Genomic DNA, 230,485 nt, shown 5'->3' with positions numbered 1-230,485 from the left:
TCCGCCAAGGCGGGAACGTGCGCCCGCCACTGGGTTAGTGCCTTGCACTGACTGGCAAAGTTCAGTGATGTACCTTCTGCCTGATACGCTCGTATGCGTTCTTCCAGCGCGGTGTTATACACGCGCTTGTGCAGGCCGAGCAGCTCCATCAGCCGCTCGGCCTGAGCGGCGTTTGGGTACAGACGGAAGGTGACTTTGCGGAAAACCATGTTTGTATCATACACTACAGTTATGGAACGAAAACAGCCTGTTAAGTCGCTTTATCATTGCGTTTTTAACTTAAATTACCATTTAGTTATTGTCACCAAATACCGGCGAAAATGCATCACCGCGGCGAAGCTGATCACGTCCACCTGCTACTGTCGCTGAATCCGCAGGTGGCACCGTCGGTGTTCGTGAACAATCTCAAGACCGTGACCAGCCGTTACATCCGTAAGGAATTTGGCGAAGAACTGAAGCAGTATTACTGGAATAAGCCGGTGTTCTGGAGCCGCAGCTATTGCATCATCAGTTGCGGCGGAGCGCCATTGTCAGTGATTCAACAATACATCGAGCAACAGGAAGCACCGCACTAGCCGCCCGTTGGGCGGCACGCCCCTTCACCCCCAGCCAAATCCTTTCGCCTGCGGCTCAGAAGGAAGGGATTATGGCTGGAGCACTGGGGCGCAAGTCCGGTAGGGGCCACTAAAAAAAGCTGCCCCTACCCGCCCATCAACCAAACGGACGTTTAGGCTTCCGCACTTGCATCGCTTGATAGATCATTGCGGCGGTAATCGCATCGTTGAGTGCATCATGGCGTGCCAAGGTGGGAATATGCAACTCGTCCAAAATCGTCTGTAACCGCAAGTCGATATTGGCACCGACATTTTGTTGAATTTTCCAGTCGTAATACAGCGCCGAAATTTCCACTTGTCGCTGTGGCAATTTACAACCGGTTAAGGGTTTCACCGTTTTATTTAAAATTGCCACATCATATTCAAGGTAATACCCCAACAACCCCCGTCCCCCGATAAATTCTAATAGCTCAGTCACGGCCTGTTCACAGCTGATCCCTTGCGAGACATCCAAGGGCCGTAAACCGTGGATACTGACACTGGCGGCATCGGGGTTGATGCTGGGTTTGACCACCCGATAAAACGACTCGCTGCTTAGAATCCGGTTGCCACGTACTTTGACCGCACCAATCGACAGAATTTCAGCCTCGGCCACATTTAAGCTGGTGGTTTCACAATCGACACTGACCCATTCTTCATCATTGGCCTGAAATAAGACTTCCCAACGCGGATCACGCAATTTACGTTTTGCCCACTGTTGCTGTAACGCCTTAAACATCACATACCCCCTAGGTGGAAGTGATGACGAATCGAGGATTTAAAGCGTTTCACCACAGCAAAAGCTTCTTTGAGCAAATCGCGCTCTAGCGTCGATAATCGCTTGGGTTCAATCAGGTTACTGGCAGGTGCACCGACATCCAGCGCGGTAAGCCCTTGTTGTAAACGCAGGGTTAATAAAAATGACAAAGCTTCATTACAGTCTTGTGCCAACTGAGATTCCAGATGACCTTGTTGCGCTAACACGGTCAGCCGGTCAAAGCTATTGGTTTCGGAGAGATGGTATTGCAAAGCCAGTGCACGCAGGCCATGCACCAAAGGAAAGATCCCACCTTTTTTCAGGTCTAACGTGGCCACACCATTTTCTTCATGCGACAACAGCTGGCCGAATAAACCGAGCGGGGTATCAAATTGCAGCACTGAACGGGCAAAATGATGGAAGAACATATCGCTGTTATCAAGATGTTCTGTTAATACCGTTTTGATTTGTTGCAATAGCGTGTTATCACCTGCCACCGCATGGGCATCGGTGAAAATAGCCAAATTCATCTGTGAATCTTCACGCGGCAGGTTGACCCATTCATAAATGGTGTCTTGCCAAGCCGAAACCGTTTTACACCACGCTTCTCGTGACAACATCACCCCACCGGGGCATGGCGGATAGCCAAACTGATCCAAGGCCTCGGAAAAACGCTGTGTGATCTGCGTAATTTCAGCCATGGTCAACGGACAATCATCCGCCACAATCAGGGCATTATCTTGGTCAGTTTTTAAAATCTGCTCGCCTCGCCCTTCCGATCCCAAGACCACCAAACAGCTATGCGCGATCAATTCTGGTGGCGCAATCAGCGCCCATGCACGGGCAAATAACTGCCCATTTAAGGTTTGCACCAGCTTAGCCAGTTGTGGTGCTTTCACCCCATGCCCCGACAAGATATGCACCAATTTATCAATTTGCTGCGCCACAGGGACTAAAGCTGGCAAGCTCACCGAGCGTTCAAGTTGCTGTGCAATCAGGTGTGAGTGATTCGAGAAATAGGACAATAAATCAATTTGCTCTAACACCCCTACCGGCTTGCCTTGTTCGGTCACCACCACCCGCTGTACCGTGTGATGGGTCATGGTCAACAAAGCATTGAACAAATAGTCGTCAATATCGCAACAGATCAGCGAGAAATGCGCTAACTTGGCTAAGGGGACATCGGCACTGTGCCCAGCAAGAATCACATCGCGAAAATCACTGACGGTAAAAATCCCGACCTGTTCGCCTTGCCGAATCAACAACGATTTGACCTTATGTTGTTTCATGGCCTGTGCCGCATGCAGTACGGTTGCCTCACCCTCTAAAAATACGGGGGCGCGGGCGGTAACTTCCCGTACCCGAGCGGTCAGCAAATTTTGTAACTCGGGGTTATGGGTACGGTGTTGTGCCAAGGCAGTAAATTTTTCTGCCACTGTTTGAAAAAAGAAGGCAGCAAAAACCGCGTTGCACTCAATCAGTTGCAAAATTAAGCTGCGCGGCAAGGTGAATAACAACGCTTCTTCATATACTTCAAAGCGGTGTGGGCTATGACCCGCAATCAAGGCACGCGTATCAAAGCTATCGTTGCTGCGAAACACGGCAACGGTTTCCTCTTCGGCCATTTCACGCACAATCCCTTTGATCACCACATACAAAAACTCAGCGGTTTGTGTGGGTTCCAATACGGTTGCACCAGCAGGAAAAAAGACGATATCAGCAGCTTTTGCCACCAATTCACGCTCATAAGGGGTTAAGACATCAAATGGCGGCTGACGGAAATCAAAATGGCTCACGATGATCACTCGACCTTGAAAAGGAAAATGACATCTAGCTTAACTGTTAGTCGCTATTTTGTCGCGCCCATTTGGCATAGGGACAGCAATCGTTGTTGGCAAGCCATCACGGAATAACATCAATTCGCCTTCGGTAAATGCCGTCCATGTTTCATTGTCGGTCAACGGCAATGTCGCAATCACTGCCACGCGATCGTTTGGTGTTGTGACCTGATTAAAATCAATACTCATGTCCTCATCCAATAAATGCGCTTCTGCAAAGGGCGCTTGGCGCACCAAGTAATGCAGTTTGGTCGAACAATGTGCCAATAAAAAATCGCCATTGGACAGCATAAAATTGAAAATCCCGTGCTGACGAATGGTGGCGGTAACTTCGGCCACCACCTGACAAAAATCCTCAAGGGCAGGCATGGCATCAAAGCGACTGCGTAATGTTTCTAACAATAAACAGAATGCAGCTTCGGAGTCAGTTTGACCAACAGGTTGATAAAAACGCCCTGCCGGTGGGGTGAAGTTTTCTAAATTACCGTTGTGGGCAAAAATCCAATACCGTCCCCACATTTCACGCTGAAAGGGGTGCACATTGGCTAAGTTGACGGCGCCTTGTGTGGCTTTGCGAATATGGGCAATCACATTCTCTGATTTGATTGGGTAGGCTTGCACAAAGGCTGCCACAGGCGAATGCGCCGAGGGCATATCGTCGAGGAAGACACGCACTCCACTGTGTTCAAAAAACGCAATGCCCCAACCGTCGGCGTGGTGGTCGGTCAAACCACCACGACGGGAAAAGCCTTGAAAAGAAAATTGAATATCAGTTGGGGTGTTGCAATTCATTCCGAGTAGTTGACACATAATTGTTGGCTCCAAATGCAGTATTAAAATACGACTTGCTTTTCTCTCGCGCGGCGTTATCTTACGTCCTTTGCTTTTGTTCAGGAGATGCCGTGACCACGCTCGTCATGGTTAAGAAAGCCGGTGTGGTAAGCATCGCAGGAGACAGCCAATCGACCTTTGGCGAAACCCGTGTTGGTGCGACCTACGACGCCCGCTATAACAAAATTTTTCGCTTAGATGACAATTTTATCGCGGTCTCTGGCAGTGCGGCCCACGATTTGGTGTTGCAGTCCGCTTTGGTCAAACTCAAAAACCGCGATTTGTCGAGCCGTCTGGCGATTTTTGAAACCTTCCGCAAGCTGCATAACAAGCTGAAAGAAGACTATTTCCTCAATACCGAAGAAGAAGACAACGACCCTTACGAATCAAGCCAAATGACCGTGTTAATTGCCAATCCACACGGGATTTTTGCGGTGTATTCGATGCGTGAAGTCTATGAATACCATCGGTTTTGGGCGATTGGCTCGGGCCGTGATTTTGCGCTTGGTGCGATGTATGCCAGCTACGACAGTGCAATGACGGCGGCCGAAATCGCCCAACTTGGGGTAAAAGCAGGTGCAGAATTTGATATTGCCAGCAGTTTGCCAATGACCTTGTACTCATGCAATGCGGCGTTGGCAGAGGATGAAACCTAATGCAAAACGATAAACTTTTCCGTTTTTTATTTGATAGTGCACCGGCGCGGGGTGCCCAAGTGCGGCTGCACCACACTTGGCAAACGATCTTACAACGACGCGATTATCCTGATGTCTTGCGACAACCGTTGGGAGAGCTACTTGCCGCCAGTGCGCTGCTTGGCTCGATGCTGAAATTTGATGGCAGTTTAGTGTTACAGCTACAGGGCAAAGGGGCACTAAAACTTTTAGTCGTAGAATGGAATGCAGATCGCACCTTGCGTGCCACGGCAAAATGGGAAGGCGAGTTACCAACGGCAGCAAGTTTAACGGAACTGTTAGGTCAAGGTCAGTTTGTGTTGATTCTCGACCCGAAAAATGGGACGCCACCTTATCAAGGTATTGTGGCCCTAGAAGGCAATAGCGTTGCTGAGATGCTGCAAGGCTATATGCAACGTTCAGAACAGCTTGAAAGTCGTTTGTGGTTGGCGTGTGATACCGAGGTTGCCTGTGGTTTGTTATTGCAACGTCTACCGGAGGGGCATGGTGAAGCAGAAGATTGGCATCGTTTATGTGCCTTAGCCGGTACGCTGCACGCCCCTGAATTATTGGCAACTGACCCTGATATCCTGCGCCATCGTTTATTCCATGAAGAACAGCTGCAGGTGCTGAAAGTGGAAGAACAGGCATTCGGTTGTTCATGTAGCCGTGAACGAGTCGGCGGGATGTTGCAAATGATGGGGGCCGCTGAAGTGAGCGATATTGTGCAAGAACAAGGCAGCGTTGAAATTATCTGCGACTATTGCCACCAGCGTTATGTGTTCGATGAGGAAGATTGCACACAGCTATTTCGTCTCATGCCCGACCACAATTCGCCAACCTGTCATTGATTTTTGGAGTATTTTTTATGCAGTCATCACCGCATCTGGCCAAACAACGCGGTATCACCGTCTTACAAACCTTGTTATTGACCGGCATTTTGGGTGTTGTGTTGTCGTTGGTCGTGCCGAAGCTGTTACATAGCGAAGCCACTACCGCCGCAACTTCTAGCAGCCAGCAACAATAAAAGATGTGGACACCGCCCATGCTTGGGCGGTGTTGTCTTGGCTCTAGACCAAATAAGCGCCGGCAAATACCCCTACCATCGCTAAGGCAGAACCAATTTTCGCCACGGTGCCGATAATCAAGCCCAATAAAGTCGCCAGCCCCACTTTACCCGCCTGCCACATCCCACGTTGTGCCATCAGCTCACCGACCGCTGCTCCGACAAAGGGGCCAAGGATCAGGCCGGGGAGACCAAAGACAATCCCTACCAAACCACCAATAAACGCCCCCCACAACGCTTGTTTACTGGCTCCACACACTTTGGCCCCCAACAAACCGGCCACAAAATCAATGGCCATACCAAAGAACGCGAGGCCAACAATCACCGCCAACGCTACGCCACCAACGGCGAGGAAATCCCCCGCCCATGCCAATAACACCAAGCCAGCGGCTAAAAGAGGTAGGCCGGGAATGGCGGGGAGAATGGTGCCAAGGATGCCAAGAAGAGAAGCGATCACCCCCAAGGCGAGAATGGCAATATCAGTTCCGGTCATTTTTGCTCTTCACTGTATTCGGCCAACAATTCCGCTTGTGCAGCGCGTGAGCGACCACGGCCAGTTTTCCGGCGGTAGCTGCCATCGGCCAGCATTTCCCAAGCATTGGTATTGTCAGTCAGATATAAACGCAAGCCTTCACGGATGACCCGTTTTTTCAAACGGGCATCAAGAATCGGCGTACAGGTTTCAATGCGGCGGAAGAAATTGCGTCCCATCCAGTCAGCGCTGGCAATAAAGACATCTTCTGCCCCTTCATTCAAGAAATAAAACACGCGAGTATGTTCAAGGAAACGGCCAACAATCGAACGCACACTAATGTTATCAGATACCCCCGGCACACCCGGACGTAGAGCACAGACACCACGCACAATCAGTTGAATTTGTACCCCTGCTTGGCTGGCGGCATACAGTGCTTGAATCACTTGGGGTTCTAACAACGAATTCATCTTGGCGATAATACGGGCAGGTTTGCCAGCACGCGCATGGTCGGCCTCACGTTCAATCAAGGCCATCATCGTTGGATGTAAACTAAAGGGTGATTGCAACAGATGACCTAGCTGGTTAGCACGACCTAGCCCAGTAATCTGCACAAAAATATCGTTGACATCACTGGCGATTTCTTCGTTGCACGTCAACAAACCAAAATCGGTATACAGCCGTGCCGTCCGTGGGTGATAGTTCCCTGTACCAAGATGCACATAACGGCGCAAAGCGCCTTCTTCACGTCGAACTACCATCAACATTTTGGCATGGACTTTATAGCCATAGACGCCGTAAACCACATGCGCCCCTGCATCTTCCAATCGGCTGGCCCAACTGATGTTCGCTTCTTCGTCAAAACGCGCCATCAGTTCAACCACCACTGTCACTTGTTTTCCGGCGCGCGCAGCCATAATCAGCGACTCCATCAACGCCGATTCGGTACCTGTGCGGTACACCGTCATCTTAATGGCGACAACTTGTGGATCAGTGGCGGCAATATGCAACAGATCAATCACCGGTTGGAAACTTTGGTAGGGGTGATGCAATAAAATATCGCCCTTGCGAATCGCTGCCAGCAAACCAGACTTTTTGCGTAATACCTCTGGCAGGGTCGGTGTAAACGAAGCAAATTTCAAATCTGGGCGATCGACTAAATCGGGCACCGACATTAAACGAACCAAGTTCACTGGGCCATCGACCCGGAAAATATCGCGCCGCTCTAAATTAAATTGGTTGAGTAAAAACTCTTCCATGTGTGGCGGGCAGGTATCGGCAATCTCTAATCGCACTGCCTCACCATATTGACGATGGCGTAATTCACCTTGCAGCGCCGTGCGCAGGTTTTTTACCTCGTCTTCTTCCACATTTAATTCACTGTTGCGGGTAACACGGAATTGATAGCATCCCTTCACCGTCATACCCGAAAACAGTTCTTGGGCATGGGCATGCAAAATAGACGACAAAAACACAAAGCAGGCTTTATCGCCACACAGTTCACGCGGTAGACGAATCACCCGAGGTAAAATCCGTGGCGCTTGCACAATGGCAATGCCCGAATTGCGCCCAAACGCATCTTTGCCTTCTAATTCAATGGCGAAGTTCAAGCTTTTGTTGAGGAGTTTTGGGAAGGGATGTGAAGGATCGAGACCAATCGGGGTCAAAATTGGCATCACTTCCTTAAAGAAATATTGCCGAATCCAAGCCCGTAACTCATCGCTCCAGTCATTGCGACGAATAAAAACAATACCTTCCTTCTCAAGCGCAGGAAAGACCATTTCTTTCATCAAGGCATATTGCCGTGTCACCAAAGCATGGGCGGCATCAGATAGCTGCGCTAACGCTTGGCGCGGGGTAATGCCATCAGGTAGAACACGCTCTGGCCGCAAGGCAGCTTCTTCACGCAACCACGCCACCCTGACTTCGAATAATTCGTCCAGATTAGATGAAACAATACATAAAAAACGCAGGCGCTCTAGTAAAGGCACAGCAGGGTCTTCCGCTTGTGCCAGCACCCGACGATTGAATTCAATCAAACCAATTTCACGATTTAGCAGTAAGTCAGCAGCAGGAGTTGTCATCAGATTAGCGTCAAAGTCAGTGAATAAAAACGCCCGAGACCAACAGGAAACGGGCGCCGATAACAGTTATGCCTTTGGAGGAACAAAGCCAGACACGGCATCTGCTCCCTGACCAAAGAAGTAATTTTGTAGCTGTTGCGTCAGATATTGACGAGCACGTGGATCAGCCAAGCTCAAACGGTTTTCATTGATCAACATGGTTTGATGGCGAATCCAACCTTGCCATGCTTCTTTTGAAACGTTGTCATACAATTTCTGACCCAATTCACCGGGCAGCGGGGCAAAATCCATTCCCTCAGCTTCACGACCCAGTTTGATACAGTTCACCATACGGCTCATCAATCTATCCTTTTTTAGCCAAACCATACACGCGGCAGATTGCCGGAGTATGAACACGCCTCATTTTTTAACAAGGCAACCGGAGAGAGAAGATAGCGACGACAGGGGTAATTCACAATCCAAGTTAATCAACTATCGAAGAAGAAGCATCCTTGAACGACTTAGGCTCGGTATCCGAACAGGGGAGGCTCATCTGTTGTGCATCAAAAATACACCACTGCCCGCCCCGTTTTTTTGCCTCATACATCGCAGCATCGGCCACCGCAGTCAGCATCATGGCATCGGTCGCATGTTGCGGAAACACCGCCACCCCAATGCTACTTCCCACATGACAGGCTTGGCCTTCAAAGACGAACGGCAGCTGTGCAATATGGTCTTGCACGCGTTGCGCCACCACTGCCGCTGCCTCTAAATCGGCATCTGGCAATAAAATGGCGAACTCATCTCCCCCTAGACGATATAACCATTCGCCAGTACGCAACACATAACCTAATGTACGGGCAATTTCGATTAACACCTGATCGCCAGCGGCATGACCATAGTTGTCGTTCACTTGCTTAAAGCGGTTAAGATCGAACAATAAAATAGCCAGTGGATGTTGCTGTTGTTGTGCTTGCTGCAAAGCATGTTCGATATCATGTTGGAAACGCCGCCGGTTAAAAATCCCAGTCAACGTATCGCGCTCGGCCAAAACACGCAGTTGTTCTGCATAAGCACGTTCATCAGTCACATCTTGGAACACCCACAAACGGCCATTCTCCTCACCACTGACCGGCACATTAAAGGCAGTCAAAATCACCCCCGCATCTACTTCAAACTCCCGCACCACATCCTCAACCTGTGGTTGAGCAAAGAGTTGCGGCAAAAGCGAGGGGAGAGGGCATTGATTTAGCACAGGTGCCGGTGGCAAACCCCAGAGTTGGGCAAAAGCAGGATTGGCATAGACAATCCGATCTTGATGATCGACAAACACCACACCGACTTGTAAAGAGGAGAACAACGCACGCAACCGCGCTTGTTCTCGTTGTGCTTGTCGCAGATGCAATTCATTTTCTTGTTGCACTGCTTGTAGCTCAGCAATGGCTTGTTGTAAGGCCAAATCTGCCTGTTTTTGACTGGTGTAATCCAATAGGCTAGCGCGTAGCCCTAAAAAGCGCCGTTCTTGGCTATAAAGCGGCTGCCAATTCGCAATCACCCAAATAATCCGACCATCACGATGACGCATCCGAAATTGAAACCCCTGACCGGCACTTTGTTGGCGAATGGCTTGGCTAATATAGTCGCGCACTTGTTCGCTGTCTTCGGGGTGAATGATGTCGTCTAATAAGCGAACTTTTTCGTTGAGCAATTCCTCAGCCCGATAGCCGGTAATTCTTTCCACCGAAGGATTGAGCCAATAGAGCTTACCTTCACGGTTAAGCCACATTTCCCAAGCGTAGGTATAGTCAGCAATGGCATGAAGCGTTTCTCGTTGTTGCCGTAGTGTGCTCATTTGTTCACGTAGAGCATCGCGCATCTGAGCAAAAGCGGCGGCTAACCGACCAATTTCATTGGCATTGCTTGGCGGTAACGAAGCTTGATAATCACCAGCCGCGATGGCCCGTGCAGCGCGGATTAACGCCGACAGCGGGCGACCAATCCAAAGGCCGATTAAGGCCGTCAATAAACCGAGCAACAGAATACTGACTACCATCACCAATAACACCTGTAACAACAGCGTTTTCAATGCAGCGGTGGCTGTTTGTAATGATAAAACATAACTGACTTGACCGATCACCTTGCCACCATCGGTAATCACGCTACGTTGATACACGCCTTCAGATAGGGAAAATAACAGCGACACAGAAGCCAACGTCTCTTGTTGTCGTGATGGGGAAGGTATGATTTGTGATTGTTGTAACAGTGCAATTTGTTGCCCCTGTTGGTTTTCCACCGCGAGATACAACAAATCACTTTGCGTGAAGGACTGATTGACCAAATCGACGACACGAGGGTAATCCTCATAACGCAATGGCTCTTGTAAAACCGCTTGTAGCAGTTGCCGCACTTCATGGCTGCGAACTTGTAGGGCTTGACGTGTGCTGTGTTCCCACGAAAACAACATAATCAGCAACATCATGCCAACCAATAAGAGATTGGCCAAAAAACCTAGCGCAATCAAACGAAAGCGCAAGGTTCGCACAAAGAGCGCACAGCCTTGTTGCTGGGTGTCAGTTGAGTGTGAGCCCGCAGAAGGGGAAGGATATGATTCGTGCATCAGACAAAACACCCCCAACAGCAACAGAAATAAAGACAGAATGTCAGGTTGTACCGATCCCAGCTCGCTTTGACAATCCGTGTAGATACGGTCGTTTGAAAGAGAGTCACCAGATTGTGCGACTTACGCTGAATTCTGTTAAGACAACGTTTTGATTAACACTTGTGAGCGGCGTTGGTGATTATAAAAAGCTTTTTTTGCCTCGGGCAGTGCCTCGGGTGTCGCCAATACAAAACCATGCTCGACAAACCAATGTGCCGTTTGTGTTGTTAAAACAAAGAGTTTAGCAACCCCTTTGGCACGGGCCTGTCGCTCGACCTGCTGCACCAAAGCATCACCATACCCCCCATCTCGCCACTGCGGATCAACTGCTAAACATGCTAATTCTGCCATTTGCTCTTTGGGATAAGGGTGCATGGCGACACAGCCAATAATCATCCCGTCATGCTCGACCACAAAATAGTGCTGAATTTCCATCTCAATCAGCTCACGCCCACGTTTGACCAACGCGCCTCTTTGTTCCAACGGTTCGATCAATGCCAAAATCGCACCGACATCATCAATCGTTGCCGTACGCATTTTGACTAGATTTTCACGTGAAATCATGGTGCCAATCCCATCGTGGGTGAAAAGCTCGGTCAGCAACGCACCCTCTTCACGATGACTCACCAAATGCGCCCGTGCCACACCTTTACGTGTGGCGCGGGTGGCACAGGCTAAATAGGTCCATAGACTGCCCGGGGTCAGTTCTTTTTCTTCTAATAGCTGCTCGGCCTCGCCAGCAGTTAACTCGGCTAAAAATGTCCCGTCTTCACTGTGTACGCCATCGCTGTCGGCGAGGAAAATCAGTTTGTCTGCTTGCAAATTCACCGCCAGATCAGTCGCTAATTCTTCCATCGTCAAATTAAAGCTTTCGCCGGTTGGCGAAAACCCTAATGGTGAGAATAAAACGATTTCACCGAGGGCAAGGTGGTCGCGAATTGCTTGCACATCAATTCGCCGCACTTGGCCGGTATATTGCATGTCCACCCCATCCAACACACCGAGGGGACGCGCCACCACAAAATTCCCACTGCTAATACGCAAGTTTGCCCCCGCCATTGGGGAATTAGGGAGTGCGAGACTGAGCTGTGATTCAATTTCTGCCCGCGCCAGCCCGACGGCTTGCCGTACCGCAGCTAAGCCCTCGCCATCGGTAATCCGCCGACTGCCGTGGTAACGCGAAACAATTCCCTTGGTGGCTAAAACTGCATCGATTTGTGGCCGAATGCCGTGCACCAAAACCACCCGCACCCCAAGACTAATCAAAACATTTAAGTCATAACACAATGGCGCTAGACGATCGGTTTCTAATAACTCACCACCAAACGCAATCACAAACGTCTTGTTACGAAAGGCGTGAATATAAGGCGCGGCTTCACGAAAGGCGTAGACAAAAGCAGGGGTATGTAATGACGTCATCAGGCAAACTCAGATAAAGGAGAATAAACAATCACAAATTATGCCAGCGCTGTTAGCAAAATTACCGTTGAGAAGGTCTCTCGCTACAACGCTTCTGGCACAATAACGCGGTTTAGCAGAGATCTCTGCTATTTTTTTCTTTGCCTAGGATAGCAAACCATGTTTTCTACGCTTAAACAGGCCATCGCTGGGGCACAAATTTTATTTGTTGCCTTTGGTGCTTTGGTTCTGGTTCCTCTTTTGACTGGATTAAATCCAGCCATGGCCCTGCTAGGTGCAGGGATTGGTACACTGTTATTTCAACTGTGTACACGCAATCAGGTGCCGATTTTTCTCGGGTCATCCTTTGCCTTTATCGCCCCAATTATCTATGCCACCCAAACTTGGGGTTTACCCTCAACCATGTTTGGTTTGTTTGCTGCCGGCTTTATGTATTTTGTCTTTGCTGGTTTAGTGCGTTGGCGTGGCATTGAAGCGGTTCATACCTTGTTGCCGCCGGTGGTCATTGGCCCAGTCATTATGATTATCGGTTTGTCAGTCGCCACTGTCGCCAGCAATATGGCAATGGGTCGAGCAGGCAGCGAACAGGTTATTCCGTACAGCACAGCATTGATACTGGCGACAATTTCCTTAACCACGACTGTTATTGTGGCGATTTTTGCCCAAGGCATGTTCCGTTTGGTGCCCATCTTAGCAGGGGTTTCCGTCGGTTATATTGCAGCCAGCGTGATGGGCTTGGTTGATTTCGGCAAAATTGCGGCCGCCCCTTGGTTTGCAGTACCCCATTTTGTCACGCCAGAAGTGAACTGGGCAGCAGCACTGTTTATGTTGCCAGTGGCGATTGCACCAGCGATTGAACATATCGGGGGGGTGATGGCAATTGGTGGGGTAACGGGCAAAGACTACACCAAAACGCCGGGCCTACACCGCACCTTGGCGGGGGATGGTTTGGGGGTGTGTTTTGCTGGTTTAATCGGCGGGCCGCCGGTTACCACTTATGCCGAGGTTACCGGTGCGGTGATGATTACCCGCAACTTCAATCCAAAAGTGATGACATGGGCGGCTATTTTCGCTATTGCGATGGCTTTCTTCGGTAAATTTAATGCCTTGCTGCAATCCATTCCGATGCCGGTGATGGGCGGTATTATGGTCTTGCTTTTCGGCACGATTGCCTCGATTGGGCTGAAAACGTTGATCGAAGCCAAAGTCGATTTAATGGCCCCTCGCAATTTGGTGATTGTCTCGGTGGTATTAACCACGGGTATCGGGGCATTAGAGCTAAAAATTGGCGACTTCTCTTTAGTCGGTGTGGGGTTATGTTCGGTATTGGCGATTATCTTGAACTTGATCTTGCCAAAACGCGAAGCCCATCACGAGGGGATTCGTGAAGGGCAAGATATTTAAATCTATTGAATACACGCCCACGCATTTTCCTTTCTCGCAGGAATAGATTAGGAAAGGAAAATGCGGCTGGTTCGAAAAATTGGCTGTTCCATGCTGTACCTCAATACGGATCACACATTGGAAAAAAATTAGATAAATCCTGCGATGGCTGAACTCAATATACTCTATTTGCCAGAGAAATATGCGGTACAAGTTCGCATGCTATTAGAAAAGCATATCCCAGAAGCGACAGTTTGGGCGTATGGCTCTCGGGTACGAGGCGATCATTACGAAGCGAGTGATTTGAACCTAATGGCGCGCTTTCCTGCTGATAAAAAACGGGATGTCTTTCGTTTAAGTGTGGTGAGAGAGGCTTTTGTTGAAAGCCATATCCCAATCATCGTACAGATTGTCGATTGGGATGAGATTCCTGAGTCGTTCAAGGAAGAGATTTTAGCGGGGTATGTCGTGGTGCAAAGACCAGATGTTGAACCTACCGCCTAAAGCGGCAACAGACAAGGCATGATTTATCCGTACGATGCAGCCACCCCAAAGGGGTGACTGGTTCTGAGTTAAATCGTACGTGAATAACGAGCATGGGTTTGTTTTTCGCGCAGATGACGGTCAAACACCATTGCGACCGTGCGAATCAGGAAACGACCACGGGGGCTGATGGTGAGCCATTCATCGTCAATTTCCAACAAGCCCAGCGTTTGATATTCCGCCAGTTTTTCCAATTCCCACGCGAAATAACGCTTAAAGTCAATACCGAAACTTTCACTGATGGCGTCCATCGACAGAGCAAAACGACACATCAAGGCTTGAATCACCGTTCTTCGTAGCAAATCATCGGCAGATAAACATAAACCACGCAAAATCGGCAGTTGGCCTGCATCCAACGCTGCATAGTATTGCTCGATTTCTTTGTGATTTTGTGCGTAGCTGGGGCCGACTTTCCCAATCGAAGACACACCAATGGCAATCAAATCATGGTCGGCATGAGTCGAATAGCCTTGGAAATTACGCTGCAACCGCCCTTGTTGTAAGGCCACTGCCAATTCATCTTCTGGTAGGGCAAAATGGTCCATCCCAATAAAGACATAACCTGCTGTCCCAAGGTGTTGCACCGCCATCTGCAGAATATCGAGCTTCACCTCTGGCACGGGCAATTCTGCTTCGTTGATACGCCGCTGCGGCATAAACACCGAAGGCAGATGGGCATAGTTATACAAAGCTAAACGGTCAGGACGAATGGCTAATACTCGATCGAGGGTCTCTTGTACCGAAGCCAATGTTTGTAATGGCAGGCCATAAATCAAATCCAAACTGATCGATTTAAAGCCAGAAGCTCGCGCAGCTTCAATCACCACACGGGTTTCTTCTTCACTTTGAATGCGGTTAACGGCTTGCTGGACAAGCGGATTAAAATCCTGTACACCGACAGACATGCGGTTAAAACCCAGTTGTGCCAAGTGCGCGACGGTTTGTGCAGTGACTTTGCGTGGGTCAATCTCAATCGAGAATTCCCCATGTGGCAACAGATGAAAAGTCCGGCGAATCGCCGTCATCAGCCGTGTCATCTGCTCATCACTGAGAAAAGTCGGTGTGCCGCCGCCAAAGTGAAGCTGGATCAAATCTTGCTTATCGCCGAGCAAATCGGCGTATAAGGCAAGTTCGCGTTCCAGATAGTCTATGTACTGGTCTGCACGCGAACGATCTTTCGTGATAATTTTATTGCAACCGCAGTAGTAACAGACGGTATTGCAAAAAGGGATATGTACATACAACGACAACGGCCCAGCATTCGCACCAATTTGCCTTTGCTGTAAGCTATGTCGATAATCCAATTCTCCAAACTCGCTGCTAAATCGATCAGCAGTCGGGTAGGAGGTATAACGCGGTCCACTGCCGTCCAACCGCTCAATGAGCTGACGGTCGAATTCAAAACGAGCTGATGGAGAAGCTAACATGGCAAAATTCGCAGTGCTCATAAAGAAATATCCTATTCAATGGCTGCACTGTGCCTGAGCCAACTCAGATTGTTTTTGACACGAATCAACCGCCCCTCAATTCCACTCTATATCAGAATTTACCCATGCTCGATCCCCGTCCTGTTCCCCTGCACACCCTCAAAGTTTCCTGCTCGAACTGCAGCTTACGAGAGCTGTGCCTGCCTCTTGGTCTGAACCGAGAGGAAATGTCACAGCTTGACGCGGTGATCCGACAGAGTCGCCGCGTCAAACGCGGTGAATATCTGTTCCGAGCGGGAGACCCTTTCCGAGCTTTATTCGCGGTCCGCACCGGCTTTTTCAAAAATTGTGTGTCTAGCCATGATGGTCGTGAACAAGTCACCGGGTTTCACATGTCTGGTGATCTCATGGGGTTGGATGGCATCAGTAGCAACACCCACGGTTGTGATGCACAAGCTTTGGAAGATTCGGATGTCTGTGAGCTGCCGTTTGCGCGCTTGGAACTCCTCGGGCGAGATATTCCGAGCCTACAACGTCATTTCTTCCGCCTGATGAGTCGTGAAATTGTACGCGACCAAAGTGTGATGTTATTGCTTGGCAATATGAAAGCGGAAGAACGATTGGCCGCCTTTTTGCTGAATTTATCGCAACGCCTCTCCGCCAGAGGGTTTGCCGCCAACGACTTTGTTTTACGGATGAGTCGTGAAGAAATTGGCAGTTTCTTAGGCCTGAAACTCGAAACAGTGAGCCGCACGCTTTCGAAATTCCAAGCAAACGGTTGGATTAGCGTTGACCATAAACATATCCGCCTGCTCCAACCAGAACACTTAAAACAACTGGTCAGTGGTTGTGCAGGCGGTTTTGCTGACGATCACAGCGCCCACGCCTAATGAGCCGTTGCCGTCTTGTCTGAAGTCGCCTCATGCCATGGGGCGACTTTTACCAGTAGCAACATCCCCGGTATTGCCAACACCGTACACAGCAAGAAAAACGGTGTCCATCCTAATGCTTCCACCAAATAGCCAGTTCCGGCATTGATGACCGTACGCGGTACGGCAGATAAGCTGGTGAATAGCGCCAGTTGCGTGGCGGTATACAGTGGGTGGGTCGCACGGGCAATAAAAGCAATAAACGCCGCCGAACCCAAACCCACCCCAAGCGCCTCGGCTGAAATCACTAAGGCTAAAGTCAGTTTATCTGGGCCGACTTGGTCGAGAATGACAAAGCCCAAAATTGTCACCATCTGCACCACGCCAAATAACCATAAGGCGCGATTGATGCCGAGCTTTAACATCCAAATTCCACCGAGTAAACCACCTATCACAGCAGGCCAAAGCCCAGCATGTTTGGCGATCAATCCAATATCAGATTTTGTAAATCCCGTATCAAGATAAAACGGCGTTGCCAGTGCGGTTGCCATGCTGTCACCGAGTTTATATAGGAAGATAAATCCTAAAATCAGTAGCGCATGTTGCCATCCAGCCCGATCAATAAATTCACGAAATGGCTCTACCACGGCTTCGCGTAAAGTGCGCGGTGCAGCGCCTTGCAACATCGGCTCACTCACCGTCAACGTCATCAACAGCCCCGGCAGCATAAAGAGAGCGGTGATCCAAAAGACAGTTGGCCACGGTAAATGGTCCGCTAAGATCAGCGACAAGGAACCGGGAATTAAACTCGCCAAACGATAAGCATTGATATGAATAGAATTCCCTAGCCCTAATTCAGCATCGGGCAAAATTTCACGCCGATAGGCATCCAACACAATATCTTGGCTGGCGCTAAAAAAGGCCACCGCCACCGCCAACACCGCAATCGACCAAATATCTTGTTGTGGTTGAAAAGCGGCAAAGCCAGCGAGCGAGGCAATCAAGCCCACCTGTGTTGCCAACATCCAGCCACGCCGCCGCCCTAGTGGCAAGCTAAAGCGGTCCATCAAGGGCGACCAAATAAACTTCCAAGTGTAGGGCAACTGAATCAGCGCAAATAAGCCAATCGCTTTTAAGTCAACGCCCTCGGTGCGTAACCATGCAGGTAAAAGATTGATCAAAAAATACAGCGGCAAACCGGACGCAAAGCCAGTAAAAATACAAATTAACATGCGCCGATTGAACAAGGCCTGCCAATTCATGCCGCACGCCCGATACGATAAAACGCCAAACTGCCGAGCAAATTGGGCAAGAAATCAATTCGACTACCGCCGTCCATCACCACCCGCTCTTTGACCTCAATCTGATTTTTGGCGCACAGCGCTTCAAAATCTCGCAACATACACAAATGAATGTTAGGGGTGTTGTGCCAATCGTACGGAATAGTTTCTGAAACCGGCATGTGGCCTTGCAAAATTTGCAGACGGTTTTTCCAATAGCCAAAATTGGGGAAAGACACAATCGCCTCACGGCCTACACGCAACATTTCGACCATGATTTGTTCAATATGGCGCATCGCTTGAATGGTTTGTGATAACACCACCACATCAAACGCATCACTCTGAAAATCGGATAAACCCGCTTCTAAGTCACCTTGCACCACGTTGATCCCGCTGCTCACGCAGCGAATCACATTATTGACATCAATCTCGACACCATAGCCGACGACTTTTTTGTGTTGGCTGAGATAGGCTAATAATTGGCCATCGCCACACCCCAAATCTAACACCCGACTGCGGGCAGGAATCCAATCGGCAATCAACTGTAGGTCACTGCGTAACATCATACCCCCGCTTTCAACGCGACAAGATTGAGATAAGCATGCATCAAAGCCACATACGGTGGGTCGGTCATTAAAAACGCATCATGCCCATGCGCCGACTCAATCTCGGCGTAGCTGACCGTTTTTTGTGCATCAATCAGGGCTTTGACAATTTCTTTTGATCTGGCCGGTGAAAAACGCCAATCGGTGGTAAACGCCGCAATTAAAAACTTGGCTTCAGCACGCTGCAATGCGCGTGCGAGGTCCCCCTGTCCCCATTCAGTGCCGGGGTCGAAGTAATCTAGCGCCTTGGTCATCAACAGATAGGTGTTGGCATCAAAATAATCGGAAAATTTATCGCCCTGATAACGCAGATAACTTTCGATTTCAAACTCAACATCGTAACCAAACTTATATTCGCCCGAGCGCAACAGACGACCAAATTTTTCGCCCATGCCATCATCAGACAAATAAGTGATATGCCCCAGCATTCTCGCTAAACGCAGGCCCCGTCGGGGAATAGCGTCTTTTTGATAAAAATCACCGCCATAAAATTCGGGGTCGGTCAAAATGGCCTGCCGCGCAACGTCATTGAACGCGATATTTTGTGCGGTCAATTTTGGCGCCGAGGCAATTACTAAAGCATGGTGCAAGCGGTCGGGAAAACGAATCGACCATTCCAACGCTTGCATACCGCCCAAACTGCCGCCAATCACCGCCGCCCAACAGCGAATGCCTAAATAATCAGCCAACCGAGCTTGTGCATGTACCCAATCGGGCACAGTTACAACCGGAAAACTCGAACCATAGGGCTGACCCGTTGCTGGATTGATTGAGCGAGGGCCTGTCGAACCATGACACCCGCCGAGATTGTTGACGCCAACGACGAAAAAGCGGTCCGTATCAATCGGTTTTCCCGGGCCAACCATATTGTCCCACCAACCGGCTGCCTTATCGTCTGGGTGATGACGACCGGCAACATGGTGGTGACCAGATAGGGCATGGCAGATCAGAATGGCATTCGAGGCTTGTTGATTCAGCGTGCCATAGGTTTCAAACACTAACTCATAGCTAGGTAAGACATGACCACTGGCTAAAGTCAGTGGCGTGGAAAAATGGGCCGTCTGTGGACAGACCAAACCAACAGAATGTGGGTCGTGGTTCATCGGTCTCGATCAGCAAAAAATAAAGAAAAAGGATTATACCGCTGCCGCTTGCTGCACAGGCAGCCAGCCCGTGATAATCGTCTTTCGTTTTTCCTTTGCGAAAGCCTGCTGTGATTGGCCGTTTACTGCGCTTTTTTTTATTTGTCTTGCTGGTGGTATGGCTATTACGTCGTTTATTAGGGTATGAACAGAAAAAAACGCTAAGAGAATGGATCACTACACTGGCACAAGCTTTAGTCATTAGTTCTGTTTTATTCTTTGCTTTGTACTTGTTTGGCATCTCTTTGCACTAAAGAGCACGAGTGATGCTGAAAGCAAATTCGACAGCAAGATTGTTGCAATGCATGCTGCACAATCTGTGCTTTCGTGCATAATGTGGCAGCCTTGTTTAAGCCGGTTTGCCTAAAAACGCCGCTTTGGTTTAACTCATGACCTTTAAGTAGATTTGTTATTGTGAACCTTGCTGACACCGCCTCTGTCGCCTTACATCCCATTTTGCTACAGCGCCTGCGCCGAGGCATGTTGTGGTTCTTTTTGTTTTTATGTGTCAGTACCAGCATTTTCATCGGCTGGACCATTCTCGACCACTATCAAAGAACCACTGCCGATGCCAATGCGCGGATGGTGACCTTGGCAAAAGCGCTGGAAACCCATATTGATGCCTCGATGCAAATTGTCGCTGCACATATGCGCGTGTTAGCGGAAGACCAAGATTGGCGCAATGCCGTCCGCCGAGGGGATGAAGCAACGGCTTTCTCGCGTTTGAAGCAAGAAGTCGAACTCTTACCGCAACTGACGTTAATTGGTGCCGCAGGGCATGATGGCCGAGTGTTAGCCAGTTCGTTGCGCTATCCAGTCGGTCAAGCCTCGGTTGCCGAGCGTGATTTTTTCTTAGGCAGTATTGAACGTACTGACGATGCAGCGCATCTGTTCCGCCCCGCCCCCGCTGCTTTAAATAAATCGGTGATTTATCTCCCGCTGAGTATGCCCTTACTCGATAGCACAGCAACACGTAGCGAGGGGGTGTTAGTTGCCGGTATCAATCCAACCTATTATCACCGCTTTTATCGCTCGCTAAGCCTGCCAGAAAACATGACCGTGGATATGGTACGTGATGATGGGATTCGTCTGATCCACCATCCGCAAAGCACCACGCCATTTGGTGAAGATGTCCGCGATACGCTCTATTTCCGCCACCTACGCCGGCTTGGTACTTCGGGTTTGTTTGAAGTAGTACATGACGGCAAAGACATGGTGTATGCCGGCAGTCGTTTGTCAGGTTTTCCGCTGACCGTGGTAGTCGGTTTACCCAAGTCGGAAGTGCTAAACGATTGGTATCGTGATTCCTTAAATCGTTTGTTGATGGCAGGGTTAATGATTGCAGCGGTTGGGGTGTCGCTCTATTTGCTCAATCGACAAATCCATCGCCTGCAACAAAGCGAAGAAGAACGGCAACTGGCAGAACAGGCGTTAGTGAACAGTGAACAACTGTTGCGTTTGTCCTTGGATGCTGCTGAAACAGGCTTATATCGACTTGACCTCAAGAGCTTGGAATTAACGGTTGATTTAGATTGTTTAGATTGGCCAGACTTTGATTTTTCTCGCCATCGGTATCCGCTTGAGGAATGGACCGCGCTTGTTCACCCTGAAGATCGTTGGATGTTAGAACGGGTAGCGCAAGTCCCACACAATAATCAACAACATATTCGACTTGAATACCGCTTGCATGTCGGTAACGATTACCACTGGGTATCGGTACAAGGCCAGTTTATCGATCCGGATGAACACGGTGTCCCACAGCGACAAGTCGGCACCATCAACGATATTCACCGGCGCAAAGAAGCGGAATCCCGCGTGGCTTACAACGCCCGTTTTGATGCACTCACCGGCTTGGCCAACCGCTATTACCTTAGCGAACGCCTAGAAGAAGCCATCTTGCGCGCGCAAGAGGGGCAATACCATGTTGGGGTATTGTTCATCGACTTAGACCACTTCAAAAATATCAATGATTCCCTTGGTCATGCGGTTGGTGATGAGGTGTTAAAACAAGTAGCGGCGCGCTTGGCCGACTATTTGTCATCGGAAGACACCTTAGCGCGGTTAGGCGGTGATGAGTTTTTGATTGTTCTGCCACGGATTCAGAATGAACGCGAGGCAGTCGAATTAGCTGGCGCGATTGTGACCGCCATGTCGATGCCAGTGGTAGTAGATGGACGCGAACTGACGGCCTCGTCCACTGTCGGGATCAGTATTTATCCTCGTGATGGTGAACAGGCGGATGTGCTGATTCGCAATGCCGATGCTGCGATGTATCAAGCCAAGGCACGCGGCAGAAACAACTTTGGTCTTTATACGCCTTCGCTCAATGCCGATGCCGCTGAACGGCTCGAGTTGGAAAGTCAATTACGCACCGCCCATTTGCGTGGCGAATTGCGTTTGTTTTATCAACCGCAAGTCGATGCCCAAACGGGTGTGGTGATTGGTGCCGAGGCCTTGATGCGTTGGGTTCACCCTGAACTAGGGATGATTTCACCGGGAAAATTTATCCCCATTGCCGAGTCATCTGGTTTGATTGTACCGATGGGAACATGGGCGCTTAACGAAGCCTGTCGGCAAAGCCGCGAGTGGCAAGAAGCAGGACTGCCAGACCTCACCATCGCCGTCAATCTGTCGAGTTTACAGTTCCAACAAGCGAATTTTGTCGATTTGGTCGCCGATGCCTTGCGCGAATCGGGTATCCGGCCTTCTTGTCTTGAACTGGAATTGACAGAAAGCATTGTGATGTTTGATGTCGATCAGGTGGTAGCCATTATCGACCAACTGAAGCTGCTGGGGATTCAACTGTCGATTGATGACTTTGGTACCGGCTATTCTAGCTTGTCTTATCTGAAGCGTTTTAATGTCGATAAGTTAAAAATTGACCAAAGCTTTGTCCGTGATTTGCCGGGCAACAGCAGTGATGCAGCGATTGTGCGAGCCATGATTGCGCTTGGACGTAATCTGCATTTGAAGTTGATTGCAGAAGGGGTGGAAACAGCAGAACAAGCGGCATTCTTGGCCCAAGAAGGGGCAGATGAGTTGCAAGGCTATTATTTTGCCAAGCCGATGCCTGCAGCACAATTCGCCGATTTTTTAGCGCAAAATCACCGACAACCCCATTAACAGTTTTAGCAAAGGTCTAAATCCTTGCTTAATACGTGCAATTTTTTGTGGCTTCGTGCAAAAATCCCCGTCCTAGACGGGTTTTTTTGTTAAATTGCCAGCCTTTATGGGCGACAACAGCCCAGCATGATTTGAACCCTATTTTGGTGCGAACTGACGCTATGATATCTCCTCAACATATTTTGATTGTCGATCATCAAATCTCACGGTGTGTACTGTTAACAGAACGGTTACGGACACGTGGAGTGCGTGCGGTGCGCCGTGTTCCTTCTATCGAGATGGCACTGCAAGCCCTCGACCAAGACGTCACCGACTTGGTGTTCTGTGCTGTTGATTTGCCACAGTTGGCTGGCATTGCGCTGTTGCGTGCCCTTGCTGCACGCCCATCGAACCCAACCCTCGTGTTGTATGGTGAACTGGATCCTGCCCTACTGGCGACGGCCGATCGGATGGCAGAAGCGTTGGGGCTCAAAACATTAGGCTGGAGCAGCACGCCAGCTGACGATGCCGTCCTTGATGCCTTGTTTACGCGCATCCACAACGACGATATGCCAGAACCACCGGCAGTGGTGCCACCGGAAACCATCGACGATATCGTGCGTGGTATTGCCAATAACGAATTTGAGTCGTTCTTCCAACCCATTCTTGATCTGAAGAATAACCGTGTCGTCGGCGTTGAGGCGTTGGCGCGTTGGCGTCATCGTGAAAAAGGGCTGATTCACCCAGCCAGCTTTATTCCGGTCTTGGAACGCTTTGACATGATGGATGCCATTACCGGCATCATGGTTGATCGTGCAGCGGCGGCTTGCCGTCGTTGGTTAGATGATGGGATTCGCTTATCGGTTGCGATTAACTTATCGGCTGTCTCGTTGTCTGATACCGAATTGGCGGACGAATTGGCCGCACGTGTCTTACGTCATGGCGTACCCCCTGCGCGTTTTGTGTTTGAATTTAGCGAAACGGGGATCAATGCCCATCCGGCTGATGCGCTAGAGAATGTGTTACGGCTGCGGATGCACGGCTTTGGTTTGGCGATTGACGACTTTGGTGTCGGTGGTGCCTCGTTAAAACAACTGTCTGCACTGCCCTTTACCCAATTGAAAATTGACCGTGCCTTTGTGCATGGTGCAGCAGGCGACCCCACTTTGTCGTCAATTTTGGAAACCGGCTTGTCGTTGGCGCGCCGCTTAGGATTAGAAGCCGTCGCCGAGGGGGTGGAGCGCGAAGCCGATATGGAATTACTGCGCCAACTCGGATGTGATCGTGTACAAGGTTATGCCTCTGGGGAAGCTCTGCCAGAAGCAGAGTTTTTGGCTTGGTTAAAAGCACGGGGCGAGGCATAAATTATGAATATCCATGTGGTGAACCACCCTTTGGTACAACATAAGCTTGGCCTATTGCGTGAAGCGGGGGTCAGTACCAATAAATTCCGTACCTTGACGCAAGAATTAGCGCGTTTGTTGGCCTATGAGGCCACACGCGATTTTGAAGTGGAAACGGTCACGATTGATGGCTGGTGTGGCCCAATCGATGTGCAACAGATTAAGGGTAAAAAGGTCACGGTAGTGCCGATTCTACGTGCGGGTCTGGGCATGTTAGATGGGGTTTTAGATTTGGTTCCGTCAGCCAAAATCAGTGTGGTGGGTCTCTACCGCAATGAAGAAACCCTCGAACCCGTCCCCTACTTTGATAAATTTGTGGATGCGTTAGATGAACGTATTGCCCTGATTATCGACCCCATGTTAGCAACAGGGGGTTCGATGGTTGCCACAATTGATTTGCTGAAGCGTAAGGGATGTAAAAATATTCGTGCGGTGGTGATGGTTGCTGCCCCAGAAGGGGTGAAAGCTGTCAATGCAGCCCACCCCGATGTGGACATCTACTCGGCCTCGCTCGATAGTCATCTCAACGAACAAGGCTATATCATTCCAGGGCTAGGAGATGCCGGAGATAAAATCTTCGGTACTAAACACGCCTGATCGGGTGTGTTGTTTTTTATTTTTTGCTGGACGAAATTTGTATGCCCAATGTTGCTGAAGCCCGTGGCTTGCTCAATAGCGCCGATATTTTGTTTACCGCTGCCGAAGTTGATGCAGCGGTTGACCGTATGGCGACAGAAATTACTGCCAAACTGGGCGAGACCTATCCTCTCGTGTTATCCGTCATGGGGGGCGCGGTCGTCTTTACTGGCCAATTGTTGCCTCGCTTGTTATTCCCCCTCGATTTTGATTACGTCCATGTCAGCCGCTATGGTGATAAAACCCACGGTGGTGAATTGGTGTGGCGGACTTCACCAAAAGAAGATGTCCGCGACCGCGTGGTGTTGGTATTAGATGACATCTTGGACGAAGGCGAAACGATGGCAGCCATTCGCGACAAGGTGCTGAGCATGGGGGCGAAATCGTTCCACAGTGCTGTGTTTGCCAATAAATTGATTAGCAAAGCCAAACCTATCAAAGCAGACTTTGTTGGATTGGATGTCCCTGATCGTTATGTATTTGGTTATGGCATGGATGTGCGCGGTTTATGGCGTAATCTTCCTGCTATTCATGCCTTAAAGTGAGTGAATTATGTTAGCCATCATCGGGGGTAGCGGGCTGTCTCGTTTACCAGGTTTAGACATCACGCATCGCCAAGTGATGCGTACACCCTATGGTGAACCGTCTTGTCCCCTCTCTTTCGGACAAATCGCTGGCCGACAGATTGTCTTTCTAGCCCGACATGGCTATGGCCATTCTCTTGCACCACATGAGATTAACTACCGCGCTAATATTTGGGCGCTGGCTGAAATTGGCGTCAGTGGTATTTTGGCGGTAGGGTCTGTCGGGGGGATTCACCCTGAATTGACCACTGGTGTGTTAGCAGTACCTGATCAAATCATCGACTATACCCATAGTCGGGCCGCGACTTTTTTTGAAGGCCCTGATCAGCCAGTAGTGCATGTCGATTTTAGCTATCCCTATGATGCAACGCTGCGTTGCCGTCTGCTTGAAGCAGCGGCAACGTTGGCCATTTCCGTTCATGATGGCGGCTGCTATGCTGCCACTCAGGGGCCCCGTTTAGAAACAGCCGCCGAAATTCGCCGTCTTAGTCAAGATGGGGCGGATATGGTGGGGATGACGGGAATGCCCGAAGCGGCACTTGCACGCGAAAAACACTTACCCTATGCCACATTAGCCGTAGTCGCCAATCGAGCGGCAGGGTTAAACGGCGCAGGGGTGGAAATTGATTTTCAAGCAAACCAAGCTGCTTTCCTTCAAGGTCTCGATCAGGCTCGGCGTATCTTGGTTGCGTGTTGTTCTCCGATTTAAGAGTCTCTTTATATTGGCTTGCCACGATAAAACAAGCCACCTTACCCTCATCAGGAGTGTTAGAAATGACCGAAAAATACCGCCTAGTCACCCGCAGCGACTTTGACGGTCTGGTGTGTGCCGCTTTGCTGAAACATCTGGATTTGATCGACGATATCTTGTTTGTGCATCCTAAAGATATGCAAGATGGCAAGATCGAAATCTCTGGCCGCGACATTACAACTAACCTGCCTTACGTCAAAGGCTGCTATCTTGCTTTTGACCACCATCTGAGCGAAACCCTACGCAATGATGGCAATATCACCAACCACATCATCAGCCCAGATGCACCGTCGGCAGCACGCGTGGTGTGGGAATATTACGGCGGCCATCAGGCCTTCCCTGCCGCATGGGATGAAATGATGGATGCCGTAGATAAAGGCGACTCGGCGAACTTCACCACCGAAGAAATTTTGCATCCTGATGGTTGGGTATTGCTGAATTTCTTGATGGATGCACGGACAGGTTTAGGGCGATTCCGTGAGTTCCGCATCAGTAACTATCAACTGATGATGAAACTTATCGACTATTGCCGCACTCACACCATTGAAGACATTTTGCATTTGCCAGATGTGCTAGAGCGTGTTGATCTGTATTTTGAACACAAAGATCGCGCCCTAGATCAGCTGCGTCGTTGCACCAAAGTACATGGCAATTTGTTGGTGTTAGATTTGCGTGAAGAAGACACGATTTGGGCCACCAATCGCTTCACACTGTATGCCTTATTCCCACAATGCAATATCTCGGTGCATGTGCTGTGGGGTTTGAAACAGCAAAACACCGTGTTTGCCATTGGCAAATCGATTGTCAACCGTAGCTCGAACACCAATGTCGGCGAGCTGTGCCTCAGCTATGGCGGTGGGGGTCACTTGAATGCAGGAACTTGCCAAGTTGAGAACGATAACGCGGCTGAAGTGCTAGATGTGATTATTCAAAAAATCAATGCTGATGGTTAATTTGGCATTGAAGTAACTCAGCAAGAGGTACGTTGCCATGTCTGTCTGTCCTATTTTGAAAATGGGTGATCCCAGATTATTGCGTCTTGCCGATCCAGTGACAGCGTTTAATACGCCAGAACTGCATCAGTTATTGACCAATCTACGCGATACGATGGCAGCCACAGGTGGAGCAGGCTTGGCAGCACCACAAATTGGGGTCAATCTGCAAGTCGTGATTTTTGGAACGGGTGAAAAACTTGCTCGCTATCCAAATGCCGACCCTATTCCCCCCACCGTATTAATCAACCCAACTCTGACCCCTTTGGGTGCCGAGATGGAAGATAACTGGGAAGGCTGTTTGTCTATCCCCGGACTGCGTGGCCTCGTCCCTCGTTATACCCGCTTACGTTATCAAGGTTTCAACGAATTCGGCGACCTGATTGACCGAACAGTCGATGATTTTCACGCCCGCGTGGTGCAACATGAATGCGATCACTTGTGGGGCATTCTTTATCCAATGCGGATGAAAGACATGCGCCAATTTGGTTTTACTGATGTGTTATTTCCCGATCTGGCCTAATTCGGTTATCTATGATCAGCAAGGAATCACCGCGTGTGGCATCGCTAAGAAATAACCTTGCACCCAATCACACCCCACATCTTGTGCGAGGGAAAGTTGTAATTGATGTTCTATTCCCTCGCAAACCACTGTCGCGCCCATTTGATGTAAGTGCTCAACAATCTTAGGTAAGGCCAATCTCACTTTTGGTTCAACAACTGCCCTTTGGATAAGTAACCGATCCAACTTCACGATATCTGGTTCTAATAACCACACTCGATCTAGGTTTGAGTGTCCCGCACCAAAATCGTCTAAAGCAATTAGAAAACCTTGTTGACGATAGCTATTGACTGCCTCAAGTAACAGCAAATTATCATCGACAGCATCTTCGACAATTTCTAAAGTAATTTGTGGTGGAGACAGTCCTGCAATCTGTAAAATATCAGCAAAAAAACGACCATGTCCTGTTTTAACGCCAATCAGGTGAAACGCATTAATATTTAAAAAGATAGAAAAACTGGGGGTTGGCACTTGTCTTAGTAGATTAGCAATATGTAATACCCTGACCAAACGATCAAGAAATATTGCTCGGGCAGGCATTCTTTCTGTGGTGAATAAAAGATTAGGCGGAATTGAGTGGCGATTACTCGACACTCTCGCTAAAGCTTCAACCGCAATAATTTTTTTCTCGAAAGAAAAGATGGGTTGATACGCAGAGGTAATTTCCCATTCATCAAAGTGGGCATAAATTTTTTGCTCACGACCAAAAAAAACACGCTGATCTAGTGATGCTTCTGCAAAGAATGTATTTGCAGTGTCTAACAAATTGCAAATCGTGGGTGTGTTCACCAGATGCAATATATCAAAGTTACCCATAACATTTTAATGCCTTTTTATTTTTACAAATGAATATTAACACCCTCCATTTTAGATAAAAAATAATATATAAAGATTCTCTCATAGCAAAAAGTTATAAAGCCCTCGATCAAGATCGAGGGCGAGTAGCAAACATCAGAGTTTTGCAATGGAAACTTCTGTCGATTTCACAAAGGCAATGACTTGATCACCCACTTTCAAATCCAGATCTTTGACTGAACGGGTTGTGATCACTGAGGTCACCAGTCCTGCTGGTGTATTGACGTCAACCTCTGACAGCACAGGCCCTTCTAAGATTTCAACAATATTGCCTTTAAATTGATTGCGAACGTTAATAGATTTGATTGACATTTCAATTTCCTTTTCAAATTGCCCAACGTAGTTGTTGCCATTGTTGGCTCACATATTTGGTTACGCTGGGTGGAGATAAAACCGTTTGTGGTGTTGCTAAAATACGATGCAAAATTTTTTGCTCATATTCGACCAACAGTGCTTGTGCTGCTGAACGTGGTCTTGCTAAATCTATTTTAAGATCTAATCCAATTTTACCCCCTTCTAATAAAATGACTCGATCTGCCAGTTTGACAGCCTCATTGACATCATGGGTGACCAATACCACAGTAAAACCATGTTTCTGCCATAGCTTTTCGATCAATTGCTGCATATCTATGCGAGTTAAAGCATCTAATGCACCTAGTGGTTCATCTAATAACAATAACTGTGGCTGATGAATCAAAGCTCGTGCTAATGCCACGCGCTGCTTTTGTCCACCAGATAAACGAGCCGGCCATTCTTGTGCTTTATCAGACAAGCCAACTTCGTCTAATACTTGATAGGCTTTTTCCTGCCACGGACCAGATAATCCTAATCCCACATTGTCAATCACGCGTTTCCAAGGCAACAAGCGAGGGTCTTGAAACATGACTCTAATTTGCTGCTGTTGATCATGATTACCAAAGATTATTTCTCCGGAGCTGGGTTGATCTAACCGAGACAGCAATCGTAATAACGTGCTCTTACCACAACCAGAACGTCCCACTAATGTGACAAACTCACCTGCAGCAATCTCTAAATCAACTTCATTTAATACTTTCTTGTCAGAAAATTGCTGAGATACTTTCTTCAAATCAATCTTTAATGCAGATGATGTCTCAACGTGATGGATATCATTTTTCATCATCTTTTCCTCAATTCAAATAAGCAGGGTGCCATTTAAGTGCAACACGCTCAATGGCTCGGGCAAGCATATCGACTAATTTACCTAACACTGCATACAGCAAGATAGCTAATACAACAATGTCAGTTTGAAGAAACTCTCTGGCATTCATCGCAAGATAGCCAATTCCAGAAGAGGCAGAAATTGTTTCAGCGACAATTAAAATCACCCATGCAAACCCTAAAGAGAAGCGTACACCAACTAAAATAGAAGGTAGTGCACCGGGTAGTAAAACATCCTTAAATAATTGCCAACCCTTTAGGCCATAACTACTTGCCATCTCTAGTAATTGTTGATCAATTGATCGAATGCCGTGGTAGGTATTCAGATAGACAGGGAATAATGTACCAAAGGCAACTAAGAAAATTTTTGCTCCTTCATCAATTCCAAACCACAAAATAACTAATGGAATTAAGGCAAGAGGTGGAATATTTCTTAACATTTGCAAGGTGGTATCAAAAGTATTTTCAGCGACTTTTGACAAACCCGCAGCAAGCCCAAGGATGAATCCAAGTCCACCACCAATCAGAAAACCTAATAAAACACGAAAGAAACTGATTTTTAAGTGGGCAATTAATTCACCATTGGAAAGTAAATCCCAACCTGCCACCAAAACAGCGGATGGGGCAGGTAAAATGCGGCTGTGCAACCACCCCACTTCAGCAGCAAACTGCCACCCACCAAATAGCAAAGCAGGAACACACCAAGGCACCAAAGGACGTAACCACGTTGACACAGCCATTGCATTACTCCTATGAAGCAGACACTAACTGCGCTGGGGGCGCGATATTAGCGATGGTTTCACCAAATGGTGTTAGAAAAGCAACATCGGGGGTCAGGGGTTGGGCACGATCAGGCAAGTGAGGGAATAACAATTCGGCCACGCGGTAAGCTTCTTCCAGATGTGGATAACCCGATAACACAAAGGTATCTATGCCGAGTGCTTGATATTCTTTCAGTCGTGCGGCTACTGTCGGGCCATCCCCTACCAAAGCAGTGCCTGCACCACCGCGCACCAAGCCGACCCCCGCCCACAGATTTGGACTGACTTCGAGTTGATCGCGTTTTCCACCGTGTAAGGCAGACATCCGCCGTTGGCCCTCGGAATCGGTTTTAGCAAAAGCATTCTGTGCTGCAGCAATTGTGTCATCGTCTAATCGACTGATTAATTCATCTGCTGCTTGCCATGCGGCTTCATTACTTTCTCGAACGATGACGTGAACCCGTAAACCAAATTTCACCTCCCGTCCTCGTAGTGCTGCACGTGCTTTTACGTCAGCAATTTTCTCTGCGACTGCCGCAGGTGGCTCTGCCCATGTCAGGTAAGTATCAATATGCTCTGCGGCCAGTTCATGTGCCGCAACAGAGGATCCACCAAAATATAAAGGTGGATGAGGACGTTGCACTGGTGGGAATAAGACCTTGGCGCCTTCCACATCAATATATTGCCCTTGTAATGACACGGTTTCTCCGGCCAATACGCCCTTCCAAACATGCAAGAATTCACTTGCAGCATGGTAGCGTTCATCATGAGATAGCTTTACACCGTCGCCAGCAAATTCATTTGGATCCCCGCCTGCTACGACATTGACTAATAGCCGTCCTCCGGAAAGCCGATCAAATGTAGAAGCCATCCGCGCAGCCACCGTGGGCTGCATGATGCCTGGACGAACTGCCACCAAAAACTTCAGGCGCTTTGTCAATGGAATCAATGTTGCAGCAGCCACCCACGGATCTTCGCATGAACGACCGGTAGGAATCAGCGCACCGTTGAACCCCAAACGATCTGCTGCCTGAGCAATTTGCCCCAAATAAGCTTGATCTACTGCCCTTGCACCTTCTGCAGTTCCTAAGTAACGACCATCACCATGAGTTGGAAAAAACCAAAAAATATTCATTTCGACTCCAAAATGGGTAAAAAAATTATTGCAATACGGCTTGTTGCACGGAAATCCGCTTCGGAATAAGTTTTAGATCAGCAAAAACATCTGCGATTTTTTGTTGCTCTTGAATCACAACAGAAGAGATCGGGGAGACACCAAAACTATATCGGCTGGTCGCCAATGAAACGATGTCTGTTGGCAACCCAATTTGAGGCGCGAGAAATGCTGTCACTTGTTCTGGGTTTGCCTTACCCCATTGATCAATTCGATCCAGTTCTTCTAGGACAATCTTGGTAATTTTTGGGTTTTTCTGTGCAAAATCTCGACGGGCAAGATAGAACTGATGGTTTTTTACAATCCCTTTACCATCCGCAATCACCCGAGCCCCAATCTGTTTTTCTGCTGCGGCAAGGAAAGGATCCCAAATGGCCCAAGCATCGACACTACCCCGCTCAAAAGCAGCGCGAGCATCGGCAGGAGGTAAGAAAACCGTTTGAACATCGCTGTATTTCAAGCCATGTTTCTCTAATGCTTTAACCAGCAAGTAATGCACATTAGAGCCTTTATTAAGAGCAATTTTCTTGCCTTTTAAATCTGCAACAGAACGAATGGTTGAGTTTTTTTGCACAACAATCGCTTCTGATGAGGGAGCCGGCGGCTCATTACCAATGTAAACCAAATCAGCACCCGCAGCTTGAGCAAAGATCGGGGGCGCTTCTCCTGTTGTTCCAATATCTATCGATCCGACATTTAAGCCTTCAAGTAGCTGGGGGCCAGCAGGAAATTCAGTCCATTTAACTTCAATACCATCTGCTTTAAGCCTTTGCTCTAGATTGCCTTTGGCTTTGAGAATGACTAACGTGCCATATTTTTGGTAACCAATTCTGACGGTGTCTGCATGACTTGGCAGATGGATGAGTGCTACAACGCTGGCAGCCAAGATAGTGGGAAGAAAACGTTTTAAAGACATTTTGATATCCTTTCTTAATTTTTTGACGCAAAATTTTTAGACACTGACTCGGGCGTCACGAACACGCTCAGATAACCAAGCATCTTCTAATGGACGAGGGAAACGACGATGTAGCTGTTCAACAAATTGATCTAATGCAAGGTCTAATCGTTGTGTCAGCTCACTCTCGAGGCCGACTAATTCACCAGCTTGGCTTGGACGTGTAATTTGTTTATCAATAGCAAATACACCAGGCAAAATCTCACCTGCTTTTAATGCCGTCAAAACAGGTTTAAGGGCGTAATCGACGGCAAGCATATGTGCAGTTGTGCCGCCAGTAGCAATCGGGAGCACCACTTTATTGTGCAGTCCGCGTTCTGGGATGAGATCGAGCAGTGTTTTGAGTGCGCCAGAGTAGGCTGCTTTATAAACTGGGGTCGCAACAATCAAGCCGTGGCTTTGTTGAACTTGTTGCAAAAATTGTTGTACAGCCAAACTGTTAAAGCGGCCATATAACAAATCTTCGGCAGGTAACGAGAAGGGTGTCACAACTTCAGTGTTGAAACCGTACGCATTCAAGTAGCGTAAGGCCACATCAACTAGGGCTGCAGTTCGAGAGTTTTCGCTCGGGCTGCCAATGAGGGCAAGAACAGACATCACAACTCCTATCCATGTGCTGTGTTAGCAATGGAAACAAGCGTAACGCCAAATTTTAATAATTAAAAATTATATTTTTTACATCCTTAATTACAAAAAAGTCTATCAAGCATAAGGGAGGGGTGCGCATCATGTGTTGTGGTGTCCCCATCCGGATCAATACACATACGTCTTTGTCATGCTTGGAGGAAGATTTGCTTGGTGACAGTTTGATCGTAGAGGCTTTAAAATCGCAGGCTGATTTTATTTAATCAAAAAGGTTTTGGATGTTATTGGAGCTTGTAGCTATCTGATAACGCCCCCCTGAATCAGATAGGTGGGATTGTTATCGATAGGCAAAAAATCGCATAGGCATAAAAAGCCCTTGCTAGTTTCGCATAACTACAAGATAGCCAAAATGAATATCTCAAAGCCTGAACAAAAAACCTTGCATGTTCTTGCAAAAGGTGGCCGCATTGTCCACATCCGAAATGAATCGGGCCACATCACTCAAGTGGATTGTTACACGCGGGAAGGGTTTATCCTGACCGAATGTACGATGACCATTTTCAAAAAACTCCGCGCTAAAAAATTGATTAGTTCAAAAAATGGTCAACCTTATATGATCAATAAAGCTGGCTTACGCGCTGTTCGCGCGCAATTAGATAATCAATAGGGGGGTGAGATGAAAATTGAAATCAGAAAAGAAAAGCCAGCAGATATTGATGCCATTTTTTCTGTCACAGAAAAAGCATTTTTGAATGCTCAACACACACAACATACTGAACAATTCATTGTCAATGCTTTGCGTAACAATCAAGCACTATCATTATCGCTGGTTGCACTGCATAACAATATTATTGTTGGCCATGTTGCCTTTTCGCCAGTCAGTATTTCTGGCTGTCATCAGCATTGGTTAGGTGTGGGACCCATTTCGGTTTTGCCTCATGTTCAGAACCAAGGGATTGGGACTCAGTTGATGCAGGCGGGGCTCGATTGGTTGGCGAATGTTGGTATCGATGGTTGTGTGTTGGTAGGGGATCCCAGATTCTATTCGCGATTTGGATTTTCTGCTCAGCATGGTTTGATTTTGCCAGATGTACCAGCAGAATACTTGTTAGCAAAAAGTATCAGTGGTGTGATTCCACAAGGGATTGTAACGTTTAACGAGGCATTCCAAGCCAAGCAATAAGTAGTCTGATGGCAGGGTAGAAACGATCTTGGATTTACCCTGCCACAGATTATATGATCAAATTAAGAGAGTTTTTCTAATAATTTCTCAATTACTTTTTCAATTCCTAATTCTTTGGATTGCAACTTAAATAGATTTTCTCGGGCTTGTTCGATAATTTCGCGAATGGCCAATTCTTGGGTTTCTTTTAAGTCATAACACATAATCAATGATTGCAAAGACTCGGTCATCTCGTACATATTTCGATCACCTTGTTGCCGCAAGTCGCGTAATTCTTGTTGGAGTTCTGACGACGCCTCTAACAATTCTTTTTTTGTATCGGTTAATGCCTCGGCCTGTTTATCTACCAATTCGTGGGCTTGTATCCGAGATGCCGCCAAATCCAGTCCCTCAACAATCTGAGCAACATGGTCTTTGATTCGAGTATAACGGTCAACATCCTCTATTGGCATGTTTCTAACTAAAACCGTTGCATGTTCGCTATTAAAAACCACTTGTTTCTTATACTCAAATACCTGCCCCATATTTTTCATGTGTTCTAACACCGATTTTTCAATCGGTGAAGCATGATGCTCTTCAATACCATTCATTGACCGAATTTCAATCGAGGCATTTAAACCAAATTGGTTCAATGCCTTAAGAGCAATATGCAATAGTTTATTCTGGGTATCACAAAACGAAACTTTCTTAAAAAAGTTTAATGTAATATCTGTTTCACCCAGGGCACTCAACGCAGAAAACGAAGTTTGCTGAGATTGAATCGCATAGTTTTCTGCTTCTTTACGAGCACAAGACAGCGCATACAAACGACTCACTTTAGCGAGTAATTCTTCGGGAACAGCAGGTTTGGAAAAGTAATCATCTGCCCCTGCTTGGTAGGCATTGAGGCGATCTTGGATATCGTCGAGAGACGATAAAATCAATACTAGACAATCATTGAGATGAGGATATTCCCTGATTTTTTCGCACAGCTGATAGCCGTTCATCCCAGGTAATTCAAGATCAAGGATAGCCACCGAGGGGTGTAAATGTTCGAGCTCACACAACGCGGTTTCAGCATCTTCATAACTGACCACTTCGAAAGTGTCTTTAAAAAGATGGTTCACCCACAAACGTTGCATTGGGTCGTCATCAACATGAAGCAGGGTATCCACCGACTCTCATCCTTAATTAGTATATTTTCGATCTTATCGTAACTTAAACACCAAAAAACTAAAAGAAGATGTTAAAAAAGTCATTTTTATACCGATTTGCAGAGCAATTTAATTCCAAGAAAATTTCACAACACGAAAAAAAACGCCCCACACCATAGCGGTATGAGGCGTTTTTTTAAATCAGGAAAAGAGAATGAATTAGGTCGATTTAAGACGTAACTCAGCTGCGCGGGCATGGGCAGTTAAGCCTTCACCATGCGCCAACGTGGCAGCGATTCGGCCAAGGCTATCCGCACCATCAGCAGACACACGAATCAAACTGCTGCGTTTTTGGAAATCATATACGCCTAATGGACTAGCAAAACGCGCGGTGCGACTAGTAGGGAGAACGTGATTAGGGCCTGCACAATAATCACCAAGCGACTCGGACGTAAAACATCCCATAAAAATCGCTCCAGCATGGCGCAGTTGATCGAGGTAGTGTTCAGGATGTTCTACCGACAACTCTAAATGCTCTGGTGCAATATAGTTAGCAATTTGGCAAGCTTCTTCTAACGAAGCCACTTCAATCATTGCCCCACGATTCTTCAAACTGGCTTCGATAATCGCTCGACGAGGCATGGTGGGTAATAAACGGGCAATGCTGGCCTCAACCTCGGAGAGGTAATTCGCATCAGGGCAAAGCAAAATCGCTTGGGCGATTTCATCGTGCTCGGCTTGGCTAAATAAATCCATCGCAATCCAGTCGGGATCGGTTTTGCCATCACAGATCACCAAAATTTCTGATGGTCCCGCAACCATATCAATCCCAACAATACCGAAGACACGGCGTTTTGCTGCTGCGACATAAGCATTTCCCGGCCCAGTGATTTTATCCACCGCAGGGATGGTTGCTGTGCCATAGGCCAAGGCAGCCACTGCTTGCGCGCCGCCAACAGTAAATGCCCGATCAACCCCCGCAATAAACGCCGCAGCCAACACCAAGTCATTACGCTCGCCACCCGGAGTGGGCACAACCATAATCACTTCACCCACACCAGCCACCTTGGCAGGGATAGCATTCATCAAGACAGAAGAAGGGTACGCGGCTTTTCCACCCGGCACATAAATCCCAACTCGATCAAGCGCAGTCACTTTTTGACCAAGGACAGTACCGTCTTCTTCGGTGTATTCCCAAGAGTGGGCCAGTTGATGCTTGTGATAGCGGCGCACACGACCTGCGGCTGCTTCCAATGCCGAACGGGTTTCTGCTGGCAATCGGGTAAAGGCTGCTTTGAGCTCATCGTGGCTAATTTCTAAATCAGCAGCTTGCGTCACCTGCACGCGGTCGAAACGGGCTGTGTATGCCAACAAAGCGGCATCGCCCTGTGTTTTAACAGCCTGAATGATGTCGGCTACTGCTGTATCAACCGCAGGATCTTGAGCCGTTTCGAAGTCTAACAACGCAGCCAACCGTTCTGAAAAGTTGGCTTCTCGGGAAGATAATTTCAACATAATGGGGCGCTATCTCGGATTGATTAAGAGAAAAAATCAGGATAAAGCGACTTTAATACCCAGTGCTAGCAAAACACCCCCTAGCACTCGGTCAACCGTGTGTTGCACACGCCGTAAAGCGCGTAATACCCAAGCTTGTTGGATCAGCAAGACCAATAGAGGCCAATAAACAATCCCCAACAAGAAGATGATAAGGGCAATTAAGATTTTTTCATGTAAAGAAGAATCGGGTTGCAACAGCTGAGTGAAAACACTGAAGAAAAATAACGTCACTTTAGGATTGAGAAGATTACACAACAACCCTTCGCTGAAAGCACGCCAAAATGGAACTTGTTGTTGTGTGTGGCCATTTTCATCCGTGACAGATGACACACCACCACGCGACAACAAGGCCTGCACACCAATCCAAATCAGATAGCCTGCACCAGCATATTTCAACAGATCAAACAGCCACGGCGTTTGCTGAATAATCAATACCAAACCAAGCACACAATAACTCATGTGCAGCGCAATACCCACGTTAATGCCTAAGGTGGTTGCTAATGCCGCCCGCCGTGAATAACGAGCAGCATTTTTCACCACAAGAAAAAAATCTGGCCCCGGGCTTAGCATCGCCAATAAGGCAATGACGCTAATGGTTAGAACGGTGTCCCATCCCATATTAGTTTTGGCTTTCTATTTTCACACCAGCAGCAAAGGCATCCATCACTGGGCGTAACGTGGCGTATTTCAATTTCAGCGCAGCTTGGTTTACCACTAAGCGCGAACTGATATCCAAAATATGTTCCACTGCCACCAAATCGTTGGCACGCAGGGTATTACCGGTTGATACCAAATCAACGATAGCATCAGCCAAGCCGACCAACGGCGCCAACTCCATCGAACCATATAGCTTAATCACATCCACATGCACGCCTTTTCGGGCGAAGTGTTCTCGGGCAATTTGTGGATATTTTGTTGCAACTCGCAAACGCGCCCCTTGTTGCACTGCGCTGTCGTAATCAAAGCCATTTTTAACCGCCACCATCATTCGACAACGGGCAATTTCAAGATCGAGCGGCTGATATAAACCTGCACCGCCATGTTCAATTAAAACGTCGCGTCCAGCAATGCCCAAATCCGCTGCACCATATTGCACATAAGTCGGCACATCACTGGCGCGGACAATAATCAGACGCACATCAGGTAGGTTGGTTTCAATAATCAGTTTGCGAGAAGATTCTGGGTCTTCTGTTGGCACAATACCCGCCGCCGCCAGCAGCGGTAGGGTTTCATCAAAAATTCGGCCCTTAGAAAGTGCAATCGTTAGCATGGGCACATCCATTAATTCAAAACGAAAAACAATAAAAAAAACGGCCCAGCTGAGGTCATCAGCTGGGTTGATCCTAATTTGCCCACACCACCACCTTAAACTTAGTCACGCTCCATCGCGCGACGTTCTCGTTCTAGCTGAGCAATATATTTTTGGATAATGGTTTGACCGCGCATTGATAGGTCTTTGAACTCACAGCCAACCCGTACTTGCACCGTATTATTGCGCTGCGGAATACGCAAAATATTGCGTACTTCGATCACAACGGGAACTGTACCGGCTTGTTTTAAGTCCAATGCCACATCAGAGTAAATCTGCGTCACATCAAATCCGGGTAAGTCTTCAGGCGTCACCAAAGACACCCCACCCAAACTGATGTCGTAGATCGGCAATGTCACCCCATTACCTTCGTCGTAGTCGTGGATGTTGCACATCACTGGACTGGCAATCGGGGTTCGAATGCGGAAATACTCGCGGCGCTGTAGTTTAATCAATGAGGTGGGTAGATTTGTCACGAAGGCGGGGGCACCTTCATACGTTGTCTCTTTAACCCGACCCACTGAGAACTGCGTCTTAACGCCTTCCGGCGCACAGACCAGCACGTTGCGTTCGCTCGTCAACAATAGCCGATTCATATTGCCGTCGGAACCCATGTCAAAAATCAGCAGATTTTGTCGGGTATCGACCGCCAGAAGACGAGTCAAAATAAACGATTTTCCATGATTGGAAAACACGGTCACCATTTGTCCTGCGTTGATAATTCGACGCAAGTGGTGGGCGATTTCCAATGAGGAAGTCAATGTATAGCGGGCGAGTTCCTCGCTCATCGGCAGAGGGGCGTTAGAGGCGTCGCCGGAAGGGGGGCTGATGTCTGTCACGTTGCAGGAATATCGCTCTGTGTTACGTTACAAAGAATCACTAAAGCAAAATTTATGCTTTATGTGAGCTCAAAACAAGACCTTTAGCGTACCGTAAGCACCTGCTTCAGGTCATGAACCAACACATCCGCCCCGCTGCCATACGTTACATAAGAACGCAGGCGGCCTGACGGATCGTAAATATATGCACCGGCGCTGTGGTCGATGGAATAATTACCACCAGCAACATCTCCGCGTTTTTCTGCCACCACCTTAAAGGCACGGCTTACCTCAGCGATTGCTGTTGCACTTCCGGTCAATCCAATAAAGCGCGGGTGAAATGAAGTGACATAAGCTTTCATGATGTCTGGAGTATCGCGTTTAGGGTCGACTGAGACAAATAACACAGTGACCTTTTCTGCATCATTTCCTAGACGATTCATCGCTTCTGCCATTTCAGCCAAAGTCGTCGGGCAAACGTCCGGACAGTGAATATATCCGAAAAACAAAACTATTGCTTGTCCATAGAAGTCTGAAAGACGTTTGGAATTACCATTATGGTCAATTAATGTAAAATCAGCACCGATTTTAGCATTACTGACATCTGTGCCTTTCAAATTGAGTGCAGGTGTTGTGGGTTGGCACGCTGCGACACCAACTAATAGCGCAGTTATGGCAAGCCATCGACATCCCATCGCAACCCAATTTTGCACGTTTTATCCTTCAGCTTAATTATGCGCAAGCACATAAGGCCGTATGATACATGGCACAGACAGCCATCGTCATTAACCTTGCTCAGACTTTGCAACAGAAAATGGGATTTCCTGCCACATTGGAACAGGTAAAGTCCGTTGTAGCGTCGCTAAATTCTCTTGATAAGCCAGTTGTTGCGGTACAACACGGTTCGCTATCCATCCTGCAAATGGCGCACCACGCTGCACAATCGCAGCTGCAGTCAAACGGGCATGATTGATACAACCCAAGCGCATACCAACCACCAATACCACCGGAATTGCCAAGGCAAGGGCTAAATCTGCCATATCCAATTCATCTGTCAAGGGTGCCAACCACCCCCCCGCACCTTCCACAACGACTACATCCGCCTGTGCAGCTAATTGTCGATAGCAATCAACCAAATGCTTGAGGTCAATTTGCACCCCCACCTCTCGTGCCGCCAAATGTGGCGAAATCGGCGAGGGAAAACAATAGGGGTTCAGCAAAGCACGGTCGGTTTGTCCGGTGGCGGCGATTAACCGTTCAACATCATCATTGCGCCAAATACCCTGTTCATCCTGCCATGCGCCTGAGGCAACCGGCTTCATGGCCGCCACCCGCAGACCTTGTTGTTGCCATTGTTGAATCAGTGTCACAGCAACATGAGTTTTACCAATTTCAGTATCCGTACCAGTGATGAAATAGGCTTGGTGCACAACGATTCTCCGCGTCAAGATATGCAAACAGGGCGTGGTAAACACCACGCCCTGTAGTTAGCGTACCACAGCCAAATTAAACAGCAGCGGCTTCAGACGATTTTTGTGGGTTGACTCGTTCACCTTTGCTGAGTTTGTTCAACGCAGACAAATAAGCTTTGGCACTTGCCACGATAATATCGGTATCCGCGCCTTGACCATTCACAATACGACCATCACGGGCCAAGCGCACAGTCACCTCACCTTGGCTATCGGTACCACTGGTGATTGCGTTAACCGAATACAGTTGCAATTCTGCCCCAGAGTTGGCCAGTGACTCGATCGCTTTGAACGCGGCATCCACAGGACCAGAACCAGTGGACTCAGCACGTTGTTCTTGTCCCCGTTCGTTGACAGTTAAGATAGCCAAAGGTGGTTCACCGGTTTCTGTGGCAACACGCAAAGACACCAGCTTGAAGTCTTCTTGTTGGTCGATGGTGGTGAGTTCATCACTGACCAAGGCTTGTAAATCTTCATCAAAAATCTCACGTTTGCGGTCGGCCAATTCTTTAAAGCGGGCAAACGCAGCGTTGAGTGCTTCTTCTGACTTCAATTCGACGCCCAGCTCTGCTAATTTCGTCTTAAAGGCATTACGGCCAGACAATTTGCCCAATGTCAAACGGTTGGTGCTCCAGCCCACCGACTCGGCACTCATGATTTCGTAGGTTTCGCGGTGTTTCAATACACCATCTTGGTGAATACCAGATTCATGCGAGAAGGCATTAGCGCCAACAATCGCCTTGTTGGGTTGCACCGGATACCCCGTGATAGTGGAAACCAATTTTGAAGTGGGAACAATTTGTGCAGCGTCGATGCCAGTGTGGACACCAAACACATCATGGCGAGTTTTCACTGCCATCACGATTTCTTCTAATGCCGCATTGCCAGCTCGTTCACCCAAACCATTGATCGTACACTCAACCTGTCGCGCCCCGCCTTGCACCGCTGCTAAGGAGTTGGCAACCGCCATGCCCAAGTCATTGTGGCAATGCGCCGACCAAATCACCCGATCCCCACCAGGGGTTTTACTAATCAACTCACGGAAAAAGGCTTCTGTGCGTGCAGGCGTCGAATAACCCACGGTATCCGGCACATTCAAGGTCGTGGCACCTGCTTCGATCACTGCCCCAAAGACGCGGGCCAAGAAATCGATTTCAGAACGCAACGCATCTTCAGCGGAAAATTCGACATCATCCGTATATTCACGGGCAATTTGCACCGCTTTCACCGCTGCCGCCACAACCTCGTCTTCGGTCATGCGCAGTTTCTTTTCCATGTGAATGGGGCTGGTTGCAATAAAGGTGTGAATTCGGCCCCGCGCAGCAGGTTTAATCGCTTCACCAGCGGCACGTACGTCACGCTCATTCGCACGTGCCAAAGAACAGACGGTGGACTGTTTAATCACCGAGGCAATCGCGTGGATCGACTCGGCATCCCCCGGGCTGGCAGCAGCAAAGCCCGCTTCAATCACATCAACACCCAGCTTTTCCAGTTGACGCGCAATACGGATTTTTTCTTCACGGGTCATAGAAGCGCCGGGGCTTTGTTCGCCGTCACGGAGGGTGGTATCAAAGATAACCAAACGCGTATTGCTGCTCATACTAGGAATGCTCCCCAAAGTCGTGGTTGGCTGCGAAGACGTAGCCAAATACCAGTTCAAATCAAAATGTCGTCCCTGTGCTGCGGCAAGTTGGGCAAGTTTTTGTAGCTGCGGTAGCGGCAGACTGCTGCGCTCACGCCATTTGTATACCGCTGCTCGTGAAACGGCCTCGTCCGGAAAATGCTGCTGCAGCGCATCAGCAAGTTGGCTTGGGCCGCCAAAATCAGCGATAAGACGTTTAATGTCTAATTGCATGATGGTTTGCCTCATCTAATGGGGTTACAGTACGTCAAATTAGACTTTTCGTCAATTAAATTCTTGCGGAGTCGTAAAAAAACCCGCACAAGGGCGGGTTTTTTAGATTTAATGTCTAATTTTGTCTAATCTTGTTTGTCGCTGACCTCGGGTTGATAGGGTTCGACTTTCTTGCGCCGCACCATACACCATAGGCTGTAGCCATACCCCGAGAGGCCATACAACACAAAAAAGCCGAATAACACCAGCGGGGGTTTTGAGACTAATAACAAGATGGCCAACACCAACAGCAACAATGCCATAAATGGCACTTTTTGCCGGACATTAATTTCTTTAAAACTGTAAAAGCGTGTATTGACCACCATCGATAAACCAGCAAAGGCGGTAAATCCCAAGGCCAACCACGCCAGCCAATCCACATCAACATGATATTCATGGCAAATCCACACCAAACCTGCTACTAAAGCGGCGGCAGCGGGGCTGGGTAGGCCAGTAAACCAGCGTTTATCCGCTGTCCCTACCATCGTGTTAAAACGGGCAAGCCGCAGGGCGGCACCTGCACAGTAAATAAAAGCCACCATCCAGCCCAATTTGCCCAAATCTTTTAATAGCCATTCATAGACAACGAGAGCAGGGGCCACACCAAAGCTGACCATATCGGAAAGGCTGTCAAATTCAGCGCCAAACGCGCTTTGGCTATGGGTTAAACGAGCCACCCGTCCATCTAGGCCATCTAGCACCATCGCGATAAAAATCGCCACAGCGGCCACCTCAAAGCGGTTGCTCATTGCTTGCACAATGGCATAAAAGCCTGAGAATAAAGCGGCAAGAGTGAATAAATTGGGAAGTAGGTAGATACCCTGCCGGCGCAGGGTCAGTTTTTCGGGCTTGTTGTAAGGTGCTTGCATAAGTTTCGCGGAAGGCGTAGGAAAAAATGCTGTGTCTGATGGATCAGGAAAAGTCCATAACCGTGCCACAGTCACACGCAATGTATCATCGTTTGCCGCTAAGGCGATAGCGATGTGCACGTCCTTTGCCATGCAACAAAGAAATATCAGATAGCCGCAATGACAAACGGGAGCCTAAGCTCCCGTTTCTTGCTGTCCAAACAAAGATTAGTTCTTCGATTGGTCAACCAGTTTGTTTTTCGCAATCCAAGGCATCATGGCGCGCAACTGAGCACCCACTTGTTCGATTGGATGATCAGCAGTCAAACGACGACGAGCGGTCATGCTTGGATAGTTGGTCTTGCCTTCGAGGATGAACATTTTCGCGTATTCGCCGGATTGAATGCGATACAGCGCTTTTTTCATCGCTTCTTTAGTCGCAGGGGTAATCACCTCAGGGCCAGTCACATACTCACCATACTCGGCATTGTTGGAGATGGAGTAGTTCATGTTGGCAATGCCACCTTCGTACATCAGGTCAACAATCAACTTCAGTTCGTGCAAGCACTCGAAGTAGGCCATTTCTGGTGCATAACCGGCTTCAACCAAGGTTTCAAAGCCCGCTTTGACCAATTCCACTGCACCACCGCACAACACAGCTTGTTCGCCGAACAAGTCGGTTTCGGTTTCTTCACGGAAGTTAGTTTCGATCACGCCACCTTTGGTACCACCGTTCGCAGCAGCATACGACAGAGCGATATCGCGAGCCTTGCCAGAATGATCTTGATAAACAGCGATCAGGGTTGGCACACCACCGCCTTTGACATATTCAGAACGCACGGTATGACCTGGGCCTTTTGGTGCGACCATGATCACGTCCACGTCTGTTGGTGGCACGATTTGGTTGTAGTGAATGTTGAAACCATGAGCGAATGCCAATGCCGCCCCTTTTTTCAGGTTCGGAGCAATGTCATTGCGATACACATCAGGCTGCGATTCATCAGGCAACAGAATCATCACCACATCAGCTTTTTTCACTGCATCAGCCACTTCTTTCACTTTGTGGCCAGCGGCTTCTGCTTTTTTCCACGAAGCGCCGTCTTTACGCAGACCAACGGTTACTTCCACGCCGGAATCTTTCAAGTTTTGTGCGTGGGCATGGCCTTGTGAACCGTAGCCAATGATGGCCACTTTTTTGTCTTTGATGATCGACAGATCGGCGTCTTTATCGTAGTAAACCTTCATGCTATCTCCAGAGCGGGATGAGGCGTGCACAGTGTTGGCGCCACATCCCAAGTGTTAAGGGGTTAAAGCAAGGCAATAGTGTGCCTTAGATTTTCAAAATGCGCTCGCCACGACCAATACCCGAGGCACCGGTACGCACGGTTTCTAGAATCACAGTGCGGTCGAGTGCTTCGATAAAGGCGCCGAGTTTTTCACTGGTACCGGTGAGCTCGATGGTATAGGTTTTTTCCGTCACATCGATGATGCGGCCACGGAAAATATCCGCCATCCGCTTCATTTCTTCGCGGTCTTTACCAGTCGCACGCACTTTAATCAGCATCATCTCGCGTTCGATGTGATCCGATTCGTTCAGATCAATCACCTTCACCACTTCAATCAGCTTATTGAGCTGTTTTGTGATTTGTTCAATCACATCATCAGAACCGTGAGTGACAATGGTCATCCGGCTGAGCGTTGCGTCTTCCGTGGTGGAAACGGTCAGGGAGTCGATGTTATAGCCACGAGCGGAAAACAACCCCACCACGCGGGACAAGGCACCGGCTTCGTTTTCAATCAAAATGGAAAGAATGTGTCGCATTGTGAAGGCCTTTGCTTAGCACAGATTACCGTAGTCGCGGTCACCATCACCGCCACCGTTATTGCGCATATGCGGAGGCAAGTCCATTTCGTCCAACCCTTTGCCATTACCAACCATTGGGAAGACGTTAACTTTTTGATCCGTCATAAAGTCAAAGAACACCAAACGTTCTTTGTACTTGCTGCTAAAGAATTCTTTCAACACCGGTTCAACATCGGCCGGTTTTTCAACACGAACCCCGACATGGCCATAAGCTTCTGCCAACTTCACAAAATCGGGCAGCGCATCCATGTAAGATTCCGAGTAGCGATTGCCGTAGAAGAATTCTTGCCACTGCCGCACCATGCCTAAATAGCGATTATTCAGGTTCACAATTTTCACAGGGGTGTGATATTGCTTGCAGGTGGACAATTCTTGAATGTTCATTTGAATCGAGGCTTCACCAGTAATACATGCCACTGTCGCCTCTGGATTGGCCAACTGAGCCCCCATGGCAGCAGGCAGACCAAAGCCCATCGTGCCTAAACCACCGGAGTTAATCCACTGTTTGGGTCGATCAAACTTGTAGTATTGCGCAGCAAACATCTGATGCTGACCGACATCAGACGTAATGATGGCTTGGCCATGGGTCACTTCCCACAGTTTTTCCACCACATATTGCGGTTTGATAATCTCTTGGTCTTGCACATACAACAACGAATTGGGCTTACGCCATTCTTCAATCTGTTGCCACCACGCTTCCAAAGCGATGGAGTCGATGTGGACATTGGTTTGACGAATCAAAGCCAACATTTCATGCAGCACGTCTTTCACATTGCCGACGATAGGAATATCGACTTTAACGCGCTTAGCAATAGAACTCGGGTCGATATCGATATGAATGATTTTCTTAGGTACGGCCAAGAATTTTTCTGGCACCGACACCACACGATCATCAAAACGCGCACCAACGGCAATCAGCACATCACAGTTTTGCATCGCCATGTTGGCTTCATAGGTACCGTGCATCCCCAACATACCGACAAATTGACGGTCGGTAGCAGGATAGGCGCCCAAGCCCATCAAGGTGTTGGTACAAGGTGCATTCAACAGGCGCACTAAGTCGCGGACTTCTTCGCACGCATCAGCCAATACCGCACCACCACCCACATAGATAAATGGACGTTTGGCTTCGCTGATTAAGCTGACTGCTTTGCGAATTTGGCCGGGATGACCACGACCAGCGGGAACGTAAGAACGAATGCTGACCGATTCTGGATAGTTGAACTCAGTCATCGCCTGAGTCACATCTTTTGGAATATCAATCACCACCGGACCAGGACGGCCGGTTTGCGCGATATAGAAAGCCTTTTTAAAGGTTTCTGCCAATTCATTGACATCACGCACTAAGAAATTGTGTTTGACGCATGGACGGGTAATCCCAACCATGTCCACTTCTTGGAAGGCATCTAAACCAATCGCGGGAGTGGCCACTTGGCCGGAAATCACCACCATCGGAATCGAGTCTAAATAAGCTGTTGCAATCCCTGTGACCGCATTTGTCGCACCTGGGCCTGAGGTGACCAGCGCAACCCCAACCTTTTTGCTGGAACGCGAATACCCATCAGCAGCATGGACAGCTGCCTGTTCATGCCGAACCAACACATGCTTGAATTTATCTTGTTGGAAAATCGCGTCATAAATTTCCAGCACTGCGCCGCCTGGGTAGCCGAAAACAAATTCGACGCCCTCTTCTTGAAGGCAGCGCGCAACGATTTCCGCGCCCGAGATCTTCATGATGTATACGTGAAACCACAGTCTAGTGAGACTGGGGAGGCGAGACGCAGACCGTATATTGCCTGTGCCTTGGCCGATAATGCCTCTGTCACGTTTTCCTTTCGTCTTTGGCCAAAGGGTTAATCCGAATAGTCAAGAAGTGTGCGGCATTTCACCGCGCTGGACGATATTGGTCGTCTACAAGATTCGCACGTGCCGGTTAGGGGCGAATATAGGTGGGTCAACCGAACAGGGGTCGGGTCGCGTCCACAGCCCTGATGGGGCCGTGGCGGATTGACGCCAGCCTTGAGATTGGGTAGTCCACAGATTCTATCTGCTGCGGACAGGCGAAGGTAGCCTATATGACAAAACTCGGTCAAGATTTTTGTGCGCGTGCAGCATCAAAATCTGTTCTGGCATCGGGCGAATAGATTGCACCGCGAGTTTTTGCAAACCCCGTTAAAATGCGACCTTCTTTTTCATAAGCCGATTTGAAAGTAGGGCAATGGAACAAAACATCACCATGGCAGGAATCTGGCGGCGGTTGGGCAGTCTGCTGTATGAAGTGCTGCTGTTATCAGCATTGATTTTATTTGCGGGGGTGGCTTTTCAACCGTTGTTTGCTTGGTTAGGTCAAGAGACTTGGTTGGAGTGGGTGTTTCGACTGTACTTATTAGCCGTGTTGTATGGCTATTTTACTTGGTGCTGGCGTCGTGGTGGGCAGACCCTTGCCATGAAGACATGGCGTTTACGATTACAGCGACAAGACGGCTATCCCATCGATATCAAAACAGCCGGCCTCCGCTTTGCGATTGCAGCGATTTTATTGATTGGAATTCCGGCGATATCGTATTTAGGTTGGAAAACACGATTGCCGTTTAAGTCAGCCGTGTTTGCTGCGTTGAGTTGGTGGGCGTTGCCCTATTTATGGAGTGTGTGGGACAAAGACAGACTGTTTTTGCATGATCGTTTGGCCGGAACTGTACAGATGTACGAGCCCCGCCCACCCCGACCTCCACGGCGTTAAGACCAAGCGTGTTGCACCAGCAAAAGCAGGCACGACACCCTCAGTTTATCCAACGCCATGCTTGTTGATACCCGTTTTAATGACTGCCAGTCGAACCAAAACCGCCTTCACCTCGCTCGCTTGCCGCAAAATCATCCACCATACGGAATTCTGCTTGCATCACCGGCACAATCACTAGCTGTGCAATTCGCTCTAACACTTGGATGGTGTACGGTGCCGAACCTCGATTCCACACCGACACCATCAATTGCCCTTGATAGTCAGAGTCAATCAATCCGACCAAGTTACCCAAGACAATGCCATGCTTATGCCCCAAACCAGAACGCGGCAAAATCATCGCTGCATATCTCGGATCGGCGAGATGAATCGCCAGTCCAGTGGGTATCAACGCCGTTTCCCCTGCGGCTAATACCAAGGGTTGTTCTATCGCGGCACGTAAATCCAAACCGGCAGACCCTGTTGTTGCATAGGCCGGCGGAGTATCGTGCAAACGGGCATCTAAAATTTTGACATCCACTTCTAAAGTCATGGTATTTCCTTAATGTTGTGAAGTAGCAGGTAACATCTGTGCAATGTGCTGCACAATCGCCCATGCCACCTCTGATTTTTCCATGCGTGGCATCGGATGTTGGCCTGCATCATCTAACAGCACAATTTCATTATCATCAGCTCCCATCGCAGTCTGCGCTAAATTCGCCACCAACAACGGTAACTTTTTCCGTTGTCGTTTCGCTTCGGCAAATTCCAAGACATTACGGCTCTCTGCGGCAAAACCCACACAAAAAGGCGCATCAGGGCGGGCGGCGATGGTAGCTAAAATATCGGGGTTTTCAAGCAAACTCAGGGTGGGTACACCCTCATGCTGTTTTTTGATTTTGTGCTCGTGGTACTCGGCAGGGCGATAATCTGCAACGGCAGCCACCGAAATAAACACATCTTGTCCTGCTAACGACTGTTCCACTGCGGCTAACATCTCACGAGCTTGCCGGACAGCAAGCGTATGCACCCCAACGGGCTCGGTTAACGCCGTTGGGCCAGACACTAATGTGACTTCGGCCCCCGCATCACGACAGGCACGCGCCAAGGCATACCCCATCTTACCGGAGCTGATATTGGTAATACCACGGACAGGATCGATTGGCTCAAAAGTCGGGCCGGCGGTTAACAACACCTTTTTTCCCGCCAAGATTTTAGGTTGATGACAACCTTGCAACAGATCGAACAGCTGGGCGGCTTCTAACATACGCCCATCCCCCACTTCACCGCAGGCTTGTTCACCATGAGCAGGCCCAAACACTTGCACGCCATCTGCTCGTAACTGTTGCACATTACGTTGATTGGGTGGGTTTTCCCACATCTGACGGTTCATTGCCGGTGCTACAACCAATGGGCAAGTGCGCGCCGCCGCCAGTGTCGAAATCAAATCATCACAGCGTCCCTGTGCCAAACGCGCTAAACAATCAGCAGTGGCCGGTGCAATTAAAAACACATCGGCTTGGCGACTCAGCTCAATATGGGCCATTGCATTCTCTGGCCGTGCATCCCATACATCGGTAAAGACCGGATGTCCCGACAATGCTTGAAAAGTGGTTGGGCTGATAAAATGGGTTGCCGCCTCGCTCATCACCACCCGGACCTGATGCCCTGCCTTCACTAATAAGCGCACCAACTCACAGCTTTTATAAGCGGCAATTCCGCCGGTCACACCAATCAAATAAGACCTTGCCATATTGCACCCCTATTTCTGACATCAAAAAGAAGTCGATTCTAACGCAGCTATTTTGTGCTGATGAGGACTATTGATTTTGTATAGCCAATCACCAAATCTATTATTTGGCATCATCCGTTTGAATTGATGTGGTGATTGTCTTAACTTTATTGGTACAATTAAAAAGTTTGCGCTATTGCGCTTTAAGGCCTGTGATTTCTCATGATTGTGATGCGTCGAATTTCTCTGTCTCTGGGTATAGCGGCTACGGCTCTGATGCTCTGTGTCACGCCTGCGCATGCTGATGAATCAGCAGAAATTGATAAATTGTTGCGGCAGGGGCAAACCGCTCAAGCATTACAACGCGCTAATCAATGGCTGACACAACATCCAAAAGATTTAAAAGTTCGTTTTCGTAAGGGCGTTATTTTAGCCGACCAAGGCCGCTTAAATGAGGCGATTCTACAATTTGCTGAATTAAGCCGCGATCATCCTAACTTGGCCGAGGCACGCAATAATTTAGCCGTGTTGTATGCCGCACGTGGTGAATTTGATAAAGCACAACGCGAATTAGAACAAGCTATTGCCTCTCATCCCGCCTATGCCACAGCACACCGCAATTTAGGTGATCTCTATGAACGGATGGCTAAACAGGCTTACGATAAAGCGTTAAACCTCAATAAAACAGCCCCCTCAGCCACAGAAAATAATTTATCGCGGTTGGCATTGATGCGTGGGTTAGCCAGTGAAAGCAACCCTCCACAAATCGCACGTTTGGCCGCTGCCACGCCAACACCTGCCGCCACTCCACCAGCGAATAAAACTGTTGTAACACCGCCCCCGACCACCACGCCAAGTACAACGGTCAATAATCTGGCGCCATTACTGAAATCACCGCCTGCCCCACCTGCCACGGCAAAAGCTGAAGCGCCTGCAGTAAAAGCAGAACCCGCGAAGACCGAACCTGCCAAAGTTGAACCTAAACCCACAGCAGTAAAACCGAGTGCAGAACCTGCTACTCCACCCGTCAATGCCGCACAGCAAGCAGAAGAGCAAGCTGCGATTGCTGCATTAAAAGCATGGGCAGACGCATGGGCGGCAAAAGATGTGAATCGTTATTTAACTTTCTATGCCCCAGCGTTCCGTACGCCCAAAGGTGAAAGTCGTTCGGCATGGGAGGCCAGTCGGCGGGTAAGAATTGATAAACCAGGGCAAATAGAAGTTGAAATTTTGCAACCTGTCGCGAAAACTATTACAAAAGACCAAGTTGAAATTCGTTTCCGTCAACGCTATCGCTCATCCACTTTCTCTGCCAACAGTGCAAAATCGGTGCTGATGACTCGTCAGGCTGGAAAATGGCAGATTCTTGAAGAATCCGTAGGACGCTAATGTTGAGAATTGCCCCTCTTATCCATTTCTTTGTCTTGCTGTGGATTGCGGTCTTTGCCGCGCCGGTTGGCTCGATGAGCGCGTTGCCAATGGATGTTATCCGCACCATACGCGAAGAACCCAACTTGCAAGGCGAAGGTAGCTCGAGCAATCTCGAAGCGCTGGTGGTGCAAAGCCTAAAATCCATTCGGCAACAACGGTTTGATGATGCACTTGATCTAATCGATCGGGCATTAGATATCAACCCTTCTTTCCGCTTGGCGCAAATGATTAAGGGCGATTTGTTGCTGGCGCGGGCGCGTCCATTAGAAAGTTTGGGAAATGTCAGCGATGCCCCACCCGACGCAGTAGAAGACCTGCGGCGTGAAGCATTTGTGCGGCTCGCACGTTACGAGGCCCCGCCTCCCGTCAACTTGGTCCCCGATGCACTGTTAGAACTGTCACCTCAACAAAAATATGCAGTATTGGTTGATACAGGTCGCTCCCGCGTCTATCTGTTTGAAAATCGCGATGGCAACCCACGCTATATCAGTGATTACTACGTCACCATCGGTAAGTTAGGGACAGAAAAACAAAAAGAGGGCGATAAACGTACCCCTTTAGGGGTTTACCATGTCACCCGCAGCCTCGACCCCGATACCCTGCCTGATCTGTATGGCGATGGTGCCTACCCTATCAATTACCCCAATGCGCTCGACCGTAAATTTGGCCGCACTGGATATGGGATTTGGTTGCACGGTTCGCCCAGCGATACTTACAGCCGTCCACCACAGGCCAGTGATGGCTGTGTTGTCCTGACCAATCCTGACATCGTCGATCTCGGAAAACGCATCCAAGTTGGTTTTACACCGGTGGTAATTGCCCCAAAAGTCAACTGGGTCAAAATGTCCGAACGTGAGATTTTGCGCCGTGAGTTACAAGAGCAAATTGAAACATGGCGCCAAGATTGGGAAAGTCGTGATATGGGACGTTATTTGTCGCATTATGCCGACCAGTTCTGGAGTGATGACGGCAATTTCAGCCAATGGCGCGAACAAAAACAACGGGTCAACCAAGGGAAATCGTGGGTTAAAGTTGAACTCAGCAATCTGAGCATTCTCCGCTATCCAGCAGCACAACCGATGGTTGAAGTAAGCTTTGACCAAAATTATCAAAGTAACAACCTCAAACAGGTAACTCGCAAACGTCAGTATTGGGTGAAACAAGATCAAGACTGGAAGATTGTTTATGAGGGCGCTGGTTAAACTCAACCCTCAACCCCATCAGACAAACGGCCCGCCATCGCGAGCCGTTTTTTTATGCTCAACTTACTGCGTTTATTTCTTCACTTGGGCTTGTGCTGCAGCAGGTGTTGCCGCAGGGGTGGCGGCAGCCGGTTTAACAGCGGCAGGTGCTGCGGCAGGTTTGCCCACGGACAGTTCAGCCTTCATTTTCTCAATGGATTTTTTCCCAAAGCCATCTACTTTTTCCAAGTCTTCGAGGCTTTTGAAAGGACCATTTTTGCTGCGGTAGTCAATAATCGCTTTTGCTTTCGCTGGCCCAATCCCTGTCACGCTTTCTAACTGTGCTTGGTTAGCGGTGTTGAGATCAACAGCGGCCCAAGCGGACTGAAAAGCGCATGCGGCAACCAGCATCAAAAACCATTTTTTCACGATGTACTCCTCAAAAATGCCATTCATAAACTGAACAGTGGACAAACGGGATGAATTGCAATACACATCATGCCCAAGGCGTAATTTAGCGTTTAGGACGATGTTTTGCAATCCTTATTGCATGATAAATTCCAAAACAATCTTTGATCCAATATAACCCAACAACAACACCACACTACCGCCGAGTGTCCATTGAGCAGCATAGCGACCACGCCAGCCATAACGCACACGACCAGCCAATAGCGTGGCAAAAGTCAGCCATGCACAAAGTGATAAGACATTTTTATGATTGAAGGTAAACGGGCGATGGAAAATATATTCAGAAAACAGCGCCCCAGACAGCACGGTAAGGCTGAGTAAGAAAAACCCGCTCCACAACACACGGAATAACAGCTTTTCCAGTGTTAACAGCGGCGGGACGTGTTGTAAAAACCGCATACCACGTTTTTGATGCAACAGTCGCTCTACCGTCAACATCAATACAGCTAACAACGCCGCAAGGGTAAACAGGCTATAAGCAAATAGCGCCACTAAGACATGCAAGGCAAAAGGCAGCGAGGGGGTTAGGTGGGGGAGGGGAGCCGCAGGCAGGACAATCCCCAACAACACACCAAGGGCTGCGGACAGAAACAACAGAATCTGCACCCCTTCAAGGCGGTGGAAGAATGCTGTCACCCAATAAATCAATACCACTAACCACATCACTAATGAAATCGATTGGCCCACGCCAAGGTGCATCCACCAACTTTCATCACCGGCACCAAGACTCAGCGCATGACTGAACAATGCCGCCGCTAAAGTGGTTTGTTCGGCCAGCCGCATACTGGCGGTCAGCGGTTGGCGTTGTCCTTGCCAGCGGACAAAAAAGTAGCGGCTCATTAAGAGATATAACAAGGCTGCCGCAGCAGCCAACAAGGTAAAAGCAGAAAAAGGCATAGTGACAACCAGCAGCCAGCCAACTGCGCGCGGTGAAATGCGGCGGCATTTTGGCCTATGGGTTAAAATAGAAACTTTGCCAAGTCTATACCAAACCCTTCTGGCGTTGGCATCTCACGAAGGACATTCCCGATGCTCGACAATCTGACAAACCGACTTTCCGGCGTCATTAAAACGTTACGAGGCCATGCGCGCCTTACCGAAGACAATATCGCCGATGCCATGCGTGAAGTACGCATGGCGCTTTTAGAAGCCGATGTTGCCTTACCCGTAGTGAAAAATTTTGTTGCCAGCGTAAAAGAACGCGCACTGGGTCAGGAGGTGATGGGCAGCCTGACACCAGGTCAAGCCATTATCGGCGTGGTGCATGAAGAACTGGTCAAGCTGATGGGGGCACAAAACGATGCTCTGAATTTGGCTGCCGTTCCACCAGCCATTATCTTGATGGCAGGTTTGCAAGGTGCCGGTAAAACCACCACTGTCGGTAAACTTGCCAAACTACTCAAAGAAAAACACAAGAAAAAAGTGTTGGTGGTGTCGGCAGACGTCTATCGCCCAGCAGCGATTGAACAGTTACAAACCCTCGCCAAACAGCTCGATGTCGAGTTTTTCCCCTCAGATCCAAGCCAGAAGCCTGTCGCGATTGCACTGGCCGCAGTTGATCATGCTAAACGGCATTTCTTTGACGTGTTATTAGTCGATACCGCCGGCCGTTTGGCGATTGATGCAGCAATGATGGAGGAAATCAAAGCCCTTCATGCCGCGTTAAATCCGGTGGAAACCCTGTTTGTGGTTGATGCCATGCAGGGTCAAGATGCGGTGAATACGGCACAGGCGTTTAACGAAGCCTTGCCATTAACCGGTGTGGTATTAACCAAACTCGATGGTGACTCGCGTGGTGGGGCGGCGCTCTCGGTGCGCCATGTCACCGGCAAACCGATTAAATTTATTGGTGTTGGCGAAAAATTAACCGGTTTAGAACCATTCCATCCAGAACGGATGGCCAGCCGTATTTTGGGCATGGGTGATGTGCTGTCGCTGATCGAAGACGTGCAAAAAGGCATGGATCAGGCCGAAGCGCTCAAGATGGCGAAGAAGCTGAAATCAGGTAAGGGTTTCGACCTTGAAGATTTCAAAGCCCAAATCCAACAGATGCGAAAAATGGGCGGTATGGTCAGTTTGATGGAAAAAATGCCCGGCCAGCTAGGCCAACTCGCCAAAGGGGTACAAGGCGCTGAAGCAGATAAAGCAGTCAACCGCATCGAGGGCATTATCAATTCGATGACCCGAGAAGAACGTGCCAAACCCGATTTAATTAAAGCCAGCCGTAAACGCCGGATCGCTGCGGGCAGCGGGGTCACCGTGCAAGAGGTCAACCGTCTGTTAAAGCAGTTTGAAGAAACTCAAAAAATGATGAAGCAGTTTACTGCTAAAGGCGGTATTTCTAAGTTAATGCGTGGAATGAAAGGCATGCTGCCAGGCATGTAAGGCGATGAATTCATCTGTTGCAAAGACCCATCCAATGTGGGATGTGGTGGTATTAACCGAAGCACGCTATCTGGTTGAAGAAAAAGACGATTGGTATAGCCGCCAACTCCATGCCGAAGATCGCTATGTCGTCGAGGCATTGCAAGCCTTAGGGTTGCGTGTGATACGCCGCGATTGGGCAGACCCTGCGAATACCTCAGGGGATGCACAAAGTTTGTTATTCCGTAGCACATGGGATTACTTCGACCGCTTTGCGACCTTCTCACCGTGGCTTGAACAGGTGTCACAACAATGCCAGCTGTTTAATCCAGCACCATTGCTGCGTTGGAATGTCGATAAACACTATTTGGCTTATCTACAAACCGCTGGTGTGCGAATTGTCCCCACCCATTTTATCGAGGTCGGTGACCCACACACCTTGGCCGATCAGTTGGCACTGTTTGACGATGAGCAATGGATTCTCAAGCCGGCGGTATCAGGTGCAGCACGCCATACCTATCGTTTTCATCGTCAACAGGTGGCGGATTACCAAGCTATTTACGCCGAACTAATTGCACATGAAAGCCTGCTGTTACAGCCCTTCCAACACGCTATCACCGAGCAAGGCGAGCTGTCGATTATTGTAATTGATGGCAAAGTCACCCATGCCATTCGCAAAACGGCTAAGGCAGGTGATTTCCGCGTGCAAGACGATCATGGCGGTACAGTGCACCCCCACGAAGCCACAGCAGAGGAAATAGCCTTTGCCCAAGCAGCAGTTGCCGCAGTGCCCTTTGATGTGATGTACGCACGGGTGGATGTGATTCGCGATAACCACGGCCAGTTGGCGGTGATGGAACTGGAAATGGTCGAGCCAGAATTATTCTTCCGCTATTGCCCTGCTGCAGCTGAACATCTTGCTCGTGCCGTACACCGCCGTTTGCAAGCGATGTAAGACGTTATTTTTTCTTTTGATAAAAAGTCGATTCTGATGATGACTCCTCATACTTTAACTGCGCTTTCTCCTCTTGATGGTCGTTATGCCGCCAGCGGCGAAGCACTGCGCCCTATTTTCAGTGAATATGGCCTGATGAAATTCCGCGTCCAAGTGGAGTTGGAATGGCTGAAAATGTTGGCAGCCGAACCAGCAATCAGCGAAATTGCGCCTTTCTCTGCCGAAACGCTGCAAGAAATTGATGCCTTAATTGCCGGCTTTAGCGTAGCCCATGCCGAGGCAGTAAAAGCCATTGAAGCGCGGACCAACCACGATGTGAAAGCCATTGAATATTGGCTGAAAGAACGTTTGTCAGGCAACCCAGAAGTGGTTGCTGCCAGTGAGTTCATTCACTTTGCTTGTACATCAGAAGACATTAACAATCTGTCGCATGGTTTGATGTTGAAAGCGGCCCGTGATGAAGTGGTGTTGCCAACGCTTGATGCGACGATCACCAAATTAACCGAGCTGGCCCATCAGTTTGCCGATGTGCCAATGATGGCACGCACCCACGGTCAACCTGCCACCCCTTCGACCATGGGCAAAGAGCTGGCGAATGTTGTCTATCGCCTACAGCGTCAACGCCAACAAATTGCCCAACAAGACATGCTAGGCAAAATCAACGGCGCAGTGGGTAACTTTAATGCCCATTTAGCCGCTTATCCTGATGTGGAATGGGAAGGCTTGGCACAACGCTTTGTTGAAGGGCTGGGTTTAACCTACAACCCTTACACCATTCAAATTGAACCTCACGACTATATGGCGGAATTCTTCCATTTGTTGTCGCGTGTCAACACCATTTTGATTGACCTAGCGCGGGATATTTGGGGTTATATTTCTCTTGGCTACTTCAAACAGAAAGTGGTTGCAGGTGAAGTTGGTAGTTCGACCATGCCACACAAAGTCAATCCGATTGATTTTGAAAATGCCGAAGGGAATTTCGGTTTGGCCAATGCCCTGCTGTTGCATTTAGCAGAAAAATTACCTGTCAGCCGTTGGCAGCGTGATTTAACCGATTCGACCGTATTGCGTAATATGGGTGTGGCAGTCGGTTATAGCGCCTTAGGCTTTAAAGCTTTGATGCGTGGTTTGAATAAGCTCGAGATTAACCCGCCTGCTTTGGCAGCCGATCTCAATCAAGCATGGGAGCTATTAGCTGAGCCAATTCAAACTGTTATGCGTCGTTATGGTGTAGAAAACCCTTACGAGCAATTAAAAGAATTAACCCGTGGTCGCGATGGCATTACCCAACAAACGTTGGCAAGTTTTATCCAAAGTCTGGCCATTCCCGAGGCAGAAAAACAGCGTTTGTTAGCGTTGTCTCCTGCTGAATATTTGGGAAAAGCGACAGAATTGGCACGCCGCATTTGATTTGCTTTTTGTTTCAAAGTGAAAAAACCGCCGTCAAAGGCGGTTTTTTCATTGTCTTGCAATGCACAATACCGCTAATCTCTCGCCTTATGCCATATTTTTTAGAGGCTGGTACGCTATGAAATGGTTTTCTCGTCTCAGTGTTCGTTGGAAACTCCAGCTAGGGTTTTTCCTAGTTACGATGATTACCACTGTCTACAACCGTGTATTAGCGGTGTATGAACTTGACAATATGATTGATATTGCTCGACAAGGTGGGGCGTCATTAAGTTTGATTGCTTCTTTAGAAGCAGAACGCCAACAATGGATTATCCATGCCATCTGGGAGTCAGGTTTAGAGTTTGCCGTGCAATTTGTGGTGATTGGTTTAGCAGCACGTTTATTTGTGCAACCGATTTTGGCACTACGTGATGCCTTAGCTGCCATGCAAAAAGGCGATTTAACCCATGCAGTCCCTGCCACAGCAGAAGATGAGGTGGGCGAGCTTCAAGTCAGCTTTGAAGTCATGCGGCAAAAAATGGCAGCAATTCTGGGGCAGATCGAAGACAGTGGCCGCCAAGTCAATCAATCGGCCTATCAAGTCACTACCCTTGCGCGCGAAATTGCTGAAGTCAGCGAAAAAGAAGAACAACGTTCGTCAGAAGTCAGCGCCGCCACCAAAAGTTTGCAGGCCATTGCCAGTCAAGTGTTAGAACAAGCACAGCAAGCAGCAGGTCGTGCTATTGAGTTAGAAAACCGTGGCAGGGAAGGGATTGAGTCGGTCGAGCGCAACATTGATGGCCTAGAACAAACATCACAACAGGTCGCTACTGCGTCACAGCGAATTGCCGAACTCGAAGCCAGCACAAGTCAAATCAACGACATTATCTCAACCATTAAAGAAATTGCTGGTCAGACCAATCTGTTGGCGTTAAATGCAGCGATTGAGGCAGCACGAGCAGGGGAATTAGGGCGTGGTTTTGCGGTAGTGGCAGATGAAGTACGAAAATTAGCTGAGCGTTCGACGTCGTCTGCGGAAGAAGTCAACCGGATTATCACGTCTCTTAATGAGAGTGTGGTTCAGGTCACTGATTCCATGCACTCAGTGGTGGAAGGCGTGCAGAGTAGCCGTGAGGTTGCCGCGTCAACAGTGGCCGTGATTGAAAATATGGTTGGTGAAATTGCGCGCACAGCCGAAGGAAGTCGTCATATCACGGGTGCCAGTGAAGAACAAATGCGCGAGTTCGACCGTCTAGAGGAAACACTGGCGGCTCTGTTTACTACCTTGCGTGAATCGTCTTCTAAAGTGGCGACCACAGCCAGCATTGGCGATACGATTTTCCGTATTAGTGAGCAGCTCAATCAAACCATGGCAGGTTTTGTCTTAGACCGCAAAGTCAAAGCACAACCCGCCAACCATGAAAAACGCCGCCATCCTCGTTCAGATACGCCGCTATTGGCGCGTGTACTTCATCATGGGGAAAATGTTGAAGCAGCCACTTTGGATTTAAGTATTTCTGGCATTCGAATTGCCAGTATTGCCGAATTAAAAAGCGACGAGCCAGTCAAGCTAGAATTGTTCTTGCCACAACAGTCTTTAGACGCCTATCAAAACCAAAAACCACTGCAATTAGATGGCAAAGTGGCTTGGGCTCAACCCGCAAAAAACATTGGAGATTCCAATGTTTACGGCTTGCAGTTTTCTAAATTGACCTCGGCACAAGAAGCTGCCTTGCGTGCATGTTTGGCGTTTTATCATCGTCCGGTTGAATTCCAGTAACAACAAAAATCACATTTTTATTTAGTTTGCTATTGCCTTCAGTAGATATTTTGGCTTTAATTAGACGGTGATAGTTTTATGACTCTCTTGCGAAGGAAAATACGATGTCCGCAAACTTAGAAAATCTGGTAGAACAAATCAGAGAATTGTCTTTGGAAGATGCTTTATCCGTTGAAAAAGAACTGAAAGCACATATTGAAGAGCGTCGTCTGCAAAGCCGCCGTCAAGTGCTGGCTCAGATTAATCAGCTGATGAATATCGCGGGTTTGAGCACCGATGATTTGGCTCGTTTGGATAATGGCCGTCGTTTAAGCGATGAAACCCGCGCACCGGTTAAACCAAAATACCATCATCCAACCGATCCTTCCGTGACTTGGACTGGCCGTGGTCGTTCGCCATTATGGATGGTGCACTGGGAAGAACAAGGTCGTTCACGCGATGATTTGCTGATTAAATAATTTCAGCGTATCAAGCCAATCAAACCGCTGCCTCGTGCAGCGGTTTTTTTTAACCAAAAAACCAATAACACACCGCAATAGCCGCGAGCACACCACATAAATCAGCGAATAAAGCACAAGGAATAGCATGGCGAGTGTAACGAACCCCCACGGCACCAAAATAAACAGCCAATACATAAAAAGTGGTTTCGGTGCTGCCTTGGATCACCGCCGCTAATCGAGCAGGAAAACTATCGACTCCAAAGTTTTTCATGGTTTCAATCATCATGGCACGTGCTCCACTGCCTGAAAACGGTTTAATCAATGCAGTGGGTAAGGCATCAACAAAACGAATATCACCATTAAAAAGGGTTACAACATAACGGATACCACTGAGTGCCCAATCTAATGCACCACTGGCGCGCAATACCCCAATCGCAGCCAACATCGCGACTAAATACGGCAACAGTTGGATCGCTATTTCAAAACCACCCTTCGCACCTTCAATAAAAGCATCATAAACCGCTATTTTTTGGTAAAAAGCATAGGATAAAAATCCTAACAGAATGGAAAATAAGACCAGATTACCTGTTAATGAGGAGACTTCTGTTAATAAAGCCGCCGGCAGGGTGGCTAAGCTCGACATTAACATCGCGAGTACCGCACCGATAGCCAAAACATATCCCCACATCACCCAGTCAAATTTCAGCCGTTGCACCACGGCAACCGCGAATAATCCTGCTAGGCTAGAAGCACTGGTGGCCAATAAAATGGGGAGAAATACAGCAGCAGGATCCGCCGCCCCTTGCTGAGCGCGATAGACAAAAATAGTGACCGGCAATAAGGTCAAAGAGGATGCGTTCAGCACCAGAAATAAAATTTGTGCATTGGTGGCTGTGTCGGGTGTCGGGTTCAGTTCTTGTAATGCACGCATGGCTTTTAAGCCAATTGGGGTGGCTGCATTATCCAGCCCCAACACATTGGCCGCACAGTTCATGGTTAAAAATCCCAGTGCCGGATGTCCATTGGGCACTTCTGGCATCAAGCGGCGAAAGAGGGGCGCTAATACCCGCGCTAACGCATTCATTAGGCCAGCCCGTTCAGCGATCATTAAAAACCCCATCCACAACGCTAAACTACCGGCCAGCGCAATACAAATTTCAATACTGGTTTTTGCCATATCGAATAGGGCAGTCATCATCCGCGCAAACACCTCGGCATCGCCCTGCCACCAGTTAGCGAGAGCGGCAATCGCCGCGAGCAAAAAAAATACTGGCCACAAAATATTTAACATGATGTGGTTTTTCCTAATGTAAAAATGTTTAGTTTTTGTCTAGAACAAAATATGATGTAATGACTCAAATCTCAGATAGAGCCCCTGTTGAACGAGGGGAATTGTCCCACAACACGACCACGCTGCGGGTGGGTGATAACAAGGAGTACAGCGGTGCATATTGCGATTATTGGTGCAGGGATGGCGGGGTTAACCGCAGCCCGAGCATTAGACGAAGCCGGTTTACAAGTCACCGTATTTGAAAAAGGCCGTGGTTTGGGAGGGCGGTTGAGTACCCGCCGAGGTGAAACCGGACAATTCGATCATGGTGCAGCCTTCTTTACCGTACGGCATCCCGCTTTTATTACAGAAGCTGCCGCTTGGCGTGAAGAAGGCGCCGTAGAAGTATGGCCCGGTAAATTAGTTCACCTCACCCAGCGCGGTCTTGAGGCGGCTTATCCTGACGACCGCTACGTCAGCGTACCCGGTATGAGTGCCTTAGGACGATTTTTGGCTGAAGGATTACATTGCCAGCGTGGGCATCGAGTACAACAGATCGAACCCACCGGCAGTAATTGGCGCGTGTTTCTCGATGACGGCAGCACACACAGCTTCGATGGCCTTATTTTAGCCATCCCCGCCCCACAAGCCGTCGCCTTGCTTTCAGGTGTGCATCATTTTGCGGGAGACATTGAGCAAAACGTCCAGATGACTGCGTGTTGGAGTTTATTGGCACAAAGCGAAGCCAAACCACCGTTTGATGCGGCATTTATTGATAATGACAGTCCATTGGCGTGGGTGGCGCATGAGGTCAGCAAACCGGGCCGACATGACAGCCTCAACTGGGTGGCCCACAGTCGCGGCGATTGGGCAGAACAACATCTCCACCATGCCACGGACTGGGTGCAAGCCACGTTAACCGCTGCTATGCAGCAGGTGGTGCAAGGGCCAGTCGAAGCAGTTGCGGTACACCGTTGGCGTTATGCCCGCACGGCACGCGCATTAGGCCAAACTTGCCTATTTGATCGTGCTTTGCGTTTGGGCATTGCGGGTGATTGGTGTTTAGGTGACCGAGTGGAACATGCTTTCTTATCCGGTCAGGCAGTCGCACAAGCTTTGTTAACCAGTGACTAACACCCCGCTTAACTGGCGGCGGTATCGTCATCTTCCGCTAACAAACGCGCAGCACGCGATTTTTTACGTTTCGGTTGTGGTTGTGCTGCGCGGGCGGCAGCCTCTGCCTCGCGCTGGGCTTGAATCTCTTGGCTGATGCGTTCCCAATCTTGCGGCGTTTCCAAACTAATACGACCTATTCGCCCATCGCGGAAATCGGTTAGCAAGCGTTCTGCTGCTTTCTGGGCATCCACTCTACCGCCGGCGCGGACGGTGCCCATGCGGCGGCCAATTTGCTCGAACAGCTCAAAATCCGTCGTCGCCAGTTCAGCCAATTGGTAGCGTTCACGCAAAGCGTCTGGATAACGTTGGGCCAATACGGTCAATAAACTGAGGGTCACCCCTTCCTCGTCTAAGGCATTGCGCCCAATGGCACCACTTGCTGCCAACATATCGCCACAGAAGGGGTGCTCAATTTTTGGCCACAACATACCGGGGGTATCCCACAAGGTGACGTTTTCATCGAGTTCGACCCGCTGTTGTGTTTTGGTAATAGCAGGCTCATTACCGGTTTTTGCCACTTTGCGGCCAGTGAGGGTGTTAATCAAAGTGGATTTTCCGACGTTAGGAATACCACAAATAATCAAACGGAGTGGCTTATCAAAACTAGCACGATGCGGTGCCAAACTGCGACTGGCTTCTAAAATCCGTCGTGCAGGTGCGCGCTCGTGATAGTCCAGCCCGATGGCTTGGGTTTTTTCATGCGAGGCAAACCAATGTAGCCATTGTTGAGTCACGCTTGGATCGGCGAGGTCTTGCTTATTTAAGACTTTCAGCAAAGGCTTTCGGCCTAACACCAATTCTTCCAACATTGGGTTAGAAGATGAACGGGGTAGGCGAGCATCTACCATTTCAATCACCACATCGGTATCAGATAAACGCTCGTGAAAGGCCTTGCGTGCCTTGTGCATGTGGCCAGGAAACCATTGAATCACGGGGACTTGCTCCGAAAAATGATGCGATTTTAACGGTTTAGACTCAATTCAGGAGAATTTTAATGGCTGTTGTTCCGGCTTCTTATCAACGTAGCCTGTGTTGGTTTCGGCGAGATTTGCGTGATTTTGATCACGCTGCGCTATGCTATGCCTTACAACAAAGCGAACAAGTGCTGTGTGTCTTTGTATTTGATAGCACTATTTTGGCCAGCTTACCCAGAGATGACCGGCGAGTTTCGTTTATTTGGCACGCAGTGGCTGAGCTCGATCAGGCTTTGCGACAACAGGGGTCTGCGCTCTGTGTGGTGCATGGTGATGCGAAAACAGAAATTCCCCGCCTCGCTGCCCACTACCAAGCCCAAGCGGTGTTCTGTAATCATGATGACGACCCCTCAGCAATCGCCCGTGACCATGCTGTCGCACAAACGCTCGCCACGCAAGGTTGTGCTTTTTTTGATGCTAAAGACCATGTGATTTTTGAACGGGCAGAGCTGCTCACTCAAGCCGGCAAGCCTTTCAGCGTTTTTACCCCTTATAAAAATAGCTGGCTAAAAAACATCTCTTCCGAATTTTTACAAAGTTATCCGGTGGAATACTATCGCAGCGCGCTGTGGCAACAACCGCATGTGCCTCCGCTGCCAAGTGTGGCTGATTTGGGTTTTGTGGCCTGTAATTTCGCTGCACTGCATATCAAAACAGGGATGCGTGGAGGGGAACAGCTATGGGCCGACTTCCTACCGCGAATGTCGCTTTATAAACAAGCCCGTGATTTTCCTGCGGTAAAAGGGGTGTCCTATTTATCTGCCCATGTCCGTTTTGGCACAGTCTCTATCCGACAACTGGCACGCACCGCATTTGAGCATGGCGGCGAAGGGGCCGAGGGCTGGTTAAATGAGTTAATTTGGCGTGATTTTTATCAACAAATTCTCTACCACCGCCCCGATGTCGCCAGCGGACACAGTTTTAAAGCAGAGTATGAGGGTTTGGTTTTCCCGGGAGAGGAAGCGCATTTTGTTGCGTGGTGTGAAGGGCGGACGGGCTACCCGATTGTCGATGCTGCGATGCGCCAGTTGCAACAAGTGGGTTGGATGCACAACCGCCTGCGGATGATTACCGCCAGCTTTTTGGTGAAAGATTTGCTCATCGATTGGCGAAAGGGTGAAGCACACTTTGCCCGTTGGTTATTAGACTATGACCTTGCCGCTAATAACGGTGGTTGGCAATGGGCGGCATCGACTGGCTGTGATGCACAACCCTATTTCCGCATTTTCAACCCAGTCACCCAATCACAAAAATTCGACCCGAAAGGACAATTTATTCGCCGTTATGTGCCTGAATTAGCCAATTTAGATGACAAGGCCATTCATGCACCGTGGCAGGCCAAACAACTGCCCTTGGGTTTCCGTTTAGGGCGCGATTACCCTCACCCCATTGTTGACCATGCCGCACAGCGTTTGCGGGCTATGGCGTTATTCGAGCGGGGTTGAGGTTGGCAAAATATAGTCGTTGACAGCTATTGCCATCTCTGGCGCCTCAAAAAAGCTTTGCAAAATCGCCTGCGCCGCCACTTGGTCGAGCGCAGGTTTTTGCTTGCGCCCACGCACGCCAACCTCTTTTAACAAAGCCTCAGCCACTAATGAACTGTGGCGTTCATCCACCAAAAAAACCGTCAAGCCAAACCGCCCCTCAAGCCGCCGCGCAAAGCGTACAGCCAAACGAGTCATCTCGTGTGGTGTGCCATCGGCATGTGTGGGTAGGCCAACCACAAGGGCGTTGGGTTGCCATTCTGCGATTAAGTTTGCAATACGTTGAAAACGGGGCTCGGTTTCTGCCCCGTGCAAGGTTTCAAGGGGATGAGCAATGCCCACTAGGGTATCGCCAGTGGCAATACCAATCCGTTGTTCACCAAAATCAAATGCCAAGACACCGCCGCTCACCTGCATTAGGCGTGCCCCACTTGATCGGATAACGACAACATATCAATGCCTAACAACGACATGGCTGCATTAAAACGATGTTCTGAGGGTAAATCGAAAATCAGGTCTAAATCGGCGGGCGCTTCGACGCTTAACCACGCATTTTGCGCCAGCTCATGCTCCAATTGCCCCGCATCCCAGCCTGAATAACCTAAACATAAGAACAAGCGTTCTGGCCCACCGCCTTCAACCATCACATTAAGAATGTCGCGTGAAGTCGTTAGGGCGGTTTGTTCGGTAACTTGCAGACTGGATTGCCATTCACCGGCGGGTTGATGCAAGACAAACCCCCGATCTGTTTGCACGGGGCCACCAAAATAAACGGGCAGATTCTCCCACTCGGGACGACCGAGATGCAGCCCCACTTGTTCAAATAATACAGACAGCGTCATTTCTGAGGGCCGGTTTAATACCACGCCCATCGCGCCATTCTCTGTATGTTCACACAGATAGACCACGCTTTTTGCAAAGAGCGGGTCGGTCATATTTGGCATCGCAATCAAAAAATGATTGGCAAGAGAAAAGGTGGACATAGTGACATAACCTGTTTTTAAGTTGATGGCGCGGCGATAGACAACACAGACCCCGCCGCCAGTTTCGGCAAAGCCTGCCAAGTATTCACCAAACAAGCTTGGGTCAGCTCGGTGAATTCTATCTTGCGTAAATCCGCAAGCTCAGCAGCAAAACGCCGTATATTAGCAGGTTGATTAACCTGACCTTGTGCCCATTGTGGCGCCATATCCGGCGCATCGGTTTCTAACACCACAGCCGACAATGGCAAATGGCTGGCCAAGCGACGAATCCGTCGCGAACCACTAAAAGTCATCGCTCCACCAAAGCCCAGTTTAAACCCTAACTGTAAAAACACCTCGGCTTGCTGTTCGCTACCGTTAAAAGCATGGGCGATTCCCCCTACCACCGGATAGCGACGCAGATATTTTAACACTCGATCGACAGCACGCCGGCTATGTAACAACACGGGGAGTTGATGTTGCTGTGCCAACTGTAATTGCTGCACAAAAACCCATTCTTGTTCTTCCGCCCCATCTTGCCCATGATAAAAGTCCAAACCGATTTCCCCCACGGCACACGCCTGCCCCGATTGCAGCGCCTCGGCAATCTGCGTTAACTGTTGTGCATTGTCTGCCCGACAACCGACGGCTAAGGGATGCAAACCATACGCAACGGCGCAACCATAACGCTGGTGCAGCCACTGTTGGCGTGCAAAGTTGGCGGCACTGACAGCAGGAATCACAATTTGTCTGACATCCGCTGCCCACGCCGCAGACATTACCGCTGCATGTTGAGAAAAAAGGCGCTCTGCATCAAGATGGCAGTGGGTATCAATAAGAAAAATCGGCGGCATCATTCGCCCCATCCGGCATGTGAGGAAGACATTATGCCCATCCATCTAAATTTAACGTGTTCCTTGGCAAATTTGGCCCAAGAGGTCGAGTTGCCCGCCACTGTCCGACAACAGTTGGGGTATATGCTGTTTAACGAACACCTGCCATTGAGTTTGAGTGATAGCCGTGGTCGCATGTGTTATGTCAATCAGGCGTTTTGTCATCTCAGTGGCTATCGTCGTGACGAGTTGTTAGGGCGTTCTTATCGTATCCTGCGCTCGGGTTTACATTCCCCCGATGTATTTCGAACCTTGTGGGAAACGCTTAGTGCCGGCGCCAGCTGGCACGGTCAGTTAGCCAATCGCAGTAAAAACGGCCAATTATTTCACCTGCAGCTGCATATTTTCCCCTTTTTTGATAGTGAAGGCGAAATTGGCTATGCCGCCATTGGGTCGGATATCACCTCATTAATTCGACAACGGCAATCAGCAGTACAAGCCCAACTGCGTAGCGCCAAATTGTTGGATCAAATTATTGAAGATGGGCCAGTGCCAACCTTTGTGCTTGATTTAAGCCATACCATCACACATTGGAACCGCGCCTGTGAATACATCACCGGTTTTAGTGCCAAAGAGATGGTTGGGACACAAAAACAATGGCAACCTTTCTATCCACAACCGCGCTTGGTCTTAGCTGATTTAATCATTGAAGGTTTGCCCTTGGATGAATCGAATGGCTTATATATCAAAGGCCGGCGTTATTCTTCTTTGATTGAAGGCGCGTATGAAGCTGAAGGATTTTTCCGGCACCTTGGCCCCGCCGGTCGTTGGTTATTTCTCACTGCTGCTCCGTTGTTCGACACCGATGGTTATCTCATTGGTGCGATTGAAACTTTGCAAGATGTCACTGAACGCAAACAAGCCGAACAAGCGTTAACCCGCGCTCATAGTGAATTGGAGTATTTAGTTGAACAACGGACAAAACAACTCAGTGTCGCCAAGTCGGAATTAGAAAAAGACATCGTGCGCCGTAAAGCCTCCGAGAATGAATTGCGGCGGCGGAATGAAGAATTAACCAAACTGAACGGATTACTGCGAGAGGCACAGCAGCAGCTTTTACAGTCTGAAAAAATGGCATCCATTGGCCAACTCGCCGCCGGTGTTGCCCATGAAATCAACAATCCAGTCGGTTATATCCAATCGAATTTAGCTTCATTGGGACGCTATTTAGAGGATTTGTTCGCGATTATTGATAGCCTAGAACAATGCCTCTCGGCCCTTCCCTTAGATCATCCGGTGGCAGAAACAGCGCGGGCAGTGTGCACAGACAAAGATTTGGTGTACCTGCGAGCCGACTTGCCCGATCTATTACGCGAGTCGAATGAAGGGGTGATTCGAGTGCGCAAAATTGTGCAGGACTTAAAAGATTTTTCTCGGATTGATCGGGCCCAAAGTTGGGAAAAAGTCGATTTACACCAAGGGCTGAATAGCACGCTGAACATCGCTCATAACGAAATCAAATATAGAGCCGATGTGATCCGTCATTATGGTGATATTCCATTGGTGGAATGTGTGCCGTCGCAGTTAAACCAAGTGTTTATGAATTTATTGGTTAATGCAGCCCATTCGATGGACGGCAACAAACGCGGCCAAATCACCGTTACCACGCGTTTATTCGATCCACAGCACGTCGCCATTGAAATTCAGGACAGTGGCTGTGGCATTCCAAAAGAACTACAAACCCGAATTTTCGATCCTTTTTTCACCACCAAACCAGTCGGCCAAGGGACAGGTCTAGGTCTGTCGTTATCGTTTGGAATTATTCAAAACCATCATGGTCGGATCGAATTAGAAAGTGAAGCCGGCATAGGCAGCCTATTCAGAATTATCCTACCCATCAACCAAGCAACAATAGAGGAACCGCCTCATGTCTAATTTTACGGTGTTATGTGTCGATGATGAAGCCAATATTCTGTCTGCCTTACGGCGGCTCTTTCGGCCCACGGGTTATCGTTTATTGACCGCACAAAGCGGTGCCGAAGGCTTGGCAATCCTCGAACAGGAACAAGGGCAGGTTGATGTGGTGATTTCCGACATGCGGATGCCGGAAATGGACGGCGCGACTTTTTTAGCAGAAGTGTTACGCCGCTGGCCAAACACGTTGCGCATGTTACTCACCGGGTATTCTGATCTCAATTCGACCGTGTCGGCGATTAACCAAGGTGAAATTTACCGCTATTTAGCCAAACCGTGGAACGATCAAGATTTGTTACTCACAGTGCAAGATGGTTTAGAAAAACAGGCGTTATTGCGGGAAAAAAACCGTTTAGAAGCACTGACTCAACAACAAAATGAACAGCTTAAACAACTCAATGCCAGCCTAGAAGATAAAGTCAAAGCGCGTACCGCCGAGCTGCATAGCGCGCATGAACGCTTGAAGAAAAATTTCATCAGCTCGATTCATGTGTTCTCACATCTTATCGAGCTGCGCGATGGCCATAGTGCTGGCTTTTCACGACGGGTAGCAACGCTGGCACGCCGGATTGCAGGACAGTTGGGTGCCAACCACAAAACCACCCAAGATATTTTCCTCGCGGGTTTATTGCATACCCTCGGCAAAATTAGCCTACCAGATCGCCTATTGAGTAAGCCGGTTTCTCAACTCAGTGCTGAAGAAAAACAACTATGGGGCAAACATCCATTGAAAGGCCAACAAGCGTTAATGGGTTTAGAGGAATTGGCCGAAACCGCCCGTCTGATCCGGTCTTATTGTGAACATTTTAATGGACAAGGTGTGCCCGAAGGCTTAGCCGGTATGCAAATCCCACTTGGTGCCCGCATTTTGGCCGTCGCCAGCGATTTTTATGCGTGGCAAGATGGCATGTTGGAAGACATCAGTTATTCAGAAAACGAAGCCAGAAAACGAATTGCCCAAGGTGCGGGGATGCGCTACGACCCAACCGTGGTAGCGGCATTTAATGCGCTGTTTGTTGAACAACCAGAAACCACCCCAGAGACCGAAATTGTCGAGCTGTATTCGCTTAATTTATTACCCGGCATGATTTTGGCGCGAGATTTGTTCAGTCGCGATGGGGTGTTGCTGTTAGCTGCCGATTTTGTGCTCGAAGAACGAACCATCCGCCAGATTTGTGAATATGAAAGCGTGGAGAATAAACGGCTGGTTTTGTCTATCTATCGCCACAGCGACCCCGTTTCGCGAGGTGAGATGTCTTAGATGCTGGCTCGTTAGGCACGTTTCTGTGCCCACCACATCGGCAAAATACTGCCGTATGTGACACGAACCGGTACAAATATCAGGGCAGGCACAGAGGCTTGCCCCTACATACGGCGACGGTGCTGGTTAACCCTCGAAAATATCCTCTAACCGCTGTGCTTGTGTTAACGACACTCCCCACTGCTGCAACTGCTCCGGCGTCGCTGCCCGTAACCGCGACAACATCCAATCCGGTAATGGCTGTCCAAACCGCGCCTCAATCAATGTTCGGAGGAGGGTTTGCATGCCATCTTCCCTGCCCTTTTCCAACCCTCGCTGCTCACCACGTTCTTCTGCCACTTGAATCTCTGTGTTGTAATCCCACACCGCCCGTTCGCGTGCCAATGCCCGTAATCGTTCTTCCTTGGTCTGGCTCATTTGCTCTAGGGATTGCAAAACAGTCATTACCGGTGTGTGTGTCAGCTGTGCCATGATGTGTTGCTCCTGCCAGTGTTCAAACAGATCGACCCAATTCTTTAATGCAGTGGGCGCAAGTTGTAGACGGTCGGCTTTGTCTAATTCCAGAATATCAATTTGCTGTGCTTTGGTGAGGACAACATCGGGAATGTGTTGATCGCGCAGTTCAAACCGCCATGAAGCTTGTTCAGGATGTTCAGGGAATAAATCAAAATCCAGTAGATGAATACAAATCACATGCTTCATCTCGCGATAGGATTGACCGCTTTCTAACTGTTCGCTGATAAGACGCGAACTGTAATACAAACTTCGCTCTCCCCAATACGTCTGTTTCCGCACCTGAATTTCAATATTGTATTGCACCCCAAAACCATCTTTGGCCAAGACATCCAACACGATTTCTTTGGCGTGGAGGTCTTCTCCGGAGATATTGGGATTGAGAATATCGGTGATGGTAATCGGCGGTTGATCATAGCGGATGCTGTTGATCAAATCGGATAGCAATTCGGGTGATTGGGCAAAGAGACGTTTGAAAATGTAATCGTTCTTTGGATCGAGTAGCGGCAGCATGATGGGTGTGATGGCTGAGAATGATATGGTTAATTGTAGTCCGGCAGGTTGGGGTATGTCTTAGTTTTGTGTTGGGCTGCCAAACATCGGCAACCCAAACTACACTGGCTTAATCGATTTAGGCCGTCAACTTATCCAAATTACTCAGTTCTATTTCTGTTAGCTCTAACTTTAATTCTTGATGGAATTGTTTAAAAAATTTTAACCAATCTGACAGATTAGCATCCAAAAGATTTTTAGTATGTTTAGTAGCTAACTCATCTAAGAATTCAGTGTGATCAGTTTTTTCTTTATTTCGTGAGAGTTTAATCACCAAATTATTCTCGTTCCATCTATTTCTTGACGCCGTGAGAAATGTATTTTCTCCCAATTTGATCTTTAATGTTTCCAAACGCATTGGGCCAAAAACATCACGATATTCTGCGTACTCTCTGGTGTCCTCATCACCTTCTGGTTGACGGCAGGTGAAGCGATAGGCCATGTACTCTGTTTCCCAATCATCTTCTAAGATCTCCAGGAGCACTCTGTGTGGAGCGCTATTAGCTTCAAAAATATCAGGTGCATCAGGAATATAGTCTGAGCCATAATTTTCACCATAGGCTTCAATCAGCCCTGGTAAAAAGATGCCCTCTTCTGTCATTTGCAGTCCGACACAGGCTTCATCGACCTCCGAAACCAGTAAATACTCGCCTTTAATTTTACCGAAAACGTGAGAGTAATCGTCGAATTTTGATTGAGCATCTGATTGAGATAAAAACACATCTGAACTCACGTTCTCTAGTGCTTCGTCTATGAGATAAAAATCGTAGCGAACGTCTTTTAATTTCTGGAAATTGAGATGTTGTGTATCTTGATCACAAATAGCTTGTTTAACGTCTTCGGCTGTCATCGCCTCAGGGATGTAATCAAAATCATTCTTTAAAACTGATGTCAACTCTTCCCAATTTGTATTTTCATCGCCATTTTCCTCAATGACTTCAAGGAGCGATCGACATAACTCACGAAAAGACCTCTCCAACTTTTCTTCGAGTTTAAATTTACCGCGAACCTCTAAGTCGGGAATTTCATAGCTGGTCCAGCCCATTTTTTATTTCTCCTTGTCATTTTTTAATGTGGTGTGTATCTTCATACTAAGATTTTTTTGTTGTATCGCTGCTTGATCAATCACAAACTTTTGTTTGAAAATTTTCGGAGAGATTGACAATGTCATACATTATAGAAAGAGATGATATTTGGGAGGCAACTTTTGAAGTTGAACACGTTCAAGGTGTTAAGTCTGTCGATTTAACCGTGTATTACTGGGAAAAATACGACGACGAAAGTGGTGACGAGCTAGGAACTGAAACAGAAATTCGAGCCGCCAAAATTCATTTGGCTGAAGGTTGCGATTTGATCTGTGCAAACGACGATTTGGCATGGCAACTAACAGAAAACGCCCGCCAGATTTTCTATGTTTCTTATGGTTCGATTGAGCTTTGGGATAAAAAGAAATTTGAGGAGTGTGTCTCGGATTGCGTCATTGAACCAGACGAAGAATAGAAGATTTGACATGCTCCCCGCCCTCTCGCTAATTTTGAGAACGGGGAAGCCATCAAGAGTTACGTAGTGTTGCTAAGTCAGTATGGTTTTCCAAATATTCTGCCAATTGCAGGAAATCTGTTCGAGGATAACTACGGCCAGCGGTTTCACGAAATGCTAATTGGGGCTTTGAGCCATCAATAATATGGTATCCCCAATAAAGTAACGCACTGCTGTGACGGATCCTTGCTTCTTCAGGTGGAATGAGACGACATTTCGGATCATGTTGCGCATAACGATCGATTTCTTTTTTCAAATGCGTCAGCAACACTTCATTCTTTTTCTCTATCGCCTTACTTGGATCGTAGCTATTGATTAGACAAAACATCTGAGCTTGGCTATTTAACGAGCGAATATGCTGAAAAGTACGAGTAATCACATTCGCATTCTTTGCGATGCCCAACGGATTTAATGTTGTTGGAATGATACAATAATCAAACTTAGCAATCAGTTCAGCTGGGTTTTCACTCAATACTGGAGAGCAATCACAAATGACGACTCTAGCATCAGAGTAGTCCTCATCTTTTGAACGCAACCATTGCTCATGACTCAATACGGTGATGGTGGCACCAAGCTGGTTTTTCGCCATTGCTGGGACAAACATACTAGCATCACTACCGGCATCATCAGAGTCAGCACGAAAAAGTTTGTGCAGATTTTGATCTGGGTCGAGATCAAGCAACACAACATCATAACCCATCAATGCAAAAGCACCAGCCAAATGAGCGGCAGTTGTCGTTTTACCAACCCCACCTTTGCAGGTAAAAACACCAATGTATCGACATTTATCAGGTATCGTTGTGTGCTCAGGTTCCAAAGACACCTCAGATAGAAGACCATTTGCGTACTCAATTAATTTCACGGGTTTAACACGCCGGACGGTTTGAGTAGCACTATCTGTGTGATTTGCTTGACGATGGCTTTGTGCTTCTTGGATTTCACGCAAATTTGCTTCTGCATCCAACAAAGCATTTTTAGAAAATCCACTGGCAGAGACAAAAATTCCATGAGTAAATCCATCGGCCAGCGGTAACTCTAAAAAATGACGGAATTTCTCTACATCAGCAACGGTACACTTCCGAGTGTAGTTCTTAACTTGTACGGCAATACGATAGGCATTTCGACGTAACTCAAGGTCGTAACCCCTTGTATTAGCTGGAGGAACAACCACATCCCAACCAAGTTGCTGAAATAAGACACCAATATGTTTTTCAAATGAATCAGGATCTTTAATCGATAGGGAACTACTCATCGCTGACATTCCTTAGCATGAAAAAATATTTTCAAACCTTCATATTATCAGCTACTTACTCAGCCTGTTAATCAAAAGTCACAAGCGAGATACACTACCGATACCTCATTGGATAACACATGGGCAGGTTTAGGGAATTCAGAGACAGGACAACAAAAAACCCAGCAAGCACATGGCTTTTGCTGGGTTTTTTTGCAACGCTAAGCGTTGCTTTTTGAATCCTTGGTTGCGGGAGCAGGACTCGAACCTGCGACCTTCGGGTTATGAGCCCGACGAGCTTCCAACTGCTCCATCCCGCGTCAGTGAGATTGCAAATATAGAGCAATCGAACAAGGGTGTCAAGCTTATTTTACAGAAAAGCACAAATACTGGGTTTTAATGCGTTGCCCACTCAACCCAACCAAACTGCCACGTCAGCAAAATGATCAAGCCAAACACAATCCGATACCAAGCAAACACGATAAAGGTGTGATTCGAAACAAAGCGAATTAAACCACGCACAGCAAAGAAAGCACTGATAAACGCAGCGACAAAGCCAACGCTAAACATCGGTAACGCATCTAAGGAAAGCAATTCACGATGTTTGTAAACATCGTAAAACGTCGCGGCGAACATGATGGGGATGGCAAGGAAGAAGGAAAACTCTGTTGCCACTTTACGATCTAGACCAAAAATCATGCCACCAATGATGGTTGAACCAGACCGCGAGGTCCCCGGAATCAACGAAAAGATCTGAGCAAATCCAACTTTGGCAGCGTCCCAAACCGTCATGTCATCAACAGAATGGACTCGCGGCGTGTGATGGCGGCGTTCAACCCAAAGAATAATCAAACCACCCACCACAAGCGCACACGCAACAGCGACCGGATTAAACAAATAGTATTTGATGGTTTTAATGGTCAGGACACCGACTACTGCTGCAGGCAAAAAAGCGACCAGTAGATTGGTCGTGAAATGCCAAGCGGCAGTATCACCTTTCAATAATCCCCCTGCCACACGCTGTAAGCGTGCGCGATATTCCCAACACACCGCCAAAATCGCGCCGAGCTGAATCACAATCTCGAATACATTACCGACACCATCATCAAAATTGAGTAGGTCAGCAGCAACAATCAGATGTCCGGTACTGGAAATAGGGAAAAACTCGGTAATACCTTCGACAATACCGAGTAAAAATGCTTTGAACAGAATTGCAATATCCACATTGACCCCTTGCGATCCGCAGCTGCCCACAGAAGTGGGCAGACCGTGGTTTATTTGCGTTCTGCTCGCACTTTGTTAATCAGTTCATTCGTGACTTGCAACACCCGCTGTGGCTCAGCGGGGTTCACTGCATAGCGCCCCCCCACCACAATCATCGGCGTCCCTTCCACTTGATAGTCACGAGTCATCTTACTGGCTCGTGCCACATCGCTGTTGATCGAGAAAGAACGATAGAGCTGCATAAAGCGATTGGCATCCACCTTATTGTCAGTCAGCCATTGGCTCAATACCGCTTCTTGGTTCAAATCTTTTTTATCACGCATAAAAGCGTGGAAAACCGGCAGATGTAAACGCGCTAATTCATTGCTGCTACGCAAACTAGCGAAAAGACGCGCCATCGGCTCCATATTTTTTTGCCACACCACTTGTTCACGACGGAATGAAACATCTTTTGGCAAGGTTTTTTCCCATTGCTCTAAAAATGGTTCAAGGCGATAACAATGGCCACAGGTGTACGAGAAAAATTCGAGCACTTCCACCGTTTTTGCATCAGCAACAGGCTGTGGTTGCGCCAAAACGCGGTAGTCCACGCCTTCGCGAAAATTAGCAAATGCCGCAGCACTGCATAACAACAAGAATAAAGCGCATAGGCGCTGGAACATAGTCGATAACAGCACAAAAACTCCTTCAGTTATAGAAGCGATCACTGCGCTTTATTCACCGGTTCACGCACCACCGTGGCACTTAAACCTGCCTCGCGCAATGTTGCCATCGCTTGATCAATTTCACCTTGTTTAGTAAATGGCCCCACTCGAACGCGGTGAATCAGCCCTTTTTCCGTGTCCGCACTTTGAATTTTGACTTCGATACCGGATAGGGCAAGGCGCGCTTTCAGATTATCCGCTTCCTCGCTTTTACTAAACGCCCCAATTTGCAGATAGGTTTTGCGTTCTGCAGCCGGTTTGGTGCGCTCGCTTGCATTAGGTTCCCCACTCGGTACTGGCTCGGCCAATCCGGGCAAAATTTTGTAAAACTCGTAGTTGGGGCCTTTATTCGGCTCGGCTGCCGCCGGTTTTTCGGCAGGAGGGGCAGCCTTTGGTGCGGCAGGTTCAGCCGGCGGCGGTTCGGCCACTTTTGCAGCCACAACAGGGGCTGCTGGTGTCGCGACTGGCGGTGCAACGGGCTCAGGCTGACCCACAGGAACAGGCGGAGGTTCAGGTGTGGGTGTCGGTAACACAGTGGTTTGCTGTTGATTGACACTTGGCGCCACAGTATCAGGCCCTACACCAGGTGCCAAGACTGCAGCACTGTCTGGCACTTTCACCCGTGGAGCAGGCTGCACAGGCTGTTGGAACGGATCGGGGCTGCGCGACAAAAAGAAAGCCACCCCCACCGCAACAGTGACACCTAATAACAAACCAATGACTAAGCCAGAGGCCACGCTTTTTTTACTGCTGGATTCTTTACTACGGGCACGCGGCGTGACCGCTGGACCATGACGGGATGGCGCTGTTTCTTTATTACGGAAACGGCCAGCATTTTTATAGTCGCGAGAGGCCATAGTGAGAAGAAATCCTTGGAAATCATGCAGAGAATCGGATTATAACAGCCACTGCTGTTTGCGCAGTTTTGATTGTACTAACGGTTTAATGGTGGTAACTCATGTTCGATGGCTTTGAGCTTATCTAGCTTATTTTTTAATGCATTAGCACGGCGTTGGCTTTGCTTGAATTGTTGCAACGCCTCTTCTGCTCGTTGATGCTGCTTCTCTACCTCACTCAATAGATTGACCAACACATGAACCAAGGGACGATAACTGGGTTCTAATGTTTTACTAATGAGCAATGGCTCTAATAACGCCAGAGCACGTTGCTTCGCCTCGATGTGATCTAAAGTAGAAAGACCTAATGCCGCTTGTAAGCGCAAGAGCTCTCCTTTGTGGCGCTGACTACGTTGAACCACACTTTGGATTTCACGTTGGCGTTCTGCTGTTGGCAGTTGGTTCAGTCGCTCGTACCAAGTTAAGAGTTCGATTGGCGAGGTGGTTTGTGCAATAGGAGTACCGTTTTGCACAGGCGTCACCACGGCAGTAGTAGCAGGAAGAGGTGAAGGTGTTGGCAATACAGGTACGGCTGATGGTGGTAGGTGAGGAGTCGTTGTACTACAGCCCATCATGACACCGCAGATCAGCAATACAATTAAGCGATGGCGCACGGCACAGTCCATTCAGGAAGCAAGAGATTGATGAGAAACTCGGCCATGCAGTGGCAAAGAAATATGAAATAGTGCGCCCTGATCGGTCGGCAGGGCCTGAGCCGTGCCCCCCAGCTGTTCGGCATAGCGTCGTACCAAAGCAAGGTGAATCCCACCTTGTCGGGGTTGGGCGTGGCGGCGGCTACTGCGGAAAAAAGGGTCGAATACTCGGCGACGCTCCGCCTCGGTGATCAAACAACCGGCATCTTGACATTCAATTTGTAAAGCCGCGTGGTCAGCATACACTTTGATAGCAATTTCACTGTCAGCCGGAGATGAGGCAGCGGCGTGGGTCAATAATTTATCAATCATCGCCACGACAATACCGCCATCAAATGGAGCATGTAAATGGGGCATCACCGACCAATTGAGCCGCTGTTGTGGCAACCGATGCTGCCAGCTTTCAAAAGTCTGTTCTAATACTTCGGCCAAGGCACTGCTGTTTGCCAAGGGTGGCGTAACAAGGCGAGCAGTGTTATAGGCCAGTAAATCCTCGATTAAGGTTTGTAGCGTCTGACTGTTTTCTTTCATTAACGTCAGTACGTCCTGTTGTCGTTCACTGCTGAGTGGCATGACATTGTGTTGTGCAGTATCGAGTAACTCGACACTCTCCCGAATCGCAGACAATGGCGCTTTCAATTCAAAAGCCATATCACGCAAGAAACGTTGTTTCTCTTGCTCAACCCCCGCCAAACGACCACGTAACCATTCCAAACGCTCGCCTAAATACTCCACATCCGCCGGCCCTTTGATATGAATGGGCTCATTCAACAAACCGTCCCCCAAATCACGAATCGCTTTGTCCATTTGCCGCACTGGACGATGTAAAACATGACTCAGAAAGACTGCCAATACAATCGCCGCTGCCACCACTGCGAATAACAGCAGGGTAAGCGTGTGTTTTTGTCGGTCAATTTGTGCCAAGAGCCGGTTGGCTTGTGCATCGACTTGACCTTGACTAACTTGGACAATCTGATGACTGACTTCAGCTAAATGTGAGAAATAACGAATAAGCTTTTGTCCTTGCTCCTGCGATAAAGGAAAACGTGACAGCGCCGTGGCAATCAGTTCATCCTGTTCTAACCATTCATCAAGGCGAATCGCCAGCGCAGGCGAAGCCAAGGGACGCAGGGATAACGCAGTTTGTCGGGCGTGTTGGCGTGCTTCGCGGTAGCGTTGCAACAGATTTTTTTCTTCCAATACCAGATATTGGCGGACAGCACGCTCCATCACCACGCTATGTTCAGCCATCTGCCGCCCACCGCCGGTCAAACGCGCGGCATGTTCAATCCCAATCCGGCTTTCTGAAGCCACTTGATCAAGGGCATATAATGTATGTAGCAAGACAAAAATGGCCGGCAAAGCCACCAGCATAAATCCAGCTAACAATAAACGTAAAAACGATTTTGGATAAAAACGGGGCAAAAAAGAAAAAAGATTGGACACAGCAAGAGCATTCTTGACCAGAGAATCGGCAGGCCGCACGATACCACAAGCCAAGGCAGGCGGCCATGTTGCCAAGGCGCGCCTACCGATTAAACGTATATGATCAGACAGAGAATTGATTGACTAAACGCCGCAATTTGTCTGTCATGGCATGCAGTTCGTTGGTTGCTGCAGCAGTTTCATGGGCAATCGCAGCGTTATTTGATGCACTATGCGCCACTTTTTCCACATGCTGAGCAATTTCATTGCTGGCACTACTTTGTTCACTCAAAGACAGTGAAATATCGTCCACCACACTGACGACTTGCTCGGTGCTGGCATGGATATGTTGCACAGATTCACCGCCTTGCTCCGCCATTTGCACCCCATGCACCACCCGTTGCACCGCCTCTTCCATCGTTTGACGTGAAGCATCCGAACTGGTTTGGATTTCTGCAATCATCGAAGCAATTTCTTTGGTCGATAGGGCAGTGCGCTCTGCCAACTTACGCACTTCATCCGCCACCACCGCAAAACCACGGCCTTGTTCCCCTGCGCGAGCGGCTTCAATCGCGGCATTCAACGCCAGCAAATTGGTTTGTTCTGCCACATCTCGAATCACAGCCATCACATTCGAGATGGCATCAGTTTTCTTGGCCAACTCGGCAATGGTGTCAGAAGATGAGGCAACAGACTCACGAATCCGTTGCATCTCACCAATTGCCGCCCGAATCACGTCTGCCCCCTGCTGGGCTTGCGAACCAGATTGTTGGGAAGATTGGTGAGCATCACGCGCCCGTTCAGCGATGTGGTTAATGCTGCTGGTCATTTCTTCAATCGAGGCCGCCATCGCCGTCGTTGCTTGGTTTTGGGCCTCGGCGTTTTGTGCCCCTTGATTTGCATGTCGGGCAATGTTTTCTGTCATCTCCGACAGCCGCTGGGCGGTGGTCACGATATCGTGCATCAGTCCACGTAGTGTGTCTTTCATCGTCGATACCGACGCCAACACACTGTTCGGATAACGCTCTGCCCCTTGGATAGGAACGGTTAAATTGCCATTGGCAATTTTCCCTACCACCTCCACCACATATTTGGGCTCACCACCAAGCTGTTTTAACAGGTTCCGCATCATCGACAAAGAGAACAAAAGCATAATCGCAATCCCCACGACACAGACCAAACCAATCAGCCGCAGATTTTGCATAAAGATCGCATCGACATCGTCAATATAGATGCCCGTCCCGACTCGCCATTGCCATCTCGCTGACGTTTCCATATAGGAAATTTTGATGACATCACCCACCGTATCGTTTTTCTTCCAAACGTACTGTGCCATCGCCTTACCGTTATTTGATTTCAGCCCACCGATAAACAGCTCGCCAAGATTCACCCCCTTGCTATCTTTGAGCTTTAACAAACTCGTCCCCACCAGTTTTTCACGTGGGTGCACAAGGAAATTCAGTTCACCTTTATTGATGTCACCATCCAAAGCAAACAAGTAGTTATCTTTGTCAAAGCGCATCGCCCCAAGCGCAGCACGAGCGCGCTCTTTGGCATCTTGTTCAGAAAGCGCACCCTTTTGTGCCAAATCTTCGTAACGCTCAACAATGTTGCGAGCAGTCTCAACCAGATTGTGAATCCGCTCCTTACGATCTAACAGCATTGTTTCGCGTTGGGCGAATAGGGCAACGGCGCTGACGACCAACAAGCCGACGAGGGCCATGAAAATCAGCGTCAATAATTTTGTTCGTACCGTCATAGCGTCAAACCAGCTACTCATCGTCCCTCTCCACTTTCTCCAGTGCCTTTAACAGCTTTTTGGAATTTTTATTCACTTGACACGCTTTATTTGTATGATATTTACGTGCTAAAGAAAGTGTATTACAGAAAAGGACTTCGTGGATAGCCTAAATCGATAGACAAAAAATAAGGTGGCCCAGAGAGGCCACCTAAATAAAAATGCTTATGCTTTATTTATAGATAGTTCATTAAACTACCAAAATAATTAAATTTGGAATCGGCTCACCATTTTTCTCAGGCTATCGGTCATTTGGTGCATTTGATTGGTTGCTTGGGCCGTTTCGTGAGCAATGCCAGCATTCTCTGCTGCAACTTGGGCAATTCTTTCCACATTCATTGCAATGTCGTTACTGGCTTGACTTTGTTCACGCAAAGCATGAGAAATATCATTCACCACATGCAACACCTGTGACGAGCCCTCATGAATCCGGTTTACCGCACTGCCACCTTGTTCAGTCAAATCAACCCCTGCCCGCACCCGTACAACGGCTTCTTCCATATTTTCACGCGAGACAGTTGAACTGGTATGGATATCGGCAATCATGCGGCTGATTTCTTGCGTTGCAGTGCCGGTGCGTTCCGCCAATTTCCGTACCTCGTCTGCCACCACAGCAAAACCACGTCCCTGCTCACCAGCGCGAGCGGCTTCAATTGCCGCATTGAGGGCCAACAAATTGGTTTGGTCGGCAATGTCATGAATCACATTGGCAATTGACGAGATGGTTTCAGTTTTATCGGTCAACTGCACAATAGTACAGGAAGCCTCTTCTACCGCTTGGTTAATTCGTTGAATTTCTGTGACAGCTTGTCCCAATACCGAAGCACCTTGCCCAGCTAGATCGCCTGCCTGAGCAGACGATTGCCGCGCTTGTTCTGCATGATCGGCAATGTGGTTGATACTGACCGTCATCTCTTCAATCGAGGCAGCCATCGCAGTGGCAGCACTGCTTTGATCTTCAGAACTTTTTGCCGTACGGTCGGCATGATCGGCAATATTGCCAGCCATACTACCTAGAGAATCGGCGTTCCCGACAATTTCACGAATCAGGGTACGCAACCGTTGTTGCATATCAGCAATCGCCGCCAATAAGCTGCTATGGTCATTAGGGCGAAGTTGAATATTTTGCCGTAGATCACCCGCAGCAATCGTGCGGACCACATCAGCCGCATAGCCTGGCTCACCCCCCAATTCGCGAATCAAACGTGACGTAATCACCCCACTTAATGCCAATAAAATTACTGCCAAAATAACAATCGCGATGCCCATCCATAAACTGGATTTCAAAAATGCGGTTTGCACATCATCTACATAAATCCCTGTGCCATACCACCATTTCCAACGCTGAGAAATGGCCGCATAGGTTACCTTACCGACCTCACCAACCTCGTCATTTTTTTTCCATACATATTCAATCACCACCCCATTGGGTGCGGTTTGCAACCGTTGTTCAAACAGCTGATACAAACTTGGCACCACCTCACGCATTTTTTTACCCAACAAGTCGGCGCGTGGATAAGCCAACCAAGTGCTATCAGGGGCAATCACAAACACATATTCAACACCATCATAACGGGCCTTAGTAAAAGCCTCTTGTGCTAATTTTTGCGCTTGTGCATCAGATAACTTGCCATTTGCCGCTTGCTCCTCAAAATAAGCAATGACCCCCCCAGCTACTTCAGTGATATTGCGCACTTTGTCGGTTCGGTCGGCTAACATAGCAGCCTTAAGGGAGTACATGGCGACCATGCCAAGAACAATTAAACCGGCCAGCGCCACGCCAACCAAGACCATTAGCTTGGTGCGCATGGAGAGTTGTGCAAACATGCGTTAACCTTTCGTCAAAAGGGATTACTTAAGTATTCATTGTAATGACAAATTTGCAAATTTATCGGCCAAGATCGTAATTTCCTGAGCCAAGTTCGCAATATTTGCATTAAGTCAAGTTTTTTCGTGAGGAGTCATCACCATGAGCGTTACCTTAAAAGGCAATCCCATCACTTTGAATGGCCAATTTCCTCAAGTCGGTGCGACCGCTACAGCATTTCGCTTGGTTGCTGCAGATTTGTCAGAACAGGGCTTAGATAACTTTGCAGGGCAACGCAAAGTGCTCAATATTTTCCCAAGCATCGATACACCAACGTGTGCGACCTCGGTACGTAAATTCAACGAGCAAGCGGCAGCGTTAGCGAATACGGTGGTATTATGCATTTCTGCTGATTTGCCTTTTGCGCAAAAGCGGTTTTGTGCTGCCGAAGGCTTGGATAAAGTGTTGACGCTGTCTACCTTCCGCAATCAAGATTTTGCTGAACAATACGGTGTCGCCATTGCATCTGGCCCATTAAGTGGTTTAACCAGCCGCGCCGTGATTGTGTTGGATGCAGATAATCGTGTCTTACATGCTGAGTTAGTTGGTGAAATTGCAGAAGAACCAGATTATGCCAAAGCTTTAGCTGCTTTGGCATAAAAACATTTCAGTTTTACCTGTCCCCTTTTAAATACAATATCAAGCGGGACAGGTTTTTTGTTACAAATACGGATTATTTATACATCATTTTAATTGATTATTATTGATAAATAACCCGAATTTGTCATAGACAGGGAGTGGGGGTATGTACGGTAGTGATGAAATGATATTCCGTGTTTTTGATACGGATTCTTTTCCCGACTTTGTTGATTCTTTGGCAGATTTAGCGCCAGCAATTGAACGCGATGTCGCACGCCTACGCGACAACCCTACTTCTCGCGATATCCTGACTGCTCTATTTCGTGCAGTACATAATCTAAAGGGCGACTCAGCCCTGTGTAAGTTAGAACTTGGGGTGCGTATTTGCTTCCCCATTGAAAGCTTGTTGTCGCGGATGCGAGATAACGAGCTAATCTTTACCCCACTGATTGGTGAAGTGTTTTTGCTTGCCTTAGACAGGTTGGAACAAGCCATAGAAGCGCTGGCCGAACACCGCACCCTTGCCCCGCTACATCTGCATGAAATGTTGATTGGGCTTGAAATGCTGTCGGTACAACCGAAGGACCGCATCGAAACCCAAGCAGCAATTTTTATTGAAAACATCACCGGCTTTCGTCCTGTTGCAACACCAGAACAAACCCACGAGCTCAATTTTGCGCCTTTCAGCAGCAATGACGCTATGCCGACTGAGGTTGAACCCGAACCTCATACTAGCCAAGAAGCACAAGATCTCGCTTTTTTCCGCTCACTCGCCCAACAATTAGAAACCCGTTCGCCTCATTTGCTTGGCCGAACAGCACGGGTCTTGAAATTAGCCGAAGAAACCAATAGCGAGGCAGGTTATCCGGTGAGCCCTGCTCAATTAGAGGCGGCGGTATATATGCACGATGTTGGCATGATGTTCTTACCAGAAGCCGTGTGGTTGAAAGTTGAACGGTTAAGCGATAGCGACCGTGCCGTTTTACAATCACACCCCAATTGGGCTGCGGATTTGCTGGCAAGGATGAAGGGATGGGATGAAGCGGCACGAATGGTGCGTGAACACCATGAACGACCGCTGGGTGGCGGCTATCCACAAGGCTTGTTCAGCCCAGATATCTGTGCCGGTGCAAAAATTTTGGCGATTGTTGATGCGTTTGAAGCGGTGAATCTCAAACATAGCCATCGCGGTCACAGCTTATCTGCCTTGCGTGCCGTCGCTGAAGTCAATGCCTGTGAAGATCAATTTGCCCCAGAATTTATCAAACCGTTTAATCAGGTGATTCGCCGTTGGATTACCGGCAATCCTCAGCGTTAACTCGGATATAACTCACGCACACACACCATCACTTTTGCCAATTCAGTTCGTACGGCCTCACTGCACGCGGGACATTGTTCAAGTTCTTGCTTACGCAGTGCGGTTTCGAACTGGCGGGCTAAAACACTGAGCTGATTTGCCCCAATCATGCTGGCCGCACTGACTAAGCTATGCGCTAATAAACGTGCTGCAGCCATTTGCTCTTCGGTTTGCCACAGGCTGAATACGGTTTCTGCATCAGCATAACGCTGTAAAAACATGCCGCATAAGGTTTGATGCAGTTCGGCATTATTCATCAGTTTTTCCAGTGCCATCGCACGGTCAACTGGAAGATATTCGGCAGACATTTAGCTATCCTTTTCTTGTGCAGGAAACAACACGCCGGGGTTAAACAACCCAGTCGGATCAAGCCCCTGTTTAAGCTGTTGCATCACCTGTCGCGCTAATGGCGAGCGATATTGCCATAGCGTCTCTCGCCGTAATCGGCCAATCCCATGCTCTGCCGACAACGTACCGCCAAGCTGGTAGGCCGTTTCAAAAACAATCCGATTGACCCGTGGCTCATCTTGATAGATATCAGCACCACCAGTCTGGCTGACGTTATAGTGCAAATTACCATCACCCAAATGACCAAAAGCGGTGATACGACAATCGGGGAAAGTCGCACGCAACTTATCACCGGCTTGTTGTAAAAACATCGGTACGGCTGATACCGGCACCGCAATATCGTGTTTTAAGCTGATACCTTCACAGCTTTGTGCCTCAGAGATGGCCTCGCGCACCAACCATAGGGCTTGGCGCTCTTTGCGATTTTGGGCAATCACGGCTTCACCATAGCGCGGAGCAGATGGCAACCATTCCAATAATTGTTGTTCAAGATGCGCGTCTTCGCCGCCATCCGATAACTCAAACAACACCGCCCAAGGCGCGTGAAACGGCACGCGGGCGCCACTGATATGGGTTTGCACCAACTGCAAACAGCGTCCTGAAATCAATTCAAACGTGGTTAAACGATCATCAAAGCGCGCTTGTAAGGCATGCAACCACGCCAAAGCCACATCGGGCGAAGCCACTTCAATCATGGCAGTGCAATATGCAGTAGGCAACGGAAACAGCCGCACTGTTGCGGCAGTGACAATCCCTAACGTCCCTTCACTGCCAATAAACAACTGTTTTAGATCATAGCCACTGTTATTTTTCCGCAGCCCTTTGAGTTCGGATAACACCTCACCATTGGCCAATACCACTTCTAAGCCTAGGGTTAATTCCCGCATATTGCCATAGCGCAGCACCGCTGTCCCGCCGGCATTGGTCGCAATATTGCCACCAATGGTACAACTGCCTTCAGAAGCTAAGGATAATGGGAATAAACGTTCAATAGTCTGTGCGTGTTGATGCAGCTCCGCCAGCGTGAGGCCAGCCTCGACAGTCATCGTATTGTTATTCGCATCAATATGACGAATCTGCCGTAAGCGGCGCAGAGACAATACCACTGTCTGCCCTGACGCATCCGGCACACCACCACCAACCAGACCCGTATTGCCGCCTTGTGGTACCAATTGCACACCATATTGCTGACAGCACTTTACTACCTCAGCCACTTCTGCTGTGGTGCTGGGCAATACCACCGCCAAGGCTTGACCATGAAAGCGTTTGCGCCAATCAATAACAAAAGGGGCAGTTGTGGTGGCATCGGTATAGACACATTCATGACCGACAATTTGACGGAGTCGAGACAAAATAGGCGCAGTATCCACAAACTTTTCCTACCCGTTAACGCTGCCAATAGGTTTTGACATTCACAAATTCATAGAGGCCAAACTCGGATAATTCGCGGCCATAACCCGACGCTTTTACCCCACCAAATGGCAAACGTAAATCTGAGCTGGTATAGCGATTGATAAACACGCTACCAACATTTAACGCCTGTCCCAAGTGCCAACCATGTGCTTCATCAGCAGTAAAGATAGAGGCACCTAAGCCAAAAGCGGTATCGTTGGCAATCCGAATGGCATCAGCCTCATTGTGTGCCCGTATCACGCTGGCGACAGGGCCAAAAGTTTCTTCGTGATAGACCCGACACTGTGGGGTGACATGATCGAGTACCGTTGCCGGATAGAAAAAACCACTGCCTTCAGGCATCACGCCACCGATTTTGCACTGTGCCCCATGTTGCACGGCATCAAGCACTTGTGCGTGGAGTTTTTCACGCAGATCGGCACGGGCCAAAGGTGCAAGGGTGGTGAGGTCTTCATTCGGCGGGCCACAACGCAGTTCGGCCACCAGAGGCAAAAATATCGCCATAAAGGCTTCGGCAATGTCTGGCACCAAAATAATCCGCTTGGCAGCATTACACGACTGGCCCGCATCACGGAATCGTGAATGACAGGCCTCTTGTGCCGCCAAGGTTAAGTCTGCATCGGCCAGCACAATCAATGGATTGCTGCCACCCAGTTCTAACACGCTTTTTTTGAGATGTTTACCGGCCAGACTGGCGATATGGCGTCCGGTTTGTGTTGAACCAGTAAAGGCAACAGCATCACTCAATGCAATCGCCTGTTCGACGTGTTCATGGTCAATCCATGCCACTTGCAGATAATCACTTAAATTCGCCTCTGCAATCGCCTGTTCAAGTAATGCCGTAGTTTGTGGTACCGATGGAGCGGGTTTCACTACACAGGCATTGCCTGCCATTAGAGCAGGAATGGCAAATCGCAACACCTGCCACACAGGGTAATTCCACGGCATGATCGCCAACACAATACCGAGAGGTTCAAAAGCAACGGCACTGCGGCTGGCAGACGTGGCAATGGTTTGTTGAGCGAGAAGACGCGGCGCCAAATCAGCGTAATAGCGGATCAATAAAATGGATTTATCAATTTCAGCCAAACACTCTGCCGTCCGCCGCCCCACTTCTTGTGTCACATAGGCAGCCAATCTATCGCGGTGATCGTGCAAACGGTCGGCCAAATTGAGTAAAAGTTGTGCGCGCAGCGCGGTTTCGCTGTTTGCCCACACGGGATGCTGTTGTCTAACTCGTTGAAAGCAAGACAAGAGTTTTTCCGGCGGCCACGTGGGTCGGGTAAATAACACATCCCCATTGGCGGGGTTACAACTGGTAAAGGCGCTCATAATTGTTGCACTGTAACAAAAAAGCGCCACCTTGCGGCAGCGCTTGAGCAGAATATCCGGTTTTATGGACTATTAATAAGCAAGATTAGCGGGTTTTTCGCCGGTGGTGAGATAGTGCAACAACTCACGTGCCGAGCGAATGGCGCTGCCAAACGGCAGGGTTTCCGAACCACGGAAGAACAGCCCTTTATTGACTTCGCCACGGAAAGCCGCAGCCAGTTTCAAATCAATGCAGAACTGACCCACTTTTGACAAGCCATCGCGTAAACCGCATACCGACAAGCAATTCAACCCTTGAGTACAACGGGCAGGATCGGCTTTGGCATTGGCTTGCAACTTGTCTTCGCGGCGTAAATAGCTCTTTAAGAAAGGGGTCATCACACCACGCGCAGGCAAACCGGCCACACTCATAAAATCGACAATATCCTCTGGTTTGGCCTCTGCCAAAACACGTTTGAAATTGTCGTGGGCATCGCCTTCTTGGGTGACTGCAAAAGCGGTACCCACTTGCACCGCTGAGGCGCCCAGCCCCACATAGGTCTTCACTTTCTCAAAACTATTGATACCACCAGCCACCACCAGCGGCACTTTTTCGCGTTCTAAGCCCAGTGTTTTGAATACTTCGAAGGTTTCTTCCAACACACGGGCAAAATCGAACCGTTCGTGGTTGATTTCATCACGTTTAGCAGCACCCAAGTGACCACCGGCATAGCGAGGGTGTTCAATCACAATCGCATCGGGCAAACGATTTTTCTTCATCCAGCGTTTTAATACGATACTGATTCCGCGTGATTCACTCAAAATCGGCAGCAGTGCAACATGGGGGTAATCATTGACCATATCAGGCAGGTCTAATGGCAGACCGGCCCCCATCGTGATGGCTTGAGCGCCCGACTCGCAAGCTTGTTGCACATATTTCGCGTGGGCATCCACCGCCTTCATCACATTGACCGACACGATCCCTTTGCCATCGGCAATGGCTAAAGCCTGTTTGATCTCGCGATCAAGTGCAATCAAATTCAAACGATCATAACCGGCAGCATCGGTGACGTGTGCCGATTCCTCCATTAAATCGGGGTGCAGATGGCGCAAATCGACGCTTGCAATGGTACCAACCGCATTTTCATGCGCCACAGCCCCTGCCAAACGGTGGGCCGAGATACCAACCCCCATACCTCCTTGCACCACGGGTAACAGATTCTGGCCACGCAATACCAACGGAGGAAACACACTGTCTATCATAAAATCCCTAACCCCAAACCAGCAAAAAAGAGAGTGTCTATCTCACCCGCTTTGAACGGTTTGATACAAATCAAACCAGCGGATGAGAGAATTCTAACGTCTTAGGTGCGGAAGCGGTTAACTTGTTGTCCCAACTCACCCGCCAACACACTAATACTCTGGGTGGTGCGAATCGCTTGTTGTACCGCTTGGTCAGTTTGTTGTGCCATCGCGCTAATTTGCTCAACGTGCTGTGCAATATCATTGCTCGCCAACGACTGCTCTGCGGTCGCCCGTGAAATTTCGGCAATCGCCGACATCACATTCTGTGCATTTTGATGAATCGCCGAGATGGCACGGCTGGCCTCTTGAGCCATGCTGACACCGTTATTGATTTGGCTATTGGCATCTTCCATCCCGCTGGTAGCAGCCCGCATTTCGGTTTGAATCGCAGCAATCATCTGTGTGATTTCTTGTGTTGCACTGCCAGTGCGTTCTGCCAGTTTCCGCACTTCATCCGCCACCACGGCAAAACCGCGTCCTTGTTCACCTGCCCGTGCCGCTTCAATTGCGGCATTTAAGGCCAACAAGTTGGTTTGATCTGCAATATCGCTAATCACATTGGCAATGCTCGAGATTTGTTCTGAGCGTTGGTTCAATACCCCCAACGTGCCAGACAGCGATTGCACCGCCGTTGCTGCCGTGTCGATTTCTTTAGCCGTGGTGTTCACCAACGCCGCCACTTGGCTGGCAATTTCCCCGTTTTTCTTCGCCGTGTTTTCGACTTCTTGCAAATTGCTGGCAATGTGGCTGATGCTGACCGTCACTTGTTCAACCGTGGCAGATGTCGCGCTCGCGGCATCGGCTTGTTGCCGTGCATTACTTTCCACTTGTGCACCCACGGTTGCCAGCTGATTCACACTTTCATGCAAAACACCGGCATGTTGTTTCACCTCATGGAACATGCTGCGCAGCTTATCCATAAACTGGTTAAACGCATTTGAGGTTTGGCCGATTTCATCTTGGCTGGTGATGTCTAAACGACGGGTTAAATCCCCTTCGCCTTGACTCAACGTTTGCATGGTGTTCGACAAGCGCACCAAGGGTTGCGACAAGCTACGCAAAATCGCTGCAATCAGTAACAACATCACCCCCACCGCCAATACACTAATCAACAGCGTGGTATTGCGTACTGAGTTGGCTTCGGATAATAGGCTGGATTTTGGAATCGAAACCAACATCGACCACGGAGCCATATTCTTATCAACCGTAATCGGCTGTAAGAAGTGCATGACGCTATTACCATCGGTATAGGTATAAGGCTGACCTGCTTTAATAGCAGCGATAGCTTCTGGCGGGAGATCTTGGGCTGGTTTGGTGATTTTGTCTTTTTCTGGATGTGCTAACCAATTCCCTTCATGCGATACCAACGACAACCACCCATTGCCGTAGGGCTTAACTTGGTCAAGGGTTTTACCAATATTGTCGAGGGAGACATCCACCCCAGCAACACCAACAAAATTAGGATTATTTTTTAAGGTAATGGGCTGCACAATCGACGTCATCAGCACATTTTTACCTTCGATAGGATACAGATATGGCTCAAGAAACGTCAGTGCATTATTCTTTTTTGGGATCAGATAATAATCGCCAGCACCGGGCTTATCATAATCAATCAGTGGGTCAAGAATCAGTTTGTCACCAGAGCGTGCCCAGTAGGGAATGTAACGACCCGTGGCATCGTGGTCGGGTTTGCGGTTGGCAAATTCGGCGTCACGGCCATCAAAAGCATTCGCTTCCCATCCAGTCCACACACCGATCATCCGCTGTCGCTTGCGCAATTCATCACCCAAAATCGCGGTAACGGCATCGCGATCTTTTAAGCCGCGCTCGTGCATGGTGGCAATCATCACTGCCATCGATTCTGCCAAGTCACGCCCCTCATATAAAGGGCTACTGATATTTTGGGTTAGGGCTTGAGCTTGTAATACAGCCGCTTCGGCGCCTTGCTCTAAAATATAACTTTGGTTTGCCCATGTTGCATAACCAATAGAAGCAGAAAACCCTAATATGGCAAGGCCACTCACACTGAGCAAGATTTTACTGCGAAAGCTAAGATTCAAAGACACGATTGAGACCTCCCGCATGATCTTATGATAAGTTGGTGCTTCACTTTTCTGACTTTGTGGAATTTTTGTGTAAGCTTTGTTGTTTTTTGCAATTATATCGCTAGTGTAAGCGATTCTTTTGCGCTTCAACAACTTTTAGTCGCCACTTACCAGAAAAATAAAAAAACTCACTTCTTAACTCAGATGCAATAGCTTCTCAATTAAAAAGTGAGCCAATCACTCAGCAGAGGTCAAAATCATTTAATTAAGTTCGAAAGCGGTTCACCTGTTGTCCCAATTCACCCGCCAACACACTAATACTCTGGGTGGTGCGAATCGCTTGTTGTACCGCTTGGTCGGTTTGTTGTGCCATCGCGCTAATTTGCTCAACATGCTGTGCAATATCATTGCTCGCCAACGACTGCTCTGCGGTCGCCCGTGAAATTTCGGCAATCGCCGACATCACATTCTGTGCATTTTGATGAATCGCCGAGATGGCACGGCTGGCCTCTTGTGCCATGCTGACACCGTTGTTGATTTGGCTGTTGGCATCTTCCATCCCGCTGGTAGCAGCCCGCATTTCGGTTTGAATCGCGGCAATCATCTGTGTGATTTCTTGTGTTGCGCTGCCGGTGCGTTCTGCCAGTTTCCGCACTTCATCCGCCACCACGGCAAAACCGCGTCCTTGTTCACCTGCCCGTGCCGCTTCAATTGCGGCATTTAAGGCCAACAAGTTGGTTTGATCTGCAATATCGCTAATCACATTGGCAATGCTCGAGATTTGTTCTGAGCGTTGGTTCAATACCCCCAACGTGCCAGACAGCGATTGCACCGCCGTTGCTGCCGTGTCGATTTCTTTAGCCGTGGTGTTCACCAACGCCGCCACTTGGCTGGCAATCTCGCCGTTTTTCTTCGCCGTGTTTTCAACTTCTTGCAAATTGCTGGCAATGTGGCTGATGCTGACCGTCACTTGTTCAACCGTGGCAGATGTTGCGCTGGCCGCATCGGCTTGTTGCCGTGCATTGCTTTCCACTTGTGCACCCACGGTTGCCAGCTGATTCACACTTTCATGCAAAACACCGGCGTGTTGTTTCACCTCATGGAACATGCTACGCAACTTATCCATAAACTGGTTAAACGCATTTGAGGTTTGGCCGATTTCATCTTGGCTGGTGATGTCTAAACGACGGGTTAAATCTCCTTCGCCTTGACTCAACGTTTGCATGGTGTTCGACAAGCGCACCAAGGGTTGCGACAAGCTACGCAAAATCGCCGCAATCAATAACAACATCACCCCCACCGCCAATACACTAATCAACAGCGTGGTATTGCGTACTGAGTTGGCTTCCGCTAACAGGCTGGATTTTGGAATCGAGACCCGTAACGACCAGGGCTCCATCGTTTTATCAATCGAGATCGGCTCAAAAAAGTGCATCACATCATCTTGATCGGTAAATTGATAACTTTGCCCAGCCTTAATAGCCGCTAAAGCCTCTGCTGGCAGGTCATTAGCCGATTTTGTCACTTTGTCTTTTTCTGGATGAACCAACCAGTTGCCTTGATTCGACACCAGTGACAACACACCGGTGCCATAGGGTTTTTCCTTGCTCAGCGCTTCGCTAAACGCATCTAGCGATACATCAATCCCAGCAACACCAAGAAACTGCGAACCGGTTTTGTTTGGAATCGGTTGCACAATTGACGTCAACAGCACAGTTTTGCCATCCACCGGATAGAGATATGGCTCGAGGAAGGTCAGCGCGTTATTTTTCTTGGTCAATAAGTAGTAATCACCGGCACCGGGTTTATCGTAATCAACTAACGGTTCGACAATGATTTTGTCACCAGAACGTACCCAATATGGGATATAGCGACCGGTGGCATCATGGTCGGGCTTGCGGTTGACAAACTCAGCATCACGGCCATCAAGCGCATTGGGTTCCCATGCGGTCCAAAGGGCTAACGTATTAGGTCTAGCTTGTAATTGGTCTTTAAGAATCTTGTTGATGAGGTCGCGATCTTTAACGCCGGCTTGTGACAAAGTGGCCAACAATTCAGCCATCGAGCTGGCTAAATCACGCCCACCAAATAAGGTGCTGCTGATATTACGGGTGAGCAATTTGGCATGAATCACCGCTGCCTCACCGCCTTCTTTTAATACATAATTTTGATTCGCCCACGTCGCGTAACCGATGGAGGCAGTAAAACCCAACACGGCAAGACCACTGATGCTGAGCAATATTTTACTGCGAAAGCTAAGATTTAAAGACATGATAAGTGACTCCCGCACTATTTAAGAGTAGTTGTATGCTTCAACCCAATGTTTTATTGTAATTTTCTGTATTTTATTGTTTTTAACAAATGCTTCTCGAGTTTAAGGGATAGCAGCTCACCACCACAAGTAATGCAAAGACCGTGCACAAAATGCGTTAGCTGGCGTATCTTGTGCAACAAACAACAAAAAACACGTCAAGCAAGGAAAGGAAAAAACGTATGTTTGAATCTGCTGAACTCGGGCATAAGATCGACAAGGCACGTTATCAGGAAGAAATGCCAGAATTGCGACAAGCATTACTGGATGCTCAGTATGAATTACGCGAAAAAGGCGATTTTCCACTGATTATCTTAATTAACGGATTTGATGGGGCGGGACGAGGCGAAACATTACACCAGCTAAATGAATGGATGGACCCACGTTTAATTCAAGTCAGTGCTGAGACAGCTTTATTTTCTTCATCCGAAGAATCAGCACAACGGCCTTGGATGTGGCGTTATTGGAACGCTTTACCCCCAAAAGGTAGAACAGGCGTATTTTTTGGCTCGTGGTATTCAGATGTTTTATTTGGTCGGGTGTATGATAAGACCGATGAAAAACAGGCCATGTTGCAAATTGGGCAGATTTTAGCCTTTGAAAAAAAACTGTGTGCCGAAGGTGCGCTGATTCTGAAATTCTGGTTTCATCTCTCAAAAGAAAAACAGAAAAAACGTCTCAAATCTTTAGAAGCCGATAAAAAAAGTGCATGGCGGGTAACAGAAACCGATTGGAATCATCACAAACTGTATGACCGTATTTATCACCAAGCTGAACAATTGCTACGCATGACCAGCACAGGTGAGGCGCCGTGGGTATTGGTGGAAGGGGAAGATGCGCGTTACCGTGATCTCACTGTGGCACGGGTGATTTATCAAGCATTGCGCAGCCGCCTCAACCGTGGCGGAGAACGCCGCCATCATGCCGCTGCCGAGGTTGCCCCACTGTTGCCACCTGTCGATGGCTTGCAATTGCTCGATACGCTGGTTTTAGATCGTACGGTGGATAAGGAAGAATACAAAACTGAACTGGCCGTTTTACAAGGTCGATTACATGAATTAACCCGCCATCCTAACTTCAAAAAACAGGCTCTAGTAGTGGTGTTTGAAGGCAACGATGCAGCAGGGAAAGGCGGCGCAATTCGGCGGGTGACGGCGGCCTTAGATGCCAGACGTTATCGCATCGTCCCGATTGCGGCCCCCAGTCAAGATGAGCGAGCCAAACCTTGGCTATGGCGTTTTTGGCGTGAAACACCGAAAAAAGGCGGCATCACGATTTTCGACCGTTCTTGGTATGGCCGTGTTTTAGTCGAACGGGTAGAAAACTTCTGTTCTGAGCATGAATGGATGCGCGCTTATAATGAAATTAACAATTTTGAACAGCAATTAGTGGCTGGCAATATCATTGTAGTAAAATTCTGGTTGGCTATTTCGAGTGAGGAACAATTAAAACGCTTTAAAGAACGAGAAGAAACAGGCTTTAAGCGCTTTAAAATCACTGAGGAAGATTGGCGCAATCGTGAAAAATGGGACCAATATAAGGATGCCGTATGCGATATGATCGACAGAACAAGCACGCAATCTGCACCGTGGACTTTAGTAGAAGCCAATAACAAATTGTATGCAAGATTGAAAATTTTGCGTACGTTATGTAACGCTTTGGAGAGTCGTTTATTAAAAAGCAACGGATAAGCAACAATTTTCTATTGCGTATTTACAAAGCCCGTTTTATTATGGGCTTTCTTTTTTCATACCAAATAAATGATTGCCATGCTTGATCGCACTTTCGCTATTCATATTGCCTGCGATCAGGTGCGCTGGGTGCCGGTGGGAGAATTTGGCACCGGTTTGCGCACCAAATTGGAACAGGCGATTGCACAGGCACAGAGCCTGCGCTTGCCAGTCTATCTCGATTTATCCGAGGTCAGTGCCATTGGTACAGGCGCTTGTCAGTTGTTATTAAAGGCTATCGAGAGCCTACCTCATGGCGCGTTTCATCTGATCCACTGTCCCCCACTGTTTGCACGACAACTGGGCTTAACCGGCCATACCACGGCGATCACCGCTGAGATGACCCACCGCATCCCCCATGCGGATCAACAGCAGTTGCGTAAAGCGTGGTTAAAACGTACCCATGTGCAATTAGCCCGTGAAAGCGATGGCGCCCGTTTTGGGCATGGCTGGCTATTGGAAGTCAATGCTGGGGCGTTGTTATTCCATTTTTCAGAAAAAATTCTGGCCGGGCGGGCGGTTTATCATTTGACCATCGATGGCTTAGATACCACTTGGCCGTTGCGAATTCGCCATGTAGCGCGTCACAGCGATGCTTGGCGCATTGGTGCGGAGTTTGTGCAAGCACAGGCCGGCCGTGAATTATTGGACGAGTTGGGACAGCAATTATTCTGTGATAGCCCACCACCACTGCCAACGATTGAACCCGTTGAGCTCCCATCCGAGCCGGTGAAAAGCTCACGCATCATTCCTTTTGTGATGCCAACTAAGATCAGTTCTTCTCGCTAACGCGATCAGCTAACTCTCCGAGTTCCTGCTGGAAGAATTGTTCTAACGGCATCGGTCTTGCCACACCATACCCCTGCGCGAAATCGACCCCTAACTGTTGTAGATGCGCTTGTAAAGCAGGGGTTTCGACATATTCAGCAATGGTCTGCAAACCGGTGGCCTGCGCCACATCGACCATAGCTTTCACAATGGATTCATCGACCGAATGGGGTGCCAGATTACGCACAAAACTGCCATCGATTTTCAAAAAGTCAGCAGGCAAGCGTTTGAGGTAGTCAAACGAAGAGAATCCTTTACCAAAATCATCAAGGGCAATTTTACATCCCAAACCGCGCAGCCCCTGCACCAGAGCGCGGGCGCGGCCTAAGTCGCCCAAGGCGCTGGTTTCTGTGATTTCAAAACATAGCTTGTCGGTTTCAATCGGGTGCCGCATTAAACTTTGATGCACAAAATCCACCACGCTGGCATCAACAATGGTTTGCCCTGATAAATTTAACGCACACTTTGCCACTTGTTGCCGATAGTGCGGATGGTTGGCGAGCCACTCGATAGTGCTGGCGATCACCCAATGATCTAACATCGGCATCATACGGAAATGTTCAGCCGCTGGAATAAACTCCCCCGGAGACACTAACTTTCCTGCTTCATCACGCAAGCGCAGCAGGATTTCAAAATGTAAACCGGTTTCAGTTTGTGGAGACAGCGGCAAAATTTTCTGGGCAAATAAGGTAAAACGGCCTTCTTGCAGCGCCTGTTGCAAGCGGCTGATCCAATGCAAACCAGCATGGATTTCTTCACCATAGACTTGTTCCGCCGGCATCAAACCCGGGAGGCGGCGCGCACCGGCTTCTTGCACAGCGGCAGTGGCACGATGCAGACTGGCCTCGTAATCCTCACTGGGCTGGCGTAAGAACACCATATTGCAGCGAATGTCTAAAAAATGGCTTTCCCACGGCACCCGCACTTCGGCCACTGCTTCAGCAATGCGCTCCAATTCAACCAGTGTTAAGGCTTCATCTAGCGGCACCATCAAAATATACATGCCACCCAACAAGCGCCCCGTTGGCCAGCCTGCTGGCAGCTCTTGTTCTAACTTTCGCGCCATCAACCCCAGAATGCGGGCACCAGTGTCGCTGCCAAAAACGATTAAGATCGACTCGAATAAATTGATGTTCAGCGCCGCTAAGGCAAATGGCCGTTGCACTTGATGCCAACGGCGAAATTCTTTTGCCAATCCAGCGTGATTTAACATTCCCGTGGCTGGATCGCGATAGACCGAGGCTTGGCGATGACGCTCACGCTCGCGCCGCAGGGATACCGCCAACAGTGTCAGATGCAGCGTCAGTCCAAGGACAAATAGAAAAATCTGGGCTTGCTCTAAAGCAGGAGTAGAAAGTAAAACACTGATCGGAACATGGACATACAACAAGCCAGCCAACATTGCCAATAACACGGTGGCCGCGACCAAGGCGGCTAATAAAGGCGGCGCCAACAATGACAAAGCCGCTAGCGCGGGCAACAGCAGAAAATAAGCACTCGGCCACCACAGACCACCGAGGGCAATCACTGCACACAACACCACCGCCCCCCATACCAACCACGATACCGCTGGCCATAACGGTAGTTGGTAACGCAACAGCAACACATAGCTCAGCCACAAATTGCCTAATAGCAATACCGGCAAGCCATACGCTAATGTGAATGTCAACCATTGACCACTCTCCGCGCCATATAACAGCACAGCCAACCCCGCTAAACCGGCGGGGATCAGTAATAGCGCAGGCAACATCGTTGCCAACCATGCCGACAATAAAGCCGGCAGCGGTAAGCCAGGCCAAGTTTGGTGCAAAGTATGGCGTAGCATACCGGCAACACCGACCGAGCATACCGCTTGTGCTGCATATAACAGCACGCTTTCATAGCCATGCGGCACACTCCACGGCAGCCATAGCGCCATCCCCACTAAGGCACTCAACCATGCGCGCCAGCCATACCCCGCCAGCAAACACGCCAAGACAATATAATGAGGTAGAAATAAGCTGTAGCCGATGCCCTCTAGCTGAAATGACCATGTCAGCACGCCACAGACAAGACCAATCAACCATGCAAAACTGAGGACAGGTCTGGCACTGGCGGCCGCGTGTAAAGGCGTCAAACGCAAACCGTGACATATCCCACTTAGCGCATGGTGAAAGGGCGAAAAAGTAGCATCAGACATGAGTAGGCCCAAACAATGGCGAAAAAATGCTGAAAACAGCAGTTTTATAATTGATCCGGTAATAATCCCCACTTTAATACAATCGTGGTCATCCGGATAGCCTACAGAGGACAATCCACGAAAGCGAATATGCAATATTTTCCAATCTTTGTTGATTTAAAAGATCGTCATGGCTTATTGATTGGCGGTGGTGAAGTGGCGCTACGCAAAGCGCGGTTGTTAGATGCCGCTGGTGCAAGAGTCACCGTGATTGCCCCAACGATTGATGAGGAACTGCAACGGCTCATTACCGAACGCAGTTGGCACTGCCATCTACGCCCTTTCTCAGCGGCGGATATGCTGCTGTCGCCGCGTCCCACCGTGGTAATTGCCGCCACCGATCAGCCAGAGATCAATGCTGAGATTTCAGCAACAGCGCAGGCGGCAGGGCTGTTAGTCAATGTGGTCGATGCGCCAGCGCTATGCAATTTTATTGTGCCAGCGATTGTTGACCGCTCACCGTTAGTGGTGGCTATTTCTACTGGGGGTCGTAGTCCGGTATTGGCACGATTGGTGCGCGAACAAATTGAAGCGTCTGTCCCGTTGCGTTTTCGCGAGGTGGCGCAATTTGCCAGCGATTGGCGCGATCGTGTCAAACAAGCCTTGCCAGATACCGCCGCCCGACGACGTTTTTGGGAAGCAGTGTTGCGTGGGCCATTGGTCAATTTACTTCATCAGGGGCAACGTGCCACGGCAGATGAAGGATTACAACAGGCGCTACAACACAGCCAACCGATAACCGGCAGTCTCCATCTGTTGGCCTTGGGCAGTGCCGATCCTGATTTACTGACACTGCGCGGACTACAACGCTTACAAGCCGCCGATGTTTTATTCTATCCACATCAATTAGCCGATCATTGGCTCACATTGAGCCGGCGCGATGCCCTCTATCAACCCTATACTGAACAGAGCTCAGCCCTCGGTTTGGCAATAGAGCAAGCACAGCAAGGCCAAAAAATAGTGATGTTGGTCGAGGGTTACTCACTTCCTGCAGAATATGCCGAATTACAGCAAAAAAATGCAGAATTACTAATAGAATGGGTGCCGGCAGCAGGTGGGGCTTGTTAAAATACGGTCTTCTTCTTTTTCTTTAATCTTGGACAGTGCGCGTTTCGCACTGCAAGGGCATCATGATTGGCATTCTGATCGTAACTCACGGTGACTTGGGTCAAAGTCTCATCGCGTGTACCCGCCATATCCTACAACGCGAACCAGAAAACTTAGCGTGTATGGCGGTGGATAAATCCGATGACCCCGAAAAAAAACTACAAGAAGCACGACAGCTGATTCAAAGGCTAGATAGCGGTGAAGGCGTGTTATTGTTGTCTGATATTTGCGGCGGTACGCCATCCAATATCGCCACACGTCTGATTGAAACCGGACGGATTGAAGCGATTGCCGGTGTCAGTTTGCCGATGTTGGTGCGGGCGGTATCCTATAGCGCGCTGCCCTTAGCAACGGTCATCAGCAAAGCGGTTACGGGTGGTTTGGAAGGTGTTGTACCGCTAGAACCCTTGCCACCCACCGCGTAATACCCTGAAGAAACGGTCAGTAAAACAATCATAATTTGAGGATGACAGGCCTACTATGCTGCAACAAGAAATAGAAATCATCAATAAATTGGGTCTCCATGCCCGTGCTTCGAGCAAATTCACCCAAACCGCAGGCCGTTTTCAAAGCGAGGTGTGGATTTCTCGTGCCAGCCGGCGAGTGAATGGCAAAAGCATTATGGGTGTGATGATGCTCGCAGCAGCAAAAGGCAGCAAAGTCGTGATTGAAACCAATGGCAGCGATGAACAAGCCGCCATGACCGCTTTGGTCGATCTGATTAACAATCGCTTCGACGAAGCCGAGTAACTCAGATCTGGTCACAACAACGGAAAGGGCACCCATGAGCATAGCACTTTACGGTATCGGTATTGGTGGTGGCATTGCGATCGGACGTGCGCATTTGGTTTCTCATACCACTGCTGATGTCAGCCATTATTTTCTGGAAAGCGCAGATATTCCTGCCGAGTTGCAACGCTTTGACGATGCGATTCGCACCACACGCAAAGAGCTAGAAATGTTGTGGGGCAGTATTCCAGAGAACGCTCCAGCCGAGCTAGGCGCCTTTCTGAGTTTGCATATCATGTTGCTCAATGATGCTGCGCTGTCGCGTGAGCCACGCAAAATCATCCAAGCCGAACGCTGCAACGCGGAATGGGCATTAAAACAGCAAGCCGATCAGCTCATTGCCCAATTTGAAGAAATCGAAGAAGCCTATCTGCGTGAGCGCAAACATGATGTGATGCAAGTGGTGGAACGGATTTTCAAAAATCTCGCCGGCCAAAGCAGCGCACCACCTTTGCCCTCCAGCTTGATTGATGATGCGATTTTAGTCGCCCATGATTTAAGCCCGGCTGACATGGTGTATTTCAAAGATGCCAGTTATGCCGCTTTTGTCACCGATGTGGGGGGAGCCACCAGCCATACTGCGATTTTAGCGCGCAGCCTTGATTTGCCCTCGGTGATTGCCACTCACAGCGCCCGCCATCTGATTCATGAAGATGAGTTGATGATTGTCGATGGCCAGCAAGGGGTGGTAATCGTCAATCCAGACGAAACCGTGTTGGCAGAATACCGCCGCCGGCAACGGGCATGGCGCGCAGCACGCAACAAACTTGCCAGTCTGAAAAAAACCAATGCACAAACCCAAGATGGCACGCCAATTGAGTTATTAGCCAATATCGAACTGCCAAAAGATGTGGCCGATGTGGTGGAATCGGGGGCGATGGGGGTTGGTTTATTCCGCAGTGAGTTTCTGTTTTTGGGACGTGATACGCTGCCCGATGAGCAAGAGCAATACGATGCTTACCGTCATGTGGCAGAACAGCTCAATGGCCGTCCGGTCACCATTCGCACCATGGACTTAGGCGCAGATAAAAACCCGAAATGGTCGATTCATGGCACGGGTGATAACCCTGCTTTGGGTTTGTGCGGCATTCGCTTGTGCCTTGCCGAACCGCAGCTATTCCGTACCCAATTACGCGCTATTTTGCGTGCCTCGGCACATGGCCAAGTCCGCATTCTGTTCCCGATGATCAATGGCATCACCGATCTCAAACAAGCTCTGGCTCAACTCGATGCTGCCAAACAAGAGTTGCGCGAAGAAGGGGTCAGTTTTGATGAGAAAATTGCAGTAGGGGCAATGATTGAAGTGCCTTCAGCGGCACTCACAGTGAATATGCTGGCCAAGCATGTTAATTTCTTGTCGATTGGTACCAACGACCTGATTCAATACACCCTCGCCATCGACCGCAATGATGATGCGGTGAGTCATCTCTACGACCCCACTCACCCTGCTGTCTTGTATTTACTGACCCACACCCTGAAAACTGCCGCAAAATTTGGTTTACCGGTGTCCGTGTGTGGCGAGATGGCTGGGGATAGCAAAATGACCCGCTTATTGCTTGGTATGGGGTTGCGGCGTTTTTCGATGCACCCAGCCAACTTGCTCTCTGTTAAACAAATTGTGCTCGATACCCATCTCGACCCCACGGTGGCACAAACCGCCAAGATTTTGCGCGCCAGCGATCCCGAAAAAATCGCCGATCTTCTCACCCAGCTCAATACCCCGCGTGCAGCCTAATTTTCTATGCTTGTAGATGCTATCGACTTCACCAACACCCGTCGGGTGTTGGTGATCAAGTTACGTCATCACGGTGACGTACTCTTAACTTCCCCCGTGTTGAGTGTGTTAAAACAACATGCGCCCCATCTCGAGATTGATGCGCTGGTCTATGCCGATACGGCACCGATGTTGGCCGACCATCCGGCGCTCAGCCAACTGCATTGTTTAGATCGTCAATGGAAAAAACTCGGCCCCTTGCCACAAGCCCAAGCAGAATGGCGTGTGTTACAAGCACTGCGCGCTCGACAATACGATGGCATCATTCATCTAACAGAACATAAGCGCGGTTCGTGGTTGGCACGGCTTTTACGCCCTCGCTGGGCCATTTCTCCCAGCAACTTAAATGGCAAATGGTTTCGTAAACCCTTTAGCCATCGCTACCCAGTGATCGGCGGCAATCGGCGGCATACGGTCGACATTCACTTAGATGCCCTGCGGCGTTTGGGTGTGCCGGTGCAACACTATCACCGCGCTTTATCGCTGGCCATTCCGGCGCTTGTGCACACACAAGCCGAGCAAAAACGACTTGCCCAAGGAATTAACAGCCCTTATACGGTCATCCATCCGACTTCACGTTGGATGTTCAAAACGTGGCCAACAGCACAGATGGCGCAGCTGATACAGGCACTGCAACAACAAGGGCGAACGGTGCTACTCACTGCCGCGCCGGATGCCGCAGAAATGGCCTGCATCGCCGCCATTCAAGCGCAATTGACAACACCCGTTGCATCGTTGGCAGGTCAGCTCAGTTTGAAAGAGTTGGGCGCGATCATTGCTGGCGCAGACTTATTTATTGGGATGGATTCGGTTCCGATGCACATGGCTGCCGCCACCCAAACCCCGACTATTGCGCTGTTTGGCCCTTCGGGTGATATCGAGTGGGGCCCGTGGCAAGTCCCGCATCGGGTGTTGATTGCCGAACACTATCGCTGCCGGCCCTGTGGTCGTGATGGCTGCGGCGGCAGCAAAATCAGCGACTGTCTCAACGCTATCTCGGTCGAGCAGGTCTTGACTGCCATCGAGCAACTCACCGCAACCGTTCGGAATCCTTAATGTCTATTCGTCGTATTGCAATTGTGCGCCAGCGTTTTAATCCGGCTGGCGGTGCAGAACGTTTTGTCAGTCGCGCCCTCGATGCGCTCGCTAGCGATGGCCGCGTTGCCGTTACGCTATTGGCACGCCGTTGGCAGGGAGAAGGCGGCGGAGATCGTCTGACCATCGACCCGTTCTATCTCGGCAATGTGTGGCGCGATTGGGGGTTTGCCCGTGCAGTACAACAGGCGGTACAACAGCAACAGTTCGATTTAGTGCAAAGCCATGAGCGTATTGTCGGCTGTGATATTTTTCGGGCAGGCGATGGCGTTCATGCAACTTGGCTCGCCCAACGTCGCCGCACCCTCGGCACGCTCGGCAAATTGGCTTTGCAGCTCAACCCTTATCATCACTACACCTGTGCCGTTGAAGCCAAGATGTTTCGTCATCCGCAACTCAAAGCGGTGATTTGCAATGCGAAAATGGTGCAACACGATATTCAACAACGTTTTGGCTTAACCACAGATCAGCTACCGTTGATCTATAACGGGGTCGATACGCAACGTTTTCATCCCGATTTACGTCAACACCGCAGCCGTGTCCGACAGCAGTTTGCTATTCCAGATCATGCACCGTTGTTGCTGTATGTCGGTTCGGGATTTGAGCGCAAAGGGGTTGGGCGCATTTTGTCGGCTGTGTTACCTCATCCGGAGGTGCATGTGTTGGTGGTGGGCGGTGATAAACATGCGACACGTTACCAGCAACAGGCGCAGACCCTTGGTCTCAGCTCACGGGTGCATTTTGCTGGCGTACAGCAAGAAGTCCGTCCTTTTTATGGTGCGGCAGATGCCCTGATTTTGCCGACTTTATATGATCCTTTTCCGAATGTTTGTGTCGAGGCGTTTGCCAGTGGCCTGCCGGTGTTCACCACAACTCAATGTGGGGCAGCGGAATGGATTGTTGAGGGCAAAAATGGGATGGTGCGTGATGCGTTGGATGAAGCAGGCTGGCAAGCCGCCATCGCCTTATGGCTCGCCGCCCGACCACAGTGGCCAACTTGGTCTGCCGCCGCTCGCCATTGCGCCGAGCCCTACACCTTAGCCTCCACCGCCGATGCGCTGATTCAGTTGTATGAAAAGCTGCTTTAACCGCCTCCCCGCCCTAAAGAGCGGGGATTCATGGCGGCAGGAGATTGAGGTGGCGAGTGTCTATTTGAAGGTAGCCTTTGCGAAGAATCAGCGGACATTTGCCGTAAGCAGCCGAGTATAGGAAGGTCCAGTCCGCTTGCGGACTACACTTGACGGCCTTGTTAACCTCCACTCTGGGCACCGATTTCGTACTCTGAAAATCCTGTAATAATTTGCTCAAGTGATTCATCGCAACGCTGACAAAGAGACTTGAAATGAACTTTATACTCGCGAAACTCTTTCAAAACTCGTTTTTCCTCACTGGCAGCTTCAGTGCCCCACCGATGACCTCGAACTAGAGATCTCAAGTTATGTAGTTCATGAAAAGGACTCATGAGAGCATAAGCATGCTCTTCCTCGAACCCTAACCCGACTAAACAGACCTCCAGCAACTTTAACTGTCTCATCGTGGCTGATGGTTTTTGACCTAACTCTATAGCCTTTGCCTTTAGCCATTTCTGATTAAGCCCTTCAACAATCAGTTGGTCTAATGCCATGATTTCGTTAGCCCATTCATCTCTTGATGCAGTCACCGGGTAGTGAACTTCCTCAAGTTGATTAGTGTTTGGCAAATCCCACCAAGGGCATTTCGATTTAATAAGTTCACATAGCTTAGATTTCAAAGCCTGAAGAGCATCGTATTCGTCGTACCACTGGCCTTCAAAATCCGTCGTGAATGCTCTTTTTGACAGCCCTGCCTTTGGCGGTTCGTTAAACTGCTTCCAATGCAACTGCTCCTCATAGGGAAGTTGTCGCAAGTCCACAAGATATGTATGTACTTGGCCCGCATCGTTGATATCGTATGATTTTAAATACCAAGCACCACGGCACGTTATGGAACGATCTTCTAGAGTGTATTTCTGACGATCAGCTTTGTATTTAGAAAGCACTTCCGGTCGAAAATATGCAGGGCTAAGTTCACAAGGAAGATCTGATTCTGTGAAGCAGTTTGCTGTCGCACCTGGTGCGCAAGATATTTCTACTATTTGCTTGTTTTTCCAGTCTTGAGCAATGAAAATAGCATACTCTTGTTGGTCGTCATCCATTCCCCAAATTTCTGAACAAACTGAAGCCGCTGACTTTCTTGACTGGATTAACTGTACCCCACGCGAGTAGCTACCAACACCTGGTTGAACCGTTAGCCGCATGACTATTCCGTCGCAATTGGGAAGTTGACGTTCGTCTCGGCCATTTCCCCACCCGAAGAAACTCCCTTTTCTATACCGTGTGAAATCGAACATTCTTAAAATATTCGTATGGGATACTGCGCAATATTTATCCAATACGTTAGCTTTCGCTAGGATTGCTCGACCACCTTTAAGATCAAGTACACTTATGCAATCTTCGATATCTCCGTGCTGATCTAACCTACACCATGCGTTTCTTTCACTGACGTAGTGAAGATCTAGAATCTGTGTAATCTTTTGGTTAACTTCAAAATAACTTGAGTCACCAGTATGACCCTCAAATGAGCGTCCAAATATTATTTGAGTTGCATCCTTTAAAACTTCGCTTCCTTCGGACTGACAAGGACTTTTGATCCAAACATGATCTTGGCTAGCGACCAAACTCCATCCCGAGAAAGGATTCGAGTTCCAGCCCATAAGGTCATCACCGTGATCCTCAAGATTTACGTTATCCGGCACCAGCAGCGCGTATAGATAGACGTGATCAAGACTCGCATAAATCAGGACATACTCATCCTTCGCATCTTCGAAAAGAAACGGCAGAATATCGTTCTGACCACACCATTCATCAAACGCTTCGGATTCGGTCGGAGCCTGCGAAATATTTATCAATTTTTCAAGGTACAAAATATTCATATGCCTTCCAAATAAAAATACTCTGTTAATGGGTAAGCAGCACAATACGTCCCCCCCCCCGCAGACCACCTTAATCACTTAAAACAATCCATAGTAAAGATGCCATGTATTGCGAATCTTCCTCGAATAGTTTGTTAGCAGTTTCGGCGGACTATTTTAATATTATCCCAAGCAATCGGTTTGATTGACTCAAAGTTAAAGCATTCCATTATTTCGGGATACTGTTTCAGTTGCTCTAATTGTTCTTCAATAGAATCACCACACTCGGTAACCAAGCAATCTTTTGTAATGTCTACAATCTCCAAAACCACTGGCACAGGATCTAAAGCGATTAGTTCGCGAAGAGGATGTACTATCGGGAAAATTTGATCAGCTAATATCGGATTAAGCTTAAATAGCTCCTCGTAACTACGGATAAAATATGATATTATTTCTGAGCCATACTTATTAGATTTAGCATAGCTTTCCGCTCTCTCAAGCGAAGGAGTTAGATAAACTCCACCATAGCGAAAATTAAAGCCTCCATTCGTCACTCTTGATCTGATGATTGCTTCACAAATGGGGCTCTCACTAACCCACCAGTTACAGTCACTATACTTGCTGTTAAATGCATCTACAACTTGAGAAAACATTGCATTTATTTCGTATTTTTTACTTATATTCTCTCCACCAAGACCCGATTGATTAATCGAATCCAGAAAAATTGATGATGTTCCATGAAAAAGGGAAAAACCTAACTTTTCTTTATCTAAACTCATACTTTAAATCCTCGCGATGGCTATTGGTTTACCTGACAGTTGCAGTTATATTTAATACGTATTTTTCAGCATCTGGCTGTACCATAAAAATACTTGATTGTGCTTTTTTAAATTTATCTAAACTTGTATTTTTTAAAATTTTGGGGTCAAAGTTCATTCCTAGGTAAAGCGCTGTAACTCTTAACGGATTAATACGCACAAGAGGATGAAAAAATCGCTGGTCATCAAATAGTTTTTTAACGAAACCTATCGAACGTATCGGATTGCACCCTTCTTTACGAGAAATAAAAATTTCCGTACTGTTCTCACTTAAAATAAAAAAATCACCTGAGTTTCCTTTTATTTCTTTCTCAAAAATATCCTTATAGATGTCTTTAGACATTTTAAAGAAGTTAGGATGTGCTGCGCTACCTATTATTCTAAATTCATTTTCATGTTTCCATTGTGCTGGCTTTCTAAAAAAGCTATCAAGCAAAGTAGTATGTATGTTTTTTAGACCTTTGAAATGCGGACGATTTTTCGAATAAATGACATTACGCATCCCATAAATTTCAAAATCATCAAATAAATCACATTCTGCTGTTAAAACTTTTCCAAATTTTGGAGGGTCTGAGATTTCAAACTCTATTACACCACCTGAAAAATTGCTTGTGTAGTGTCCCCACATTTTTAAATCATCCCACTTTCTAGATAGACTTAGCACTCCATAATATAAACTATGCTCTTTTACAGCACGCTCAAAAATATTTGATTTAGGGGTAAATATAGGAATTTCACGCACTGCAGAAATACTGTCCTCTAAAAATTTTGATGTTAATTTTAACTCGAATGGATCATTTAGTTGATATGGGGGTGTAAATTTCAAAGAACAGTTTTCGATAAAATCGATAATATGTGGGGTATACTTATAAATTTTCATAATTTAAATATAACCATATTTATGCAAAGAAGTTGGCATATTGCAACAAGACAGAATCATAGCATAATCTTTCACTCCGCTCGACAACTCGTTGAATATCCAAAACGTAGGTTTAAAAATACCACAACAATACAAAGCGGATACACTGCCATCTAGCCCCCCTCCCGTCACGGTTGCTCGATCAGACTCGGGGCGTTGCCGTGCCAATATAGTGGTCATTTCACAGAACAAAAAAATCATACGCTAAGCCTATATTTGATACATTGAATACACGTGTTTAACTGGAGGTGATCAAATGCCTACTTCGATTCGCCTTGCGCCTGAAACAGAGCAAAGACTTAACTACCTTGCATCCCATACGGGGCGTACAAAGGCTTACTACCTGCGCGAAATGATTGAGCAGGGCCTTGAACAAATCGAGGACTACTACCTCGCTGCGGACGTGCTGGAACGAGTCCGCAACGGACAAGAGCAGGTGCATTCTGCTGCGGACGTAAGGAGAGACCTTGGTCTGGACGATTGATTACGCGGATACAGCCAAAAATCAGCTCCGCAAGCTGGACAAGCAGACGGCACGGCGCATCGTTGATTTCATAGAACCGTAATAACCAAGTTTTTTGAGACACCAAGAATCAGAAATAAAAAAGCCCCCTGCATTCGGGGGCTTTTTCAATCTAAATACCGCTAATTACAAGGCTTGTTAGCTACCACGGCGACTTAAGGCACGAGCCCCAATATCACGCCGCATTTGACGGCCAGTAAAGCGAATGCGGTCTGCCGTTTCATAAGCACGGTTTTGCGCCATCCGCACACTGTCACCCAACCCGACCACACATAACACACGGCCACCATTGGTCACCAAGCGGTTGTCAGCATCCAAAGTCGTACCAGCATGGAACACCAAGCAATCTTCTGCTTGGGCAGGAATGCCTTCGATCACATCCCCTTTCCGTGGCGATTCTGGATAACCTTCGGCAGCCAACACTACCCCCAATGCCACGCGGCGATCCCACTCGGCTTCGACCTTATCCAACTGACCATTGATCCCTGCTTCTACCAAGGTCACAAAGTCGGATTTCAAACGTGCCATGATGGGCTGTGTTTCAGGATCCCCAAAACGGCAGTTAAATTCGATGGTATAAGGGTTGCCTTCGCCATCAATCATCAAACCCGCGTACAAGAAACCCGTATAAGAATGACCATCACGTTTCATGCCCTGCACTGTTGGCAAGATAATTTCCCGCATCACACGGGCATGAACTTGTGGCGTTACCACAGGCGCAGGGGAATACGCCCCCATCCCACCGGTATTCGGGCCTTCGTCATTGTCTTTTAGGCGTTTGTGGTCTTGGCTCGTCGCCATCGCCAACACATTCTCACCATCGACCATCACGATAAAGCTGGCCTCTTCGCCGACCAAGAAATCCTCAATCACCACGCGGCTGCCGGCTTGGCCCATTTTGTTACCCACCAACATATCGTCGATAGCAGCATGAGCTTCGTCTAAGGTCATCGCGACAATCACGCCCTTACCTGCGGCAAGACCATCGGCTTTAATGACAATTGGCGCCCCTTTTTCTGCCACGTACGCATGTGCCGCGTCCGCATCAGTAAAGGTTTCATAGTTGGCCGTTGGAATGCCGTGGCGCTTCATAAAGGCCTTGGCAAAATCTTTCGAGCTTTCTAACTGGGCGGCGTACTGTGTTGGGCCAAAAATTTTCAGCCCTTCAGCACGGAACGCATCCACCACACCAACCGATAACGGCGCTTCAGGCCCCACAACAGTCAGGTCGATTTTTTCACTCTTGGCAAACGCAATCCATTCGGAAATGGTTGTCAGCGGTACCGAGTGCAAATCAGAATCGAGGGTGGTACCTGCGTTGCCTGGTGCAACAAATACCTTGGTGCTGCGTGGCGATTGCGCCAAACGCCATGCCAAGGCATGTTCACGGCCACCAGAACCGATCACCATGATTTTCATAGTATGGATATTCCCTGTCTTAACAGTGCAGATTAGTGGCGGAAATGGCGGCAGCCAGTGAACACCATCGCAATACCGTGTTCATCTGCCGCAGCAATCACTTCAGCATCACGCATCGAACCACCGGGTTGAATAATCGCAGCAATCCCTTGCTCGGCAATCACATCCACCCCATCACGGAAGGGGAAGAACGCATCCGAAGCCGCCACCGCTTGTGTCAAACTCAATCCAGCATCTTGGGCCTTACGTGCTGCAATACGGGTGGAATCCACGCGGCTCATCTGCCCCGCACCAATACCAGCGGTTTGACCCTTAGCCGCAAACACAATTGCATTGGATTTCACAAATTTCGCGACACGCCATGCAAACAACAAATCGGCCAACTGTGCCGCTGTGGGTTGTGCCTTGGTGACCACTTTCAACTCATCGGCCGAGATATTTTTCAGATCGGGGGTTTGCACCAAAATCCCGCCACCCACACGCTTGAGATCAAAACGATTGAACCCCGGCTCGAGCGGCACTTCTAACACGCGCACATTGGGTTTTTTCGCAATCAACTCACGGGCTTCTGCCGTAAAGGCTGGAGCAATCAACACTTCGAGGAATTGCGCGCTCACCGCTTCGACGGTAGCGGCATCCACTTCACGGTTAAAGGCGATAATGCCGCCAAAAGCGCTGGTGGTATCCGTTGCGAAGGCCAAACGATAGGCAGTCAGTGGGTCTGCTGCAACCGCAACACCACAGGGATTGGCATGTTTGACAATCACACACGCCGGCTCGTCAAAGGTTTTTACGGCTTCCCATGCGGCATCGGAGTCTGCGATATTGTTATAGCTCAGCTCTTTACCTTGCAGCTGGGTGTAATGCGCCAAAGCGCCTAAAGCAGGATCGAGATCACGATAGAACGCCGCTGCTTGATGAGGGTTTTCGCCATAGCGCATGTCTTGCACTTTAACAAACTGTGCATTCAAACGATTAGGGAATGCCACGCGCTCTGGCACACCATGCGTCACCCCTTCAACCAAACTGGTCAGGTAGTTAGAGATAGCGCCATCATAAGCAGCGGTATGGGTAAAGGCTTTCTTTGCCAGATTAAAACGGGTCACCCGCGACAGGGCACAACCGTTTTGTTTCATTTCTTCGATTAAACCTGCGTAGTCGGCAGCATCAGTCACAATGGCCACATGAGCCCAGTTCTTTGCCGCCGAACGCACCATCGTTGGCCCACCAATGTCGATGTTTTCAATGGCGTCTTCTAAGGTACATTCTGCTTTTGCAATGGTCGCTTCGAATGGATAGAGGTTGACACAGACCAGATCGATATTGCCAATACCGTGTTCCGCCATTTTTGCCACATGCTCAGGCAAATCACGCCGCCCCAAAATACCGCCGTGAATTTTTGGGTGTAAGGTTTTTACGCGGCCATCTAACATCTCTGGAAAGCCGGTATAGTCAGCGACTTCAATCACCGGCAAGCCTTGTTCAGCTAATAACTTTGCTGTGCCGCCGGTGGACAGAATTTCCACCCCTTGTTCGGCCAAAGCACGAGCAAACTCGACAATACCCGTTTTATCCGAGACGCTAATCAGCGCACGTTCAATCTGTGTCATAACAATCATTCCAAAACAAGTTCAACAAGTGGTTATCAAAAGCCAATACCAGCACTTTACAATAGCTGGTATTGCTTCATTTTTTTACGCAAGGTATTGCGATTCACCCCAAGCAAGTCGGCGGCGCGGGTTTGGTTTCCCCCCGCATGATGCAACACCACCTCTAACAGCGGTTTTTCTACCCGAGCCATCACCATATCGTATAGCCCAGCAGTCGCTTCACCATCCAAGTCGTGGAAATATTGTTCCATTGCTTGGCGGATAGCATGAGAAATTGGATCGTGACCAGTCATAGCATATTTTCAACAGGAAGCAGGGGGCAAACAGGCCTCAACCTCTGCGTCAGCAAGATAGTGCAAACGTTCGCCATATTGCCGCTGTTGGGCAAAAAACTCAGCGACCGCAGCATATTGCTGTTCGGGATGGTCAAGGGAATACATAAATTGACGGAAGGGATTGCTCCCGCGCAAACCTTTGGTATACCAAGCGATATGCTTACGAGCAATCCGACAGCCAGCATAATCACCATAAAACGCATACAGCGCTTGCAAATGGCCCATCAGCAATTGCGCGATTTCATCCACCTCGGGTTCGGGCAAACAGTGGCCGGTTTGCAAATAGTGCAAGATCTCGCGGAATAGCCAAGGCCGCCCTTGTGCGGCACGGCCAATCATAATGGCATCCGCCCCCGTGTAATCCAAAACAAACTTGGCTTTTTGTGGCGTGGTGATATCACCATTAGCAATCACGGGAATCGACAAGGCGGCTTTCACCTCGGCAATGGTGTCGTATTCAGCTTCACCAAGATACTTATCTTCACGCGTGCGGCCATGTAGCGCCAATGCTTGGATGCCACAGTCTTGCGCCATCTTTGCCACACGCAGGACATTTTTTTCTGTACGACACCATCCGGTTCGGGTTTTTAGCGTGACCGGCACATCAACCGCCTTGACCACTGCCTCTAAAATCCGCGCCACTAACGGCTCATCTTTCAACAACGCCGATCCTGCCGCCACATTGCACACCTTTTTGGCAGGGCATCCCATATTGATATCAATAATTTGGGCGCCACCCTCAACATTACGCTGTGCCGCCTCGGCCATCTGCTGTGGATCGGAGCCGGCAATTTGGACCGAGATCGGGCCCGGTTCGCCGGTATGGTCGGCACGCTTAAGCGTTTTACGCGAGGTGGCCAATACCGTATTGGAAGTAATCATCTCGCTCACCGCCAAGCCTGCCCCAAAATGGCGACATAACATGCGGAAGGGGCGATCTGTCACCCCTGCCATCGGTGCCAAAACTAAGCGGTTTGGCAATACATAGGGGCCAATCTGAAAAGGGGAAGCCATCACCACGGTGTCGTATCAAAAAGCGGAAAGCGGCGCATTTTAAGCTGTTTACAGGGTAGCTGACAAAAATTTTGCTTATTTTTTAAGCAGCTCATCGTTTTTACAACAGGCGGTATTGTGACTGTGCATTTTTCTGGCATACTTCTCACCATGAAACCTGCCCTTTCTTTGCTTTTACTTGCCCTATTGAGCGCCTGCACATCACAGGTCGGCCTATTCGCGCCACAACATCAGGTACGGCAAGGCTATCTCTACCAATACCAAGCCCAGCCCACGCCTGATGAGCGGGATATTGAGCTGACGGTTTGGGCCGCACCCTTGAGTGGTGGAGAATGGAAACTTGAAGATGAGTTGCAACGCTATGCCAAGCGTTATGCCCAAGAACAAGACTGCATCAGCTACCGCCTCGACCGCATTACCCTCGGCCAATACAACACCTTTTTTGAAGGCAAACGCTATGTTCGAGGGGTGATGAATTGCACCAAACGCCCTAGCAGCGCACTGCAACCGACAACCTTAGCGCCTGCGCCAGTGGTGCCTTTCCTTGATCGGCAACACGGCGGAAAATGAAAAAACAAAAACGGTGATCGTTTCCAATCACCGTTTTTTTAATGTTGAGGCAAAGTCAGTCTGTAAGCCGGGTTCTGTGTTGGGCGATTTACGCCCCAGACAGTCATTCCTCTAGGCCTGCCATTACTGACAGGCTCCAGCAACCTACCCGGGCACAACGCGAGCCACGTTAGCGCGCCCTGCTTGGTCTTGCTTCGAATGGGGTTTAGCCTGCCGTAGCCTGTTACCAGTTACGCGGTGTGCTCTTACCACACCTTTTCACCCTTACCTGATCTTCTTGCGAAGCCATCGGCGGTTCAGCTCTCTGTTCCACTTTCCGTCGCCTTACGACGCCTGGCCGTTAGCCAGCATTCTGCTCTATGAAGCCCGGACTTTCCTCCCCCCGTTTGCACAGGCGGCGACTGCCCGACCAACTCTACCGCCAAGCAGTATAACAGATTAGCTCGCCGCAGCGACCAAGGGTTGCAGTTCACCGCTTTGGAACATTTCGGTCATGATGTCCGAACCACCAATAAACTCGCCCTTGATATACAGTTGTGGGATGGTTGGCCAATTGGAAAATTCTTTAATGCCTTGGCGAATCGCAGGGTCTTGCAACACGTCGACCGTCATCACACTTTTTGCTTCACAGGCTTTCAAAATTTGCACAGCGCGAGCAGAAAACCCACATTGTGGAAACTGAGCAGACCCTTTCATATACAGCACAATCGGGTTTTCAGTCACTTGTTGACGGATAACATCATGGATATTTTGGCTCATGGCTAAACCTCTAATAGTTGAGTGATTTACTAGGATTTTACGCCCTGTCTATCGTGGGGTCAATTTGTGCCGCGTGCTTGGCTGGCAAGCCATGCCGCAAAATCCCCTGCTACCTCAGGATGTTTCAAAGCATAGTCAACCGTAGCTTTGAGATAGCCCAACTTTGAACCACAGTCATAACGTTGGCCGTGGAAAGGATGTGCTAAAACGGTTTCTTCGCGTAACAGCGCCGCAATGCCATCGGTCAATTGAATTTCACCACCGGCACCGGGTAGGACATGCTGTAGTTTGTCAAAAATATTGGCCGTTAAAATATACCGTCCAACGACAGCCAACGTTGAAGGAGCATCTTCTGGTTTTGGCTTTTCTACGATAGAGGTCACTTGTTGCCATTGTGCATGAGGCGTGACTTGCACAATGCCGTAACTGCCTGTTTCTTGCGGTGCGACATGCTCAACACCAAGAATCGAGGACTGTGATTCGGCAAAGACATCGACCATCTGTTGCATGGCACCAGGCGCACCATCGATCAAATCATCTGCCAAAATCACCGCAAACGGTTCTCGCCCCACCACCGGACGCGCACATAACACCGCATGACCTAACCCCAACGCCTCGGTTTGACGAATGTAAATACAACTGGCCGAACGCGGCAAAATCCCCTGTACGGTGTCTAACAGCTTCTGCTTGTTACGCAGTTCTAGTTCAGTTTCTAGCTCATACGCTTTATCAAAATGGTCTTCAATCGAGCGTTTATTGCGGCCAGTAATAAAAATTAACTCGGTAATCCCAGCTTCTAGTGCCTCTTCAACCGCATACTGAATCAGCGGTTTATCCACCACCGGCAACATTTCTTTTGGGCTGGCTTTGGTTGCAGGCAAAAATCGTGTTCCCATACCAGCCACCGGAAAGACTGCTTTAGTAATTCTTTTTTGCATATTCACTCACGAAAAACAGTTTTACATTCAACTAGTTGACTAACAACGCTAAAAACTCTGCCTCGGATAATACGGGAATGCCCAAGGACATGGCTTTATCTAACTTACTCCCAGCAGCCTCTCCAGCCACCACATAATCGGTTTTTTTCGACACACTACCCGCCACTTTTGCGCCCATCGCCAGCAAACGTTGTTTCGCTTCATCGCGGCTTAATGTCGTCAACGTGCCAGTTAATACCACTGTTTTAGCGGCCAATATCGAAGTAGCAGCCGACGGTTCAGGTGCGGCACAATCAGGCCATTGCACCCCCGCCGCCAACAATTGTGCGATCACCGCTTGGTTATGGGGCTCGGCAAAGAAATCACACACCGATTGCGCCACAATCGGCCCGACATCGGGGACCTGTAATAATGCCTCGGTGGTGGCATTGTGTAGCGCAGTCAGCGAGGTAAAATGCAGCGCCAAATCTCGTGCTGTCGCTTCCCCCACATTGCGAATTCCCAAGGCAAATAAAAAGCGGGGCAAAGTGGTGTGTTTACTTTTCGCAATCGCGGCACATAGATTTTGTGCCGATTTTTCTGCCATACGCGGTAGCGTAGCCAGTTGTGCCTCGGTCAATTGGTAGAGATCTGCCGGTGTTCTCACCCAGTCTTTCTCAACCAAGAGATCCACTAATTTATCGCCCAATCCCTCAATATCCATGGCACGACGGGCAGCAAAATGCAGCAAGGCTTGTTTACGCTGGGCCGAACACACCAAACCGCCAGAACAACGGGCAATGGCTTCTTGTGCTTCACGCACCACATGACTGCCACACACAGGGCAAACCGTCGGCAGATGAAAACGCGCGCTGTCTTGTTGTGCGAAGTCTGGCCGCCGTTCGAGCACCACCGCCACCACTTCAGGAATGACATCCCCCGCACGCCGGACAATGACCGTATCACCCACCCGCACATCTTTGCGTAACACTTCATCTTCGTTATGCAAGGTGGCATTGGTCACCGTCACACCACCAACAAAAACGGGCTTAAGTCGTGCAACTGGCGTGAGTGCCCCAGTGCGTCCAACTTGAATCTCAATCGCTTCAACTTCGGTTAAGGCTTCCTGTGCAGGGAATTTATGTGCCACCGCAAAACGGGGTGCACGAGAAACAAAGCCCAGCTGGTGTTGTAAGGCAAAATCATTGACTTTATACACCACCCCATCCAGTTCATAAGGGAGGCTATCGCGTTGTTGTTCAATCTGTTGATAGGCTTGCCACAAACCAGCGGCACCTTGAACACATTGCACATGCTCACAAATGGGAAATCCCCACTGGCGCAGTTGTTGTAACGCCTGCTCATGTGTTTCTGGCATCGTGTCGCCTTCTAAGCGGGCGATACCATAGGCAAAAAAGCTCAGACGGCGTTGTGCCGTCATTTTTGAATCTAGCTGCCGCAAACTCCCTGCTGCCGCGTTACGGGGATTGATAAAAGTTTTTTGACCACGGGCCAGTTGTTCGACATTCAGGCGCGCAAAATCGTGTTTCAACATCAACACTTCACCGCGCACCTCCAATAATGTCGGTGCCGTTGGAGGCAACCGGAGTGGCAAGGAACGAATGGTGCGTAAGTTCTCGGTCACATCTTCGCCGCGTTGACCATCGCCACGGGTTGCCCCTTGCACCAGCACGCCGTTTTGATAGAGTAAACTGACCGCCAAGCCATCAAATTTAGGCTCAACACAATAGGTCAATGTCGAGACAGCGACACCTTGTTTTTGCAAAAGTGTACTCACCCGCACATCAAAAGCGTCTAATTCTGCTTGAGAAAACACATTGTTCAACGACAACATCGGAACAGTGTGTTCAACCGTTTTTAGCTCAGGCAGCGGCGCACCGCCTACCCGCATCGAGGGAGAATCGGCTGTTTTTAACTCGGGGTGTTCGGCTTCTAATGTGAGCAGACGTTGAAATAAGCGGTCGTATTCACTGTCAGGAATGGTTGGATTGTCCAACACATAGTATTGATAGGCATAGCGGTGGAGCTGGTCACGCAACGTGGCCAGCTCCTGTTGAGGCGAGAGATCAGACATTATGCAAACAAACGTAAGGCGGCGACAGAGCCAGGGGCGACGCCCCGATCATCCATACGGGTATAGATTTGGTCGAGTTGACGGCAAATGGTATCGATGCCGGTTTCGGAGAGCGTCCGCTGGTTATCATCTACCAAGTGACCATTGAACGTACGGGCCAATTCACGAGCAAATTGCACTGCCCGTTCAAAGACTTCAGTACCCCCCGCTACCCGAGGCACATCAAAGAGAAGCGTCAAGGCTTCGACATTCTCGCCTTCTAGCGGCTCTTCATCAAAAGCGCCCAAGCTATATAAGCTGTTGCCGGAATCAGACACGCAGTGATAACGGCCATCTGGATGCAGCTCTAGGCCAAAGCGTTCGATAAATTCGATGATTTGGCTGGCAGAAACGGGGGCCCGCAAAAAGACGTTCAGACCAATCATCACATCAATTTCGGCACAGAAACGATCTAAATCACGCGCCGCAGCCAATTGTTGTGAAGGCTGGGGGAACTGCACCGCCGCACCAAATTGGGTGGCGAAGCTTCTTAGCTGCTCACAAAAGGCTTCGAGTTCGCGATCATCCAACACGCCATTGCGATCAACCATTTGCAAGCCAACATCAAGGGCACGATAACGAACGTCGCTGTTGGGTTCGTACACTTGCCAGCGTCCAGCCGCAGTGCAGGCCAAAATCTGTACCCGTTTTGGCGCGATAAAGCGCGGCAAAGTGGGGAGATCGGTCATCTCAGAGAAACGTACCTCGGCGATAAAGTCGAGGTTTGGATCAAGCATGGCGCGCACAATCGCTTGCTGATCAGACAGCAGGTCAATTTCGGCCACTGGTGGCGTATGCACTTCGATGTTGTCATCTGCATCCAGTTCAGCAGGGGGTGCCCTGAACAAGGGTTCTTGCTGTGATGCAGGCTCAGCGGTGATCTCGTCAACTGGCGGAGCGGCAGCGGTTAAATTTGGTTCAATCCGTGGGGAAGGCTCATCAGTCGCTTTAGCTGGCTGTCGCGCATCAGTTTCAGCAAGGGAAGGCGCATCTTCAGCAGAAAATACCAACTCAGCGGCGCGTTCTCGTACCGGCGTGATGGTCTCAGATGGCTCGCCCAACTCAACGGCTGGGGTGAGTTTGAAGCTAGAAGGCGGCTCATTTGCCGGCGGCACGGTGAGGGGAGCAACGGTTCTTAATGGCGGTTCCGTCGCTAGAATAATCGGCTCTAGTCGGTCTGGTCGTCCATCCCGCACTTCGGGCAATGGCGAATCCACTAACACATCGGTCTTTTGGTCTTGTGAAAAGACATCACGTGTTTTGCGGCGATAGCGCCATTCTTGGAATACATTGTAACCAACCACCAACACAATCAGCAGCACGCCGACTACGGCCACAGCAATCTGCAATTCGCTCATGCGTAAGGCTTCCCGCTTTATTCAGAATAAGCTGCCATTATAACCAAAACTGCAATGCCTGCGCGCCGCAACGCTGTTGACAAAAAACGGCACACCTAGACGCGAAACCGCTCTACCAGCGAAGTCAAATCACGCGCAGAAGATTGCAACGCTGTAGCGACTTCTGCGGTTTGTTCGATATTGCTGGCGCTATCGCGCACACGGCTTGCAATGTGTTCGGCATGATGGGCAATATTCTGACTAGCTTGCCCTTGTTCAGCGACAGTTTGATGAATACGGCTGGCTTTTTCTAAGGTACTGGCAGCACCTTGCCGAATATGCGACAAGGTTTGAGCTGTATTCGCTAACAAACGCAAACCATGTTCCATCTGTTCACTGGCGGTTTGCATATCGGTTGCAGCCGAGCTGGTATCTTGACGAATGGCACCGAGTAGTTGAGTGATTTCTTGGGTGGCGCTGGCAGTACGTTCCGCCAATTTACGCACCTCATCTGCCACCACCGCAAAACCACGGCCTTGCTCACCCGCCCGAGCAGCCTCGATAGCAGCATTCAAAGCCAATAAATTGGTCTGTTCGGCAATCTCTTGCACCGAGGCCACAATATGCCCCACGGCTTGCGAGCGCGCATTGAGGCTATCAATCCGCCCAGCAGAAACGGTGATACTTTTTGCTGTCAGGCTGATTTCATTCGCCGTCTGCTGCATCGCATCAACCCCTTCATCCGCTAAATGGCAAGCTCGCTGGGCATTACCTTCGGAAGCGCTGGCATCGTCGCTGACTTGTCGCATGGCTTGGCTCATTTGTTGCGTCGCCGTTGCAATTTCTGAGGAGGCATGGGTCTGCTCCACAATCGCTTGTGCAGCGGTATCGGTTCCTTGAGCTAACGTCGATGCAGCAGCGCCTAGCTGATGCGCATTGGTATTCACCTCACGCAAAACAGTGGCAAAGGTTTCCACTAAGCGGTCGAAAGCCTGTGCCATCTGTGCAACCTCATGTTCCCCTTTAATCCCAGTGCGGGCAGTCAAATCGAGGCTTTGCCCCATCTGATCCATCGTGCGGTGTAATTTACGCACAGGTTTCAAAATACTATTCGAAGTAAAACGGGACAATAACAACACCATCCCCAACACCAACACCGCCACACCAAGCGCAATTTTAAAGGTCAGTGCAGCTGCTGCCGCACGCCGTTCTGCCTCATCTTTCATCGCATAAAACAGCGTATCTTGCATCCCTTTCATCGCGTCAATGCGGAAAGAGGCCAACTCAAACCAACGTGGTGCCGATACCAAGGCCAACGGCTCGGTGCTTTCCAAAAGTTTTTCACGCAACGTAGGGATATTGGCGTAATCATCTGAAGCCCGAATGGCGCGATAGACTTCAACCATCACCGGCGTGGCTAAACGCTCAAAAGTTTCTAGGCAACTTGATTGTTGCCCCGCACGCACCATCACATTGCGTTTTACCGCATCATTTAACATGCCACGACTTAAAGCGGCATAGACCTCGGCACGTTCCCGACCTGCAAATTCTTTCTCACACAATAACGCTTGTAAGGAAGCTGTTTCACGCGCCAACTCAGCATCGGTTTGCATCTGAATTAAGCTGCTGATGATGGCAAACGAGGCATCAATTGGACGGGCAAAGCCTTCGACTAACTCTTTTTCAGCAGCTTGACCTTGATCTAAGCGTTGCCGCAGCCCTTGTAATCCCGCTAAATGTTGTTCAAGTTCGCGCACGCGGTCTGCGAGAACGGGGGGTAATTGCAGTTGTTGACTGGCTTGTAATAAAGCCTGTCGGCTTTGTTCAGCGATAGGTCGTGCCGCTTCAATCGGCTGGCGCGATTTAGGATCAGACAGCAACCCCACCGACAAACCACGTTCGGCTTGTAAGGTATGCATTAAATCGCCCGCCAACCCCGCAAAAACGATTAACTGTGCCGACTCTGACAGAGCACTTGCTTCACGCCAATCACGCCACCCTAAATGCGAGGCATAGCCCAGCACAGCACATAACGGCACCAAGACCAATAACACCAGTCGTGTGCGAATTGATAAGGCAGCAAACATGGAATCCTTTCCGCAACCGCTGTCACCTAAAACTGGCAAACCGATTCAAGTCGATTTACCAGCATCCCCTGCGTTACCTTATTTAAGGTACTTGTAAGACTGCCACTGTTAGCCAGCAGTCTGCTTTGACAATTTGCAAAAAAAATAAAAAATATAAAAGTCACTGTTCACGTAAATGCAAGGCTTCAATAATATCCACCGCCACCACACGGCTAACCCCTTGTTCTTGCATCGTAACCCCAATGAGTTGACTCGCCATCTCCATTGTCAAACGATTATGACTAATATATAAAAACTGTGTTCGCTCTGCCATCATCTTAACCAAATCACAAAAACGCCCTGTATTGGCATCGTCCAATGGTGCATCAACCTCATCCAATAAACAAAATGGGGCTGGATTCAGGCGGAACAATGAAAAGACCAAGCTCATTGCCGTTAAAGCCTTTTCTCCGCCCGATAACAGATGAATGGTGGCATTTTTCTTGCCGGGCGGCTGGGCAATAATTTGCACCCCAGCTTGCAATACATCGCCTTCGGTCAACACCAATTCTGCCCGACCACCGCCAAACAGCAGTGGAAATAGCTCCGCCATCGAAGCATTCACCTGTTGGAAAGTGTCGTGTAAACGCTCACGCGTTTCCGCATCAATTTTGGCAATCGCATCGTGTAATAACGCCATGGCCTGTTGCAAATCATCGGCTTGTGTTTGCAAATAGGTTTGCCGTTGTTGAGCGGCTTGCAATTCTTCCAGTGCGGCCAAATTGACCGCGCCTAGCTGCTGAATCGATGCAGCTAACCGTGAGATTTCCGTTTGCAAAGACGACGCTTTTTGTTTTTCGGGCAATTGCGCTAACAACGCTTCTTCATCGGCCTCGGCATCAAATAATTCTTGGCTAAAACGCAGCATAGCCAGTTGTGCTTCTTGGATTTTTAACAGTGTTTGGCTGATGCTGTCGCGGATTGGCCCTAAATGATGTTCTGCCTGTTGCCGTTGTTGTTCTAATTGGCGCAGTTTTTCTTGCCATCCATTCACCGCATCCCGCACCTGTTGTACGGCAAGTAAGCAGTTTTCCCGCGCCAACACCGCTTCTTCTACTTGCCATAACAATGCTTCTTCATCAAAACGTGCCGACTCGCTGATACGCTGTTGTTGACGGTCGCGTGCTTGTTGTAAGCGTTGTTGTAAGTCGTGCTGGCGACGTTGTAATTCTGCCGTCCGTTGTTCGGCTTGTTGCAGCACAAACCGTGCCTGTTGGATGGCCTTTTCTTGCTCTCGCTGTCGTTGCCTAGCAAGTTGCAAGCCAGTCTCTGCATCAAGCCGTTGAATACGCAAGCTTTCGTTGACATCAGCCAATTCTTCAAGCTGGGTAGCTCGTTCTTCTAACTCCACCTCAGCATAGTGCAAATCTTCTTGTGCCGAAGCATATTGCTCTTGTAGAGCGAATTGCTGTTCTTCTGCTCGCCGTTGTTCGGTCTGTAGAGAAGCATAGAGATGCTGCTGTTTTTGTACCGCCAATTCAGCTTGGTGTAACGCGGTGTGTTGTTGCTTATATTGCTGCCGTAGCTGGCTGAGTTGATCGGCTAACGTCTGTAAGGCCGTTTCACTCGCGGTGACTTCGGCTTGGCTGTGTTGCCATTGCGGTTGTAGATCTTGTTTTTCTTGTTCCGCCTGTTGCCATTGTTGTTGTCGATATAAAACACTGCTATCGACACTGCCCGCATAAAACTGCACACCATAGACATCGGCCCAATGCCCTTCACGACAAATCACCCGCTGGCCATCTCGCAGCTGTCCCTGCCATTGATACACCTCAGCCAAGCTTTCCACACAAAATACTTGGCCCAACACACTGTGCAACCAAGGTAAAACCACAGTGTGTGTAGGTTGCACCTGATCCAATAAACAGGGCAGCGGCAACGTTGGTGTCGTATCGACCACAGCGTCAGGGGCTACAGGGTGTAACACGCGTAACGCCATCGGTGGAGCTGAAGTCGGACGAATAGGGCTGATTCGGCCATTGATAGCAGCTTGTAAAATGGCTTCAAGTGCCACTTGCCAAGTGGGTGAACATTGCAAAGATTGGTGCAACAGCGGTGACTGCGCCAATCCCTGATCAACCAGCCATGTTGTTTCTTCTTGTGATGAAGGCTGGGTTAATAAAGCGGCGAGTGCTTCTGCTTTGGCTTCAGCCGCCACCCATGCCGCATGTTGGGCTGTAAGCTGCTGTTGCTGTTGTTGCAAGCGCTGTTGTTGCTGCTGATACTGCGCTTCATCGTACTGTAATTGTTCTGTCAGCGTCTCCAGTGCAATTTGACACTGTTGCCGCGTCTCTTCTGCTTGTTGCCAAGCCTGTTGTTGTTCTTGTAGTGCGCTGTTGTCTTGGCTGTGTGTCAGCTGTTGTAGGCGTTGCTGTAGCTGTTGCAGGCTCTGCTGTAAGTGCTGTTGCCGTTGTTGACTTAAATCACGCTGACGCAATACATCGTGATATTGCCGTTGTTGTTGTTGCCATGCTTGATCGAGTTGTTGAAAGGCTTGCTCTGCTTGTGGCAAGTGGTCATTGTCTTCCCCCTCTTGTTCCAGCCATTGCCCTAATTGTTCTTGTGCTAAATCCGATTGCCATTGCGCTTCTTCCAGCTGTGGCAACAAAGCCTCTTGTTGCTGTTCTAGCTCGGCAATCTCATTTGCCAGATGGGTGGCATCATGCTGTAACCGTTGTTGCATCTCACGTTGATAGCGCAACTGCTCTTCTAGCCGTGCTTGGGCGGCAGTGCGTTCAGCGAGCAATTGCTGTTGCTGTGCTAATTCATCATTCGCCGCAAAATGCGCCTCACGCACCTCAACCAACCCTTGTTCACACGTGGTGATTTGGGTTTGCCAGCTTTCTTGTTCAGTTTCGAGTTGTGCTAATTGGGCCCGTGCCTGCGCTTCTTGTTGTTGTGCCTCACGTTTGCGTAAGAGGGCCAATAAGTTTTGCTTTTCACTGAGGGTTTGTCTGAGGGTTTGATATTCACTCGCTACAGCCGCTTGTTGCTGCAATTTATCAATTTGTTGCTGCAATTCGCTGCGAATGTCCTCCACCCGTGCGAGGTTGTCACGGGTATCGGCCAGACGGTGTTCGGTCTCGCGACGTCGTTCTTTATATTTAGAAACCCCAGCGGCCTCTTCTAAATAGGCACGTAATTCTTCTGGGCGGGCTTCGATAATGCGCGAGATCATGCCTTGTTCGATCACCGCATAACCACGCGTCCCGACTCCCGTTCCTAAAAATAAATCGGCGATATCACGCCGCCGCACTTGTTGTTGGTTAATCCAATAACTGGAATCCCCTTGCCGCGTTAAAACCCGTTTAATCGAGATTTCACTGTACTGGTTCCATGCCCCTGCGGCGCGGCCTTCGCTGTTATCAAACACCAATTCTACTGAAGCGCGGCTGGCAGGTTTGCGTTGGCCTGAGCCATTGAAAATCACATCCTGCATCGATTCGCCGCGCAGTTGTTTGGCCGAAGATTCGCCCAATACCCAGCGCACCGCATCAATCACATTCGATTTACCGCAGCCATTCGGCCCCACTACCGCAACCAGTTGTCCCGGTATCGGAATGGTCGTGGGGTCAACAAAAGATTTAAAACCAGCCAGCTTAATATGGGTTAGACGCACAGCAACACGCTCACAACAAAAAGTCGGCCATTATGCCGCAGTCTCAGCCAAAGACGGCATCAACTGTCGCCAAGCCGACAAACACATCGCCACCGGAATATCCTGCGCCTCATGTGAAGAAGCCTGTAACACCCGATGAGGCACTTTCCACGGCCGCCAGTGGGTCACATCACTTTGGCCAAAGAAACACACAATCGGTTTATCCAATGCCGCCGCCACGTGCATCGCCCCGCCATCGCTGCAAATTACGCTGTCACATAACGCCATGCCAGCAAATAACTGTTCCAGATGTTGGGTTGGGCAAGCCCGAACGGGTAGTTCGCTCACCGCATCTAAAATTTGCCGTGCCTTATCATCGTCCCCCGGATGCCGCTTATCTTGGTTGCTGCCGGGTGACCAAAATAAATGCACCGCAACTTCATGTTCAACACACAATGAAGTAATGAGCTCGATGAAATGCTTGACCGGCCAACGCTGGCTTGGCTTACGGGCGCTGATGTGTACCCCAACAACCGGCCGTTGGGCGTCATAACCAGTGAACAAGGTTTTTTGATATGCCGTGACTAAAGCAGGATCGGGGTAGAGGGTGGTTTTATCCGGCGGCGTGGTCACGCCTAACGCCTGCGCCAAAGGCCATAACGCTTCGACGTGATGGCAAGGCTCGGTTGGGACGGGAAGGGCAGTGCTCAACCGGCGATCAGGTTGTGAGCTGGCAAAACCAAGGGTTTTACCGGGGGCAATCCAGTGCGCTAAACCAAGGGCACGGCCGGCATAGCCCGATTGTGCCAATACAACAGCATCGTAACCGACTTGCCGTAGCTGCCACAATAATTGCACCTTGCCCCAATACGCACCCCATAACGATTGCCCAGCTAGGCGGTGTTTGCCTTTGGTATAACAATAGACATGGTTCAGTGCAGGATGACGTGCCAAGACAGGCGCGTTATAGCTATTCACTAAAGCATCCAGCCGTGCTTGTGGCCAGCGTTGGCGTAAGGCGGTCAATAAAGGGGTGGTTAAAATTAAGTCGCCGATATTATCGCGCCGGATAATCAGTATTTTTTCCATTGCTTTTGCCTAACGCTGATCGCGCCAATATTGGATGTACCACGGTGCGGCGACAGCGAGGCCATCGGGGACGCGGTGGGTCGGTTGATAGCCTAACAATTGATTGGCTTTTGAAATATCGGCCAGAGAATGTTGCACATCACCCGCGCGGAAATCGCGATAGATCGGTTCAATTTCCTGCACAGAAGGATTGGCAACAGCAACAGCATCACGAATCCAACGATAAAGTTGGTTTAAATCGGTGCGTTCACCCACAGCAACATTAAACACTTCATGGTTTTGCGCTAAGGGGGCAGTAGCCGCTAAGAGATTGGCCTGAATGGCATTCGCGATAAAACAAAAATCGCGGCTGGTGTGCCCATCCCCGTTGATATAGACCGGTTCATGTTTTAACAAGGCACCAAACCACTGTGGCATCACTGCCGCATACGCGCCGAGTGGATTTTGGCGAGGGCCAAAAACATTGAAATAACGCAATCCAGCGCAGGAAACACCATAGCTACGCGCAAAAACATCGGCGTAGAGTTCACCAACATATTTGGTCACGGCGTAGGGCGATAAGGGTTTACCGATACGGTCTTCTATTTTTGGTAAGGCGGGATGATCGCCATACGTTGAACTTGAAGCAGCATAGACAAAGCGTTTGACTCCCGCATCGCGGGCGGCAATTAACAACTGCAAAAAGCCATTGACGTTGCTGTCGTGGCTGTTCCAAGGGTCGGCCAATGAACGCGGCACACTGCCTAATGCCGCTTGATGCAATATGTAGTCCACGCCTGTGACGGCTTGTTGGCAGGTTTCAGGATGGCGAATATCGCCTTCGATGAAATGAAAATTGGCCCATGCGGCTTCGCCAACTAGCGTACGCACCTCATCGAGGTTAGTTTGATAACCAGTAGAGAAATTATCGAGCCCTGTGACACGCTGCCCTAGCCGCAGTAAGGCTTCTAAAAGATTGCTACCAATAAACCCCGCACATCCGGTCACTAACCAATGGCGAGGATGTTGTTGTAGCTGTTGTTGTAATTGTTGGAAAGCAGTCATACCGATTCACCCTGTTGCGCGAATCGGTAATGATGACATATTCACTGCGTAACGAGCAGGGCAAAACGCTTATAAACGCCAAAAACGCATACCTGCCATCAGGGCGGCATCACGATTTACCACGCCTTTTACATCAATTAACACCGGCGGTGAGCTACGCAATAAGCTTTGATAATCCGCAATACTCAGCGAGGTGAATTGTTGGTGTGCAACGGTGACGATCACCGCATCGGCTGGTTTCAATTCAACAAACGGTACCAACGAGATGCCGTATTCTTCTAATGCCTCTGCCACATCCGCTTGTGGGTCGCAGACTTGCACTTCAATCCCAAATTCACGCAACTCCTGAATCACATCAATCACTCGTGAATTACGCAAATCAGGACAATTTTCTTTAAAGGTCAAACCTAACACCGTGACTTGACTGCCCAAAATGTTCACGCCAGCGTGAATCATCTCTTTAATCGTACGCTGGGCAATAAAACGCCCCATGCCATCGTTAATCCGGCGGCCAGCTAAAATCACTTGTGGGCTATAACCGAGTTGTTCTGCTTTGTAGGTCAGATAGTAAGGGTCAACACCAATGCAATGCCCCCCAACCAGACCGGGCTTAAATGGCAGAAAATTCCATTTTGTCCCAGCGGCTTGCAGCACATCGAGGGTATCAATCCCCATTTTTTCAAACAGCAGGGCCAGTTCATTCATCAAGGCGATATTCAAATCACGCTGCGTGTTTTCAATGACTTTCGCTGCCTCAGCCACTTTAATACTGCTGGCTTTGAACACGCCAGCTTCCACCACCGCACCATACACCGCAGCAACCACCTCTAAAGTTGCAGCATCTTGCCCCGAAACAACTTTACGGATTTTGGTAAAAGTGTGTTCTTTATCACCGGGGTTAATCCGCTCTGGGCTATAGCCAACGGTAAAGTCTTCCCCACAGCGTAGGCCAGATAAGCGCTCTAAAATCGGCACACAAATTTCTTCTGTGACACCGGGATAAACAGTGGATTCATAGACCACAATATCACCACGTTTTAAGGCGCGTGCGACTGACTCAGAAGCTTTTTCAACTGGCGTCAAATCGGGTTGGTGAGCATCATCTACTGGCGTGGGAACAGCCACAATATGAAAATCGGCTTGTGCTAATACTTCATAATCATTGGTATATGTCACATCAGCTGCGGCTAGGTCGGTTGCCGTCACTTCACCCGTCCGGTCATAACCAGCGGTCAGCTCTTCTAATCGCAACACATTGATATCAAAACCAATCACCGGAGCATAGCGACCAAAAGCCACTGCCACAGGCAAGCCAACATATCCTAAACCGATCACTGATACTTTACGCGGAATGGTCACCATTATTTTGTATTCCTAAACACCAAATCACTAAAAAGAGGTTTTTTGTTCTTCATGCAGCACGCAAATCCACAAAATACCGAGCTGCAACATAAACCATTCAAACGTTAAATCACGGGTGATATTTTCAATCAACATGCGGCTGGCAAAGCCACTGACCACACAGACTAATAACAATCCCAAACCACTGCCACGGCGCAATAACAAGTGAAAACCACGCTGGATTAACCACAGCAGCACAGCACACCATAAAGCAAAGCCAAGCCACCCCATCGCCAACAACCATTCCACCATACCACTGTGGGCATGGCGTGATGGCAGGCCAAATTTGGCTTCAACGGCATGAGAAAACGCTTTGCGGGTGAAACCAATCCCTTCCGGATATTGCCAGCTTAAGCGCAAGCCTTCGGTCAGAAAAGCCACCCGTTCATAAGCAGAAATTTCGACAAGATCGCCGTCAGATAAGCGGGGCCAAGGATAACGCTCACTGTCTAGCCAACTGGGATGTGCGGCAGAATTGACAGCATAAGGCAGTGTTTCAGCCAAACGCTGCCAACGAGGGTCCAGTTTCCATGATAAGAAACCAATCAACGGCACCGCCAAAACCACCAACAACGGCCAAAACTTGACCCGTTGCCGAATCGCTGGGGGCAAGACAAACAGCGCCAAAATAGCGGTTGAAAGTAACAACAACGCCATGCCAATCATGCCGTTGCGGGCACCGGCAACCACCAATAAAGTGATGGCGGCCAAGGTTGAAATCACCAATTGTAATCGTGACACCGGCAACACCGAGCGCAGCTGACATAATCGGGAAAAACCCTCGGCCAAACACATGGCAAATAATAAGTTGGCGAGATACGATAACTCAGTCTTGAAGCCAAATAGCCCCACAGCATCACGCGGTAAAATCCCTTGTGTCCACCACAGTCGCGCATAGTCGGCAAGTTGTAGCAGCATGATCAGTGTCAAAGCCTCACTGAGACGGCGTAGGGCAGGAAAACTCTGTCCACTGCGTGGTTGCAATGCCGCAGCGACTGCCGCACCCGTTAATAGCATGACCCCACTTTTCAACCATTGCCCTTTGAGTTCAGCCAAGGTTTCAATCGGATTCCATGCCCAAAATAGTTGTAGTAACAACCATAACGACAGCAATAATAAACCCCAGACAGGTGGGAAATACCATAGGCGACGCAGTGTTTGTCTCACCGTCGGCACCATAAATGCACCGAACAATAACAGGACGACTAAGCCATAGCGTAAGCCACTGGTATGCGGCAAAAACCATACTAATAGTAAGGTGAAAAGACCAAATGACAGCAGCGTCGGCAATCTATTGCGCATCATGCCCATACCTCACTGACGGTGGAGACCACCTTTTCTACTGTGACTTGGCGAATACAGGCAAGGGTGCCAGTATGACAATGATAAGGTGTGTGATAAATGGAAACGCACGGATAACATGAGGGACGTTCGACCACAAATCGTGCCTGAGCCCCCAATGGCCGTTGTTCTCGTGGGTCGAAAGGCCCCACTATCGATACCACCGGCACTGCCAACGCATCCGCCAAGTAAGTGATCCCCGAATCCACCCCGATATAAACACGACATTGTTGTAACAAGGCGGGAAGCACATCTAAACCCACCGCGCCCGTGCTATCAATCACACCAGCGGGTGAAGGCAGTTGTTGTAATAACTGTTGTGCCAATGGCTGATCTGCTGCGCTGCCAATTAAGACGATATTGGCGTGATATTGCTGCTGTAAGGCAGGAATTAATTGTAATAAAAAGGGCGCACCGAGTTCTTTTAATTTATTGGCCGCACTGATACCCAAGGCAATATGAGGGATATGGGGGGGTAACTGCAACGCCGAAGGCAAAAGAGACCGCGCATTTGGCGCGGGATAAAGCAACCGCTGTTGTGGCTGTACCTGACACCCTATCACACGCAATAGCTGAGCCCACTCATCTAAAATCAAGGCACCAATCTGATGCGTCAAACGATGGGTAAGCAAACCACTCGCCCAACGCATAGAACGACTTGGCCGGTCGGGTGTGACCGCCAACCGCCTAGGAATCATGGCCCACACACTGATCACCAACCACGGTAAATTCGGGCTGACTAAAATCACCGCATCAAACTGCTGTTGTCGCAAAGCGCGCACCATTTTCCATTTACCGCGCCAACCTTGCCAATCAGCGGTTGCTCGTATTTGTCGCTGTTGAATACGAGGATCATGTTGTAATAACGGCGTATTCATCGCGGCGTGCCAAACCGTGATGTTTTTTCCCGCTTCAGCCAAGGCAGCGATTAACGGCAGAGTACAGACCATATCGCCAATTTTGGCAGTTTGCAGCAGCAAAATCTTTTGTGGAGCGGCGGCGCGGCGGCGGCGTGTCCACCACTGACACAGTGGCCACCACAACCAAGCCAAAAGCAAATACATCATGTTGTTTGCCCCAACACCGAATCGAACACCTGCTCTACCCCTTGCACGTATTGTTCAATTGAAAATTGTTGGCGTACGCGCACCGCGCCAGCTTGGCCAAGTTGTTGACGCAAGCGGTAATCCTCTGCCAAGCGTTGCCATGCGTGTGCCAGTGCCGTGGTATCTTGATAAGGAAATAACAAACCCGTTTCACCTTCTACAACAACATCACGCGAACCACTGACCGCCGATGCTAAGACTGGACGGGCACATAACATGGCTTCGAGTAACACCCGTGGTAATCCTTCACTGGCACTGGCTAAGGCAACGATGTCAGCCGCCGCCATCCACTGCAATGGGGTTGCTGAAAAACCGACCCATAACACCCGCTCCGCAACACCGCTGCGTTTTGCTAGCAGCTGTAGCTCCGATTTCTGTGGGCCATCGCCAACCACCGCCAGCGCCATCTCTGGGACAAGTGCTAAGGCCTGAATTAGCTCTGCCACCCCTTTTCGTGGCAGCAGCGACGCCACCGTCACCGTGAGAGGCAAATCCCGTGGTAAACCCAATGCTGTGCGCGCTATTTGATAGGCGGGGGGAATCTGTTGCACATCAATCCCGTTCATCACCACATGCATCGGGACATCCTGCACCCCGCATTGCTGTAGATGGGTTGCCACACTGGGCGAAACTGCAATCATCGCATCGGCATGATTCGCTGCATGAATCGCGGCAGGAGACAGCATTGGGCGTGTTCGACAATGTTGAATGACGGCACAACCTGCCAGACGAGCAGCAAAATAGCCTTCTAAATTAGACTCTGGCTGATTGTTCATATAAAGGGCAGCAAAGCCCCCTTGCCGGAGTTGGGTCGCAATCTGTTGGGCGCGAGGTTGGATACGCCAGCGGTTTTCAATCGCGGCCACCGCGTGTTGCCGCTGCGTTTTGAAGGGCGTTAACACGCCACGGCTGATTTCTTTGCCCAATTTCGCCCACAGCGGTTGCGGCAGCGGCGGCAAAATGGTGCAAGGCACTTGCCATTGTTGTAACACCTGTTGGATGGTGTCACCCTGCCCTTGGCGATAGTTGTGATAGAACAAGGCCTGCAGGGAAAAACGTGAGCGATCGAGACGTTTAAGCAGTTCTAACAGACTGTTGGTACCGCCCCCCCATTCCTTCCCTGTGTCGAGCACAAGAATTTTATGTGTTGCTGCTGCCATCAACCGCGCTCCAACGAAGGTTGTAGCGCTTGGTGTAAGGCCTGCAACACCTCCTGTTCTGCAATCAAATCCATACACATCGGCTCAGGATGAGGACAACGCTTGGATAAACAGGGCTGACAGGTGCGCCATTTTTGGATGACCTGATGTTTTGCTAAATCTTGATAAGGCCCACTGCGCCGCCAATCTGATACAGCAAACAGCGCCACCACCGGCGTTCCAACAGCGACAGCAAGATGCATAATGCCGGTGTCGGGGGTTAACAGCACCTTCATCCGCTGCACCAAAGTCGGTAGATGTTGCAGGGGCAACGCACCTGCGGTAGAGAACACCCGCGCATCCGCTACCCCAGCCACAATCGCCTCGGCCAAGCCGCGTTCTGTAGGGGATCCAGTAATCGCAATCCACACCTCTGGCCGTTGTTGTAACAACGCCTTGGCCACTGCAATATGCCGTGAAATTGGCCACCGGCGGCTGGTTGTCGAAGCGCCCGGCTGAAAACCAATGAGCGTTGCGGGTGAAGGCAACCTGTATTGTTGTAATAGCGCATCAACAGCAGCGGCACTGTCTGGATGTAACGGTAAATCCATCCGCGCCGCCACCGGTACCCCACCGGCTAACTGCGCCACGGCCAACCGCTGTTGGATGCCATGATCAAAGGCATCCCAATCTAATACCGGCTCGCGGTTGGACAGTAAAAAACGGAAACGACTGGTATTCGGCAATTTAAAGCGCCAGCGGGCACCAGACAGATACGCCAAGGGTGTGGCCTGCGGTTCATTGCTGTGCAAAATTGCCACCAGATCGGGGCGCCATGCCTGCCATTGTCGGACTTGACGACGAAAATCGCGCCAGCGCCCGTCATACGCCGCCACTTGATTGACTAGCGAAGGCGCTAACACCGAGAACAAAGTTTGGTAAGGCGGATTGACCAACAAGCAGATTTCCGCCTGTGGATACGCTTGGCGTAGGCTGTGCAGGGCTGGCAAAGACATCAAGGTGTCGCCAATCGCTGTGTTTGACAACACCAAGATACGCCCCACTGCGGTTGTTCCCAATTCTGCGATGGGGGGCGTTGCAACATCATGCCGTGCTCGCCACCGTAACCAGTGATAGAGCCATTGCTCACGCCAACGCATTAGACCGATACCCTTTTACGTTGGCTATATAAACGGCTCAAGGTTGGCGAACGATAAAGCCATAAACGGTTTAATAACCAGCGTGCCGGTTTATCTTTGGTCACGATTCTGGGTAAACGCAGTGAATCACCCTGCGGCAATACAGTACCGGGTTGGGTGGTATAAAGATGATCAAAACCAGCGGCTTGTGCTTCGGCAATATAGTCGGTATCAAAATATCCCTGTGGCCAACACAGATGACGTGAGACATACCCCAAACGGACATTCAATGTTTCACGCGATAAGGCCAAATCTTCGGCTAAACGCTGCCGCCGCTCGGCCACCACCGGAAATAATTTATCCCAGCGAGTGTGCGTGTGGGTATGGCTATGAAACTCAAACGTTCCTGCTCGTTGTGCCGCTTCAATTTCGCTCCAGCGCATCATCACATCATCATGACGTTGTTCACGCACTGCATTCATACACACCTTATGGGAAGGTGTGATAGGAAGATCGGCTTGCTGACCAGCATAAGGGCGCATTGGGCCATCGCCAATCCAACCCGTAATCGTGAACAGTGTGGCAGACAAGCCGGTTTCTTTGAGTACCGGATGGGCATAGACCCAATTATCTAAATAGCCATCATCGAAAGTAATCAGCACCGACTTGGCTGGTAGCTTGCCACCGGCTAAAAATTGTTGCAGCTGTTGGGCGGTGACAGTGCGATAACCAGCACGCGCCACGGCGTGCATTTGGGCCCGAAAATGTTGCGGCGAAATCGTGACCAACCCCGGCTCGGGGCTGACATGGTGATACATCAACACGGGTAGCGCTTTTGCACTCATCGTGATTTCCTCTGCGCCAATAAGCGCGCGTATAAGGCTTCGGTTTTATCTAACATCGCCGTTAGGCTAAATTCTTGTAACACATGCTGTTGGCCGGCACGTCCAAGCTCACGCGCCCAAGCAGGGTCAGCTAACAAACGCAACAGCTGTTCTGCCACGGCATTTTCATCTTCCGGCGTCGCCAACAAACCAGTGCGTTCATGTTGGATCAGTTCAGGCACCCCACCCACCGCTGTGGCGACCGTTGGCAGGGCAAGACCCAACCCTTGGGTAACGGCTTGCGGCACCCCTTCGGAACGCGACGTCAATAGCGCATAATCTGCCGCCGCCATCAAATCGGGTACATCTTCACGATGGCCTAAGAAACGCACCTGTTGTCCCAAGCCAAGTTGTTGTACCAACGCTTCCATATCACGGCGCATCGGGCCGTCGCCCGCTAGTAACAACATGGCCTGTGGATAACGTGCCAGCACTTGGGCAAAAGCACGCAGGGCAATTTCGTGTCGCTTGACTGCGCGGATCACCCCCGTCATCAACACAACTGGCGCAGCGTCACTCACTCCCAAGGCTGCCCGCACGTCAGCACGGGCACTGCGTGGTTGAAAAGCGGTGAAGTCAATCCCAGTCGGAATATTGACCAATTGTGCCGGCGGAAAACCATTGCTCATCAGCTGTTGGCGCATGGTATCGCCGCAGGTCACGATGGCAGCAGGTAAGCGGTGGATAAAATTGTGCCAGCTCCGCCGCAAGGGAATGTTGAGATGACGAGTACGCACCAAACAACACCCAGCCCGCCACGCCGCCAAGCCTCCCGACCAGCTATCTTTACCACTGTGGGTATTCACAACATCAACCTGTTGTTGCCGAATCAAAGCCATCAAAGGCCGAATGGTAGCCAGTTCAAATTTCCCTTGAAAGGGAAGCGTCACCACCTCGACCCCTGCGGCTTGTGCATGGGCAACAATCTGCGCCTGTGCGCGTGTCGCCAAGATCATACGATGGCCACGCGCCGCCATCCCTGCCATTTCGGATACAATACGCCGTTCTTGTCCGCCCCAACCGTCTGACCATTCCGTGTGCAAAATGGTCCATGTTGTTTTAGTCATGGACGGGCTCCTTAAATTGCAAGCGATGTAGCGTGGCGTACATCCCACCACGGGCTAACAGTTCGGCGTGGCTTCCCATTTCCGCAATCCGCCCTTGGTGCATCACCACAATCCGATCTGCATTTTCAATCGTGGATAAACGGTGAGCCACCACCAGCGTGGTGCGTTGTTGCATCAGATTATCTAATGCCGCTTGCACTAAACGTTCTGACTGGGTATCGAGTGCACTGGTTGCTTCATCAAGCAACAGGATTGGCGCATCTTTCAAGATGGCACGGGCAATTGCCAACCGCTGGCGCTGGCCACCGGATAAGCGCACGCCTTTTTCACCAATTAAAGTGTCAAACCCCTGTGGCATGGCTTCAATAAATTCGAGGGCATTGGCAGCTTTCGCAGCAGCGCGCAATTGTTCTGGTGACGGAGGTACCACACAGCCATAGGCGATATTCGCCGCCACCGTATCGTTAAACAAAGCAATGTCTTGGCTAACAAGAGCGATTTGTTGGCGCAGACTCGCTAAGGTCAGGGTATCCAATGCAAGGCCATCTAACAAAATGTGCCCTTGGCTTGGTGCATAAAAACGCGGCAGCAGATTCACCAACGTGGTTTTACCACTGCCGGAACTCCCAACCAACGCTACGGTTTCCCCCGCTGCGATGGTTAAATTAATCTGTTGTAATGCGCTACGTTCGCTGTTGGGATAGGCAAAGCTGACCTCGGCAAACTGAATTTCACCCCGTGCCCGTTCAAGTTGTGTCTTACCTGTATCTGGTTCAGGCTCAATGTCCAAGAAGTGAAAGACGCTTTCAGCCGCTGCCAAGCCGCGTTGCAACGATTGGTTCACCCCAGTGATCCGTTTAATGGGAGCGAACAACATAATCATGGCCGCCAAGAAACTCATAAAGTCGCCGGCGGTAAAGTTGCCGCTTTGGGCGCGCACACTGGCAAAGTAGATAATCACCGCCAAGGCAATTGAGACCACTAACTGGGTGATACCCGTGTTCATCGAGCCAATCGAAGTTTGCTTAATCTGGTTTTGCCGCAACCCTTCTGCCGCACGCATAAAGCGTTGGGTTTCATGGGCCTGTCCCCCATACACTTTCACCACCCGCTGACAGTCGACCACCTCACCCAGCACTTGGGTCATTTCACCAATTTGCCGCTGGTTTTGCCGTGTTAATTGCCGCAAGCGTTTACTGACCAAGCGCAAACTCACCGCCACCACCGGAATCATCACTAAACAAATGAGGGTTAGTTGCCAATCGGTCCAAAACAGTAAAATCAGTAAACCAAAGATCGTCACGCCATCTTTGACCACCACCGTGATGACGTTAAAGCCGGCATCGGTCACTTGGTTGACATCATTGGTCACCCGCGAAATGACCCGCCCTGAGGCGTTGTCATCGTAGAAACTGACCGGCAGGCTCATCAATTTGCTAAACATCTCCGCCCGCAGCCGCATCACTAAATGCCCTGCCAGATAAGTCGTCGTGGTGTCATTGATATAACTCGCCACACCACGCAATAAGAACAATCCGACAATCGCCAACGGTGTCCATAACATGGCTTGTGGGTCACGCTCGACAAACCCCCCGTCAATCAATGGTTTCATCAAACGGGCAAATAAAGGCTCGGTGCTGGCCGCCACTGACATGGCGACAAGCGAAAGCAGGAAAATTTTCCAGTAGTCTTTGAGATAACCAAGCAGGCGGCGATATAAAGCCAGACTTTGAGGAGGGGAAGAATCCGACATGGGGACAAGACAGACCAACAGATAAGGTCGCGCATTGTACCCCGTATGTCGGGATTAGGGCAGATTGAGACGAATGAGAACGATACCGCCGCAGACAGTCGATGCTTAGGGGCAAATATATCCATTCGCCCCTAGGATAGCCCAATAGACTAATTTACTGCCGTTAATGCTAATAAGGCGACGAAGGCGTGTTCAAATAACACGAGGCCTTCTTGTTGTAGGATTTCGCCTTCTTGATCGAGGTCGATACCGAGTGCAGCAAGGGCGGCGAGGTGTTGTTGGCTGCCGCTACGGTCACTGTCGAGGGTGGCTGCGGCTTGGCCGTGGTCACGGAACGCCAACAAAGTGGCATCCGGCACCGTATTAATGGTTTCAGCACCAATCAACTGCTCCACATATAACACATCAGAATAAGCCGGATTTTTCGTGCCAGTGCTGGCCCATAACAGATATTGCGGACGCGCCCCTTGCGCTTTCAATGCCGCAAATTCCATTCCATGAAAACGCTCACGATAACGCTGATATACCGAGCGCGCTAAGGCCAGCGCAGTTTTACCCTGTAATTCAGCCGGTAGGCGAGGGTCGAGACGGCTATCAATACGGGATAAGAAGAAACTGGCCACCGCTTTGACTTGATGTAAGGTATGACCGTCTTGCTCACGCTCATTTAACCCTTGCACATACGCATCCCATGTTGCTTCAACTTGTGCAGCAGAGAACAATAAGGTGATGTTGACATTGATACCTTCGCGGATTAGATGCCGCAGGGCAGCAATACCAGCAGCAGTAGCAGGAATTTTAATCATGGCATTTGGCCGCTCAATCGCCTGCCACAAGCGGCGGGCAGCAGCCAATGTACCTTCGACATCATGGGCTAAAGCCGGTGACACTTCGAGGCTGACATAGCCCTCTTCCCCGTGTGTTTCGCGATAGCGAGGCAACAAAATATCGCAAGTCGCTTGAATATCTGGCAAGACCAATGCTTCATAACGCGCTTCTGCTGACAAATTAGGGTCGGCTTTCAACGCAGCTAAATCATTTTGATAAAGGGCATCGTTGGCAATTGCCTTGTGAAAAATAGCAGGGTTGGAAGTGACCCCCGCAATTCCATCTTGTTCAATCCACTGTTTTAATGCACCCGACTGCCACAACTCGCGCGATAAATTGTCGAGCCAAATCCCTTGTCCAAATGCACGGACTGCTTGTAAGCGAGAGTTCACAATAGCTACTCCATCGATTTTTTGTTTTGTTGTATCCAGCCCACATCCTAGCGCGGCTGAGCCATTGCCTCAATGCTCACTGTCATCAACATGGATGAGACGATCGCTTGGGAATACCACGCTGAATGTGCTGCCGCGCTCTAATTCACTGTCCACTTCTAACCGCGCATGATGTCGTGCCAACACATGTTTAACAATGGCAAGCCCAAGCCCCGTGCCACCGGTTCCACGCGAACGGCCACGATCAACACGGTAAAAACGCTCGGTTAAACGCGGGATATGTTCACGTGCAATACCAATCCCCGTATCGGTGACACTGAACACCGCCCGTTCATGATCAGTACCCTTGCCGTCGACCCGCCAACGCAAGGTAATCGTGCCGCCTTCTGGGGTATAACGCACCGCATTTGACACCAAGTTACCAAACGCACTGTGTAATTCAGAGGGTTCACCAGACAGATTCATGATGGCCACTTCAGCCAATACCACCTGATGCCGGCCTTGTGATAGCCCTTCGGCTTCGATCAGCAACGTACGCAGCATATCTTCCATTTCCACCACATCATGCGCCGATGAAATTGGGTTGCTTTCTAAGCGTGATAGCGTCAGCAAGTCTTCCACCAAATTTTGCATACGTTTTGCCTGCTCCATCATCATCGGCAAAAATTGACGCAAGGTCTGGCTATCGACATCAGGCATATCAGACAGGGTTTCTAAGAACCCACCTACCACTGTCAGTGGGGTACGCAATTCGTGGGAAACATTGGCGACAAAATCGCGGTGAACGGTTTGCACCCGCTCTAATTGAGTAATGTCTCTTGATAACAGCAATTTACGGGTGGAATCGAAAGGCACCAACTGCACCGACAATACCAACTCTCCCCCCGAGCGCATTTGGCGCAGGATTTGTGGTTGGCTGTATTGCTGTTCGGTGAGATAGGCATGAAAACCCGGTTGGCGAACAAGATTGGCAATTTGTGAACCAATATCTTGCTTGCGATTGAGTGAAAAATGTTCGACGGCCATCGGATTGAACCATTCAATCCGATCCAGCTCATCCAACACCACCACCCCATCAGGCATGGCCTCACCGGCATTGATAAAGCGTTCTAATACATTGGCCAGTTTCTTTTGCGACAAACTTTGTTGGCGGCTTTGGCGATATAACAATGAAAAGACCTGATCCCAATTCCCATAACCATCGGGAATTTTGTCAGGCTGCGGGTCGTGCAGCCACTGCAATAGCGCCCGTAAATGCCACAGATGGAACAATAGCCATAACAGTAGCCCGGTGCTCAGTACCACCAACCCATATTCATTCTCGGTGGCCCATGCAACAAGGAGAGAGACTACAGCTAGTAGGAAAAATCCTTTGAGACATCGCCAAAAGAATGCATTCACGCCGCTACACCTGTGGAGAGAAACGATAGCCAGTGCCGCGCACAGTCTGGATTAAAGCAGCATGACCAGACGGCTCCAATGCACAACGTAAGCGGCGGATATGAACATCCACCGTTCTTTCTTCGACGAATACATGGTCACCCCAGACTTGATCTAATAGCTGGGTTCGCGAATGCACACGCTCGGGATGGGTCATAAAGAAATGCAATAAGCGGAATTCAGTCGGGCCCAACTCAACCGGTTGGTCGTGTGCGGAAACGCGATGGGTGGCAGGGTCAAGCCGCAAGCCCAACACTTCGACTGCATCATCCGTCATTTGTGGCGCACGGCGGCGCAACACCGCTTTAATCCGTGCTTGCAGCTCACGCGGGCTAAAAGGTTTGGTGATGTAGTCATCCGCACCCGTTTCGAGGCCAATCACCTTGTCTTGCTCTTCGGAACGGGCGGTTAACATAATGATCGGAATGCCGCGTGTGCGTTCATCTGCACGCAATTTCTTGGCAAATTCAATCCCAGACGCCCCCGGTAACATCCAGTCTAATAACACCAAATCGGGCAAAGCATTACGCACCAATGTCCACGCATTTTCAGCCGAAGCTGCGCGCAAGACATGATGTCCAGCTTGAACCAAATTAAAGGCAATCAGCTCTTGAATAGCAGGCTCGTCTTCGACGAGCAGGATGTTAGCAGGCATGAACAGCGTCCTTGGCAATGAAAATATTGTGGCAAGCATAAAAACGCTTCGTTACAAAAAGATGAAAAGTCTGGCAGCGATTTTTTTTACTTTGCAAAAAGAAGTAATATGGAGTGCTTTGATTCGAGCTATTTAGCATGCAAACGTCTACCGATCCCCGTGTCATCAAGCGCATTCTGTTATTCAGTGGGCTGATCGTGACCCTTTCAATGGGGATTCGCCATTCATTTGGTTTGTACTTATCCCCGATGACGCTCGACCTTGGCTGGGGGCGAGAACAATTTGCTTTTGCCATCGCCTTGCAAAATCTCTTGTGGGGTGCGGCACAACCCTTTACCGGCATGATCGCCGATGTCTGGGGCGCACGGCGGGTGTTAATTGTTGGGGCACTGCTGTATTTAGTGGGTTTAGTGCTGATGGCTGGCGCGGCTACCCCGCTAGGCTTCGATGTTGGGGCAGGGGTGTTAGTCGGTTTGGGTCTGTCAGGTACGACTTATAGCGTGGTATTTGGTGTCATTGGTCGTGTGGTGCCAGCAGAAGGACGCAGCAAAGCATTAGGCTTGGTCAGCGCCGCCGGATCAATTGGACAGTTTTTAATGTTACCACTGGCACAAAGCCTAATTTCACAATTGGGCTGGAGTTTGGCCTTGTTGTGTAGTGCCTTACTGATTGCCTTGATTCTGCCTGCATCACGGCCTTTGGTCGCCCCCAGCCCACCCAAACATATCAGCCATTCAGGACAAGGCTTACGGCAAGCCCTGCAACAGGCGTTTAGCAATCCCAGTTTCTTACTGTTGGGGTTCAGTTATTTTGTCTGTGGCTTTCAGGTGACGTTTATCGGTACCCATTTACCGGCCTATCTGGCCGATGCCGGCCAATCAGCAGAGTTGGGCACGCTGTGTCTGGCGTTAATTGGCTTATTTAATATTGCCGGTACCTATTTATTTGGGCAATGGGGGGGCGTGCATAGCAAAAAACATCTGTTGGCAGTGATTTACTTTGGCCGTGTGCTATTGGTGGTATGGTTTATCAACACCCCTTTGTCACCCGCCAGCGCCATGTTCTTTGCCGGAGCCATGGGGTTTTTATGGTTAGCCACCGTTCCACTCACCAATGGGCTGATTGCACAAATTTTTGGGGTGCAATATATGGCAACACTGGGCGGGATTGTGTTTTGTGCCCATCAAGTAGGCAGTTTTATTGGCGTGTGGATGGGTGGCCGTGTGTTTGACACCACCGGCAGCTATGATTGGATTTGGTACGGCTCGATGGCGCTGGGTGTTACGGCAGCAGCATTGTGTCTTCCGATTAAACAACATTCCCTCACACCGGCTCACTCAACATGAAATCATGGCTCTGGTATTGGGTGTTGATGGTGATATTAGCACTGGCCTTTATCGCCTACCTTCAACCCAGTTTTATCCTTGAATATGGACAAAGTATGTTGTGTTAACACCCAGCCACTGTACCGCCCCGAGCTGGGGCGGTGTGTCGCTTATTTTGCTAATAACTGTTTTAACACTGCACATAGTGTGGCGATTTCTTGCTCGGTACCAATCGAGATACGTAAGAATTGGTCAATACGCGGTGCATTAAAGTGGCGAACAATAATGGCATGTTGGCGCAGCTGTGCGGCCAATGTCGCCGCATCGTGTTGGGGATGACGAGCAAACACAAAATTCGCCAACGACGGCAATACCTCAAACCCCAATGCAGTGAGTTCTGCCGTCAATGCCTCGCGTGTAGCGATGACTGCCGCGCAGGTTTGTTGAAAATAGGCCTCGTCTTCCAACGCTGCACTTGCACCTGCCAACGCTAAACGGTCAAGAGGATAGGAGTTGAAACTGTTTTTCACTCGCTCTAAGCCAGCAATCAAATCTGGATGACCGACAGCAAAGCCCACACGCAACCCCGCCAAAGAACGCGATTTTGATAAGGTTTGGGTAACCAATAAATTTGGATACCGCGACACCAATGCAATCGCTGTCTCACCGCCAAAATCGACATAAGCCTCGTCCACCACAATCACCGATTGTGGATGGGCTTGCAATAATTGTTCAATCTCGGCCAAGGGCAAATACCGTCCCGTTGGCGCATTGGGATTGGGGAAAATAATTGCCCCGTTTTCTTGCTGATAATCAGCTACCTGAATTGCAAATTGCTCATCCAATGGCACCAAACGGTAGTCAATTCCATACAAACCGCAGTAAACCGGATAAAAACTGTAAGTAATATCGGGAAAGAGCAACGGCTTATCCTGTTTCAACAGTGCCATGAAAACATGCGCCAACACTTCATCTGAACTGTTGCCGACAAAAACATGTTGTCGTGTCAAACCATGCCGTGCCGCCACCGCATCTTTCAGCACATCGCCATTCGGATCGGGATAGAGGCGCAGGCTGTCATCTGTCGCTGCGCGAATAGCGGCTAAGGCCTTGGGCGATGGGCCATAGGGGTTCTCATTGGTATTGAGTTTGATGAGGTTGTGTAATTTTGGCTGTTCACCAGGGGTATAGGGTTTTAGGCTGTGAACCACAGCACTCCAATATTGACTCATGGGCTGAACTTTCTTAACAACGGCCACAGTTTTTGCGAAAAATCAGCAAAAGCGGCGCAGGATAACGATACAAGGTGCATACTTGGCAAACAGGAATGGTATCATGCAGGCAACAGGTGTTTGTGCCTGCTCGAGAACCTTTTATCCCTAAGATGAAATCGCCATGCGGCAAGCCGAAATCACACGAAATACACTCGAAACGCAAATCACTGTTCGCATCAATTTAGATGGGACAGGCTGTTCTCATTTCGAGACGGGCGTTCCTTTTCTTGATCACATGATGGATCAAATTAGCCGTCACGGTTTGATTGATCTCGATATTGTGGCCAAGGGTGACTTGCATATTGATGCCCACCACACGGTGGAAGACATTGGTATCACCTTAGGGCAAGCCTTTGCGAAAGCCATTGGTGATAAAAAGGGCATTCGCCGCTATGGCCACGCCTATGTCCCCCTCGATGAGGCCTTATCACGGGTGGTGATTGATCTATCTGGTCGTCCAGGTTTGACTTACAACCTTCCCTTTACCCGCGCTAGCATCGGTCAGTTCGACGTCGATTTGTTTAGCGAGTTCTTTCATGGTTTCGTCAATCACAGCATGGTGACCCTGCACATTGACAATCTGCGCGGTGAAAACAGCCATCATCAAGCCGAAACTGTCTTCAAAGCCTTTGGTCGCGCTTTACGCATGGCCTGTGAGTACGACGACCGGATGGTTGGCGTGACGCCTTCCACTAAAGGAACGCTAACGGCATGAAAGTCGCAATCATAGACTACGGCATGGGTAATCTACACTCAGTGCTGAAATCGGTCGAAGCGGTTAACCACGGTGGTGCGGATGTCTTTCTGACCCGCGATCCTGATGCAGTGGTCGCTGCCGACAAGGTAATTTTCCCTGGTCAAGGTGCGATGCCAGACTGTATGCGTGAATTGCGTAGCTATGGCCTTGCCGAGGCGGTGTTAGAAACCACACGCACCAAACCCTTCTTTGGCATTTGTGTTGGGGCTCAGTTGCTACTCGACCATAGCGAAGAAGGTGATACCGCCGGTTTGGGTGTTTTTGCTGGTGATGTGGTACGGTTTGCCAGTGGATTGGTTGATGCACAGGGTCAGCGTTTGAAAGTGCCTCACATGGGTTGGAATCGGGTCTATCAAAACCGCGCCCACCCACTGTTTGCGGGTATTGCCGATGGCGAGCGTTTTTACTTTGTTCACAGCTATTACTTTCAACCGCAAGAAACAGCCTTAACACTGGCAGAAAGTGAATACCCACAGCGTTTTTCGTGCATCATTGGCCGAGACAACGTGTTTGCAACACAGTTTCACACCGAAAAAAGCCACCATGCGGGCTTAAAAATGATGGAAAACTTTTTGGCTTGGGATGGCGTTGCGTAATGCAGGCGAACTCCCCTTTGTAATCAATCTTCTCTGTTAACCCGATACCCTACAACGCATCATGCTACTCATCCCTGCGATCGATTTGAAAGACGGCCAATGCGTGCGCTTGCGCCAAGGCGAAATGAACGATGCCACTATTTTCTCGGATGATCCGGTCAAAGTCGCCATTCACTGGCGTGACCAAGGCGCCCGCCGCCTGCATCTGGTAGATCTGAATGGCGCGTTTGCCGGCAAACCCAAAAATTTCTCGGTGATCCGCGACATTCTGGGCGAAGTGGGCAACGATATGCCGGTCCAGTTGGGCGGCGGTATCCGCGATTTGGACACCATTGACCGCTATCTCGACCTCGGTCTGAAATACGTGATCATCGGCACGGCAGCGGTAAAAAATCCTGGCTTTTTGCACGATGCCTGTGATGCTTTCCCCGGCCAAGTGATTGTTGGTTTGGATGCCAAAGATGGCATGGTTGCCACAGATGGTTGGGCAAAAGTGACCCAACATAATGTGATCGACATGGCACGCCGCTTCCAAGATTATGGTGTGGTGTCCGTGATTTATACCGACATTGGCCGCGATGGTATGTTGTCTGGCGTCAATATCGAAGCCACGGTCAAACTGGCACAAGCCTTGACGATTCCGGTGATTGCCTCTGGTGGCCTGACCAACCTCGACGATGTCAAAGCCTTGTGTGCGGTCGAAAGCGAAGGCATCGAAGGGGCCATTACAGGTCGTGCTATTTATGAAGGCACTGTCGATTTCCAAGCTGCCCAAACCCTCGCTGACGAATTGTCTGACGCTTAATTTTGTTCATGTGGGCAACGTCCAAGCGTTGCCCGGTTAAAGAAATCGCCATGCTTGCTAAACGCATCATCCCCTGCCTTGACGTAACTGCTGGTCGTGTGGTCAAAGGTGTGAATTTCTTAGGCCTGCGTGATGCCGGTGATCCGGTGGAAATTGCCCGTCGTTACGATGAGCAGGGCGCAGATGAACTGACGTTCCTTGATATCACGGCATCTAGTGATGCCCGCGATATTATCTTGCATATTATTGAAGCCGTTGCTTCGCAGGTTTTTATTCCCCTTACCGTCGGTGGTGGCGTGCGTGAAGTGGCTGATGTCCGCCGCTTGCTCAACGCGGGTGCCGATAAAGTCAGTATCAATACCTCTGCTGTGCTCAACCCTCAGTTGGTCAAAGATGCCGCCGACCGTTTTGGCTCACAAGCAATTGTGGTGGCAATTGATGCCAAAGCCGTTTCGCCAGCCAACGACCGCTGGGAAGTGTTCACCCACGGAGGTCGTAAAGCAACCGGACTGGATGCGGTAGAGTGGGCACAGAAAATGCAGGCACTTGGTGCGGGTGAGATTTTATTGACCAGTATGGATCGGGACGGCACCAAAATTGGTTTTAACCTGCCATTAACCCGTGCGGTCAGTGATGCAGTCGATATTCCAGTGATTGCCTCCGGTGGCGTGGGTAATGTGCAACATTTGGTTGATGGCGTGCTACATGGTCATGCGGATGCAGTATTAGCCGCCAGTATTTTCCACTTCGGTGAACACACAGTAGAAGAAGCCAAACGCGCCATGCAACAAGCCGGTATCGAGGTTCGCTTATGAGCACATGGTTAGAGGAAATCCGCTGGGATAACCAAGGTTTAGTCCCAGTCATCGCCCAAGATGCCAACAGCCAACGCATTTTGATGTTTGCCTATGCCAACCGCGAAGCCGTGGCATTAACAGCAGAAAAAGGTACCGCCCACTATTGGACGCGCAGCCGGCAAAAACTGTGGCACAAAGGCGAAGAATCCGGCCATTTCCAACACGTGCGCGAGATTCGCTTAGATTGCGATGGTGATGTGATCATTTATTCAATCGATCAAGAAGGTGGCATTGCCTGTCATACTGGGCGTGAAAGTTGTTTCTTCCGTGTATTGCGCAATGGCGCATGGGAAATCACCGACGAGGTGAAAAAAGACCCCAGCCAAATTTATGCCCACGGTCACGGCCACTAATACGCCTTTTCACGCCGCTTTCACCTCAAGCGTGTAAGCTCAAGCGTGATGCCGACTGAACTTGTCTGTTATTGTTTTGTCCCTTAGAAATTGGAGAGTTAGCATGATTCACGCTGAAGTGCTGTATCACATCGCCGACACCTTAGAAAGCCGCAAGGGTGCTGATCCGGCCTCGTCTTATGTGTCGAGTCTGTTACATCAAGGGCAAGACACCATCTTGAAAAAAGTGGCAGAAGAAGCGGCAGAAACGCTGATGGCTTCGAAAGACGGTGATCGCTTGCATTTGGTGCGCGAAGTGGCCGATTTGTGGTTCCACACCATGGTTCTGTTAACTCACCACGGGCTGCGCCCTGAGCATGTGTTAGACGAATTGCATCGCCGTGAGGGGATTTCCGGTCACGACGAAAAAGCATCACGTCAGCAATAATCAAGAAGGAAATGTGATGAGTGCTTGCCTGTTCTGTAAGATCGCGGCAGGCACGATCCCATCTAAAATCGTGTATGAAGATGAGGACGTGCTGGCCTTTCACGACATCAACCCGATTGCCCCTGTGCATTTTTTAATTATCCCAAAACAGCATATCGACTCTTTGGCCCACGCCACGGCAGACGATGAAGCGCTATTGGGTAAACTATTAGGCCTTGCGCCACGTTTGGCGGCTGAACAGGGCTTGAAAAATGGCTTTAAGACAGCCATCAACACCGGACGCGGTGGTGGACAGGAAGTCTTCCATTTACACATTCACGTTTTTGGCCATCCTGGCTAAGTTTTGAAAAGGTAGTCACTCATGGGTTCTTTTAGCATTTGGCACTGGCTGGTGGTGTTGCTGGTAGTGGTGCTGATTTTTGGTACCAAAAAATTGCGTAATATCGGCCAAGACCTAGGCGGCGCAGTCAAAGGCTTCAAAGAGGGAATGAACTCAGAGGAGAACAAAGCAGCAACCGATACCCCTACGGCAAACACCACAGCCAACAAAGAAGGTGGCCGCGTGATTGATGTCGAACCGACTCAAGATAAAAAGTAAGCCTTATCGTGTTTGAGATCAGCTTCGGCGAATTGATTGTGATTGGGATTGTCGCTTTGGTGGTCATTGGCCCCGAGCGACTGCCCAAGGTTGCACGGACAGTGGGGGCGTTAATTGGTCGGGCACAACGCTTTGTGCATTCGGTAAAAACCGATATTCAACGTGAGGTCAATGTCAGCGAGCTAAAACAGCTACAAGCCGATGTGACCGATGCCGCACGACAGTTTGAAGACAGCGTGCGTAAACACAGCGATGACATTAGCCAGCCGTTGCAAGACGTCCGCGATAGCCTACGCACCACCCCATCTCCTAATCACACCGACCCCTCTCCTCCTTCGGTTTCTTCTGACAGTAAAAAATGAGCGATCCCTCGCAACAGCCTCTGATCGCCCACCTCATCGAATTGCGTACCCGTCTGATTCGTGCGCTGCTGGGCATCATTTTGGTTTTTCTTGGTTTATTTCACTGGGCTGGTGATATTTATCGGTTATTGGCATTGCCGATGATGGAAGTTCTACCCGCAGGGGCCCAGATGATTGCAACCGATGTTACCACGCCATTCTTCGTTCCGATGAAGGTCACCATGATGGTGGCGTTCTTGGTTTCGCTACCGCATAGCTTGTATCAAGCTTGGGCTTTTGTTGCACCCGGCTTGTATCAACACGAAAAACGATTGGCTTTGCCGTTAATCGTATCTTCATTTGTGTTGTTTCTCGTCGGCATGGCCTTCGCTTATTTTCTGGTTTTTCCAGTGGTGTTTGGCTTTATGAGCTCGGTGACTCCCGATGGAGTCTCGATGATGACGGATATTGATAAATATCTTTCGTTTGTGCTCGGCATGTTCTTCGCTTTTGGTGTGACTTTTGAAGTGCCAGTGGTGGTGATTGTGTTGAGCAAGCTCGGCATTGTCAGCCTCGAACAGCTCAAACAAGCACGGCCCTATGTGATTGTCGGCGCATTTGTGATTGCCGCCATCGTGACACCACCGGATGTGTTGTCACAAATCATGCTCGCGGTACCCCTGTGGTTGTTATACGAATTTGGGATTGTGATGGCCGGTTGGTTAGGCAAGCCCGCCACCGCGACTGAGCACGAGGAAAGGTAAGCGATGTCAGAACGACACTTGCTATGGCTAGCAGCAACAAGCCTGATTGGTTTAATTCTGTGGACGCTGGCATGGGAGCTTTGGCTTGCCCCACTACGCCCGGGAGGTTCGTTGTTAGCATTGAAAGCAGTGATTTTATTGCTGCCTCTGCGAGGTGTATTAGCCGGTAAACGCTACACCTACCAATGGGCGAGCATGTTTATCTTGTTCTTCTTTGGTGAGGGCGTGATGCGTGCTTGGTCAGATATCGATCCGACTTCGCGTTTAATGGCTTGGGGAGAGATTGTGTGGTGTACAGTGTTTTTTGTTACCGCCATTTATTACGCCAAAGCCACCCGTCACAGCCAACCCCGCCGAACGCTTTCTTAAACACTGTCTCTTTTATACGACAAAAAAGCGCCACCCATAACGGGGGCGCTTTTTTATGATCGTTCACTCACCAGTGGCGAGTCAGCGATTATTTCTTAGCAGCAGGGGCAGCCTGTTTAGTGGCTTGCGACACCACTTCGCCAGCCGCTTTAGCGGAATTTGCTGCAGCAGCAACACCCGCTTCAGCCAATTCGGTGCTCACTTTTTTCGCAGTTTTTGCCACGCTGTCGTAAGCAGCAGTTGCCGAGGTCAACACGTTTTTGATGGCGTTGATGGCTGGCTCACCGGCTGGATTGGTTTTAGCGATTTTGTCCAAGTTAGCGCACAGTTGTTTGTTGAATTCCAACAGTTGTTCTTCAACAAAAGATTGCACTTCGTTTTGGGTCAACACAGCAGCGTCGTACAGGCTACGTGCGGCGTTCAGCGAGTTATCCACAGCAGGTTGTGCCAAGCTGGTGGAGATTTCTGCCAGTTTTTTCGGGTCTTTGGCTTCGGTCAGGGCTTTAACCGTCTCAACGTTTTGGTCGAGGATTTTTTTGCCCAATTCCATGTTCAGCGAAGCAAAACGCTCAGCGGTGGACAGAACGATGTTCGACAGGCGCATTGCCTTCTCTACATTCGCTTGACCGAGGCTAGCCAGTTGTTCGTGTGCATTTGCGAGAGAGTTAGTGTTCAACATGATGTCTTCCTTTGTGTCTTGAAAAAAAGGCCTGAATAAAAGATCGCAGCTCAGGCAGCTCTATTAAGAGAGGAAAGACTGCCTTTGTTTGACAGCTTCACTCTATGCTGCACTGCAACATGGTTCAAGAATAAACGTTAAAACAGATTTGGTCAAGTTTTTATTGCGTTGCACAAAAGTGGCAAGTCTTTAAATTGTCACGATATTTTTCTTTTTGCAAATCTTCGTTTGAATACAAACGCAAATCGTGTTGAAGAGAGCGCGCAATAATGAGTAAACTGCGACTATTGTTTAATTCAATCGCAGTTCATGCGACCATGTCACCTTATAAATCCCCGTTTGACATCAAGTCTGCCAGTATTGATGCACTTGCGCTGCATCTCTACACGCTAGACCTTGCCCGGCTAGAACAGGCCTTCTCCGTTCGTCTGGCAAAACGTGCGGGTCAACTTCTCCACGAACCCACACTGCTTGATTTGGCCACCCTTGAGGTCAACACCAGTGTGGATGAACTATTAGCCTTGCGTGAATTGACCGCACGCTTTGGCTTACAAGCGATTAGCATCCGCCATCCTGATCCAAGCCTCGCAGATATTGCGGCGGCAGCAGGTTTAGGGTGGATGCCACCGGTGATTGAAAGCACTCGCTTATTAGCAGCGACGGCAGAAGCCATTCCCGATGCCATCGCTGCGCCTGCGCCAGAGGCGGACATCCCAGCAATCACGGGGGAAACTGCGGCTGTCGTTGCCGCAACTGAAGAGGAAGTTTCTGCTTCCACAGAGCAGCCAGCAACCGTTATCGAACAGCATCCGATAGCCGCTGCTGAAACAATAGTGGATAAACCCGCTTTACCTACACGGCACAAAACTTTAATCATTGATAAGCCAGTGCGAACTGGCCAACAAATCTATGCTAAAGGTGGTGACCTTATTGTTTTAGCAACCATCAGCGGTGGTGCCGAAGTGATTGCAGATGGCAACATCCATATTTACGCACCGCTACGAGGTCGAGCACTCGCAGGGGCACATGGCGATATGTCAGCACGAATTTTTGTGCATCGCTTTGAGCCAGAACTGATTTCGATTGCTGGCTTCTACCGTACTTTCGATACCGAGCCCCCGGTCAGTCTCAAGGGGCACAGCGTTCAGGTGTATCTGGATGCCGAGCGTTTGGTAATTGCACCATTAACCTGAACCACACCAGTTTGATAAGGATAGTACTGTGGCAAGAATCATTGTGATTACCTCTGGTAAAGGTGGCGTGGGAAAAACCACCACCAGCGCCAGCTTTGCTGCCGGTTTGGCTTTACGTGGCCACAAAACCGTCGTCATCGACTTTGATGTCGGTTTGCGGAACCTTGACTTGATTATGGGCTGTGAACGGCGTGTCGTTTACGACATCATCAACGTCATTAACAATGAATCTTCTTTAAACCAATCACTGATTAAAGATAAGCATTGCGACAATCTTTACATCTTGCCCGCCTCTCAAACACGGGACAAAGATGCGTTAACCCTCGAAGGGGTTGAACGGGTCATCAATGAATTAGCAAAAGACTTTGAATACATTGTTTGTGATTCGCCAGCAGGCATTGAAAAAGGCGCGCTGACTGCACTGTATTTTGCCGATGAGGCGATTGTGGTGACCAACCCAGAAGTCGCCTCTGTGCGTGATTCTGACCGTATCCTCGGCCTGCTCGCTTCCAAGTCACGTCGTGCAATCGAAAGTCTCGAACCGATTCGAGAACATCTACTGGTTACGCGCTATGCACCAGAACGGGTAGAAAAAGGTGAGATGCTATCGGTGAATGATGTGAAAGAAATTCTGCGCATTCCGTTCATTGGTGTGGTTCCAGAATCTCAGGCCGTATTACAGGCCTCTAACTCAGGGACACCGGTGATTCATGTCAATGGTGCAGATGCTTCTGATGCCTATAAAGACGTCGTCGCCCGTTTCTTAGGTGAAGACCGTCCTCATCGATTCTTAGATGTGCAAAAGGTTGGCCTACTCAAGCGCCTGTTTGGAGGCTAAAACAGCTATGTCCCTGATTGAAAAAATCTTTGGTCGTACCGAACCAAGCCCACCTGTGCGCAGCGTGGGCAGCGCCGCCGTGGCACGTGAACGCTTACAAATTATCTTGGCACACGAACGTGGCGATAATAATGAAGCTGCCCCCGACTATCTCCCCGCTTTACAAGCTGAACTGATGCAGGTGATCTCTAAATATATCCGCATCTCGCAAGAAGACATCAAAGTTCAATTCGAGCGGCAAAACAAATTTGAAGTGCTCGAGGTCAATATCATCTTGCCAGAAAAATAAATCATGACCCTAACCGAGCTGCGCTATATCGTTGCAGTCGCCCGTGAACGCCATTTTGGCCGTGCTGCTACACGTTGTTTTGTCAGTCAGCCAACTCTGTCTATTGCCGTTAAAAAATTTGAAGAAGAACTCGGCATTTCGCTATTTGAGCGTGGCACAGAAATCACCATCACGCCGCAAGGTGAGCCCATTATTCAACAAGCGCAGCTGGTGTTAGAACAGGTTGAACGCCTACGCTTACTTGCTAGCAGCCAACAAAATCAGCTGGCAGGGCCGCTGCGCTTAGGCATTATTTTCACCATCAGCCCCTATCTCTTACCCAGATTGATTCCAGCATTACAACAGACCACGCCAGAAATGCCGCTGTATCTGGAAGAGAATTACACCTCGCGTCTGACAGAGATGCTCAAGCTGGGTGAAATTGATGCAGCGATTGTGGCGGAACCGTTTGAAGAATCGGGTTTAGCCACCCTACCACTGTACGACGAGCCTTTTATTGTCGCCACCCCACGGCAACACCCGTGGGCACAACGCACCCAGATTGCACCGCAAGAGCTGGCACAAGAAAGCATTTTGCTGTTAGCACACGGCAACTGTTTCCGTGATCAAGTTTTGGCCTTATGTGATCGCCACAGCGAACCCTCGCTGCCACACACACCCGGGTTAGAAAGTTGGCAACATGGTTTACAAGGTAGCTCTTTGACCACTGTTCGCCACATGGTGGCCGGAGGATTGGGGATTACGGTTTTGCCGCTGACGTCGGTACAAAATGGCGACGAGGCTATGCTATCGCTTATCCCGTTTACCCCACCCGCCCCGACTCGGCGCGTGGTATTGGCCTACCGCCGGCAATACCCTCGCCAAAAAGCCATCGCCACCCTCGCCGAAGCGATTTATCAATGTGGATTAGCAGGTGTTACCATGCTGCCTTCTGTACGCTAACCATCTGATTTTGCTATGAGCACAAAACCACAAGTTCAAATCAATACCAGTTACGGCCCATTCATCATGGAGCTGTACCCAGAACAAGCCCCAAAAACGGTCAACAACTTCCTCAGTTATGTCGACAAAGACTTTTACACAGGCACCATCTTTCATCGGGTAATCAATCAATTTGTGGTGCAAGGCGGGGGGATGAATCAAAAGCTACAATTTAAAACCACCGATGCTGCGATTGAACTGGAAAGCAACACTGGCCTTAGCCATCTGCGTGGCACAGTGGCCATGGCTCGCACCAACGATCCCAACTCTGCCACTTCGCAATTTTTTGTGAATACGGTCGACAACACCAATCTCAATTATCAAAGCAGCACTCAGCCAGGTTATGCCGTCTTTGGTAAAGTCATTGATGGCCTAGATGTCATTGATAAAATCGAAAAAGCCAAAGTCGCCAACGTCACCATCAGCGGCACGCCCTATCAAGACTTTCCTTATCCCTATCTGATTTCGATTTACGGTGCAGAACGCTACGAAGCAGCAGCCAATCCCACGCTAACCAGCCATACCTTAAAAGGCAATGCCTACGGCATCGCAATTGCACAATATAGCGGAGCCCGCACAGATTACGGCGTGAAGTTAACCTCGAACAATACAATCAGCGTTACGAAGCTAGGCGGCAGCTATAGCCCTGAAACAGTGACAAAGGCATCGCGGCTGGAGTTTACTGATGGCAAATTTGCTTATGACTTGAATGGCAATGCAGGGAAAACGGCCTTGCTGATTAACGCTGCTTTTGGCCTTAATGCTTTGCAAGCAAATATTGTGAGCACTGGATTGGATTTATTCGATCAAGGGAAATCGATGCAGAGTGTGGCGGCATTGGCAGTGCAAACCCCATTGTTCCAATCCCTCGCGGGTGGCAGCGACAATGCGTCGTTTGTCAAAGCGGTCTACCGCAATGTCACCGGCAGTTTACCCGATGCAACAACCCAAGCGCTCTATCAGGGTATGCTCGACCGTGGCGAAACCACACAAGGCGATTTGTTAGCGGCAGCAGCGACATTACAAGCCAATGCCAATACGGTTGATTTGGTGGGCTTGGCTAACAGCGGTTTGGCCTATCTTTGAGACTCTCGACCCTCTGATAGGTGGGCACGGCTTGTGTGCCCACCCAATGCGCTATTGTCTGGGCAATAGGCGTTGTGCCGTATGTGGATTTTCTGCTTTCAAACGCGAAACGAACGCATCAAACTCGATATTGCATTGCGCTGTCAGTGTATTCGCCTCGGTCGCCAAGCGATCTAGCCGCAGTACGCTCGGTATCGGTGGACGCATGGCAAGAATGGCCACATTGCCGTGCGTTGTCGCCGGTAGTTGAAATGCCCATCCCTCAAACACTCGCGTTACCGTCTGAAAACGCCGCTCGAAAAACGGATCTTTACGCCAAAAATTCAGCGACAACACCCCCTCAGCCGACAAGGCTTGGCGGCAATCGTGCAGAAACGGCTCTCGCACCGTGTCCGCGACAATTTCCACGCCATCAAAAGCATCTACCAAAATCAGATCAAACTGCTGTTCACACTGCGCCATAAAAGCCACGCCATCCATGACGTGAATGGTGAGCCGTTCGCCTTCTTCCGGTAACTCAAACCACTGTCGCGCCGCCGCCACCACTTCAGCGTGCAGTTCAACCACCGTGTGCACGCTCTCCGGCAGATGTTCATAGCAAAACCGCAGTAAAGAACCCCCACCCAAACCGATATGAAGAATCCGTTTCGGTTGGCGATAAAACAGCAATCCACCCATCATCGCCCGTGTGTAGGACAACACCAATTCGGCAGGATGCCCGACATTCATCAGGCTTTGTACCGTATCCGTGCCCAACAACAACGCCCGCCCTTCGCCACTTTCGCATACCTCAACCGGCACCCCAGCACGCTGTCGCCGTCTTGCCGTCGGTACAGGCTTATGATGCACAGCCATCCCCTTTTGGACGGGAATCTAAAATACTGAATACTCGCCGTGGTGATGGGGTGGCGGTTTCGTCATCGTCTTCTTGCGGTGGCAATGGATCGTGGAAAGTTTGACGATCAAACGCGGTATCACCGTCAGCCATCGGCATGCCTGTCCGCTGTAAATCATGGAAGTTAAACAACCCTGTGTCGGCGAGGTGAGATGGCACCACATTTTGCAAACTGCGGAACATGGTTTCAATCCGCCCGGGGAAACGCTTATCCCAATCGGCCAACATTTCTTTCACCACCTGCCGTTGCAAATTGGGCTGTGAGCCACAGAGATTGCAAGGAATAATGGGAAATTGTCGCTGTTCGGCATAGCGAACAAGGTCTTTTTCTCGGCAATAGGCCAAAGGACGAATCACAATATGTTTGCCATCATCGCTGATGAGCTTAGGCGGCATGGCTTTTAGTTTTCCGCCGTAGAACATATTGAGAAACAGGGTTTCTAAAATGTCCTCGCGGTGATGGCCGAGGGCAATCTTGGTTGCGCCCAGTTCATCCGCCACGCGATATAAGATGCCACGCCGTAAGCGCGAGCACAGAGAACACGTGGTTTTTCCTTCAGGCACCAATTTTTTGACGATGCTATAGGTATCTTCTTCGATAATGCGATATTCAATACCTAATTGTGCCAAATAGGTTGGCAATACATCGGCGGGAAAACCAGGTTGTTTTTGGTCAAGATTCACCGCCACCAAGGAAAAGTCGATTGGCGCCGATTTTTGCAAGCCAAGCAAAATATCTAATAAGGCATAGCTATCTTTACCACCCGACAGGCATACCATCACCTTGTCGCCGGGTTCGATCATTTGGAAATCGTTGATCGCATCGCCAACGTGATGACGCAGACGTTTGGTTAATTTATTGGCTTGATAACGTGCTTTTTTCTCGGCTTCGGTGAGCTCAACCGCAACAGAAACAGACATAGGACATCGCCTAACAAACTGAAAAGGCGATGATTTTAGCAGATTGCACCGAGGGATTCTCTGGCGGCGTAGGTTGAAGTTGGGTTATGAGAACAGGTCGGCATGCGTCCCGCTACGCACGAAAACGACCAAACCGCTTTTGCCCGAGTCATCGAGTGTATAAATCAGCAGGAAGTCACCACCGATGTGACACTCGCGATGGCCAGCCCAGTCCCCTGTTAGCGGGTGGTCGAGCCATTCAGGCGGCAATGGCCCGTCGTTGGCAATCAGCAGCAGCATCGCTTCTTTCAGCCGATTCATGTCATAGCGGCCAGAGTGGGACAGACGCTGCCAATCCTTGAGAAAGTCCTTGGTGTAGTCCGACGCGCGAGGTAAGTTTGCCCGCTTACTTGCGGCTGGCTTCTTCGAGGTCATTCAGCAGAGCATCAGCAGTTGCAAAGCGAGCGCGACGGCTCTTGATAATTTCGTTGGCCTCGGCGATGGCGACAGAACTGGTGGCGTTTGGTGCCTTGAGCACGAAGGGCAATTCCTTGTCGGCAACAACACGGGTCAGAAAAACACGGATTGCATCGGAGAGGGTCAGACCCATCGAGGCCAGCGTTTCTGCAGCCTGCGCCTTGATTTTCTCGTCCACGCGAACATGAACCATAGTGGTGTTAGCAGCCATGATGACCTCCTATTGCGACTGATTGAGATACAAGGTATCTCACATTGTGGACAATCGCAAGGTAGATTCAAACCGTCTAGCACCATTCGTACGGTGCCGTCACCCCAAAGGGGCGACGCACCACAAACCCATATTTTTCAAGCAAAAAGTGGGCACAAAAACAGTGCCCACGCTACTAGCTAACCAAGTTTTAGTTTTACTGCTTTTGTAATATTACTATTAGCAGCCAACACTGCTCTTACATCATAGTTAGAATCCTCACAAAGTTTTAATTGTACTGCTTCTGTAAGATTATGGTTACTAGCCAGTGCTTTTCTGACACCATTACTACGATCATTACAAAGTTTTAATTGGACAGTTTCTCTAAGAGTATGATTAGCAGCCAGTGATTTTCTTACATCCTTGCTATAATCCTCACAAAGTTTCAGTTGTACTGCCTCTGTAATGTTAGCATTAGCAGCCAACGCTTCTCTTACATCATAGTCAGAATCCTCACAAAGTTTTAGTTGTACTGCTTCTGTAATATCACTATTAGCAGCCAACGCTGTTTTTACCTCATAGTTAGAATCCTCACAAAGTTTCAGTTGTACTACCTCTGTAATATTAGTATTAGCAGCCAACGCTTTTCTTACCTCATATCCGGAATCCTGAAAAAGTTTTATTTGTACTGCTTCTGTAATACTACTATTAGCAGCCAACGCTTTTTTCACATAAGTAATATCTTGAGAAAGCTTTAAATGGATCAAATCTGATAAATAATTTTGTTTCGCAGCAAAAACCCGTACAATATAATCTTTATCTTCAGCCAATTTCAGTAACAAAGGCTCAAAATTACAACTCTCAATTAAAAGACGCTTATATTCTCTGTTCAATTTTAGACCATCATACTTAGCCAACAATAACTCTAGCGGCACATTTTGATGAACACAAGCCAGCCCTAGCAAATCCGCATCAAAGTTTTTCTCATTTTCTTTGATGTTAATTCGTATTGTAAGTAATCGCTCAGAACAATTCGGGTTTTTGTAAACAGCAGCACACACATCATGCTCAAAATCAAACGCCAATTTCTCTAATAGATCCTCAGGACAGTCTGGATTCTCAGCCACTTCTTTACGCCGCAGCGGATTGGGATCGTCTGCCAATTTAATCATTTCCGCCACGCTCAAACCATCCGCCACCGATGCCGGTTTTAACTTCAATTTTTCAAACAACTCTTCATACTTCCCTACTTGATCGCGCAAAGTTTCACGCAACGGGACAGTTTTTTGAATTGCTGATTTCAAATGATGAAAATTTAATGGTACATCATCAAGGAATGCCGATTCTCTTGCCTCGTTGACCGAGTTTTGAATATCTGCCCCAGCATAATCACGAGACAAGGCAATCAATTCCGAACGTTGTGCTGGCTGTAAATCAACCCCGCTGCCTTTTAAGTGAATATCAAAAATTTTACCGCGCTCGGTTGCATTCGGAAAACCGACATAAAACACTTCATCAAAACGACCTTTACGCAACAGCTCTGGAGGTAAGGCAGTGATATTATTCGCCGTTGCAATCACAAATACTGCACCGGTTTTTTCCTGCATCCAAGTTAAGAAATAACCAAATAAGCGCGATGAAACCTCAGAACCATTGTTACTATTCATCCCAACAAAAGCCTTTTCTAATTCATCAATCCATAAAATACACGGACTAATCGATTCGGCCATTGTCAGTGCGCGGCGCATATTGTGTTCACTTTCACCAACATATTTACCCAACAATGAACCAATATCTAAACGCAACAGCGGCAGCTGAAACAAACCTGCGGTGGCTTTCGCGGTTAGCGATTTACCACACCCAGGCATCCCAGCAATCAAAACCCCTTTTGGTGCTGGAATATTTGCTTGTTTTGCTTCTTCAAGCCGATGAAAAATGTGTGCGCGGCGACCAAGCCAACGGGTCAGATTTTCTAATCCGCCGACATCTACCTTATCCACCTTAATCATCTCTAACACACCACTTTTAGCAATGATTTGTTCTTTTTCGTGTTGAATCATTACCAGTGCTGCATCATCAATTTCGGTTTTTTCTTGCCGCACCATAGCCAACGCCGAACGAATTTCCTCAGCGCTCAATCCACCACATGCCGCCTGTAACCGCTGTTCTTTTTGTGGAGGAACGGATAACTCAAGCTGTTGGCAAATCTCTTTAATCCATCCAGCAATGTCTTCGCCTTGAGGTAATGGCAACGTTAATAACGTCACTTGAGACTCAACCGCAGAAGGGATATAAACCGTTTCCGACACCAACACCACCGCCGCCTTACCACGATGATGGCGTTGAATTCGATTGAGTAATTGTTTTAACCGCGCTACCGCTAACGGTTGACTTTCTAGTGCACTACACGCATCTTTAATAATCAATAATTTGTTATCTAAATCATCATCAAGCAATGTTGGTAAGCTTTGCGCTAAGTTGATTTCTGGCTCTTGATCGAAACAAGGCTGTTTATTTGAAAAATGAACCCAGCCATAACCATGATTCCACTCTTTTGGATGCAAATTTAATTCTGCTGCAACTTGCTCCAACATCACATCAACTCGCGCTTCCTCGCCAGAATGAATAAACAAACCAGGATAACCCGCTTTCAAATGCGATTTAATTTTATTTTGAAGCTCCAATAAACTCATCATGATCCTGACCCTTATTTAAAATAAAGATTTAATTTTTTTCCAAGCCTCTTTACCTGCTTTAACGGTTGCTTTACCGACTTGTTTGACGGTTTTCTTTACTTTTTGAGCCGTGTCAATTGCTTTTTTTGCTATTGCTTTACCGGCTATATACACGGCTTCGCCGACTTCACTACCAGCAATTCCCCCCGCCACACCGCCAACAAAACCACCAACAGCAGTACCAACCGGCCCAAGTACAGCCCCAACCGCCGCCCCCAACGAGGCGCCCTTAGTTGCCATCATCAATGCACCAACTGCTGTGGTCGTGGTGTGGCCGAGGGTATCGAGTGCTTCATCTTGAGAAAGCTCACCCTTGCCTAATTTGTAGAGCGTTTTAGCGTTTTGCAGCCCAATGCAAGCAATGTTGGCAAGCAGGCCAGCCGGTGTACCGCGCAATGCTGCACCCAACCAGCCATTTTTCACCGCCACCACCACCCCACCAGACACCGCAATTTGGACCGAGGTATGCTTGGTTGAACGTAATGTGCTTTGAAAAAACTCTCTAAGGTCTTTATCAACAGACGGGTTTTTACGGCCATTGAGGAAATTCCAGGCACGACGGGCCAAGATGCGTGTGCCTTGCAAGCCAGCGGTGATACATGCACTGATTAAGGCTTGTTTGCCAATTTGTTTGGTGATTTCTAAGCGATTGGTGTCCGACCAATCGTATTGACGCGCTTCTTGTTCTTGTTGGGCTTTTTCTTGCAGTGCCTTGGCTTCTTCTTTCGACAAAGGCTGAGACTTCACTCCATCAATCTCAATCACTTCGGCACTGTTAGCAATCTGTTCGCTGTGGCCTTCTGGTACCAGCGGCTGTTGATCGCCATAATCGCCTCGTTCTAATAGCTTGGCGGTATCGCTTGGGGTTGCCCCATACTTGGATTGGTATTGAGCAACAACGTTACCATCCGCATCGACAATCTGAATATCAACTGAATTCAAATCACGCGAGTTGACCAATTCAGCACGGTATGGGCTGCCTTTTGTCGCAGCATCGATGTTAAAGGTGTCAACATGGTGTTGCTCAGCAATGAAACCATCCAAATTTGGGTTCATGCTAATCGCACCCGTTTGGGTGGTGATGATCCGTTGTGCGTTGGTGTTAGCCTCGCTTAATGCCTGATCAATTTGGCTGGCGTACTGCCCGACATTCACCGCCCCCGTAGCCGCTGCACCTTTTTCAATTTCTTTAGCCAACCACGATGCACTGCTGCGACCTTGATCTAGGCAACGCTGATGCGATTCTTTTTGCTCATTAAAAACGCCGACCGACTGGATAATATCGCGTGTTGTGGCCAAGATTTCTTCTTCACTTTCCCACAACGAGGGATATTTGCGAAACTCATCACTTAGCCATTGCTCAAGCGGCTTTTCACCTCGGTTTTGGCATGAAGCCACAAATGAAGCAATCACCTCGGCAGTCTTGTGCATATTCTCCTTGTTCTCAAACAAGGCATGTTCCAGCTGTGTCGCTTGCGCTTCAGCAACTTGATTGAGCAACGCTTCGTCATTGTGGCGAGGATCGGAGACATCGTGGGCGGTTGAGTGAGTCATGGCAAATTCCTCTATGGCTACGGTGATGGCTATTCTAACCAAACGCTGCGACAGGTGATGTCGTTTGCGAAACCTACCTTTAAAAAGACTGGTATTTGCATAGAACGCCTGTTTTTAGAACAAACAAAAACGCCAGCACGATGGCTGGCGTTTAGGTGAATTATTCGGGAAGGGTTAGACAGATGTGGCGTCGGCTTCTTTCAGAATGACGTATAACTGATCTTTCAGATGCAGTTTTTCCTTCTTCAAGTTTTCGATTTCCACAGGTGAACCGGGTTCGATGCGGGCTTCCATGTTTTTAATCCGCTGATCCAGTTCGTTATGCTTGTCGAACAAACGGGTAAAGTGAGCGTCTTCGGTTTTCAAACGGGTAATCAGTTCGCGGTATTCGGGAAACATAGGCGCTGCTTTCCAAAAAATGCACAGACCTGTGCACTGTTTTGTTCCTGTCCCGAGCACCTTATTGCCCAATGACAGGCATCACATTCCCAACTGCCACAGGGCCCCTCCCTGTCACAGCGCCGCCGTTACCGGACGGACTTGCCACGGGTAGCGCAGTTTTGGTTGCGAGCCTAGAGCAGTGCAGCGATGCACTGCTTTGAAGCCATCTTACGCCACAGATTCTATCGGCATCAAGCCTTATTCCGACAAAAACTTAACTATTGTTAAACAAACGCACAATACTGGAAAAATCGAGGCCGCCATGACCTAAACCGCTGTGCAAGGCATATAACTGCCGTGCCTGTGCACCGAGGGGAATGGCTTGTTTGGCACTGATCGCCGCCTCTTCCGCCAAGCCCAAATCTTTCAACATCAAGTCAGTCCCAAAGCCACCACTATATTCACGGCTGGCAGGAACGTTGTCCATCACCCCAGGCCACGGGTTATACAACTCGGTTGCCCAATTACGGCCCGAACTCTTAGCGATAATGTCAGATAACACTTTAGGATCTAGACCATTCGCCACCCCCAACGCCAACGCTTCAGACGTGCCAGCCATCAAAATCCCCAACAACATATTGTTGCAGATTTTTGCCACTTGGCCCGCGCCACTGTCGCCAGCATGGAAAATGTTTTTCCCCATTTTTTCTAACACAGGGCGAGCTTGTTCCAAAGCCTCGGTGCTGCCACCGACGATAAAGGTCAATGTCCCCGCTGCCGCACCACCAACGCCACCAGAAACCGGTGCGTCAATCATGGTAAAGCCACGCGCTTGCGCTGCGGCTGCCACTTTACGGGCGGCATCGGCAGCGATGGTGCTGCAATCGATCAACAACGCGCCAGCCGGTGCATGGTCTAACACACCACCTTCGTTCAGATAGACCGCCTCGACATGCTTACCCGCCGGCAACATGGTAATCACCACCTCGGCCTGTTGTGCGGCGGCAGAGGCAGAATCGGCAGCTGTTGCGCCAGCTTCGGTCAAGCGCGCAACAGCACTGGCTGACAAGTCAAACACCGTGACGGCAAAACCGCCTTTTAACAAATTGAGCGCCATTGGGCCGCCCATATTCCCCAAACCGATAAACGCAATCCGTTGTGCCATGATGAATCTCCTCTCGATGCTTTTTTTATCAATAACCTAGGCTTTGCAACAACACGCCATACCCGCTAAAGGATGCTCTTCTGCCGACCACGGCGAAGCAAAATGTGCTGCAACGTGTTCAGCACTCACCTCGGCTAGGGTGGCAGGGCTCCATTTCGGCGTATTGTCTTTATCAATCAACAACGCACGCACCCCTTCACGGAAATCCGGATGGGCGCAACATTGCACCGATAGCGTGAGTTCCATTTGGAACGCCTCGGCCAAACTCAGATGGCGCGCACGATGGGCAATGGCCCATGACAAAGCAGCAGAGGTAGGTGAGCCGGCAGCCAAACTCTTTGCCGCACGCTTCATCCAGTCATCATCATGCTGATGAGCCAAAATCTGTTCCACCACTTCGGCTAAGGTATCGCCGTCGGTGAGCTGTTGAATCAGATCAAAATGTTTGCGGACAGGTGAGGCAGGTTTTAATGGCTCGGCACGAGCAGAAAACTCGCGCAGCAATTTGGACAATTTGCCGTGGTTCTCTTCGGCAACTTCGCTCCATTCAACATCCGTCAAACGCGCAGCCAACGCCAATTTATCTTCAGCACAAACAAAGAAATCCGCCAAATTGACCACTAAAGCATCATGGGCGTTTAATGGGGCGGCGGTCAGTGCCAAGAACAACCCCACGCGGCCCGGCATCCGATTCAGGAACCAGCTGCCGCCGACATCGGGATAGAGACCAATGGTAATTTCTGGCATGGCAATGCGTGATGATTCGGTCACCACGCGATGACTGGCGCCCGCCATCAAGCCCAATCCCCCCCCCATCACAATTCCACTACCCCATAACAGAATCGGTTTTTGGTAGGTATGAATCAGATAATCGAGACAATATTCTTCGGTGAAATAGGTCGTGGCGAAGGGGTTCGGTACGGTATCGCCACCCTCAACCAACGCCGTCCGCAATTTGCGAACATCACCGCCGGCGCAAAACGCTTTTTCACCAGCCCCTTGCAAGACCACCACTGCCAGCTCAGGATCTTGTGCCCATTCGCGCAGCCGGTTGTCTAACAAGCGGATCATATCGAGCGTCAGGGCATTGAGTGACTTTTCGCTATTTAAGGTAGCAAAACCAATTTTGCGACCATTGGCACTGCGCTGTTCAGCAAAAATAACGGCATCTGTATTTTCTATCACGGCTGTCTCCTTCATAGTGTCAGGCATTCTTCCACTGTGGAGCGCGTTTTTCCAGAAATGCGTTGACGCCCTCTTTTTGGTCTGCGGTATCAAACAAATCGACAAACCATTCCCGTTCTAATGGCAAACCCTCTGCCAACGGTTTATGCCGAGCCACTTGTACCAACCGTTTACACACCGCCACCGAAGTAGGACTTTGTTTTGCCACCCCTTGCGCCAAGGCCAAAGCTGTATTTAACGCTTCGCCTTTGGCAACCACCTGTTCGACCAAACCGATTTTCTCAGCGGTGGCAGCATTCACTCGCTCGCCACATAAAATCATCCGTTTTGCCCAGCCTTCACCGATCAACCACGGTAAATTCTGTGTCCCACCGGCACATGGCAGCAAACCGACAGTGGCTTCAGGCAATGCCATTTGCGACTGTTCTTCCGCAATCCGAATATCACATGCCAAGGCCACCTCTAAACCGCCCCCCATGGCATAGCCATTGATGGCAGCAATACTGACACCGCGATAATTCGATAACGCCTCAAAAGCACGACCAAATAAGCGCGCCATCTCGCGCGCGACCGCCTTATCACCCTCGGCAAACAATTTCAAATCAGCCCCAGCGGAGAAGAATTTTTCGCCTTCGCCCGTCAACACCAAAGCATAAATGTCACGATTTTGGTTCAAATCAGCAATCAGGGTTTCCAACGCCAACAAACTATCGCGATTCCACGTGTTGGCAGGCGGGTTTTGGATAGTGACAACCGCAGTGTGGTCACGGAATTCAACAGCTAAATGGGCATAGGTTTTCATCAGCGTAATCTCTCCAAAGCACCTTCTTGTAAGGCGGCGCGTGCCACAATCACACGCATGATTTCATTGGTTCCTTCCAGAATTTGATGCACACGGTTATCGCGTACATGACGTTCTAGCGGATATTCTTTGATATAACCGTAACCACCGTGCAGTTGTAAGGCATCGTTCGCGACCTTAAAACCAATATCAGTGGCAAATCGTTTTGCCATCGCACAATAGGTGGTGGCATCGGGACTGCGATTGTCGAGTTTCCACGCTGCCAAACGCACCATCTGACGGGCAGCGACCAACTCGGTCAACATATCAGCCAACTTAAATTGCAGGGCTTGAAACTCAGCCAACGGCCGGCCAAATTGTTGCCGCTCATGCAAATAGGCTTGGGCACGATTGAGTGCCGCTTGCGCGGTGCCAATCGAACAGGTAGCGATATTGATGCGGCCACCATCAAGCCCTTTCATCGCAATGGCAAACCCTTCACCCTCGGCCCCCAAACGATACGCAGCAGGAATCGCCACATTGTCAAAGGTAATAGCGCGGGTGGGTTGGCTGTTCCAGCCCATTTTGTGTTCTTTTTTACCGTATTGAATCCCCGGCAAATTGGCCGGAACTAAAAAGGCAGAGATCCCTTTTGGCCCAGCACCTCCAGTACGCGCCATCACCACTAGGGCATCCGTCGAACCGGCACCAGAGATAAACATTTTGGAACCGTTTAAGAGGTAGTGATCGCCATCCCGTTCAGCGCGGGTTTTTAACGAAGCTGCGTCCGAACCGGCTCCCGGCTCGGTCAAACAATAACTGCCCCACAGCGCACCAGATGCCAGTTTTGGCACCCACTCCGCCGCCACATCAGGTTCGGCAAACGTCGCAATCATCCACGTCATCATATTGTGGATGGTGATATATGCCGTGGTTGAGGTACAACCGGCGGCCAATTCTTCAAACACAATTGCCGCATCTAGGCGCGACAAACCCAAACCACCATATTGTTCGGGAATATACAACCCACAAAAACCCAAATCCCCCGCTTTACGCAGCGTTTCAAGCGAAAAGGTTTCTTCGGCATCCCATTGCGCCGCAAACGGGGCAAGTTCATGTTGGGCAAAGTCGCGTGCGCTTTCTTGAAAAGCACGCTGATCGTCATTTAAGGCAAAATCCATGACATCCTCGCTATAGGGGTTAACCTGCTTCGGCAATATCAGGCCGATCGGTGACCCGCATCAGGGTTTGCAAACCGACCGCGCAGTCTTTACGGCGGCCTTGTTTTTCTACCCACACATCCATTTCACAGACGGTCAAGGTCCGCCCAGGTTTTTTCACCCGCCCTTCGGCAAACAAACATTCACCGTCAGCAGGCGCAATTAAATTCAATTTAAACTCAACGGTTAACACCGAGTCGGTGGGGCCAAATAGGGTAAATCCGGCATAACCACCTGCCGAATCCGCAATCGTGGCCGTAACCCCGCCATGAAAAAAACCATGTTGTTGCGACAATTCGGGTTTGAATGGCAAAGCGATTAACACCCGACCAGCTTCAACTTCACGCATTTCTGCGCCTAATAAATGCATAATGGCCTGCCGCTGGAAGCTATTGCGGGTGCGTTCGGCAAAATTTGGATCGCTGACATGCAACATCACACAGTCCTTTCTCAACAGCAGGCAACACCCACCCACACAGAGACAACACTGTCTCTGCGTGGACAGACATTTGATACAAATTACTTGAGGCTAATGGTGGTGTTGACTTTATTACCCATCGAAGCAGGGTCATCAAACCAGCGGGTGGTGACAGTTTTGGTTTGGGTATAGAACGCAACCACCTGTTTACCGTATGGGCCGAGGTCGCCAAGCTTAGAAGCACGCGAGCCGGTGAAGCTAAAGATCGGCACTGGTACCGGAATCGGCACGTTAATCCCCACTTGGCCAACATCGATGTCTTCTTGGAATTTACGCGCTGCGGCACCGGATTGGGTGAAGATGGCCGTACCATTGCCGTTTGGATTGGCGTTAATCATCTCAATCGCCTCATCCAAGTTATCCGCCGACATCAACGACAATACCGGGCCAAAAATTTCTTGGTCATAGATTGCCATGCCGGGTTTGACTTCGCTGAAAATGGTTGGGCCCACAAAGTTACCGTTGGGATAACCTTCGACCGTCACTTCGCGACCATCCAGCTCTAATTTGGCGCCTTGCTCAACGCCCTTGGCAATTAAGCCCGTCACCCGTTCACGCGCCGCGCAAGAAATCAGCGGGCCAACATCGGGGTTATCTTGACCGGCACCCACGCGCAAGCTCTTGGCTTTGGCCACCAAGTCAGGAATCCAACTTTGTGCCTCACCGACCATAATCACCACCGGCAAGGCCATGCAGCGTTGACCCGCAGCACCAAACGCGGCACCAGCCAATTGGTTGAGGGTTTGTTCTTTATTGGCATCAGGCAACACAATGGCGTGGTTTTTCGCCCCCATCATGCACTGCACCCGCTTACCGTTCAGGCTGGCACGGTTGTAAACATGGGTGCCCACTTTGGTCGAGCCGACAAACGAAATCGCTTTGATATCGGGATGGTCACAGATGGCATTCACCACATCTGCCCCACCATGCACCACATTCAGCACCCCAGCCGGCACCCCAGCTTCTAATGCCAGCTTGACCAATTTCATCGTCACCAAGGGATCTTGCTCGGAAGGTTTGAGCAAGAAGGTGTTGCCGGTGGCAATCGCCATCGGGAACATCCACAGAGGAATCATCGCTGGGAAGTTGAAGGGGGTAATCCCTGCACACACACCCAAAGGCTGTAACACGGTGTAGGTATCCACCCCGCTGGCAACGTTTTCTGCAAACTCACCGAGCTGCAAATTACCAATGCTGGCAGCGTGCTCTACCACTTCTAAACCACGGAACACATCACCCTCGGCATCCGCCAAGGTTTTGCCTTGTTCAGCTGTCAACGTGGCAGCCAAGTCTTTCATATTTTCGCGAATCAGCTGTTGCAGCTTCAGGAAAATACGGGCGCGTGTCCCGATTGGGGTTTTACGCCATGTTTTGAAAGCCGCTTTACCCGCAGCCACCGCCGCATCGACTTCCTCGGCAGTGGTCAACGGCACCCGTGCTAACACTTCTTGTGTCGCAGGGTTGATCACTGGCAACCACTGTTGGGTTTTGGAGTCAACAAACTCACCATTGATTAACAGCTTAACCGTCGGTGCCTCGCCGTTAGCAGCAGGCGTAAACAGCAAGGAATCATTTGCTACGCTCATCAGATGCTCCAATAGAAATAGGGCTATTCAAACTTACGAATGTCATCAATCACTTTGCCATCACGGGCAAGGCTTTGAGGGGGGCACAGTTGCACTTCACCGCGCAATTTGGTGATGTCGCGCATGGTGTCAGCAACCGCTTGTTGTAATGTCGGTGAGGATTCGGTGGTTTCGATTTGCAGCGTCATCACATCAAAATCGTCTGCTCGATCCACCACTAAACGGGCATGTTGAATTTCTGGGTGTCGTTTCACAATGGCGTGAATTTGTTCTGGATGCACAAACATGCCTTTAATTTTGGCCGTTTGGTCAGCGCGCCCCATCCATCCTTTGATCACACGGTTGGTACGACCACATGGGCTAGCATCCGGATGGAAAGCCGATAAATCACCAGTCGCAAACCGAATCAGTGGATAATCCCGATTAAAGCTGGTCACCACCACTTCGCCGACTTCACCTTCAGCAACCCACTCACCTGAACCCGGTTTGACCAGTTCAACGATGATATTTTCATCGAGCACCATCCCCGCCCCCGGGGTGGTTTCATACGCAATCAGGCCCAAATCGGCGGTGGCATAACACTGGCGCACCGTAATACCACGGTCGGTAAACCACTGCCGCAAGCTACCGGGTAGAGCCTCGCCGGTGACCACCGCTTTGGTCAATTTCGGCAAACTCACCCCCAATTCATCTGCTTTTTCCAAGATGATTTTGAGGAAAGACGGGGTACCGGTGTAGGCTGTGGCGCCTAAGTCACGCATTGCGGCCACTTGTAACTCCGTTTGCCCCACCCCACCCGGAAACACCGCACATCCCAAAGCCCGTGCACCGGAATCCAACATAAAACCGCCCGGGGTGAAGTGATAGGAAAAGCAGTTGTGCACAATATCACCCGCCACAAAACCGGCGGCAGCCAAAGCGCGGCTCATACGCCAAAAGTCTTCGGTTGTGCCCTGTGGTTCGTTAATTGGCCCCGGTGAAGCAAACAAACGCGCCGCCTGTCCTGCAGCAAGCGCCGCATAGCCACCAAACGGCGGTTGCTGTTTTTGCTCGTTGATCAGGGCCGATTTACGGGTAATCGGTAAAGAAGCCAGTGCTGCAAGGCTATTGATCGACGTTGCCTCAACATCAGCCAATAAGCGACCGTAGGCAGGGGCAAACTGTTTCGCATGAGCGATAAACGCAGGTAAGGCGTGTTCCCATGCGGCCACCCGTTCTGCATGTGGCCGGCGTTCTTGAGGATCCGGATACATCATGTCCATCCTCTCAATTAAGCCAACCAACGCTTACGGCGGCGGTAGTGTTTGACTTCGCGGAAGCTCTTACGACCTTCTTTTGCCAAGCCAAGATAGAATTCTTTCACGTCCTCGTTATCAGCCAACTCTTTCGCTGGCCCATCCATCACCACTCGACCATTTTCAATGATGTAACCATAGTCAGAGTAACGCAGCGCAATCATGGTGTTTTGCTCGGCCAACAAGAAACTGACTTTTTCTTTTTGGTTGAGCTCTTTCACAATCTCGAAAATCTCTTCCACGATTTGCGGTGCCAAACCCATCGAAGGCTCATCCAACAAAATCATGGTAGGACGCGCCATCATCGCCCGACCGACCGCCACCATTTGCTGTTCACCACCAGAGGTATAACCGGCTTGTGAATTGCGACGGGTTTTCAGGCGAGGGAAGTAGTGATAAATCCGCTCTAAATCGTTTTTCAATTCGGCACGGCTAATCGAACGGGTATATGCCCCAGTCAACAGGTTTTCTTCTACGGTTAAGTGGCCAAAACAATGACGGCCTTCCATCACCTGAATCACACCACGCTTCACCAAACCATCTGGTGTCATGGCATCCACCCGTTCACCGCGAAACTCAATCGAGCCTTTTGTCACATCACCGCGTTCGGCACGCAACAAATTAGAAATCGCTTTTAGAGTGGTGGTTTTCCCCGCGCCGTTGGCACCCATCAGGGCAACGATATTGCCCTCATGCACATCAAGGGAAACCCCCTTCAGCGCCAAAATCACGTGGTTGTAAATCACTTCAATATTATTGATTGACAGCAAATAAGGGCTGCCATTTTTTTGTTCGGTATGGGTCGTTGCAGTCATGGCCTCTCCCGATGCAGGTGAACCGACCCCGGGCAACGGGGTCGGGAAGCTCAGCGATTATTGTTCTTTCGAGCAATCGCGTGGTTTGATGTTTTTCTCTTGCGCGTATTTAGTCGCAGAGGCCTTGATCAGTGGATCGAGCACCGCATTGTCTGGGGCAATCCAGTTGGAAACCGGTTTCCAAGCCTTGCCATCCCACTGCATAAAGCGGGTATAACCAGAGCCTTCGTGGTTAGCGCACGAGGTTTTCACGGCTGGAATCATGTTCGCCACGCCCAAGGTTTTCAGGCGATCTTGCGACAGGTTCAGGTTCTCCAGACCCCAGCGCACTTCATCACCATTCAACGCTTTCTTGCCGAATTTGCCCTGTGCCACACGGATGGCTTCCACCATCATGATGCCGCCGACAATGCCACGGTTGTAGTTAACCGTACCAATCGCGGTTTTGTCAGACAGGTTGCCTTTGCCAGCACCGTAAACGGTTTTCTCAATCTCTTGAATCAGAGGGAAGTTCTTACCGTCAGCGGCGAAAGCCCCTGCGATATAGCCTTTTGCTGCTTCACCAGCTGGCACCACATCCTCTTCCGAGCCACCCCACCACACTGCAACAATCTTGTCGCGAGGGTAGCCAACCTTAGCCGCTGCCTTGATCGCGGCAGGGGTCATCACACCCCAAGAACGCAAAATCACAAAATCAGGTTTCTGACGACGTACTTCCAACCATTGCGACTGTTGCTCTGTTCCTGGTGCGGGCACTTCGACGTTGACCAGCTCAAAACCATGCTTTTTCGCCATTGCGTCGAGCACGGGCAAGGTTTCCTTACCGTAGGCCGAGCCGTGGTAGAGGTTAACGATCTTCTTGCCTTTCAATTTATCCATGCCACCTAAGCGTTGGCCGATAAATTGAATTTTGGCGGTGGCTTGGCTCCAGTAGGAGGTCACCAGTGGGAACACATAGGGGAACACTGAACCATCTTTGGCATCAGCACGACCAAAGCCAATGGTCATCAGCGGGATTTTGTCAGCTGCAGCGCGGTCCATCGTGGCATAAGTAATCCCGGTCGACATGAAGTTAAATGCTGAGGCCCCTGCTTCGCCTTTTTTCTTCAGACGCTCGTAGCATTCCACGCCACGGTCGTTTTTGTATTCGGTTTCACACTCTTCGTAGGTCAGTTTCACCCCACCCACGCCACCTTCTTTCATGTTGACGTAGTTGATGTAGTCAATCATGCCGCCGTAGTACTTCGCCCCGCCGGAAGCGTAAGGGCCGACACGATAGCTTGGGATTGGGATGAACTGTTCTGCTGCCAAGGCAGTTCCTGCTGCCATCAGACCTGCAACCGCAAACGTGAGCGATTTGAGCGCAAAGTGTTTCATGAGTTTTTCCTCCAGTTTGTGCTTTTGTGCATCTAGGTTATGAAACAGGGGTGAATCAGTGCGGGAACGGCCACAACCGCAGTTTTTCTTTAGTAATCTGCCACATCTTAGCCAGACCCAAAGGTTCGACGATCAAGAAGAAGATAATCAGACCGCCAAAAATCATCATTTCCAAGTTCGACAAGAACTGTGTACTCACAATGCCATGCAACAGTTGGCCCAACAGGTTCAACACGATTGGCAGCAACACAATAAATGCCGCACCCAAGAAAGAACCCAGAATCGAACCGACACCGCCGATGATAATCATGAACAGAATTTGGAAAGAACGGTGTAAGTCAAACGCTTGTGCATCCACTGTGCCCAGCAGGATGAAAGCATACAGTGCACCGGCAATCCCGAAGTAGAAAGAACTGATCGCAAAAGCCAACAGCTTGGTTTTCAGAATCGGAATCCCAATCACCTCAGCCGCCACGTCCATATCGCGCACCGCCATCCATGCACGACCAGTCGAGCTACGCACCAGATTTTTTGCTGCCAAGGCCAATACCACTACCACCGCAAGAGTAAACAGGTATTTGCTCACTGGGGTATCCAAAGCAATCCCGAATACTTCTAAAGGTGGTGAAGAAATCACACCGGAAGCGGAATGGTTGGTAAACCAGCTGAATTTGGTTAACACCCATTCGACAAAGAATTGTGCGGCTAAGGTTGCAGCTGCGAGATAGAACCCTTTAATCCGCAGTGAAGGCAAACCGAACAAAATCCCCACCGCAGCGGCACACAGCCCCCCTAACACCAAGGCCAACAACAACGGCATACCGGGTACACGAACCAAGAAGTTGTAGGTGGCAAACGCGCCTACCGCCATAAAGGCCGCCGACCCCAGCGACAGCAAACCGGCATAACCCGTCAGGATGTTGAGACCCAATGCCGCCAAGGACAACACGAGGAAGGGAATTAAAATTCCCGACAACATGTATTCCGAAGCAAACATCGGTACTACAAAGGCAGCCAAGGCAAGCAGGGCAAAGATAAACATGCGATCTTGCTTAATCGGGAAGATCACCGAATCGTTTTGATAGCTGGTCTTAAACTGACCAGATTCGCGGTAAATCATGGGTAAATTCCTCAGTGCGTATCGTTAAACGGAGACAGTCAGCACACGCTAGACGCGCTCGATATGTCTTTCACCAAACAGACCTTCTGGACGCACCATCAAGAACACCAGCGCCAACACATAAGCAAACCAGTTCTCGATACCGCCCGACAGATAAGGCCCCAGATACACCTCGGCCAATTTTTCACCTGCACCCACGATCAAACCACCGACAATCGCCCCGGGTACCGAAGTAAAGCCGCCCAAAATCAACACTGGCAACGCTTTCAACACCACCAAGGTCAGGGCAAATTGCACCCCTAAGCGCGAACCCCACAGCAAACCCGCGACCAAGGCAACAAAACCAGCCACCGCCCACACAATCGCCCAAATATGTTGCAGCGGAATCCCCACCGACAGCGCAGCTTGGTGGTCATCAGCCACCGCCCGTAAAGCGCGGCCCAGTTTGGTTTTCTGGAAGAACAAGGCCAACACTGCAACCAAGGTTCCCGAGATACCAGCAGCAAACAAGTCAAACGAGGAGATAAACACACCCCCCACTTCAAACGGCTCGTCGGTAATCCCTAATTCCAAACCGTGAACTTCGGTGCCCCACACCATCTGTGCCAAGCCTTCGATAAAGAAGGACAAACCGATGGTTGCCATAAACAGCGAGATCGGGGGTTGGTTGACAAGACGCCGCAGCACAATCTTTTCAATCCCAATCCCCATTAACACCATCACACCGAGGGTGATAATGAGTGCGGCCCAAAATGGCAGGCCCATGTTTTGAAAGCCCACAAAGGTCAGCGCGGCAAACAACACCAACGCCCCCTGTGCAAAGTTAAACACGCCCGAGGCTTTGTAAATCAGCACAAAACCCAACGCCACCAACGAGTACATCACGCCGGCTAATAAGCCACCGACCAGTACCTCAAGAAAAAACTGAAATTCCATTTCGCTTTCCTTCCTTCTGTACCGACAATCAGTGCGATGTGCCGAGATAGGCAGCAATCACAGCAGGGTTTTGGCGAACTTCTTCTGGGATGCCGTCACCAATTTTTTTGCCGTAATCCAACACCACCACGCGGTCAGAAATATCCATCACCACGCCCATATCGTGTTCAATCAACACAATCGTGGTCCCAAATTCATCGTTCACATCGAGAATAAACCGGCACATATCCTGTTTTTCCTCAACGTTCATCCCTGCCATTGGCTCATCCAGCAATAACAGTGTCGGTTCTGCCGCTAACGCACGGCCAAGCTCAACCCGTTTTTGCAAACCATACGGCAGGCGTCCGACTGGGGTTTTACGAACGTGCTGGATTTCCAGAAAGTCGATGATTTCTTCGACGACTTTGCGATTCTTGATTTCTTCGCGCTGTGTGCGGCCCCAATACCACGCTTGTTGCAGGAAATTGGTGTGCATTTTCAAGTTGCGGCCGGTCATGATGTTGTCGAGCACACTCATGCCCTTGAACAACGCGATGTTTTGGAAGGTACGCGCAATGCCTTGTTTCGCCGCCAGATGTGGTTCCATCTTGTCGCGGGTACGGCCTTTGTAGGTCACTTTGCCTTCTTGAGGGTGATAGACCCCATTGATAACGTTCAACATCGACGATTTACCCGCCCCGTTGGGGCCGATAATCGACAACACTTCATGTTCACGTACTTCTAAACTGATGTTGGTCAGCGCCTTGACCCCACCAAAAGACATCGAGATGTTTTCTGCTTTGAGAATCACATCACCGATCTTGCGATTTGGATTCATCTCGCCTCTCCCTTAAGCTGCAGATTGCGCAATGCGCGGATAGCGTTTGGCCTCGGCAATCTTGAGGTCTGCACGCACCATACCGACTCGACCATCTTCAAACTTCACCTGAGTTTCAATCAGGCAATGGTTGACGTCTGCATACAGCGCATCAATCAAGACACCATATTTATCCGCAATAAAACGCCGCCGCACTTTACGAGTCCGGGTCAGTTCACCATCATCCGCATCCAATTCTTTATGCAAAATCAGGAAGCGTTTGATTTGTGAATTGCCCAAGCGAGGATCTGCTGCCAAATCGGCATTCACTTTTTCGACACATTCACGAATCAGCTCATACACCGCATCTTGTCCGGCTAAGTCGGTATAACCGGTGTAAGCCAAGCCGCGTTTTTCTGCCCAACTGCCCACCGCCGACAGGTCGATGTTGATAAAGGCACATGCGTGTTCACGTTTGTCACCAAACGCCACCACTTCTTTGATGTAGGGGAAGAATTTGAGTTTGTTTTCGATGTATTTCGGTGCAAACATCGAACCATCGATAAATTTACCCACGTCTTTGGCGCGGTCGATGATTTTCAGGTGTCCATCATCATCAAAGAACCCTGCATCACCCGTGAGCACCCAACCATCTGGGGTCATGGTTTCTGCTGTTGCATCAGGACGATTCCAATAGCTGTGGAATACCCCCGGCCCTTTAAAGATCACTTCGCCGTTGTCATCAATCTTGACTTCAACCCCCGGCACGGGTGTCCCCACGGTATCGGGTTTCACCTGACCGTTTGGCTGGACACACACCATCACATAGGCTTCGGTCGAACCATAAAGCTGTTTGATGTTGATGTTTAAAGCACGATAAAAGTCGAACAGTTCTGGGCCAATCGCTTCACCGGCGGTGTAAGCCAATTTAATCCGCGAAAAACCCAAGACATTTTTAATTGGGCCGTAGACCAAGAAATTGCCGAGTTGATAGCCCAGCCAGTCCATAAATGGCACCGGCTGTTTATCCACAATTTTCACACCGACTTTTTTGGCGTGATCCATGAAATAGTTGAACATCCAGCGTTTAATTGGGCTGGCATCTTCCATCCGAATCGTCACTTGGGTGAGCAAGTTTTCATACACACGCGGCGGAGCAAAGTAGTAGGTTGGCCCAATCTCGCGCATGTCGGTCATCACGGTTTCAGACGACTCAGGGCAAGACACGCAGAAACCGGCCACCATCGACTGTGCATAAGAGAACAAGTTATCACCCACCCACGCCATCGGCAGATAGGCCAAGACTTCCTCTTGATCGGTCAGGCCTTCCATCTGCACGCTGTTACGAGCCGTGATAATCATGCTGTTGTAAGTATGGGCCACCCCTTTTGGGTTACCCGTGGTACCCGAGGTGTAGAGCATGATGGCGAGGTCTTCACCTTTACCACCATCAACTTGGCCTTGGAAAAACTCAGGATGTTCGTCGTGATAAATCCGACCCGAGCCCAAGACTTCGGCGCAAGCATGCAAGAAAGGTTGGTTGTAATGACGCATCCCGCGTGGATCGTCATACACCACATGTTCAAGATTTGGCAGGCGGTCGTGGATTTCTAACAGTTTATCAACCTGTTCTTGGTCTTCCACAACAGCCAATTTCACCCCAGCATCTTGCAACACAAAGACCATTTCTTCCGCTACCGAATCTTGATACATCGGTAATGGAATTGCACCCAAACACTGCGCAGCGGCAATCGTCCAATATAGACGGGGGCGGTTGTCCCCAATAATTGCCACCCGATCACCGCGAGCCAAACCTAGGGCAGCAAAACCGCAAGCCAACGCTTGCACCTCGGCGGCAATTTCGCGCCAAGTCCATGTTTGCCAAATCCCTAGGTCTTTCTCTCGCATCGCGGGACGATCACCGCGCACGCGGGCGTGTTCTTGCAACAGCTTGGGAAAGGTATCTGTGCTGTGCCGTGCTTGGGCTGCTGCACCGATGTTTTCCGGTTTCGCCATCGTTGTTGTCTCCATCCTCATTTGTCCTGTGATACCGATTTTTCGGTTACCGTCTCTTGCGGCTTTTTCTAACGTTGACGTTAACGTCAACTTGTTTTGACACAGTAAATCCGATTTATGCGCTCATGACAACTTATTTTTATGCTGCGCCGCAAAAAATCGTGGGTTCTCACTGGTCATAACGATAAAAACCTTGGCCCGATTTACGGCCCAAATGCCCTGCTGCCACTTTCTGAACCAACAGCGGACAAGCGCGATACTTACTGTCACGGAACTCGTGATACAACACATCCATAATCGCCAAGCAGGTATCTAAACCAATCAAATCTGCCAAGGCCAATGGGCCAATCGGATGGTTCATGCCGAGCTTCATCACCGTATCAATTGCCTCGGGCGTGGCAATGCCTTCATAGAGGCAAAACACCGCCTCGTTAATCATCGGCATCAACACTCGGTTGGAAACAAAACCCGGCGCATCGTTAACCGACACAGGCGTTTTGCCCAAGCGTTCCGCCAACGCCACAGTGGCAGCGTGGGTAGCATCGTCGGTTTGTAAAGCACGAATAATTTCAACCAGTTGCATCACCGGCACCGGATTCATAAAGTGCATACCGATGGCGCGTTGCGGCTGGCTGACCTGTGCCGCTAAGACGGTGAGCGAGATGGAAGAAGTATTCGAGGCAATAATCGCCTCGGGCCGTACCAAAGCCGATAGCTGACGCAAAATATCAATCTTGATTTCTAGGTGTTCAGTGGCGGCTTCAATCGCAATGTCCACCGCCGCCAAATCAGCCATCTCATTGCTAAACACAATCCGACTTAACACCGCGTCTGGGTCGCTCAGTTGCCCTTTTTTCACCAAACGCGCCAAGCTATTGGCAATCGTCGCTTGCGCTTTTTCTAATGCCTTACTGCTGACATCGGTTAGCACCACCGACAACCCCGCCATGGCACAAACTTGGGCAATCCCATTCCCCATCTGTCCAGCGCCCACCACACCGACACTTTGAATTTCCATCGCGTTAGCCCTTTTCAGTAAATTGTTTGACAAACCACAACTACGTTACTATAACGTTTACGTTAACGTCAACATGCAGCATCAAATCTGCCGATGTAAACAATGGTCTTACCACGCGATGTTTTTTGTCATTTCCTGCAATTTTCTCCCTCACCTTCGGGGTGATGAGTAAAATTAGCGACTTTTGCGACCTGCTATCATGATTCACGGTAAAGAAAAGACTTTCACCATCAGCGAGCTGGCGCGCGAGTTTGATGTCACCACCCGAACCATCCGCCACTATGAAGAACAAGGCCTATTGGCACCAGAACGGCGCGGACAACATCGGATTTATTCTCGTCGCGACCGCATCCGCCTTTTGCTGACGCTGCGCGGCAAGCGGATTGGCCTTACATTACAAGAAATCCGTGAACTGTTTCATCTCTATGATGCCACTAATGATGAAGAGCCCCAGTTGCTTGAATTCATGCGAATTTTGTCGCAACGTGAACGCTTGTTGTTGCAACAAATTGAAGACATCAAACTGGTGACTAAAGAAATTCGCAACCTAAAAGCACAATGCGAACGCCTGCTCGAAAAGCGTTGTGGCGGGCCGGGGTCGTCTAGCGAAGACAGCGAACCAGAACCCGATTTAGGGCTTGACGAGCTGTAAACTGCGTTTTACCGTTGCGGAAACACAACAGACCGACAGCAGCGGTCTTTTTTTCATCAGCAACTTTACGTTAACGTAAACGAAAAGATGCCTTACACAAAGACAAGGAAACATCATGAGCCAAGCAGATCCAATTGTGATTGTGAGTGCAGCGCGCACACCAATGGGCGGTTTTCAGGGCGATTTCAACAGCCTCACCGCCAGCCAACTCGGGGCAACCGCCATTGCTGCCGCCGTCGAGCGTGCCGGTATCAGCGGTGAGGATGTCCAAGAAGCGGTGATGGGATGTGTCTTGCCAGCCGGACAAGGCCAAGCCCCAGCACGGCAAGCAGTGTTAGGGGCCAAGCTACCGTTATCGGTCAACTGCACCACCATCAACAAAATGTGCGGTTCGGGGATGAAGGCCATCATGTTTGCCCACGACATGTTAGTCGCGGGTAGCAATCAAGTGATGATCGCTGGCGGCATGGAAAGCATGAGCCAAGCGCCCTATTTGTTGCCGAAGGCGCGTGGTGGTTTCCGTCTCGGTCACGGTGATATCAAAGACCATATGTTCTTAGATGGCCTAGAAGATGCCTACGACAAAGGCAAATTGATGGGTTGGTTTGCGGAAATTTGTGCAGAGAAATACGGCTTTAGCCGCGAAGCACAAGATGATTTTGCGGTACGTTCACTACAACGTGCCCAACATGCGATTCAAAGCGGCTTATTCAAAGCAGAAATTGCCCCCGTTACCGTCGCGGGTCGTAAAGGCGAGGTGTTGATCGAAAATGATGAACAACCACTCAAAGCCAATCTGGAAAAAATCCCTACCTTAAAACCGGCCTTCAAAAAAGACGGCACCGTCACCCCAGCCAACTCCAGCTCAATCTCTGACGGCGCAGCCGCCGTAGTGATGATGAAACTGAGCGAAGCAGAAAAACGCGGCCTGAAACCGATTGCAAAAATTGTCGGTCACAGCACCCATGCCCACGAACCAGCATGGTTCAGCACCGCGCCGGTCGATGCAATGCGTAAATTGCTCAATCAAATCGGCTGGAGCACTGACGATGTCGATTTATACGAAATCAATGAAGCCTTTGCCGTGGTTACGATGGCAGCGATGCACGACTTAGCTTTGCCAGCAGACAAAGTGAATGTACGCGGTGGCGCATGTGCCCTCGGTCATCCGATCGGGGCCTCCGGTGCTCGCATTGTGGTGACATTGTTGGCGGCCTTGCAGCAAACCGGCGGCAAACGCGGCATCGCCAGTTTGTGCATCGGCGGTGGTGAAGCCACTGCACTGGCAGTCGAATTACTGTGATTGATGTTCCCACTGCCACCGCAGTGGGGCTTACGTTTTCAACAGGAGGCAGACATGCTGCTGTCGAGTGAACATCGGATGTTGCAAGACACCTTGCGCGATTTTGCCGAGCAAGAACTCAAACCTCATGCCGCACAATGGGCACAAAACCACACATTCCCCGCCGAGGCTTTGCGTAAATTAGGCGAGTTGGGGTTATTCGGTATTACGGTACCGACAGAATGGGGCGGTGCCGGTTTGGACACCCTCGCGGCGGCAGTGGCGCTCGAGGAAATTGCCGCTGGAGATGGGTCGGTCTCAACCATTATTTCTGTAACCAACTCAGTCGGGTGTGGCCCGATTGAACGCTTTGGCAATGATTGGCAAAAAGAGCAATTCTTACGGCGCATGGCGAGTGGAGAATGGCTTGGCGCATTTTGTTTGACCGAGCCGCATGTGGGTTCGGATGCCTGCGCCATTCGTACCCGCGCTGTACGCGAGGGGGATGAATATGTCTTGAACGGTGCCAAACAGTTTATTACATCGGGAAAAAACGCCGATGTTGCAATTGTGATTGCCGTCACCGACCCCACCGCCGGCAAAAAAGGGATTTCCGCCTTTATTGTCCCCACGTCGACCTCGGGCTACATCGTGGCCAAAGTCGAAGAAAAAATGGGACAAGCCGCCAGCGATACCTGCGCCATCATGTTCGACAATTGCCGTATTCCAGCCAGTCATCGACTGGGGCAAGAAGGTGAGGGCTATAAAATTGCGTTGGCTAACCTAGAGTCGGGACGCATTGGCATTGCCGCACAAGCCTTGGGTATGGCACGCGCGGCGTTGGAATGTGCCGTGGCGTATGCCAAAGAGCGCGAAAGCTTCGGCCAAGTGATTTTTGACCACCAAGCTGTCGGTTTCCGCCTCGCCGATGCCGCCACCCAACTAGAAGCCGCCCGCCAATTGGTATGGCATGCCGCCAGTTTGAAAGATGCAGGTTTACCGTGTTTGAAAGAGGCTTCGATGGCCAAGCTGTTTGCCTCGGAGATGGCTGAACGGGTGTGCTCTGCCGCGCTACAAACCCTTGGCGGCTATGGCTATCTGAGTGATTATCCGATCGAACGGATTGCACGCGATGTACGGGTCACCCAGATTTATGAAGGCACCAGCGACATCCAAAAATTGGTGATTGCTCGTGCCTTAGCCCAAGGCTAGGTTTGCTGCATCCGTTGTGCCCGTGCCATACGGCGGGCCTCTTGCTCCATTTCCATCAAAATGGTCTGCACATAGCGCAGGTGAGTATGACTCTCGGCCTGCGCTGTTTCCGGTTTACCGTCGATAATGGCGCGGAAAATCGCCGTATGTTGCGCCATAATTCGTTCGCGTGTGTCTCCGCGTAAATACAAGCCACCGATATTGGTAATCACATTGCGCTGTAACAAATCAAACAGCCCCTTCGTAGTATGAAATAACACCACATTGTGGCTAGCCTCGGCAATGGTCAGGTGAAACTGGGCATCTGCCGCGCCTTCACGCGCCAAATCTTGACTGTGATAAGCGGTTTCCAACTCCTCAAACCGCTCGATCAATAATGCCTTATCGACCTGATTCGCCCGTAATGCGGCATAGTAGGCACTGGCCCCTTCAATCGCCAAACGATATTCCAACAAATCACTGTGCACATCGGGATGCCGCTCTAATAAAGCCAGTAATGGATCGGAAAAAGCATGGCCGATGGTGTTTGCCACATAAGTCCCGCCCCCTTGTCGACTTAACAACAAGCCCCGAGCCACCAACTTTTGAATTGCCTCGCGTAACGAGGGCCGCGACACCCCAAAACGTGTGGCTAGTTCACGCTCTGGCGGTAATTTTTCGCCCGCCTTAAACCGCCCAGCCAAAATCATATTTTCTAGTTCTGTCATCACCTCGTCAGATAGGCGACGTGGTGTACGCATGGTTGTCATGCCCAGCTCCAAATTGGTCAGACCAAAAACAAGCCATCCAAGTGGCAAGGCGGTCTGACATACAGGTTATGAGAATCGCGGTGGATTCCAGTCAAAATTTAGCGAAATATCATAGCTAATCTACACAATTCTAACAGCAAAGCCAAACCGATTTTTTTACAAATGAAACAACGATTTAAATACAGTCAAGATAGCTTACCCTAACGTAAACAGCCGCAATGCTTCACTGCAACATGGATAAACATTGACAGCCAGTAAACGTTTCATATTCAATGCCACAGGCTGTTTTGTAAATTGGTCATACCAAAAAACAGTCTATCCCTCTCGGCAGAAACCCTGCCCCCCTTTTGATAAAAAGACACACTCCGAGGAGGAGAAACCCAAGATGAGCCTAGGACTACAAGCCCTATTGGCATTTTCGCCGATCTTACTGGCGGCGATTTTGTTGATCGGCCTGCATTGGCCAGCAAAACGCGCCATGCCTGCCGTGTTCATTCTCACCGCCGCCATTGCGTTGTTTGGTTGGGAGATGTCGTTTAACCGCGTATTGGCTTCCACGCTGCAAGGCGCCGTGATTACGCTGTCGGTGTTGTGGATTATTTTTGGCGCAATTTTGCTACTGAACACCCTGAAACATTCAGGGGGGATTGCCGCCATTCGCCACGGTTTTACCCACATTAGCCCCGACCGCCGTATTCAGGCAGTTATTATCGCTTGGTTGTTTGGTTGCTTTATTGAAGGTGCCTCTGGTTTTGGTACCCCAGCCGCCATCGCCGCACCCCTGTTAGTGGCAATGGGATTCCCCGCACTGGCCGCTGTGATGCTGGGTATGATGGTGCAATCCACCCCAGTGTCGTTTGGTGCCGTCGGTACGCCAATCATCATCGGTTTAAACAAAGGGTTAGACAGCGCCAGCATCACCGAACGCTTAGTCGCAAATGGTTCTGATTGGTCGCATTATCTGCAACTGATCACCAGCGAAGTGGCGATTTTGCATGCCTTAACGGGTTTCATCATGCCGATCCTGATGGTGATGATGATGACCCGTTACTTCGGTAAAAACCGCTCTTGGAAAGAAGGATTAGAAGCAGCCCCTTTTGCTTTATTTGGTGGCTTGGCTTTCACCATTCCTTATGCTTTAACTGGCTTATTGTTAGGACCAGAATTTCCTTCTTTACTCGGCGCTTTAATTGGTTTGGCCATCGTGATACCGGCTGCAAAAGTCGGTTTCTTGGTACCAAAGAAAAGCTGGGATTTTGCACCGGCCAAAGAATGGCCTAGCGAATGGATGGGTTCGATTGAAATTAAGCTGGATGGCTTGAACGAACGCGCCCCATTGGCTATCTGGAAAGCATGGTTGCCTTACATTTTGGTCGCGGGTTTATTGGTGTTGTCGCGCGTTAGCCCAGACTTGAAAGCGTTCTTGACCGGCTTGGCTTGGAAAACGGGTGATATCTTGGGTGAGAAGGGCATTACTGAAAGCGTGGCCCCGCTGTATCTGCCCGGGGGGATCTTGGTTTTTGTGGTATTGCTGACGTTCTTTATCCACAACATGCGTGTCTCGGAACTGAAAGCCGCCATCGGTGAATCAAGCAAAGTATTGTTTGGTGCTGGTTTTGTGCTGATGTTTACCGTCCCAATGGTGCGGATTTTGATTAACTCTGGCGTCAATGGTGCAGAGTTAGACAGTATGCCAATTGCCATGGCCAGTTTTGTGGCACAAACCTTTGGCGATGTTTACCCATTCTTTGCTGCGACAGTTGGCGCAATGGGGGCGTTTATTGCAGGCTCCAACACCGTGAGTAATATGATGTTGGCACAGTATCAGTTTGGCGTTGCTGAATCACTCGGTATCACCAGCGCCTTGATTGTAGCGATGCAAGCCGTTGGTGCTGCAGCTGGCAATATGATCGCCATTCACAACGTGGTAGCAGCATCGGCAACCGTCGGGCTGTTGGGCCGCGAAGGGGTGACCCTGCGTCGTACCTTAGTGCCAACGCTTTACTATCTGACAGTAGTGGGTATTTTGGGCACGATTGCCATTTATGGCTTAGGTATTACCGATCCTTTATTGAAATAATCACACCGGCTACCGCTTCCCAGCGGTAGCCCATCGCCGAGACAGTGCGGCACGTACCGCACCGCCACGAGGAGAAAGAAATGACCTCCCCCCCAAAAACAGTCTACCTATTTGGCACCTGCATCGTAGATATCTTCTTCCCCACCGCCGGCATCAGCGCGATCAAGCTATTAGAACGAGAAGGCATTGAGGTACGTTATCCGCAGGCGCAGTCCTGTTGTGGACAGCCGGCGTATTCCTCGGGTTATCTCACTGAGGCGCGGTCGGTTGCAATGGCGCAGATGATGGCGTTTTCTGGGGATGAGCCGATTGTGGTGTTATCGGGTTCATGTGCTGGGATGATGAAACACCACTACCCAAGTCTATTCGCTGGTCTGCCACAACAAGCAGAAGCCCAAGCGTTTGCTAACCGCATCTATGAATTTACCGAATTTTTAAGCAAGGTCTTACACATCGAACTGCAAGACCTCGGCGAACCCGTAGAAATCGCCTTGCACACTTCCTGTGCCGCACGGCGAGAAATGGGGGTACGCGAAACCTCGTTGGCCTTGCTCAATCAGCTACAAAAAGTGGAATTAAAGTTACACGACCATGAATCAGAATGTTGTGGTTTTGGTGGCACATTCTCGGTTCGCCATCCCCATATCTCTGCTGCGATGGTCGAAGACAAAACCAGCGCCCTCAAAGCCTGTGGTGCACAACAAGTGGTCAGTGCCGACTGTGCTTGTTTATTGAATATCAATGGAGCACTGGAAAAACAGGGTGCGTCCTTGCGCGGACAACACATTGCCGATTTCCTGTGGCAACGTACCCAACACGTGGAGGCCAAACAATGAGCCACAGCCATCCTCTGCACGACTTTCGTGCTGCCAGCAGCCACGCCGCGCAAGACCCAAATCAACGACACAACACCCGCGCGGCTATGGATTTTTTGATGCAGCGTCGCGCTGCGCAATTTCCCGATGCAGATGAATTAAGTCGGTTGCGCGATTTGGGACAAAAAATCCGCCAACGCGCCTTATCACAGCTGCCAGCGTTATTAGAAACCTTAGAAGCACGTTGCAACGCCAATGGTATTCAAGTGCATTGGGCAGACACCCCTGCCGAAGCTTGCGACATCATCGCTAAGCTGATGCAGCAGGCCAACAGCCAAGAAATTATTAAAGGCAAATCGATGGTGAGTGAGGAAATTGAACTCAATCACTACCTCGAAGCACAAGGTATGACGGCATTGGAAAGTGATATGGGGGAATTTATTGTGCAACTGGCACATGAAAAACCCTCGCATATCATCATGCCAGCAATTCACAAAACCAAGGTCGATATTGCCCATTTATTCCACGATGAACTGCCCCGCACACCGTATACCGAGGATGTAGACGAGCTGATTCAAATTGGCCGCCATGCCCTGCGACAGCGTTTTTTTACCGCCAAAGTCGGGTTGTCTGGTGTCAATGTCGCGGTGGCAGAAACAGGCACCTTGGTATTGGTGGAAAATGAAGGCAATGGCCGCCTCACCACCAGCGCACCTGAGATGCACATTGCCATCACTGGCATTGAAAAAGTGGTCGAAAAACTCAGCGATGTGCCGCCGATTTTAAGCTTGCTGACACGTTCGGCGACTGGCCAGCCGATTACCACTTATGTCAACATGATTTCTAGCCCACGCAAAGCGGGTGAGAAAGACGGCCCACAACAGGTGCATTTGGTGCTGTTGGATAATGGCCGCAGCCAAGCCTATGCCGATTTGCAACTGCGCGAAACACTGCAATGTATTCGCTGTGGCGCGTGCATGAACCATTGCCCTGTTTATACCCGCATTGGTGGCCATGCCTATGGCACAACCTATCCCGGGCCGATTGGCAAAATTATCTCGCCACATCTGTTAGGGCTAGATGACACCAAAGACTTACCGAGTGCTTCGACCCTATGTGGTGCCTGTAGCGAAGTCTGTCCTGTGCGGATTCCCATTCCAGAGCTGTTATTACGTCTACGCCAAGAATCAGTTACCCCCGAAAACGAACCTAATCACCCTCACACAGTACGCGGACAAGGTGCGAAATACCGCGCCACCGAAAAATGGCTGTGGCGCAGTTGGGCACGTATCTATAGCAAACCCGCGTTGTACCGCGCCAGCCGTTTTGCCGCCACCCGTTTACGCGGTCTGCTACCACACGATGTCGGTGCATGGACAATCGCCCGTGCAAAACCACAACCCGCAGCAAAATCATTACACGAGTTGGTTGCGGAATATCAAGCCACACAGGGGAATCAGCCATGACCGCGAAAACCCGTATTTTATCTCGTCTGCGTGCCGCGCCTTCTCAACAAAAAGCTGCGCCGAGTGCAGAGGATTACGCCGTCGCACAACAACCGTGGCGCTTTGACAGCACCGAACGCACCAGCCGATTTAAAGACCTTTTGACTGCCGTACAAACCGAGATTCATGACTGTACTAGCGAGACTTGGCCGCAAACACTGGCAGAACTGGCGGCACAAAAAGGGTGGCGGAATCTGTTGTTACCGGAAAACTCGCCGCTCAACAACGCGATTGAACAGACATGGCAAAACAGTGTCAGCGCCCTACCGCCGCTGCAACACTACGATCAAGCCATTGAAGCATGGCGTGAGGCCCTATTTTTTGATACCGATGCAGCCATCACCGGCTGTCATGCCGCCATTGCTGCTACGGGCTCGATTGTTTTATGGCCCAGCCCCAGCGAACCACGCTTAATGAGCTTAGTCCCACCGACCCATATTGTGGTGGTGAAACAGAGTCAGTTGGCGGATAACCTGCTTGATCTAATGCAACAACAGCAATGGCAACAGGGGATGCCCACCAATCTCGTGTTGGTATCTGGCCCCTCTAAAACATCAGACATTCAGCGCGTCACGGCCTATGGTGCACATGGCCCCAAAGCCCTGATTGTGTTGTTCCTCACTGATTGCTAAGGCTGTTGCCATGACCCAACAAGCTCCCGACCATTTAGATCGTCGTTATCAACGCTTTTACCAGCTGTTATGCGAATTTCTGCCTAGTGAGCGTTTAATCACCCATCCCTTATTGACCTATGCCTATGGCACAGATGCCAGCTTTTATCGCCTCACCCCGAAAATCGTGGTGCGCGTTGAAAATGAACAGGAAGTGGTCAAGCTATTACAACACGCACGCCGTGAAGGGATCCCAGTGACCTTCCGTGCAGCAGGAACATCGCTATCTGGTCAGGCCATCAGCGACTCGGTGTTAATCCTCTTGGGCGATCAATGGCGGGGGCACGATATTCTCGATGATGGACAACGGATTCGTCTGCAACCGGGGGTGATTGGGCAATGGGCTAACGATTGGTTAAAACCCTATCAACGTAAAATCGGCCCTGATCCTGCGTCGATCAATGCCGCCAAAATTGGGGGGATTGTTGCCAATAACTCCAGCGGTATGTGCTGCGGCACGGCACAAAACACCTATCACACCCTCGATTCGATGCGATTGGTGTTGGCGGATGGTACGGTGTTGGACACAGCCGACCCCATCTCGGTCGATGCTTTCCGTCACAGCCACGCCGCATTGTTACAACAGCTCAGTGAATTGGCCCACCACGCCAAACATCACCCCACGCTTGCTGACAAAATTCGCCATAAATACCGCCTGAAAAACACCACCGGCTATGCGCTCAATAGCCTGATTGATTTTGATGATCCCATCGATATTTTGATGCACCTGATGGTGGGCTCGGAAGGCACACTGGGCTTTATTTCAGAAGTGGTCTATCGCACAGTCGAAGACCCTCCCTATAAAGCCTCGGCATTGGTGGTATTTGCTCATGCAAAAACCTGCTGCCAAGCGGTCGCCGCGCTGAAAAGTGCACCGGTCAGTGCAGTGGAATTGATTGATGGTCGTGGCATCGCCTCAGTTCGCAATAAACCCGGGTTACCCGCTTTTATCCAAAATCTTGATTTGCAAGCCTGTGCACTGTTAATCGAGAGCCGAGCTAATGGCAGTGAACAATTGCAACAGCAGCTGGCCCAGATTCACGACACCTTACAACCCTTCCCAATGATAGAGCGCACCCCTTTCACCACAGTTGAAGCGGAATATGCCGCTTATTGGGCGGTGCGTAAGGGCTTATTCCCAGCGGTCGGGGCGGTGCGTGAAACCGGCACCACAGTGATTATTGAAGATGTGGCGTTTCCTGTCCCTGATTTGGCGGCAGGGGTTGAGAAACTACAAGCCCTGTTTGAACAATTTGGCTATCACGAAGCGCTAATTTTCGGCCATGCGCTTGAAGGCAATCTGCATTTTGTCTTTACACAACGCTTTGACGATGCCAGCGAAGTGGCGCGTTACGATGCGTTTATGGATGCAGTGGCCCAGTTGGTGGCGGTGGAATATGGCGGATCGTTAAAAGCCGAACACGGCACTGGCCGCAATATGGCGCCCTACATTGAATTAGAGTGGGGCAGCGAGGGTTATGCCTTGATGGTGGCAATCAAACGCGCCTTTGATCCGTATGGCGTGCTGAATCCCGATGTGATGATTAGCAGTGATGCTGCTATCCATTTAAAAAACCTCAAAGCACTGCCGGCTGCCCACGAGATTGTGGACAAGTGTATCGAATGTGGTTTTTGTGAACCGGCTTGTCCCGCACGTGAACTGACCCTAAGCCCACGACAACGGATCACAGTTTGGCGTGAAATGCAGGCCCTACGCGCCAGTGGTGAACAACCCGAGCGGTTGGCACTGTTAGAGCGTGACTATCCGTATATGGGTATCGACACCTGTGCCGCCACGGGTTTATGTCAACAAAACTGTCCAGTTGGCATCAACACCGGTGATTTCATTCGTGCCCTGCGTGCTGAAGATGCCCCCGCCCAACACGAACAAGCGCGTTATTTGGCAGAGCATTTTTCTGGTGTCACTCAGGCTGCGCGCACCGGTTTAAAAGTGGCTCATGTGGCTAAAGTGGTGTTAGGGGATCGCCTGTTACAGCAGCTCAGCAAACAAGCGCGCCAATTTGTCCCTGCCCTCCCACAGTGGAACAGCGCCTTACCCACTGCCGCAGCGCGGCCACCACGACCGCAACATCATGCAGCACGCAAAGTGGTGTATTTCGCCAGCTGTGTTAGCCGCACCATGGGCCCAGCCAGCAACGACAGCGACTCACGCTCATTGATGCAAGTGACGGTGGCCGTGTTAGAACGGGCCGGTTATGAAGTGATCTTTCCTGCGGCGCTGGATGAACAATGCTGCGGACAACCTTTTGAATCCAAGGGCCATTTCTCGTTAGCAGAACAAAAACGGCAGCAAGTGTTTGATGCCTTAGCACAAGCCAGCCAACACGGCCAATATCCTATTTATGTGGATACCAGCCCCTGTACCTTGCGTTTATTAAGCGCCAGCGACCGCCAGCAGCTAAACATTTTCGATTCGATTCCCTTCCTCACCGAGCATGTGCTACCGCATTTAACGGTGAAACCAGTTGATGAATCGATTGCCGTGCATCTCACCTGCTCGAGTCGCAAAATGGGTGTGGATCAGCATTTGCTGCGCTTGGTCAAAGCCTGCGCCCAACGGGTCACTGTGCCTGAGTTTATCGGGTGTTGTGGTTTTGCTGGTGACAAAGGCTTTAGCACGCCGGAACTCAACGACCACGCCTTACGCGATCTATCACACCAAGTCAGTCATTGTGATAGCGGTGTTTCCAGCAGCCGTACCTGTGAAATCGGCCTGTCTTCACATAGCGGCTTGCACTATCGACATGCGGTGTATCTACTCGACCGCGCTAGCCAGTCATAATGCCAGCGGCGGAGTGTTTGCTCTGCCGCCGCTTTGCTAGCTCAATGCCAAATTTGCTCTGGCTTAAACTTCCCCAATCACTCCACCATCTTCACGACGAATCACCATCGTTGCTGCACGAGGCCGACCGCCTTGAGCACCATCAGGCCAACTTGAAATGGCTTTGGGTGCAGCCGGATCGCTACGCTCACTCGCTGGCTCCCCCGGATGTTGGATATTGACAAACATGGTTTTCAAGTCAGGGGTAAAGGCCAAACCGGTCACTTCACAACCATTAGGCCCAGTCAAGAAGCGGCGTGTTTCACCCGTTTCTGGAATGGTAGCCAGCATTTGGTTATTACCCATGCCGGTATAGTCTTTTTGGTTTAAGGTACTGGTGGACACATCGGTTTGAATCCACAAAATACCATTGCGACTGAACACTAAACCATCAGGGCTACCATACATATCGCCTTTGATATTGCCCTTTTTGTCGCCGTCGCGCTCGGGATGACCAGCAAGGGCATAAATATCCCACTTAAACTGGGTGGCAGTGGGTTGGTTACCTGCCTCGTGCCAACGAATGATATGACCAAAGACATTCTTCGCCCGTGGGTTAGCCGCATCCGTCGCTGGTTTGCCATCGGTCCCCCGTTCGCTGTTGTTGGTCAGCGTACAGTACACCTCACCGGCTTTATGTGGATGAACAGCAATCCATTCAGGCCGGTCCATCTTAGTTGCACCAACACGGTCGGCGGCCAAACGAGTTTTAATCACTACCTCGCCTTGATCAGCAAAGCCATTGGCAGCAGTCAGGCCATTTTTACCGTGAGTCAGCTCTAACCATTGCCCCGAACCATCGGCATCAAAACGTGCCACATATAAGGTGCCATGTTCTAACAAATCGCGATTGGCCTTGCGGTCGTAACGATTGAACTTGTCGCGGCTAACAAATTTGTAAATGTATTCAAACCGTTGATCATCGCCCATATACACCACGGCGCGCCCATCTTCGGCAATCGTCACCGTCGCGCCTTCGTGTTTGATCCGCCCTAACGCAGTACGTTTAATTGGCTTCGCCTTAGGATCAAAGGGATCAATCTCTACCACCCAACCAAAGCGATGCGGTTCATTTGGATTGATTTGGCGATCAAAACGGAAGTCCACTTCAGCCCAACGATAGCCAGCATCAGTCGCTTTAATCCCGTAGCGTTTATCGTCCTCGCTCAGCTGTCCATTATTAGCAAAATAATCGCTCCAGTTTTCCTCACAGGTGAGATAAGTCCCCCACGGGGTGGGCCCACTGGCGCAGTTATTAAAGGTGCCCAGCACTTCGACCCCGCGTGGATCTGCTGCGGTTTTCATCAAAGCATGACCGCGAGCAGGCCCGCCGATCTGAATGGGGGTCAGAGCATGGATGCGGCGGGCAAATTGAGAAGGGCGCACCACTTGCCAACCTTTTTGTCCACCCAAGTCTTGCACCTCAATGACAGAGACGCCCACTGCGTGCTGTGCTTTACGCACTTTTTCTGCATTCCACGTCTTCATGCCATCGCTGTGCAATAGGCCATCATCGGTGTATTCATGGTTGATCGCCAACAAACCTTGTTTGGAATGGGCCGAACCAAAGGGCAGTGGAAAATAGGCCATGCCATCATGGTGCATCCCCGCTTGGACGGCTTGTTCTTCGGCGCTATTGCTGGCATCAGCTTTGAAAGCAGGCATCTTGCCTTTGACACCAATTGGATCACCCCACGCATACAACACCTCGGCGCGGTAGCCTTTTGGTACCACCACGGTATCGCTGGTAGATAAGGGAACAGCCTCAAAGCCAAGCGAAACAGGGGCAGGTGTGGCAGCTTGAGCAATGGCACTGAAGCTAGAAGACAACAGCCCAGCCGCAGATAAGGCTGCTCCGCCTTTTAATAATTGGCGGCGCCCCAGTTGGGTTTCTAAAACATCACTGAAAATCGGATTGCTGCTGGTGTTGAGAACGCTATCGTCGGTTTTAAGCAGGGGCTTACCCATGGCTCGCTCCATTAGGCAAAAAGTTGGAAAAGTGCGCCTAAGTTACGAGAACCGTGTGAAAAAACGATGACAGCCAAGGAGAAAGCAGCTTATTCGCTACCAACAGCAGTCAGGCAAAGGACAATACAATTAGGGCAGACTCACAGTCTGCCCACTAGAGAGAACACATCGCAATCAAGCCGCTTGACGGGCTAACGCGGGATGTCGTGGGTGGTGGCTGCTGGAGGGGGTAGAGGAAGCAGCAGCGGTGGTATCGGTCAGAAAAGCGAGTAAAGCAGCCTCGGCAATTTGTGCGCGGCTACAGCCACGGTCTTCCGCTAAACGTGCCAAACGATGTTCGATCTCGGCCGACAAACGCAATGAAATCACAGACATGGCAAGCTCCTTGTTCAGTGTTGCAATCGAGATGGAGGCAATGTTGCTGTGCCATAACCACAGACGGTGCCTCATCTTTAATTAAGCATAAACCATGCCGAAAAAAAAGAGGCCCGAAAAATCGGGCCAGAAGGAGCGCTGCAAGAGAAGATTGCGCGAGCGATTGCGTGTCAGAACAACATCAGCAATTAAAAGCGGTGCACATATTTAAACCAGACTTTATTACCAGCAAAACGGTTTTCCACCGCTGTTTCATGCTGCCATTTAAAAATGAACTGATCGCCAGATTTGCCGGTGTATTGAATATGCGGGCCAAAGGCAAACACCTGACCTCGGTTACCGTCGGTGCCAACTTTGCGACCATTTAACTCATCATCGGTGGTTTGCTTCAGATAATAGCCGCCCAAACCATAGGCCCATTCCCCTTGGCGATAGCCAAGCAAATAGTCCATGTGGAACTCATCACCCGATTGATAATTGGTGCTGTTGTTTTTGGTTTTGATGTTGTACATCAGCTTCGCCGATGCCTCAAAACCATTGTTTGCCAAATAAGTCACCGCCAAAATCGGCTCAAAACTGTAGTAATTGGCGCCAATGCTGCGGCGTGGGTCTTGGCTATCCCATGCCCCAGTGGGCAAATTGATATCCACACCAGCTGCCACATGCCAGTTTGGGCTATGCCATGACAACACAAACGGATTCACCGTCACATCACCCAAGCCAACACGCGATTTGCTGCCACCTAAGGGCGGTAAATCAAGATCTTGGTACACCACTGGCAAAATGGCGTGCATTGCCCAGTTCGCACCGAGGATTTTTACATCGGTGACATGCACCAAACGCAGGGCATCAAAGAAAGCTTTAACAGTGGCTTTTTCTGTGCCACCTTTGCCGTTTGGCAATTTCACCGTATTGCCATTGCCATCTTTCAACGTACCGGAGTAATAGCCCATGTAGTTGATAAAGTAGGTGCCGGGGGGTGGCAATGCACCAGACAAGAACGTTTCCGCACCATTTGGGTACTGGTCGCCGCCTTCTTTGGCCTGAGCTTGTAACGCAACGGTGGCCAGCGCCACGGCGATACAGTAATGGGTTTTATTGCGCAGCATCTTAGGTGTTTTCCTCTATTTTTAGATTTTTCTGTGTCATGTCACCGCAAGTATCGGTGCATTCACAGTGTGGCAACAACAGGCGAGTTATTGATGTTAACTGTTGTTGCCCTGTTGCTTCTCCTAGCAGCACCGCAGGGATCGCTAACGTCCCAAATCTTTCGCCGACACCCCACCAATCCCAAAATGCTCTTTTGGCATTTCATGGATGATGATCCGCACTTGTTCGGGTTTGACATCGACCGATTCTGAAATAGCACGGGTCATTTCGGCAATCAGCTTACGCTTTTGCTCCACTGTCCGGCCTTCTAATAAATGCACTTCTGCGATAGGCATATCTCTGTCCTTTTATTCCACAAAGCGAATGGAGGTACTGCCCAAGTTTTGCACACGCAAGGTCACATGATCCCCCGGTGCCACCGCCACTGCTTCGGTAATGCCGCCCGACAACACCACCGTCCCCGCTGGCAATTCCTCACCACGCGCACCCAGATGGTTTGCCAACATCGCCACCGCAGCTGCGGGATGGTTCAACACCGCTGCACCCGCACCCAAAGCCACCGGTTGGCCATTTTTCTCTAACACCACGCCCAAGGTGCGTAGGTCTAATCCTTCAACCGAAGTCATGCTGCCACCCAACACAAAACGGGCCGACGAACAGTTATCCGCAATCACACTTTTTAGATCAAACTTAAAATCGCGATAACGGCTGTCGATCACCTCAATCGCTGGCATCACAAAATCGGTCGCCGCCAAAACGCTACCAATATGGCAACCGGGGCCTTTTAATGGCTTTTTCAAAACAAAAGCAATTTCTGGTTCAACTTTAGGGTGAATCAGCTCGGAGACTTTCGCCTCACCGCCATCCACCACCGAGAAATAATCGACCAAGAAACCAAAGCATGGGCTATCCACGCTCATCTGCTTCATTTTGGCATAGGACGTCAAACCCGCCTTATAACCGACAATCCGCGCACCACGTGCTAATTTACGGCGGCGAATTTCATCCTGAATCGCATACGCATCTTCCCAGTCCATCTCGGGATGATCGTCCGTGATTTTTAGGGTGTCTTGTGCATTCAGCTCACAATTTTCTAAGTATTCTGCTAAACGCAAAATGGTTGCACGTTCTAATTTCATAGAACCTCCGCATTGCGGGTGCGCCAAGCGCACCCTGTGGTAAAATCAAGCCACTTGCATTCAAGTCGTTGTGCATGGCTCCCAATCCAATGGTGCGCACCGGAGTTTTCGGTGGCCGGCATCCCAGGTTACCGCAAAGCGGTGGGAGTACAGGATCTGTAGCCGTTCTCCACCGAGGCGCTAATATCGGTGGATTGGCGAGACTGCCGTCTCGCCAAGGGCTGCTGTAAACCAGCCTAATGTCGGGGATAGGCATTGTCTCGTCCTACAATAAAGCCTGCGACTTCAGTCGCGGGTTGTTTACGCCAGTAATCCCCGTTCCCGCGCCATCGTGATAGCGGTATCCTCAATCATGTCTTCCTGCCCACCCACCATGCCACGGCGACCCAGTTCTACCAAAATATCGCGCGCTGGCACGCCATATTTCACCGAAGCGCGTTTTGCAAACAGCAGGAACGAACCATACACACCGGCATAACCCAAGGTCAGCGCATCACGGTCAATCCGAATCGGGAAATCCATCATCGGCACGACTAAATCTTCAGCAACGTCGGTGATTTTTGCCACATCGACACCGGTTTCAATGCCCATCAAACTACAGACGGCAATAAACACTTCCATCGGGGTATTCCCCGCTCCTGCGCCCAAACCCGCTGCCGCCGCATCAATCCGGTTAGCACCGACTTCAATCGCTGCAATTGAGTTTGCCACGCCCATCGCCAAATTGTGGTGGCCGTGGAAGCCCAATTCAGTTTCTGGTTTTAACGCTTCACGCACTGCACCCAAACGCGCTTTGACACCTTCGGGCAATAGATGACCTGCAGAGTCGGTGATATAGATACAGTTCGCGCCATACCCTTCCATCAGCTTGGCTTGTTTCACCAAACCCTCGGGGCTATTCATGTGCGACATCATCAAGAAACCGACGGTGTCCATCTCTAACTTACGCGCCATGGTGATGTGTTGTTCTGACACATCGGCTTCGGTGCAATGGGTGGCGACACGGATGGTGTGGACGCCCAAATCACGCGCCATTTTCAGATGATCAACCGTACCAATGCCGGGCAATAACAAGGCCGATACTTTGGCTTGTTGCATCAAAGGAATCACGGTCGAAAGGTATTCTTCATCGGTATGCGCGGGGAAACCGTAGTTGACGGAGGAACCACCCAAGCCATCGCCGTGGGTCACTTCAATCAAGGGCACGCCGGCTTGATCGAGGCCACAAGCAATGGTCTTCATCTGTTCCAAGGTCATTTGATGACGTTTCGGGTGCATACCATCGCGCAAGGTCATGTCGTGAACGGTAATTTTGCTTCCTGCCAGACTCATTTTGTGCTCCTTGATTTAATGTGAACCACAACCCGCCAGACGCGGCTCGCCACTGACAGTGGCAGGGCTTAATGTCAGACGACCGGCAAGGATTTCTTCCGCAAACATTTCAGCCGTGCGCGCAGCAGCAGCGGTCATAATGTCGAGGTTGCCAGCATAGGTTGGCAAAAAGTCGCCCAAGCCTTCGACTTCGAGGAATACCGACACCCGATTGCCATCGAACACCGGACCATTTACCAAACGGTAACCCGGTACATATTTTTGGACTTCGCCAATCATGGCGTGAATCGAGGCAGTGATGGCTTCGCGATTGGGTTCACCTTCCACCAAGCAATGCACTGTGTCGCGCATAATGAGTGGTGGTTCGGCGGGATTGATAATAATGATGGCCTTACCCTTTTTCGCCCCACCGACTTTTTCTACCGCACCGGCGGTGGTACGGGTGAATTCATCAATGTTTTTACGGGTGCCCGGACCAGCAGATTTTGAGGACACCGTCGCCACAATTTCACCGTAATTCACCGGCTGTACCCGCGAAATCGCCGCCACCATTGGGATGGTCGCTTGACCCCCACAGGTCACCATATTGACGTTCATTTCACGCTTGCCAACGTGTTCCAACAGATTCACCGGCGGCACGCAATAGGGACCAATGGCAGCAGGCGTTAAATCGACCATCAACACGCCCAACTCATTTAATTTGCGCGAATTTTCTGCGTGCACATAAGCACTGGTGGCATCAAAAGCAATTTGGACTTCATCTGCCAACACATGGGGCAACAAACCATCCACGCCCTCGGCAGTGACTTTCAACCCCAATTCGGCCGCCCGTTTCAGGCCTTCCGATCCTGAGTCAATCCCCACCATCCACAGCGGTTCAAGCACAGGACTGCGCTTTAATTTATACAGCAAGTCGGTACCGATATTGCCGGGGCCGATCAGCGCGCATTTGATTTTTTTGGTCATGGTGTGTTCCTTGAAGAAATGAGGTTCAACACATCGAGGACAGAATGCCGCCCTCGACGCGCAAGGCGGCGCCGTTGGTGGCAGCGGCACGTGGGCTACACACATAGGTCACCAGTGCCGCCACTTCTGTTGGATCAATAAAACGCTTTAAAAGCGAGGTGGGGCGCGCCTCGGCAAAGAACCGGCGTTCGGTTTCTGCCAGATCAAGCCCTTGTTCAGCGGCCAATTTGGCAAAAAACTCACTCACCCCTTCAGTACGGGTCGGCCCCGGCAGGACGGCATTGACAGTGACGCCGGTGCCGGCGGCAGACTGTGCTAGACCGCGAGAAATCGACAGTTCTGCCGCCTTGCTCATCCCGTAGTGCACCATCTCGGTCGGTGGATTAACCCCCGATTCGCTGGAGATAAAGACAATTCGTCCCCAGTTGGCCGACTTCATCAGCGGCAAATAGTGACGCGATAACCGAACACCACTCATTACATTGGTATCAAAGAAGCGTTGCCACTCATCGTCAGAGATAGCTTCAAAAGGAACGGGGTCAAAGATGCCAAGGTTGTTGACCAAAATATCCAGTTGGGGATAGGCATCAATCACCGCTTGGCAACCCGCTGCCGTTGCCAAATCTGCTGCCACGCCGCCCACTTTGGCGGTCGGCAGTTGCGCCAGCAACCGCGTTTGCGCCGCTGCCACACCGGCGGCTGAACGACCATTCAACACCACCGCCACCCCTTCACGGGCGAGCTCAGAGGCAATCGCAAAGCCAATGCCGGCAGTTGATCCGGTAACAAGGGCGGTTTTACCTGCAAGCAACAAATCCATGATCGGCGGTGCCTTATACGAAACGAACGGAGCAACCACCGATGCCACCGATGGTAACGCGCAAGTTGTCGCCTTTTTGAATCGGCACCATGGCCCCCATTGCGCCAGACAACACAATGTCACCCGCTTTCAATGGAATACCAAGACGGCCCAAGGTGTTCGCCAGCCAGACCATGGCATTGACGGGATGACCTAAGGTTGCAGCACCGGCACCGGTAACAACAATTTCACCGTTTTTCTCTAACACCATGCCACACAAGGCCAAATCGACTTTGCTGATATCCACCAGCTGATCGCCTAACACAAACACCCCACACGAGGCATTGTCGGCAACGGTATCTTGGATTTTGATTTTCCAGTCTTGAATGCGCGAATCGACAATTTCAAAACAAGCCATCACCCCTTCGGTGGCTGCCAACACATCCACAGCGGTCACCCCCGGGCCTTGCAAATCTTTTTTCAGCAAAAAGGCAATTTCGCCTTCGGCCTTTGGCTGAATCAGGCGATCAAACGGAATCGCCTCGCCTTCGTTGTACAACATGCCATCCAGCAGATAGCCAAAGTCGGGCTGGTGCACCCCCAACAAATTCATCACCGCTTGGCTGGTCACGCCAATTTTTTTCCCGACCACACGCTCACCTTTTTCAATCCGGCGTGCAATCATGCGTTGTTGAATGTGGTAAGCATCTTCGATAGAAATATCGAGGCCACGCGAAGTCAGTGGGGTGATCGTGCGGCATTCGGTTAACGCGCTATACAACTCATCGCCCAACTCGTTGATCTTGGCTTGTTCCATCTCAAAGGTATCCTTAGGTTGCAGTGGGCATTACAGCTTGATGCAGACGTTTTTCAGCTCGGTGTAGAACTCCAGCGAATGCACACCGCCTTCACGCCCGATGCCCGATTGTTTCGAGCCACCAAACGGGGTACGTAAATCACGCAGGAACCAGCTGTTTACCCACACCAACCCCACTTCTAATTGCGCGGCGACCCGATGGGCGCGGTTGATGTTTTGCGTGTAGACCGAAGCTGCCAAACCATAGTGGGTGTGATTGGCACGGCGGATGACTTCTTCTTCGCTATCGAACGGCATCACTGTGGTGCAAGGGCCAAAAATTTCTTCCCGCACCACCGTAGCGTTGTCGTCTAGGCCAGTCCAAATCGTCGGTTGCACCCATGCCCCTTGCGCCAGCTCAGCCGGCATTTCGGGGATGCCGCCACCGGTGATGACTGTTGCGCCTTCTTCCACGGCTTTTTTGTAGTAGGACAAGACTTTGTTGCGGTGTTCTTGGCTGACCAGCGGGCCCATATTGGTCTGGCTATCGCTAGGCACACCCAATTTCAGTTTTTCTGCACCGGCTTTAAGGCGCGTTACAAAGGCATCAAAAATCGAGCGTTCGACATACACCCGTTCGGTGCCCAAACACACTTGGCCACAGTTGGCAAAACATGAACGCAATGTGGCTTCAATCGCCACCTCCATATCGCAATCAGCAAACACAATCGCTGGGTTTTTACCGCCCATTTCTAACGACACCGGCCGTGCGCCCTCGGCAGCGGCTTTCATAATTGCTGCGCCAGTGCGCGTTTCACCGGTAAAGGTGATGGCATTCACCCCTTGATGGGTGGTGAGGAATTCACCGGCCGACTGTGGGCCAAAACCATGCACAACGTTATAAACCCCTTTTGGCACACCGCAGGCATTCATCACCTCGCCGAGCAGGGTGGCGGTTTGTGGCGTTTCTTCAGAAGGTTTCACCACCACGGTATTACCGCAGGCCAAGGCTGGGCCGACTTTCCATGTCATCAACAACAACGGTAAATTCCACGGACACACCACACCCACCACACCCACCGGACGGCGTACCGCGTAGTTAATCGCGCCCTTGCCATCTGGGGTGGCCATTTCAAAAAATTCGGTCGGCGCGTTTTTAATCACGTCAGCAAAAATTTTGAAATTGGCAGCACCGCGTGGGATATCGATATGCGAGGCCAAGCTTTTTGGCTTGCCGGTGTCGGCACATTCGGCCTCTAAAAACTCATCAAAGCGGCGGGTAATCTCATCCGCCACTTTGTTTAAAATCTCGGTACGTTCTTGTACCGTCATCTTGCCCCAAGGGCCTTCTAATGCAGCACGTGCAGCAGCCACCGCCGCATTGACTTCGCTTTGACCAGCTTCATGCACCATGCCAATCAAGCTGTTATCAACTGGGGTGCGTTTTTCAAACTGTTTTGAGGTGGCGACAAACTCGCCGTTAATAAAATTCAGGATGTCTTTCATGGTGCACAGTGTCCTTATTCAAACGTAGAGAAAAGCGCGTTAGGGTGAACTTAAGCCAATCCAATCGCCGCCAGACCGGCGCGGGCACATTCTTCATCCTCAGCCTCTGACGCACCGGACACCCCGATGCCGCCAATCCAATCTTGCCCAACAGTGATCGGGAGTCCGCCGCCAAAAACCACCAAACGGGGCTGTGATGAGAAACCCAGCTTCATGCCATCATCGTGGCCGATATGTTTCATCCAATCTTTGGTTGGGAAACCGAAACTGGCTGCGGTGTAGGCTTTGTCGATAGCGATATCAACCGAATGTAAAAAGGCACCGGGCATCCGCAAGAAGCTCATCAGATTGCCGCTGCGATCAACAACGGCGACGTTGATACGCCACTGGCGGGCTTCGGCATACAACACCGCCGCACGGGCGGCGGTGGCCGCCGCCTCCCATGTGATACCGGGCAAGAGGGTGGCGGCTTGCATTTAGCTCACCACGCTCAGGAAGGCGTCGTTCAGCTGACGGTCGTGATAGAACACGCCACGGCCCACTTCTTCCCAGCTCCAAGTAATCGGGTGCATGTCGGGATAGTGTTGATAGCCGCCGCAGAAGGTTTCCAGACGGTTGCCGGAAGGATCGAAGAAATAAATCGTGGTGCCTTGGGTGATGCCGTGGCGAGTTGGGCCAATGTCAATCGATACCCGATGGCGGCTCATGATGTCGGCTGCGCGCAACACCTGTTCCCAGCTTTCCATCAGGAAAGAGACATGGTGCAATTTGCCATCTTCAGGATGACGCACCATCGCCAAATCGTGGGCCTTAGCACTACAGGTAATCCAGGTTGCCAAGTCGGTTTCACCGTCTTCCAGCTTGACGCGCTCGACCAACGAGAAACCCAACACTTCGGTAAACAGTTTCAGGTTGCCATCGATATCGCCACCGTAGATCAGCGCATGGTCCATGCGAACTGGACGAATCCCCGGGCCATCGATCACATCGACGTCTGGGTCGTAATACCCCATGCCGTTACCGACGTCGGTTTTTTCGGCATACAGTTCAATGGTGTGGCCAGTAGGCAACACAAAACGCACACGCTCACCGGTTTCTAACAGCTCACCAGCGGGCATACGCTCGGTTTTTACACCATAGGCCTGCAATTTTTGTTCGAAGTCATCTAAGGTTGCTTTGTCGAGCACCTTAAAGCCAAAGAAATCGAGCCCTGCACGATCGGTTTCGCGCAAGATAATGCTGTTGTGGTCGCGTTCTTGACGGGTTTTGAAGTACACGCGGCCTTGGCTGTCACGGCCAGTTTCCACTAAGCCCATCACTTCGGTGTAGAACTTCACCGATTCTTCCATATCCAACACGCGCAGTTGTGCATGTCCTGGACGCAATACGCCGGTCATCGCCATGATGTTTTCTCCTTGTTTAGCTTCTTCTCTATTTCAGCCGTGATTGGCCATTGCTTCGACTCGCTGTTATGCCGCTGGCTTGCGGACATAACAGACATTTTTTTTCATCGAACCCAAAACCTGGACTTCCAAATCTGAGCTTGGCCGAATGCGACACGCCAACACGCGCCCAGCCGCTTCATCTTCTTTGCTGATGTGATCGCGGTTCATCACCTTTGCTTGGTATTCACCCGACAACACCGCCACCTTGCACACCCCACACCCCCCTTGGCGGCAACCGACAGGAATCCCCTTACGACCGAGGTTTTCCATCCCAGCTAACACCGTCTGGTCGGAACGGCAGCGATAGCGTTCTCCGGTATCAGTAATCAGCACATTAAAGGTTGGCGTTGCCATGCTGTTCTCCCGTGAAACATTACGATACAACTTGTTTTTCTCGATGTAAACATTTTTTCTCGAGATTTTTTTGTGCTGCAAAAAACCCTGTTCAGCGTAAAATCTCGAGTATTCGTTTTTTGCAGAAAACTCTGACTCTTTATGTCTCAAGACTCTTTACACGCAGCGGCTATCGAACCCAACAGCCCAAAAACCTTGGCTGAAAATGCCTATCTTCAGCTGCGCCACGACATCGTGACAGGCAAACACCGCCCGGGCAGCAAGCTGCGCGTTGAACACCTGAAAAAGCAATATCAAGTCGGTGCCGGCACGTTGCGCGAGGCGCTGTTATTGCTGGTCACCGATGCCCTTGTCACTGTCCAAGGCCAACGCGGTTTTCGAGTGGCGCCGATTTCACTGGACGATTTTCAGGACATCACCCGCGTGCGGACGGTGCTCGAAGCCGAGGCATTGGCCCAATCTATCGCGCATGGCGATGAAGTCTGGGAGAGCAATGCCGTTGCTGCGTTTCACCGCCTAACGCGAGTGGAGGAAAGATTGCACCAAGGCGATGTTGGCTTTGATGAATGGGAAGCCCGCAACCGCGCTTTTCATTCCAGCCTGCTCGCCGCGTGCCCCTCGCGTTGGACGCTGCATTTCCTGTCTATCCTCTATCAACAATCCGAGCGTTATCGCCGTTTGGTATTAGGCAATCCCACCGTGCCGCGTGATGTCCACGCCGAACACCGTGCTTTGCTCGAAGCCACCCTACAACGCGATGCCAAAACTGCCTGCCGGCTGTTAATTCACCACATCGAAAAAACCCTCGAAGTGGTGCGGCGGCTACCTGCTGACAGCTTTGGCGAATAGCCCACGCTCACTACACATTGCGGAATAAAGGACTCCGCACTTGTTGTGCATCTGCAGCACTAAAAAACTTCTCGGTGTAAATATCACGCTCAAACAACCGGCCCTGCATCAATGTGGCAATCGATGCTTCGATCATGGCCGGTGGCCCACATAAATAGGCTTTCACGCCACGAAAATCGCCAGCAAAGTGTTCTCGAGCAGCTTCATGGGCATGACCACGGAAACCTGCCCACGCGGAGTCTTCCGGTTCAGCCGATAACGCTGGCAGATAGGTAAAGTGGCTGTGTTGTGCGGCCAACTCGGTAAACAAATCGTGGTAGTACAGCTCAGATAATTGCCGCGCCCCTTGCACCAAGGTAATTGGCAACTGACAGCCTTCGGCCAGTAAATCAAGAATCATCGATTTTGGGCTAGATAATCCCGACCCACCGGCGATAAACAACAGCGGCTGTTGCGCCGATTTACGGACAAAAAAGCGTCCGTATGGCCCAGACAAGGCCAGACGGTCACCTTCTTTGAGATTCTCATGTAGCCATGCCGTGGCTTGTCCACCGGGGACATGACGGATATTCAGTTCTAATTCAGCGTCTTGTGGTGCATTTGCCAGCGAAAAGGCACGGGCTTGTTCCACCCCAGGCACTTGCAAATTGACATATTGCCCTGCCTGAAAAGCGAGCTGTTCGCCTGCGGGAAGCTGGAGAAAAATACCTTTGATGGTGGGCGTCAGGTCAACAATCCGGCTAACCGTTGCCACATGGTCGGTGACGGGATAGTTGGCAGCATCGGGCTCTTCTTCAATTTCGGCTTCAATCACCACATCCGATTGCAAGGTGGCACAACACGCCAAGCATTTCCCTTCGTCGCGTTCGAAATCCATCAGCGCAAACGGGCTGGCTTCGCCGTGTTCAATCTCACCATCGTTGACTTGGATTTTGCAGGTGGCACACAAGCCATGACAGCAAGCATGTGGCAGCCAAATGCCTTTCCGTAAACAGGCATCTAAAATGGTTTGGCCCTCTTCGACATCAATCGTCTCGCCGAGGGGTTCAATCGTCAGTTGGTAGCTCATGGCCAAAAATTCCGAGACAAAGACAGCCAGCCCCCCCACCAAGGGCAGTGGTGCTGGCCGTGGGGGTTAGCTACAAGAACCGCGAATGCCGGTTAAACCGGGGGTGCGGAAGCGAATCACGTCTTTATGCCCCAAGCCATTGTCAGCCAACGATTTGTCAAAATCGGGTTGGAAAGTCTGACCTGATTTAAACCATTGCGCCTGCTGCCAGTCGATATTGGCAAAGTCAGGGTGATAGCCAAAGGCCCCGGGCAACACATGGCTCACCACATCACCAAAGCGCATCGCTGGTGGAAATGGGAACGCAAAGGGAGCACAGAACAACAGGTGATCTTCCCAACCGATATACAACAGTTGGTTGCCATGAAATTTATCCGCGCCATCTTTTGGCTGCCCTTGATAGTCTTTCATCGGAGGGGGGTTACGCAGATCTGCGGTTGTCGTCATGATGTGGTTTCCCTTCACACGTTCTGGGTGGCCATACCGCGCCACTGTTCGAAGTTTTTCTGATCTTCCGACCCTTCAAAGCTGAGGTTATCGGCGCCAAATTGGATGTGATACCACTGCAACACAGCGGCCAAGGGGTCGAAGTCGGGGGCGGTGGGGTCAACGCCTTCGGGGAAACAGTTGCCCTGATAGATTTGATGCACCGGCAACCACGACTGCATGTATTTTTCCGGCTCATCTTCAAAGATGTGCTGGCAATGGTCAGAACAGAAATGGTATTTCTCACCCTTGTAGGTGGTTTCGCGATAGGCGATTTTGGTTGGATCGTCTGGCTCGGTGAACAACATCGGAATTTGGCAGGTCTGGCACAACATCGGCAGCGTTTTGTTATAGAAACGGTTACCGGCGGCCTCTTGCTCACGCCAATATTCAAAACGTGGACGGTAGTAACGGTCGAAGCTGTCAGGGTATTTCGACGACAACCAATCCATTTCTTCGGGGGTTGGCATCCAAGTGTGGAACGCCGCCGCCGCACCGTATTGATAGAAGGTCGCCCACGCTTGATGCGAGATGTGGTCTTTTTCTTTAATCGCGGTTTCAACACACTTCGGCATGGTAATGCCATAGCGCGCCAAATCTTTGAACAAGGCACCGGCGTTTTGCTCGAAATAGATATCCCATGCTTCGCGCCAGCTCATCACGCGTTTAGGCAGCATGTAATCCATCATCATCGCCACCAAGGTCAACATCCGCACACCGCGCCATGTCCACTTATCAATCCATTTCTGCACAATCGGCAGATTGTCGGGGTCTTGTTCCAACAGGAATTTGATCACTTCCAGACCCAAGGTCATGTGACGGGCTTCGTCTGATTGAGCCGAGAAACCGAAGGTAACGGTGCCCATATCGCCGTTAAATGCGGCACCCGACATAAACGGCACAAACAACAGATTGGTCAGCACATATTCAAAGCTAAACCCAATCGCGACCATAAATTCAAATGGGCCAGCGGAGATGGCATCGTCAAAGAACGATTTTGGCACCGACAAGTACCACACCCGATCGTGCATGTGACGGAAATCGTGCATGCCGTTGTAGAACTTGTTGTAGTTCGAGATGGTGTGAATTTGGGTTTGAACGTGGCGAATTTCGTCAATTGCCTGCATTTGACAGGCAATGCGCGGGCCCACGCCACGTAATTGACGGCCAGTGTGGGCAAAACCACGGTGAGCCATATATTCCAGCGGTGATACGCCGGTGATAAACAGCTTCAGGGCATTGATATAACGGGCATCGGTGACATTGAGATGGCCATTATTTTGTGCAAACGCATCAATAATTGCGTACAGCTTACGTTCTTTTTCCGATTGGTATTTCCAATAGGCATCCATGGTCAAACGGAAAGGGTCTTCCCATTTGTCCCAATCATGGATTTTGATGCCTTCCATCTTGTCATACGGAAACACCTTATCCATTGGCTGATAGGTGGTTTCCCAACCCAAGCCACGGGTCATGTGTGCGTATTTCTCTTTCAGGCCAAGTTTGCGGCCACTGGTTTTCATATCCATTGCAACACCTCGTATGCTTTAACAGCGGCCCAACTTAGTTGGCCCAAGACAGGGTGAATTCGTCGTCGGTTTCATCGATATTGCCCGACAGGGTAATCAAGTGCAGATGCAGTTCCTGCAAATCAAAATCACGCCCCAACAGCTCCTCAATGCTATTGCGATGAATGGTCAGCGAGCCTTCAGCGTCAATCTTGACCATTGCCGGTGCTTCATTCAGTTCAGCGTGAGGGTTGTCGGCCAAAATGGCTTCGATAATCGGACGGGTATCGTCATTGGTTTGCAGGGCGATAAAAACCTTACTCATGCGGCCACTCCTTCAGTTTGGGCAGCACGCACGCCCAGTTTTTGCATACGAGCTGAAAATTCTTGGGCGATGTCTTCTAACACGGCCGCACCCGTCTCTGGTAAAGCCAGTTGTGCCACCGGCGCCAATGCCACTTGTGCGCGTTGTTGCCAATGCGCCACCCACTGTGCCAACTGTGCTGCGTTGTCGGGCGATTCGGCTGCTGCGGTTTTTAAAGTGGCATCGAGCCATTTGTTGGTTTCGGTTTTCCAATCGCGCATAAACTGCGTCATCATCGAGATGGCAGTACCACCTTGCAGATTGATGGCATCATCAAAGGCTTCGTACACCAAGGGATATAACAAGCCATCGAGCACCACGTTTTGCGCGACCAACAACTCAAACCAGTCATCCAACACAAAGGTGTCCTCAACATAGCGGCGCAATTCTTGCCATTCGGCTTGCTCCAACCACGCTGTTTTAGCAGTGTCTAAAGCATCCGGGCCGCTTAAGGTCAAACCAATGCGGGTCAGATATTGGGCAATACCCAGACGATCCATGGCATGGAACATCGCCGCCTGTGTGATGGCCGTGCCGTAGCCATACGCACAAAGATAGGTGTTGTTCATATTGCCGCCCCATTCCAGATGGCGCAGTGGCAATAACACCTGTAGGGCCTGTTCACGACAGGATTCTGGCAACAGCGCGATCAAACCGCGATCTTCGACAAATTCAAAGGCCGATTCCGCCGCATCTTGTTGTCGTGCCCGTGCCATGGTGTAGGTGCCATAATAGAACTGGCGCGGATCTTTGAAGCTATACCAATCTTTCATCACGATTTGGGTACGGCGGCTGTCAAAGATTTCAAATTGCGGTGCCCAATAAGGGCGATAGTGGAAATTCGCGGTCGGCTGCAGGTCTAACGTGGCCTCTTGGTAACGCGATGCCGCTTTGTCTTGCCCTTGACGGCGGGCAATATGACTAAAAGTCTGGCGTTTGGGGCGAATCGCCACAGTACGCAAATCAATCTGCATTCGTCTCTCCTCGTTATTGTGTGATGTGAATAGCAGGTAAATGAGGCCTAAGCCTCACGTGGGCGTTGTGTCAGTTGACTGTCGCCACTCCGCCATTGCTGTTTGTCTGCATCAATTCGGTCGCTGCTGTCGCTGTCCATTTGGATCACTTGGTTATCACGACAAAACGCTTCGAAATGTTCCACAGGCAAAATCATTTCTACGAACAGCTCTGGTTCACCGATAGCAAAGTCAAATTCGATGAACTGTTGCCCACGCATCCCAGTCACGCGAACGAATTTCGGCAATGTGGCAGGTAGAACTGATGACATGATGAGCTCCAAGGCAAAACTCGGTGGTGAGCAATTTATTCTTATCAAGAAGCGTGCCACGGCAATAAATCTTTGTTTTTGCTGAAAACACGCATTTTTGTTGCGGCGCAGCATCTATAAAAAATTGATGATTTGGTAAAATATCGATTTTTTATTTGATCAAATGGTAAATTGCTCTACATTGAGCTGCCCAAGCGCGCTAAATTTGTAAAAATCACGCGCTTTATCCGCCATCCACCGGCGCAGCACAGCCCTCAAAGAAGGGCGAACACGACACACAACGAGGAGAGAGAAGCATGGCGGCAATCAAATACCCCAAAAATCACGATCTGCGTGAGCTGGTGCATTTCTCGGCAGAAACCGGCCATATTTGGCTGGCAGAAAGCCGAATGTTGATGCTGCATGTGGCCGCGATGGCGGTATTACGGCGAGAAATCATCAGCTTGGTTGGGCTGGAACATGCGCGCAATTTACTCACCCGTGTCGGCTATGTCTCAGGGATGAAGGATGCGGAAATTGCCCGCAAGATACGCGGCAATGGCGACAAGATCGACGCTTTTGTCGTCGGTCCACAGTTGCACATGCTAGAAGGCAGCGTGCAGGTTACGCCGGTCAAAGTGGAATTTGATATGGCGCAGGGTGAGTTCTACGGCGAGTTTTTATGGAAAGACTCGTGGGAATCGGATAGCCATGTCAAAGAATTTGGCCATACCGACCACCCAGTGTGCTGGATGCAAATTGGCTATGCCTCTGGTTATACCTCGGCTTTTATGGGGCAGTTTATTCTGTTCAAAGAAGTGGAATGCGCCGCCAGCGGCAAACCGCAGTGCCGCATCATCGGTAAACCGTTACAAGAATGGGAAGATGCCGACGATTACCGCCATTTCTTCGCGCAAGATTCGATTTTGTCGCAATTACTTGAACTGCAAAAACAAGTGGATTGTTTACGACAAAGCATCAGCCGCACCCCACCCTGTGATGGCATGATTGGCAGTTCTGAACGCTTTCGCCATGCCTGTCATCTGATTCAACGCGCCGCCGCCAGCCAAGTCACGGTATTACTACAAGGTGAAACCGGTGTGGGTAAAGAACGCTTTGCCCGTTTATTACACAAACAAAGTGGCCGCCGAGATAAACCTTTTATCGCCGTTAACTGTGCCGCCATCCCAGAAAATCTGATTGAAGCAGAACTATTTGGGGTGGAAAAAGGCGCTTATACCGGCGCACAACAAACAAGGATGGGCCGGTTTGAACGTGCCGACGGTGGCACCTTATTTTTAGATGAAGTCGGTGAATTGCCACTGGCGGCACAGGCAAAGTTATTGCGGGTCTTACAAGAAGGCGAAATTGAACGGCTGGGCGATCATAAAGTGCGTAAGGTGAATGTTCGTTTAGTCACCGCCACCCACGTTGACCTTAAACAAGCCGTCAGCGAAGGCCGCTTCCGCGCTGATTTGTACTACCGGATTCATGTCTATCCGGTACATATTCCCCCACTACGCGAACGACAAAGCGACATTCCGCTGTTGGTCAACGCGATGTTGGAACGCTTAAGTGTGTTACATGAAAAACCGACGGCAGGCATTACCGACCGTGCGCTGGCGGCGTTATTACAACATCCGTGGCCGGGTAATGTGCGCGAGTTGGAGAACACCATTGAACTGGGTTTGATTTTGGCCGAGCCGGGGGGCTTGATTGAAGTCAATCATCTGTTCCCACAACAGCAGGCCATGAACAACACCGGCCTTGACCAAGGTGGCCACTTACAAGCTGCCATGCCAACAGCAGAACATGATTTATATGAGCAGATGTTAAACAGTGGACTGAGTTTTGATGATATTGAGCGCAATTTTTTGAATCATGCGGTCAAAAAAGCCGATGGCAATTTATCACGGGCGGCAAGGATGTTAGGCATTACGCGGCCACAATTGGCCTATCGCTTAAAAAAGACCAGCGCCTAGACAAGACGACATAGCAAAAATCGCTGCCAATCTGTCAGAATACCGGCCTTCATTTGCCGGATTGAGCTGTTGTTCATGTCACGTCTTCCACCTGCAGCATTCTTACGTCGGGCCCAACATCATTTGCGCCAAGCCGGCGTGATTGCTTATGCCACTGAATCGTGTTTTGGCCTTGGTTGCCATCCGTTATCGGCAAAAGGGTTAAAGCGCGTCATTGCCTATAAAGGACGGCCTAATCATAAGGGCATGATTGTGGTGGCCGCCTCGTTAGCCCAATTACGCCCCTTGCTCGCGCCGTTATCGGTGGAAGCCGAAGCGATGTGTCAACGCTATTGGCCCGGTCCGTATACGCTGTTGCTGCCTGCCGCCAAGCGAGTGTTGCCGCTCTTACGCGGACGCCATCGCACATTAGCCGTTCGTGTGACAGCACACCCGTTTACACAGCGCCTCTGCCAAGCACTGGGCCCGTTAGTGTCCACCTCGGCCAATCGTGCCGGACAACGCTCGCTGCGTTCGGCAGCCGCCTGCCAACGGCAGTTTGGGAAACAAGTCCTCACGCTCCCCGGTCAGATCGGCAAACGGCGCAAACCTTCAACCATTATTGATGTCCAAACTGGGCGTGTGTTGCGCTAATTTTGCCCCCATATAGGCGGCTTTGTTGTCGCAGAGAAAGGATTACTGTGGAATCTGCTCCGCAATCATTGTCTGTTGTGCAGTTAATACTCGATGCCACCTTACCCGTGCAGTTCATCATGGCTTTGTTAGTATTGCTGTCGATTATTTCGTGGATGCATATTTTTAATAAGTGGCGCAGCCTTGGTAAAGCCAATCGCCATGTCGAAAATTTCGAGCGATTGTTTTGGTCGGGTACCGATCTGAACACCATTTACCAACGTGTTGCCACCGAGCCGGACAGTGTTGGCACTGAAAAAATTTTTGCGGCTGGTTTTGGTGAATTTATGAAACTGCGGCGACAACCGGGGGGCGAATTGTCCGACATCATGGATGGCACCCGCCGCGCCATGAAAGCGGCCGCCCAACGTGAAATCGACGAACTCGACCGCCATACTGCTTTCTTAGCCACGGTCGGTTCAATCAGCCCGTATATTGGATTATTGGGAACCGTCTGGGGGATTATGCATGCCTTCATCGGCTTGGGAAATGCCGGTACCGCCACGCTGGCCACCGTGGCACCGGGGATTGCCGAAGCGTTGATTGCCACTGCGATTGGTTTATTTGCGGCGATTCCGGCGGTGATTGGTTACAACCGTTTTTCGCATGAAGTTGACCGCCTCGCCCTACGTTTTGACACCTTTATGGAAGAATTCTCCAACATTCTGCAACGCCAAGCCGCACGGATGCCATTGAGTAATTAGTGCAATTTTACCGATGTAGTGGGCACAGAAACGTGCCCACTCTAGCGGGCTACTGGGCTAGGTGCTTGAGTCGCTCAACACGAGGCCGCTGCTTGTTGTGCTCCGCCTGCCACAAATCATACGTTGCCTGCATACGCAGCCACATTTGCGCATTGATGCCCAACCAATCCTGCAAGCGTAAGGCCATGTCTGCACTGATAGAGGCATGACCATTGAGAATGCGTGACAACGTGGCCCGCGTTACGCCAAGTTGCTTTGCCGCTGCCGTGATAGTTACTTCAGCCGGCCAGCCTTCCTTTAACACTTCGCCGGGGTGAGCTGGATTGTGCATGCCATTCATTGTCACTCTCCTAGTGGTAGTCCAAATAATCAACTAACTCTGCATCTTCGCCATGGAATTGGAAAATTAAGCGCCAGTTACCATTTACGGTAATAGCCCAAAAACCAGACAGATCTCCCGTCAGGGGATGCAGACGCCAAGCAGGAAAATTCATATCTTCCGCGCAGGTAGCCGAATCCAACGCAGTCAGTTGTGCGTGAAGTCGATTAGCATGGTGAGGCTGGATACCGGCCTTGCTGCCTTTGCGATAGAAGGCTTCAAGTCCTTTGTGACGGAAACTTCGAATCATGCACCATTGTATAGCCTTGATATACGAACTACAACAATGCAGTCCCCCACCCAGTTCAGAATAAGACGGTATCTTAATGGATGTTGTCGTTTGTCTTTTTGGGGAAAGAAAATTTTTTTAGCAGGAAATGTGTTTTTGCTATTTCACGCATTTGCAACTTGGGCATAAAATGAAACCATGATGAGGTCAGCAAGTTGCTCAAACACCTCATCATGATGGACCCGCACCGATAAGCGGCTAATCAAAACAATGCGTGGAGATTCAACTGATGGACACTCACTACTCCCCCCTGCCCTCCATCTCGCTGCCAGCAGGAACGGTTTTGCTGTCGCTGGCGCAACGTCCGCGCCGTTCGGTCACGATGGAAAGCCCAGCCGTCGAAGTGATGACCGATTTGCGAGTGCTCGATCCAGTGACCATTGACGATGATGCTTCGGTTGAAGATGCACACCGTCTGATGGTAGGTCGTGCCATTCGTTTATTGTTCGTGATCGACGAGAACAGCAACTTGGTTGGTTTGGTCACCGCTAAAGATATTTTGGGTGAGCGTCCGATGCAGCGCATCCACGAACAAGGCCGCCGCCATAACGAAATTTTGGTGCGTGATGTCATGACACCGCGTGCGGAATTGGAATCGCTGTTGTTGCGTGATGTGGAACATGCCAACGTCGGTCAGCTGATTGCCACCATGAAACGGTATGGCCGCCAACACGCGCTAGTGATTGAAAAAAATCCACAAACAGGTCATCACGAAATTTGTGGTTTGTTCTCCACCTCGCAAATTGCCCGCCGTTTGGGGATTTCGCTGAATTTTGTCCGTGTGCCTAGTAGTTTTTCTGAGATTCAACACACGTTGTTACACGAAGATTGATCTCTTCTCGCACCACAAAAAAGCCAGTCTGTGCGACTGGCTTTTTTATTGCTGTCGTTTAAGCCAGCTTCTTCACAAACTCTGATTTCAACTTCATCGCGCCAATACCGTCAATTTTACAGTCAATGTCGTGATCGCCTTCGACCAAGCGGATGTTTTTCACTTTGGTGCCAATTTTCACCACCAATGAAGAGCCTTTGACTTTCAAATCCTTAATCACCGTTACGCTATCCCCATCCTGCAACAGCGTCCCGTTGGCATCACGAATCACACGCTGTTGTTCTTCAACCACAGCGGCTTGTTGTGGCCATTCATGGGCACACTCAGGACAAACATACATCGCACCATCTTCATAGGTGTAAACAGATTGGCATTGTGGACAGGCAGGCAGTGAACTCATCACAAACTTTCAGCAACATTTGAAAAGACAATTTTATATTTTTGCAGGTGATTTTGATAGCTGTCGTGTCATTTTTGTTAAGGTCAGTTTGAAACATACCCTTTAAGATAAGAATGAGCTTTCTTATCCGAAAAAATCATGAATAAAAAATATCTGTCACAATTTGCACAAGAGATTTTATTGTACTCAGGTCAATTTGCTTTGTTTTATATTATCATGCAAATCATCCTGCAGAAATCACTATTTTTTAGCAGCCTTGATCACAGCTTATTAGTGCTCGCACTGGTTATTCAAACCCACTGCATTATCACAATGGGGCACACTTCAATGACTCGTTTTTTCTGTTCATTGATTGCCCCAGCGATCTACAGTATGGGAGAAATAGGCGAAGGATTTGACCATATCCTGAATGCAGCCCATATTGGTTTTTGGATTTATGCAGCGATTTCCTGTTTTTTCTACCATCTTAAACAACATCCCAATCCATTTGTTACCCAGTTCTCTGAAGTATTAACCGTATTGCTGAATGTCAGCATTTTTATTTTTCTCTATTTCTATCTTGACCTATTCAAAGACCTACGCGATCAATCTGCCCTCACCATCAATAACATTTTTTCTTATACAAGTAATTTCCTAAATGACATCACGCATCACTTTATTATTATTGGCGGCTGTATTCTAGCCATGACCGTCGCACTTGGACGGTTGGAAATTTTACGATTAAAGAACCGAATTTTTCAGCTGTTTGGAACCTATGTTGACCAAAACATCCGCAATCGTATTTTGCAAGAAGATATTGTCGCCACAGATATGTCTCTTTGCATTTTATTTTCTGATATTAAAAATTTTACATATTTATGTGAAAATGCAAGCGCAATTGATGTCACTAAAATGTTGAACATTTATTTTGAACATTGGCACCGAGTGGTATCGAAACACAATGGTGTAGTGGATAAATATATTGGCGATGCCATTATGGTGATTTTTGGTTTAGAGGGTGAGGCACGGGCGTGTGAATCGGCAGTCGCGGCAGCATTAGATTTTGAACAACAATGGCCAATGTTGTTGCAACAATTACAAGCAGAAAAATTACCGACACCAGAGGGTTTTGGTGTCGGCTGTCATTTTGGTAAAGTGATTTTGGGGGATATTGGCAGCCAAGAAAGAAAAAACCATACCGTGATTGGGGATACCGTCAATATCGCTGCGCGTCTTGAAAGCATGACCCGCGAAGAGGATTGTGTATTAGCCGTGTCAGCAAATGTGATACAACGTCTTCCACCGGCCTACTGTCAGTTGTTCCAAGCAAGTGCCAAATTGACGGTTTTACACGGCAAAACCACACCGACTGCATTATTTTGCAAGAAATCATCTTAGACCAAGCAGAGGAAATACCATGCCGATGTTTATCGACACCTCGCCGGCTGGCGAATGTATTTTTTGTCGTCTGATTGCGGGTGAAATTCCAGCGGCGGTGGTGTATGAAGACGATCAAACCGTCGCCTTTATGGACATCGGCCAAGTGAACCCGGGGCATGTATTGGTTGCCAGCAAACGCCATGCCGCCAATTTGTTTGAATTGACAACGGATGAAGCGGCGGCAGTCATGCGTACGGTGCATCATGTCGCGCAAGCCGTCCAACACGCTTTTCAACCGCTGGGGCTCACGCTCTTCCAAGCCAACGGCAAAGCCGGCGACCAAACGGTGTTCCATTTTCACATTCACATCTTGCCGCGCCATGTCGATGATGGTGTTGCATTAAGTTGGCCACGCAAAGAACCACCACGCGAGTTGTTGCATCAATACGCAACACAGATTAAAAATGCACTCGCCAATCGCTGACATAACACAAACTCAGCATCAAACAGAATGTGGCACACTCTTGCGCTTGTTTCTAAAACGATCTGCTTAAAGGGAGATCCCCCGTATGCTGGTGCAGCCCTACTATCACTTTCAACAAGACTTGCATAGCAAAGGCATTATCTTTTCCTTTACCGGCTATGTGTCGGAAGGGATTTTGTATGCACTGGGCGAAGCGTTAAAACAAAAAATGGCACTCGATGAAACCGATGCCAACGTCACACGCAAAGTGTTTTCGATTTTTGTTGAACAAGTGCAAAACATCATTCGCTACTCTGCCGACCGTGTCGAAGGCGAGGTCGGAAAAAAAGTCGAACTCAGCTCAGGCATGATTGCCGTTGGCCGTGAAGACAATCGCTTTTTTGTGGTGTGCGGCAATATCGTCAGTCAAGACGATGTCACCTCTCTGCGCGACCGCTTGCAACAACTCTCACAGATGGACAAAGAGGCCCTCAAAGCGCATTACAAAGAAAAGCTGCGCGAACCCGCCGAAGAACAAAGCCGAGGCGGTAGCATTGGCCTGATCGAAATCGCCCGCCGCGCCAGCGAACCGATTCAATTCGATTTTATGGACCTCGACAACCAAGCCGCTTTCTTTTGCTTGAAAGCGTATATTTGATGTGATGGCAACGAGACGATTGATGCGATGGATGCAGCCCTCGGCGTGGCTCTTAGCCTTATGGATCGCCATGCCGGCAGCGGCACAAATCAAAATCGCGGTGGTCGGCCCGATGAGTGGCGAACATGCGTCGATGGGCGAACAACTGCGGCGTGGCGCGCAAGCGGCGGTGGATGAAATCAATAGCCAAGGGGGGTTATTGGGGCAGCGGCTTGAATTGTTGGTGCGTGATGATGTGTGTGACGAGAAAAAAGCCGTCACTATCGCGAAGGAACTCAGTGAAGCAGGCGTAGTATTGGTTGACGGCCATCTGTGTTCTGGCGCCTCGATTGCCGCTTCCAACATTTATCACCAACACGGGATTATTCAAATCACCCCTGCTTCCACCAATCCTGATTTCACCAATCGCAAACTGCCCAATGTGTTCCGCACCTGTGGGCGCGATGATATGCAGGGCTTTGTGGCAGCAGACTATATTGCCCGCAATCATAAAAACAAACCGATTGCAATTTTGCATGATAGTACGGTTTACAGCAGCGGCTTTGCCCGCATGACGCAACATCACCTCAATAAAGCAGGGTTACAACAGCGTTTCGTTGCCAAAATTGAGAAAGGGCAAACCGATTTCAGCGCCATCCTGAACCGGATGCAAACAGAAAAAATCCGGTTTGTGGTGTTTGCCAGTTATGGCAATGAAGCGGCGGCATTTTTGCGGCAGGCACGGGAATATCAATTGAAGTTTCGCATGTTGGGCGGTGATGCCCTCATGAATAAAGCGTTTATTGAACAAGCCGGCCGTTTGGCCGATGGCGTCTTGATTACATTCCCCCCCGACCCCTCACACGACCGCCGTAATCAAGCCCTGACCAAACGCTATCTTGCCCAAGGCTATCGACCTGAAGCCTTTACCTTTTATAGCTATGCCACCGTACAAATTTGGAGTCAGGCAGTGAAAGCCAGCCAAAGTACGGCGATGCCAGCTGTCGCCAAGACCTTAAAAAGCCGCGAGTTTGATTCGGTCTTAGGCAAAGTCAGGTTTAATCAACATGGCGATATTTCCGAGCCCGGTTTTGTGATTTATGCGTTTAACCGTGGCGAAATTGATTATCTGGATTAAGTCGCGACCATGTCGAAACCGATTGCTTTCTTTTCCCATCTGCAACACAGCCTTGGACGGTTAGCCAGCTTGTATGGCTTGTCGTTGCTGTCGCTGTTGATGTTGTTAGCCTTTGTGGCGTTTTTCTATTTTGACGCGCAATTCAAACATCACGCCGCTACTTTGCGACAACTCTCACTCAATGCCGAGCGGATTTTAAATGCCAATGATGCCACCGCCTCGGCCATCCGTCTCACCGCCGGCCTGCGCTCGGAACGCTATTTATTCAACTATGACGATTTATTAGAAACCCGTAATCAACTGTTGGCAGAGAGTTTGCAACTGGTTAGCCATCACGAGGCAAAACGGGCATTAAAAGACATGGCCCAAGCGGGACAAGAAATTGAGATTCTGGAAAAAGAAGCACTGCGCCTGATTGAGCAAGAAGCATGGGACGCCGCGTTGGCCTTAATCACCTCGCCCCACTACAAACGGCAAAAAGGCCTCTACCGCGCCAATTTATCACGCGCCTTGAGCCTACTAGTTGAAGACAGCGAAGCCAACACACGACAATCCGAGAATTTAGCCAAGGCCATGCAAGTCACCATCGTCTTGGTTTTTTTAGTGTTTATTGCCATGGGACGCTTACACGCCAAGCGGATTGCACGGGCACTCGACACTGAACGCAATTTGAAACAAAGCCTTGCCGAAGCGAATACCTCACTCGAACAGCGCGTGCAACAGCGCACGGAACAACTGAGCAAACAAACCAACGAGTTACACGAAGCGTATGAAGTGATTTCGGCCAGTATTCGCTACGCCAGCCGCATTCAACGTGCGGTGTTGCCGGATGAACAAGCCATTAGTCGTGACTTTCCACAACATTTTGTTTTGTGGAAACCTCGAGATGTGGTCGGTGGCGATATTTTTTGGTATCGCACTTGGGGCAATGGGGTGTTGATTATTCTCGGCGATTGCACTGGTCACGGGGTACCGGGGGCATTTATGACCCTGATTTCAACTGGCGCTTTAGAACGCGCTTGTATGGAAATTCCCGCTGGTGAGGTTGGTACCTTGCTCACCCGAATGCACCAACATCTGCAAACCACGCTAGGACAGCATTTGCCGAGTGGGGAATCGGATGATGGGATTGAGCTCGGCGCCTGTTATCTACCGGCTGATTTACGTATCATGCGCTTTGCCGGCGCCCACCTCAGCTTGTTTGTGCAACAACAAGGCGAGGTGATAGAAGTCAAAGGCAGCCGCACCAGCATGGGGTATCGTGGCATCCACTATCAACAAAGTTATGCTGTCCACGATATTGCATTACAGCCCAAAATGCGTTTTTATTTGACCAGTGATGGTTTGATTGAACAAGTGAACGATGCTCAGCCTCGGGTGTGTATGTTTGGTAAAACACGCTTTAAGGCCTTGCTCAATTCGCTACAAGACACACCGATGACCGAACAGGGCGATGTGCTCTATCAAGCACTCGAGCATTATCAAGGCACACAAAGCCGCCGTGATGATGTGTCCATTGTCGGTTTTGAAATTCCTGAGCACTTCCCCTCTGATCGTTTTTCACTAAGTTGATGTGCATGGAATCTTTTTATCTCGCCCGCAGCCCCCGCGCCCCAGAAGTGGCCTTTGATTTCGCGGCAAATCGTTTTTTGCTGCGGGGGGAATCCTATCCAGAAGATGTCTCTGCTTTCTATGGCCCATTGGTTACCCAATTAAAGCAACATCTGCAAACACAAAAAAATGCCAACATCACATTCGATTTTGATTTAATCTATTTCAATAGCTCAACTGCGAAAGTGTTACTCGGTCTCTTTGACTTCCTCGATACCATCGCCATGCAAGAAGGCAATCATGTCACCATTTATTGGCAACACCGCAGCGACGATGAGGGCATGATCGAAATTGGAGAGGAATTTGCCGAGGATTTGCAACACGCACAATTTGTTTTGCAAGCCATCGAAAGCTAGAGGAAAACATGCAATCTATCCGTATTCCAGCCGCAGAACGCACACCTGAAGTTGAATTCGATTTTGCAAGCGGCCGCTTATCATTGGCTGGAGAATCGTATCCTGAAGATACCGCCGCCTTTTTCGGCCCACTACAACAGGCCCTACACGACTATCTGACCACCGCCCCCGCTGCCACCATTGAGTTTGATTTACGGATGGTGTATTTCAATTCCAGTAGTGCCAAAGCGTTGATGAATCTCTTTCGCTTGCTCGAAGAACAAGCCACGCGTGGGTTGGCCATCACCATCCGTTGGTGGTATCACGAGGAAGACGAGACGATGTTGGAATCGGGCGAAGATTTTGCCGAAGAATTCCAACATGCCCAATTTTTACTGACGCTCATCACATAAGCCCGACTCTCTGATGAGAATTTTCCAGTTTGTTGTGCCGATTGGTAGCCCACGATGACCCCAAAACGTCCCCCAGCCCATGACACTTTCTCGCTGTTTGATAACGAGGAGCGGGTTCTGCTTGGTGCGGAAACCATGCTGCATCAGCTTGAGCAATTTTCCGGTGGGGTGAAGGAGTTGGCAGCAGCCTATCGTAAAAGCTATGCCGAACACCGCCGCTTACTGCGCATCAGCGATCGGCTGCAACTCGATCTACACAAGGCTAACCAATCCTTGGCGGCCCAAGCGGCTGAGCTAAAACGCTTGAACACTGCGTTAGAAGAAGAAGTCGCGTTGCGGCAGCAATTGGCGGAGGAATTGCGGCTAATTGCAACAATTGACGGCCTGACCGGATTTTATACGCGTCGCCATATTCTGGAATTAGCCGCCATCGAAGAAAAACGCCAACGCCATCTCGATGAACCGGTTAGCTTGGCCTTGCTTGATCTCGATCATTTTAAGCAAATCAACGACAACTACGGCCATGCCGCAGGCGATGAGGTCTTGCGCTGTTTTGCGGCGAACTGTCGTAAAGTATGCCGCGAGACCGATTTGATTGGTCGCTTCGGTGGTGAAGAGTTTTTGATTCTTTTCCCACAAACAGAATTAGACATTGCGCAATCTGTGGTCGAAAATCTACGCCACTACATCGCTGAGCATCCGGTTACCTTCGATGGCCAAGTCATTGCAGTGAGCGCCAGCATTGGCGTCACCGCACTACAAAGCAGCGATCTTTCACTTGAACACGCCATCTCCCGCGCCGACCGCGCCCTCTACTGTGCCAAACACCAAGGCCGCAATCGAATTGAGATTTTTACCTAACAATTAAATATCCCTAGCTCTAGCAGCGAAATGGTCTGATTAGCCCCACTGGAAATTCAGAAAAACCATCCTCACACTGATATAAATCAAGAAACATACGATTAGTATGACTTTTCGTTACAATACTGGTGCGGGGTGGTCATGTTTTGTTCACCCTCGGGCTTTAGTATTCCTTTGATTTCACGCTGCGGAGACACCTGATGCTTTACCCTGAACTGTTCGCCCAACTGGAAAAGGCACGTTGGAATATGGCTGACGATATCCCGTGGGAGCAGTTCGATGCTGATCTCCTCACGGATGAACAAGCCGAAACCATCAAAATGAACGCCATCACCGAATGGGCGGCCTTACCTGCAACAGAAATGTTCCTGCGTGACAATCGTGACGACAGTGATTTTTCTGCCTTTATGTCAATTTGGTTTTACGAGGAACAAAAACACGCCTTGGTGTTAATGGAATACCTGCGCCGCTTCCGACCTGAGTTAGTGCCGAGTGAAGAAGAACTCCATGCAGTCCGTTTTGAATTTGACCCAGCGCCACCGCTGGAAACCTTGATGCTGCATTTCTGTGGCGAAGTGCGTTTGACACAGTGGTATCGTTGCGCCAGCGAATGGCATACCGAGCCAGTGATTAAACACATCTACAGCACCTTATCGCGTGATGAAGCGCGGCATGGTGGGGCCTATCTCAAATACATGAAACAAGCCATCGACCGCTTTGGCAATGAGGCGAGATTAGCCTTTGCCAAAATCGGTATGTTAATGGCAGCCAGCGCACGATCGAGCAAACCACTCCACCCAACCAACTTACACGTCAACGAATCACTGTTCCCGAACGACACCGTACAAAGCCGTTTGCCGAAACCAGAATGGCTAGAAGATTGGCTCACCAACAAAATCCGTTTTGACCAAGACTGGGAAAGCCGTGTGGTAGGTGGCATTTTGCGTAATCTATCGAGTTTGTTTGGCCAAACCTTTGAGTCGGTACAACAACTAAACCGTTACCGTAAATCATTGGTGAACAGTTAAACTGTGTCCTCTTTTTGTTGAGATTGACGATGACCTCTTACCCTGTCCCAAGCTTTACGGAAAAAATCTGCGCGCCCGATGCCTTGCTCACCCGACTGGCTAGCTTGCCGCAGCCAGTGGTTTTCACCAATGGCTGCTTTGATATTTTGCATCGTGGCCATGTCACCTACTTAGCACAAGCGCGTGCTTTAGGTGCCAGCTTGGTGATTGCGCTCAACAGCGATGCCTCTGTACGGCGACAGGGTAAAGGAGAGGATCGTCCAATCAATCCTCTGGAACACCGTTTGGCGGTGATAGCAGCACTCGAATCCACTAGCCTTGTCACATGGTTTGACGATGACACCCCAGCCGCATTGATTGAACAAGTGAAACCACAGGTATTAGTAAAAGGGGGCGATTGGTCGATTGACAAAATTGTCGGCAGCCAAGAAACCTTAGCCCGAGGTGGCAGCGTCCATTCCATTCCTTTCTTATTCGATACCTCAACCACCGCTACCCTACGCAAAATTCGCTGTGTCGAGGCTGCGTCTTGACTCCACTAGCCCATTCCGTTTTACGTTGTTTGTCGGATGGTGCGTTTCACTCTGGCGAGAGCTTGGCACAAACCTTTGGCTGCTCTCGCGGCACGATCTGGCAAGCCATTGAACACATCTCACAACACCTCCCCCTCACTATTTATCGCGTGCGTGGGCAGGGCTATCGGCTACCGCATCCCATCACATGGTTAGAACCCAGTGCCATCCGTGCTGGTCTACTCGGTGATTGGCAACTCGAAGTGGCCGAAACCATCGACTCGACCAATAGCGCCCTACTCACCCGCGCCAGCCACGGCGCACCACACCGCACCGCTTTGTTTGCAGAATGGCAAACAGCAGGCCGTGGCCGTCATGGGCGGCAATGGCTGGCACAACCGGGGGCGGCACTCACTTTTTCATTGCTATGGCGATTTGAATGTGGGGTGGCAGGGCTATCGGGCTTGTCTTTAGTGGTTGGTTTGGCTTTAGTACGGGTGTTGCAGCGCTTAGAGGTACCGGTCGCGCTAAAATGGCCGAATGATGTCTTATTGGATGGGGAAAAGCTGGCGGGTATTTTGATTGAATTGTCTGGCGATGCCCTAGGACCATCAGCCGTCGTGATTGGCATTGGTTTGAATTTGATCCGTCCTACCGGTGTTGACCAAGCGGCAGCCGGCTTAGAAGATCACCACCTCCCCGACCGTAATCAATTAGCGGCGTTGTTATTAAATGAACTCGATCAGGTGTTAGGTCAATTTGCTAAACAGGGATTTGCCGCTTTTCGCGCAGAATGGGAAGCCAGTCATGCGTGGCAACACCAACCCGTGGATATTATCTCGGCCTATCGTCCCCCATTACCCGGCATCGCACGAGGGGTGGATAATGAAGGGGCATTGCGGTTACAGCTTGGCGATGGCCAAGAAAAATTGATTCATGCCGGTGAAGTCAGCCTGCGTCGAACCCTCGCCCACTCTTGATCTTAAACATGAATTTGCTTATCGATGCTGGCAATACTCGAGTGAAATGGTGTTTGGCCAACCAACACCAACTTGGCCCCATTCACAGCGTAAACCATCCTGATGTACCCGAACTGGCCGCCTTATGGTCAAAGCTAACAGTCACCCAAGCGTATGGTTGTAATGTCGCAGGGCAGACAGTGGCCGAGCAACTTTCAACCTGTTCACCTCTCCCCATCACGTGGTTACGCCCCAGCTCTCGTGCAGGAGGATTAACCAACGCCTATCTTGATCCGAGTCGGCTTGGCGCCGATCGGTGGGCGGCAGCGATTGGTGCCTATCATCTCAACCAACAACAAGCCTGTGTCGTTGCTCATGCTGGCACGGCTTTAACCATCGACTGTGTAGATCAAGCGGGGCATTTTTTGGGCGGTACCATCACCCCCGGCTTACACTTGATGCGCGATAGTCTCGCCCGAGGTACGGCACAGCTACCGTATGCAGAAGGCCATTGGCAGGCCCACCCTAACAATACAGTAGATGCGATCTATAGCGGCTGTCTGAACGCCCTAGCGGATAGCATTTATGGCAACCTATTACGCTTTGAAGCCGAGCAACATCGCCCCGTCAACGTCTTTCTAGGCGGCGGTGATGCAACAATTATTGCAAGCAGACTCCCGCGCCGGCCCACTATTGTGGATAATCTGGTCCTCACTGGATTAGCATATATGGCAGAAGAAGAATCATCATGATGAAGTGGCTTTTTGTCGGCCTGCTGACAGCCAACCTAGCTGTTGCGCTCTTGATTGGCACTCGCACCACCGAACCGAGTAATGTTGCCTCACGGGAAATCAATGCCCCACAGGTAAAACAACTGTCCCCCGAACAAGTCGCGGCCTTGCGCCGGAATAGTACGCCAGCGGCCAGCCCAGAAATCAGCCCAGCGCCCCCGCTCGAACAGCATAGCGCGCCCACTGCCGCGAATACACCGCCAGACAATGCGAATACCGCAACCACTGTTGCCGCTGTAGCAGCGACGACAGCAGTTGCCGCAGCAGCGACCGCTGCCGCCGTCAGCAGCACCACACCAACCGCGCCGGCTGTCCCCACGACACCACCGCCAGCGGTCTCAGCCCCTGCGGCCAAAGCGGTAGACAAACCCGTCGAAAAACCACCCGTGGTCGAAAAAGCCACCAAACCAGCGGAAAAAGATCCACTACTGGCCGCTGCCGAAAAAGGTGATAAACCACAAGAAAAAGCTAAACCAACACCTACGGCGTTGGCGTGTTATCAGTGGGGTGAGTTTGACAGTGCGGCGGCTAGCAAGGTGAAACAGCGTTTGTTGAAAGTGAAACTCGCTGGGCAAATGGTGGAAATGACCCGCGAAGCACCGGCAGCAAAACCGGCTGCTGCGCCGGCAGAAGGCAGCACCAACACCCGTTATTGGGTTCATTTGCCCCCACAAGCCAGCCGCGAGGCAGCAGTCGAGTTGGTTATGACTTTGAAGTCAAAAGGCTTTGATAGCTATGTGGTCAACCAAGCAGGGGAAATGCGTAACGCCATCTCAGTCGGTTTGTTCAGTAAACAAGCCTCAGCCGAAGGGATGCGCGATAAGCTGACCCAAGCGGGCTATCCGGCCAAAATTGAAGTGCGTGAAAATGGCGGTAGCACCACCACAGCCGCTACCCCCGCTGCCAGCGGTAAACTCAGCACCTTCCGTCTGCGTAATTTAGACAGCGACCAAAAAGCAAAACTTGAGCTGCTCGCCAGCGAATGGCCACAAGCCACGCTGAAATCTCAAACCTGCCCGAAATGATCCTAGATACGACAACCGCCCTGTTTCTGAATGAAAGAGGGCGGTTTTTTGTGGGTTAATCCAATTTTTGTTCTAATTTGAGCAAGCCCATCACCTGCACGGCTGGCATCGGCCTGCCGAGTAAGAAGCCCTGTACCGCATCACATCCCGCCCGCGCCAGCACTTGCAACTGGCTATCACGTTCAACGCCCTCGGCCACCACATGAATGTGTAGGATTTTTGATAATTGAATAATCCCTTCGACAATTGCCGCCGCATCATGCTCGTGGTCAATGTCATCAATAAACGATTTATCGATTTTCAGGGTATCGGGAGCAAAACGCTTCAGATAGGCCAGACTGGAATAACCCGTGCCAAAATCGTCAATCGCAATTCGAATCCCCTGTTGCCGCAGCCCTTGGATAATGGCGCGGGATTGTTCGGGGTTGGTCATCAAATCGCTTTCCGTCAGTTCCAATTCAATATGCTGTGGCTGCAAACCATAGCGCTCCAGCGCTTCTTGCACAAAATCAACCAAATTCAGATGGTCTAACTGACGAGCCGAGACATTCACTGCCATTGTGATATGACCAAAACCAGCCGCTTGCCACTGTGCCAAATCATGGAAAGCCGCGTGAATTACCCATTTACCCACTTCACGAATCAGCCCTGTTTCTTCCAATAGCGGAATAAACAAAGCTGGAGACACCAAGCCGCGTTCAGGATGACGCCAACGCAACAAAGCTTCAAACCCCTGCAACGTGCGGGTAATTGGGCAAAACTTCGGTTGATAGAACAACACAAACTCTTCTTGCTGTAACGCCTTGTGTAATTCACGTTCAAGTTCAAGGTTTTGTTTGCCCTGTTCCCATTGCGTATCATAAAAACGGAAGGTGTTGCGCCCTGCTTGTTTTGCGGCATACATTGCCATGTCCGCGTGACGCAGCAGTAAATTCGCGGTTTCGCCATCTTGTGGATAACACGCCACCCCAATCGACCCCCCGACATATACCTCATGACCATCCACCTCGAGCGGATGGGACAGCAAGGCCAATAATTGATGGCAGGTCATTGCCAGATGTTCGCGGTTGGTCTGCTCGGTAAACATCAAAGCAAACTCATCCCCTCCAAGACGTGCGGTGAAAGTGTCATGCAAAAACGCATGTTCTAACAGCGAGGCCACACGGCGCAAACAATGGTCGGCCATGTGCGGGCCGAGGGTATCGTTAATCACCTTAAAGCGATCAAGATCAATAAACAGTAACGCAAACGGACGGTGTTCACGATCGGCACAAGCTTGTTCAAGGCGACTGATTAAGGAACTGCGATTAGGGAGGCCGGTGAGGCTATCAAAATGTGCCAGCAGGTAGAGTTGATCGTGGGCGCGTTTTTGTTCGGTAATATCATTCGCCACGCCAATAATCCGTATCAACTGACCTTCTTTATCTTGTACCGGATAGGCCGTGTCATGAATCCAGCGCACCTCACCATCAGGCCGCATGATGCGATATTTGCACTCCACTGAACGACTTTTGCTATGCAGATAGCTATCAACAAAACGCTGTGCCGTCGGTAGGTCCTCCGGCAAGATGGCGCGCTGCCAAGCCAAGTTGTCGTACATAAAATCTTGCAACGGAATACCCCACACTTTTTCAAATGCAGGGCTGATGTAATGCGGTTGTAAATCAGATTCTAAAATCCAAAACACCGAGGGAATATGCTGTGCCATATCGCTCAACTGCGCCTCGCGCTCGGCCACTTCTTGCAATAGCCGCAGACGCACCCGATGACTGGCACTGATAAGCGCAAACAGTAACACGGTGGTAATCACCATAAAGGCCATGCCTTTATAGGTTTGTAACCGTGACAGCCACGCCGCATCGCCCCCCGCCAGCCATTCGATGGCTTGGTCACTAAACAAAATCCATAGCAAGCCAAATAACAGATATAAACCGGCGATTAACAAGGCCGGATGGCGGGCAATCAAGCGCCGCCCTCCGCCAGAAGTTTGGAAAGAAGCGGCAAACCACCGTTCCTGAAACGATCGAAAATGAGGCATTAGAACAAGAGCTCTTTGACGTTTTCTACAGCATCACGCGCTGTATCTTGGCCTTCGGTTTGATCGCTACGGTTGTCAGCAGCGTCACTCGACCGATTATTCAAACCCAATGCAGGATTAGGCCGTTGATATTCCTGATAGTAATACTCTGACCCACCACGGCTACCCGCACCGGCTTGTTCCACCAAACCAGCAGGGATGGGTTGATCGACTTCGGGCAGATGTTTCAAGGCGTGTTGCATATACCCTATCCAAATCGGTAACGCTGCACCCCCGCCGGTTTCTCCACCGCCTAGCGGTTTATTGTCATCAAACCCCATCCACGCCACGCCGACGATATCGGGGTTGTAACCGGCAAACCAAGCATCCCGTGCATCGTTAGTGGTGCCGGTTTTACCCGCCAAATCACCACGCCCCAAGCTCATGGCACGGGTCGCGGTGCCATAGCGCACCACATCACGCATCATGCTGGTCATAATAAACGCATTGCGTGGATCGATTGCTTGTGGTGCATTTTGTCCAGCCACTAACGGGGCAGTTCTTGCCACGACATAGCCGCGCTCGTCTTCAATGCGTTCAATGAAATACGATTTGACGCGATAGCCACCGTTAGCAAAGACACTGTAGGCCTCGGCCATCTGCAGCGGTGTCACCATCCCCGCCCCCAACGCCATCGTCAGATAGGCCGGATGTTGTTTGGGCATAAAGCCAAACCGTTGCAAGTAGTCTTGTGCATAATCGGTTCCAATCGCCATCAAAATACGCACCGATACCAAGTTCTTAGAGCGCGTTAACGCTTGGCGCATCGTCATCATGCCGGCAAATTTGCCATCATAGTTTTTTGGGCTCCAACGCTGTCCACCTAGGGTTTGTGGATCAATCACCAGCGGTGCATCATTGATCAACGTGGAAGCGGTCATGCCTTTTTCTAAGGCAGCAGAATACACAAAAGGTTTAAAACTCGACCCCGGTTGTCGCCATGCTTGTGTGACGCGGTTGTAGTGGTTACGGTTGAAATCAAACCCACCCACCAAAGCCAAGATAGCCCCCGTTCGGCTGTCGGTAGCCACAAACGCCCCTTCTACCCTCGGCATTTGCACGATCCGCCATTCGCCTTTTTCCGATTTCTCTAATCGCACCACAGAACCCGGGCGGATTTGTTGAGCAGGGGTCAGTTTTTTCGATAAGGCAGAACGGGCAAACGACAAACCATTGCCTTTTACCACTACTTCTTCCCCTCCCCGCAAATACACCTTGACCTGACTCGAACTGGCCTCTAACACCACCCCAGGCTGTAAATCACCACTGTCACGGACAGCAGCCAAGGCTTCATCAAGTGCCTCATCACGGTTGTCTGCTGTTAACGGTTTGAGGTCAATAAAGGATTCAGGCCCACGATAGCTGTGGCGGCGGTCATAGTCCATTAAGCCATCACGCAGCGCAGCAAACGCCCATTGCTGGTGATCGCTACGAATCGTGGTATAGACACGGAAACCTTGGGTATAAGCCGCCTCTTGATAACGCGATACCATAATTTGCCGCACCATTTCCGCAACATACTGCGCCGGCACACTAAAATCTTCTTTACGCGTCGCAAGGCGGATGGGTTCTTCAACGGCCTGTTGGTATTGATCTTCGGTGATGAAGTTCAGTTCTTTCATCCGCCGCAACACATAACGTTGCCGCAGGCGGGCCCGATCGGGGTTCACCACTGGGTTATAAGAAGAAGGGGCTTTAGGTAACCCCGCTAACATAGCAAACTCGCCCACCGACAGTGCTTTCAGCGGTTTACCATAATAAGTCAGCGCCGCAGCAGCAAAACCATAAGCCCGTTGGCCAAGGTAAATTTGATTGACGTATAGCTCAAGAATTTGGTCTTTGCTGAGGTTGTGTTCAATCTTAAAGGCCAATAAAGCTTCATTAAATTTACGAGTAAAGGTTTTTTCACTCGATAAAAAGAAGTTTTTTGCCACCTGCATGGTGATGGTAGATGCGCCGGATTGGGTTCGACCAGACACTAAATTGCCAGAAGCCGCCCGTAACACACCCATATAGTCAACACCACCGTGTTGATAAAAACGCTCGTCTTCTGCCGCTAAGATGGCCTGTTTCATCAACTGTGGGACATCTTGAATACGGGTAAAAGCACGTTTTTCTTCACCGAATTCGCCAATTTGCACGCCATCACTGGTGTAAACACGCAATGGGATTTTAGGCCGATAATCGGTTAAGACATCCAAACTCGGCAATTTGGGATAGGTTACCGCAATCGCGACCCCTGCCGCACCGGCAGCAAGAATCACTAGGGTAAGCAGAAATGCGATAAAACCGAGAATTAAGCGAGCGAACATAATGGCAAAGACGAGCAGCAGAAAGGGCGATTATACGCACATGGCCGCACGCATCGTGCACAGCTTTTGCTCGAGGGAAATCATCGTGCGGTTTCTTTTCTCTGCTTAGCCTGCGGAGGCTGCCAGAGTTGGTTACAATGTCGGCATGAAAGCGTCCGGAAATCTCTTCCTCGTCGGCCTCATGGGTGCCGGCAAAACCACCATTGGCCGTCAACTTGCGCGTTTGACGGGCAAAACCTTTTATGACTCCGACCACGAAATCGAGGCCCGTACGGGAGTAAGAATTCCGGTCATTTTTGAAATAGAAGGAGAAGCAGGCTTTCGTGTTCGCGAAAGTGAAATGATTGCCGAACTTGCTACCCTACCCAATATCGTCTTGGCAACCGGCGGGGGTGCCGTCCTCGATCCGAATAATCGTCAAGTGCTTGCCAACCACGGCACCGTCATTTACTTACGAGCAGGGATTGATGACATCCTCGCCCGCACGCAACATGACAAAAATCGCCCCTTGTTACAAACAGCTAACCCTCGGGCCAAGCTCGAAGCACTGTTTGCCCAGCGCGACCCGCTGTATCGTGAAGTGGCCGATGTGGTGATCGACACCTCACGGCAAAATATCAACACCTTGGTTCACCGTCTTTTACGCCAAATTGAACTGCGCCATCATGATCACACTTGACTTGGTCTTGCCAGACACCCAATACCCTATTCATATCGGAACCGATTTATTCGCGCGTGCCGATCTGATTTTGCCCCATTTAGCACAAAAAAAAGTGGCGATTGTCACCAATGACGTTGTGGCGCCGCTGTATCTCGCTCGCTTGCAATCAAATCTGGAACAAGCCGGTGTTCAGGTGTTAACTGTCGTACTACCCGATGGCGAAGCCAATAAAACATGGCACAGCCTCAATCTGATTTTTGACACCCTGCTTGAACATGGTGCAGAACGGAAAACCACACTTATTGCGCTTGGGGGTGGCGTAGTGGGTGATATGACAGGTTTTGCGGCAGCCTGTTGGCAACGTGGCGCACCGTTTATCCAAATTCCAACAACGGTTCTGGCACAGGTCGATTCTTCTGTTGGTGGTAAAACCGCCATCAATCACCCCAAGGGTAAGAATATGATTGGTGCATTCCACCAGCCACGCCTTGTCTTGGCTGATATGGCGCTACTCGACACACTGCCTCAGCGTGAAGTCGCCGCTGGGATTGCCGAAATCATTAAATACGGTTTATTGGGCGATGCCGCATTCTTTAGCTGGCTAGAAGCCAATATGCCAGCGCTATTACGCCGCGACCGTGATGCCCTCGCCTATGCGGTCAAACGCTCATGTGAGATGAAGGCGGAGATTGTGGCGGCAGATGAAAAAGAACTGGGTGTGCGGGCGCTGCTCAACCTTGGACATACATTTGGCCATGCCATCGAAACAGGGGTCGGCTATGGCAGCTGGCTACACGGTGAAGCGGTGGCAGTGGGAATGTTATTGGCAGCAGAAACGTCCTACTTACTGGGTGAGTTACCTTCCGAAGCCGTAACACGGATTGCTGCCTTGCTCGAGGCCGCTCAGCTCCCAACCCATGCACCGGATTTGGGTTTTGCACAGTGGATGACGCTGATGAGCCATGACAAAAAAGTGGAGAATGGGGTTCCTCGCTTTGTTTTGCTGCCTAAACTGGGACAAGCAGAAATCCGCAGCAATGTACCTGTCGCAGTCTTACAACAAGTCCTGTCGGGCCGGTGGATTTTAGCCACAAAAGATGCCAATTAGGACGACAACAGCCTATACCTTAAGCATAAACAAGGTTTGAGAATCAAATACTTAGCTGTGCTGCTGCATTAAAGCGAAAAACCTTACTCTTGTCAGGGAATTCCGCATTTCTACGCATTGTGCAGCAACCGATTCCAGCAGAAGATATCTCCCCATTACACCAACCTGATAACAAAAAAGGGGAGATGCTGATGGAGCTCGCTGGCTATGAATTGTTACTCAATGCCTCGTTGCTTGGTGGGGTGGCGTACTTGTTGGCCTATTGGCGGCGACAACACCGTTTTGTCAAAGCCAGTGCCCGAGGCATCGACCCCATTGGTGAAGCCGAAGTATTTTTGTTCAGCCGCAATCCCAAGGCGGCGATTCGGGTCTTACAAGCCGCATTACAAGACGAACCGCACAATCTCGCCATTCAAGTGACTTTATTACGGGCCTTTGCCGAAGGCGGTCATGTCAAAGAATACCGCCAACTGGCAGCCCATTTACAGCCACAGTTAGAACAACAAGCCATCTGGCAACAAATCCGCAAAACCGGCCAAACTTTGTTACCACACGACGAACTCTTCCGCTAACCTCATTGCCGACTTACTCGCGAAGCCAATCGGCTTCGCGACAGCTCAAGTTGATTCGCTGTAATTCAAGCGCTTTTCTTTTTGGCACTTCTCACAAAATACTCGCAACTTACCATCAGCGGTAACCTCGGTTTTCGCCCCACATGGCCGCTGTTTACACCGGAATAGCTGCATCAGCATATACGCCGCCCCACATTCCGCACAGGCCACAGCATCCCCCCCCAAACGCAGCTTACGAATGGTGAAGGTCTCTGAACCACAATGACAAGAAAAAGCCAACGCGGCTTTCGCTGCGGCTTCCTCTGGGGTATCAACTTTTGGCGGTGGTGGATAACGTAGGCGCAAGGCCTCAACCGTTGGTACCGGATCGGGCTTATGCATTGCCACCAACCGCTCACCCAATAACGTCAACACACGGTTATCAATCTGATTCATCGATACCAAAGCCGCTGCCGCCATAGGGCCGGAGTTCGCCCCGTAATGATTCAACTCTTTGGTAATTTGAATCATCGGCATAAAGGAACGGGTATCCACACTGCCAAAACCACCGGGACGAACCACACTGATACCAGGAGACAGCAAGAAAAAGCCCATCACATTTGGTCGTAACTGGCTATCAGGCCCTGGTTTCACCGCAGCCAGTAAACGCGGCAGCAGCGCATTTAATAAGGCCATACGACGTGCCATTTGATCAAGCGGCGAATCAATCGCAACAAAGCGCGTTTGTCCGGGGCATTGCCGTGAAAAGGCACCTTTACCATCCACCTTAATCAAACTCGAGCCAAGCGCAGAATCGAGGATAAAAACATCGAAATTGCGGTTAATCAATAAATGGTCGATACGGGCATAGTGTTCACCGACGCGCAAAGTCAAATCGTGCAAAACCAACCAATTTGACCCACGAGTAAAATCTGCCTCTAACATCTTAACCACAGCCATACTTGCCTTGGCACAACCGACATAATCACGCAAGCCAATATCAATAAATGGCAAATCATCAGGTTGAGCACCCTGCCGCAAACTTTGTAAAGCAGCGAGAGGCGCATCCAAGGCATCTGGTTTCTTTGCAAGCATGGGGGGAAATTCGCTTTCTAAGGAAATGACGCATACAGAAAGCGGAATAGTAAAACAGATTTGCGGTAATTACGCTTGTTTCTGGTCAAATTTCATAAAACATCAATTTGATAGCGCAAAAACGCATACAACATAGTCAAATATCAAATTAGACAAATAACTCAATGCTTTTATGTTTAACAAAAAAGCCATCTCAATTTCTGATGAGATGGCTTTTTTAACATTACATCCAGCAAGATCTAGGCAAGATTCAGCTTGGCCTTCAACAGATCCAACAACGCTTCTACATTCACTTTAGTGGCTTCGCTGTCCTGACGGTGTTGATATTCCACCACACCTTCTTTCAAACCACGGTCTCCGATCACTACACGGTGAGGAATGCCAATCAACTCACCATCAGCTAACAACACCCCTGGACGCTCATCGCGGTCATCCAGCAAGACATCGACGCCCAATGCGGTTAAATCGGCGTATAACTGATCTGCTGCCTGTTGTACGGCCTCAGAACGACGATACCCCATCGGCACAATATCCACCGTAAACGGTGCCATCGCATCAGTAAAGATAATGCCACGCTCGTCAAAATTCTGTTCAATCGCCGCCGCAACGATGCGACTCACCCCGATCCCATAGCAACCCATCTCCATTGGCTGCAATTTTCCTTCACGATCTAAAAACTCACATTTCATTGCTTCAGAGTATTTAGTACGCAATTGGAAAACATGACCAACTTCAATCCCACGACATAAGGCCAACTCACCCTGTCCACATGGCGAAGGATCACCAGCCACCACATTACGCAAATCTGCGACTTCGGGCTCGGCACAATCACGGCCAAAGTTGACACCTAATAAATGGTGATCATCTTCATTTGCCCCGCAAATCATATCCGCCATCACCGCCACCGTACGATCTGCAATGATACGGCCTTGGAAACCAACAGGACCTAACGAACCAGGCTGAGCAGCGAACGCATGTTGAATTGATTCTGGCGTAGCAAAAGTAAGTGGAGATTTAATACCAGCGATTTTTTCCGCTTTGATTTCATTAAGCTCGTGATCACCACGCAACAACATCAAGACCGGCGCACCATCTTCCGCTTCAACAACAATCGCTTTTACTGTTTGTTTAATGTCCACATTTAAAAATGCGACCAAATCAGCAATGGTTTTGACTTTTGGTGTATGGATTTTTTCTAGTGCCACAGCAGCAGCTGGACGTGGTGTATTCGGGGCAACGGCCTCGGCCAATTCAATATTGGCGGCATAATCGGAAGTGGGGCAATAGGCAATCACATCTTCGCCAGAATCGGCCAATACCTGAAACTCGTGTGAACCCGTTCCACCAATCGAACCGGTGTCCGCTGCCACTGGCCGGAACTGAAGACCTAAGCGTTGGAAAATACGGCAGTAAGCGTCATACATCACTTGATAAGTTTGTTTCAAACTCTCAAAGTCAGTATGAAATGAATAAGCATCTTTCATCACAAATTCGCGGGCCCGCATCACGCCAAAGCGGGGACGGACTTCATCGCGGAATTTGGTTTGCACTTGGTAGAAATTGAGAGGAAGTTGCTTATAACTACGCACTTCTTTACGTACAATGTCCGTAATCACTTCTTCATGGGTTGGACCGACACAGAAATCGCGCTCATGGCGATCTTTCAGACGCAGCAACTCCTTACCATAAAACTCCCAACGGCCAGATTCTTGCCACAATTCTGCAGGTTGCACTGCTGGCATAATCAGCTCAATCGCACCAGCACGATTCATTTCTTCGCGCACAATGGCTTCGACTTTTTTCAAAACACGAAAACCAATCGGCATCCAGTTATACAAACCAGAGGCAACACGACGAATCATGCCAGCACGCATCATCAGTTTGTGGCTGGGTAATTCGGCTTCGGCAGGCGCTTCTTTTAACGTAGAAAAAAAGAATTGGGAGGCACGCATAGTGATTATCCATCAAAGAAATTTGGCTGGATTTTACCAGAATGCGCGTTATTAGCCCTGTCATCGCAGTTATTCAGTACAGAATTTAATACTGAATCAAAAACAAAACCCCCTGCTACTTGGTAGCAGGGGGTTTTTTATGGGGAGCTTGGCGGAGACCTACTTTCACACAGGGATCTGCACTATCATCGGCGCTGAGTCGTTTCACGGTCCTGTTCGGGAAGGG

Annotated in this window: 221 protein-coding genes, 1 tRNA gene, 1 other RNA gene and 1 pseudogene; 88 read left to right on the top strand and 136 right to left on the bottom strand. The window is 49.8% G+C overall.

The genetic code is table 11. From position 1 onward, the window contains the following. A partial coding sequence (locus ACYVJG_RS06445) for a helix-turn-helix domain-containing protein (RefSeq protein ID WP_460430315.1) occupies positions 1–209 on the bottom strand: 209 nt, incomplete at its 3' end. 22 nt (positions 210–231) lie between these two features. Between ACYVJG_RS06445 and tnpA the strand changes: the two are divergent. Continuing rightward, a pseudogene (tnpA, locus tag ACYVJG_RS06440) lies at positions 232–575 on the top strand (IS200/IS605 family transposase). Between the two features lie 136 nt (positions 576–711). Here the strand turns inward: tnpA and ACYVJG_RS06435 are convergent. Genes ACYVJG_RS06435 through ACYVJG_RS06425 form a run of 3 tightly spaced genes read right to left on the bottom strand, consistent with a single transcriptional unit; the run spans position 712 to position 3,998 of the window. Continuing rightward, complete coding sequence (locus tag ACYVJG_RS06435; RefSeq protein ID WP_460430314.1) at positions 712–1,332, bottom strand: 3'-5' exonuclease; 621 nt, start codon at positions 1,330–1,332, stop codon at positions 712–714. Then, a complete protein-coding gene (locus tag ACYVJG_RS06430; RefSeq protein WP_460430313.1) occupies positions 1,332–3,146 on the bottom strand; it encodes a putative nucleotidyltransferase substrate binding domain-containing protein in 1,815 nt (604 codons plus the stop codon). Before ACYVJG_RS06430 ends, ACYVJG_RS06435 begins: the two co-directional genes overlap by 1 nt. Before the next feature lie 39 nt (positions 3,147–3,185). Then, the gene (locus tag ACYVJG_RS06425; RefSeq protein WP_460430312.1) at positions 3,186–3,998 is read right to left on the bottom strand and encodes a class II glutamine amidotransferase; all 813 of its coding nucleotides are present in this window, start codon (positions 3,996–3,998) and stop codon (positions 3,186–3,188) included. A 92-nt stretch (positions 3,999–4,090) separates the two neighbouring features. On the opposite strand from ACYVJG_RS06425, the gene ACYVJG_RS06420 reads away from it, so the two are divergent. From ACYVJG_RS06420 to ACYVJG_RS06410, 3 genes are read left to right on the top strand one after another with little or no spacing between them, the layout of a single operon-like run. Next, positions 4,091–4,675 (top strand): MFS transporter, encoded by a 585-nt coding sequence (locus ACYVJG_RS06420; protein WP_460430311.1) that lies wholly within the window; start codon positions 4,091–4,093, stop codon positions 4,673–4,675. After that, positions 4,675–5,544 carry an Hsp33 family molecular chaperone HslO gene (gene hslO / locus ACYVJG_RS06415; protein WP_460430310.1) on the top strand — a complete coding sequence of 290 codons (870 nt, stop codon included), beginning with the start codon at positions 4,675–4,677 and terminating at the stop codon, positions 5,542–5,544. The genes ACYVJG_RS06420 and hslO overlap by 1 nt, the downstream gene beginning before the upstream one ends. 17 nt (positions 5,545–5,561) lie before the next feature. Then, complete coding sequence (locus tag ACYVJG_RS06410; RefSeq protein ID WP_460430309.1) at positions 5,562–5,720, top strand: hypothetical protein; 159 nt, start codon at positions 5,562–5,564, stop codon at positions 5,718–5,720. Between the two features lie 43 nt (positions 5,721–5,763). On the opposite strand, the gene ACYVJG_RS06405 is transcribed toward ACYVJG_RS06410, so the two are convergent. The 5 genes from ACYVJG_RS06405 to argA all read right to left on the bottom strand — a co-directional run bounded on the left by ACYVJG_RS06405 (position 5,764) and on the right by argA (position 12,372). Further along, positions 5,764–6,252, bottom strand: a complete 489-nt coding sequence (locus tag ACYVJG_RS06405) for a DUF456 domain-containing protein (RefSeq protein WP_460430308.1) — start codon at positions 6,250–6,252, stop codon at positions 5,764–5,766. Next, positions 6,249–8,315 (bottom strand): polyphosphate kinase 1, encoded by a 2,067-nt coding sequence (gene ppk1 / locus ACYVJG_RS06400; protein WP_460430307.1) that lies wholly within the window; start codon positions 8,313–8,315, stop codon positions 6,249–6,251. Before ppk1 ends, ACYVJG_RS06405 begins: the two co-directional genes overlap by 4 nt. Positions 8,316–8,381: 66 nt before the next feature. Next, a complete protein-coding gene (locus ACYVJG_RS06395; protein WP_022654291.1) occupies positions 8,382–8,654 on the bottom strand; it encodes an oxidative damage protection protein in 273 nt (90 codons plus the stop codon). A gap of 124 nt (positions 8,655–8,778) precedes the next feature. Then, entirely contained in the window at positions 8,779–10,911 is a 2,133-nt protein-coding gene (locus tag ACYVJG_RS06390) for a diguanylate cyclase domain-containing protein (protein ID WP_460430306.1), read from the bottom strand. Between the two features lie 138 nt (positions 10,912–11,049). Next, complete coding sequence (gene argA / locus ACYVJG_RS06385; RefSeq protein WP_460430305.1) at positions 11,050–12,372, bottom strand: amino-acid N-acetyltransferase; 1,323 nt, start codon at positions 12,370–12,372, stop codon at positions 11,050–11,052. Between the two features lie 159 nt (positions 12,373–12,531). On the opposite strand from argA, the gene ACYVJG_RS06380 reads away from it, so the two are divergent. Further along, positions 12,532–13,776, top strand: coding sequence for a uracil-xanthine permease family protein (locus tag ACYVJG_RS06380; protein ID WP_460430304.1), 1,245 nt, complete (start codon positions 12,532–12,534; stop codon positions 13,774–13,776). Between the two features lie 144 nt (positions 13,777–13,920). Then, on the top strand, positions 13,921–14,259 hold the full coding sequence (locus ACYVJG_RS06375; RefSeq protein WP_460430303.1) for a nucleotidyltransferase family protein: 339 nt from the start codon (positions 13,921–13,923) through the stop codon (positions 14,257–14,259). A 68-nt stretch (positions 14,260–14,327) separates the two neighbouring features. Here the strand turns inward: ACYVJG_RS06375 and hemN are convergent, their stop codons facing one another. Next, positions 14,328–15,746 carry an oxygen-independent coproporphyrinogen III oxidase gene (gene hemN, locus ACYVJG_RS06370; protein WP_022654296.1) on the bottom strand — a complete coding sequence of 473 codons (1,419 nt, stop codon included), beginning with the start codon at positions 15,744–15,746 and terminating at the stop codon, positions 14,328–14,330. A gap of 104 nt (positions 15,747–15,850) precedes the next feature. Between hemN and fnr the strand changes: the two genes are divergently transcribed. Next, positions 15,851–16,615: a fumarate/nitrate reduction transcriptional regulator Fnr gene (gene fnr, locus ACYVJG_RS06365; protein WP_052165436.1), complete on the top strand. Its 765-nt coding sequence runs from the start codon at positions 15,851–15,853 to the stop codon at positions 16,613–16,615. On the opposite strand, the gene ACYVJG_RS06360 is transcribed toward fnr, so the two are convergent. The 3 genes from ACYVJG_RS06360 to metX are packed head-to-tail and all read right to left on the bottom strand — an operon-like array spanning position 16,612 to position 19,582. After that, a complete protein-coding gene (locus ACYVJG_RS06360; protein ID WP_022654298.1) occupies positions 16,612–17,856 on the bottom strand; it encodes an AmpG family muropeptide MFS transporter in 1,245 nt (414 codons plus the stop codon). The genes fnr and ACYVJG_RS06360 overlap by 4 nt on opposite strands. Next, a complete protein-coding gene (metW, locus tag ACYVJG_RS06355) occupies positions 17,853–18,440 on the bottom strand; it encodes a methionine biosynthesis protein MetW (protein WP_460430302.1) in 588 nt (195 codons plus the stop codon). The genes ACYVJG_RS06360 and metW overlap by 4 nt, the downstream gene beginning before the upstream one ends. Beyond that, a complete protein-coding gene (metX, locus tag ACYVJG_RS06350) occupies positions 18,437–19,582 on the bottom strand; it encodes a homoserine O-succinyltransferase MetX (RefSeq protein WP_022654300.1) in 1,146 nt (381 codons plus the stop codon). Before metX ends, metW begins: the two co-directional genes overlap by 4 nt. Before the next feature lie 95 nt (positions 19,583–19,677). Between metX and ACYVJG_RS06345 the strand changes: the two genes are divergently transcribed. The 8 genes from ACYVJG_RS06345 (at position 19,678) to ACYVJG_RS06310 (ending at position 27,612) form a co-directional block, all read left to right on the top strand. After that, positions 19,678–19,875, top strand: coding sequence for a protein MIGRI (locus ACYVJG_RS06345; protein ID WP_245556785.1), 198 nt, complete (start codon positions 19,678–19,680; stop codon positions 19,873–19,875). A gap of 160 nt (positions 19,876–20,035) precedes the next feature. Next, a complete protein-coding gene (locus tag ACYVJG_RS06340) occupies positions 20,036–22,744 on the top strand; it encodes a bifunctional diguanylate cyclase/phosphodiesterase (RefSeq protein WP_460430301.1) in 2,709 nt (902 codons plus the stop codon). A gap of 161 nt (positions 22,745–22,905) precedes the next feature. Next, a complete protein-coding gene (locus tag ACYVJG_RS06335; RefSeq protein WP_460430300.1) occupies positions 22,906–24,087 on the top strand; it encodes an EAL domain-containing response regulator in 1,182 nt (393 codons plus the stop codon). Positions 24,088–24,090: 3 nt separating this feature from the next. Then, on the top strand, positions 24,091–24,723 hold the full coding sequence (upp, locus tag ACYVJG_RS06330; RefSeq protein ID WP_460430299.1) for a uracil phosphoribosyltransferase: 633 nt from the start codon (positions 24,091–24,093) through the stop codon (positions 24,721–24,723). 41 nt (positions 24,724–24,764) lie between these two features. Next, positions 24,765–25,307 (top strand): hypoxanthine-guanine phosphoribosyltransferase, encoded by a 543-nt coding sequence (locus tag ACYVJG_RS06325; RefSeq protein WP_460430298.1) that lies wholly within the window; start codon positions 24,765–24,767, stop codon positions 25,305–25,307. Between the two features lie 7 nt (positions 25,308–25,314). Beyond that, on the top strand, positions 25,315–26,055 hold the full coding sequence (locus tag ACYVJG_RS06320; protein WP_460430297.1) for an S-methyl-5'-thioinosine phosphorylase: 741 nt from the start codon (positions 25,315–25,317) through the stop codon (positions 26,053–26,055). 65 nt (positions 26,056–26,120) lie between these two features. Continuing rightward, complete coding sequence (locus tag ACYVJG_RS06315; protein ID WP_460430296.1) at positions 26,121–27,050, top strand: DHH family phosphoesterase; 930 nt, start codon at positions 26,121–26,123, stop codon at positions 27,048–27,050. 37 nt (positions 27,051–27,087) lie between these two features. Beyond that, complete coding sequence (locus ACYVJG_RS06310; protein WP_022653739.1) at positions 27,088–27,612, top strand: peptide deformylase; 525 nt, start codon at positions 27,088–27,090, stop codon at positions 27,610–27,612. Between the two features lie 15 nt (positions 27,613–27,627). Here ACYVJG_RS06310 and ACYVJG_RS06305 read toward each other — a convergent pair whose 3' ends face one another. The 7 genes from ACYVJG_RS06305 to ssuE all read right to left on the bottom strand — a co-directional run bounded on the left by ACYVJG_RS06305 (position 27,628) and on the right by ssuE (position 33,172). Next, complete coding sequence (locus ACYVJG_RS06305; protein WP_460430295.1) at positions 27,628–28,467, bottom strand: EAL domain-containing protein; 840 nt, start codon at positions 28,465–28,467, stop codon at positions 27,628–27,630. A gap of 135 nt (positions 28,468–28,602) precedes the next feature. Beyond that, positions 28,603–28,818 carry a TOBE domain-containing protein gene (locus ACYVJG_RS06300; RefSeq protein ID WP_022653741.1) on the bottom strand — a complete coding sequence of 72 codons (216 nt, stop codon included), beginning with the start codon at positions 28,816–28,818 and terminating at the stop codon, positions 28,603–28,605. Positions 28,819–28,831: 13 nt separating this feature from the next. Next, entirely contained in the window at positions 28,832–29,647 is an 816-nt protein-coding gene (locus ACYVJG_RS06295) for an ATP-binding cassette domain-containing protein (protein ID WP_081642715.1), read from the bottom strand. Between the two features lie 7 nt (positions 29,648–29,654). After that, complete coding sequence (gene ssuC, locus ACYVJG_RS06290; RefSeq protein ID WP_022653743.1) at positions 29,655–30,425, bottom strand: aliphatic sulfonate ABC transporter permease SsuC; 771 nt, start codon at positions 30,423–30,425, stop codon at positions 29,655–29,657. Positions 30,426–30,435: 10 nt separating this feature from the next. Continuing rightward, complete coding sequence (gene ssuD / locus ACYVJG_RS06285; RefSeq protein WP_022653744.1) at positions 30,436–31,581, bottom strand: FMNH2-dependent alkanesulfonate monooxygenase; 1,146 nt, start codon at positions 31,579–31,581, stop codon at positions 30,436–30,438. A 25-nt stretch (positions 31,582–31,606) separates the two neighbouring features. Then, positions 31,607–32,536, bottom strand: a complete 930-nt coding sequence (locus tag ACYVJG_RS06280) for a sulfonate ABC transporter substrate-binding protein (RefSeq protein WP_022653745.1) — start codon at positions 32,534–32,536, stop codon at positions 31,607–31,609. A 36-nt stretch (positions 32,537–32,572) separates the two neighbouring features. Then, entirely contained in the window at positions 32,573–33,172 is a 600-nt protein-coding gene (gene ssuE / locus ACYVJG_RS06275) for an NADPH-dependent FMN reductase (RefSeq protein WP_022653746.1), read from the bottom strand. Positions 33,173–33,569: 397 nt separating this feature from the next. Here ssuE and ACYVJG_RS06270 point away from each other — a divergent pair, with 397 nt between their 5' ends. Continuing rightward, positions 33,570–33,827: a YjhX family toxin gene (locus tag ACYVJG_RS06270; RefSeq protein WP_460430294.1), complete on the top strand. Its 258-nt coding sequence runs from the start codon at positions 33,570–33,572 to the stop codon at positions 33,825–33,827. A 9-nt stretch (positions 33,828–33,836) separates the two neighbouring features. Then, positions 33,837–34,343: a GNAT family N-acetyltransferase gene (locus tag ACYVJG_RS06265; RefSeq protein WP_460430293.1), complete on the top strand. Its 507-nt coding sequence runs from the start codon at positions 33,837–33,839 to the stop codon at positions 34,341–34,343. Between the two features lie 62 nt (positions 34,344–34,405). On the opposite strand, the gene ACYVJG_RS06260 is transcribed toward ACYVJG_RS06265, so the two are convergent. The 12 genes from ACYVJG_RS06260 to ilvB form a co-directional block, all read right to left on the bottom strand. Beyond that, entirely contained in the window at positions 34,406–35,497 is a 1,092-nt protein-coding gene (locus ACYVJG_RS06260; RefSeq protein WP_460430292.1) for a response regulator transcription factor, read from the bottom strand. A gap of 198 nt (positions 35,498–35,695) precedes the next feature. Further along, positions 35,696–36,991 carry a histidinol dehydrogenase gene (gene hisD / locus ACYVJG_RS06255; RefSeq protein WP_460430291.1) on the bottom strand — a complete coding sequence of 432 codons (1,296 nt, stop codon included), beginning with the start codon at positions 36,989–36,991 and terminating at the stop codon, positions 35,696–35,698. 36 nt (positions 36,992–37,027) lie between these two features. Next, positions 37,028–37,651 carry a LysE family translocator gene (locus ACYVJG_RS06250; protein WP_022653751.1) on the bottom strand — a complete coding sequence of 208 codons (624 nt, stop codon included), beginning with the start codon at positions 37,649–37,651 and terminating at the stop codon, positions 37,028–37,030. Position 37,652: 1 nt separating this feature from the next. Beyond that, positions 37,653–38,303 (bottom strand): ATP phosphoribosyltransferase, encoded by a 651-nt coding sequence (gene hisG / locus ACYVJG_RS06245; protein ID WP_027405257.1) that lies wholly within the window; start codon positions 38,301–38,303, stop codon positions 37,653–37,655. Positions 38,304–38,404: 101 nt separating this feature from the next. Continuing rightward, positions 38,405–39,130 (bottom strand): flagellar brake protein, encoded by a 726-nt coding sequence (locus ACYVJG_RS06240; RefSeq protein ID WP_460430290.1) that lies wholly within the window; start codon positions 39,128–39,130, stop codon positions 38,405–38,407. A 134-nt stretch (positions 39,131–39,264) separates the two neighbouring features. Beyond that, positions 39,265–39,873, bottom strand: coding sequence for an SCO family protein (locus tag ACYVJG_RS06235; protein WP_460430289.1), 609 nt, complete (start codon positions 39,871–39,873; stop codon positions 39,265–39,267). A gap of 72 nt (positions 39,874–39,945) precedes the next feature. Beyond that, on the bottom strand, positions 39,946–40,590 hold the full coding sequence (bioD, locus tag ACYVJG_RS06230) for a dethiobiotin synthase (protein ID WP_460430288.1): 645 nt from the start codon (positions 40,588–40,590) through the stop codon (positions 39,946–39,948). 76 nt (positions 40,591–40,666) lie between these two features. Next, positions 40,667–42,484 (bottom strand): 2-isopropylmalate synthase, encoded by a 1,818-nt coding sequence (locus ACYVJG_RS06225; RefSeq protein ID WP_022653756.1) that lies wholly within the window; start codon positions 42,482–42,484, stop codon positions 40,667–40,669. Between the two features lie 125 nt (positions 42,485–42,609). Next, entirely contained in the window at positions 42,610–43,392 is a 783-nt protein-coding gene (gene pssA, locus ACYVJG_RS06220) for a CDP-diacylglycerol--serine O-phosphatidyltransferase (protein ID WP_027405259.1), read from the bottom strand. A 207-nt stretch (positions 43,393–43,599) separates the two neighbouring features. Further along, complete coding sequence (ilvC, locus tag ACYVJG_RS06215; RefSeq protein WP_460430287.1) at positions 43,600–44,616, bottom strand: ketol-acid reductoisomerase; 1,017 nt, start codon at positions 44,614–44,616, stop codon at positions 43,600–43,602. Positions 44,617–44,701: 85 nt separating this feature from the next. After that, positions 44,702–45,193, bottom strand: coding sequence for an acetolactate synthase small subunit (gene ilvN, locus ACYVJG_RS06210; protein WP_022653759.1), 492 nt, complete (start codon positions 45,191–45,193; stop codon positions 44,702–44,704). Between the two features lie 15 nt (positions 45,194–45,208). Further along, on the bottom strand, positions 45,209–46,969 hold the full coding sequence (ilvB, locus tag ACYVJG_RS06205; protein ID WP_460430286.1) for a biosynthetic-type acetolactate synthase large subunit: 1,761 nt from the start codon (positions 46,967–46,969) through the stop codon (positions 45,209–45,211). Positions 46,970–47,471: 502 nt separating this feature from the next. Between ilvB and ACYVJG_RS06200 the strand changes: the two genes are divergently transcribed. Further along, on the top strand, positions 47,472–47,975 hold the full coding sequence (locus ACYVJG_RS06200; RefSeq protein WP_460430285.1) for an RDD family protein: 504 nt from the start codon (positions 47,472–47,474) through the stop codon (positions 47,973–47,975). Positions 47,976–48,051: 76 nt separating this feature from the next. Here the strand turns inward: ACYVJG_RS06200 and dut are convergent, their stop codons facing one another. Both dut and coaBC read right to left on the bottom strand, forming a co-directional pair. After that, positions 48,052–48,504 (bottom strand): dUTP diphosphatase, encoded by a 453-nt coding sequence (gene dut, locus ACYVJG_RS06195; RefSeq protein ID WP_460430284.1) that lies wholly within the window; start codon positions 48,502–48,504, stop codon positions 48,052–48,054. A 9-nt stretch (positions 48,505–48,513) separates the two neighbouring features. Next, the gene (coaBC, locus tag ACYVJG_RS06190) at positions 48,514–49,704 is read right to left on the bottom strand and encodes a bifunctional phosphopantothenoylcysteine decarboxylase/phosphopantothenate--cysteine ligase CoaBC (RefSeq protein ID WP_460430283.1); all 1,191 of its coding nucleotides are present in this window, start codon (positions 49,702–49,704) and stop codon (positions 48,514–48,516) included. Between the two features lie 255 nt (positions 49,705–49,959). On the opposite strand from coaBC, the gene ACYVJG_RS06185 reads away from it, so the two are divergent. Both ACYVJG_RS06185 and ACYVJG_RS06180 read left to right on the top strand, forming a co-directional pair. Further along, the gene (locus ACYVJG_RS06185; protein WP_460430282.1) at positions 49,960–51,072 is read left to right on the top strand and encodes a L,D-transpeptidase Cds6 family protein; all 1,113 of its coding nucleotides are present in this window, start codon (positions 49,960–49,962) and stop codon (positions 51,070–51,072) included. Beyond that, complete coding sequence (locus ACYVJG_RS06180; RefSeq protein ID WP_460430281.1) at positions 51,072–52,316, top strand: L,D-transpeptidase family protein; 1,245 nt, start codon at positions 51,072–51,074, stop codon at positions 52,314–52,316. The genes ACYVJG_RS06185 and ACYVJG_RS06180 overlap by 1 nt, the downstream gene beginning before the upstream one ends. 72 nt (positions 52,317–52,388) lie before the next feature. Here ACYVJG_RS06180 and ACYVJG_RS06175 read toward each other — a convergent pair whose 3' ends face one another. Beyond that, the gene (locus ACYVJG_RS06175; protein ID WP_460430280.1) at positions 52,389–52,724 is read right to left on the bottom strand and encodes a ComEA family DNA-binding protein; all 336 of its coding nucleotides are present in this window, start codon (positions 52,722–52,724) and stop codon (positions 52,389–52,391) included. A gap of 114 nt (positions 52,725–52,838) precedes the next feature. Continuing rightward, the gene (locus tag ACYVJG_RS06170; protein WP_460430279.1) at positions 52,839–53,660 is read right to left on the bottom strand and encodes a cytochrome C assembly family protein; all 822 of its coding nucleotides are present in this window, start codon (positions 53,658–53,660) and stop codon (positions 52,839–52,841) included. A 132-nt stretch (positions 53,661–53,792) separates the two neighbouring features. Between ACYVJG_RS06170 and ffh the strand changes: the two genes are divergently transcribed. From ffh to ACYVJG_RS06145, 5 genes are all read left to right on the top strand, one after another. Further along, positions 53,793–55,148, top strand: a complete 1,356-nt coding sequence (gene ffh, locus ACYVJG_RS06165; protein WP_460430278.1) for a signal recognition particle protein — start codon at positions 53,793–53,795, stop codon at positions 55,146–55,148. A gap of 4 nt (positions 55,149–55,152) precedes the next feature. Then, on the top strand, positions 55,153–56,082 hold the full coding sequence (locus tag ACYVJG_RS06160) for an ATP-grasp domain-containing protein (protein ID WP_460430277.1): 930 nt from the start codon (positions 55,153–55,155) through the stop codon (positions 56,080–56,082). 39 nt (positions 56,083–56,121) lie between these two features. After that, positions 56,122–57,492, top strand: a complete 1,371-nt coding sequence (purB, locus tag ACYVJG_RS06155) for an adenylosuccinate lyase (protein WP_460430316.1) — start codon at positions 56,122–56,124, stop codon at positions 57,490–57,492. A gap of 118 nt (positions 57,493–57,610) precedes the next feature. Further along, entirely contained in the window at positions 57,611–59,251 is a 1,641-nt protein-coding gene (locus tag ACYVJG_RS06150) for a methyl-accepting chemotaxis protein (protein WP_460430276.1), read from the top strand. Positions 59,252–59,355: 104 nt separating this feature from the next. Continuing rightward, entirely contained in the window at positions 59,356–59,709 is a 354-nt protein-coding gene (locus ACYVJG_RS06145) for an H-NS histone family protein (protein ID WP_460430275.1), read from the top strand. Positions 59,710–59,758: 49 nt separating this feature from the next. Here the strand turns inward: ACYVJG_RS06145 and ACYVJG_RS06140 are convergent, their stop codons facing one another. Further along, positions 59,759–60,982 carry a nucleoside recognition domain-containing protein gene (locus ACYVJG_RS06140; protein ID WP_460430274.1) on the bottom strand — a complete coding sequence of 408 codons (1,224 nt, stop codon included), beginning with the start codon at positions 60,980–60,982 and terminating at the stop codon, positions 59,759–59,761. A gap of 153 nt (positions 60,983–61,135) precedes the next feature. On the opposite strand from ACYVJG_RS06140, the gene ACYVJG_RS06135 reads away from it, so the two are divergent. After that, positions 61,136–62,095, top strand: coding sequence for an NAD(P)/FAD-dependent oxidoreductase (locus tag ACYVJG_RS06135; RefSeq protein ID WP_460430273.1), 960 nt, complete (start codon positions 61,136–61,138; stop codon positions 62,093–62,095). Between the two features lie 8 nt (positions 62,096–62,103). Here the strand turns inward: ACYVJG_RS06135 and ylqF are convergent, their stop codons facing one another. Further along, positions 62,104–63,069 carry a ribosome biogenesis GTPase YlqF gene (gene ylqF, locus ACYVJG_RS06130; protein WP_460430272.1) on the bottom strand — a complete coding sequence of 322 codons (966 nt, stop codon included), beginning with the start codon at positions 63,067–63,069 and terminating at the stop codon, positions 62,104–62,106. Between the two features lie 62 nt (positions 63,070–63,131). Between ylqF and ACYVJG_RS06125 the strand changes: the two genes are divergently transcribed. Further along, entirely contained in the window at positions 63,132–64,556 is a 1,425-nt protein-coding gene (locus tag ACYVJG_RS06125; RefSeq protein WP_460430271.1) for a cryptochrome/photolyase family protein, read from the top strand. On the opposite strand, the gene ruvX is transcribed toward ACYVJG_RS06125, so the two are convergent. The 3 genes from ruvX to ACYVJG_RS06110 are packed head-to-tail and all read right to left on the bottom strand — an operon-like array spanning position 64,539 to position 66,414. Continuing rightward, entirely contained in the window at positions 64,539–65,012 is a 474-nt protein-coding gene (gene ruvX / locus ACYVJG_RS06120; RefSeq protein WP_460430270.1) for a Holliday junction resolvase RuvX, read from the bottom strand. The two genes, ACYVJG_RS06125 and ruvX, sit on opposite strands and share 18 nt — an antisense overlap. Continuing rightward, the gene (locus tag ACYVJG_RS06115) at positions 65,012–65,578 is read right to left on the bottom strand and encodes a YqgE/AlgH family protein (protein ID WP_460430269.1); all 567 of its coding nucleotides are present in this window, start codon (positions 65,576–65,578) and stop codon (positions 65,012–65,014) included. Before ACYVJG_RS06115 ends, ruvX begins: the two co-directional genes overlap by 1 nt. A 17-nt stretch (positions 65,579–65,595) precedes the next feature. Further along, entirely contained in the window at positions 65,596–66,414 is an 819-nt protein-coding gene (locus ACYVJG_RS06110) for a TatD family hydrolase (RefSeq protein ID WP_460430268.1), read from the bottom strand. Positions 66,415–66,444: 30 nt separating this feature from the next. On the opposite strand from ACYVJG_RS06110, the gene ACYVJG_RS06105 reads away from it, so the two are divergent. Together ACYVJG_RS06105 and ACYVJG_RS06100 are read left to right on the top strand one after the other, a co-directional pair. Then, entirely contained in the window at positions 66,445–68,325 is a 1,881-nt protein-coding gene (locus ACYVJG_RS06105) for a PAS domain S-box protein (RefSeq protein ID WP_460430267.1), read from the top strand. Further along, positions 68,318–69,625 carry an HD domain-containing phosphohydrolase gene (locus ACYVJG_RS06100; RefSeq protein WP_460430266.1) on the top strand — a complete coding sequence of 436 codons (1,308 nt, stop codon included), beginning with the start codon at positions 68,318–68,320 and terminating at the stop codon, positions 69,623–69,625. The genes ACYVJG_RS06105 and ACYVJG_RS06100 overlap by 8 nt, the downstream gene beginning before the upstream one ends. A gap of 126 nt (positions 69,626–69,751) precedes the next feature. Here ACYVJG_RS06100 and ACYVJG_RS06095 read toward each other — a convergent pair whose 3' ends face one another. After that, positions 69,752–70,651: an Rpn family recombination-promoting nuclease/putative transposase gene (locus tag ACYVJG_RS06095; RefSeq protein ID WP_460430265.1), complete on the bottom strand. Its 900-nt coding sequence runs from the start codon at positions 70,649–70,651 to the stop codon at positions 69,752–69,754. 118 nt (positions 70,652–70,769) lie between these two features. Next, positions 70,770–71,735, bottom strand: coding sequence for a hypothetical protein (locus ACYVJG_RS06090; protein WP_460430264.1), 966 nt, complete (start codon positions 71,733–71,735; stop codon positions 70,770–70,772). A gap of 119 nt (positions 71,736–71,854) precedes the next feature. Here ACYVJG_RS06090 and ACYVJG_RS06085 point away from each other — a divergent pair, with 119 nt between their 5' ends. Next, positions 71,855–72,190: a hypothetical protein gene (locus ACYVJG_RS06085; protein ID WP_460430263.1), complete on the top strand. Its 336-nt coding sequence runs from the start codon at positions 71,855–71,857 to the stop codon at positions 72,188–72,190. A gap of 52 nt (positions 72,191–72,242) precedes the next feature. Here ACYVJG_RS06085 and ACYVJG_RS06080 read toward each other — a convergent pair whose 3' ends face one another. The 9 genes from ACYVJG_RS06080 to ACYVJG_RS06040 form a co-directional block, all read right to left on the bottom strand. Beyond that, positions 72,243–73,481, bottom strand: a complete 1,239-nt coding sequence (locus ACYVJG_RS06080) for a nucleotide-binding protein (RefSeq protein WP_460430262.1) — start codon at positions 73,479–73,481, stop codon at positions 72,243–72,245. 223 nt (positions 73,482–73,704) lie between these two features. Continuing rightward, positions 73,705–73,780: transfer RNA gene (locus ACYVJG_RS06075), tRNA-Met, on the bottom strand. 76 nt (positions 73,781–73,856) lie between these two features. Beyond that, positions 73,857–74,684: an undecaprenyl-diphosphate phosphatase gene (locus ACYVJG_RS06070; protein WP_460430261.1), complete on the bottom strand. Its 828-nt coding sequence runs from the start codon at positions 74,682–74,684 to the stop codon at positions 73,857–73,859. 50 nt (positions 74,685–74,734) lie between these two features. Beyond that, positions 74,735–75,361 carry a thiol:disulfide interchange protein DsbA/DsbL gene (locus tag ACYVJG_RS06065; protein ID WP_460430260.1) on the bottom strand — a complete coding sequence of 209 codons (627 nt, stop codon included), beginning with the start codon at positions 75,359–75,361 and terminating at the stop codon, positions 74,735–74,737. Positions 75,362–75,387: 26 nt separating this feature from the next. Continuing rightward, a complete protein-coding gene (locus tag ACYVJG_RS06060; protein WP_460430259.1) occupies positions 75,388–76,245 on the bottom strand; it encodes an SPOR domain-containing protein in 858 nt (285 codons plus the stop codon). Between the two features lie 77 nt (positions 76,246–76,322). Next, the gene (locus ACYVJG_RS06055) at positions 76,323–76,898 is read right to left on the bottom strand and encodes a hypothetical protein (protein WP_460430258.1); all 576 of its coding nucleotides are present in this window, start codon (positions 76,896–76,898) and stop codon (positions 76,323–76,325) included. Between the two features lie 12 nt (positions 76,899–76,910). Beyond that, positions 76,911–78,458 (bottom strand): sensor histidine kinase, encoded by a 1,548-nt coding sequence (locus tag ACYVJG_RS06050; RefSeq protein WP_460430257.1) that lies wholly within the window; start codon positions 78,456–78,458, stop codon positions 76,911–76,913. A 28-nt stretch (positions 78,459–78,486) separates the two neighbouring features. Next, complete coding sequence (locus ACYVJG_RS06045) at positions 78,487–80,142, bottom strand: methyl-accepting chemotaxis protein (protein WP_460430256.1); 1,656 nt, start codon at positions 80,140–80,142, stop codon at positions 78,487–78,489. Positions 80,143–80,367: 225 nt separating this feature from the next. Beyond that, complete coding sequence (locus tag ACYVJG_RS06040; RefSeq protein ID WP_460430255.1) at positions 80,368–81,969, bottom strand: methyl-accepting chemotaxis protein; 1,602 nt, start codon at positions 81,967–81,969, stop codon at positions 80,368–80,370. A gap of 160 nt (positions 81,970–82,129) precedes the next feature. Here ACYVJG_RS06040 and tpx point away from each other — a divergent pair, with 160 nt between their 5' ends. Both tpx and ACYVJG_RS06030 read left to right on the top strand, forming a co-directional pair. Continuing rightward, a complete protein-coding gene (gene tpx, locus ACYVJG_RS06035; protein ID WP_022654211.1) occupies positions 82,130–82,627 on the top strand; it encodes a thiol peroxidase in 498 nt (165 codons plus the stop codon). Positions 82,628–82,772: 145 nt separating this feature from the next. After that, positions 82,773–83,924 carry an HD-GYP domain-containing protein gene (locus ACYVJG_RS06030; RefSeq protein WP_460430254.1) on the top strand — a complete coding sequence of 384 codons (1,152 nt, stop codon included), beginning with the start codon at positions 82,773–82,775 and terminating at the stop codon, positions 83,922–83,924. Here the strand turns inward: ACYVJG_RS06030 and ACYVJG_RS06025 are convergent. The 6 genes from ACYVJG_RS06025 to ACYVJG_RS06000 form a co-directional block, all read right to left on the bottom strand. Further along, positions 83,921–84,271: an Hpt domain-containing protein gene (locus ACYVJG_RS06025; RefSeq protein ID WP_460430253.1), complete on the bottom strand. Its 351-nt coding sequence runs from the start codon at positions 84,269–84,271 to the stop codon at positions 83,921–83,923. The two genes, ACYVJG_RS06030 and ACYVJG_RS06025, sit on opposite strands and share 4 nt — an antisense overlap. After that, the gene (locus ACYVJG_RS06020) at positions 84,272–85,681 is read right to left on the bottom strand and encodes an FAD-binding oxidoreductase (protein WP_460430252.1); all 1,410 of its coding nucleotides are present in this window, start codon (positions 85,679–85,681) and stop codon (positions 84,272–84,274) included. A gap of 16 nt (positions 85,682–85,697) precedes the next feature. After that, on the bottom strand, positions 85,698–87,056 hold the full coding sequence (locus ACYVJG_RS06015) for an aldehyde dehydrogenase family protein (RefSeq protein ID WP_460430251.1): 1,359 nt from the start codon (positions 87,054–87,056) through the stop codon (positions 85,698–85,700). 72 nt (positions 87,057–87,128) lie between these two features. Next, a complete protein-coding gene (locus ACYVJG_RS06010) occupies positions 87,129–88,295 on the bottom strand; it encodes an NAD(P)H-dependent flavin oxidoreductase (protein ID WP_027405346.1) in 1,167 nt (388 codons plus the stop codon). 104 nt (positions 88,296–88,399) lie between these two features. Next, positions 88,400–90,406 (bottom strand): methyl-accepting chemotaxis protein, encoded by a 2,007-nt coding sequence (locus ACYVJG_RS06005; protein WP_460430250.1) that lies wholly within the window; start codon positions 90,404–90,406, stop codon positions 88,400–88,402. Between the two features lie 244 nt (positions 90,407–90,650). After that, positions 90,651–92,657 carry a methyl-accepting chemotaxis protein gene (locus tag ACYVJG_RS06000; RefSeq protein WP_460430249.1) on the bottom strand — a complete coding sequence of 669 codons (2,007 nt, stop codon included), beginning with the start codon at positions 92,655–92,657 and terminating at the stop codon, positions 90,651–90,653. 221 nt (positions 92,658–92,878) lie between these two features. Between ACYVJG_RS06000 and pap the strand changes: the two genes are divergently transcribed. Together pap and ACYVJG_RS05990 are read left to right on the top strand one after the other, a co-directional pair. After that, positions 92,879–94,387: a polyphosphate:AMP phosphotransferase gene (gene pap / locus ACYVJG_RS05995; protein ID WP_460430248.1), complete on the top strand. Its 1,509-nt coding sequence runs from the start codon at positions 92,879–92,881 to the stop codon at positions 94,385–94,387. 78 nt (positions 94,388–94,465) lie between these two features. Beyond that, positions 94,466–95,215 (top strand): hypothetical protein, encoded by a 750-nt coding sequence (locus tag ACYVJG_RS05990; RefSeq protein WP_460430247.1) that lies wholly within the window; start codon positions 94,466–94,468, stop codon positions 95,213–95,215. On the opposite strand, the gene ACYVJG_RS05985 is transcribed toward ACYVJG_RS05990, so the two are convergent. Then, on the bottom strand, positions 95,199–97,433 hold the full coding sequence (locus ACYVJG_RS05985) for an EAL domain-containing protein (RefSeq protein ID WP_460430246.1): 2,235 nt from the start codon (positions 97,431–97,433) through the stop codon (positions 95,199–95,201). The two genes, ACYVJG_RS05990 and ACYVJG_RS05985, sit on opposite strands and share 17 nt — an antisense overlap. 129 nt (positions 97,434–97,562) lie before the next feature. Here ACYVJG_RS05985 and ACYVJG_RS05980 point away from each other — a divergent pair, with 129 nt between their 5' ends. From ACYVJG_RS05980 to ACYVJG_RS05955, 6 genes are all read left to right on the top strand, one after another. Next, positions 97,563–98,540 carry a precorrin-2 dehydrogenase/sirohydrochlorin ferrochelatase family protein gene (locus ACYVJG_RS05980; RefSeq protein ID WP_460430245.1) on the top strand — a complete coding sequence of 326 codons (978 nt, stop codon included), beginning with the start codon at positions 97,563–97,565 and terminating at the stop codon, positions 98,538–98,540. A gap of 62 nt (positions 98,541–98,602) precedes the next feature. Continuing rightward, positions 98,603–99,004 carry a PTS sugar transporter subunit IIA gene (locus ACYVJG_RS05975; RefSeq protein WP_460430244.1) on the top strand — a complete coding sequence of 134 codons (402 nt, stop codon included), beginning with the start codon at positions 98,603–98,605 and terminating at the stop codon, positions 99,002–99,004. Positions 99,005–99,059: 55 nt separating this feature from the next. Next, entirely contained in the window at positions 99,060–99,329 is a 270-nt protein-coding gene (locus ACYVJG_RS05970) for an HPr family phosphocarrier protein (RefSeq protein WP_022652432.1), read from the top strand. 34 nt (positions 99,330–99,363) lie between these two features. After that, on the top strand, positions 99,364–101,103 hold the full coding sequence (gene ptsP, locus ACYVJG_RS05965; RefSeq protein WP_460430243.1) for a phosphoenolpyruvate--protein phosphotransferase: 1,740 nt from the start codon (positions 99,364–99,366) through the stop codon (positions 101,101–101,103). Positions 101,104–101,109: 6 nt separating this feature from the next. Beyond that, the gene (gene rfaQ / locus ACYVJG_RS05960) at positions 101,110–102,198 is read left to right on the top strand and encodes a putative lipopolysaccharide heptosyltransferase III (RefSeq protein WP_460430242.1); all 1,089 of its coding nucleotides are present in this window, start codon (positions 101,110–101,112) and stop codon (positions 102,196–102,198) included. Continuing rightward, positions 102,198–103,325, top strand: coding sequence for a glycosyltransferase family 4 protein (locus tag ACYVJG_RS05955; protein WP_460430241.1), 1,128 nt, complete (start codon positions 102,198–102,200; stop codon positions 103,323–103,325). Before rfaQ ends, ACYVJG_RS05955 begins: the two co-directional genes overlap by 1 nt. 161 nt (positions 103,326–103,486) lie before the next feature. Here the strand turns inward: ACYVJG_RS05955 and ACYVJG_RS05950 are convergent, their stop codons facing one another. The 3 genes from ACYVJG_RS05950 to ACYVJG_RS05940 all read right to left on the bottom strand — a co-directional run bounded on the left by ACYVJG_RS05950 (position 103,487) and on the right by ACYVJG_RS05940 (position 106,864). Next, entirely contained in the window at positions 103,487–105,187 is a 1,701-nt protein-coding gene (locus ACYVJG_RS05950; protein WP_460430240.1) for a hypothetical protein, read from the bottom strand. Positions 105,188–105,321: 134 nt separating this feature from the next. Beyond that, positions 105,322–105,945: a hypothetical protein gene (locus ACYVJG_RS05945; RefSeq protein WP_460430239.1), complete on the bottom strand. Its 624-nt coding sequence runs from the start codon at positions 105,943–105,945 to the stop codon at positions 105,322–105,324. A gap of 28 nt (positions 105,946–105,973) precedes the next feature. Continuing rightward, a complete protein-coding gene (locus ACYVJG_RS05940) occupies positions 105,974–106,864 on the bottom strand; it encodes a DUF2971 domain-containing protein (protein ID WP_460430238.1) in 891 nt (296 codons plus the stop codon). A gap of 295 nt (positions 106,865–107,159) precedes the next feature. On the opposite strand from ACYVJG_RS05940, the gene relB reads away from it, so the two are divergent. Next, positions 107,160–107,387, top strand: coding sequence for a type II toxin-antitoxin system RelB family antitoxin (relB, locus tag ACYVJG_RS05935; RefSeq protein ID WP_460430237.1), 228 nt, complete (start codon positions 107,160–107,162; stop codon positions 107,385–107,387). A gap of 177 nt (positions 107,388–107,564) precedes the next feature. On the opposite strand, the gene purD is transcribed toward relB, so the two are convergent. From purD to dusB, 4 genes are read right to left on the bottom strand one after another with little or no spacing between them, the layout of a single operon-like run. Beyond that, complete coding sequence (gene purD, locus ACYVJG_RS05930; protein ID WP_460430236.1) at positions 107,565–108,845, bottom strand: phosphoribosylamine--glycine ligase; 1,281 nt, start codon at positions 108,843–108,845, stop codon at positions 107,565–107,567. A gap of 32 nt (positions 108,846–108,877) precedes the next feature. Further along, entirely contained in the window at positions 108,878–110,455 is a 1,578-nt protein-coding gene (gene purH / locus ACYVJG_RS05925; protein ID WP_022652438.1) for a bifunctional phosphoribosylaminoimidazolecarboxamide formyltransferase/IMP cyclohydrolase, read from the bottom strand. A 56-nt stretch (positions 110,456–110,511) separates the two neighbouring features. Further along, positions 110,512–110,748 carry a helix-turn-helix domain-containing protein gene (locus ACYVJG_RS05920; RefSeq protein WP_460430235.1) on the bottom strand — a complete coding sequence of 79 codons (237 nt, stop codon included), beginning with the start codon at positions 110,746–110,748 and terminating at the stop codon, positions 110,512–110,514. Positions 110,749–110,757: 9 nt separating this feature from the next. Further along, positions 110,758–111,804: a tRNA dihydrouridine synthase DusB gene (dusB, locus tag ACYVJG_RS05915; RefSeq protein ID WP_460430234.1), complete on the bottom strand. Its 1,047-nt coding sequence runs from the start codon at positions 111,802–111,804 to the stop codon at positions 110,758–110,760. 150 nt (positions 111,805–111,954) lie between these two features. Between dusB and ACYVJG_RS05910 the strand changes: the two genes are divergently transcribed. Beyond that, a complete protein-coding gene (locus ACYVJG_RS05910) occupies positions 111,955–112,374 on the top strand; it encodes a hypothetical protein (RefSeq protein WP_460430233.1) in 420 nt (139 codons plus the stop codon). Positions 112,375–112,421: 47 nt separating this feature from the next. Here the strand turns inward: ACYVJG_RS05910 and rnpB are convergent. The 20 genes from rnpB to phoB form a co-directional block, all read right to left on the bottom strand. Next, positions 112,422–112,791: RNase P RNA component class A (gene rnpB, locus ACYVJG_RS05905), an RNA gene on the bottom strand. Positions 112,792–112,812: 21 nt separating this feature from the next. Continuing rightward, a complete protein-coding gene (gene grxD, locus ACYVJG_RS05900) occupies positions 112,813–113,133 on the bottom strand; it encodes a Grx4 family monothiol glutaredoxin (protein WP_022652441.1) in 321 nt (106 codons plus the stop codon). A gap of 59 nt (positions 113,134–113,192) precedes the next feature. After that, positions 113,193–114,071 carry a UTP--glucose-1-phosphate uridylyltransferase GalU gene (gene galU / locus ACYVJG_RS05895; protein ID WP_460430232.1) on the bottom strand — a complete coding sequence of 293 codons (879 nt, stop codon included), beginning with the start codon at positions 114,069–114,071 and terminating at the stop codon, positions 113,193–113,195. A 31-nt stretch (positions 114,072–114,102) separates the two neighbouring features. Continuing rightward, positions 114,103–116,145 carry an NAD-dependent DNA ligase LigA gene (gene ligA / locus ACYVJG_RS05890; RefSeq protein ID WP_460430231.1) on the bottom strand — a complete coding sequence of 681 codons (2,043 nt, stop codon included), beginning with the start codon at positions 116,143–116,145 and terminating at the stop codon, positions 114,103–114,105. Next, complete coding sequence (locus ACYVJG_RS05885; RefSeq protein WP_460430230.1) at positions 116,145–117,542, bottom strand: cell division protein ZipA C-terminal FtsZ-binding domain-containing protein; 1,398 nt, start codon at positions 117,540–117,542, stop codon at positions 116,145–116,147. The genes ligA and ACYVJG_RS05885 overlap by 1 nt, the downstream gene beginning before the upstream one ends. A gap of 95 nt (positions 117,543–117,637) precedes the next feature. Next, complete coding sequence (locus ACYVJG_RS05880) at positions 117,638–119,608, bottom strand: methyl-accepting chemotaxis protein (RefSeq protein WP_460430229.1); 1,971 nt, start codon at positions 119,606–119,608, stop codon at positions 117,638–117,640. Between the two features lie 160 nt (positions 119,609–119,768). Beyond that, a complete protein-coding gene (smc, locus tag ACYVJG_RS05875) occupies positions 119,769–123,266 on the bottom strand; it encodes a chromosome segregation protein SMC (RefSeq protein ID WP_460430228.1) in 3,498 nt (1,165 codons plus the stop codon). 30 nt (positions 123,267–123,296) lie between these two features. Next, the gene (locus ACYVJG_RS05870) at positions 123,297–124,334 is read right to left on the bottom strand and encodes a glycosyltransferase family 9 protein (RefSeq protein WP_460430227.1); all 1,038 of its coding nucleotides are present in this window, start codon (positions 124,332–124,334) and stop codon (positions 123,297–123,299) included. A 9-nt stretch (positions 124,335–124,343) separates the two neighbouring features. Next, positions 124,344–125,378 carry an SDR family oxidoreductase gene (locus tag ACYVJG_RS05865; RefSeq protein ID WP_460430226.1) on the bottom strand — a complete coding sequence of 345 codons (1,035 nt, stop codon included), beginning with the start codon at positions 125,376–125,378 and terminating at the stop codon, positions 124,344–124,346. Between the two features lie 69 nt (positions 125,379–125,447). Continuing rightward, entirely contained in the window at positions 125,448–126,740 is a 1,293-nt protein-coding gene (locus ACYVJG_RS05860) for a nucleotide sugar dehydrogenase (RefSeq protein ID WP_460430225.1), read from the bottom strand. A 27-nt stretch (positions 126,741–126,767) separates the two neighbouring features. Then, positions 126,768–128,084, bottom strand: coding sequence for an O-antigen ligase family protein (locus tag ACYVJG_RS05855; protein ID WP_460430224.1), 1,317 nt, complete (start codon positions 128,082–128,084; stop codon positions 126,768–126,770). Beyond that, positions 128,081–129,187, bottom strand: coding sequence for a glycosyltransferase family 9 protein (locus ACYVJG_RS05850; protein WP_460430223.1), 1,107 nt, complete (start codon positions 129,185–129,187; stop codon positions 128,081–128,083). Before ACYVJG_RS05850 ends, ACYVJG_RS05855 begins: the two co-directional genes overlap by 4 nt. Continuing rightward, positions 129,184–130,386, bottom strand: coding sequence for a glycosyltransferase family 4 protein (locus tag ACYVJG_RS05845; RefSeq protein WP_460430222.1), 1,203 nt, complete (start codon positions 130,384–130,386; stop codon positions 129,184–129,186). Before ACYVJG_RS05845 ends, ACYVJG_RS05850 begins: the two co-directional genes overlap by 4 nt. Then, on the bottom strand, positions 130,386–131,525 hold the full coding sequence (locus tag ACYVJG_RS05840; protein WP_460430221.1) for a glycosyltransferase family 9 protein: 1,140 nt from the start codon (positions 131,523–131,525) through the stop codon (positions 130,386–130,388). Before ACYVJG_RS05840 ends, ACYVJG_RS05845 begins: the two co-directional genes overlap by 1 nt. Next, on the bottom strand, positions 131,525–132,349 hold the full coding sequence (locus ACYVJG_RS05835; protein WP_460430220.1) for a polysaccharide deacetylase family protein: 825 nt from the start codon (positions 132,347–132,349) through the stop codon (positions 131,525–131,527). The genes ACYVJG_RS05840 and ACYVJG_RS05835 overlap by 1 nt, the downstream gene beginning before the upstream one ends. Next, complete coding sequence (locus tag ACYVJG_RS05830) at positions 132,346–133,455, bottom strand: glycosyltransferase family 4 protein (protein WP_460430219.1); 1,110 nt, start codon at positions 133,453–133,455, stop codon at positions 132,346–132,348. The genes ACYVJG_RS05835 and ACYVJG_RS05830 overlap by 4 nt, the downstream gene beginning before the upstream one ends. Then, positions 133,448–135,208 carry a lipid A export permease/ATP-binding protein MsbA gene (gene msbA, locus ACYVJG_RS05825; protein WP_460430218.1) on the bottom strand — a complete coding sequence of 587 codons (1,761 nt, stop codon included), beginning with the start codon at positions 135,206–135,208 and terminating at the stop codon, positions 133,448–133,450. The genes ACYVJG_RS05830 and msbA overlap by 8 nt, the downstream gene beginning before the upstream one ends. 149 nt (positions 135,209–135,357) lie before the next feature. Further along, positions 135,358–136,428, bottom strand: coding sequence for a transaldolase (tal, locus tag ACYVJG_RS05820; protein WP_460430217.1), 1,071 nt, complete (start codon positions 136,426–136,428; stop codon positions 135,358–135,360). 69 nt (positions 136,429–136,497) lie between these two features. Next, positions 136,498–137,829: a phosphate regulon sensor histidine kinase PhoR gene (gene phoR, locus ACYVJG_RS05815; protein WP_460430216.1), complete on the bottom strand. Its 1,332-nt coding sequence runs from the start codon at positions 137,827–137,829 to the stop codon at positions 136,498–136,500. Between the two features lie 4 nt (positions 137,830–137,833). Beyond that, positions 137,834–138,523 (bottom strand): phosphate regulon transcriptional regulator PhoB, encoded by a 690-nt coding sequence (gene phoB / locus ACYVJG_RS05810; protein ID WP_022652463.1) that lies wholly within the window; start codon positions 138,521–138,523, stop codon positions 137,834–137,836. A gap of 137 nt (positions 138,524–138,660) precedes the next feature. On the opposite strand from phoB, the gene ACYVJG_RS05805 reads away from it, so the two are divergent. Beyond that, the gene (locus ACYVJG_RS05805; RefSeq protein WP_460430215.1) at positions 138,661–139,869 is read left to right on the top strand and encodes an MFS transporter; all 1,209 of its coding nucleotides are present in this window, start codon (positions 138,661–138,663) and stop codon (positions 139,867–139,869) included. A 149-nt stretch (positions 139,870–140,018) separates the two neighbouring features. Here ACYVJG_RS05805 and hisC read toward each other — a convergent pair whose 3' ends face one another. Then, positions 140,019–141,080 (bottom strand): histidinol-phosphate transaminase, encoded by a 1,062-nt coding sequence (hisC, locus tag ACYVJG_RS05800; RefSeq protein WP_022652466.1) that lies wholly within the window; start codon positions 141,078–141,080, stop codon positions 140,019–140,021. A 163-nt stretch (positions 141,081–141,243) separates the two neighbouring features. Here hisC and hisB point away from each other — a divergent pair, with 163 nt between their 5' ends. The 11 genes from hisB (at position 141,244) to ACYVJG_RS05745 (ending at position 146,989) form a co-directional block, all read left to right on the top strand. Beyond that, a complete protein-coding gene (gene hisB, locus ACYVJG_RS05795; RefSeq protein WP_460430214.1) occupies positions 141,244–141,837 on the top strand; it encodes an imidazoleglycerol-phosphate dehydratase HisB in 594 nt (197 codons plus the stop codon). Then, entirely contained in the window at positions 141,834–142,475 is a 642-nt protein-coding gene (gene hisH, locus ACYVJG_RS05790) for an imidazole glycerol phosphate synthase subunit HisH (RefSeq protein ID WP_460430213.1), read from the top strand. The genes hisB and hisH overlap by 4 nt, the downstream gene beginning before the upstream one ends. Before the next feature lie 61 nt (positions 142,476–142,536). Continuing rightward, positions 142,537–143,280: a 1-(5-phosphoribosyl)-5-[(5-phosphoribosylamino)methylideneamino]imidazole-4-carboxamide isomerase gene (hisA, locus tag ACYVJG_RS05785; RefSeq protein WP_460430212.1), complete on the top strand. Its 744-nt coding sequence runs from the start codon at positions 142,537–142,539 to the stop codon at positions 143,278–143,280. 50 nt (positions 143,281–143,330) lie between these two features. After that, on the top strand, positions 143,331–144,095 hold the full coding sequence (hisF, locus tag ACYVJG_RS05780; protein WP_460430211.1) for an imidazole glycerol phosphate synthase subunit HisF: 765 nt from the start codon (positions 143,331–143,333) through the stop codon (positions 144,093–144,095). Next, the gene (gene hisI / locus ACYVJG_RS05775; protein WP_460430210.1) at positions 144,092–144,490 is read left to right on the top strand and encodes a phosphoribosyl-AMP cyclohydrolase; all 399 of its coding nucleotides are present in this window, start codon (positions 144,092–144,094) and stop codon (positions 144,488–144,490) included. The genes hisF and hisI overlap by 4 nt, the downstream gene beginning before the upstream one ends. Positions 144,491–144,593: 103 nt before the next feature. Continuing rightward, a complete protein-coding gene (locus tag ACYVJG_RS05770; protein ID WP_460430209.1) occupies positions 144,594–144,917 on the top strand; it encodes a phosphoribosyl-ATP diphosphatase in 324 nt (107 codons plus the stop codon). Between the two features lie 16 nt (positions 144,918–144,933). Beyond that, entirely contained in the window at positions 144,934–145,257 is a 324-nt protein-coding gene (locus ACYVJG_RS05765) for a histidine triad nucleotide-binding protein (protein ID WP_460430208.1), read from the top strand. Between the two features lie 21 nt (positions 145,258–145,278). Next, entirely contained in the window at positions 145,279–145,515 is a 237-nt protein-coding gene (gene tatA, locus ACYVJG_RS05760; protein ID WP_022652472.1) for a Sec-independent protein translocase subunit TatA, read from the top strand. Between the two features lie 8 nt (positions 145,516–145,523). Beyond that, positions 145,524–145,877, top strand: coding sequence for a Sec-independent protein translocase protein TatB (gene tatB, locus ACYVJG_RS05755; RefSeq protein WP_052165347.1), 354 nt, complete (start codon positions 145,524–145,526; stop codon positions 145,875–145,877). Then, a complete protein-coding gene (tatC, locus tag ACYVJG_RS05750; RefSeq protein WP_460430207.1) occupies positions 145,874–146,620 on the top strand; it encodes a twin-arginine translocase subunit TatC in 747 nt (248 codons plus the stop codon). Before tatB ends, tatC begins: the two co-directional genes overlap by 4 nt. A 3-nt stretch (positions 146,621–146,623) precedes the next feature. Next, positions 146,624–146,989, top strand: coding sequence for a DUF2069 domain-containing protein (locus tag ACYVJG_RS05745; protein ID WP_460430206.1), 366 nt, complete (start codon positions 146,624–146,626; stop codon positions 146,987–146,989). An 88-nt stretch (positions 146,990–147,077) separates the two neighbouring features. On the opposite strand, the gene ACYVJG_RS05740 is transcribed toward ACYVJG_RS05745, so the two are convergent. After that, the gene (locus tag ACYVJG_RS05740) at positions 147,078–147,668 is read right to left on the bottom strand and encodes a phasin family protein (RefSeq protein ID WP_460430205.1); all 591 of its coding nucleotides are present in this window, start codon (positions 147,666–147,668) and stop codon (positions 147,078–147,080) included. Between the two features lie 269 nt (positions 147,669–147,937). Here ACYVJG_RS05740 and minC point away from each other — a divergent pair, with 269 nt between their 5' ends. The 5 genes from minC to ACYVJG_RS05715 are packed head-to-tail and all read left to right on the top strand — an operon-like array spanning position 147,938 to position 152,055. Continuing rightward, positions 147,938–148,861, top strand: coding sequence for a septum site-determining protein MinC (gene minC, locus ACYVJG_RS05735; RefSeq protein ID WP_460430204.1), 924 nt, complete (start codon positions 147,938–147,940; stop codon positions 148,859–148,861). Between the two features lie 28 nt (positions 148,862–148,889). Then, complete coding sequence (gene minD, locus ACYVJG_RS05730; protein ID WP_460430203.1) at positions 148,890–149,699, top strand: septum site-determining protein MinD; 810 nt, start codon at positions 148,890–148,892, stop codon at positions 149,697–149,699. Between the two features lie 7 nt (positions 149,700–149,706). Further along, positions 149,707–149,988, top strand: a complete 282-nt coding sequence (minE, locus tag ACYVJG_RS05725) for a cell division topological specificity factor MinE (RefSeq protein ID WP_022652478.1) — start codon at positions 149,707–149,709, stop codon at positions 149,986–149,988. Positions 149,989–149,991: 3 nt separating this feature from the next. After that, a complete protein-coding gene (locus ACYVJG_RS05720) occupies positions 149,992–150,930 on the top strand; it encodes a LysR substrate-binding domain-containing protein (protein ID WP_460430202.1) in 939 nt (312 codons plus the stop codon). A gap of 15 nt (positions 150,931–150,945) precedes the next feature. Further along, entirely contained in the window at positions 150,946–152,055 is a 1,110-nt protein-coding gene (locus ACYVJG_RS05715; protein WP_460430201.1) for a peptidylprolyl isomerase, read from the top strand. 51 nt (positions 152,056–152,106) lie between these two features. On the opposite strand, the gene ACYVJG_RS05710 is transcribed toward ACYVJG_RS05715, so the two are convergent. The 21 genes from ACYVJG_RS05710 to ACYVJG_RS05610 form a co-directional block, all read right to left on the bottom strand. Beyond that, the gene (locus ACYVJG_RS05710; RefSeq protein WP_460430200.1) at positions 152,107–152,904 is read right to left on the bottom strand and encodes a spermine/spermidine synthase domain-containing protein; all 798 of its coding nucleotides are present in this window, start codon (positions 152,902–152,904) and stop codon (positions 152,107–152,109) included. Then, positions 152,894–153,871 (bottom strand): tRNA 2-thiocytidine(32) synthetase TtcA, encoded by a 978-nt coding sequence (ttcA, locus tag ACYVJG_RS05705; RefSeq protein ID WP_460430199.1) that lies wholly within the window; start codon positions 153,869–153,871, stop codon positions 152,894–152,896. Before ttcA ends, ACYVJG_RS05710 begins: the two co-directional genes overlap by 11 nt. Before the next feature lie 84 nt (positions 153,872–153,955). After that, the gene (locus tag ACYVJG_RS05700) at positions 153,956–154,285 is read right to left on the bottom strand and encodes a type II toxin-antitoxin system YafQ family toxin (protein WP_460430198.1); all 330 of its coding nucleotides are present in this window, start codon (positions 154,283–154,285) and stop codon (positions 153,956–153,958) included. Next, positions 154,257–154,538, bottom strand: coding sequence for a type II toxin-antitoxin system RelB/DinJ family antitoxin (locus tag ACYVJG_RS05695; protein ID WP_460430197.1), 282 nt, complete (start codon positions 154,536–154,538; stop codon positions 154,257–154,259). The genes ACYVJG_RS05700 and ACYVJG_RS05695 overlap by 29 nt, the downstream gene beginning before the upstream one ends. A gap of 179 nt (positions 154,539–154,717) precedes the next feature. Then, positions 154,718–157,213: an AAA family ATPase gene (locus tag ACYVJG_RS05690; protein ID WP_460430196.1), complete on the bottom strand. Its 2,496-nt coding sequence runs from the start codon at positions 157,211–157,213 to the stop codon at positions 154,718–154,720. Between the two features lie 15 nt (positions 157,214–157,228). Further along, on the bottom strand, positions 157,229–158,806 hold the full coding sequence (locus ACYVJG_RS05685) for a hypothetical protein (protein WP_460430195.1): 1,578 nt from the start codon (positions 158,804–158,806) through the stop codon (positions 157,229–157,231). A gap of 174 nt (positions 158,807–158,980) precedes the next feature. Next, on the bottom strand, positions 158,981–159,205 hold the full coding sequence (locus tag ACYVJG_RS05680) for a YdcH family protein (RefSeq protein ID WP_460430194.1): 225 nt from the start codon (positions 159,203–159,205) through the stop codon (positions 158,981–158,983). 256 nt (positions 159,206–159,461) lie between these two features. Continuing rightward, positions 159,462–160,352, bottom strand: a complete 891-nt coding sequence (mmsB, locus tag ACYVJG_RS05675; protein ID WP_022652490.1) for a 3-hydroxyisobutyrate dehydrogenase — start codon at positions 160,350–160,352, stop codon at positions 159,462–159,464. A 36-nt stretch (positions 160,353–160,388) separates the two neighbouring features. Continuing rightward, a complete protein-coding gene (locus ACYVJG_RS05670; RefSeq protein ID WP_460430193.1) occupies positions 160,389–161,537 on the bottom strand; it encodes an enoyl-CoA hydratase/isomerase family protein in 1,149 nt (382 codons plus the stop codon). A 19-nt stretch (positions 161,538–161,556) separates the two neighbouring features. Then, the gene (locus ACYVJG_RS05665; RefSeq protein ID WP_022652492.1) at positions 161,557–162,339 is read right to left on the bottom strand and encodes an enoyl-CoA hydratase; all 783 of its coding nucleotides are present in this window, start codon (positions 162,337–162,339) and stop codon (positions 161,557–161,559) included. Continuing rightward, entirely contained in the window at positions 162,339–163,499 is a 1,161-nt protein-coding gene (locus ACYVJG_RS05660; protein WP_460430192.1) for an acyl-CoA dehydrogenase family protein, read from the bottom strand. Before ACYVJG_RS05660 ends, ACYVJG_RS05665 begins: the two co-directional genes overlap by 1 nt. 19 nt (positions 163,500–163,518) lie before the next feature. Further along, positions 163,519–163,974 (bottom strand): PaaI family thioesterase, encoded by a 456-nt coding sequence (locus ACYVJG_RS05655; protein WP_022652494.1) that lies wholly within the window; start codon positions 163,972–163,974, stop codon positions 163,519–163,521. Between the two features lie 83 nt (positions 163,975–164,057). Next, positions 164,058–165,602 carry a CoA-acylating methylmalonate-semialdehyde dehydrogenase gene (locus ACYVJG_RS05650; protein WP_022652495.1) on the bottom strand — a complete coding sequence of 515 codons (1,545 nt, stop codon included), beginning with the start codon at positions 165,600–165,602 and terminating at the stop codon, positions 164,058–164,060. 23 nt (positions 165,603–165,625) lie between these two features. Next, positions 165,626–166,858, bottom strand: coding sequence for a phenylacetate--CoA ligase family protein (locus ACYVJG_RS05645; protein ID WP_460430191.1), 1,233 nt, complete (start codon positions 166,856–166,858; stop codon positions 165,626–165,628). A 14-nt stretch (positions 166,859–166,872) separates the two neighbouring features. Next, on the bottom strand, positions 166,873–167,712 hold the full coding sequence (locus ACYVJG_RS05640; RefSeq protein ID WP_022652497.1) for an ABC transporter ATP-binding protein: 840 nt from the start codon (positions 167,710–167,712) through the stop codon (positions 166,873–166,875). 57 nt (positions 167,713–167,769) lie between these two features. Further along, positions 167,770–169,089, bottom strand: a complete 1,320-nt coding sequence (locus ACYVJG_RS05635; RefSeq protein ID WP_460430190.1) for an ABC transporter substrate-binding protein — start codon at positions 169,087–169,089, stop codon at positions 167,770–167,772. A gap of 55 nt (positions 169,090–169,144) precedes the next feature. Beyond that, the gene (locus tag ACYVJG_RS05630) at positions 169,145–170,209 is read right to left on the bottom strand and encodes a branched-chain amino acid ABC transporter permease (RefSeq protein ID WP_460430189.1); all 1,065 of its coding nucleotides are present in this window, start codon (positions 170,207–170,209) and stop codon (positions 169,145–169,147) included. A 48-nt stretch (positions 170,210–170,257) separates the two neighbouring features. Beyond that, positions 170,258–171,145 carry a branched-chain amino acid ABC transporter permease gene (locus tag ACYVJG_RS05625; RefSeq protein ID WP_022652500.1) on the bottom strand — a complete coding sequence of 296 codons (888 nt, stop codon included), beginning with the start codon at positions 171,143–171,145 and terminating at the stop codon, positions 170,258–170,260. Positions 171,146–171,173: 28 nt separating this feature from the next. Next, positions 171,174–171,962 (bottom strand): ABC transporter ATP-binding protein, encoded by a 789-nt coding sequence (locus tag ACYVJG_RS05620; protein WP_022652501.1) that lies wholly within the window; start codon positions 171,960–171,962, stop codon positions 171,174–171,176. Positions 171,963–171,974: 12 nt separating this feature from the next. Next, on the bottom strand, positions 171,975–173,957 hold the full coding sequence (locus ACYVJG_RS05615) for an AMP-dependent synthetase/ligase (RefSeq protein ID WP_460430188.1): 1,983 nt from the start codon (positions 173,955–173,957) through the stop codon (positions 171,975–171,977). A 169-nt stretch (positions 173,958–174,126) separates the two neighbouring features. Continuing rightward, positions 174,127–174,975 carry a 3-hydroxybutyryl-CoA dehydrogenase gene (locus ACYVJG_RS05610; RefSeq protein ID WP_460430187.1) on the bottom strand — a complete coding sequence of 283 codons (849 nt, stop codon included), beginning with the start codon at positions 174,973–174,975 and terminating at the stop codon, positions 174,127–174,129. A gap of 199 nt (positions 174,976–175,174) precedes the next feature. Here ACYVJG_RS05610 and ACYVJG_RS05605 point away from each other — a divergent pair, with 199 nt between their 5' ends. The 3 genes from ACYVJG_RS05605 (at position 175,175) to ACYVJG_RS05595 (ending at position 178,121) form a co-directional block, all read left to right on the top strand. Further along, complete coding sequence (locus tag ACYVJG_RS05605) at positions 175,175–175,627, top strand: MerR family transcriptional regulator (RefSeq protein WP_460430186.1); 453 nt, start codon at positions 175,175–175,177, stop codon at positions 175,625–175,627. A 115-nt stretch (positions 175,628–175,742) separates the two neighbouring features. Next, a complete protein-coding gene (locus ACYVJG_RS05600) occupies positions 175,743–176,930 on the top strand; it encodes an acetyl-CoA C-acetyltransferase (RefSeq protein ID WP_460430185.1) in 1,188 nt (395 codons plus the stop codon). 54 nt (positions 176,931–176,984) lie between these two features. Next, positions 176,985–178,121, top strand: coding sequence for an acyl-CoA dehydrogenase family protein (locus tag ACYVJG_RS05595; RefSeq protein ID WP_460430184.1), 1,137 nt, complete (start codon positions 176,985–176,987; stop codon positions 178,119–178,121). Here the strand turns inward: ACYVJG_RS05595 and ACYVJG_RS05590 are convergent. Then, complete coding sequence (locus ACYVJG_RS05590; RefSeq protein WP_460430183.1) at positions 178,118–178,870, bottom strand: GntR family transcriptional regulator; 753 nt, start codon at positions 178,868–178,870, stop codon at positions 178,118–178,120. The two genes, ACYVJG_RS05595 and ACYVJG_RS05590, sit on opposite strands and share 4 nt — an antisense overlap. A gap of 385 nt (positions 178,871–179,255) precedes the next feature. Here ACYVJG_RS05590 and ACYVJG_RS05585 point away from each other — a divergent pair, with 385 nt between their 5' ends. The 5 genes from ACYVJG_RS05585 to ACYVJG_RS05565 all read left to right on the top strand — a co-directional run bounded on the left by ACYVJG_RS05585 (position 179,256) and on the right by ACYVJG_RS05565 (position 186,744). Beyond that, positions 179,256–180,950, top strand: a complete 1,695-nt coding sequence (locus ACYVJG_RS05585; protein ID WP_460430182.1) for an L-lactate permease — start codon at positions 179,256–179,258, stop codon at positions 180,948–180,950. Between the two features lie 80 nt (positions 180,951–181,030). Next, complete coding sequence (locus tag ACYVJG_RS05580) at positions 181,031–181,786, top strand: (Fe-S)-binding protein (RefSeq protein WP_460430181.1); 756 nt, start codon at positions 181,031–181,033, stop codon at positions 181,784–181,786. Next, the gene (locus tag ACYVJG_RS05575) at positions 181,783–183,231 is read left to right on the top strand and encodes a LutB/LldF family L-lactate oxidation iron-sulfur protein (protein WP_460430180.1); all 1,449 of its coding nucleotides are present in this window, start codon (positions 181,783–181,785) and stop codon (positions 183,229–183,231) included. The genes ACYVJG_RS05580 and ACYVJG_RS05575 overlap by 4 nt, the downstream gene beginning before the upstream one ends. Continuing rightward, positions 183,228–183,902 (top strand): LutC/YkgG family protein, encoded by a 675-nt coding sequence (locus ACYVJG_RS05570; RefSeq protein WP_022652509.1) that lies wholly within the window; start codon positions 183,228–183,230, stop codon positions 183,900–183,902. Before ACYVJG_RS05575 ends, ACYVJG_RS05570 begins: the two co-directional genes overlap by 4 nt. Before the next feature lie 10 nt (positions 183,903–183,912). After that, on the top strand, positions 183,913–186,744 hold the full coding sequence (locus ACYVJG_RS05565) for an FAD-binding and (Fe-S)-binding domain-containing protein (RefSeq protein WP_460430179.1): 2,832 nt from the start codon (positions 183,913–183,915) through the stop codon (positions 186,742–186,744). Positions 186,745–186,807: 63 nt separating this feature from the next. Here the strand turns inward: ACYVJG_RS05565 and ACYVJG_RS05560 are convergent, their stop codons facing one another. The 13 genes from ACYVJG_RS05560 to ACYVJG_RS05500 all read right to left on the bottom strand — a co-directional run bounded on the left by ACYVJG_RS05560 (position 186,808) and on the right by ACYVJG_RS05500 (position 198,573). Beyond that, on the bottom strand, positions 186,808–188,751 hold the full coding sequence (locus ACYVJG_RS05560) for a PhoX family protein (RefSeq protein ID WP_460430178.1): 1,944 nt from the start codon (positions 188,749–188,751) through the stop codon (positions 186,808–186,810). Positions 188,752–188,925: 174 nt separating this feature from the next. After that, a complete protein-coding gene (locus ACYVJG_RS05555; RefSeq protein WP_460430177.1) occupies positions 188,926–189,126 on the bottom strand; it encodes a hypothetical protein in 201 nt (66 codons plus the stop codon). 188 nt (positions 189,127–189,314) lie between these two features. After that, complete coding sequence (locus ACYVJG_RS05550) at positions 189,315–190,235, bottom strand: SphA family protein (protein ID WP_460430176.1); 921 nt, start codon at positions 190,233–190,235, stop codon at positions 189,315–189,317. Between the two features lie 144 nt (positions 190,236–190,379). Continuing rightward, positions 190,380–190,571, bottom strand: coding sequence for a 2-hydroxymuconate tautomerase (locus ACYVJG_RS05545; protein ID WP_460430175.1), 192 nt, complete (start codon positions 190,569–190,571; stop codon positions 190,380–190,382). A 12-nt stretch (positions 190,572–190,583) separates the two neighbouring features. Further along, positions 190,584–191,375: a 2-oxo-3-hexenedioate decarboxylase gene (dmpH, locus tag ACYVJG_RS05540; RefSeq protein ID WP_460430174.1), complete on the bottom strand. Its 792-nt coding sequence runs from the start codon at positions 191,373–191,375 to the stop codon at positions 190,584–190,586. 300 nt (positions 191,376–191,675) lie between these two features. Then, the gene (gene dmpG / locus ACYVJG_RS05535) at positions 191,676–192,707 is read right to left on the bottom strand and encodes a 4-hydroxy-2-oxovalerate aldolase (protein WP_460430173.1); all 1,032 of its coding nucleotides are present in this window, start codon (positions 192,705–192,707) and stop codon (positions 191,676–191,678) included. Between the two features lie 15 nt (positions 192,708–192,722). Beyond that, positions 192,723–193,673 (bottom strand): acetaldehyde dehydrogenase (acetylating), encoded by a 951-nt coding sequence (locus ACYVJG_RS05530; RefSeq protein WP_460430172.1) that lies wholly within the window; start codon positions 193,671–193,673, stop codon positions 192,723–192,725. A gap of 25 nt (positions 193,674–193,698) precedes the next feature. Then, the gene (locus tag ACYVJG_RS05525) at positions 193,699–194,493 is read right to left on the bottom strand and encodes an SDR family NAD(P)-dependent oxidoreductase (RefSeq protein ID WP_460430171.1); all 795 of its coding nucleotides are present in this window, start codon (positions 194,491–194,493) and stop codon (positions 193,699–193,701) included. 13 nt (positions 194,494–194,506) lie between these two features. Continuing rightward, a complete protein-coding gene (gene dmpE / locus ACYVJG_RS05520; protein ID WP_460430170.1) occupies positions 194,507–195,289 on the bottom strand; it encodes a 2-oxopent-4-enoate hydratase in 783 nt (260 codons plus the stop codon). A gap of 30 nt (positions 195,290–195,319) precedes the next feature. Further along, positions 195,320–196,774: a 2-hydroxymuconic semialdehyde dehydrogenase gene (locus ACYVJG_RS05515; RefSeq protein WP_460430169.1), complete on the bottom strand. Its 1,455-nt coding sequence runs from the start codon at positions 196,772–196,774 to the stop codon at positions 195,320–195,322. A gap of 50 nt (positions 196,775–196,824) precedes the next feature. After that, positions 196,825–197,250: a GlcG/HbpS family heme-binding protein gene (locus ACYVJG_RS05510; protein ID WP_022653263.1), complete on the bottom strand. Its 426-nt coding sequence runs from the start codon at positions 197,248–197,250 to the stop codon at positions 196,825–196,827. Next, positions 197,251–198,177, bottom strand: a complete 927-nt coding sequence (locus ACYVJG_RS05505) for a catechol 2,3-dioxygenase (protein ID WP_460430168.1) — start codon at positions 198,175–198,177, stop codon at positions 197,251–197,253. A gap of 66 nt (positions 198,178–198,243) precedes the next feature. Further along, entirely contained in the window at positions 198,244–198,573 is a 330-nt protein-coding gene (locus tag ACYVJG_RS05500) for a 2Fe-2S iron-sulfur cluster-binding protein (RefSeq protein WP_022653265.1), read from the bottom strand. 141 nt (positions 198,574–198,714) lie between these two features. Between ACYVJG_RS05500 and ACYVJG_RS05495 the strand changes: the two genes are divergently transcribed. Next, entirely contained in the window at positions 198,715–199,422 is a 708-nt protein-coding gene (locus ACYVJG_RS05495; RefSeq protein ID WP_460430167.1) for a GntR family transcriptional regulator, read from the top strand. A gap of 10 nt (positions 199,423–199,432) precedes the next feature. On the opposite strand, the gene ACYVJG_RS05490 is transcribed toward ACYVJG_RS05495, so the two are convergent. The 6 genes from ACYVJG_RS05490 to ACYVJG_RS05465 form a co-directional block, all read right to left on the bottom strand. Further along, on the bottom strand, positions 199,433–200,491 hold the full coding sequence (locus ACYVJG_RS05490) for a 2Fe-2S iron-sulfur cluster-binding protein (RefSeq protein WP_460430166.1): 1,059 nt from the start codon (positions 200,489–200,491) through the stop codon (positions 199,433–199,435). 66 nt (positions 200,492–200,557) lie between these two features. Next, positions 200,558–200,938 (bottom strand): phenol hydroxylase subunit P4, encoded by a 381-nt coding sequence (locus ACYVJG_RS05485; RefSeq protein WP_460430165.1) that lies wholly within the window; start codon positions 200,936–200,938, stop codon positions 200,558–200,560. 14 nt (positions 200,939–200,952) lie between these two features. Further along, the gene (locus ACYVJG_RS05480) at positions 200,953–202,506 is read right to left on the bottom strand and encodes an aromatic/alkene/methane monooxygenase hydroxylase/oxygenase subunit alpha (RefSeq protein ID WP_460430164.1); all 1,554 of its coding nucleotides are present in this window, start codon (positions 202,504–202,506) and stop codon (positions 200,953–200,955) included. Between the two features lie 34 nt (positions 202,507–202,540). Continuing rightward, on the bottom strand, positions 202,541–202,810 hold the full coding sequence (locus tag ACYVJG_RS05475) for an MmoB/DmpM family protein (RefSeq protein WP_460430163.1): 270 nt from the start codon (positions 202,808–202,810) through the stop codon (positions 202,541–202,543). Beyond that, positions 202,807–203,823, bottom strand: a complete 1,017-nt coding sequence (locus ACYVJG_RS05470) for an aromatic/alkene monooxygenase hydroxylase subunit beta (RefSeq protein WP_460430162.1) — start codon at positions 203,821–203,823, stop codon at positions 202,807–202,809. The genes ACYVJG_RS05475 and ACYVJG_RS05470 overlap by 4 nt, the downstream gene beginning before the upstream one ends. Before the next feature lie 47 nt (positions 203,824–203,870). Continuing rightward, positions 203,871–204,134, bottom strand: coding sequence for a phenol hydroxylase subunit (locus ACYVJG_RS05465; RefSeq protein WP_460430161.1), 264 nt, complete (start codon positions 204,132–204,134; stop codon positions 203,871–203,873). A gap of 296 nt (positions 204,135–204,430) precedes the next feature. On the opposite strand from ACYVJG_RS05465, the gene ACYVJG_RS05460 reads away from it, so the two are divergent. From ACYVJG_RS05460 to tolQ, 3 genes are all read left to right on the top strand, one after another. After that, a complete protein-coding gene (locus tag ACYVJG_RS05460; RefSeq protein WP_460430160.1) occupies positions 204,431–206,095 on the top strand; it encodes a sigma 54-interacting transcriptional regulator in 1,665 nt (554 codons plus the stop codon). Between the two features lie 75 nt (positions 206,096–206,170). Next, entirely contained in the window at positions 206,171–206,728 is a 558-nt protein-coding gene (locus tag ACYVJG_RS05455; RefSeq protein WP_460430159.1) for an L-threonylcarbamoyladenylate synthase, read from the top strand. Positions 206,729–206,775: 47 nt separating this feature from the next. Next, complete coding sequence (gene tolQ / locus ACYVJG_RS05450; RefSeq protein ID WP_460430158.1) at positions 206,776–207,471, top strand: protein TolQ; 696 nt, start codon at positions 206,776–206,778, stop codon at positions 207,469–207,471. 49 nt (positions 207,472–207,520) lie between these two features. Here tolQ and ACYVJG_RS05445 read toward each other — a convergent pair whose 3' ends face one another. After that, the gene (locus ACYVJG_RS05445; protein ID WP_460430157.1) at positions 207,521–207,811 is read right to left on the bottom strand and encodes a HigA family addiction module antitoxin; all 291 of its coding nucleotides are present in this window, start codon (positions 207,809–207,811) and stop codon (positions 207,521–207,523) included. A 10-nt stretch (positions 207,812–207,821) separates the two neighbouring features. Continuing rightward, complete coding sequence (locus ACYVJG_RS05440) at positions 207,822–208,100, bottom strand: type II toxin-antitoxin system RelE/ParE family toxin (protein WP_460430156.1); 279 nt, start codon at positions 208,098–208,100, stop codon at positions 207,822–207,824. A 268-nt stretch (positions 208,101–208,368) separates the two neighbouring features. On the opposite strand from ACYVJG_RS05440, the gene ACYVJG_RS05435 reads away from it, so the two are divergent. Next, positions 208,369–208,971 carry a CBS domain-containing protein gene (locus ACYVJG_RS05435; RefSeq protein ID WP_460430155.1) on the top strand — a complete coding sequence of 201 codons (603 nt, stop codon included), beginning with the start codon at positions 208,369–208,371 and terminating at the stop codon, positions 208,969–208,971. A gap of 58 nt (positions 208,972–209,029) precedes the next feature. Here the strand turns inward: ACYVJG_RS05435 and ACYVJG_RS05430 are convergent, their stop codons facing one another. Continuing rightward, positions 209,030–209,371, bottom strand: coding sequence for a zinc ribbon domain-containing protein YjdM (locus tag ACYVJG_RS05430; protein WP_022653279.1), 342 nt, complete (start codon positions 209,369–209,371; stop codon positions 209,030–209,032). 327 nt (positions 209,372–209,698) lie between these two features. Between ACYVJG_RS05430 and ACYVJG_RS05425 the strand changes: the two genes are divergently transcribed. From ACYVJG_RS05425 to ACYVJG_RS05365, 13 genes are all read left to right on the top strand, one after another. Beyond that, positions 209,699–210,748, top strand: coding sequence for an adenylate/guanylate cyclase domain-containing protein (locus ACYVJG_RS05425; RefSeq protein ID WP_460430154.1), 1,050 nt, complete (start codon positions 209,699–209,701; stop codon positions 210,746–210,748). 19 nt (positions 210,749–210,767) lie between these two features. Beyond that, positions 210,768–211,214, top strand: a complete 447-nt coding sequence (locus tag ACYVJG_RS05420; protein ID WP_460430153.1) for an HIT family protein — start codon at positions 210,768–210,770, stop codon at positions 211,212–211,214. Between the two features lie 85 nt (positions 211,215–211,299). Further along, complete coding sequence (locus ACYVJG_RS05415) at positions 211,300–211,851, top strand: SiaB family protein kinase (protein ID WP_460430152.1); 552 nt, start codon at positions 211,300–211,302, stop codon at positions 211,849–211,851. Between the two features lie 22 nt (positions 211,852–211,873). Continuing rightward, entirely contained in the window at positions 211,874–212,968 is a 1,095-nt protein-coding gene (locus ACYVJG_RS05410; RefSeq protein ID WP_460430151.1) for a branched-chain amino acid ABC transporter substrate-binding protein, read from the top strand. Positions 212,969–212,977: 9 nt separating this feature from the next. Further along, on the top strand, positions 212,978–214,540 hold the full coding sequence (locus tag ACYVJG_RS05405; protein WP_460430150.1) for a SpoIIE family protein phosphatase: 1,563 nt from the start codon (positions 212,978–212,980) through the stop codon (positions 214,538–214,540). Positions 214,541–214,545: 5 nt separating this feature from the next. Then, complete coding sequence (locus tag ACYVJG_RS05400) at positions 214,546–214,935, top strand: DUF1987 domain-containing protein (RefSeq protein WP_460430149.1); 390 nt, start codon at positions 214,546–214,548, stop codon at positions 214,933–214,935. A gap of 8 nt (positions 214,936–214,943) precedes the next feature. Beyond that, positions 214,944–215,327, top strand: a complete 384-nt coding sequence (locus tag ACYVJG_RS05395; RefSeq protein WP_460430148.1) for a DUF1987 domain-containing protein — start codon at positions 214,944–214,946, stop codon at positions 215,325–215,327. A 54-nt stretch (positions 215,328–215,381) separates the two neighbouring features. Then, the gene (locus tag ACYVJG_RS05390; RefSeq protein WP_460430147.1) at positions 215,382–216,188 is read left to right on the top strand and encodes a GGDEF domain-containing protein; all 807 of its coding nucleotides are present in this window, start codon (positions 215,382–215,384) and stop codon (positions 216,186–216,188) included. Positions 216,189–216,388: 200 nt separating this feature from the next. Then, positions 216,389–217,216 (top strand): ferritin family protein, encoded by an 828-nt coding sequence (locus tag ACYVJG_RS05385; RefSeq protein WP_022653288.1) that lies wholly within the window; start codon positions 216,389–216,391, stop codon positions 217,214–217,216. Between the two features lie 29 nt (positions 217,217–217,245). Continuing rightward, entirely contained in the window at positions 217,246–217,749 is a 504-nt protein-coding gene (locus ACYVJG_RS05380; RefSeq protein ID WP_460430146.1) for an adenylyltransferase/cytidyltransferase family protein, read from the top strand. Further along, positions 217,746–218,708, top strand: a complete 963-nt coding sequence (locus tag ACYVJG_RS05375; RefSeq protein ID WP_460430145.1) for a biotin--[acetyl-CoA-carboxylase] ligase — start codon at positions 217,746–217,748, stop codon at positions 218,706–218,708. Before ACYVJG_RS05380 ends, ACYVJG_RS05375 begins: the two co-directional genes overlap by 4 nt. A gap of 8 nt (positions 218,709–218,716) precedes the next feature. Next, the gene (locus tag ACYVJG_RS05370) at positions 218,717–219,439 is read left to right on the top strand and encodes a type III pantothenate kinase (protein ID WP_460430144.1); all 723 of its coding nucleotides are present in this window, start codon (positions 218,717–218,719) and stop codon (positions 219,437–219,439) included. Further along, positions 219,436–220,503: an SPOR domain-containing protein gene (locus ACYVJG_RS05365; RefSeq protein ID WP_460430143.1), complete on the top strand. Its 1,068-nt coding sequence runs from the start codon at positions 219,436–219,438 to the stop codon at positions 220,501–220,503. The genes ACYVJG_RS05370 and ACYVJG_RS05365 overlap by 4 nt, the downstream gene beginning before the upstream one ends. Before the next feature lie 55 nt (positions 220,504–220,558). Here ACYVJG_RS05365 and ACYVJG_RS05360 read toward each other — a convergent pair whose 3' ends face one another. Together ACYVJG_RS05360 and ACYVJG_RS05355 are read right to left on the bottom strand one after the other, a co-directional pair. Beyond that, positions 220,559–222,541: a putative bifunctional diguanylate cyclase/phosphodiesterase gene (locus tag ACYVJG_RS05360; RefSeq protein ID WP_460430142.1), complete on the bottom strand. Its 1,983-nt coding sequence runs from the start codon at positions 222,539–222,541 to the stop codon at positions 220,559–220,561. Beyond that, on the bottom strand, positions 222,541–224,892 hold the full coding sequence (locus tag ACYVJG_RS05355; RefSeq protein WP_460430141.1) for a penicillin-binding protein 1A: 2,352 nt from the start codon (positions 224,890–224,892) through the stop codon (positions 222,541–222,543). The genes ACYVJG_RS05360 and ACYVJG_RS05355 overlap by 1 nt, the downstream gene beginning before the upstream one ends. A gap of 145 nt (positions 224,893–225,037) precedes the next feature. Here ACYVJG_RS05355 and aroK point away from each other — a divergent pair, with 145 nt between their 5' ends. The 3 genes from aroK (at position 225,038) to ACYVJG_RS05340 (ending at position 227,233) form a co-directional block, all read left to right on the top strand. Continuing rightward, positions 225,038–225,571 (top strand): shikimate kinase AroK, encoded by a 534-nt coding sequence (aroK, locus tag ACYVJG_RS05350; protein ID WP_460430140.1) that lies wholly within the window; start codon positions 225,038–225,040, stop codon positions 225,569–225,571. Next, entirely contained in the window at positions 225,558–226,661 is a 1,104-nt protein-coding gene (gene aroB, locus ACYVJG_RS05345; RefSeq protein WP_460430139.1) for a 3-dehydroquinate synthase, read from the top strand. Before aroK ends, aroB begins: the two co-directional genes overlap by 14 nt. A gap of 89 nt (positions 226,662–226,750) precedes the next feature. After that, complete coding sequence (locus tag ACYVJG_RS05340) at positions 226,751–227,233, top strand: type IV pilus assembly protein FimV (protein WP_460430138.1); 483 nt, start codon at positions 226,751–226,753, stop codon at positions 227,231–227,233. A gap of 45 nt (positions 227,234–227,278) precedes the next feature. On the opposite strand, the gene ACYVJG_RS05335 is transcribed toward ACYVJG_RS05340, so the two are convergent. Further along, positions 227,279–228,307, bottom strand: coding sequence for a nuclease-related domain-containing protein (locus ACYVJG_RS05335; RefSeq protein WP_460430137.1), 1,029 nt, complete (start codon positions 228,305–228,307; stop codon positions 227,279–227,281). A gap of 239 nt (positions 228,308–228,546) precedes the next feature. Beyond that, a complete protein-coding gene (locus ACYVJG_RS05330) occupies positions 228,547–230,259 on the bottom strand; it encodes a proline--tRNA ligase (protein WP_460430136.1) in 1,713 nt (570 codons plus the stop codon). Positions 230,260–230,485 lie beyond the last annotated feature (226 nt).

It is taken from the genome of Aquaspirillum soli (genome assembly GCF_054781915.1).
Note: the sequence above shows the minus strand (reverse complement) of the source record. Positions and strands in the feature narration are given on the sequence as shown.

Coding starts and splice junctions, on each gene's coding strand:
- ACYVJG_RS06025 (WP_460430253.1), bottom strand. CDS start 84,271: ATGTCTGCCGAATATCTTCCAGTTGACCGTGCGATGGCACTGGAAAAA.
- ACYVJG_RS05645 (WP_460430191.1), bottom strand. CDS start 166,858: ATGATGTATCCGGATCCTCAAGAACGCCGGCCACATGCAGAACGGGTG.
- ACYVJG_RS05830 (WP_460430219.1), bottom strand. CDS start 133,455: ATGACTAAAACAACATGGACCATTTTGCACACGGAATGGTCAGACGGT.
- ACYVJG_RS05975 (WP_460430244.1), top strand. CDS start 98,603: ATGATTGGCATTCTGATCGTAACTCACGGTGACTTGGGTCAAAGTCTC.
- ACYVJG_RS05420 (WP_460430153.1), top strand. CDS start 210,768: ATGCCGATGTTTATCGACACCTCGCCGGCTGGCGAATGTATTTTTTGT.
- ACYVJG_RS06375 (WP_460430303.1), top strand. CDS start 13,921: ATGGCTGAACTCAATATACTCTATTTGCCAGAGAAATATGCGGTACAA.
- ACYVJG_RS05410 (WP_460430151.1), top strand. CDS start 211,874: ATGCGATGGATGCAGCCCTCGGCGTGGCTCTTAGCCTTATGGATCGCC.
- hisA (WP_460430212.1), top strand. CDS start 142,537: ATGCTACTCATCCCTGCGATCGATTTGAAAGACGGCCAATGCGTGCGC.
- ACYVJG_RS05570 (WP_022652509.1), top strand. CDS start 183,228: ATGACCGCGAAAACCCGTATTTTATCTCGTCTGCGTGCCGCGCCTTCT.
- ACYVJG_RS05525 (WP_460430171.1), bottom strand. CDS start 194,493: ATGGATTTGTTGCTTGCAGGTAAAACCGCCCTTGTTACCGGATCAACT.
- ssuD (WP_022653744.1), bottom strand. CDS start 31,581: ATGAATATTTTTTGGTTTTTTCCAACTCATGGTGATGGTCGTTACTTA.
- ACYVJG_RS05490 (WP_460430166.1), bottom strand. CDS start 200,491: ATGAGCTACCAACTGACGATTGAACCCCTCGGCGAGACGATTGATGTC.
- pap (WP_460430248.1), top strand. CDS start 92,879: ATGTTTGAATCTGCTGAACTCGGGCATAAGATCGACAAGGCACGTTAT.
- ACYVJG_RS05385 (WP_022653288.1), top strand. CDS start 216,389: ATGCTTTACCCTGAACTGTTCGCCCAACTGGAAAAGGCACGTTGGAAT.
- hisI (WP_460430210.1), top strand. CDS start 144,092: ATGAGCACATGGTTAGAGGAAATCCGCTGGGATAACCAAGGTTTAGTC.
- ACYVJG_RS05335 (WP_460430137.1), bottom strand. CDS start 228,307: ATGCTTGCAAAGAAACCAGATGCCTTGGATGCGCCTCTCGCTGCTTTA.
- ACYVJG_RS06105 (WP_460430267.1), top strand. CDS start 66,445: ATGCCCATCCATCTAAATTTAACGTGTTCCTTGGCAAATTTGGCCCAA.
- ACYVJG_RS05885 (WP_460430230.1), bottom strand. CDS start 117,542: ATGAGCGAATTGCAGATTGCTGTGGCCGTAGTCGGCGTGCTGCTGATT.
- ACYVJG_RS05615 (WP_460430188.1), bottom strand. CDS start 173,957: ATGGCGAAACCGGAAAACATCGGTGCAGCAGCCCAAGCACGGCACAGC.
- hemN (WP_022654296.1), bottom strand. CDS start 15,746: ATGAGCACTGCGAATTTTGCCATGTTAGCTTCTCCATCAGCTCGTTTT.
- ACYVJG_RS05970 (WP_022652432.1), top strand. CDS start 99,060: ATGCTGCAACAAGAAATAGAAATCATCAATAAATTGGGTCTCCATGCC.
- hisC (WP_022652466.1), bottom strand. CDS start 141,080: ATGAGTCAATATTGGAGTGCTGTGGTTCACAGCCTAAAACCCTATACC.
- upp (WP_460430299.1), top strand. CDS start 24,091: ATGAATATCCATGTGGTGAACCACCCTTTGGTACAACATAAGCTTGGC.
- ACYVJG_RS05660 (WP_460430192.1), bottom strand. CDS start 163,499: ATGGATTTTGCCTTAAATGACGATCAGCGTGCTTTTCAAGAAAGCGCA.
- ACYVJG_RS05505 (WP_460430168.1), bottom strand. CDS start 198,177: ATGGCGATGACCGGCGTATTGCGTCCAGGACATGCACAACTGCGCGTG.
- ACYVJG_RS06305 (WP_460430295.1), bottom strand. CDS start 28,467: ATGGGTAACTTTGATATATTGCATCTGGTGAACACACCCACGATTTGC.
- ACYVJG_RS05380 (WP_460430146.1), top strand. CDS start 217,246: ATGACCTCTTACCCTGTCCCAAGCTTTACGGAAAAAATCTGCGCGCCC.
- hisF (WP_460430211.1), top strand. CDS start 143,331: ATGCTTGCTAAACGCATCATCCCCTGCCTTGACGTAACTGCTGGTCGT.
- ilvN (WP_022653759.1), bottom strand. CDS start 45,193: ATGCGACACATTCTTTCCATTTTGATTGAAAACGAAGCCGGTGCCTTG.
- ACYVJG_RS05835 (WP_460430220.1), bottom strand. CDS start 132,349: ATGAGTGCAAAAGCGCTACCCGTGTTGATGTATCACCATGTCAGCCCC.
- minC (WP_460430204.1), top strand. CDS start 147,938: ATGAGTAAACTGCGACTATTGTTTAATTCAATCGCAGTTCATGCGACC.
- ACYVJG_RS05430 (WP_022653279.1), bottom strand. CDS start 209,371: ATGAGTTCACTGCCTGCCTGTCCACAATGCCAATCTGTTTACACCTAT.
- ACYVJG_RS06390 (WP_460430306.1), bottom strand. CDS start 10,911: ATGCACGAATCATATCCTTCCCCTTCTGCGGGCTCACACTCAACTGAC.
- ACYVJG_RS05870 (WP_460430227.1), bottom strand. CDS start 124,334: ATGGAAAAAATACTGATTATCCGGCGCGATAATATCGGCGACTTAATT.
- hisB (WP_460430214.1), top strand. CDS start 141,244: ATGCGGCAAGCCGAAATCACACGAAATACACTCGAAACGCAAATCACT.
- tatC (WP_460430207.1), top strand. CDS start 145,874: ATGAGCGATCCCTCGCAACAGCCTCTGATCGCCCACCTCATCGAATTG.
- grxD (WP_022652441.1), bottom strand. CDS start 113,133: ATGAGCCAAAATATCCATGATGTTATCCGTCAACAAGTGACTGAAAAC.
- ACYVJG_RS05550 (WP_460430176.1), bottom strand. CDS start 190,235: ATGCTGCGCAATAAAACCCATTACTGTATCGCCGTGGCGCTGGCCACC.
- ACYVJG_RS05590 (WP_460430183.1), bottom strand. CDS start 178,870: ATGACAACCATGCGTACACCACGTCGCCTATCTGACGAGGTGATGACA.
- rfaQ (WP_460430242.1), top strand. CDS start 101,110: ATGCTTGTAGATGCTATCGACTTCACCAACACCCGTCGGGTGTTGGTG.
- dut (WP_460430284.1), bottom strand. CDS start 48,504: ATGACTTTAGAAGTGGATGTCAAAATTTTAGATGCCCGTTTGCACGAT.
- ACYVJG_RS05865 (WP_460430226.1), bottom strand. CDS start 125,378: ATGACTGCTTTCCAACAATTACAACAACAGCTACAACAACATCCTCGC.
- ACYVJG_RS05630 (WP_460430189.1), bottom strand. CDS start 170,209: ATGATTTACCGCGAATCTGGTCAGTTTAAGACCAGCTATCAAAACGAT.
- ACYVJG_RS06265 (WP_460430293.1), top strand. CDS start 33,837: ATGAAAATTGAAATCAGAAAAGAAAAGCCAGCAGATATTGATGCCATT.
- ACYVJG_RS05485 (WP_460430165.1), bottom strand. CDS start 200,938: ATGACGACAACCGCAGATCTGCGTAACCCCCCTCCGATGAAAGACTAT.
- ACYVJG_RS05655 (WP_022652494.1), bottom strand. CDS start 163,974: ATGTTGCATGTCAGCGATCCAAATTTTGCCGAACGCACCCGCAATAGC.
- ACYVJG_RS06040 (WP_460430255.1), bottom strand. CDS start 81,969: ATGCGCACCAAGCTAATGGTCTTGGTTGGCGTGGCGCTGGCCGGTTTA.
- ACYVJG_RS05475 (WP_460430163.1), bottom strand. CDS start 202,810: ATGAGTAAGGTTTTTATCGCCCTGCAAACCAATGACGATACCCGTCCG.
- ACYVJG_RS05435 (WP_460430155.1), top strand. CDS start 208,369: ATGGACACTCACTACTCCCCCCTGCCCTCCATCTCGCTGCCAGCAGGA.
- ACYVJG_RS06100 (WP_460430266.1), top strand. CDS start 68,318: ATGTCTAATTTTACGGTGTTATGTGTCGATGATGAAGCCAATATTCTG.
- ACYVJG_RS05860 (WP_460430225.1), bottom strand. CDS start 126,740: ATGGTGACCATTCCGCGTAAAGTATCAGTGATCGGTTTAGGATATGTT.
- ACYVJG_RS06320 (WP_460430297.1), top strand. CDS start 25,315: ATGTTAGCCATCATCGGGGGTAGCGGGCTGTCTCGTTTACCAGGTTTA.
- purB (WP_460430316.1), top strand. CDS start 56,122: ATGACTCCTCATACTTTAACTGCGCTTTCTCCTCTTGATGGTCGTTAT.
- tatA (WP_022652472.1), top strand. CDS start 145,279: ATGGGTTCTTTTAGCATTTGGCACTGGCTGGTGGTGTTGCTGGTAGTG.
- coaBC (WP_460430283.1), bottom strand. CDS start 49,704: ATGGCAAGGTCTTATTTGATTGGTGTGACCGGCGGAATTGCCGCTTAT.
- ACYVJG_RS05415 (WP_460430152.1), top strand. CDS start 211,300: ATGCTGGTGCAGCCCTACTATCACTTTCAACAAGACTTGCATAGCAAA.
- ACYVJG_RS05400 (WP_460430149.1), top strand. CDS start 214,546: ATGGAATCTTTTTATCTCGCCCGCAGCCCCCGCGCCCCAGAAGTGGCC.
- ACYVJG_RS05740 (WP_460430205.1), bottom strand. CDS start 147,668: ATGTTGAACACTAACTCTCTCGCAAATGCACACGAACAACTGGCTAGC.
- hisG (WP_027405257.1), bottom strand. CDS start 38,303: ATGCTAACGATTGCACTTTCTAAGGGCCGAATTTTTGATGAAACCCTA.
- ACYVJG_RS06335 (WP_460430300.1), top strand. CDS start 22,906: ATGATATCTCCTCAACATATTTTGATTGTCGATCATCAAATCTCACGG.
- ACYVJG_RS05855 (WP_460430224.1), bottom strand. CDS start 128,084: ATGATGCGCAATAGATTGCCGACGCTGCTGTCATTTGGTCTTTTCACC.
- ACYVJG_RS06225 (WP_022653756.1), bottom strand. CDS start 42,484: ATGCAATTAGACATTAAACGTCTTATCGCTGATTTTGGCGGCCCAAGC.
- ACYVJG_RS06435 (WP_460430314.1), bottom strand. CDS start 1,332: ATGTTTAAGGCGTTACAGCAACAGTGGGCAAAACGTAAATTGCGTGAT.
- ACYVJG_RS05545 (WP_460430175.1), bottom strand. CDS start 190,571: ATGCCTATCGCAGAAGTGCATTTATTAGAAGGCCGGACAGTGGAGCAA.
- ACYVJG_RS05765 (WP_460430208.1), top strand. CDS start 144,934: ATGAGTGCTTGCCTGTTCTGTAAGATCGCGGCAGGCACGATCCCATCT.
- ssuC (WP_022653743.1), bottom strand. CDS start 30,425: ATGGCTGTGTCAACGTGGTTACGTCCTTTGGTGCCTTGGTGTGTTCCT.
- ACYVJG_RS06250 (WP_022653751.1), bottom strand. CDS start 37,651: ATGGGATGGGACACCGTTCTAACCATTAGCGTCATTGCCTTATTGGCG.
- ACYVJG_RS05940 (WP_460430238.1), bottom strand. CDS start 106,864: ATGAAAATTTATAAGTATACCCCACATATTATCGATTTTATCGAAAAC.
- ACYVJG_RS06380 (WP_460430304.1), top strand. CDS start 12,532: ATGTTTTCTACGCTTAAACAGGCCATCGCTGGGGCACAAATTTTATTT.
- ACYVJG_RS05665 (WP_022652492.1), bottom strand. CDS start 162,339: ATGAAAACCTATGCCCATTTAGCTGTTGAATTCCGTGACCACACTGCG.
- ttcA (WP_460430199.1), bottom strand. CDS start 153,871: ATGTCTGTTTCTGTTGCGGTTGAGCTCACCGAAGCCGAGAAAAAAGCA.
- ACYVJG_RS06000 (WP_460430249.1), bottom strand. CDS start 92,657: ATGTCTTTAAATCTTAGCTTTCGCAGTAAAATATTGCTCAGCATCAGT.
- ACYVJG_RS06045 (WP_460430256.1), bottom strand. CDS start 80,142: ATGAGTAGCTGGTTTGACGCTATGACGGTACGAACAAAATTATTGACG.
- ACYVJG_RS05840 (WP_460430221.1), bottom strand. CDS start 131,525: ATGCGTTGGCGTGAGCAATGGCTCTATCACTGGTTACGGTGGCGAGCA.
- purD (WP_460430236.1), bottom strand. CDS start 108,845: ATGAAAATCATGGTGATCGGTTCTGGTGGCCGTGAACATGCCTTGGCA.
- ilvB (WP_460430286.1), bottom strand. CDS start 46,969: ATGAAGATCTCGGGCGCGGAAATCGTTGCGCGCTGCCTTCAAGAAGAG.
- ACYVJG_RS06300 (WP_022653741.1), bottom strand. CDS start 28,818: ATGTCAATCAAATCTATTAACGTTCGCAATCAATTTAAAGGCAATATT.
- ACYVJG_RS06115 (WP_460430269.1), bottom strand. CDS start 65,578: ATGTCCACCTTTTCTCTTGCCAATCATTTTTTGATTGCGATGCCAAAT.
- ACYVJG_RS05990 (WP_460430247.1), top strand. CDS start 94,466: ATGCTTGATCGCACTTTCGCTATTCATATTGCCTGCGATCAGGTGCGC.
- argA (WP_460430305.1), bottom strand. CDS start 12,372: ATGACGTCATTACATACCCCTGCTTTTGTCTACGCCTTTCGTGAAGCC.
- ACYVJG_RS05510 (WP_022653263.1), bottom strand. CDS start 197,250: ATGCAAGCCGCCACCCTCTTGCCCGGTATCACATGGGAGGCGGCGGCC.
- ACYVJG_RS06240 (WP_460430290.1), bottom strand. CDS start 39,130: ATGAGCGAGGAACTCGCCCGCTATACATTGACTTCCTCATTGGAAATC.
- ACYVJG_RS06310 (WP_022653739.1), top strand. CDS start 27,088: ATGTCTGTCTGTCCTATTTTGAAAATGGGTGATCCCAGATTATTGCGT.
- ACYVJG_RS06030 (WP_460430254.1), top strand. CDS start 82,773: ATGTACGGTAGTGATGAAATGATATTCCGTGTTTTTGATACGGATTCT.
- ACYVJG_RS06200 (WP_460430285.1), top strand. CDS start 47,472: ATGGCAGGAATCTGGCGGCGGTTGGGCAGTCTGCTGTATGAAGTGCTG.
- ACYVJG_RS05880 (WP_460430229.1), bottom strand. CDS start 119,608: ATGTTTGCTGCCTTATCAATTCGCACACGACTGGTGTTATTGGTCTTG.
- aroK (WP_460430140.1), top strand. CDS start 225,038: ATGAAAGCGTCCGGAAATCTCTTCCTCGTCGGCCTCATGGGTGCCGGC.
- ACYVJG_RS06125 (WP_460430271.1), top strand. CDS start 63,132: ATGGCTGTTGTTCCGGCTTCTTATCAACGTAGCCTGTGTTGGTTTCGG.
- ACYVJG_RS06425 (WP_460430312.1), bottom strand. CDS start 3,998: ATGTGTCAACTACTCGGAATGAATTGCAACACCCCAACTGATATTCAA.
- dmpE (WP_460430170.1), bottom strand. CDS start 195,289: ATGGAACAAGCCAAGATCAACGAGTTGGGCGATGAGTTGTATAGCGCG.
- ACYVJG_RS05530 (WP_460430172.1), bottom strand. CDS start 193,673: ATGACCAAAAAAATCAAATGCGCGCTGATCGGCCCCGGCAATATCGGT.
- ACYVJG_RS05695 (WP_460430197.1), bottom strand. CDS start 154,538: ATGGCTGCTAACACCACTATGGTTCATGTTCGCGTGGACGAGAAAATC.
- mmsB (WP_022652490.1), bottom strand. CDS start 160,352: ATGGCACAACGGATTGCGTTTATCGGTTTGGGGAATATGGGCGGCCCA.
- ACYVJG_RS06160 (WP_460430277.1), top strand. CDS start 55,153: ATGAATTCATCTGTTGCAAAGACCCATCCAATGTGGGATGTGGTGGTA.
- hisD (WP_460430291.1), bottom strand. CDS start 36,991: ATGTTGAAATTATCTTCCCGAGAAGCCAACTTTTCAGAACGGTTGGCT.
- ACYVJG_RS05640 (WP_022652497.1), bottom strand. CDS start 167,712: ATGACTGCAACGACCCATACCGAACAAAAAAATGGCAGCCCTTATTTG.
- ACYVJG_RS06060 (WP_460430259.1), bottom strand. CDS start 76,245: ATGGCCTCTCGCGACTATAAAAATGCTGGCCGTTTCCGTAATAAAGAA.
- ACYVJG_RS05515 (WP_460430169.1), bottom strand. CDS start 196,774: ATGAAAGACATCCTGAATTTTATTAACGGCGAGTTTGTCGCCACCTCA.
- ilvC (WP_460430287.1), bottom strand. CDS start 44,616: ATGAAGGTTTACTACGATAAAGACGCCGATCTGTCGATCATCAAAGAC.
- ACYVJG_RS05580 (WP_460430181.1), top strand. CDS start 181,031: ATGACCTCCCCCCCAAAAACAGTCTACCTATTTGGCACCTGCATCGTA.
- ACYVJG_RS05355 (WP_460430141.1), bottom strand. CDS start 224,892: ATGTTCGCTCGCTTAATTCTCGGTTTTATCGCATTTCTGCTTACCCTA.
- aroB (WP_460430139.1), top strand. CDS start 225,558: ATGATCACACTTGACTTGGTCTTGCCAGACACCCAATACCCTATTCAT.
- ssuE (WP_022653746.1), bottom strand. CDS start 33,172: ATGTCTGTTCTTGCCCTCATTGGCAGCCCGAGCGAAAACTCTCGAACT.
- msbA (WP_460430218.1), bottom strand. CDS start 135,208: ATGTCGGATTCTTCCCCTCCTCAAAGTCTGGCTTTATATCGCCGCCTG.
- ACYVJG_RS05495 (WP_460430167.1), top strand. CDS start 198,715: ATGTCTCAAGACTCTTTACACGCAGCGGCTATCGAACCCAACAGCCCA.
- ACYVJG_RS05805 (WP_460430215.1), top strand. CDS start 138,661: ATGCAAACGTCTACCGATCCCCGTGTCATCAAGCGCATTCTGTTATTC.
- ACYVJG_RS06015 (WP_460430251.1), bottom strand. CDS start 87,056: ATGAGCGCCTTTACCAGTTGTAACCCCGCCAATGGGGATGTGTTATTT.
- ACYVJG_RS05610 (WP_460430187.1), bottom strand. CDS start 174,975: ATGGAAATTCAAAGTGTCGGTGTGGTGGGCGCTGGACAGATGGGGAAT.
- ACYVJG_RS05585 (WP_460430182.1), top strand. CDS start 179,256: ATGAGCCTAGGACTACAAGCCCTATTGGCATTTTCGCCGATCTTACTG.
- phoB (WP_022652463.1), bottom strand. CDS start 138,523: ATGCCTGCTAACATCCTGCTCGTCGAAGACGAGCCTGCTATTCAAGAG.
- ACYVJG_RS05700 (WP_460430198.1), bottom strand. CDS start 154,285: ATGACCTCGAAGAAGCCAGCCGCAAGTAAGCGGGCAAACTTACCTCGC.
- ACYVJG_RS06270 (WP_460430294.1), top strand. CDS start 33,570: ATGAATATCTCAAAGCCTGAACAAAAAACCTTGCATGTTCTTGCAAAA.
- ptsP (WP_460430243.1), top strand. CDS start 99,364: ATGAGCATAGCACTTTACGGTATCGGTATTGGTGGTGGCATTGCGATC.
- ACYVJG_RS05770 (WP_460430209.1), top strand. CDS start 144,594: ATGATTCACGCTGAAGTGCTGTATCACATCGCCGACACCTTAGAAAGC.
- ACYVJG_RS06110 (WP_460430268.1), bottom strand. CDS start 66,414: ATGATGCCGCCGATTTTTCTTATTGATACCCACTGCCATCTTGATGCA.
- ACYVJG_RS06180 (WP_460430281.1), top strand. CDS start 51,072: ATGTTGAGAATTGCCCCTCTTATCCATTTCTTTGTCTTGCTGTGGATT.
- ACYVJG_RS06145 (WP_460430275.1), top strand. CDS start 59,356: ATGTCCGCAAACTTAGAAAATCTGGTAGAACAAATCAGAGAATTGTCT.
- ACYVJG_RS05390 (WP_460430147.1), top strand. CDS start 215,382: ATGACCCCAAAACGTCCCCCAGCCCATGACACTTTCTCGCTGTTTGAT.
- ACYVJG_RS05575 (WP_460430180.1), top strand. CDS start 181,783: ATGAGCCACAGCCATCCTCTGCACGACTTTCGTGCTGCCAGCAGCCAC.
- ACYVJG_RS05555 (WP_460430177.1), bottom strand. CDS start 189,126: ATGTCTGTGATTTCATTGCGTTTGTCGGCCGAGATCGAACATCGTTTG.
- ACYVJG_RS05460 (WP_460430160.1), top strand. CDS start 204,431: ATGGCGGCAATCAAATACCCCAAAAATCACGATCTGCGTGAGCTGGTG.
- ACYVJG_RS05650 (WP_022652495.1), bottom strand. CDS start 165,602: ATGAGCGTAGCAAATGATTCCTTGCTGTTTACGCCTGCTGCTAACGGC.
- ACYVJG_RS05955 (WP_460430241.1), top strand. CDS start 102,198: ATGTCTATTCGTCGTATTGCAATTGTGCGCCAGCGTTTTAATCCGGCT.
- ACYVJG_RS05910 (WP_460430233.1), top strand. CDS start 111,955: ATGAAACCTGCCCTTTCTTTGCTTTTACTTGCCCTATTGAGCGCCTGC.
- ACYVJG_RS05440 (WP_460430156.1), bottom strand. CDS start 208,100: ATGATTCGAAGTTTCCGTCACAAAGGACTTGAAGCCTTCTATCGCAAA.
- ACYVJG_RS05950 (WP_460430240.1), bottom strand. CDS start 105,187: ATGAATATTTTGTACCTTGAAAAATTGATAAATATTTCGCAGGCTCCG.
- ACYVJG_RS05370 (WP_460430144.1), top strand. CDS start 218,717: ATGAATTTGCTTATCGATGCTGGCAATACTCGAGTGAAATGGTGTTTG.
- ACYVJG_RS05595 (WP_460430184.1), top strand. CDS start 176,985: ATGCTGCTGTCGAGTGAACATCGGATGTTGCAAGACACCTTGCGCGAT.
- ACYVJG_RS06325 (WP_460430298.1), top strand. CDS start 24,765: ATGCCCAATGTTGCTGAAGCCCGTGGCTTGCTCAATAGCGCCGATATT.
- relB (WP_460430237.1), top strand. CDS start 107,160: ATGCCTACTTCGATTCGCCTTGCGCCTGAAACAGAGCAAAGACTTAAC.
- dmpH (WP_460430174.1), bottom strand. CDS start 191,375: ATGAAATTAGAACGTGCAACCATTTTGCGTTTAGCAGAATACTTAGAA.
- ACYVJG_RS05395 (WP_460430148.1), top strand. CDS start 214,944: ATGCAATCTATCCGTATTCCAGCCGCAGAACGCACACCTGAAGTTGAA.
- ACYVJG_RS05625 (WP_022652500.1), bottom strand. CDS start 171,145: ATGGAATTTCAGTTTTTTCTTGAGGTACTGGTCGGTGGCTTATTAGCC.
- ACYVJG_RS06280 (WP_022653745.1), bottom strand. CDS start 32,536: ATGTCTTTAAAACGTTTTCTTCCCACTATCTTGGCTGCCAGCGTTGTA.
- ACYVJG_RS05500 (WP_022653265.1), bottom strand. CDS start 198,573: ATGGCAACGCCAACCTTTAATGTGCTGATTACTGATACCGGAGAACGC.
- ACYVJG_RS06085 (WP_460430263.1), top strand. CDS start 71,855: ATGTCATACATTATAGAAAGAGATGATATTTGGGAGGCAACTTTTGAA.
- ffh (WP_460430278.1), top strand. CDS start 53,793: ATGCTCGACAATCTGACAAACCGACTTTCCGGCGTCATTAAAACGTTA.
- ruvX (WP_460430270.1), bottom strand. CDS start 65,012: ATGCAGGTGAGCGGCGGTGTCTTGGCATTTGATTTTGGTGAACAACGG.
- ACYVJG_RS06090 (WP_460430264.1), bottom strand. CDS start 71,735: ATGGGCTGGACCAGCTATGAAATTCCCGACTTAGAGGTTCGCGGTAAA.
- minE (WP_022652478.1), top strand. CDS start 149,707: ATGTCCCTGATTGAAAAAATCTTTGGTCGTACCGAACCAAGCCCACCT.
- ligA (WP_460430231.1), bottom strand. CDS start 116,145: ATGTCTGATCTCTCGCCTCAACAGGAGCTGGCCACGTTGCGTGACCAG.
- ACYVJG_RS05680 (WP_460430194.1), bottom strand. CDS start 159,205: ATGTTTCCCGAATACCGCGAACTGATTACCCGTTTGAAAACCGAAGAC.
- ACYVJG_RS06080 (WP_460430262.1), bottom strand. CDS start 73,481: ATGAGTAGTTCCCTATCGATTAAAGATCCTGATTCATTTGAAAAACAT.
- ACYVJG_RS05850 (WP_460430223.1), bottom strand. CDS start 129,187: ATGATGTATTTGCTTTTGGCTTGGTTGTGGTGGCCACTGTGTCAGTGG.
- ACYVJG_RS06360 (WP_022654298.1), bottom strand. CDS start 17,856: ATGAATTGGCAGGCCTTGTTCAATCGGCGCATGTTAATTTGTATTTTT.
- ACYVJG_RS05745 (WP_460430206.1), top strand. CDS start 146,624: ATGTCAGAACGACACTTGCTATGGCTAGCAGCAACAAGCCTGATTGGT.
- ACYVJG_RS06150 (WP_460430276.1), top strand. CDS start 57,611: ATGAAATGGTTTTCTCGTCTCAGTGTTCGTTGGAAACTCCAGCTAGGG.
- ACYVJG_RS05620 (WP_022652501.1), bottom strand. CDS start 171,962: ATGAATCCAAATCGCAAGATCGGTGATGTGATTCTCAAAGCAGAAAAC.
- ACYVJG_RS06395 (WP_022654291.1), bottom strand. CDS start 8,654: ATGAGCCGTATGGTGAACTGTATCAAACTGGGTCGTGAAGCTGAGGGA.
- ACYVJG_RS05480 (WP_460430164.1), bottom strand. CDS start 202,506: ATGGATATGAAAACCAGTGGCCGCAAACTTGGCCTGAAAGAGAAATAC.
- ACYVJG_RS05920 (WP_460430235.1), bottom strand. CDS start 110,748: ATGACTGGTCACGATCCAATTTCTCATGCTATCCGCCAAGCAATGGAA.
- ACYVJG_RS05330 (WP_460430136.1), bottom strand. CDS start 230,259: ATGCGTGCCTCCCAATTCTTTTTTTCTACGTTAAAAGAAGCGCCTGCC.
- ppk1 (WP_460430307.1), bottom strand. CDS start 8,315: ATGACAACTCCTGCTGCTGACTTACTGCTAAATCGTGAAATTGGTTTG.
- dusB (WP_460430234.1), bottom strand. CDS start 111,804: ATGGCTTCCCCTTTTCAGATTGGCCCCTATGTATTGCCAAACCGCTTA.
- ACYVJG_RS05985 (WP_460430246.1), bottom strand. CDS start 97,433: ATGTCTGATGCTACTTTTTCGCCCTTTCACCATGCGCTAAGTGGGATA.
- ACYVJG_RS05405 (WP_460430150.1), top strand. CDS start 212,978: ATGTCGAAACCGATTGCTTTCTTTTCCCATCTGCAACACAGCCTTGGA.
- ACYVJG_RS05465 (WP_460430161.1), bottom strand. CDS start 204,134: ATGTCATCAGTTCTACCTGCCACATTGCCGAAATTCGTTCGCGTGACT.
- ACYVJG_RS06315 (WP_460430296.1), top strand. CDS start 26,121: ATGACCGAAAAATACCGCCTAGTCACCCGCAGCGACTTTGACGGTCTG.
- ACYVJG_RS05945 (WP_460430239.1), bottom strand. CDS start 105,945: ATGAGTTTAGATAAAGAAAAGTTAGGTTTTTCCCTTTTTCATGGAACA.
- ACYVJG_RS05425 (WP_460430154.1), top strand. CDS start 209,699: ATGACTCGTTTTTTCTGTTCATTGATTGCCCCAGCGATCTACAGTATG.
- ACYVJG_RS05980 (WP_460430245.1), top strand. CDS start 97,563: ATGCAATATTTTCCAATCTTTGTTGATTTAAAAGATCGTCATGGCTTA.
- ACYVJG_RS05600 (WP_460430185.1), top strand. CDS start 175,743: ATGAGCCAAGCAGATCCAATTGTGATTGTGAGTGCAGCGCGCACACCA.
- ACYVJG_RS05455 (WP_460430159.1), top strand. CDS start 206,171: ATGTCACGTCTTCCACCTGCAGCATTCTTACGTCGGGCCCAACATCAT.
- metX (WP_022654300.1), bottom strand. CDS start 19,582: ATGAACCACGACCCACATTCTGTTGGTTTGGTCTGTCCACAGACGGCC.
- ACYVJG_RS06405 (WP_460430308.1), bottom strand. CDS start 6,252: ATGACCGGAACTGATATTGCCATTCTCGCCTTGGGGGTGATCGCTTCT.
- dmpG (WP_460430173.1), bottom strand. CDS start 192,707: ATGAGTCTGGCAGGAAGCAAAATTACCGTTCACGACATGACCTTGCGC.
- purH (WP_022652438.1), bottom strand. CDS start 110,455: ATGACACAGATTGAACGTGCGCTGATTAGCGTCTCGGATAAAACGGGT.
- ACYVJG_RS05560 (WP_460430178.1), bottom strand. CDS start 188,751: ATGGGTAAGCCCCTGCTTAAAACCGACGATAGCGTTCTCAACACCAGC.
- ACYVJG_RS05720 (WP_460430202.1), top strand. CDS start 149,992: ATGACCCTAACCGAGCTGCGCTATATCGTTGCAGTCGCCCGTGAACGC.
- ACYVJG_RS06170 (WP_460430279.1), bottom strand. CDS start 53,660: ATGCCTTTTTCTGCTTTTACCTTGTTGGCTGCTGCGGCAGCCTTGTTA.
- ACYVJG_RS05690 (WP_460430196.1), bottom strand. CDS start 157,213: ATGATGAGTTTATTGGAGCTTCAAAATAAAATTAAATCGCATTTGAAA.
- ACYVJG_RS05715 (WP_460430201.1), top strand. CDS start 150,946: ATGAGCACAAAACCACAAGTTCAAATCAATACCAGTTACGGCCCATTC.
- ACYVJG_RS05635 (WP_460430190.1), bottom strand. CDS start 169,089: ATGAAACACTTTGCGCTCAAATCGCTCACGTTTGCGGTTGCAGGTCTG.
- fnr (WP_052165436.1), top strand. CDS start 15,851: ATGCTCGATCCCCGTCCTGTTCCCCTGCACACCCTCAAAGTTTCCTGC.
- metW (WP_460430302.1), bottom strand. CDS start 18,440: ATGATGTTACGCAGTGACCTACAGTTGATTGCCGATTGGATTCCTGCC.
- ACYVJG_RS06140 (WP_460430274.1), bottom strand. CDS start 60,982: ATGTTAAATATTTTGTGGCCAGTATTTTTTTTGCTCGCGGCGATTGCC.
- ACYVJG_RS05365 (WP_460430143.1), top strand. CDS start 219,436: ATGATGAAGTGGCTTTTTGTCGGCCTGCTGACAGCCAACCTAGCTGTT.
- galU (WP_460430232.1), bottom strand. CDS start 114,071: ATGCAAAAAAGAATTACTAAAGCAGTCTTTCCGGTGGCTGGTATGGGA.
- ACYVJG_RS05685 (WP_460430195.1), bottom strand. CDS start 158,806: ATGACTCACTCAACCGCCCACGATGTCTCCGATCCTCGCCACAATGAC.
- ACYVJG_RS05445 (WP_460430157.1), bottom strand. CDS start 207,811: ATGAATGGCATGCACAATCCAGCTCACCCCGGCGAAGTGTTAAAGGAA.
- ACYVJG_RS06295 (WP_081642715.1), bottom strand. CDS start 29,647: ATGATGAAAAATGATATCCATCACGTTGAGACATCATCTGCATTAAAG.
- ACYVJG_RS06185 (WP_460430282.1), top strand. CDS start 49,960: ATGCTCTGTGTCACGCCTGCGCATGCTGATGAATCAGCAGAAATTGAT.
- tpx (WP_022654211.1), top strand. CDS start 82,130: ATGAGCGTTACCTTAAAAGGCAATCCCATCACTTTGAATGGCCAATTT.
- ACYVJG_RS06095 (WP_460430265.1), bottom strand. CDS start 70,651: ATGCTGCCGCTACTCGATCCAAAGAACGATTACATTTTCAAACGTCTC.
- ACYVJG_RS05605 (WP_460430186.1), top strand. CDS start 175,175: ATGATTCACGGTAAAGAAAAGACTTTCACCATCAGCGAGCTGGCGCGC.
- ACYVJG_RS05360 (WP_460430142.1), bottom strand. CDS start 222,541: ATGCCTCATTTTCGATCGTTTCAGGAACGGTGGTTTGCCGCTTCTTTC.
- ACYVJG_RS05470 (WP_460430162.1), bottom strand. CDS start 203,823: ATGCAGATTGATTTGCGTACTGTGGCGATTCGCCCCAAACGCCAGACT.
- ACYVJG_RS05845 (WP_460430222.1), bottom strand. CDS start 130,386: ATGGCAGCAGCAACACATAAAATTCTTGTGCTCGACACAGGGAAGGAA.
- ACYVJG_RS05565 (WP_460430179.1), top strand. CDS start 183,913: ATGACCCAACAAGCTCCCGACCATTTAGATCGTCGTTATCAACGCTTT.
- pssA (WP_027405259.1), bottom strand. CDS start 43,392: ATGCAAGCACCTTACAACAAGCCCGAAAAACTGACCCTGCGCCGGCAG.
- hslO (WP_460430310.1), top strand. CDS start 4,675: ATGCAAAACGATAAACTTTTCCGTTTTTTATTTGATAGTGCACCGGCG.
- ACYVJG_RS06410 (WP_460430309.1), top strand. CDS start 5,562: ATGCAGTCATCACCGCATCTGGCCAAACAACGCGGTATCACCGTCTTA.
- hisH (WP_460430213.1), top strand. CDS start 141,834: ATGAAAGTCGCAATCATAGACTACGGCATGGGTAATCTACACTCAGTG.